183 protein-coding genes, 5 tRNA genes, 16 pseudogenes and 1 riboswitch (1 of these 205 only partly in view) are annotated in these 230686 nt (G+C 71.6%); of the genes and pseudogenes, 63 read left to right on the top strand and 141 right to left on the bottom strand.

All coding sequences use genetic code 11. The annotated features are described in order from the left end of the window. Positions 1–128: 128 nt before the first annotated feature. From D6270_RS25175 to D6270_RS25165, 3 genes are all read right to left on the bottom strand, one after another. Entirely contained in the window at positions 129–368 is a 240-nt protein-coding gene (locus tag D6270_RS25175) for an RNA-binding protein (RefSeq protein WP_003980229.1), read from the bottom strand. Positions 369–370: 2 nt separating this feature from the next. Beyond that, entirely contained in the window at positions 371–811 is a 441-nt protein-coding gene (gene rpsP / locus D6270_RS25170; RefSeq protein ID WP_109163379.1) for a 30S ribosomal protein S16, read from the bottom strand. Positions 812–968: 157 nt separating this feature from the next. Further along, positions 969–1562 carry a hypothetical protein gene (locus tag D6270_RS25165; protein ID WP_018509633.1) on the bottom strand — a complete coding sequence of 198 codons (594 nt, stop codon included), beginning with the start codon at positions 1560–1562 and terminating at the stop codon, positions 969–971. Between the two features lie 448 nt (positions 1563–2010). On the opposite strand from D6270_RS25165, the gene D6270_RS25160 reads away from it, so the two are divergent. Further along, positions 2011–2862 (top strand): SAM-dependent methyltransferase, encoded by an 852-nt coding sequence (locus tag D6270_RS25160; protein WP_109163380.1) that lies wholly within the window; start codon positions 2011–2013, stop codon positions 2860–2862. A gap of 79 nt (positions 2863–2941) precedes the next feature. Here the strand turns inward: D6270_RS25160 and ffh are convergent, their stop codons facing one another. The 5 genes and pseudogenes from ffh to D6270_RS25135 all read right to left on the bottom strand — a co-directional run bounded on the left by ffh (position 2942) and on the right by D6270_RS25135 (position 10767). Further along, entirely contained in the window at positions 2942–4495 is a 1554-nt protein-coding gene (gene ffh / locus D6270_RS25155) for a signal recognition particle protein (RefSeq protein ID WP_109163381.1), read from the bottom strand. A gap of 131 nt (positions 4496–4626) precedes the next feature. Next, positions 4627–7085 (bottom strand): annotated as a pseudogene (locus tag D6270_RS25150) ([protein-PII] uridylyltransferase). A 117-nt stretch (positions 7086–7202) separates the two neighbouring features. Further along, complete coding sequence (locus D6270_RS25145) at positions 7203–7541, bottom strand: P-II family nitrogen regulator (protein WP_006127894.1); 339 nt, start codon at positions 7539–7541, stop codon at positions 7203–7205. Continuing rightward, positions 7538–8890 carry an ammonium transporter gene (locus D6270_RS25140; RefSeq protein ID WP_109163383.1) on the bottom strand — a complete coding sequence of 451 codons (1353 nt, stop codon included), beginning with the start codon at positions 8888–8890 and terminating at the stop codon, positions 7538–7540. Before D6270_RS25140 ends, D6270_RS25145 begins: the two co-directional genes overlap by 4 nt. Positions 8891–9291: 401 nt before the next feature. Then, positions 9292–10767, bottom strand: a complete 1476-nt coding sequence (locus D6270_RS25135; protein ID WP_109163384.1) for a transcriptional repressor NsdA — start codon at positions 10765–10767, stop codon at positions 9292–9294. Between the two features lie 440 nt (positions 10768–11207). Between D6270_RS25135 and D6270_RS25130 the strand changes: the two genes are divergently transcribed. Further along, a complete protein-coding gene (locus D6270_RS25130) occupies positions 11208–11855 on the top strand; it encodes a bifunctional DNA primase/polymerase (RefSeq protein ID WP_109163385.1) in 648 nt (215 codons plus the stop codon). A 119-nt stretch (positions 11856–11974) separates the two neighbouring features. On the opposite strand, the gene ftsY is transcribed toward D6270_RS25130, so the two are convergent. Further along, a complete protein-coding gene (ftsY, locus tag D6270_RS25125) occupies positions 11975–13186 on the bottom strand; it encodes a signal recognition particle-docking protein FtsY (protein ID WP_109163386.1) in 1212 nt (403 codons plus the stop codon). A gap of 196 nt (positions 13187–13382) precedes the next feature. Here ftsY and D6270_RS25120 point away from each other — a divergent pair, with 196 nt between their 5' ends. Further along, positions 13383–14363, top strand: coding sequence for an LLM class flavin-dependent oxidoreductase (locus tag D6270_RS25120; protein WP_109163387.1), 981 nt, complete (start codon positions 13383–13385; stop codon positions 14361–14363). Between the two features lie 33 nt (positions 14364–14396). On the opposite strand, the gene D6270_RS25115 is transcribed toward D6270_RS25120, so the two are convergent. The 4 genes from D6270_RS25115 to D6270_RS25095 form a co-directional block, all read right to left on the bottom strand. Continuing rightward, a complete protein-coding gene (locus D6270_RS25115; RefSeq protein ID WP_109163388.1) occupies positions 14397–15815 on the bottom strand; it encodes a sugar porter family MFS transporter in 1419 nt (472 codons plus the stop codon). A 226-nt stretch (positions 15816–16041) separates the two neighbouring features. Then, positions 16042–19914 (bottom strand): AAA family ATPase, encoded by a 3873-nt coding sequence (locus D6270_RS25110; protein WP_109163389.1) that lies wholly within the window; start codon positions 19912–19914, stop codon positions 16042–16044. A gap of 359 nt (positions 19915–20273) precedes the next feature. After that, positions 20274–20486: a hypothetical protein gene (locus D6270_RS25105; protein ID WP_003965973.1), complete on the bottom strand. Its 213-nt coding sequence runs from the start codon at positions 20484–20486 to the stop codon at positions 20274–20276. Positions 20487–20925: 439 nt separating this feature from the next. Beyond that, positions 20926–21207: an acylphosphatase gene (locus D6270_RS25095; protein ID WP_109163390.1), complete on the bottom strand. Its 282-nt coding sequence runs from the start codon at positions 21205–21207 to the stop codon at positions 20926–20928. A 169-nt stretch (positions 21208–21376) separates the two neighbouring features. On the opposite strand from D6270_RS25095, the gene D6270_RS25090 reads away from it, so the two are divergent. Together D6270_RS25090 and D6270_RS25085 are read left to right on the top strand one after the other, a co-directional pair. Then, on the top strand, positions 21377–22333 hold the full coding sequence (locus tag D6270_RS25090; RefSeq protein WP_109163391.1) for a CAP domain-containing protein: 957 nt from the start codon (positions 21377–21379) through the stop codon (positions 22331–22333). Positions 22334–22410: 77 nt separating this feature from the next. Then, positions 22411–22797: a winged helix-turn-helix transcriptional regulator gene (locus D6270_RS25085; RefSeq protein WP_109163392.1), complete on the top strand. Its 387-nt coding sequence runs from the start codon at positions 22411–22413 to the stop codon at positions 22795–22797. On the opposite strand, the gene mutM is transcribed toward D6270_RS25085, so the two are convergent. The 9 genes from mutM to D6270_RS25040 all read right to left on the bottom strand — a co-directional run bounded on the left by mutM (position 22770) and on the right by D6270_RS25040 (position 32054). Further along, complete coding sequence (gene mutM / locus D6270_RS25080; protein WP_109163393.1) at positions 22770–23630, bottom strand: bifunctional DNA-formamidopyrimidine glycosylase/DNA-(apurinic or apyrimidinic site) lyase; 861 nt, start codon at positions 23628–23630, stop codon at positions 22770–22772. The genes D6270_RS25085 and mutM overlap by 28 nt on opposite strands. A 110-nt stretch (positions 23631–23740) precedes the next feature. Further along, on the bottom strand, positions 23741–24565 hold the full coding sequence (gene rnc, locus D6270_RS25075) for a ribonuclease III (protein ID WP_109163394.1): 825 nt from the start codon (positions 24563–24565) through the stop codon (positions 23741–23743). A gap of 19 nt (positions 24566–24584) precedes the next feature. Continuing rightward, on the bottom strand, positions 24585–24758 hold the full coding sequence (gene rpmF / locus D6270_RS25070; protein ID WP_003965982.1) for a 50S ribosomal protein L32: 174 nt from the start codon (positions 24756–24758) through the stop codon (positions 24585–24587). A gap of 2 nt (positions 24759–24760) precedes the next feature. Further along, the gene (locus D6270_RS25065; protein ID WP_084749872.1) at positions 24761–25369 is read right to left on the bottom strand and encodes a YceD family protein; all 609 of its coding nucleotides are present in this window, start codon (positions 25367–25369) and stop codon (positions 24761–24763) included. Positions 25370–25590: 221 nt separating this feature from the next. Continuing rightward, positions 25591–26718, bottom strand: coding sequence for an ATP synthase subunit B family protein (locus D6270_RS25060; protein WP_109163395.1), 1128 nt, complete (start codon positions 26716–26718; stop codon positions 25591–25593). A 99-nt stretch (positions 26719–26817) separates the two neighbouring features. Beyond that, positions 26818–27297 (bottom strand): pantetheine-phosphate adenylyltransferase, encoded by a 480-nt coding sequence (gene coaD, locus D6270_RS25055; protein WP_204117189.1) that lies wholly within the window; start codon positions 27295–27297, stop codon positions 26818–26820. 26 nt (positions 27298–27323) lie between these two features. Continuing rightward, positions 27324–27908 (bottom strand): 16S rRNA (guanine(966)-N(2))-methyltransferase RsmD, encoded by a 585-nt coding sequence (gene rsmD, locus D6270_RS25050; protein WP_109163397.1) that lies wholly within the window; start codon positions 27906–27908, stop codon positions 27324–27326. Positions 27909–28036: 128 nt separating this feature from the next. Continuing rightward, positions 28037–30262, bottom strand: coding sequence for an ATP-dependent DNA helicase RecG (gene recG, locus D6270_RS25045; protein ID WP_204117056.1), 2226 nt, complete (start codon positions 30260–30262; stop codon positions 28037–28039). 49 nt (positions 30263–30311) lie between these two features. Continuing rightward, entirely contained in the window at positions 30312–32054 is a 1743-nt protein-coding gene (locus tag D6270_RS25040; protein WP_109163399.1) for a DAK2 domain-containing protein, read from the bottom strand. A gap of 255 nt (positions 32055–32309) precedes the next feature. Between D6270_RS25040 and rpmB the strand changes: the two genes are divergently transcribed. Next, positions 32310–32495 (top strand): 50S ribosomal protein L28, encoded by a 186-nt coding sequence (gene rpmB / locus D6270_RS25035; RefSeq protein ID WP_003965989.1) that lies wholly within the window; start codon positions 32310–32312, stop codon positions 32493–32495. Between the two features lie 86 nt (positions 32496–32581). Here the strand turns inward: rpmB and thiD are convergent, their stop codons facing one another. Further along, a complete protein-coding gene (gene thiD, locus D6270_RS25030; RefSeq protein WP_109163400.1) occupies positions 32582–33391 on the bottom strand; it encodes a bifunctional hydroxymethylpyrimidine kinase/phosphomethylpyrimidine kinase in 810 nt (269 codons plus the stop codon). 64 nt (positions 33392–33455) lie between these two features. Further along, the gene (locus D6270_RS25025) at positions 33456–34427 is read right to left on the bottom strand and encodes a thiamine-phosphate kinase (RefSeq protein WP_093694863.1); all 972 of its coding nucleotides are present in this window, start codon (positions 34425–34427) and stop codon (positions 33456–33458) included. Between the two features lie 240 nt (positions 34428–34667). On the opposite strand from D6270_RS25025, the gene D6270_RS25020 reads away from it, so the two are divergent. Next, positions 34668–34901: an Lrp/AsnC family transcriptional regulator gene (locus tag D6270_RS25020; protein ID WP_015611652.1), complete on the top strand. Its 234-nt coding sequence runs from the start codon at positions 34668–34670 to the stop codon at positions 34899–34901. 186 nt (positions 34902–35087) lie between these two features. Here D6270_RS25020 and D6270_RS25015 read toward each other — a convergent pair whose 3' ends face one another. The 3 genes from D6270_RS25015 to D6270_RS25005 are packed head-to-tail and all read right to left on the bottom strand — an operon-like array spanning position 35088 to position 38054. Next, on the bottom strand, positions 35088–36260 hold the full coding sequence (locus tag D6270_RS25015) for a D-alanine--D-alanine ligase family protein (protein ID WP_109163401.1): 1173 nt from the start codon (positions 36258–36260) through the stop codon (positions 35088–35090). Between the two features lie 34 nt (positions 36261–36294). Next, complete coding sequence (locus D6270_RS25010; RefSeq protein ID WP_109163402.1) at positions 36295–37305, bottom strand: NAD(P)H-dependent glycerol-3-phosphate dehydrogenase; 1011 nt, start codon at positions 37303–37305, stop codon at positions 36295–36297. After that, entirely contained in the window at positions 37302–38054 is a 753-nt protein-coding gene (locus tag D6270_RS25005; RefSeq protein WP_109163403.1) for a lysophospholipid acyltransferase family protein, read from the bottom strand. Before D6270_RS25005 ends, D6270_RS25010 begins: the two co-directional genes overlap by 4 nt. A gap of 162 nt (positions 38055–38216) precedes the next feature. Between D6270_RS25005 and cofC the strand changes: the two genes are divergently transcribed. After that, a complete protein-coding gene (gene cofC, locus D6270_RS25000; protein WP_109163404.1) occupies positions 38217–38912 on the top strand; it encodes a 2-phospho-L-lactate guanylyltransferase in 696 nt (231 codons plus the stop codon). A gap of 10 nt (positions 38913–38922) precedes the next feature. Next, positions 38923–39126, top strand: coding sequence for a hypothetical protein (locus tag D6270_RS24995; protein WP_109163405.1), 204 nt, complete (start codon positions 38923–38925; stop codon positions 39124–39126). A gap of 135 nt (positions 39127–39261) precedes the next feature. Here D6270_RS24995 and D6270_RS24990 read toward each other — a convergent pair whose 3' ends face one another. The 4 genes from D6270_RS24990 to leuC form a co-directional block, all read right to left on the bottom strand. Next, complete coding sequence (locus D6270_RS24990) at positions 39262–39927, bottom strand: HU family DNA-binding protein (RefSeq protein WP_109163406.1); 666 nt, start codon at positions 39925–39927, stop codon at positions 39262–39264. A 142-nt stretch (positions 39928–40069) separates the two neighbouring features. Continuing rightward, positions 40070–40297 carry an SCO5555 family protein gene (locus D6270_RS24985; RefSeq protein WP_093694849.1) on the bottom strand — a complete coding sequence of 76 codons (228 nt, stop codon included), beginning with the start codon at positions 40295–40297 and terminating at the stop codon, positions 40070–40072. A 104-nt stretch (positions 40298–40401) separates the two neighbouring features. After that, positions 40402–40995 (bottom strand): 3-isopropylmalate dehydratase small subunit, encoded by a 594-nt coding sequence (gene leuD, locus D6270_RS24980; RefSeq protein ID WP_109163407.1) that lies wholly within the window; start codon positions 40993–40995, stop codon positions 40402–40404. A 2-nt stretch (positions 40996–40997) separates the two neighbouring features. Then, a complete protein-coding gene (leuC, locus tag D6270_RS24975) occupies positions 40998–42425 on the bottom strand; it encodes a 3-isopropylmalate dehydratase large subunit (RefSeq protein ID WP_093694845.1) in 1428 nt (475 codons plus the stop codon). A gap of 172 nt (positions 42426–42597) precedes the next feature. Here leuC and ndgR point away from each other — a divergent pair. After that, positions 42598–43313: pseudogene (gene ndgR, locus D6270_RS24970) on the top strand (IclR family transcriptional regulator NdgR). 196 nt (positions 43314–43509) lie between these two features. On the opposite strand, the gene D6270_RS24965 reads toward ndgR, so the two are convergent. The 9 genes from D6270_RS24965 to D6270_RS24925 form a co-directional block, all read right to left on the bottom strand. Beyond that, a tRNA-Glu gene (locus D6270_RS24965) sits at positions 43510–43582 on the bottom strand. A 20-nt stretch (positions 43583–43602) separates the two neighbouring features. After that, positions 43603–43674, bottom strand: a tRNA-Gln gene (locus D6270_RS24960). A 12-nt stretch (positions 43675–43686) separates the two neighbouring features. After that, positions 43687–43759, bottom strand: a tRNA-Glu gene (locus D6270_RS24955). A gap of 62 nt (positions 43760–43821) precedes the next feature. Continuing rightward, positions 43822–43894 (bottom strand) — tRNA-Glu (locus D6270_RS24950). Positions 43895–43933: 39 nt separating this feature from the next. Continuing rightward, a tRNA-Gln gene (locus tag D6270_RS24945) sits at positions 43934–44005 on the bottom strand. 88 nt (positions 44006–44093) lie between these two features. After that, positions 44094–44813 (bottom strand): HAD family hydrolase, encoded by a 720-nt coding sequence (locus D6270_RS24940; protein WP_109163408.1) that lies wholly within the window; start codon positions 44811–44813, stop codon positions 44094–44096. Positions 44814–44913: 100 nt separating this feature from the next. Then, positions 44914–46389, bottom strand: coding sequence for a glutamate--tRNA ligase (gene gltX / locus D6270_RS24935; RefSeq protein ID WP_109163409.1), 1476 nt, complete (start codon positions 46387–46389; stop codon positions 44914–44916). Further along, positions 46382–47167 carry a fumarylacetoacetate hydrolase family protein gene (locus D6270_RS24930; protein ID WP_109163410.1) on the bottom strand — a complete coding sequence of 262 codons (786 nt, stop codon included), beginning with the start codon at positions 47165–47167 and terminating at the stop codon, positions 46382–46384. Before D6270_RS24930 ends, gltX begins: the two co-directional genes overlap by 8 nt. Before the next feature lie 93 nt (positions 47168–47260). Then, complete coding sequence (locus D6270_RS24925; RefSeq protein WP_109163411.1) at positions 47261–47443, bottom strand: hypothetical protein; 183 nt, start codon at positions 47441–47443, stop codon at positions 47261–47263. Between the two features lie 578 nt (positions 47444–48021). On the opposite strand from D6270_RS24925, the gene D6270_RS24920 reads away from it, so the two are divergent. The 8 genes from D6270_RS24920 to D6270_RS24885 all read left to right on the top strand — a co-directional run bounded on the left by D6270_RS24920 (position 48022) and on the right by D6270_RS24885 (position 58674). Then, positions 48022–51759: a sensor histidine kinase gene (locus D6270_RS24920; RefSeq protein ID WP_109163412.1), complete on the top strand. Its 3738-nt coding sequence runs from the start codon at positions 48022–48024 to the stop codon at positions 51757–51759. Further along, positions 51760–52182, top strand: a complete 423-nt coding sequence (locus D6270_RS24915; protein WP_003966009.1) for a roadblock/LC7 domain-containing protein — start codon at positions 51760–51762, stop codon at positions 52180–52182. Between the two features lie 135 nt (positions 52183–52317). Continuing rightward, positions 52318–52725 (top strand): DUF742 domain-containing protein, encoded by a 408-nt coding sequence (locus D6270_RS24910; RefSeq protein ID WP_015611637.1) that lies wholly within the window; start codon positions 52318–52320, stop codon positions 52723–52725. After that, a complete protein-coding gene (locus D6270_RS24905) occupies positions 52706–53287 on the top strand; it encodes a GTP-binding protein (RefSeq protein WP_015611636.1) in 582 nt (193 codons plus the stop codon). Before D6270_RS24910 ends, D6270_RS24905 begins: the two co-directional genes overlap by 20 nt. A gap of 363 nt (positions 53288–53650) precedes the next feature. Next, entirely contained in the window at positions 53651–56947 is a 3297-nt protein-coding gene (locus D6270_RS24900) for a sensor histidine kinase (protein WP_109163413.1), read from the top strand. A 10-nt stretch (positions 56948–56957) separates the two neighbouring features. Next, complete coding sequence (locus tag D6270_RS24895; RefSeq protein ID WP_006127847.1) at positions 56958–57371, top strand: roadblock/LC7 domain-containing protein; 414 nt, start codon at positions 56958–56960, stop codon at positions 57369–57371. 90 nt (positions 57372–57461) lie between these two features. Beyond that, positions 57462–58112, top strand: coding sequence for a DUF742 domain-containing protein (locus D6270_RS24890; RefSeq protein ID WP_109163414.1), 651 nt, complete (start codon positions 57462–57464; stop codon positions 58110–58112). Continuing rightward, complete coding sequence (locus D6270_RS24885; RefSeq protein ID WP_014048542.1) at positions 58093–58674, top strand: GTP-binding protein; 582 nt, start codon at positions 58093–58095, stop codon at positions 58672–58674. Before D6270_RS24890 ends, D6270_RS24885 begins: the two co-directional genes overlap by 20 nt. Positions 58675–58784: 110 nt before the next feature. Here the strand turns inward: D6270_RS24885 and D6270_RS24880 are convergent, their stop codons facing one another. The 3 genes and pseudogenes from D6270_RS24880 to D6270_RS24870 all read right to left on the bottom strand — a co-directional run bounded on the left by D6270_RS24880 (position 58785) and on the right by D6270_RS24870 (position 64787). Then, positions 58785–58988: an acyl-CoA carboxylase subunit epsilon gene (locus tag D6270_RS24880; RefSeq protein WP_109163415.1), complete on the bottom strand. Its 204-nt coding sequence runs from the start codon at positions 58986–58988 to the stop codon at positions 58785–58787. 71 nt (positions 58989–59059) lie between these two features. Continuing rightward, positions 59060–60643, bottom strand: a complete 1584-nt coding sequence (locus tag D6270_RS24875) for an acyl-CoA carboxylase subunit beta (protein WP_093692619.1) — start codon at positions 60641–60643, stop codon at positions 59060–59062. 263 nt (positions 60644–60906) lie between these two features. Further along, positions 60907–64787: pseudogene (locus D6270_RS24870) on the bottom strand (endo-alpha-N-acetylgalactosaminidase family protein). 387 nt (positions 64788–65174) lie between these two features. On the opposite strand from D6270_RS24870, the pseudogene D6270_RS24865 reads away from it, so the two are divergent. Together D6270_RS24865 and D6270_RS24860 are read left to right on the top strand one after the other, a co-directional pair. Beyond that, positions 65175–66385 (top strand): annotated as a pseudogene (locus D6270_RS24865) (glycoside hydrolase family 64 protein). Positions 66386–66537: 152 nt separating this feature from the next. Continuing rightward, positions 66538–67239, top strand: a complete 702-nt coding sequence (locus D6270_RS24860) for a peptidoglycan-binding domain-containing protein (protein WP_109163418.1) — start codon at positions 66538–66540, stop codon at positions 67237–67239. Between the two features lie 70 nt (positions 67240–67309). Here D6270_RS24860 and D6270_RS24855 read toward each other — a convergent pair whose 3' ends face one another. Next, positions 67310–67834 carry a hypothetical protein gene (locus tag D6270_RS24855; protein ID WP_093692615.1) on the bottom strand — a complete coding sequence of 175 codons (525 nt, stop codon included), beginning with the start codon at positions 67832–67834 and terminating at the stop codon, positions 67310–67312. 300 nt (positions 67835–68134) lie between these two features. Between D6270_RS24855 and D6270_RS24850 the strand changes: the two genes are divergently transcribed. After that, positions 68135–68758, top strand: coding sequence for a YceI family protein (locus D6270_RS24850; RefSeq protein WP_109163419.1), 624 nt, complete (start codon positions 68135–68137; stop codon positions 68756–68758). 209 nt (positions 68759–68967) lie between these two features. On the opposite strand, the gene D6270_RS24845 is transcribed toward D6270_RS24850, so the two are convergent. The 4 genes from D6270_RS24845 to D6270_RS24830 are packed head-to-tail and all read right to left on the bottom strand — an operon-like array spanning position 68968 to position 73050. Next, positions 68968–69993 carry an iron-siderophore ABC transporter substrate-binding protein gene (locus D6270_RS24845; protein ID WP_109163420.1) on the bottom strand — a complete coding sequence of 342 codons (1026 nt, stop codon included), beginning with the start codon at positions 69991–69993 and terminating at the stop codon, positions 68968–68970. A 57-nt stretch (positions 69994–70050) separates the two neighbouring features. Continuing rightward, positions 70051–70905, bottom strand: coding sequence for an ABC transporter ATP-binding protein (locus D6270_RS24840; protein WP_109163421.1), 855 nt, complete (start codon positions 70903–70905; stop codon positions 70051–70053). A gap of 1 nt (position 70906) precedes the next feature. Further along, entirely contained in the window at positions 70907–71962 is a 1056-nt protein-coding gene (locus tag D6270_RS24835; RefSeq protein WP_109167278.1) for a FecCD family ABC transporter permease, read from the bottom strand. 20 nt (positions 71963–71982) lie between these two features. Then, positions 71983–73050 carry a FecCD family ABC transporter permease gene (locus D6270_RS24830; RefSeq protein ID WP_109163422.1) on the bottom strand — a complete coding sequence of 356 codons (1068 nt, stop codon included), beginning with the start codon at positions 73048–73050 and terminating at the stop codon, positions 71983–71985. Between the two features lie 213 nt (positions 73051–73263). On the opposite strand from D6270_RS24830, the gene D6270_RS24825 reads away from it, so the two are divergent. Then, complete coding sequence (locus D6270_RS24825) at positions 73264–73851, top strand: MSMEG_1061 family FMN-dependent PPOX-type flavoprotein (protein WP_109163423.1); 588 nt, start codon at positions 73264–73266, stop codon at positions 73849–73851. A 94-nt stretch (positions 73852–73945) separates the two neighbouring features. Here the strand turns inward: D6270_RS24825 and D6270_RS24820 are convergent, their stop codons facing one another. From D6270_RS24820 to D6270_RS24810, 3 genes are all read right to left on the bottom strand, one after another. Continuing rightward, positions 73946–75469: a catalase gene (locus tag D6270_RS24820; protein WP_109163424.1), complete on the bottom strand. Its 1524-nt coding sequence runs from the start codon at positions 75467–75469 to the stop codon at positions 73946–73948. Positions 75470–75646: 177 nt separating this feature from the next. Beyond that, complete coding sequence (locus D6270_RS24815) at positions 75647–75913, bottom strand: GlsB/YeaQ/YmgE family stress response membrane protein (RefSeq protein WP_109163425.1); 267 nt, start codon at positions 75911–75913, stop codon at positions 75647–75649. Between the two features lie 217 nt (positions 75914–76130). Further along, positions 76131–76538 (bottom strand): RidA family protein, encoded by a 408-nt coding sequence (locus tag D6270_RS24810; protein ID WP_109163426.1) that lies wholly within the window; start codon positions 76536–76538, stop codon positions 76131–76133. Between the two features lie 109 nt (positions 76539–76647). Here D6270_RS24810 and D6270_RS24805 point away from each other — a divergent pair, with 109 nt between their 5' ends. Together D6270_RS24805 and D6270_RS24800 are read left to right on the top strand one after the other, a co-directional pair. Further along, complete coding sequence (locus D6270_RS24805) at positions 76648–77073, top strand: winged helix-turn-helix transcriptional regulator (protein WP_109163427.1); 426 nt, start codon at positions 76648–76650, stop codon at positions 77071–77073. Then, positions 77073–77540 (top strand): hypothetical protein, encoded by a 468-nt coding sequence (locus D6270_RS24800; RefSeq protein ID WP_109163428.1) that lies wholly within the window; start codon positions 77073–77075, stop codon positions 77538–77540. Before D6270_RS24805 ends, D6270_RS24800 begins: the two co-directional genes overlap by 1 nt. A gap of 58 nt (positions 77541–77598) precedes the next feature. On the opposite strand, the gene D6270_RS24795 is transcribed toward D6270_RS24800, so the two are convergent. The 6 genes from D6270_RS24795 to D6270_RS24770 all read right to left on the bottom strand — a co-directional run bounded on the left by D6270_RS24795 (position 77599) and on the right by D6270_RS24770 (position 81894). Then, the gene (locus tag D6270_RS24795; protein ID WP_151414721.1) at positions 77599–78066 is read right to left on the bottom strand and encodes an RICIN domain-containing protein; all 468 of its coding nucleotides are present in this window, start codon (positions 78064–78066) and stop codon (positions 77599–77601) included. Positions 78067–78377: 311 nt separating this feature from the next. Continuing rightward, entirely contained in the window at positions 78378–79367 is a 990-nt protein-coding gene (locus tag D6270_RS24790; RefSeq protein ID WP_109163429.1) for an NAD(P)/FAD-dependent oxidoreductase, read from the bottom strand. A gap of 483 nt (positions 79368–79850) precedes the next feature. Then, on the bottom strand, positions 79851–80180 hold the full coding sequence (locus tag D6270_RS24785) for a hypothetical protein (protein ID WP_109163430.1): 330 nt from the start codon (positions 80178–80180) through the stop codon (positions 79851–79853). Positions 80181–80401: 221 nt separating this feature from the next. Beyond that, a complete protein-coding gene (locus D6270_RS24780) occupies positions 80402–80644 on the bottom strand; it encodes a hypothetical protein (protein WP_031124411.1) in 243 nt (80 codons plus the stop codon). Between the two features lie 175 nt (positions 80645–80819). Next, positions 80820–81488, bottom strand: coding sequence for an AraC family transcriptional regulator (locus tag D6270_RS24775; protein WP_109163431.1), 669 nt, complete (start codon positions 81486–81488; stop codon positions 80820–80822). Between the two features lie 172 nt (positions 81489–81660). Then, a complete protein-coding gene (locus D6270_RS24770; RefSeq protein WP_109163432.1) occupies positions 81661–81894 on the bottom strand; it encodes a hypothetical protein in 234 nt (77 codons plus the stop codon). 224 nt (positions 81895–82118) lie between these two features. On the opposite strand from D6270_RS24770, the gene D6270_RS24765 reads away from it, so the two are divergent. Then, positions 82119–83126, top strand: coding sequence for an ElyC/SanA/YdcF family protein (locus tag D6270_RS24765; protein ID WP_109163433.1), 1008 nt, complete (start codon positions 82119–82121; stop codon positions 83124–83126). Positions 83127–83148: 22 nt separating this feature from the next. On the opposite strand, the pseudogene D6270_RS24755 reads toward D6270_RS24765, so the two are convergent. From D6270_RS24755 to D6270_RS24670, 19 genes and pseudogenes are all read right to left on the bottom strand, one after another. Continuing rightward, positions 83149–84536: pseudogene (locus D6270_RS24755) on the bottom strand (hypothetical protein). 68 nt (positions 84537–84604) lie between these two features. Next, positions 84605–87703 (bottom strand): glycoside hydrolase family 3 N-terminal domain-containing protein, encoded by a 3099-nt coding sequence (locus D6270_RS24750; protein ID WP_109163435.1) that lies wholly within the window; start codon positions 87701–87703, stop codon positions 84605–84607. Positions 87704–87801: 98 nt separating this feature from the next. Then, positions 87802–89214 carry a GH1 family beta-glucosidase gene (locus tag D6270_RS24745; RefSeq protein WP_109163436.1) on the bottom strand — a complete coding sequence of 471 codons (1413 nt, stop codon included), beginning with the start codon at positions 89212–89214 and terminating at the stop codon, positions 87802–87804. A 39-nt stretch (positions 89215–89253) separates the two neighbouring features. Then, positions 89254–90249, bottom strand: a complete 996-nt coding sequence (locus D6270_RS24740) for an ABC transporter ATP-binding protein (RefSeq protein ID WP_109163437.1) — start codon at positions 90247–90249, stop codon at positions 89254–89256. After that, entirely contained in the window at positions 90246–91250 is a 1005-nt protein-coding gene (locus tag D6270_RS24735) for an ABC transporter permease (RefSeq protein ID WP_109163438.1), read from the bottom strand. The genes D6270_RS24740 and D6270_RS24735 overlap by 4 nt, the downstream gene beginning before the upstream one ends. A gap of 5 nt (positions 91251–91255) precedes the next feature. After that, entirely contained in the window at positions 91256–92236 is a 981-nt protein-coding gene (locus tag D6270_RS24730; protein WP_109163439.1) for an ABC transporter permease, read from the bottom strand. Continuing rightward, positions 92233–93297, bottom strand: coding sequence for an ABC transporter ATP-binding protein (locus tag D6270_RS24725; RefSeq protein WP_109163440.1), 1065 nt, complete (start codon positions 93295–93297; stop codon positions 92233–92235). Before D6270_RS24725 ends, D6270_RS24730 begins: the two co-directional genes overlap by 4 nt. Positions 93298–93316: 19 nt before the next feature. After that, a complete protein-coding gene (locus D6270_RS24720; RefSeq protein WP_109163441.1) occupies positions 93317–94996 on the bottom strand; it encodes an ABC transporter substrate-binding protein in 1680 nt (559 codons plus the stop codon). Positions 94997–95085: 89 nt separating this feature from the next. Then, entirely contained in the window at positions 95086–96060 is a 975-nt protein-coding gene (locus D6270_RS24715; protein ID WP_109163442.1) for a LacI family DNA-binding transcriptional regulator, read from the bottom strand. Between the two features lie 292 nt (positions 96061–96352). Next, the gene (gene cimA, locus D6270_RS24710) at positions 96353–97960 is read right to left on the bottom strand and encodes a citramalate synthase (RefSeq protein WP_109163443.1); all 1608 of its coding nucleotides are present in this window, start codon (positions 97958–97960) and stop codon (positions 96353–96355) included. Positions 97961–98267: 307 nt separating this feature from the next. Next, positions 98268–98915, bottom strand: a complete 648-nt coding sequence (locus tag D6270_RS24705; RefSeq protein WP_109163444.1) for a TetR/AcrR family transcriptional regulator — start codon at positions 98913–98915, stop codon at positions 98268–98270. A gap of 76 nt (positions 98916–98991) precedes the next feature. After that, complete coding sequence (locus tag D6270_RS24700; RefSeq protein ID WP_109163445.1) at positions 98992–100023, bottom strand: agmatine deiminase family protein; 1032 nt, start codon at positions 100021–100023, stop codon at positions 98992–98994. A gap of 160 nt (positions 100024–100183) precedes the next feature. Then, a complete protein-coding gene (locus tag D6270_RS24695) occupies positions 100184–101287 on the bottom strand; it encodes a branched-chain amino acid aminotransferase (RefSeq protein ID WP_109163446.1) in 1104 nt (367 codons plus the stop codon). A gap of 258 nt (positions 101288–101545) precedes the next feature. Next, positions 101546–102589: a 3-isopropylmalate dehydrogenase gene (locus tag D6270_RS24690; protein WP_109163447.1), complete on the bottom strand. Its 1044-nt coding sequence runs from the start codon at positions 102587–102589 to the stop codon at positions 101546–101548. A 146-nt stretch (positions 102590–102735) separates the two neighbouring features. Then, complete coding sequence (locus tag D6270_RS33695) at positions 102736–102864, bottom strand: hypothetical protein (protein ID WP_264081530.1); 129 nt, start codon at positions 102862–102864, stop codon at positions 102736–102738. Between the two features lie 291 nt (positions 102865–103155). After that, positions 103156–103707 carry a GNAT family N-acetyltransferase gene (locus D6270_RS24685; protein WP_109163448.1) on the bottom strand — a complete coding sequence of 184 codons (552 nt, stop codon included), beginning with the start codon at positions 103705–103707 and terminating at the stop codon, positions 103156–103158. A 137-nt stretch (positions 103708–103844) separates the two neighbouring features. Continuing rightward, positions 103845–104915: a S1 family peptidase gene (locus D6270_RS24680; RefSeq protein ID WP_109163449.1), complete on the bottom strand. Its 1071-nt coding sequence runs from the start codon at positions 104913–104915 to the stop codon at positions 103845–103847. A 223-nt stretch (positions 104916–105138) separates the two neighbouring features. Continuing rightward, entirely contained in the window at positions 105139–106770 is a 1632-nt protein-coding gene (gene pruA, locus D6270_RS24675; RefSeq protein WP_109163450.1) for an L-glutamate gamma-semialdehyde dehydrogenase, read from the bottom strand. 53 nt (positions 106771–106823) lie between these two features. After that, complete coding sequence (locus tag D6270_RS24670) at positions 106824–107750, bottom strand: proline dehydrogenase family protein (RefSeq protein WP_109163451.1); 927 nt, start codon at positions 107748–107750, stop codon at positions 106824–106826. A gap of 212 nt (positions 107751–107962) precedes the next feature. Between D6270_RS24670 and D6270_RS24665 the strand changes: the two genes are divergently transcribed. Beyond that, positions 107963–109114, top strand: coding sequence for a PucR family transcriptional regulator (locus D6270_RS24665; RefSeq protein WP_109163452.1), 1152 nt, complete (start codon positions 107963–107965; stop codon positions 109112–109114). 15 nt (positions 109115–109129) lie between these two features. On the opposite strand, the gene D6270_RS24660 is transcribed toward D6270_RS24665, so the two are convergent. The 10 genes and pseudogenes from D6270_RS24660 to D6270_RS24615 all read right to left on the bottom strand — a co-directional run bounded on the left by D6270_RS24660 (position 109130) and on the right by D6270_RS24615 (position 123791). Continuing rightward, positions 109130–109912, bottom strand: a complete 783-nt coding sequence (locus D6270_RS24660) for an isoprenyl transferase (protein ID WP_109163453.1) — start codon at positions 109910–109912, stop codon at positions 109130–109132. A gap of 77 nt (positions 109913–109989) precedes the next feature. Further along, complete coding sequence (locus D6270_RS24655; protein ID WP_109163454.1) at positions 109990–110529, bottom strand: hypothetical protein; 540 nt, start codon at positions 110527–110529, stop codon at positions 109990–109992. A gap of 25 nt (positions 110530–110554) precedes the next feature. Then, entirely contained in the window at positions 110555–111253 is a 699-nt protein-coding gene (locus D6270_RS24650) for a serine/threonine-protein kinase (protein WP_109163455.1), read from the bottom strand. Between the two features lie 59 nt (positions 111254–111312). Next, positions 111313–113839 (bottom strand): annotated as a pseudogene (locus D6270_RS33690) (Tox-REase-5 domain-containing protein). A 196-nt stretch (positions 113840–114035) separates the two neighbouring features. After that, positions 114036–115628, bottom strand: a complete 1593-nt coding sequence (gene serA, locus D6270_RS24640; protein ID WP_109163457.1) for a phosphoglycerate dehydrogenase — start codon at positions 115626–115628, stop codon at positions 114036–114038. A 311-nt stretch (positions 115629–115939) separates the two neighbouring features. Continuing rightward, positions 115940–116941, bottom strand: a complete 1002-nt coding sequence (ilvC, locus tag D6270_RS24635; protein WP_030573364.1) for a ketol-acid reductoisomerase — start codon at positions 116939–116941, stop codon at positions 115940–115942. A gap of 116 nt (positions 116942–117057) precedes the next feature. Then, positions 117058–117585 (bottom strand): acetolactate synthase small subunit, encoded by a 528-nt coding sequence (gene ilvN, locus D6270_RS24630; RefSeq protein WP_006127785.1) that lies wholly within the window; start codon positions 117583–117585, stop codon positions 117058–117060. A gap of 23 nt (positions 117586–117608) precedes the next feature. Then, positions 117609–119465: an acetolactate synthase large subunit gene (locus D6270_RS24625; RefSeq protein ID WP_109163458.1), complete on the bottom strand. Its 1857-nt coding sequence runs from the start codon at positions 119463–119465 to the stop codon at positions 117609–117611. A gap of 218 nt (positions 119466–119683) precedes the next feature. After that, positions 119684–122503 carry a putative bifunctional diguanylate cyclase/phosphodiesterase gene (locus tag D6270_RS24620; RefSeq protein ID WP_109163459.1) on the bottom strand — a complete coding sequence of 940 codons (2820 nt, stop codon included), beginning with the start codon at positions 122501–122503 and terminating at the stop codon, positions 119684–119686. A 325-nt stretch (positions 122504–122828) separates the two neighbouring features. Beyond that, positions 122829–123791 (bottom strand): 2-hydroxyacid dehydrogenase, encoded by a 963-nt coding sequence (locus tag D6270_RS24615; protein ID WP_109163460.1) that lies wholly within the window; start codon positions 123789–123791, stop codon positions 122829–122831. A 129-nt stretch (positions 123792–123920) separates the two neighbouring features. Here D6270_RS24615 and D6270_RS24610 point away from each other — a divergent pair. From D6270_RS24610 to D6270_RS24600, 3 genes and pseudogenes are all read left to right on the top strand, one after another. Further along, positions 123921–124912: pseudogene (locus D6270_RS24610) on the top strand (aldo/keto reductase). Between the two features lie 172 nt (positions 124913–125084). Then, entirely contained in the window at positions 125085–126242 is a 1158-nt protein-coding gene (locus D6270_RS24605; RefSeq protein ID WP_151414719.1) for a PQQ-dependent sugar dehydrogenase, read from the top strand. Between the two features lie 46 nt (positions 126243–126288). Beyond that, positions 126289–126612, top strand: a complete 324-nt coding sequence (locus tag D6270_RS24600; protein ID WP_109163463.1) for a DUF6191 domain-containing protein — start codon at positions 126289–126291, stop codon at positions 126610–126612. Positions 126613–126791: 179 nt separating this feature from the next. On the opposite strand, the gene D6270_RS24595 is transcribed toward D6270_RS24600, so the two are convergent. From D6270_RS24595 to D6270_RS24530, 14 genes are all read right to left on the bottom strand, one after another. After that, complete coding sequence (locus D6270_RS24595; RefSeq protein ID WP_109163464.1) at positions 126792–127442, bottom strand: hypothetical protein; 651 nt, start codon at positions 127440–127442, stop codon at positions 126792–126794. Between the two features lie 48 nt (positions 127443–127490). Further along, on the bottom strand, positions 127491–128060 hold the full coding sequence (locus D6270_RS24590) for a GNAT family N-acetyltransferase (RefSeq protein WP_109163465.1): 570 nt from the start codon (positions 128058–128060) through the stop codon (positions 127491–127493). Continuing rightward, positions 128038–130278: an MMPL family transporter gene (locus tag D6270_RS24585; RefSeq protein WP_109163466.1), complete on the bottom strand. Its 2241-nt coding sequence runs from the start codon at positions 130276–130278 to the stop codon at positions 128038–128040. Before D6270_RS24585 ends, D6270_RS24590 begins: the two co-directional genes overlap by 23 nt. Positions 130279–130468: 190 nt before the next feature. After that, positions 130469–132580, bottom strand: coding sequence for a phosphocholine-specific phospholipase C (locus tag D6270_RS24580; RefSeq protein WP_109163467.1), 2112 nt, complete (start codon positions 132578–132580; stop codon positions 130469–130471). A gap of 135 nt (positions 132581–132715) precedes the next feature. After that, positions 132716–133975, bottom strand: a complete 1260-nt coding sequence (locus tag D6270_RS24575) for an SLC13 family permease (protein ID WP_109163468.1) — start codon at positions 133973–133975, stop codon at positions 132716–132718. A gap of 100 nt (positions 133976–134075) precedes the next feature. Then, a complete protein-coding gene (gatB, locus tag D6270_RS24570) occupies positions 134076–135584 on the bottom strand; it encodes an Asp-tRNA(Asn)/Glu-tRNA(Gln) amidotransferase subunit GatB (protein WP_109163469.1) in 1509 nt (502 codons plus the stop codon). Positions 135585–135600: 16 nt separating this feature from the next. Further along, positions 135601–135834 carry a hypothetical protein gene (locus D6270_RS24565; RefSeq protein ID WP_176727541.1) on the bottom strand — a complete coding sequence of 78 codons (234 nt, stop codon included), beginning with the start codon at positions 135832–135834 and terminating at the stop codon, positions 135601–135603. Positions 135835–135839: 5 nt separating this feature from the next. After that, entirely contained in the window at positions 135840–137342 is a 1503-nt protein-coding gene (gatA, locus tag D6270_RS24560) for an Asp-tRNA(Asn)/Glu-tRNA(Gln) amidotransferase subunit GatA (RefSeq protein WP_109163470.1), read from the bottom strand. A 5-nt stretch (positions 137343–137347) separates the two neighbouring features. Then, a complete protein-coding gene (gene gatC, locus D6270_RS24555) occupies positions 137348–137644 on the bottom strand; it encodes an Asp-tRNA(Asn)/Glu-tRNA(Gln) amidotransferase subunit GatC (RefSeq protein ID WP_003966094.1) in 297 nt (98 codons plus the stop codon). 318 nt (positions 137645–137962) lie between these two features. Next, on the bottom strand, positions 137963–140113 hold the full coding sequence (locus tag D6270_RS24550; RefSeq protein WP_109163471.1) for a putative bifunctional diguanylate cyclase/phosphodiesterase: 2151 nt from the start codon (positions 140111–140113) through the stop codon (positions 137963–137965). A gap of 414 nt (positions 140114–140527) precedes the next feature. Continuing rightward, complete coding sequence (gene ligA / locus D6270_RS24545) at positions 140528–142768, bottom strand: NAD-dependent DNA ligase LigA (RefSeq protein ID WP_109163472.1); 2241 nt, start codon at positions 142766–142768, stop codon at positions 140528–140530. A gap of 32 nt (positions 142769–142800) precedes the next feature. Further along, positions 142801–143829, bottom strand: coding sequence for a methionine synthase (locus D6270_RS24540; RefSeq protein WP_109163473.1), 1029 nt, complete (start codon positions 143827–143829; stop codon positions 142801–142803). Between the two features lie 142 nt (positions 143830–143971). Next, positions 143972–144661, bottom strand: coding sequence for an SDR family oxidoreductase (locus D6270_RS24535; RefSeq protein ID WP_109163474.1), 690 nt, complete (start codon positions 144659–144661; stop codon positions 143972–143974). Positions 144662–144684: 23 nt separating this feature from the next. Beyond that, on the bottom strand, positions 144685–145224 hold the full coding sequence (locus D6270_RS24530; RefSeq protein WP_109163475.1) for an LOG family protein: 540 nt from the start codon (positions 145222–145224) through the stop codon (positions 144685–144687). A gap of 136 nt (positions 145225–145360) precedes the next feature. Here D6270_RS24530 and D6270_RS24525 point away from each other — a divergent pair, with 136 nt between their 5' ends. Together D6270_RS24525 and D6270_RS24520 are read left to right on the top strand one after the other, a co-directional pair. Continuing rightward, positions 145361–145696, top strand: coding sequence for a DUF427 domain-containing protein (locus D6270_RS24525; protein ID WP_109163476.1), 336 nt, complete (start codon positions 145361–145363; stop codon positions 145694–145696). A 75-nt stretch (positions 145697–145771) separates the two neighbouring features. Next, the gene (locus D6270_RS24520) at positions 145772–146572 is read left to right on the top strand and encodes an alpha/beta fold hydrolase (RefSeq protein ID WP_109163477.1); all 801 of its coding nucleotides are present in this window, start codon (positions 145772–145774) and stop codon (positions 146570–146572) included. Positions 146573–146581: 9 nt separating this feature from the next. On the opposite strand, the gene mnmA is transcribed toward D6270_RS24520, so the two are convergent. Next, entirely contained in the window at positions 146582–147715 is a 1134-nt protein-coding gene (gene mnmA, locus D6270_RS24515) for a tRNA 2-thiouridine(34) synthase MnmA (protein WP_109163478.1), read from the bottom strand. A 61-nt stretch (positions 147716–147776) separates the two neighbouring features. On the opposite strand from mnmA, the gene D6270_RS24510 reads away from it, so the two are divergent. Next, positions 147777–148517 carry an N-acetylmuramoyl-L-alanine amidase gene (locus D6270_RS24510; protein ID WP_109163479.1) on the top strand — a complete coding sequence of 247 codons (741 nt, stop codon included), beginning with the start codon at positions 147777–147779 and terminating at the stop codon, positions 148515–148517. Positions 148518–148524: 7 nt separating this feature from the next. Here D6270_RS24510 and D6270_RS24505 read toward each other — a convergent pair whose 3' ends face one another. The 3 genes from D6270_RS24505 to D6270_RS33350 all read right to left on the bottom strand — a co-directional run bounded on the left by D6270_RS24505 (position 148525) and on the right by D6270_RS33350 (position 150438). Further along, a complete protein-coding gene (locus D6270_RS24505) occupies positions 148525–149694 on the bottom strand; it encodes a cysteine desulfurase family protein (RefSeq protein ID WP_109163480.1) in 1170 nt (389 codons plus the stop codon). 141 nt (positions 149695–149835) lie between these two features. Then, complete coding sequence (locus D6270_RS24500; protein WP_109163481.1) at positions 149836–150210, bottom strand: hypothetical protein; 375 nt, start codon at positions 150208–150210, stop codon at positions 149836–149838. Positions 150211–150282: 72 nt separating this feature from the next. Further along, complete coding sequence (locus D6270_RS33350; RefSeq protein ID WP_202418307.1) at positions 150283–150438, bottom strand: hypothetical protein; 156 nt, start codon at positions 150436–150438, stop codon at positions 150283–150285. Positions 150439–150560: 122 nt separating this feature from the next. Between D6270_RS33350 and D6270_RS24495 the strand changes: the two genes are divergently transcribed. Beyond that, complete coding sequence (locus D6270_RS24495) at positions 150561–151226, top strand: TetR family transcriptional regulator (RefSeq protein WP_109163482.1); 666 nt, start codon at positions 150561–150563, stop codon at positions 151224–151226. A 31-nt stretch (positions 151227–151257) separates the two neighbouring features. Here the strand turns inward: D6270_RS24495 and D6270_RS24490 are convergent, their stop codons facing one another. The 10 genes and pseudogenes from D6270_RS24490 to D6270_RS24445 form a co-directional block, all read right to left on the bottom strand. Next, positions 151258–152130 carry a thioesterase family protein gene (locus tag D6270_RS24490; protein WP_202418019.1) on the bottom strand — a complete coding sequence of 291 codons (873 nt, stop codon included), beginning with the start codon at positions 152128–152130 and terminating at the stop codon, positions 151258–151260. Positions 152131–152201: 71 nt separating this feature from the next. Then, complete coding sequence (locus D6270_RS24485; RefSeq protein WP_109163484.1) at positions 152202–152861, bottom strand: trimeric intracellular cation channel family protein; 660 nt, start codon at positions 152859–152861, stop codon at positions 152202–152204. Between the two features lie 18 nt (positions 152862–152879). Further along, positions 152880–154040, bottom strand: a complete 1161-nt coding sequence (locus D6270_RS24480; RefSeq protein WP_109163485.1) for an ABC transporter ATP-binding protein — start codon at positions 154038–154040, stop codon at positions 152880–152882. Next, a complete protein-coding gene (locus tag D6270_RS24475; RefSeq protein ID WP_093692535.1) occupies positions 154037–155029 on the bottom strand; it encodes an ABC transporter ATP-binding protein in 993 nt (330 codons plus the stop codon). The genes D6270_RS24480 and D6270_RS24475 overlap by 4 nt, the downstream gene beginning before the upstream one ends. Positions 155030–155035: 6 nt before the next feature. Beyond that, positions 155036–155998, bottom strand: coding sequence for an ABC transporter permease (locus tag D6270_RS24470; RefSeq protein WP_093692534.1), 963 nt, complete (start codon positions 155996–155998; stop codon positions 155036–155038). A gap of 1 nt (position 155999) precedes the next feature. After that, positions 156000–157004, bottom strand: coding sequence for an ABC transporter permease (locus D6270_RS24465; RefSeq protein ID WP_109163486.1), 1005 nt, complete (start codon positions 157002–157004; stop codon positions 156000–156002). Positions 157005–157089: 85 nt separating this feature from the next. Further along, the gene (locus D6270_RS24460) at positions 157090–158760 is read right to left on the bottom strand and encodes an ABC transporter substrate-binding protein (protein WP_109163487.1); all 1671 of its coding nucleotides are present in this window, start codon (positions 158758–158760) and stop codon (positions 157090–157092) included. Between the two features lie 233 nt (positions 158761–158993). Then, a complete protein-coding gene (locus D6270_RS24455; protein ID WP_109163488.1) occupies positions 158994–159782 on the bottom strand; it encodes an enhanced serine sensitivity protein SseB C-terminal domain-containing protein in 789 nt (262 codons plus the stop codon). A 204-nt stretch (positions 159783–159986) separates the two neighbouring features. Continuing rightward, positions 159987–160756, bottom strand: a pseudogene (locus D6270_RS24450) (enhanced serine sensitivity protein SseB). A gap of 44 nt (positions 160757–160800) precedes the next feature. Then, the gene (locus D6270_RS24445; RefSeq protein ID WP_109163490.1) at positions 160801–161499 is read right to left on the bottom strand and encodes an AAA family ATPase; all 699 of its coding nucleotides are present in this window, start codon (positions 161497–161499) and stop codon (positions 160801–160803) included. Between the two features lie 199 nt (positions 161500–161698). Beyond that, positions 161699–161796: riboswitch (glycine riboswitch) on the top strand. A 176-nt stretch (positions 161797–161972) separates the two neighbouring features. Between D6270_RS24445 and gcvT the strand changes: the two genes are divergently transcribed. The 4 genes from gcvT to D6270_RS24425 all read left to right on the top strand — a co-directional run bounded on the left by gcvT (position 161973) and on the right by D6270_RS24425 (position 166422). Continuing rightward, entirely contained in the window at positions 161973–163088 is a 1116-nt protein-coding gene (gene gcvT, locus D6270_RS24440) for a glycine cleavage system aminomethyltransferase GcvT (protein WP_109163491.1), read from the top strand. A 122-nt stretch (positions 163089–163210) separates the two neighbouring features. Next, positions 163211–163588, top strand: coding sequence for a glycine cleavage system protein GcvH (gene gcvH / locus D6270_RS24435; RefSeq protein ID WP_018509777.1), 378 nt, complete (start codon positions 163211–163213; stop codon positions 163586–163588). Between the two features lie 19 nt (positions 163589–163607). After that, positions 163608–164867: a serine hydroxymethyltransferase gene (gene glyA / locus D6270_RS24430; RefSeq protein WP_109163492.1), complete on the top strand. Its 1260-nt coding sequence runs from the start codon at positions 163608–163610 to the stop codon at positions 164865–164867. Between the two features lie 169 nt (positions 164868–165036). Further along, on the top strand, positions 165037–166422 hold the full coding sequence (locus tag D6270_RS24425; RefSeq protein WP_109163493.1) for an L-serine ammonia-lyase: 1386 nt from the start codon (positions 165037–165039) through the stop codon (positions 166420–166422). Positions 166423–166477: 55 nt separating this feature from the next. Here D6270_RS24425 and D6270_RS24420 read toward each other — a convergent pair whose 3' ends face one another. From D6270_RS24420 to D6270_RS24410, 3 genes are all read right to left on the bottom strand, one after another. Continuing rightward, on the bottom strand, positions 166478–168154 hold the full coding sequence (locus tag D6270_RS24420) for a HoxN/HupN/NixA family nickel/cobalt transporter (protein ID WP_109163494.1): 1677 nt from the start codon (positions 168152–168154) through the stop codon (positions 166478–166480). After that, positions 168151–169503 (bottom strand): tetratricopeptide repeat protein, encoded by a 1353-nt coding sequence (locus D6270_RS24415; RefSeq protein WP_109163495.1) that lies wholly within the window; start codon positions 169501–169503, stop codon positions 168151–168153. Before D6270_RS24415 ends, D6270_RS24420 begins: the two co-directional genes overlap by 4 nt. Before the next feature lie 170 nt (positions 169504–169673). After that, complete coding sequence (locus D6270_RS24410; protein WP_109163496.1) at positions 169674–171275, bottom strand: DUF4331 domain-containing protein; 1602 nt, start codon at positions 171273–171275, stop codon at positions 169674–169676. Between the two features lie 580 nt (positions 171276–171855). On the opposite strand from D6270_RS24410, the gene D6270_RS24405 reads away from it, so the two are divergent. Continuing rightward, complete coding sequence (locus D6270_RS24405; protein WP_109163497.1) at positions 171856–172395, top strand: DUF4394 domain-containing protein; 540 nt, start codon at positions 171856–171858, stop codon at positions 172393–172395. Positions 172396–172406: 11 nt separating this feature from the next. On the opposite strand, the gene D6270_RS24400 is transcribed toward D6270_RS24405, so the two are convergent. From D6270_RS24400 to D6270_RS24360, 8 genes and pseudogenes are all read right to left on the bottom strand, one after another. Continuing rightward, on the bottom strand, positions 172407–173087 hold the full coding sequence (locus D6270_RS24400; RefSeq protein WP_109163498.1) for a class F sortase: 681 nt from the start codon (positions 173085–173087) through the stop codon (positions 172407–172409). 66 nt (positions 173088–173153) lie between these two features. Next, entirely contained in the window at positions 173154–173978 is an 825-nt protein-coding gene (locus D6270_RS24395; RefSeq protein ID WP_109163499.1) for a GVDTG sorting domain-containing protein, read from the bottom strand. A 173-nt stretch (positions 173979–174151) separates the two neighbouring features. Then, a complete protein-coding gene (locus D6270_RS34060) occupies positions 174152–174388 on the bottom strand; it encodes a TOBE domain-containing protein (protein WP_391039784.1) in 237 nt (78 codons plus the stop codon). A gap of 49 nt (positions 174389–174437) precedes the next feature. Further along, positions 174438–174860 (bottom strand): annotated as a pseudogene (locus D6270_RS24380) (CoA transferase subunit A); the annotation flags it as partial. Positions 174861–174978: 118 nt separating this feature from the next. Continuing rightward, the gene (locus tag D6270_RS24375; RefSeq protein WP_109163500.1) at positions 174979–177099 is read right to left on the bottom strand and encodes an ATP-binding protein; all 2121 of its coding nucleotides are present in this window, start codon (positions 177097–177099) and stop codon (positions 174979–174981) included. Next, positions 177096–177803, bottom strand: a complete 708-nt coding sequence (locus D6270_RS24370; RefSeq protein WP_109163501.1) for a Pvc16 family protein — start codon at positions 177801–177803, stop codon at positions 177096–177098. Before D6270_RS24370 ends, D6270_RS24375 begins: the two co-directional genes overlap by 4 nt. An 870-nt stretch (positions 177804–178673) precedes the next feature. After that, positions 178674–179045, bottom strand: a pseudogene (locus tag D6270_RS33340) (hypothetical protein); the annotation flags it as partial. Positions 179046–181179: 2134 nt separating this feature from the next. Next, complete coding sequence (locus D6270_RS24360) at positions 181180–181905, bottom strand: helix-turn-helix transcriptional regulator (protein WP_109163503.1); 726 nt, start codon at positions 181903–181905, stop codon at positions 181180–181182. A 242-nt stretch (positions 181906–182147) separates the two neighbouring features. Between D6270_RS24360 and D6270_RS24355 the strand changes: the two genes are divergently transcribed. The 5 genes and pseudogenes from D6270_RS24355 to D6270_RS33335 all read left to right on the top strand — a co-directional run bounded on the left by D6270_RS24355 (position 182148) and on the right by D6270_RS33335 (position 186933). Next, entirely contained in the window at positions 182148–183503 is a 1356-nt protein-coding gene (locus D6270_RS24355) for a COG1470 family protein (RefSeq protein ID WP_109163504.1), read from the top strand. Between the two features lie 719 nt (positions 183504–184222). After that, a pseudogene (locus tag D6270_RS24350) lies at positions 184223–185769 on the top strand (phage tail sheath family protein). A gap of 65 nt (positions 185770–185834) precedes the next feature. Continuing rightward, positions 185835–186275 carry a phage tail protein gene (locus D6270_RS24345; RefSeq protein WP_007457189.1) on the top strand — a complete coding sequence of 147 codons (441 nt, stop codon included), beginning with the start codon at positions 185835–185837 and terminating at the stop codon, positions 186273–186275. Next, positions 186272–186778 carry a hypothetical protein gene (locus tag D6270_RS24340; RefSeq protein WP_109163506.1) on the top strand — a complete coding sequence of 169 codons (507 nt, stop codon included), beginning with the start codon at positions 186272–186274 and terminating at the stop codon, positions 186776–186778. The genes D6270_RS24345 and D6270_RS24340 overlap by 4 nt, the downstream gene beginning before the upstream one ends. Continuing rightward, entirely contained in the window at positions 186775–186933 is a 159-nt protein-coding gene (locus tag D6270_RS33335) for a DUF6760 family protein (protein WP_018492281.1), read from the top strand. The genes D6270_RS24340 and D6270_RS33335 overlap by 4 nt, the downstream gene beginning before the upstream one ends. 198 nt (positions 186934–187131) lie before the next feature. Here D6270_RS33335 and D6270_RS32595 read toward each other — a convergent pair whose 3' ends face one another. Continuing rightward, the gene (locus D6270_RS32595; RefSeq protein ID WP_158650546.1) at positions 187132–187284 is read right to left on the bottom strand and encodes a hypothetical protein; all 153 of its coding nucleotides are present in this window, start codon (positions 187282–187284) and stop codon (positions 187132–187134) included. Positions 187285–188497: 1213 nt separating this feature from the next. On the opposite strand from D6270_RS32595, the gene D6270_RS33330 reads away from it, so the two are divergent. The 14 genes and pseudogenes from D6270_RS33330 to D6270_RS24260 all read left to right on the top strand — a co-directional run bounded on the left by D6270_RS33330 (position 188498) and on the right by D6270_RS24260 (position 201894). Continuing rightward, positions 188498–190051 (top strand): hypothetical protein, encoded by a 1554-nt coding sequence (locus D6270_RS33330; RefSeq protein WP_225976939.1) that lies wholly within the window; start codon positions 188498–188500, stop codon positions 190049–190051. A gap of 80 nt (positions 190052–190131) precedes the next feature. Next, on the top strand, positions 190132–190557 hold the full coding sequence (locus D6270_RS24315) for a phage tail protein (protein ID WP_018509801.1): 426 nt from the start codon (positions 190132–190134) through the stop codon (positions 190555–190557). 46 nt (positions 190558–190603) lie between these two features. After that, positions 190604–191326 carry a CIS tube protein gene (locus tag D6270_RS24310; RefSeq protein WP_109163507.1) on the top strand — a complete coding sequence of 241 codons (723 nt, stop codon included), beginning with the start codon at positions 190604–190606 and terminating at the stop codon, positions 191324–191326. Beyond that, positions 191323–193092: a VgrG-related protein gene (locus D6270_RS24305; RefSeq protein ID WP_109163508.1), complete on the top strand. Its 1770-nt coding sequence runs from the start codon at positions 191323–191325 to the stop codon at positions 193090–193092. Before D6270_RS24310 ends, D6270_RS24305 begins: the two co-directional genes overlap by 4 nt. A 61-nt stretch (positions 193093–193153) precedes the next feature. Continuing rightward, positions 193154–193471 carry a PAAR domain-containing protein gene (locus D6270_RS24300; RefSeq protein WP_109163509.1) on the top strand — a complete coding sequence of 106 codons (318 nt, stop codon included), beginning with the start codon at positions 193154–193156 and terminating at the stop codon, positions 193469–193471. An 83-nt stretch (positions 193472–193554) separates the two neighbouring features. After that, positions 193555–193992, top strand: coding sequence for a GPW/gp25 family protein (locus D6270_RS24295; RefSeq protein ID WP_109167280.1), 438 nt, complete (start codon positions 193555–193557; stop codon positions 193990–193992). Continuing rightward, a complete protein-coding gene (locus D6270_RS24290) occupies positions 193992–195953 on the top strand; it encodes a putative baseplate assembly protein (RefSeq protein WP_109163510.1) in 1962 nt (653 codons plus the stop codon). The genes D6270_RS24295 and D6270_RS24290 overlap by 1 nt, the downstream gene beginning before the upstream one ends. Beyond that, on the top strand, positions 195950–196537 hold the full coding sequence (locus tag D6270_RS24285; RefSeq protein ID WP_109163511.1) for a phage tail protein: 588 nt from the start codon (positions 195950–195952) through the stop codon (positions 196535–196537). The genes D6270_RS24290 and D6270_RS24285 overlap by 4 nt, the downstream gene beginning before the upstream one ends. Before the next feature lie 4 nt (positions 196538–196541). Next, a pseudogene (locus D6270_RS34055) lies at positions 196542–196604 on the top strand (zinc ribbon domain-containing protein); the annotation flags it as partial. Positions 196605–197129: 525 nt separating this feature from the next. Further along, the gene (locus D6270_RS33325; RefSeq protein ID WP_225976938.1) at positions 197130–197876 is read left to right on the top strand and encodes a zinc ribbon domain-containing protein; all 747 of its coding nucleotides are present in this window, start codon (positions 197130–197132) and stop codon (positions 197874–197876) included. 423 nt (positions 197877–198299) lie between these two features. Further along, a complete protein-coding gene (locus D6270_RS24275) occupies positions 198300–199307 on the top strand; it encodes a terpene synthase family protein (protein ID WP_413251943.1) in 1008 nt (335 codons plus the stop codon). Positions 199308–199399: 92 nt separating this feature from the next. Then, positions 199400–199649, top strand: a pseudogene (locus tag D6270_RS24270) (N-acetylmuramoyl-L-alanine amidase); the annotation flags it as partial. A 43-nt stretch (positions 199650–199692) separates the two neighbouring features. Continuing rightward, positions 199693–201165 carry a carboxylesterase/lipase family protein gene (locus D6270_RS24265; RefSeq protein WP_109163513.1) on the top strand — a complete coding sequence of 491 codons (1473 nt, stop codon included), beginning with the start codon at positions 199693–199695 and terminating at the stop codon, positions 201163–201165. Between the two features lie 195 nt (positions 201166–201360). Further along, positions 201361–201894: a nucleotidyltransferase domain-containing protein gene (locus tag D6270_RS24260; RefSeq protein WP_225976937.1), complete on the top strand. Its 534-nt coding sequence runs from the start codon at positions 201361–201363 to the stop codon at positions 201892–201894. A 21-nt stretch (positions 201895–201915) separates the two neighbouring features. On the opposite strand, the pseudogene D6270_RS33320 reads toward D6270_RS24260, so the two are convergent. The 8 genes and pseudogenes from D6270_RS33320 to D6270_RS24220 form a co-directional block, all read right to left on the bottom strand. Further along, a pseudogene (locus D6270_RS33320) lies at positions 201916–202203 on the bottom strand (transposase); the annotation flags it as partial. Further along, entirely contained in the window at positions 202113–203381 is a 1269-nt protein-coding gene (locus D6270_RS24250; RefSeq protein ID WP_391039775.1) for a CopD family protein, read from the bottom strand. The pseudogene D6270_RS33320 and the gene D6270_RS24250, both read right to left, overlap by 91 nt. 87 nt (positions 203382–203468) lie before the next feature. After that, entirely contained in the window at positions 203469–203684 is a 216-nt protein-coding gene (locus tag D6270_RS24245) for an EF-hand domain-containing protein (RefSeq protein WP_018509815.1), read from the bottom strand. A 120-nt stretch (positions 203685–203804) separates the two neighbouring features. Continuing rightward, positions 203805–204605 (bottom strand): polysaccharide deacetylase family protein, encoded by an 801-nt coding sequence (locus D6270_RS24240; protein WP_109163515.1) that lies wholly within the window; start codon positions 204603–204605, stop codon positions 203805–203807. A 375-nt stretch (positions 204606–204980) separates the two neighbouring features. Next, positions 204981–205496, bottom strand: a complete 516-nt coding sequence (locus D6270_RS24235; RefSeq protein WP_093692875.1) for an ATP-binding protein — start codon at positions 205494–205496, stop codon at positions 204981–204983. Positions 205497–205771: 275 nt separating this feature from the next. Next, positions 205772–206539 (bottom strand): enoyl-CoA hydratase/isomerase family protein, encoded by a 768-nt coding sequence (locus D6270_RS24230; RefSeq protein ID WP_109163516.1) that lies wholly within the window; start codon positions 206537–206539, stop codon positions 205772–205774. 98 nt (positions 206540–206637) lie between these two features. Further along, positions 206638–207882, bottom strand: coding sequence for a L,D-transpeptidase (locus D6270_RS24225; protein ID WP_109163517.1), 1245 nt, complete (start codon positions 207880–207882; stop codon positions 206638–206640). 345 nt (positions 207883–208227) lie between these two features. Further along, entirely contained in the window at positions 208228–209469 is a 1242-nt protein-coding gene (locus tag D6270_RS24220) for a L,D-transpeptidase (RefSeq protein ID WP_109163518.1), read from the bottom strand. Between the two features lie 155 nt (positions 209470–209624). Between D6270_RS24220 and glgX the strand changes: the two genes are divergently transcribed. Beyond that, positions 209625–211937 carry a glycogen debranching protein GlgX gene (gene glgX, locus D6270_RS24215; protein ID WP_109163519.1) on the top strand — a complete coding sequence of 771 codons (2313 nt, stop codon included), beginning with the start codon at positions 209625–209627 and terminating at the stop codon, positions 211935–211937. A gap of 14 nt (positions 211938–211951) precedes the next feature. Here glgX and D6270_RS24210 read toward each other — a convergent pair whose 3' ends face one another. The 4 genes from D6270_RS24210 to D6270_RS24195 form a co-directional block, all read right to left on the bottom strand. Next, positions 211952–212614, bottom strand: a complete 663-nt coding sequence (locus tag D6270_RS24210) for a response regulator (protein ID WP_109163520.1) — start codon at positions 212612–212614, stop codon at positions 211952–211954. Positions 212615–212693: 79 nt separating this feature from the next. Then, complete coding sequence (locus D6270_RS24205) at positions 212694–213986, bottom strand: sensor histidine kinase (RefSeq protein WP_109163521.1); 1293 nt, start codon at positions 213984–213986, stop codon at positions 212694–212696. Between the two features lie 94 nt (positions 213987–214080). Next, complete coding sequence (locus D6270_RS24200; RefSeq protein WP_109163522.1) at positions 214081–214893, bottom strand: ABC transporter permease; 813 nt, start codon at positions 214891–214893, stop codon at positions 214081–214083. 1 nt (position 214894) lies between these two features. After that, positions 214895–215812, bottom strand: a complete 918-nt coding sequence (locus D6270_RS24195) for an ABC transporter ATP-binding protein (RefSeq protein WP_109163523.1) — start codon at positions 215810–215812, stop codon at positions 214895–214897. 184 nt (positions 215813–215996) lie between these two features. On the opposite strand from D6270_RS24195, the gene D6270_RS24190 reads away from it, so the two are divergent. Then, positions 215997–218018 (top strand): ABC transporter ATP-binding protein, encoded by a 2022-nt coding sequence (locus D6270_RS24190; protein WP_225976936.1) that lies wholly within the window; start codon positions 215997–215999, stop codon positions 218016–218018. Beyond that, positions 218015–219979, top strand: a complete 1965-nt coding sequence (locus tag D6270_RS24185) for an ABC transporter ATP-binding protein (RefSeq protein WP_109163524.1) — start codon at positions 218015–218017, stop codon at positions 219977–219979. Before D6270_RS24190 ends, D6270_RS24185 begins: the two co-directional genes overlap by 4 nt. Before the next feature lie 58 nt (positions 219980–220037). Here D6270_RS24185 and D6270_RS24180 read toward each other — a convergent pair whose 3' ends face one another. Continuing rightward, the gene (locus tag D6270_RS24180) at positions 220038–221051 is read right to left on the bottom strand and encodes an LPXTG cell wall anchor domain-containing protein (RefSeq protein ID WP_109163525.1); all 1014 of its coding nucleotides are present in this window, start codon (positions 221049–221051) and stop codon (positions 220038–220040) included. 255 nt (positions 221052–221306) lie between these two features. Between D6270_RS24180 and D6270_RS24175 the strand changes: the two are divergent. Both D6270_RS24175 and D6270_RS24170 read left to right on the top strand, forming a co-directional pair. Then, positions 221307–221820, top strand: a pseudogene (locus D6270_RS24175) (TetR/AcrR family transcriptional regulator); the annotation flags it as partial. A gap of 390 nt (positions 221821–222210) precedes the next feature. Then, positions 222211–224253 carry a M4 family metallopeptidase gene (locus D6270_RS24170; protein ID WP_109163526.1) on the top strand — a complete coding sequence of 681 codons (2043 nt, stop codon included), beginning with the start codon at positions 222211–222213 and terminating at the stop codon, positions 224251–224253. A gap of 94 nt (positions 224254–224347) precedes the next feature. Here the strand turns inward: D6270_RS24170 and D6270_RS24165 are convergent, their stop codons facing one another. Next, a complete protein-coding gene (locus D6270_RS24165) occupies positions 224348–225568 on the bottom strand; it encodes an alginate lyase family protein (protein WP_109163527.1) in 1221 nt (406 codons plus the stop codon). Between the two features lie 225 nt (positions 225569–225793). After that, a pseudogene (gene glgP / locus D6270_RS24160) lies at positions 225794–228465 on the bottom strand (alpha-glucan family phosphorylase). Between the two features lie 694 nt (positions 228466–229159). Here glgP and D6270_RS24155 point away from each other — a divergent pair. Continuing rightward, positions 229160–230686, top strand: partial view of an alpha-1,4-glucan--maltose-1-phosphate maltosyltransferase gene (locus D6270_RS24155; protein WP_109163528.1) — the 5' portion only. It continues 492 nt past the right edge of the window; 1527 of the gene's 2019 nt are visible here — the first part of the coding sequence; its start codon is at positions 229160–229162; the stop codon falls past the right edge of the window.

The raw sequence follows: 230686 nt of genomic DNA, 5'->3' as shown, positions 1-230686 counted from the left end.
TCTCCGATTGATGGGGTGGGGACCCGAGTTGATGGGGTGGGGACCCGGCCTGTCACGGGAATGACCGACGACAAAGGCCGGGGACGGCTCGAAAGCCCTCCCCGGCCCTGGCCGGTGTTCAACTGCGGTCAGCGGACCTGGTCCACGTCGACGAGGTCGACCCGGATCCCACGGCCGCCGATGGCGCCCACGACGGTCCGCAGAGCGCGGGCGGTGCGGCCGTTACGGCCGATCACCTTGCCGAGGTCGTCGGGGTGGACCCGGACCTCCAGCACGCGCCCGCGGCGCAGGGTGCGCGAGGCCACCTGCACGTCGTCGGGGTTGTCGACGATGCCCTTCACGAGGTGCTCGAGAGCCTCCTCGAGCATGCTCAGGCCTCGGTCGACTCGGTGGACGCGGCAGCGTCAGCCGCCTCGTCCGCCTTCTTGTCGGCCTTCTTGGCCTTGGGGGTGATGGCCTCACCCTTGGCCTCGTCGCCGTCCGAGGACAGCGCCTCGAACAGGGCGCGCTTGTCAGCCTTGGGCTCCGGCTGCAGGAGCGGCGCGGGGGCCGGGAGGCCCTTGTGGGCCTGCCAGTCACCGGTGAGCTTCAGGATCGCGAGGACCGGCTCGGTCGGCTGGGCGCCGACGGACAGCCAGTACTGCGCGCGCTCCGCGTTGACCTCGATGCGCGAGGGGTTCTGCACCGGGTGGTACAGGCCGATCTCCTCGATGGCCCGGCCGTCACGGCGGGTGCGGGAGTCGGCGACGATGATGCGGTAGTGAGGCGAACGGATCTTGCCCAGACGCTTCAGCTTGATCTTGACTGCCACGGAAGTGGTGTCTCCTGGTCTCTGACGTGGTTGGGCACAACTAGATGCCACGTGGGGTTGCGGTACTCGGAGTGCCCGATGGACGCGTCAGCCGGAGGAGAGAGGGGTCCTGTGCGACTGTCGAGTACAGCTAGCCATTGTGCCACACCACTTCGGCTCACCCCACCGCGACCGCCGCTTCCGGAATCTGGAACGGCTTGCCGCAGCCACCGCAGACGATCGGGGCCTGGGCCAGGACCGACGGGACGACGCGGACGTTGCGTCCGCAGTCGCAGACGGCCTTGACCCGGACCCCGCCCCCGGAGGAGCCGTGCCGGGCGGCAGGGCCCCTGAAGGAGCGCTTGGTGTCGGCGGCGGTGGCGACCGTGTGCGCCTTGAGGGCGCGCTGGAGCCGTTCGGTGGTCGGGCGGTACCGGCGCTTGGCCTCGGGATTCAGCGTGACCAGCGAGAATCCGCTGCTGGGGTGGGGCTCCTCGGCATGGTCGAGGCCCAGCTCCTCGGCGATCGCGAGGAAGCGTCGGTTGTGGTAGCGGCCGGCGCGGGAGGTGTCACGGACTCCTCTCGCGGCGGCGATGCCGTGGACTGCCTCGTGGAGCAGTCGCTCGAAGGAGAGCTCGGCGCCACAGGCGGACGAGGACTCTCCGATCAGGGACTCGGGCGCGGCTAGATCGGGCAGCTCGGGGTGGTACCGCTGAATGTCGGCCCACGCCTGTGCCAGCTCTGCGGCAAGTACAGGTGGTGTCGTGCTCACGTCGTGACAACGAGTCCGAGTGCCGTGGTGTTCCTATTCCGGGGCATCCCAAATATTTTGCACGTACCAGTCAGTTGCCCGTGATGTGCCCTGGATGCGTCCGGAGGCGGGCGGGTGCGCCGAACTGCGGAGAAGGCGCACAGCTCGCACCAAGGTGGTGCACAGCGTGCGGTACGCCCGGCGCGCGGGATGTGCGGTGCCCCGGCGTCCGGTGCCACTTACAGGCCCGCCGGAGAGGTTACCCGGCGGACCGTTCGACGTGCCCGGTGCCCGGTGTCGGGTAAGACTGATTCGGGGAGGCGCACGACCGGGGCACGCAAACAGTGCCCTACGCCCCCTGGACGTAACGGCGGATGCGCAGTTCCCTGGCATACGGGGTGCGGACATACGCACACGGGGGCCATCCACTCGGGCAAGATCGACCTCTTGGCGGATTGGGGCGCTTTCCATGACACCAACGCTCGTCCGGAACCACCGGGACGCGGATTCCTCCGCGCCGGCGGACGCCGGAACCCGTGCCCGCGACTGGGCCGAGATCCAGGAACGCATGCTGGCACCGCTCTACGAGGCGGTGTACGACCGGCTCGAAGTCGGACCCGCCACCCGGATGCTGTCGCTCGGCTGTGGCTCCGGGCTCGCCCTGCTCGTCGCGGCGGCCCGGGGGGCGCAGGTCACGGGTGTGGACTCCGACCGGGACCGGCTGGCGCTGGCGCGCGCCCGGCTGCTGCCCGACGAGGGCGCGGAAGGTGCGCCCGCGCACCGGGCCCGGCTCCACGAGAGCGGGTCCCCCTCGGGCGGCGAGGGGGCACCGTACAACCTGATCACCGTGTTCGAGCCGATCGGCTGTGCGGCCGGTGACTCCGAGGGGCTGGTACCCGCGCTGGAGTCGGCGCTGCCGCTGGCGGCCCGGGGTGCGACGGTGGTGCTGACCGGCTGGGGGCCGCCCGAGCGGTGTGCCACGGCGCCGGTGCTGCGGGTCGCGGCCCGGCTGACGGAATCCGCGCGTCCGCCGCGTCCCGGCGGGTGGCGGCCGACCCTCCGGGACGACCTGGAGGACGTGGCCGCGCGAGCGGGGCTGAAGCCGGACGGTTCGGGGCGGGTCTCCTGCCCCTTCGGGTACGCGGATCCGGACAGCGCGGTGCGCGGGCTGCTGTCGACCGGACTCTTCGACGGCGCCGTACGGGCCACCGACCGCTCCCAGGTGGAGAAGGAGGTCGCGGAGGCCCTGCATCCCTACCGGCGTCCGGACGGCACGGTGTGGATGCCGAATGTCTTCCGCTATCTGGTGTGCACCACCTGACCTGAGAGAGGCCGCTACGAACGCGCGTAAGGGGCGCCCCCTCTCAAGGGCGCCCCTTACGCGTGGTTCAGCGAGCCGGTCAGCCCATGAACTTCTTGAACTCGTCCGGCAGCTCGAAGTTCTTGTCCTCCTGCGCGGGGAGCCCGAGCGCGCCACCCTGGGCAGCGGCCTGCTCGCGGCGCTCCGCGGCGGCGGCCTCCTCGGCCTTGCGCTTCATCGGGTTGCCGCTCTTGCGCTTCCCCTTGGCCTGCTTGACCTGCTTCTTCTGCCGGCCGGGGCCGCCGCCCATGCCGGGCATCCCCGGCATCCCCGGCATGCCGCCACCCTGGGCCATCTTCGACATCATCTTGCGGGCCTCGAAGAAGCGCTCCACCAGGCTCTTGACGGCGGAGACCTCGACGCCCGAACCCTTGGCGATACGGGCCCGGCGCGAGCCGTTGATGATCGTCGGCTCGGCGCGCTCCTTGGGCGTCATCGACTTGATGATCGCGGCGGTGCGGTCGATGTCGCGCTCGTCGATGTTGTTGATCTGGTCCTTGATCTGCCCCATGCCGGGCAGCATCCCGAGCAGTTTGGAGATGGAGCCCATCTTGCGGACCTGCTCCATCTGGGCCAGGAAGTCGTCGAGGGTGAAGTCCTTCCCACCCTTGCTCGACTGGAGCTTCGAGGCCATCTTGGCGGCCTCTTCCTGGCTGAACGTCTTCTCCGCCTGCTCGATCAGGGTGAGGAGGTCACCCATGTCGAGGATGCGGGAGGCCATCCGGTCCGGGTGGAACGCGTCGAAGTCCTCCAGCTTCTCGCCGTTCGACGCGAACATGACCTGCTTGCCCGTGACATGGGCGATCGACAGGGCCGCACCACCGCGGGCGTCACCGTCCAGCTTGGAGAGCACCACGCCGTCGAAGCCGACGCCGTCGCGGAAGGCCTCCGCGGTGTTGACCGCGTCCTGACCGATCATCGCGTCGACGACGAAGAGGATCTCGTCGGGGCTGACGGCGTCGCGGATGTCCGCGGCCTGCCGCATCAGCTCCTGGTCGATGCCGAGGCGGCCGGCGGTGTCGACGATGACGATGTCGTGCACCTTGGCCTTGGCGAACTCGATGGAGTCCTTGGCGACCTGGACCGGGTCGCCGACGCCGTTGCCCGGCTCGGGGGCGTAGACCGCGACACCGGCGCGCTCGGCGACGACGCTGAGCTGGTTGACGGCGTTGGGGCGCTGGAGGTCGCAGGCGACGAGCAGTGGGGAGTGGCCCTGGCCCTTCAGCCAGAGGCCGAGCTTTCCGGCCAGCGTCGTCTTACCGGCACCCTGGAGACCCGCGAGCATGATCACGGTGGGGGCGGTCTTGGCGAACCGCAGCCGCCGGGTCTCACCGCCGAGGATGGCGACGAGCTCCTCGTTGACGATCTTGACGACCTGCTGAGCGGGGTTCAGCGCCTGGGAGACCTCGGCGCCGCGCGCCCGCTCCTTCACGTTGGCGATGAAGGCCCGGACCACGGGCAGGGCGACGTCGGCTTCCAGCAGGGCGATACGGATCTCGCGTGCCGTGGCGTCGATGTCCGCCTCGGACAAGCGGCCCTTGCCCCTGAGGTTCTTGAAAGTCGCGCTAAGGCGGTCGGAGAGAGTATCGAACACGGCGCTCGTCGGTCCTCAGGGTCGGGGGCGGGGCAGGTCAATCGCCCTCCAGGGTATCCGTCCCCCGGAGAACACCAAGCCCTCGCCCGGATCCGGTGCCGGGCGAGGGCGGGACAAAAGCGTCGTACGTGTCAGCCGAGGGCCTTCTCGACCTCCCGGGCGACCTCGGCGGCCCGGATCTCGGGCAGCGGTTCGCCGTCGGTCCCGGTGACGTAGAAGGCGTCCACCGCGTTGGCGCCGAGGGTGGAGACATGGGCGCTGCGCACCCGTACGGCGCATCCCTCCAGGGCGTTGCCGATCCGGTGCAGCAGCCCGGGGGCGTCCTGGGCGCGGACCTCGATGACGGTGGCGCGGCGGGAGCCGGCCGCCGCCACGGTGACCCGGGGCGGCGGGGCCTTCACGCCTCTGCGGCGCGGGTAGGCCGCCTCCCGCTCCGCGAGCCGGGCCCGGATGTCCAGGGAACCGTCCAGCGCGCGTACGAGGTCGGCGCGGAGCCGGCCGGCCTGCGGGAGGGACCCGTACTCGGCCGCCACCCGCCAGCTGAGCAGCAGCAGATCCGCCGTCTCCCCCACCTCGTTGGGCAGCTCCACCGCACGCAGGTCGGCGGCGCGCACGGTGAGGCGGTGCAGGGCGAGGACTCCGGCGGCGGCCGGCAGCACGCCGGGCCGGTCGGGCAGGGCGATGAGCAGCTCGACGCCGACCGGCTCCACTTCGCCGTCCCCGGCGGGCTCCTCGGGCTGGGTGTGCAGGGCGAGGGCGGGTTCGCCGGTGCGCAGGGCCTCGATCGCGAGGCGTTCGTGCTCGGCGCTGGGCGCGGCCTCCTCCGGCTCCTCGGGGGCCTCCCCGGCGAGGACGGCGGCGACGCGCTTGACCAGGTCCGCGACGAGCGAGGCCCGCCAGGTGGACCAGGCGGCGGGCCCGGTGGCGAGCGCGTCGGCCTCGGTGAGGGCGTGCAGCAGCTCCAGGGTGGAGCCGCTGGAGACGGCCTCGGCGACCGATCGCACGGTGGCGGGGTCGTCCAGGTCGCGCCGGGTGGCGGTCTCGACGAGCAGGAGATGGTGGCGTACGAGGGTGGCGATGACGCCCACGTCGTGCCGGTCGAAGCCGATCCGGGCGGCCATGTCCCGGGCGATGACCTCGCCGGCCACCGAGTGGTCGCCGGGCCAGCCCTTGCCGATGTCGTGGAGGAGGGCGGCGACCAGGAGGAGATCGGGGCGGTGGACGCGGCGGGTGAGGGAGGAGGCGCGGACGGCGGTCTCCACCAGGTGGCGGTCGACGGTCCAGGTGTGGACGGGGTTGCGCTGGGGGCGGCAGTGGACGCGTTCCCAGTCGGGCAGCAGCCGGGTGATGATCCCTTCCGCTTCGAGCGCCTCCCAGACTCCGACGGTGGACTCCCCCGCGCCGAGCAGGGTGACCAGCTCCTCGCGGGCCTCGGGCGGCCAGGGGACCGGCAGCGGCCGGACGGTGGTGGCGAGATGGCGTACGAGGTGGCGGGAGAGCGGCAGTCCGGCCTCGGCGGCGGCCGCGGCGGCGCGCAGGGTGAGGACGGGGTCGCGGTCGGGGCGGGCGGCGCGGGCGAGGACCACTTCGCCATCGGCTTCCACCACGCCGTCGGCGAGCGGGGCGCGCTCGGGGGCGGCCTTGGAGCCGAGGCCACCGCTGAGCATGGCGCGGAGCTTCGGACGGACCGAGCGGGCGCGCAGGACCCGGTTGACCTCGCGCCAGGTGACGTCGGTGGCGTACGAGACCGTCCTGGCGGCCTCGTACACCTGGCGCAGCAGCGCGTCCGCGTCCATGAGGCCGAGCTCCTCGGCGACCTGGTCCTGTTCCTGGAGGGCGAGGCGGTCGGTGGCGCGGCCGGTGGTGAGGTGGAGGGCGTCGCGGGCGTCCAGGAGGGTGCGGCGGGCCTCGTTGAGCCCTTCGCGGGGGGCGTCGGCGACCCAGGAGGCGGCGACGGCACGCAGGGCGGTGGCGTCGCGGAGGCCGCCGCGGGCCTCCTTGAGATCGGGTTCCAGAAGGAACTGGAGCTCGCCCATCCGCTCCGCGCGCTCCTGGCAGAGCTCGTGGAGGGCGGGGAGGCGTTTGGGCGCCTGGTTGCGCCAGTCGGCGAGGATCGCGGTGCGCAGGGAGGCGACCAGGCCGAGGTCGCCGGTGACCGGGCGGGCGTCCAGCAGGCCGAGCTGGACCTTGAGGTCCTCGCTCGCTGTCCTCCGGGCCTCGCCGGGGGTGCGCACGGAGTGGTCGAGGGCCAGGCCCAGGTCCCAGACCGGGTACCAGATGCCGTCCGCGAGGGCGGAGATGGCCGCCGGGTCGGCGGTGCCGTCGTGCAGGAGGAGCAGGTCGAGGTCGCTGCGGGGGAGAGTTCGCCGCGGCCGTAGCCACCGACGGCGACGAGGGCGGAGCCCCGGACCCCGGCCCGTTCGGCCGCCGACGTGAACAGGCCGGTGAGCCAGTCGTCGGTGAGGCGGGCGAGGGACGCACGGCGCGGCGGCCCGGACCGCGCCTCCTGCTGGAGGAGGCGCAGCCGGGCCGCCGCGTAGCCGCTGGGTCCCGAGTCTTCGCTGTCGGTGATCGCTTCGGTGCTCGTCACCCAGGTGCCTTCCGTTCGGTGGGGCCTCGGTCAGGGGCGCCCGTCCGGTGTGCGGGCCGTCCGTCGGGGGTGTCCGGCCGGGCGCCGAAGAGGTCCGGCGCCCGGTGGAATCCTCCGTCAGAGGGCGTCCGGGCCGCGTTCACCGGTCCGGACCCGGACGGCGGTGTCGACCGGGACGCTCCAGACCTTTCCGTCACCGATCTTGCCGGTCCGGGCGGCCTTGACGACGACCTCGATGAGCTGTTCGGCGTCCTCGTCCTCGACGAGGACCTCGATGCGGATCTTGGGCACCAGGTCGACGGTGTACTCGGCGCCCCGGTAGACCTCGGTGTGGCCGCGCTGACGCCCGTAACCGCTGGCCTCGGTGACGGTCAGCCCCTGGACGCCGAAGGCCTGGAGGGCCTCCTTGATCTCGTCCAGCCGGTGGGGCTTCACGACCGCGGTGATGAGCTTCATGCGTCCACCTTCTTTGCCTTCGGTACTGCCGTCGGGTCCGTCGCGGGGGCGGTGGTGCGGGAGACCGAACCGCCGCCGGTGCCGCTGAAGTCGTATGCGGTCTCGGCGTGCTCGACCTGGTCGATGCCGGAGATCTCGTCGTCCTCGGAGACCCGCATCCCGATGGTCTTGTGGAGCACCAGGGCGATGAGGCCGGAGACGACCAGAGAGTACGCGAGGACCGCGACGACACCGACGGTCTGCTTGCCGAGCTGGTCGAGGCCGCCGCCGTAGAAGAGGCCCTTGGCGTCGGACTGGACACCGCCGGTGGCGAAGAAGCCGACCAGGAGGGAGCCGATGATGCCGCCGACGAGGTGGACACCGATGACGTCCAGTGAGTCGTCGTAGCCGAACTTGTACTTCAGGCCGACGGCCATGGCGCACAGGACACCGGCGATGGCACCGACCGCGATGGCGCCGAGCGGGGAGACGGAACCACCCGCGGGGGTGATGGCGACGAGACCGGAGACCGCGCCGGAGGCGGCGCCGAGGGTGGTGAAGGAGCCGTGGCGCAGCTTCTCGTAGGCGAGCCAGCCGAGGACGGCGGCAGCGGTGGCCACCTGGGTGTTGAGGAACATGACCGCGCCGACACCGTCGTCGTTGCCGAGCCAGGACCCGGCGTTGAAGCCGAACCAGCCGAACCACAGGAGGGCCGCGCCGAGCATGACGAGCGGCAGGCTGTGCGGCCGCATGGGGTCCTTCTTGAAGCCGATGCGCTTGCCGATGACGAGGATCACGCCGAGGGCCGCGGCGCCCGCGTTGATGTGGACCGCCGTACCGCCGGCGAAGTCGATGACGCCCATCTCGAAGAGCCAGCCGCCCGAACCCCAGACCCAGTGGGCGACGGGGAAGTAGACGATGGTGACCCACAGGACGATGAACAGCGCCCACGCGGTGAACTTCACGCGGTCGGCGAGGGCACCGCTGATCAGGGCCGGGGTGAGGATGGCGAACATCAGCTGGAAGGCGGCGAAGACGTAGACCGGGATGGTCGTGCCGTCCCAGAGTTCGGTGATGCCGATGCCGCTGAGGCCGACGTAGTCGCCGCTCCAGCCGATGACCGAGCCGATGTCGGAGCCGAAGGCGAGGCTGAATCCGTAGAGCACCCACAGGATCGTGACGATCCCGAGGCTGATGAAGCTCATCATCAGCATGTTGAGGGTGCTCTTGACGCGGACCATGCCTCCGTAGAAGAAGGCCAGTCCGGGGGTCATGAGCATCACCAGGGCCGAGCAGATGAGCATGAACCCGGTGTTGGCGGCAGACAGCTCAGGGGCGTCTGCGGCAAGCGTCGTGATGCCTGGGGGCATCGGCGTCTCCTCGTCGTCGGAGCGGCCGCGGCGTGCGGGGGAATGCTGCGGGACCACTGGGAAGGTGCGGGCCGGTCAGGGGGGTCCGGCGGATCATGGCCGGAGACCGCCTGTGCGCCACGAGATTGGCGGAGCGCCGTTTCCGGGGATGCCGCACGATGTTTCGCGAGCGTGACGAAGAGGTGGTGCGTGTTACGGGGGAATGAATCCCGGGTGGCGGGTCCGGTGCGCTGCCTACCATGCAGCCCACGCCGCATACGGTCGGGTTGAAACGCCGCCGGGTCCCTCCGAGGGCGGTACGACGAGAACCGGCCGCGGCTCCCCTCCGGGTGACCAGGCGATGGGGGAGCCGAGTCGGGCTGTACGGAGGGGTGCCGCGGCCGGGGCCGTTGGTGCCGGGGTCAGATCGCTTCGGCGGTCTCCGGCAGCTGTTCGCTGAGCAGATCGGTGAGCCGGGCGACGTCGGCGACATCGCCGAAGTCCCTGGCAGCGGTGTCGACGGTCTTGCGCAGCCGGGTGTTGACCCGCTCGGAGCGGACCTTCTTGGCGATCTTCAGGGCCCGTCCGGCGAGCACGGTGGACTGCTCGGGCTCGCGCTGGAGCAGATGGACGGTGGCCATGCCGATCAGGTTGAGCGCGTAGGAGCGCTGGTGCTCGTCGTCCTCACCGAACAGCTCCACGGCCTTGGCCATGACGGGCTCGGCGAGCGAGGCGTAGGTGGGGCTGCGGCCGGCGACGTAGGCCAGGTCACGGTAGGAGTGGGCGTTCTCCCCGTTGAGCTCGGCCTCGGAGAAGAAGCGGATCCAGTCGGGCTCGGGCTCGCCGTCCAGTCCGGCGTCCAGGAAGGTGTCCTCGGCCATCCGGACCGCGCGCTTGCACTTGCTGGGCTGGCCCATGTTGGCGTAGGCGCGGGCCTCCATCGCATACAGCATGGCCTGGGTACGGGGGGTGGCGCAGTCACGGCTGCCGTACTGCGCGAGGTGGATCAGCTCCAGGGCGTCGTCGGGGCGGCCCAGGTGGATCATCTGGCGGCTCATGCTGGAGAGCACATAGCTGCCGAGCGGCTTGTCCCCGGCTTCCTTGGCGGCGTGCAGGGCGAGCACGAAATACTTCTGGGCGGTGGGCTGGAGGCCCACGTCGTAGCTCATCCAGCCCGCCAGCTCGGCCAGTTCGGCGGCGCAGCGGAAGAGGCGCTTGGCGGTAGCCCCCGGCTGCGGCTCCTGCAACAGGTCGGTGACCTCGTGGAGTTGTCCGACGACGGCCTTGCGGCGCAGTCCGCCGCCGCACTGGGCGTCCCACTGCCGGAACATCGCGGTGGTCGACTCCAACAGGTCCAGCTCGGGGGCGGAGAGCCGGGAGGGCCGGCGGGTGGCCGCCTCCGACTCCGGTTCGCCCGGGCCCTTGACCGGGACGGGCACCAGCCAGCGCTGCATGGGCTCGATCAGGGCAGGCCCGGCGGCCAGCGCGAGGGAGCTGCCGAGGAAGCCCCGCCGGGCGAGCATCAGGTCGCTGCGGGAGAACTCGCTGAGCAGGGCCACGGTCTGCGGGCCCGCCCAGGGCAGGTCGACACCGGCCACCGAGGGTGACTGGTGCGCGGTGCGCAGCCCGAGGTCCTCGACGGCGACGACCGCCCCGAACCGCTCGGAGAACAGCTCGGAGAGGATGCGCGGGATCGGCTCGCGCGGCTGCTCGCCGTCGAGCCAGCGCCGCACCCGTGAGGTGTCGGTGCTGATGTGGTGGGCGCCCATCTGGCGTGCCCGCCGGTTCACCTGCCGCGCCAGCTCGCCCTTGGACCAGCCACTACGTACGAACCACGACCCCAACTGCCCGTTGGGACGCTTACCGGCATCCGTATCGCCTGCGCCGCTGCCGCTCACCGGAACGCCCCCATTCCCCGTCATCCCCGCTGAATCCTTCATCGTGCGAACCACTATCAGAATGCCGTGCACTGCTGCTGTCCGTACGGGAGTTGGCCGCCATCGAACAGGCAACCGGGTTGCCCGAGGCATACCCGTGGCTGCACATTCTCCCAGGGTTCGTGTACCGACGGTAATCCTACGATCACCCCTCCCGCGAGGGGGATTGCGGAAACGCCACCATTCGCCACCCCTTCGAATGAACCCGACTGCCGCCCGGCGCGCTTGACTTGAGCCACCACGACCGATGGCGGGCGCACGGAAGCACCGAGGGGCGCGTGCACCGCGCCGCACCACCTCGCGCACCACGGCGCACGCCACTCGATGGAGTCGCAGCGACGGAGGGTTACCCGAGCGCTCCGGGTCGTAACCACCGATGAGTCGGACCCGTTGGAGGGGGTATGGGCTTCACGATCGGCGGCATCCGCGAGAAACGTTCCGGCGTACGGCGGCGAGGCCGCGACGCCGAGGCCACCGCGGTGGCCGAGTACACCGGACTCTGGGGCTGGGCCGTGGCGCCCGGCACCCGCGCCCGCGACGGCGCCTGCTCGTGCGGGCAGCGGGCCTGCTCCGCCCCCGGCGCGCACCCGCTGGGCTTCGCCCGGGAGGTCCCGGCGGGCACCGGCCTGGACCGGGCGGCGGACGCCTGGGCCGAGACCCCGGGCGCCTCGATGCTGCTGCCGGTGGGGCGGAGCTTCGACGTCCTGGACGTGGCGGAGCAGGCCGGGCGGCGGGCGCTGGTGCGGCTGGAGCGGATGGGGCTGCCGCTGGGGCCGGTGGCGGTGACCCCGACCGGCCGGGCGCAGTTCTTCGTCGCCCCCGGAGCCGCCGCCGAGCTGCCCGGCCTGCTCTACCGCATGGGCTGGGACGACGCGGACCTGGACCTGCGGGCGCTCGGCCAGGGCGCGCACATCACCGCCCCGCCCTCCGACCTCGGAGGCCTGGGCCCGGTCCGCTGGCTGCGGCCCCCGGTGCTGGACACCGCTGCCGCTCCCCCGCAGGCGCGGCTGCTGCTGGGGACACTGGCGTACATCTGCCACCGCTCCTAGGGCAGAGGGAAACCGCGGACGGAAACGCCGGACGGGGTCCGGAGGCACACGGAAACGGCGGACGGGCGGCAGGCTCCTCGTGGGAGCCGCCGCCCGTCCGCCGTACGGGGTGAGGAGCCTCAGTCGCCGATCAGGGCGTCCACGAAGGCGCCCGGCTCGAACGGAGCCAGGTCGTCCGCTCCCTCGCCGAGCCCGATCAGCTTCACCGGTACGCCCAGCTCGCGCTGGACCGCGATGACGATGCCGCCCTTGGCGGTGCCGTCCAGCTTGGTGAGGACGATGCCGGTGATGTCCACGACCTCGGCGAAGACCCGGGCCTGCACCAGGCCGTTCTGCCCGGTGGTGGCGTCCAGGACGAGCAGGACCTCGTCCAGCGGCCCGTGCTTCTCCACGACCCGCTTGACCTTGCCCAGCTCGTCCATGAGGCCGGTCTTGGTGTGCAGCCGGCCGGCGGTGTCGATGAGGACCACGTCGGCCCCCTCGGCGATGCCCTCCTTGACCGCGTCGTAGGCGATCGACGCCGGGTCGCCGCCCTCGGGCCCCCGGACCGTACGGGCTCCGACGCGCTCGCCCCAGGTCTGGAGCTGGTCGGCGGCGGCGGCGCGGAAGGTGTCGGCCGCGCCGAGGACCACGCTGCGGCCGTCGGCGACGAGCACCCGGGCCAGCTTGCCGGTGGTGGTGGTCTTGCCGGTGCCGTTGACGCCGACGACCATCACGACGCCCGGGGTCTCGGCGCCGCCCTCGGTCTTGACCTCGCGGTCGAAGTCCGGGCCGAGCAGGGTGATCAGCTCTTCGCGCAGCAGGGCGCGGAGGTCTTCGGGCGTACGGGTGCCGAGCACCCGGACCCGCTCGCGGAGCCTCTCGACCAGTTCCTGGGTGGGGGCGACGCCCACGTCGGCGGTGAGGAGGGTGTCCTCGATCTCCTCCCAGGTGTCCTCGTCCAGGTTGTCGCGGGACAGCAGCGTGAGCAGCCCCTTGCCGAGCGAGTTCTGCGAGCGGGCGAGCCGGGCCCGCAGCCGGACGAGCCGGCCCTCGGTGGGCTCGGGGATCTCCAGCGCGGGCGGCGCCGGAGCCTCGACGACCGGGGCCTCCTCGACGGGCGCGGGGGCGTCCGGGAGGCCGACATCGTCGATGGTGCGCCGCGCTTCGTCGCGCGGCGTCTCGGCCTCCTCGCCGACCTTCGGCTCGGCGGGAGGGGTGATGGTCGGCGTGGACGGGGGCGGGGGCGGCAGTTTCCGCTTCTTGCGGCTGCCGACCACGAGCCCGCCGACCAGGCCGACGGCGGCCAGGGCGATGACTACAGCGAGGATGACGATTTCGACGAGTTCCATAACCCGTCCAGTATCGGCCACGGCCGCCGCACGGGCACGGCCCCGCACGCCGCCCGGTGAGCCACCGGAGCCGTATGCACCTTTTGGCGGTAATGCGCGACACCCGCCCCTACACTTCTGACGGCACGTCAGTTACGGTGCACCCCGCCCCGCCCGTCGATCGGGCGCTGCCCATCCGGCGAAAGGGACACCTGTCATGGCCTTCACCGTGGTCCGGTTCAATCTCGTCGATCCCGAAGCCACCCCCGTGGCCCTCTCGGCCCGCTACCGCGCCGCCCTGGAGATGGCGGCCTACGCGGACGGGCACGGCGTCGACACGGTGCAGACCGAGGAGCACCACGGGGTGGCGGACTCCTGGCTGCCCTCCCCGTTCACCTTCGCCGGCGCGGTCTTCGGCGCCACCCGGCGGATCGCGGTGACCGTGTCGGCGATCATCGGCCCGCTGCACGACCCGTTGCGGCTCGCGGAGGACATCGCGGTCCTCGACCTGCTGAGCGCGGGGCGGCTGGTGACGGTCGCGGGGATCGGCTACCGGGCCGAGGAGTACGAGCGCGCGGGCGTGGAGTGGGGGCGGCGCGGCAGGCTCCAGGACGAGCTGCTGGAGACGCTGCTGGATGCGTGGACCGGGGAGCCGTTCCCGTACCGGGGGCGTACGGTACGCGTCACCCCGCGCCCGTACACCCGGCCGCATCCGCTGCTCCTGGTCGGCGGCAGCTCACGGGCGGCGGCGCGGCGGGCGGCCCGGCTGGGGCTGCCGCTCTTCCCGAGCGCGCATCTGCCGGAGCTGGAGGCGTACTACCACCAGCGGCGGGAGGAGTACGGGACGGAGGGGTTCTGCATGATGCCCGCGGCCCGGACGCCGCTGCTCCATGTCTCGGAGGACCCGGAGCGGACGTGGGCGCTGTACGGGGAGCACCTGCTGCACGAGGCGCGGACGTATGCCTCCTGGCAGTCCAAGGACATCCGCTCGGCGGTGCGGTCGGCGGCCACGACGGTGGCGGAGCTGCGCGAGGAGGGGGTGTACCGGATCGTCACGCCGGAGGAGCTCACGGCGCTGGACGCGGACTCGCTGGTGCTGCATCCGCTCTGCGGCGGGATGCCGGTGGAGGAGGGGTGGCGGAGTCTGCGGCTGTTCTGCGAGGCACTGGAAACGCCGGCTGCCCCGGCTCGGCCATGAACCAGGGCAGCGCGTGAACATGGAGGGAGGTGGTCAGCCCATCTCCTCCAGCGTCTTGCCCTTGGTCTCCTTCACGAACTTGAGCACGAAGGGGATGGAGAGCACGGCGAAGCAGGCATAGATGATGTACGTCCCCGAGAGGTTCCAGTCGGCCAGGCTCGGGAAGCTGGCGGTGATCGCCCAGTTGGCCATCCACTGCGCGAAGACGGCGACACCGAGAGCGGCGGCCCGCAGCCGGTTCGGGAACATCTCCCCCAGGAAGACCCAGACGACGACACCCCACGACAGGGCGAAGAAGAGCACGAACGTGTGGGCGGCGACCAGGGCCACGACGCCCTGGGTGGTGGGCAGCTTGCCGTCGACCAGGTCGGCGGAGAAGGCCCAGGCCTCGAAGGCGAGCGCGATGGCCATACCGACGGAGCCGACCAGGGCGAGCGGCCTGCGGCCCACCCGGTCCACCAGCACCATCGCGATCACCGTGCCGATGATGTTGATGATCGAGGTGGTGAACGAGTAGAAGAACGAGTCGGTCGGGTCGATGCCGACGGACTGCCACAGCGTCGCCGAGTAGTAGAACGCCACGTTGATGCCTACGAGCTGCTGGAACATCGACAGGCCGATACCGACCCAGACGATCGGCAGGAAGAAGAACCGGTTGCCGAGCAGGTCCTTGAAGGAGGACTTGTGCTCACGGTGCATCGCGGTCTCGATCTCGGTCACCCGGGCGTCGAGGTCGATCTTGTCGCCCTCGACCTCTTCGAGGATCTTGCGGGCTTCCGCCTTCTTGCCGACCGAGATGAGGAAGCGCGGGGACTCGGGGATGGCGAAGGAGAGGAGCCCGTAGAGGACGGCCGGGACGACCATCACGCCGAGCATCCACTGCCAGGCCTCCAGGCCCAGGATCTTGCCGCGCTGGTCGCCGTCGGCGATCTGGAGCAGGGTGTAGTTGACCAGCTGGGAGATGGCGATGCCGATGACGATCGCGGCCTGCTGGAAGGAGCCGAGCCGGCCGCGGTAGGCGGGCGGGGAGACCTCGGCGATGTAGGCCGGGCCGATCACGGAGGCCATGCCGATGGCGAAGCCGCCGATGATGCGCCACATCGCCAGGTCCCAGAGCGCGAACGGCAGCGCGGAGCCGATGGCGCTGGCGGTGAAGAGCACCGAGGCGATCTGCATGCAGCGGATGCGGCCGATCCGGTCCGCGATCCGGCCGGCGGTGGCGGCGCCGATCGCACAGCCGATCAGCGCGATGGCGATGACCTGGGCGAGCGTCCCGGAGCCGATGTCGTACCGGTCGCGGATCGCCTCGACGGCCCCGTTGATGACAGAGCTGTCGTAGCCGAAGAGGAAGCCGCCCATCGCCGCGGCCGCCGTGATGAAGATGACATGGCCGAGGTGGTCCGGATGGGCCACTCGGGCTCCGGACTCCGGTCCGTTCGCTGCGCTGGTCACATGAACTCCTGATGCCTGGCCGCAAGTCAGACGTGGGGGGTGAGCCTTCCCAGTGGGGCACAACATCCGGCCCGCCACCACTTGAAGGCGAAATCAACTTTGCAGAGGTTATGTGTTCAAGAATCGAAGTCAAACAGTGGGTCCAGGCGCGTGTACCCAGGAGCGCACGAATGGTGCGTCGAACCTCTGATGATTCGGCAAAAAGTCGGCGGCTGGGCCGACCGGGTCAACGGAGCCGCTGACTGATCACCTTCGACACCCCGTCACCCTGCATGGAGACGCCGTACAGCGCGTCGGCGACCTCCATCGTCCGCTTCTGGTGGGTGATGACGATCAGCTGGGAGCTCTCCTGGAGCTCCTCCATGATCCGGATCAGCCGCTGGAGGTTGGTGTCGTCGAGTGCCGCCTCGACCTCGTCCATCACGTAGAAGGGGCTGGGGCGGGCCTTGAAGATGGAGACCAGCAATGCCACGGCCGTCAGGGACCGTTCACCGCCCGAGAGCAGGGAGAGCCGCTTCACCTTCTTGCCCGGCGGACGGGCCTCGACGTCCACCCCGGTGGCGAGCATGTTGTCCGGGTCGGTCAGGATCAGCCGCCCCTCACCGCCGGGGAAGAGCCGGGAGAAGACGCCCTCGAACTCGCGGGCGGTGTCCCGGTACGCCTCGGTGAACACCTGCTCCACCCGCTCGTCGACCTCCTTGATCACCTGGAGCAGATCGGCCCGGGTCTTCTTCAGGTCTTCAAGCTGCTCGGAGAGGAACTGGTGCCGTTCCTCCAGCGCCGAGAACTCCTCAAGGGCGAGCGGATTCACCTTCCCGAGCTGCTGGTACGCCCGTTCGGCCGACCGCAGCCGCTTCTCCTGCTCCGCCCTGGCGAACGGCTTCGGCCGGTTACGGGGATGCTCCGGGTCCTCCGGCAGCTCCTCGCCCTCGGCGGGCGGCGACGGCGGCACCGGCTGGTCCGGGCCGTACTCGGAGACGAGCCCCGCGGGCTCCACACCCAGCTCCTCCAAGGCCTTCGTCTCCAGCTGTTCGATACGCAGCCGCTTCTCGGCGCCCAGCACCTCGCCCCGGTGGACGGAGTCGGTGAGCTTGTCCAGCTCACCCTTGAGGTCGCGGCCCCGGCCCCGCTCGGCGGCCAGCTCGCGCTCCCGCTCGCCCTTGGCGGCCTCGGCCGATGTGCGCTCCTGATCGGCCCGTACGAGGGACACCTCGACGTGGGCCAGCAGCTGACGGGCGCCCGAGGCGACGGCGGAGGCCACGGCCGCCTCGTGGCGCAGCCGGGCCCGGCGCTGCTCGGCGCGGGCGCGGGCCTCGCGCTCGGTGCGGGCGGCCCGGTCGAGGCCGTCGGCGCGTCCGGCCAGCGACTTGACGCGTTCCTCGTGGGTGCGGGCCTGGAGCCGGGCCTCCATCTCGGTCTGGCGGGCGTTGGCCCCGTCGGCGGCGAGCCGGTCCCGCACGGAGGTGTCGGGCTCCTCCTCGACCGGCGCCTCCTGGGCCACCAGCAGCCGCTCGGCCAGCTCCTCCGCCTCCTCCACCGCCCGCTCCAGGGCCTCCTGGGCACGGGCGGCGGCGGCGGTCATCCGCTCGGCCTCGCCCGCCGCCGCCCGGGCCTGCCCGGAGAGCCGGCCGAGCTGCTGGGCGACGCCCGACTTCTCCCGCTCGGCCGCCCGCCGCCGCTCCCCCAGCTCCTCGACGAGCGCGGCCCCCTCCTTGCGCCGCTCCCCCGCCAGCCGCTGCGCCTCCGCCAGCTCCTCGCACCGCACGGCGAGGTCGGCCAGCTCGGCGGCGGCCTCGTCCACGGAGGCCTGCACCTCCAGAAGACTGGGCGCCCCGGCGGACCCGCCGTGCGCGAAGTGCGCGGAGAGCACGTCCCCTTCGCCGGTCACGGCGGTGAGCCCGGGGTGCGCGGCGACGAGGGACTCGGCGTCCTCCAGGGTGGGGACGACGACGGCGTCCCGTACGAGGCGGCGCACGGCGGTCATGAGGGCGGCGGGGCCGGTGACGAGGTCGGCCACGGCGGGGGTGGTGAGGGTGGTGGTGCTCTCGGTACGGCCCTGGGCGTCGGCCCCGGTCTCCGTACGGCTGTGGGCCCCGCCCTCCGCGCGGCCCGGCGCTCCGGTCTCCGTACGACCGTGCGCGTTCCGCTCCGTACCGCCTTCCGCGCTGCCGTCCGGTGCACCGGTCCACGCGGCGTCGCCGGGGCCGCCGTGCGCGGGCCCGGCGACGCCGGGTGCACCGCCCTGTGCGGGCAGCGGCCCGGGGGCCTCGTCCTGTACGTGCCCGCCGCCCTGCCCCGGTACGTGAGGGGCTTGCGGGTCCATGGCACCAGGCCGCCCCGGTCCATGACCGGCCCCCGCGACCTCCGCGTCCTCCGCCGCCCCTCCCCCCAGCAGCATCGCCGCGCGCCCCGCGTCCTGTGCGCGGAGCAGGCGGATCGCCTCGGCGGCCGTGGCCGGGTCCCGCACCGCCACCGCGTCCGCCGCCGCGCCGAGGGCGGCGGCGACCGGGACCTCGTAGCCGGCGCGGACGGTGAGCAGTTCGGCGGCCGGACCGAGGAGTCCGGCCAGCCGGTCCCGGGCGCCGAGCAGCGCGCCCGTACCGTCCTTGCGGCGCAGCCCCAGGGCCAGCGCCTCGTGCCGGGCCGCGACCGCCGCCCGCCTGCGCTCGGCGGCCGTCGCCTCCTCGCGGGCGGCGCTGTGGGCGGCCTGGGCCCCGGCGAGGGCCTGCTTGGCCTCCTCGTGGCGGGCGGTCAGCTCCTCGTCGTCCGCGTCCAGGCCCTCGACCTCGGCCTTGAGCTGCTCGTACTCCTCCTGGGCGGTGACGGCCCGCTCCTGCGCCTCGTCGCGGGATGCGGCCAGCCGGTCGATCTCGGCCTGTGCCGAACCGGCCCGGCTGCGGGCGGCGTTGACCTGGCCGTTCAGCCGGGCCAGGCCCTCGCGCCGGTCGGCGATGGCGCGGGCGGCGTCCTTGAGGCGGCGCTCCTCTGCGGCCAGCTCGCGCTCCAGGTCGGCACGGTGGGCGACGGTGTCCTCCAGCGCGTGTTCGGCCGCCTCCAGGGCCGCCGTCAGCTCCGCCTCCTGCTCGCGGATCCGGGCGGCCTCCCGCTCCAGCTCCTCCGGGTCGCGGCCCCGGCGCTCCTCGGTGGGGGCCTCGGTGGCGCTCCTGACCCGGGCGTCGGCCAGCGAGACCGTGCCCCGGACCCGTTCGGCCAGCTGCGACAGCTCGTACCAGGTCTGCTGGGCCCGCTGGAGCCGGGGCGCGAGACGGCGCACCTCGCCCTCCAGCTCCGCCTCCCGGGTGAGCGCCGCCTTCAGCTCGGCCTCCGCAGCGTCCTTCCGCTTCTTCAGCTCGGCCTCGTCGGCGATCTCGTCGCGCAGCGCGTCCCGCAGGGTCACCAGGTCGTGTGCGAGGAGCCGGAGCCGGGCGTCGCGGAGATCGGCCTGGATGACGGCGGCCCGGCGGGCGACGGCGGCCTGCCGGCCGAGCGGCTTGAGCTGGCGGCGCAGCTCGTCGGTGAGGTCCTGGACGCGGGCGAGGTTGGCGCCCATCGCGTCCAGCTTCCGGAGCGCCTTCTCCTTCCGCTTGCGGTGCTTGAGGACGCCCGCGGCCTCCTCGATGAAGGCCCGGCGGCCCATCGGGTCGGCGTGCAGGACGGAGTCCAACTGGCCCTGGCCGACGATGACGTGCATCTCGCGGCCGATGCCGGAGTCGGAGAGGAGTTCCTGGATGTCCAGCAGCCGGCAGGTATCGCCATTGATCTGGTATTCGCTGCCGCCATTGCGGAACATGATCCGAGTGATCGTCACTTCGGCGTACTCGATGGGCAATGCGCCATCGGAATTGTCGATGGTCAGCGACACTTCGGCGCGGCCGAGCGGGGGCCGCCCGGTCGTCCCGGCGAAGATCACGTCTTCCATCTTGCCGCCGCGCAGGGATTTGGCGCCCTGTTCTCCCATGACCCAGGAGAGGGCGTCCACCACATTGGACTTTCCCGATCCATTGGGGCCGACGACACAGGTGATCCCCGGTTCGAACCGCAGGGTGGTGGCGGACGCGAACGATTTGAAACCACGCAGGGTCAGGGCCTTGAGGTGCACGCCGCCGGACTCTACCTTTCCCTCTCGGTTTCGGTCGTGAAGGTGCAGGGCACATCAGACGGTAAGCGAGAGGGATCGGGTGGGGGCCGGGGGGTCCGGGCAAAGAAAAAGGGACGCCGAGGCGTCCCTGTAGATCTTGGTGCGTGATCTTGTCGCATGGATCTGGGCGGTCCCGCACGGCGCATCGCCACGGCAGCCGGGGCAGTGCGCTGCCGGTGATCCGGACACAGGGGCCCCTGTCGGTCAGGGACCCGGTCGTCCGGGGACGGCGATCCGTGACACAGGACGGATCAGATATGGGGAGATGTTCCTAGGCTGATGAGACTGCTCAGCCCGACCGGCCCCGCTGGGGCCTTCGGTCAGGTCAGCGCAGGCTCGCCCTGGGGTACGTCGATGTCGATGCTGTCGAGCAGCGACTCCTGGTGCTGAGCGGCGGCGTTGAGCGCGTCGTTCTCGTCCTGGATCCGGTTGAGCTCGGATTCCAGGTCCTGGACGCGCTGCTGGAGCCGTCGCATCTCGGCGAGAAGTCGCGGGTCGGAACCGCCGACGTAACCGAGAAGCGCCTTTGCCATGATGGATGGTCCTCCACAATGAGTGACCGACCGATGCGGTGTGGGTCGTCAGGGGGTCGCACCCGCGGTGCTCGGCAGGGCTCTGTCACCACTGCGGTTCTGCTGCATATCAGCTCTACCGAACAGCTAAGGTGCGCGGGGTTTTCAGCGTCTCACCAAAAACTTTGACGGTCAACACGATCACACCGCGTGGAGCCGGGTGTCCCGGGGGTACGCGGCCGGACGATCATGCGGCGCGACTCTCCTGCGGGACCCCGACAGGTGTGGGGATCTTCGTCAATGCCGCAGCCTTGCACGACATTCCGCATCTGGCAACCATCGGTCGCCGCGCGGTCCTTTCGCAGGTCATTTCGGGTGCCGGGGGTCCAGGAGGCCGGCCCGTGACCGTTCGCTCCGGCGCGTTCACCGAGCGGATCGGGGACGCCGGCGCGAGCTCGTATCAGCGGATGGCGAATCCGTCGTAACCGCCGCGCGGGGTGTCCCAGATCTCAGTGACTCCGTCCACGCGCCCGGGTGTGTCGTCGGACCGCAGCCAATCCAGCAGACGGTGGCAATTGTCACGTGATCCTTCGGCGACGACCTGTACCCGGCCGTCGTCGAGATTGAGTGCAAAGCCCACGAGTCCACCGATCTCCAAAGCATTTGCCCTGGTGAACCAGCGGAAGCCTACTTGCTGTACTCGGCCGCGTACCCAGGCGACCAGCCGTGCCTCTTCGTTCATGCCCGAACGCTAACCGGCCAATTGCGTCAAGAGCACGGCGGCCCCTTTGAGCCATGGCGTACAGTCCCGTCGCAATAGCCTCACTCGTTCGGGTGAGTACGGGGACCACGATCGACCGGTAATCGGGTGACGTCGCTGCGACGTCCGGAGCATCAGGAAGGCACAGCGCATGGGACGCCATCGACGATCCGCCGCAGGCCCCGCCGCTGAAGAACCCGCGGCCGGAGCGGCCTCGCGGCATCGGGGCGCGCGCCGGAAGAAGAAGTCCACGGTGCCGGTGCGCACCGGGCTCCTCGGTGCCTCGGCCGCGATGGCGGTCGGCGCGGTCGCCGTCGCCTCGGGCCTGCTCCCCGGCGGCGACACCTACACCACGGGTGGCGGGAACGCGGCCGACCAGGTCCGCACCGGCGGCGCCCCCGACCTGCTGACGCAACAGGGCGGCTCCAGCGCTCCGGCCGACCGGTCCTCCTCCCCCGCCGGCCGGGGCACCGAGCGCCCCGAGGCCCCGTCGAAGACCCCCTCCAAGACGCCGTCGAAGTCGCCCTCCAGCAGCGCGTCGAAGACCCCGTCGAAGTCGGCCGCGCCCTCCACGACCCCTTCGAAGAAGCCGGCCGCCGCCCCGTCCGAGCGGTCGAAGGCGCCCACCACGGCCTCGAAGCAGAGCACCTCCCCGGCGAGCAGGGCCCCGGCCCCGCCGAAGACCTCCGCCGCCCCGCCGCCCAGCAAGAGGCCCGCCCCCTCGCCCTCCGACACCTCGGCCCGCGCCGAGGTGCTGGCCCTGGTGAACCAGGAGCGCGCGAAGGTCGGCTGCTCCCCGCTGACCACCAGCACCGCGCTGACCTCGCTGGCCCAGAACTTCAGCGAGGACATGGCGGCCCGCGGCTTCTTCGACCACACCGACCCGGACGGCGACACCCCCTGGGACCGCGCCGCCCAGGCCGGCGTACAGGGACTCGCCGCGGAGAACATCGCCCGCGGCCAGGCCGACGCCCGGGCCGTGATGGACGGCTGGATGAACAGCGACGGCCACCGCGCGAACATTCTCAACTGCGACTACAAGACGATCGGCATCGGCATCCACGAGGGCTCCGGCGGCCCGTGGTGGGTCCAGAACTTCGGCTTCTGAGCCCGAAGGAGACGGCTTCGCTTACGCCCGTACAGCGCCCCCTCTGAGGGGGCGCTGTACGGGCGTAAGCTGGTGAAATGGCCAGCGACATGGACGATCTCGCCTTCGACGTCTTCTCCCGGCAGTGCCCCTCACGCTCCACGCTGGAGCACGCCACCGGCCGCTGGGGCAGTCTGACGCTGGGCGCGCTGTACGAGGAGAGCCTGCGGTTCAACGAGCTGCGCCGCCGGGTCGACGGGGTCAGCGAGAAGATGCTCTCCCAGACGCTGCACGCCCTGGAGCGTGACGGGCTCGTCCTGCGCGAGGCGCAGCCCGTCAACCCGCCCCGGGTGGATTACGAGCTCACCCCGCTCGGCCGGGAGGTCGCGGAGCGGCTTCTGGGGCTGATCCATCTCGTCCAAGGGCGGATGGACGACGTGCTCGCCGCCCGGACGCGTTACGACGAGGCGCGCGGCGGGCGCTGACAGCGCGGGCAGAAGTAGCTGGACCGGTTCATCCAGGCGCGGCGGCGCATCGGCGTCCCGCAGCGGCGGCACGGCTCGCCCTCCCGGCCGTACGCGTCGAGCGACCGGTCGAAGTAGCCGGACTCGCCGTTCACGTTGACGTACAGGCTGTCGAAGCTGGTGCCGCCCTGGGCGAGCGCCGCGTTCATCACGTCCCGGGCGTGGCCGAGGAGTTCGGCGGACTTGGGGCGGGTGAGGGTGGCGGTGGGCCGGTCGTAGTGGAGCTTGGACCGCCAGAGCGCCTCGTCCGCGTAGATGTTGCCGACGCCGCTGATCAGCGACTGGTCCAGGAGCGCGCGCTTGACCGTCGTACGGCGCAGGCGCAGGGCCGTGTGGAACGCGGCGTCGTCGAAGAGCGGGTCCAGCGGGTCCCGGGCGATGTGCGCGATGGTGTCGGGCAGTCCGTCGGGGGTGGTGTCGTGGAGCGAGAGCCCGCCGAAGGTGCGCTGGTCGACGAAGCGCAGCTCGGTGCCGAGAGCGTCGTCGAACCGCAGCCGGATCCGCAGGTGCTTCTCGTCGGGCGCGTCCACGGGCTGCACCAGCAGCTGTCCGCTCATGCCGAGGTGGCCGAGGAGCGAGGAGGCGGCCTCGTCGATCGGCACCCAGAGGTATTTGCCGCGCCGCATCGCCGTACCGAACCGGACCCCGCGCAGCCGGGCGGCGAAGTCCACGCCGCCCGCGAGGTGCCGGCGGACCGAGCGCGGGTGCAGCACCTCGACATCGGTGACGGTCCGGCCGCTGACCCAGCGCTCCAGGCCCCGGCGTACGACTTCGACCTCGGGCAGCTCGGGCACGGTGGACCACTCCAGACACGGTGAGCGTAGTGCGGGAGCACGGGACCGGCTCCCCCGGGACAGGGCGAACCCCCCGGTGCACAGGGCACCGAGGGGTTCGGGGTGCTGCTTCAGGCCGGAGCGGCGTCCGAGTCCGGCGACGGGTCGGCAGGGGTGTCGGCGGCCCCTCCGTCGGCCGCGGACTTCTCCGCGGCCTGCCGTGCCTCTGCGGCGGCGCTGATCTCACGCCAGGCGGACTCCGCCGCCTGCTGCTCCGCTTCCTTCTTGCTACGGCCGGTGCCGGTGCCGTACGAGACACCACCGACGCGAGCAGCAGCAGTGAAGGTCTTCTCGTGGTCCGGGCCGGTCTCCGTGACGAGGTACTCGGGGACTCCGAGGCTCTCGCTCGCGGTGAGCTCCTGGAGACTGGTCTTCCAGTCCAGGCCGGCACCGAGGTTCGAGGACCTGTCGATCAGCGGGTCGAAGAGCCGGTGGACCAGCTCCGAGGCCGCGCCGAGGCCCTGGTCGAGATAGACCGCGCCGATCACTGCTTCCAGTGTGTCGGCGAGGATGGAAGCCTTGTCCCGCCCACCCGTACCCTCTTCACCGCGGCCGAGCCGGATGAAGGAGCCGAGTTCGAGGCCGCGGCCCACTTCCGCAAGCGCACGCGAGTTGACCACCGCGGCCCGCAACTTGGCCAGCTGGCCTTCGGGCAGGTCGGGGTGGGTGCGGTACAGCGTGTCCGTGACCACCAGGCCGAGCACCGAATCCCCGAGGAATTCGAGCCGCTCGTTGGTGGGCAGACCGCCGTTCTCGTATGCGTACGAACGGTGGGTCAACGCACGCACCAGAAGGGCGGACTCGAGGTGATACCCGAGCCGCCCTTCCAGAAGCGTGTGGGACGAGGCTGTGTTGACGTTGTCTGCCTGCTTCTTGGCGCTGGACAACTCAGACATCGGGCCTCTCACCAGCCGCTCAGACCTCGAGGACCTGGCGCTTGTTGTAGGTGCCGCAGCTCGGGCACGCAATGTGCTGGAGCTTCGGCTCCTGGCAACGCTCGCACGAAACCAGGGTGGGGACCGCAGCCTTCCACTGCGACCGGCGGTGGCGCGTGTTGCTGCGCGACATCTTCCGCTTCGGAACAGCCACGGCTACTTCTCCTGCTTCTCGTCGACGCCAGGTTCGGCGCCGCCCATGTTGTCCTTCTCGCCGTCCTGAACGGTCTCGGCGAGTCCTTGCAGTGCCGCCCAACGGATGTCGACGGCGTCGTGGTGGTGGCCCGGGTTCTCGTCCAGCCTGATTCCGCATTCGGAACACAGACCGGCGCAGGTCTCCTTGCACACCGGCTGCATGGGCAGTGCGAGCACTACCGCGTCACGCAGCACTGACTCGAGGTCGAACAAGCCGTCCTCGAGGAAGAACCTGTCCTCGTCGTCCTCGGCGTCGTCGGCCGGGTCCGCAGGGCGGCCCCGGTCATCGGCGTCAGGGTACGAGAACATCTCCTGGAAATCCGCGTCGACCTCGACGGTCAGCGGCTCCAGACACCTTACGCACTCCCCCTCGGCGCTCGCACGGGCGGTCCCTGTGACAAGCACCCCTTCCATGACCGATTCGAGTCGGAGGTCCAGCTCCAGGGGCGCGCCTTCCGGCACACCGATGACGCCGTCGATGCCGAGAACCGGTGAACCGGGTGCGTCCACCGTGCGGGAGAGCCGCTTCAGGGCACCAGGACGCCGACCCAGCTCGCGCGTATCGAACACGAGAGGGTTGCGGTGGTCGAGGTTGCCGTTCAGGGCGTTTCCTGCTTTCGAATCATGGGGGTCGTACGTGCTGCTGAGGGGAGGGGCCGTCTACGGTCCGGAGTCAAATCGTCCCGATTCGTAGACGAAACGGGCAGCCGAAATCGCGGACCTATGTGCGACCGAGGATTCAGGATACTGGACGGACGGCTCAGCACCCAATCGGACCAGCCCGGCCTGGATCAGCGGCCCTCTTCGTAGCGGCGCAGCTGCTCCAGGTCGATCATGCTGGTGTCGAAGAGGCTGGTCTCGTCCAGCGCGCCCTGGTTCTGCTGGGCGGGCGCCTGGGGCTGCTGCTGCCAGCCGTACTCCGGCTGGGCCTGCGGCTGGGGCGGGTACTGGTTCGGGTCGTAGGCGGGCTGCTGGTAGGCCGCGTACGGGTCCGGCACCTGCTGGTAGCCGTACGGATCCTGCCCCTGCTGCTCCTGGTAGCCGTACGACGCCTGCGCGTACTCGGCCTGTCCGTACTCCGGCTGCTGCGCGTAGCCCGGCTCGGCCTGCGGCGGCTGGGCCGGGTACTCAGCCGGACGCTCCTGATAGAGCGGCTGCTGGGGCGCCTGCTGCGGGGCCGGGGTGGCGAGCTCGGCGAGGCCGGCCAGGTAGTCGGCGTCGCTGGTGTGGCCCCGGGCGCCCGCCGCGTCCTGGGCGGCCATGTGGGCCCCCAGGTCGTCGGAGGCGACCCGGCCGTGCAGCTTCTGCCGGCCGCGGCCGACCGCCTCCAGCGTCTTGGCGAGCACCGCCTCGAAGGCGCCGAACTTGGCGTCCACGTAGGCGTCGGCCCGCTGCTTCAGCGTCTCGGGGTCGGCGCTGCGCTCGGGGGCCTCGGCGAAGTCGGGGTCCTGGTAGCCCTGCTCGTCCAGGCCCTGGCCACGGCCGAGCAGCTTCTCGCGGCCTCGGTCGACGGAGCCGATGGTCTTGGTGAGGACGACCTCGAAGTTGGCGAGCTTGCTGTCGACGTAGTCGTCGGCCTCGGCCCGGACCTCCTCGGCCTCGCGGCGGGCCTCGGAGAGGATCCGGTCGGCCTCGCTCTGCGACTGGCGGGCGATCTCGGTCTCGGCGATCAGCGAGGAGCGCTGGGCGTGCGCGGACTGGATGATCCGCTCCGCCTCCTGCCGGGCCTGCTCGGCGAACTGCTCCTGGCCGCCGATCAGCTCCTGGGCGTGGGCGAGCGAGCCGGGCAGGGCCTCGCGGACCTCTTCGAGCATGGCGAGCAGCTCGGCGCGGTTGACCACGCACGAGGCCGACATGGGCATGGCGCGGGCGTTCCCGACCGCTTCGACGATCTCGTCGAGCTTCTTCTGCACGTCCACCGTGTGCTCGCCACTCTCTGCTGCTCTGTTGGAGACGGACGGGACGACTGTAAGGCCAGTCGGCGGCCGCCCGACACCTGGTGACGGACCGTCAGCCGCTCAGCGCTCGCCCAGCCGCTCCGTGAGCGCCTCGTGGACGGTGGGGGGCAGCAGGTGGGAGACGTCGCCGCCCCAGGTCGCGACCTCCTTGACCAGCGAGGACGACAGGAAGCTGTACGTCGGGTTGGTCGGCACGAAGAGGGTCTCGACGCCGGAGAGGCCGTTGTTCATCTGGGCCATCTGGAGCTCGTAGTCGAAGTCGCTGACGGCCCGCAGGCCCTTCACGATCGCCGGGATCTCCCGCTGCTTGCAGAAGTCGACCAGCAGGCCGTGGAAGGACTCCACCTCGACGTTGCCGAAGTCGGCGGTGACCTCGCGGATCAGGTCGATCCGCTCCTCCACGGTGAACAGCCCCTTCTTGGACTGGTTGATCATCACCGCGACGTGGACCACGTCGTACAGCTTGGAGGCTCGTCCGATGATGTCGAGATGTCCGTTGGTGATGGGGTCGAAAGACCCCGGACAGACGGCGCGGCGCACTGTGATTCCCTCGCTCTCCGGTCCGGTCATCGTGCGTCTTCGCACGTAGCGGCGGCGCGACCGTACCAAAGCGTTCCCTCGCCGTAGCGACGGGCCCGCAGTGGCTCGAATCCGGCGGGCCAGCCGAATTCTCCGCCCCGGGTGCTGCGTTCCACGGTGACGAGCGCATCGTCCGTGAGCCACCCCTGAGCACGGAGTGTGAGCAGGATCTCGCGAAGATCGTCGTCGGTGACGGCGTACGGCGGGTCCAGGAAGACGATGTCGTACGGGTCGGAGGGCGCCGGTCCCGTCACGATCTGCTCGGCTCTGCCGGTACGGACCTCGGCGCCGGGCAGCCCGAGGGTGCGGACGTTGTCCCGGACGGTGCGCACCGCCTTCTGGTCCGCCTCGACGAGAAGGGCGTGCACCGCGCCCCGGGAGAGCGCTTCGAGGCCGACGGCACCGGATCCGGCGTACAGGTCGGCGACGCGGACGCCTTCGAGGGTGCCGAGCAGCGCTTCCCAGGTGGAGAAGAGGCCCTCGCGCGCACGGTCGGAGGTGGGGCGGGTGCCGGTGCCGGGCGGTACGGCCAGGCGGCGTCCGCCGGCCGATCCGGCGATCACGCGGGTCATGGGTGTCTGGTCCTCGGGGTCGGGGGCGGGTGCGGGGGCTCACGGCGGGCGCGTGCCGTCCGTACGTCTACGGGCTGTGCGTCCACGATATGGCGTGCGGCCCGCACCGGCTGGGCAGCCCCGTGCGCTCACCCCTTGTCCAGATACTCCTCCCGGTCCTTGTCCAGCAGCGCGGCCAGCACCGTGCGCAGCTCCGGCAGGTGCTCCAGCTCCGGGTCGGCGGCGACGGTCGCGACGGCCTCCTCGCGGGCGGCGGCGATGACCTCCTCGTCGTCGATGACGGTGAGCATCCGCAGTGAGGAGCGCACCCCGGACTGGGCCTGGCCGAGCACATCGCCCTCGCGGCGTTGCTCCAGGTCGATCCGGGAGAGCTCGAAGCCGTCGAGGGTGGCGGCGACGGCGGAGAGGCGGGCGCGGGCGGGGCTCGCCTCGTGGGCCTCGCTGACCAGCAGGCAGAGCCCGGGGGCCGAGCCACGGCCGACGCGGCCGCGGAGCTGGTGGAGCTGGGAGACGCCGAACCGGTCGGCGTCCATGATCACCATGGCGGTGGCGTTGGGAACGTTGACCCCGACCTCGATGACGGTGGTGGCGACCAGGACGTCGGCGTCCCCGGCGGCGAACCGGCGCATCACGTCATCCTTCTCGTCGGGGTGCATCCTCCCGTGCAGCACCTCGACGCTCAGCCCGGCCAGCGCACCCTTGCGCAGCTCGTCCGCGATCTCCAGGACGGCGAGCGGCGGCCGCTTCTCCGGGTCCTCCTCGGCGGCCTTGGCGGATGCCTTCTTCGCGGCCTTCCCCTTCTTCCCCTCGGCCTCCTCCGCGTCGTCGCCGATGCGGGGGCAGACCACGTACGCCTGGTGGCCGTTCTCCACCTCCTCACGGACGCGCTCCCAGGCGCGGGCGAGGAAGTGCGGCTTGTCCTTGGCGGGGACGACATGGCTGGCGATCGGGGAACGGCCGGCCGGGAGCTGGTCCAGGACGGAGGTCTCCAGGTCGCCGAAGACGGTCATCGCGACCGTACGGGGGATGGGGGTGGCGGTCATGACGAGGAGGTGGGGCGGCTGCTTCCCCTTGGAGCGGAGGGCGTCGCGCTGTTCGACGCCGAAGCGGTGCTGCTCGTCGACGACCACGAGCCCGAGGTCGTGGAACTGGACCTTGTCCTCGATCAGGGCGTGGGTGCCGATGACGATCCCGGCCTCGCCGGTGACCAGGTCCAGCAGGGCCTGCCGGCGGGCCGCCGTCCCCATGGAGCCGGTGAGCAGGACGACCTTGGTGCCCTGGTCCGAGCCGCCCAGCATGCCGCCCTCGGCGAGCTCGCCCATCATCTCGGTGATGGAACGGTGGTGCTGCTGGGCGAGGACCTCGGTGGGGGCGAGCATCGCGGCCTGGCCCCCGGCGTCCACCACGGTGAGCATGGCGCGCAGGGCCACCATCGTCTTCCCCGAACCGACCTCGCCCTGAAGCAGCCGGTGCATCGGGTGCTCGGTGGCCAGGTCGTCGAAGATCTCCTTGCTGACCTTCTCCTGGCCCTCGGTGAGGGTGAACGGCAGCTTGGCGTCGAAGGCGTCCAGCAGGCCGTCGGCGACCGGGCGGCGGGCGACGGCGGGGAGCTGGGTGTCGGCGTAGCGGCGACGGGCCAGGGCCACCTGGAGGACGAAGGCCTCGTCCCACTTGAGCCGGGCCTTCGCGTCCTCGATGTCCGTCCTCGTCTGCGGCCGGTGCACCTTCAGCAGGGCCTCGGGCAGCGGGGTGAAGCCGCGCCCCTCGCGCAGGGCGGCGGGCAGCGGGTCCACCGCGTCCTGGGCGCTGGGCAGGACGGCGTCCACGGCCTTGGCGATCCGCCAGGAGTCCAGCTGCTTGCAGGCGGGGTAGATCGGCAGCAGCCGTCCGGCGAAGGCGTCGACGGCCTCGGTCGCCTCGTCGGCGTCGGAGGCGTCGAGGAGTTGGTACGTGGGGTGGGCGAGCTGCATCTTCCGGTTGAAGACGGAGACCTTGCCGGCGAACATCGCCTGGCGGCCCGGGAGCAGCTCCTTGTGCGGCTTGTGGACGCCGTGGCCGAAGAAGACGAGCTGGAGGCGGCCGCTGCCGTCGGTGAGGGTGACCTCCAGGCGCTTGCCCCGGCCGTTGTTGAACATCAGGATGCGGGCGTCGGCGACCTGGGCGACCACCGTGACGTGCTCGTCCAGCGGGAGGTCGGCCAGCGCGGTCAGCTTGCCGCGCTCCTCGTACCGCCGCGGGTAGTGGTGCAGCAGATCACCGACCGTGTGCAGGTCGAGGTGTTCGGCCATCACCTTCGCGGTGGCTCCGCCGAGCAGCTTCTTGAGAGGTTCATCGAACGAGGACACGCGATCCATTGCACACCACGGCACTGACAACTGTCCGCCGGGCACGGCCGTGCGGCGGCTACTCGACGCCGATCAGCAGCGGCGCCCGTTGGTGGCCGCCCCGGTAGACCACCGTGTCGACGGCGAGATAACCCTCGCGTACGTGCTCCTCCAGCGCGTCCGCCATCGCGTCCGGGACGTCCTCGCCGAGGACGAGGGTGACCAGTTCGCCGCCGGCCGCCAGCATCCGGTCCAGCACGGTGCGGGCGGTGGCCGGGACGTCGGCGCCGATCACGGCCACGTCGCCGTCGATCAGGCCGAGGATGTCCCCGGCCTGGCAGATACCCGCCATGGTCCACGACTGGCGCTCGGCGACGGCCAGTTCGGCGTAGCGGGTGGCGCCGGCGGCGGCCGTCATGGCGACGACGTCCTCGTCGAAGCCCCGGTCAGGTTCGTGGACGGCGAGGGCAGCGATGCCCTGGACGGCGGCGCGGGTGGGGACGAGGGCGACCCTGACCCCCTCGGTCCTGGCCTGCTCGGCGGCGGCGGCCGCGGTGTGGCGCAGGGCCGCGTCGTTGGGCAGCAGCACCACCTCGCGGGCGTGGGCGCGGCGGATGGCGTCGACGAGTTCGCCGCTGGCGGGGGGTTCGCCGGGGCGGGCGATCACGGTGGTGGCGCCGGCCTCGGTGCAGAGCCCGGCCAGACCGTCGCCGGGGACCACGACGACGACGGCGCGCTGGGCGGGTTCGGACTGGACGCGGACGTCGTGGCCGCTCTCGGTGGCGAAGTGGGTGATCCGGATCCGGTACGGCCGCCCGGCCTCGACGCCCGCCTCCACGGCGGCCCCGGCGTCGTCGACATGGACGTGGACGTGCCAGAGCCCGTCGCCGCCGACCACGACGAGGGAGTCACCGAGCGCGTCGAGCCGGGTCCGCAACCGGTCCACCTGCTCGTCGCGGGCCTCCAGGAGGTAGATCACCTCGAAGGCGGGCCCGCCTTCGTCCGCGTCCTCGGGGCAGTCGATCGGGCCGGCCGCAGCCGCCAAGCCGGGGGTCCCGTGCGCCGGCCCCTCCACCGCGGTACCGCCCGCCGGGACCGGAACGCCCCCCACCGGCAGCCCCACCACCGACCCGCCGTCCACGGGAGCCGCGGCCTTCCCGGAAGCGGTACGAGGCCCCCGTACCGGCGCCTGCCCGGTCACCGCCTCCACGAGCGCCCCCAGGACCGCCAGCAGCCCGCGTCCTCCGGCGTCCACCACACCGGCCCGGCCGAGCACGGCGAGCTGCTCCGGGGTCCTCGCCAGGGCGGCGCGCGCCCCCTCGTACGCGGCGCTCACCACCGCGCGCAACTCCCGCTCCTCGCCCTGCGCGGCCTCGGCGGCCGCCGTGGCGACGGTCAGCACCGTGCCCTCCACCGGGTGGGCGACGGCCTGCCGGGCGGCGGCGGCGGCCCGGGTCAGGGCCAGGCGCAGGTGGGCCGCGTCGCCACCGTCGGCCAGCACTCCCGCCATGCCGCGCAGCAGCTGGGCCAGGATCGTGCCGGAGTTCCCCCGGGCCCCGATCAGGGCGCCGTGCGCCATGGCGCGTACGGCATCGGCGGTGGCGGGTGCGGTGGTGCCGGTCTCATGGGCGGCGAAGACCGCTTCGACGGCCGCCGCGGCGGACTCGACGGTCAGATAGAGATTGGTGCCGGTGTCCCCGTCGGCGATGGGATAGACGTTGATCGCGTCGATCTCCGCGCGCTCCCGGCCCAGGGCCTCCAGGGCCAGTGAGCACCAGGTGCGCACCGCGACGGCGTCCAGATCGTCGGGGAGCTGCGGCACCGATGGTCCTCCTTGAAGCGGCCGTGGCAACGGGCTGCACCGCAGGTTAGCCCGCCCGCCGGGGCCCGGGCAGCGACAGGGGGCGGGAGGGCGGTGGGCCAACCCGTGGTAGTTTCGTATCTCCGAAGCAGGCGTTGTATGCTGCTTCGGTTGCCCGATGAGAGTCGGGCCATTCCTCCGGTACCGCCACTTCATCCAATGATTCCGGCGCGCCGGAATTCACTGTAAGTGCATCTGAAGTCTTTGGAGTGACCCGTGGCTGCCAACTGCGACGTTTGCGGCAAGGGGCCGAGCTTCGGCAACAGCATTTCGCACTCGCACCGCCGTACGTCCCGTCGCTGGAACCCCAACATCCAGCGCGTGCGTGCCGTGGTCGGTCGGACGCCGAAGCGGCTCAACGTCTGCACCTCGTGCATCAAGGCCGGCAAGGTCGCGCGCTGACGTCTCCGTCGTAGCGCAGCCTTCCGGTTGCCCAAAAAGCCGGTCCACCTCGGTGGACCGGCTTTTTGCTGTCCCGCGGAGGATGATCACTCAGCGGCCCGGGTCCGCCAGCCGTGGTCGACCGGGCCGATGCCGCCGCCGAGCGCGAATCCGGCCCGGATCGCGCCGGTGACGTACGCCTTCGCGCCCTCCACCGCCGTGGGCACGTCCTGGCCGAGCGCGAGCCCGGAGGCGATGGCGGAGGCGAGGGTGCAGCCGGTGCCGTGGGTGTGCCGGTTGTCGTAGCGGGGGGCGCGCAGCCAGTGTTCCGCGCTCCCGTCGGTGAGCAGGTCCACCGCGTCACCGGGCAGGTGCCCGCCCTTGATGAGCGCCCAGCTCGGTCCGAACGCCAGGATCTCCTCGGCGGCCCGGCGCATTCCGTTCTCGTCGGTGACCTGTACGCCCGTGAGCTGGGCCACTTCGTCGAGGTTCGGGGTGGCCACCGTGGCGACGGGCAGCAGCTTCGTCCGTACGGAGTCGAGTGCCTCGGCGGCGAGCAGCGCGTCCCCGTGCTTGGAGACCCCGACCGGGTCGACGACGACGGGGGCGCCGGTCCCGGCAAGGAGTCCGGCGACGGTCTCGACGAGCGCGGCCGAGGCGAGCATCCCGGTCTTCACCGCCTGGACGCCGATGTCGTCGACGACGCTGCGGTACTGGGCGCGTACGGCATCCACCGGAAGCTCCCAGGCGCCCTGGACGCCGAGGGAGTTCTGTGCGGTGACGGCGGTGAGCACGCTCATGCCGTGCACACCGAGGGCGAGCATGGTCTTCAGATCGGCCTGGATCCCCGCACCGCCGCCGGAGTCGGATCCGGCGACGGTGAGGACGCGGGGCGGTACAGCGGTAGGTATGGGCATACGCAGCAATCTAGTACGCGCACACGTGCGCTACCGGTTCACGCGTGAGCCCGGTGCCCGGCCTCTAGTAGGTGTCCTCGATCGCCCCGAAGTGGTCCCAGCCGCCCTTGCTGGTCCAGGGGGCGCCGTCCACGGTGACCTGGGGCAGGGCGGAGGGGTTGAGGACCTCGCCGATCACCTTCCAGCGGGCGGGAAGCTTCGCGTCCGGCGGGAAGGTCGCCACGATCGCGTGGTCCTCCCCCCCGGTCAGCACCCACTGGAGCGGGTCGACGCCGACGGCCTGGCCGATGTCGGACATCTGCGAGGGGATGTCGATGAGACCGGAGCGCAGGTCGATGCGGACCTTGCTGGCCTCGGCGATGTGCCCGAGGTCCGCGACGAGCCCGTCGCTGACGTCGGTCATGGCGGTGGCGCCGAGTCCGGCGGCCGCGGGGCCCGCGTGGTACGGCGGTTCGGGGCGGCGGTGGGCCTCGACGAAGGCGCGGGGCGAGCGGAAGCCGCGGGAGAGCACGGCGTATCCGGCGGCGGACCAGCCGAGCCAGCCGGTGACGGCGACCACGTCGCCGGGCCGGGCGCCGGCGCGGGTGACCGGCTCGTGGTTGCGCAGGTCGCCGAGGGCGGTGATGGCGACGGTGATGGTGTCGCCGCCGACCACGTCGCCGCCGACCACGGCCGCCCCCGCCACCTGGCACTCGTCACGCAGCCCGTCCATCAGCTCGGCGGCCCAGGTGACCGGGAGGTCGGCGGGGACGACGAGGCCGAGGAGCAGCGCGGTGGGCACGGCGCCCATGGCGGCGATGTCGGCGAGGTTCTGCGCCGCCGCCTTGCGACCGACGTCGTACGCCGTCGACCAGTCGCGGCGGAAGTGCCGCCCTTCCAGCAGGATGTCCGTACTGGCCACGACCCTGCGGTCGGGAGCGGCCACGACCGCGGCGTCGTCGCCGGGCCCCAGCCGTACCGCCGGAGTGGTGGTGAGCCGGGACGTGAGCTCTCTGATGAGCCCGAACTCCCCCAACTCGCCCACGGTTCCCTTCACCGAGTCTCACCTCTCATCTATCGCCCCGGACACCCGTCCGGGCCCCCGGTCGCGAGCCGTCACTGCTGTCGGTACCGTCAGGAGAGCTGCCGATACCGTCAAGGGATACGTCAACTTCCGCACTCCGTACGCCACGCTGTGGACGTCATACGGCCCGTAGGTCTCCCCGTCACCCTCGGCGACGCGATAACGTGGCGTCCCTTTCCCCCACATGATCCTCGTGGCCGCCCTGGAGGTTCCGTGGTACAGGCGTACATCCTTATTCAGACCGAGGTGGGCAAGGCGTCGATCGTCGCCGAGACCATCTCCAAGATTCCGGGAGTCATCCAGGCAGAGGACGTCACCGGTCCGTACGACGTGATCGTGCGGGCCCAGGCCGACACGGTCGATGCACTGGGCCGCATGGTGGTCGCCAAAGTGCAGCAGGTGGACGGCATCACACGAACGCTGACCTGTCCGGTCGTCCACCTCTGACCCCCGTCCGGTGCCGCGCCTGGAACGCGCGGCCTTCGCGACCACGGTTCTCCGCCCCGGCACCGTGATCCTCCGCGCGCTGACGGGGCGATCGTACTGCGCTGCGGCGCCCCCCGGTCCACGAAGACGGATGCCCCACGCCCGGAAGGCCGGGACGGCCCCTGCCGTCCCGGCCTTCCGGGTCTCTCAGCGCAGTCCGGTGGAGCGGGTCAACGCGGCCTGGATCAGCCGGTCGACCAGCTCCGGGTAGCTCACGCCGCTCTCCTGCCACATGCGCGGGTACATGGAGATCGGGGTGAAGCCGGGCAGGGTGTTGATCTCGTTGATGACGAAGGTGCCGTCCTCGGTGAGGAAGAAGTCGGCGCGCACCAGCCCCTCGCAGGAGGTGGCGTCGAAGGCGGCGACGGCGAGCCGCTGGACCTCGGCGGTCTGCTCCTCGGTGAGCGGGGCGGGCACCAGGCCGGCGGCCGAGTCGATGTACTTCGCCTCGAAGTCGTAGAACTCGTGCGCGGTGACCGGCGGGATCTCGGCGGGCACGCTGGCGCGCGGTCCGTCCTCGAACTCCAGCACCCCGCACTCGATCTCCCGGCCGCGCAGCAGCGACTCCACGAGGAACTTGGGGTCGTGGCGGCGGGCCTCCTCGATCGCCGCGTCGAGGCCGGAGAGCTCGTCGACCTTGGTGATGCCCATGGAGGAGCCGCCCCGGGCGGGCTTGATGAACAGCGGCCAGCCGTGCTCACCGGCGAAGTCCACGATCCGCTTGCGTACGCCGGAGGGGTCGCGGTCCCACTCGCGCGGCCGGACGACCTCGTACGGTCCGACCGGCAGGCCGAAGGAGAGGAAGACGCGCTTCATGTACTCCTTGTCCTGACCGACGGCCGAGGCGAGGACGCCCGCGCCGACGTAGGGCACACCGGAGAGTTCGAGCAGCCCCTGAAGGGTGCCGTCCTCCCCGTACGGGCCGTGCAGCACGGGGAAGACCACGTCGACCTCGCCGAGCGCCTTGGGCACCGAGCCGGGTTCGCTGTAGACGACCTCGCGGCTGCCCGGGTCCACGGAGAGCACGACGCTGCCCTCGGACTCGGCGAGCTGGGCCACGTCGGGGACCTTGCGGTCGGTGATGGCCATGCGTTCGGGCTCGTCGGCGGTGAGCGCCCAGCGGCCGTCCGTCGTGATGCCGATCGGCAGGACGTCGTACTTCGTCCGGTCGATGGCCTTCATGACGGCGCCGGCCGTGACGACCGAGATGCCGTGTTCGGAGCTGCGGCCGCCGAACACGACAGCCACACGCGGCTTGCGGCGCTGCTGCTCAGGGCTCTCGGGGCGCTCAGGGCTCTGGGGGAGGTTCTCGCTGCTCATATCGCGATGAGCGTACCTGCTGGTAAGGGAGGAGTCAGCGTCGCTCGGCCTTGGCGCTCCGCGACATCAGCTCCTTGACCGCGACGACCGGGGACTTGCCCTCGTGGACGATGGAGACGACGGTCTCCGTGATGGGCATGTCGACCCCGTACCGGCGGGCCAGGTCGAGGACCGATTCGCAGGACTTGACGCCCTCGGCGGTCTGCTTGGTGACGGCGATCGTCTCCTGGAGCGTCATACCGCGCCCGAGGTTGGTGCCGAAGGTGTGGTTGCGCGAGAGCGGCGAGGAGCAGGTGGCCACCAGGTCGCCCAGGCCCGCGAGTCCGGAGAAGGTCAGCGGGTCGGCGCCCATGGCCACGCCCAGCCGGGTGGTCTCGGCGAGGCCGCGGGTGATGAGGGAGCCCTTGGTGTTGTCGCCGAGCCCCATGCCGTCCGCGATGCCGACGGCGAGGCCGATGACGTTCTTCACGGCGCCGCCGAGCTCGCAGCCGACCACGTCGGTGTTGGTGTACGGGCGGAAGTACGGGGTGTGGCAGGCGGCCTGGAGCCGCTGGGCCACGGACGCGTCGGCGCAGGCGACGACGGCCGCGGCGGGGCGGCGCTCGGCGATCTCCTTGGCCAGGTTGGGGCCGGAGACGACGGCGATGCGGTCGGCGGAGACCTTGGTGACGTCCGCGATGACCTCGCTCATCAGCTTGGCGGTGCCCAGCTCCACGCCCTTCATCAGGGAGACCAGGACGGTGTCCTGTTCCAGGTGCGGGGCCCAGTCGGCGAGGTTGGCGCGCAGCGTCTGGGAGGGGACGACGAGGAAGGCGAACTCGGCCCCGCGCAGCGCCTCGGCGGGGTCGGTGGTGGCGCGGATCGACTCGGGGAGCGTGATCCCCGGCAGGTAGTCCGGGTTGGTGCGGGTGGTGTTGACGGCCTCGGCGACCTCGGCGCGGCGCCCCCAGAGGGTGACCTCGCACCCCGCGTCGGCGAGGATCACGGCGAACGCCGTACCCCATGAGCCGGTTCCGAAGACGGCCGCTTTTACGGGGTGCGTCACGTGGATCCCTTTCCCTGCGCCCTGCGCCGTTGTTCAGCACGGGCTTTGCGGTGATCGTAGAGCTCGGCGGGGGCCTTCTCCCCGCGGACGTCCTCCAGCTGGCGGGTGATCGCGGCCATGATGACCTCGGTCGCCTGGCGCAGCACCTCGGGCGTCGGCTCCACATCGTAGAAACGGCTGAGGTCGACGGGCGGGCCGGCCTGGACCGTCAGCGTCTTGCGGGGGAACAGCCGGAGCTTGTTCTCCTTGGCGTACGGCGGCATCGCGAGGTTGGCGCCCCACTGGGCGACCGGGATGACCGGGGCCCGGGTCATCAGCGCGACCCGGGCGGCGCCGGTCTTGCCGGCCATCGGCCACATGTCGGGGTCGCGGGTGAGGGTGCCCTCGGGGTAGAAGGCGACGCACTCGCCCCGTTCGATGGCGTCGACGGCGGCCCGGAAGGCGTCCAGGGCGTTGGTCGTCTCGCGGTAGACGGGGATCTGGCCGGTGCCGCGCAGCATCATGCCGACGAAGGGGGTGCGGAAGAGGCCCGCCTTCGCCAGGAGCCGGGGCACGCGTCCGGTGTTGTACTGGAAGTGGGCGTAGGAGAGCGGGTCCAGATAGGAGTTGTGATTGACGGCGGTGATGAATCCGCCGTCGGCCGGAATGTGTTCCGTCCCCCGCCAGTCGCGCTTGAACAGAACCACCAACGGCGGCTTGGCGATAACCGCCGCCAGGCGGTACCAGAAGCCGATTCTGCGGCGGGACACTCGGACACCTTCCTCTAAGGACCTCATCGGAACTTTCGACCTGTTGCCGGCTACTGACGGTCAAGTCTCGCCCCAGGCCCCTCCTCTGTCGAGAACACCGTACGCCTCACCTGCGGGCCCGGCCCTCCGGGTTGTCGTACCGGCAGGCGAGAATAAGTCCTCATGCGCACGGAGGGGGAGATCGCCACGAACACCGATCCGGCGGGGCTCTGGTCCCTGGTCGTTCCGCTGAAGCCGCTCGCGCGGGCCAAGAGCCGCCTGGGGCGGGCGGCGGGCGAGCTCGCCCGGCCCCGGCTGGCCCTGGCCTTCGCCCAGGACACGGTGGCGGCGGCGCTCGCCTGTCCCCGGGTGCGGGGTGTGGTGGTCGTCACGGACGACGCGGCGGCCGGGGCGGCCCTTTCGGCGCTCGGTGCACGGATCGTGGCGGATGTCCCGGCGGCCGGGCTCAACGCGGCGCTGGCGTACGGGGCGCGCTCGGTGCGGGCTCTCGCGCCCGCCCTCCCGGTGGCCGCTCTCAACGCGGATCTGCCGGCCCTGCGCGGCGGGGAATTGGCTCGGGTGCTCGATTTTGCCTCCGCTTTTCCCCGGACATTTCTCCGGGACGCGGCAGGAATCGGAACGACATTTCTGTCCTGCGCCGGGGGTACGGAATTGCGCCCGGCTTTCGGCGGCCCCTCCGCCGCCCGGCACCTGGCCTCGGGCGCGGTGGAAATAACGCTGCCCGGGGTCGACTCGGTGCGCCGGGACGTGGATACGGGCGAGGACCTGGGGGTGGCACTGGCCCTCGGAGTGGGGCCGCGCACGGAGCGGGTCACAGCCGCGTTCGCGCTCACCGCGGACCTCACCCGGGACCGATAGGCTGCCGCCCATGCAGGCGACCTCGTACACGTACGACCCCGAGACCCGGACCGGCAGTGTGCTGCTGGACGACGGCACCCCGGTGGAGTTCGACGCCCCGGCCTTCGACGCGGGCGGCCTGCTGCTGCTGCGTCCGGGGCAGCGGGTGCGGATCGAGGGCGAGGGCCGGGGCGCCGCCCTGCGCATCACGCTGGTGACGCTGCAGACGTTCTAGACCGTACGGGGGTTGTGGAGCGTACAGGGGTCACGGACCCCGCGGGGCCGACCGGCCCCGGACAGCCCGCGGGCCGGGCTCCCCCGGAGGGGAGCCCGGCCCGGCGCGTTTCGTGAAGCGAGCGGTTGCCCGGTCTCACTTCTTGCGTGCGGTGGCCTTCTTGGCCGTGGTGGTGCGCGCCGTGGTCTTCTTCGCGGGCGCCTTCTTCGCCGTGGCCTTCTTGGCGGGCGCGGTCTTCTTGGCGGTCGCGGTGGCCTTCTTGGCCGTGGCGGTCGCCTTCTTCGCGGCCGGCGTGGCCTTCTTCGCCGTGGCGGTCGCCTTCTTGGCGGTGGCCTTCTTGGCGGTGGCGGTGGTCTTCTTCGCCGGTGCCACGGCCTTCTTGGCGGTGGTCTTCTTCGCCGTGGCCTTCTTGGCGGCCGACTTCTTGGCGGTGGCGGCCTTGACCGTCGTACGGGCGGCGGAAGATCCGCCCGAGAGGCTGCCCTTGGGGGCCTTCTTCACGGCCACGTCGTTCTTGGGGAGCTTCTTCGAGCCGCTCACCAGGTCCTTGAACCCCTGACCCGCACGGAAGCGGGGCACCGAGGTCTTCTTGACCCGGACGCGCTCACCCGTCTGCGGGTTGCGGGCGTACCGGGCGGGGCGGTCGACCTTCTCGAACGAGCCGAAGCCGGTGACCGAGACACGGTCCCCGGCGACAACGGCACGGACGATCGCGTCGAGCACCGCGTCGACCGCGTCTGCGGCCTGCTGGCGGCCGCCGACCTTGTCGGCAATCGCTTCTACGAGCTGCGCCTTGTTCACGTCTTCCCCTTCGGAGACATTGCCGGAACGAAAGTGTTCAGGCTTTTTCGCACGTTAGGCAGATATATACCGCAAATCAAACACGAAACGGGCTAATCACCCTAGTGCCGCAACGAAGTCGACCGATGCGCAGTTCCACGTGTCAGTCACCTTCGGGGAATCGGCCCTCATCGAGGTCCTTCATCAACCGGTCCAGACGCCTTGCCGCGTCCGGGAGATCGTGCTTCGCCGCGGCCGTGACGACCAGCAGCTTCCGGGACAGCGCCATCCGTACGCTCTCCGGGACTTGCAGTGCACGCACCTTCGCGTGCGCTTCCTTCAACTGGTCGGCGACTTGGCCATAGAGCTTGAGTTGGCTGTCGCGTTCCATGCACCGATTGTGCCATCTGGGGCGAGTTGTCGCCCGAGGGGGGCTCAACAAGCGACTGCGCCCCCTGCCCGGAGGCAGGGGGCGCAGTCATGGAAAAGCGCTGCTCAGGCGTCAATTGTACGCGGCTTGTGGGACGGCCTGGCCGCCTCGTAAGCGGCGATGTCCGCTTCGTTCTGAAGGGTGAGGCTGATGTCGTCGAGGCCGTTGAGCAGGCGCCAGCGGGCGTTCTCGTCGAGCTCGAAGTCGGCGGTGATGCCCTCGGCGCGGACCTGGCGGGCCTCCAGGTCGACGGTGACCTCGGCGGTCGGGTCGGCCTCGGTCAGCTCCCAGAGGGCGTCGACGACCTTCTGCTCCAGGACGACGGTCAGCAGGCCGTTCTTCAGCGAGTTGCCCCGGAAGATGTCGGCGAAGCGGGAGGAGATGACCGTCTTGAAGCCGAAGTTCTGCAGGGCCCAGACCGCGTGTTCGCGGGAGGAGCCCGTACCGAAGTCGGGACCGGCCACCAGGACCGAGGCGCCCTGCCGCTCGGGGCGGTTGAGGACGAAGTCGGCGTCCTTGCGCCAGGCTTCGAAGAGCCCGTCCTCGAACCCGTCGCGGGTGACCTTCTTCAGCCAGTGGGCGGGGATGATCTGGTCGGTGTCGACGTTGCTGCGGCGCAGCGGGACGGCCCGGCCGGTGTGGGTGGTGAAGGCTTCCATGGCTATGCGACTCCGGCGGGGGTACGGGTGTCGGACAGGTCGGCGGGCGAGGCCAGATGGCCCAGTACGGCGGTGGCGGCGGCGACCTGGGGGGAGACCAGGTGGGTGCGGCCGCCCTTGCCCTGCCGGCCCTCGAAGTTGCGGTTCGAGGTGGAGGCGGAGCGCTCGCCGGGGGCCAGCTGATCGGGGTTCATACCGAGGCACATCGAGCAACCCGCGTGCCGCCATTCGGCGCCGGCCCCGGTGAAGACCTTGTCCAGGCCCTCGGAGACGGCCTGGAGGGCGACCCGGACGGAGCCCGGGACGACCAGCATCCGTACGCCGTCGGCGACTTTGCGGCCGTCCAGGATCGCCGCGGCGTTGCGCAGGTCCTCGATGCGGCCGTTGGTGCACGAGCCTACGAAGACGGTGTCCACGCTGATCTCGCGCAGCGGCTGCCCGGCGGTCAACCCCATGTACTCCAGGGCCTTTTCGGCGGCGTTGCGCTCCGAGGCGTCCTCGTACGAAGCGGGGTCGGGGACGTGCGCGGAGAGCGGCGCGCCCTGGCCGGGGTTGGTGCCCCAGGTGACGAACGGGGCCAGTTCGGTGGCGTCGATGACGACCTCGGCGTCGAACACCGCGTCGTCGTCGGAGCGCAGCGTCTTCCAGTACGCGACGGCGGCGTCCCACTCCTCGCCCTTGGGGGCGGCGTCGCGGCCCTCCAGATAGGCGAAGGTGGTCTCGTCCGGGGCGATCATGCCCGCGCGGGCACCGGCCTCGATCGACATGTTGCAGATGGTCATCCGGGCCTCCATCGAGAGCTTCTCGATGGCGGAGCCGCGGTATTCGAGGATGTAGCCCTGACCGCCACCGGTGCCGATCCGGGTGATGATGGCGAGGATCAGGTCCTTGGCGGTGACGTCCTCGGGCAGTTCGCCGTCGACCGTGATGGCCATGGTCTTCGGGCGGGCCAGCGGCAGCGTCTGGGTGGCCAGGACGTGCTCCACCTGGCTGGTGCCGATGCCGAACGCCAGTGCGCCGAACGCCCCGTGCGTGGAGGTGTGGGAGTCGCCGCAGACCACGGTGGTGCCGGGCTGGGTCAGGCCCAGCTGGGGGCCGACCACGTGCACGACGCCCTGCTCCACGTCACCGAGCGGGTGCAGCCGGACGCCGAAGTCCGCACAGTTCTTCCGCAGGGTCTCCAGCTGGGCGCGGGAGACCGGGTCGGCGATCGGCTTGTCGATGTCGAGGGTCGGGGTGTTGTGGTCCTCGGTGGCGATGGTGAGGTCGAGGCGTCGCACCGGACGTCCGGCCTGGCGCAGTCCGTCGAAGGCCTGCGGGCTGGTCACCTCGTGCAGCAGGTGCAGATCGATGAAGAGAAGGTCGGGCTCGCCCTCCGCGCGCCGGACGACATGGTCGTCCCAGACCTTTTCCGCGAGTGTCCTACCCATCGCTTTCCCTCCGGCCGGCGTCTTCGCCGGCCCAACTAGAGATTCGGTGCGCCGCCGTCCGGATCCTCTGCGGGGCGGTGGCTGCGGCCGTTGTAGGGCCGCCCGTACAGGTTCGCAACTTCCGCCGAAAATTGAACTTGCGTTTCACAGAGTGAGACGGGAGTATCGTCGTATGGACAACTCTAGCGGCGTCGGCGTTCTCGACAAGGCAGCTCTGGTATTGAGCGCCCTGGAGTCCGGTCCGGCCACCCTCGCCGGGCTGGTCGCGGCGACCGGGCTCGCACGGCCCACGGCCCACCGACTGGCCGTGGCACTGGAACACCACCGGATGGTGGCGAGGGACATGCAGGGCCGTTTCATCCTCGGCCCCCGGCTGTCGGAACTGGCCGCCGCGGCGGGCGAGGACCGCCTGCTGGCCACGGCCGGACCGGTACTCACCCACCTGCGGGACATCACCGGCGAGAGCGCGCAGCTCTACCGCCGGCAGGGCGACATGCGTATCTGCGTGGCGGCGGCGGAGCGGCTGTCCGGACTCCGGGACACGGTGCCGGTCGGCTCCACGCTCACCATGAAGGCCGGCTCATCGGCCCAGATCCTGATGGCCTGGGAGGAGCCGGAGCGCCTGCACCGCGGCCTCCAGGGGCCAGGTTCACGGCGACGGCGCTCTCCGGCGTGCGGCGGCGGGGGTGGGCCCAGTCGATCGGCGAGCGGGAGCCGGGCGTCGCCTCGGTCTCGGCCCCGGTCCGCGGCCCCTCGAACCGGGTGGTCGCCGCCGTCTCGGTCTCCGGCCCGATCGAGCGGCTGACCCGCCACCCGGGCCGGATGCACGCCCAGGCGGTCATCGACTCGGCCGCACGGCTGAGCGAGGCCCTGCGCCGTACGGGCTGACCTCCCGCCCGTACGGCTCCTCTCCCCTCCGCTCCTCTCCCCCTGCTCCGGAAGGCCGCCCCAGCGCCGTGGCGGCCCTTTTCTTCACCCTGGCCAACAGCCGTGCGACGTAGGCGACTTGACTCCGGGAGCCCTGGCCTGGGCAAGCGAAAAGGCCCTCCACCGAAGTGAAGGGCCTTCCCGTGCCGCTCTGTTGTACCCCCGACCGGATTCGAACCGGCGCTACTGCCGTGAGAGGGCAGCGTGCTAGGCCACTACACAACGGGGGCGTGGATACTGCTGACTTGCGCTGGGCTACCAGGACTCGAACCTAGAATGACGGTACCAGAAACCGTAGTGTTGCCAATTACACCATAGCCCATGGTGTGACAAGTACCCCCGACCGGATTCGAACCGGCGCTACTGCCGTGAGAGGGCAGCGTGCTAGGCCGCTACACAACGGGGGCCCTAGCGATCCTGCATCGAGAGCGATGGGTGCGACCCATGATGTTCTCGCGGGAAGGATCTGTACCCCCGACCGGATTCGAACCGGCGCTACTGCCGTGAGAGGGCAGCGTGCTAGGCCGCTACACAACGGGGGCTTGTCCTGCTGGATACTGCTGGTCTTGCTCGGTACTGCGCTGGGCTACCAGGACTCGAACCTAGAATGACGGTACCAGAAACCGTAGTGTTGCCAATTACACCATAGCCCACTGAAATGCAACCCCTGGAGGGGGCTTCATCTCTGTCCGCGCTTCCCGGCCGGATCTTCCATCCCGCTCGGGCGGCGCAGAAAGAACATTACCCGAAGGTGTCCGGCGCTCCAAAACGGGTTTGGCCCGCCAGCAGGGCGGGGAGCTGGTCCAGCCCGGTGATCGTCACGAGATCCGGCCGCCCGCCCCTCCCCCGCCGGTCCAGCCAGATGCCGGTCAGCCCGGCGGCGACGGCGCCCGAGGCGTCGATGTCCGGCTCGTCGCCCACGTACGCCACCTCGTGCGGGTCCAGCGCGAGCTCCTCGCAGGCCGCGTGGAAAGCGCCGGCCGCCGGCTTGGAGACGCCCAGCTCAACGGCGCAGACCATCGCCTCGAACCGGTCCCGGATGCCGAGCGCGGTGAGTTTGCGGTGCTGGTGGTCGATGCTGGAGTTGGAGAGGATCGCGTGCCGGTAGTCGGGTACCAGCCGGTCCAGGACCGGGAGCACGTCCGGGAAGAGCCTCCAGGCGGCCTCGTAGTGGGACAGGTGCCCGGCGAACCAGGCGTCGGCCTCGGCGTCCTCCATGGTCCGGGAGAGGAACTCCCGCACCCGGTCCCGGCGCTGCCCGAGGAAGTCCGTCTCCCCGGCGGCGACGCGCGCCCAGTGCCGGACGGTGATCGCCTTCCAGGCGTCGAGGGCCTCGTCGACCGAGGCGTACGCCATCGGCAGGCCCTCGCCCTCCAGGTGCAGGCGCATCCCGGTGCGGTCGGCGCCCGCGTAGTCGAAGATCGTGTCGTCGATGTCCCAGAGCACGGCTCGGATCGGCATGTACGCCACGGTAGCCGCCGACGGACGCTCGCGTCGGGGCAGAGGCCGGAGAAGGGCCGCAACCGGTCGGCTGCGGCCCTCCTCCGGGTGGCTCGCGCGCCTACGCGGTCAGCTTGGCCAGCGCCGCGTCGATGCGGGCCAGGCTCCTCTCACGGCCCAGGATCTCCAGGGACTCGAAGAGCGGCAGGCCGATGGTGCGGCCGGTCACGGCGACCCGGACCGGGGCCTGGGCCTTGCCGAGCTTGAGGCCGTGGGCCTCGCCCGCGGTGAGCACGGCGTTCTTCAGGGACTCCGCGTCGCTCCAGTCGGCCGCTTCCAGGTTGGCGCGGGCCGTGGTCAGGAGCGCGGCCGGGTCCCCCTTCATGGCCTTGGCCCAGGACGCCTCGTCCTCCACCGGCTCGTCGAGGAAGAGGAAGTCGACGTTGTCGGTGATGTCGGAGAGCACCGTCACGCGGGTCTGGGCGTAGGGGGCGATCGCCGTCCACTTCTCCGCGTCGAAGGCCTCCGGGGCCCAGGGCGCGAACGGGGCCTTCAGCCAGGGGCCGCAGGCCTCGGTGAAGTCCTTCACCTCCAGCATGCGGATGTGCTCGGCGTTGATGTGCTCGGCCTTCTTGAGGTCGAAGCGGGCCGGGTTGGCGTTGACGTCCTCGATGTCGAACGCGGCGACCAGCTCGTCCACCGAGAAGATGTCGCGGTCCTCGGCGATCGACCAGCCGAGCAGCGACAGGTAGTTCAGCAGCCCCTCGGGGAGGAAGCCGCGCTCCCGGTAGAGGTTGAGGGAGGCCTGCGGGTCGCGCTTGGAGAGCTTCTTGTTGCCCTCGCCCATGACGTACGGCAGGTGGCCGAAGGCGGGGGTGTCCTTGGCGATGCCCAGCTCGATGAGGGCCCGGTACAGGGCGATCTGGCGCGGGGTGGAGGAGAGCAGGTCCTCACCGCGCAGGACGTGGGTGATCTCCATCAGCGCGTCGTCGACCGGGTTGACCAGGGTGTAGAGCGGGGCCCCGTTGGCGCGGACGATGCCGTAGTCCGGGACGTTCTCCGGCTGGACGGTGATCTCGCCGCGGACCAGGTCGGTGAAGGTGATGGCCTCGTCGGGCATCCGGAAGCGGACGATCGAGGTGCGGCCCTCGGCCTCGTACGCCGCCTTCTGCTCGGCGGTGAGGTCGCGGCAGTGCCCGTCGTAGCCGGACGGCTTCCCGGCGGCGCGGGCGGCGTCGCGGCGGGCGTCCAGCTCATCGGCGGTGCAGTAGCAGGCGTACGCGTACCCGGCGGCGAGCAGCTTCTCGGCGACGTCCTTGTACAGGTCCATCCGCTGCGACTGGCGGTAGGGCGCGTGCGGGCCGCCGATCTCGGGGCCCTCGTCCCAGTCCAGGCCCAGCCAGCGCATCGAGTCGAGCAGCTGCTGGTAGGACTCCTCGGAGTCGCGCGCGGCGTCGGTGTCCTCGATCCGGAAGACCAGGGTGCCCTGGTGGTGCCGGGCGAAGGCCCAGTTGAAGAGGGCCGTGCGGACCAGGCCCACGTGGGGGTTGCCGGTCGGGGAGGGACAGAAACGGACGCGTACAGGTGCGTTAGCCACGCTTGATCACCTTGTTGGTGAGAGTGCCGATGCCTTCGATGGTGACGGCGACCTCGTCGCCGACGTGCAGGGGGCCGACCCCCGCGGGGGTGCCCGTGAGGATCACATCGCCCGGGAGCAGCGTCATGGCCTCCGTGATGTGGACGACCAGGTCCTCGATGGAGCGGACCATGTCGCTCGTGCGGCCGAGCTGCCGCTGCTCGCCGTTGACCGTCGCCTGGATGGTGAGGTCGTGGGGGTCCACGTCGGTCTCCACCCAGGGGCCCAGCGGGCAGGAGGTGTCGAAGCCCTTGGCGCGGGCCCACTGCTTCTCACGCTGCTGCACATCGCGGGCGGTGACGTCGTTGGCGCAGGTGTAGCCGAGAACGACGTCCTTGACGCGCTCGCGCGGGACCTCGCGGCACATGCGGCCGATGACGACGGCCAGCTCGGCCTCGTGGTGGAGCTCGTTCGAGAAGGAGGGGTACTCGATCGCGTCGCCGGAGCCGATCACCGAGGTGGTGGGCTTGAAGAAGGTGATGGGCGCGTCGGGGACCTCGTGGCCGAGCTCGGCGGCGTGCTCCGCGTAGTTGCGGCCGATGGCCACGACCTTGTTGGGGAGCACGGGGGGCAGCAGCCGGACCTTGTTCAGCGGGACCTTGGTGCCCGAGAGCTCGAAGTCGGCGTACGGGATGCCCTTGATGATGTCAAGGACGAGGTCACCGGATTCCACGGTGCCCTGTCCCTCGACGGCGCCGAAGGCGACATTGCCGTCGATGGAGAACCTGGCGATGCGCACGGGATGCTGTCGCCCCTCACTTGCTGGCTGGCTGAAGACTGACGCTCCAGGCTAACGCGGTGAGGGGGCGCAGCCTCGCCCATCGCGGGGCGGCTACTGGGCGGCCGAGGCCGGGGCTTCCATCAGGATGGTGCGGCGCGGGTTGGCCGTGACGTTGGGCAGGTCGGCGGCGTGCTCCGGCAGGAAGGGTGTCTGGAGCGCCTCGGCGTCCTTGAGGTGCGCCAGCGTGGTGCGCCGGGGGTTGGCAATGTTGCGGATCGTGGTCGTCGTCTTCATCTGCCGTCAGGACCCTGTCGGTTCGGGCGCCGCCTCGGCGGCGCCGGCTTGTCGGATTCGCCATCCCTGTAAAGCGTCAGGCTAAACATCCGATTCCCCGCCGGAGCCGGGATGAGGCGACGATCATCATGTGAGTTTGCTCACGAAGTAATCGACAATTGACCCATTACGGTCAGCCGATCATGGCCCGGGAAACGGACATTACCTCCCTGAATCCATCATTCCGCTCCCGATCATCGCGACTGGGACACCCCCTGCCCCTAAGTGACTCATCCCCGATCGTCCGTTTTACCCACGATCACTCTCCACTGCTTGTTACTCGTTCATCACAACGTGTCACGCAGGTCACAGCCCGGTACATGGCCCTTGTTGGAGATCCTGCACTGTGCTGGAATTCCACGCACCGCCGCGGGTTTCAGACCGGCGCACCGGGGCGCAACGCAGCGCCGAGCGGCGGCGGGAGGGGGAAGTACGCCGGTCACTCAACGACCACCATGGGGCGCGTCCAGCGCCCCACGACGCCGACACCGTTCTGTCCCTATCCGGACGGAACGCCTGGTCCAGAGGTTGCGACGCTAGTGCAGGGACGTTTCAAGAGGGATGGCAGCGCTCCGGCGGAACAGGAGCCGCGCGGCGGGACCGACCGCGGTTCCTCGCCCCAGCACGCCCAGAACCCCGGGCCGGCCGCTGCCGGCGACAACAGCGACCGCGCCCAGCGCCCGGGCTCCACGGCGAGCAGCGGGGCCGAGCCGGGCACGCCTCCCGCTTCCCGCGGCCCGGTCGACACGGGGTCGCGAATAGCGCTCCGTAACTGGCGCATCAGTACGCGACTGGTCTCGCTCCTCGCCCTCCCCGTGGTCGCAGCGACCAGCCTGGGCGGTCTGCGGATCAACGAGTCCATGACGGACATGCAGCAGCTGGAGCACATGCAGCTCCTGACCCAGATGACCAAGCAGGCGACCTCGCTCGCGCAGGCCCTCCAGGTGGAGCGCGACCGGTCCGCCGGTCCGCTCTCCAACGGCTCCAAGGCGACCGACTACAAGGTCACCCAGCCCCGCGAGAAGACCGACCAGGCCAAGGACGCGTTCCTGGACGCGACCAACGAGATCGGCGACTTCGAGAACGACGACGCGCTGGAGAGCATCCACGCGAGCGTCGCCCAGATCGCCTCCCAGCTCGGCGACATCCGGTCGATCCGCAAGTCGGCGTACGAGGACGGCGCACCGTCCCTCAACACCATCGACCAGTACAGCCAGCTGATCACCTCGCTGCTCAGCCTCTCCCAGGACATGGCCCAGGCGACCAGCAACCCGGACATGATCAAGCGGACCCGTGCGCTGGCGGCGTTCTCCTCCGCCAAGGAGTACGCCTCGATCCAGCGTGCCGTCATCTCGGCGGCGCTGCCCGGCGGCTCGGTCAAGGAACCGCACCTCAACGAGAACGACAAGCAGTTCGGCTCCAACGCCCTCGACAAGGAAACCCGCGCGATCAGCTCGTTCAAGTCGATCTACGGGTCGACCGGCGAGAGCGCGGTGGACCTGATGGCGCCGCTGGACAACGGGAACAACCCCGAGATCAACGCGGCGAACATGTACGCCAAGCACATCCTCGACACCCCGAACGGGATCGAGGGGGCGAAGGTGCGCTCGTACATGGACTGGTACGACCAGTCGTCCACCAAGATCGACGCGATGAAGACGATCGAGACCACCCTCCTCAGCGACATGGAGGCCAAGGCGCGCGAGCTGCGCGAGGCCTCCCAGCGCGAGGCGATCATCAACGGTGCGGTCATCCTCCTCGTCCTCGGTGTCTCGCTGGTGGGCGCCTTCGTGGTGGCCCGCTCCATGATCCGCTCGCTGCGCCGCCTCCAGGACACCGCCACCCGGGTCGCCCAGGACCGGCTGCCCGAGCTCGTCAAGCAGCTCTCCGAGACCGACCCGCAGGACGTCGACACCTCCGTCGAGTCGGTCGGTGTGCACTCCCGGGACGAGATCGGCCAGGTGGCCGCGGCCTTCGACGACGTGCACCGTGAGGCCGTCCGCCTCGCCGCCGAGCAGGCCCTGCTGCGAGGCAACGTCAACGCGATGTTCACCAACCTCTCGCGCCGTTCGCAGGGCCTCATCCAGCGTCAGCTCTCGCTCATCTCCGAGCTGGAGTCGCGCGAGGCCGACCCGGACCAGCTCTCCTCGCTCTTCAAGCTGGACCACCTCGCCACCCGTATGCGCCGTAACGGTGAGAACCTCCTCGTCCTCGCGGGTGAGGAGCCGGGCCGCCGGTGGACACGGCCCGTCCCGCTGGTCGACGTGCTCCGTGCCGCCGCATCCGAGGTGGAGCAGTACGAGCGCATCGAACTCTCCGCGGTCCCGGCGACCGAGGTCGCCGGCCGGGTCGTCAACGACCTCGTGCACCTCCTCGCCGAGCTGCTGGAGAACGCGACATCGTTCTCCTCGCCGCAGACGAAGGTCCGGGTCACCGGTCACGCGCTGCCCGACGGCCGTGTGCTGGTCGAGATCCACGACACGGGTATCGGCCTCTCCCCCGAGGACCTCGCGGCGATCAACGAGCGGCTCGCGCAGCCGCCCACCGTGGACGTCTCGGTCTCCCGCCGCATGGGTCTGTTCGTGGTCGGCCGGCTGTCGCTGCGTCACGGCATCCGCATCCAGCTGCGCCCCTCCGACTCCGGCGGCACCACCGCGCTGGTCATGCTGCCCGTCGATGTCGCCCACGGCGGCAAGCAGCCCCCGTCCAAGCAGGGTCAGGGCCAGCAGCCCGGCGGCGCCCCCGGCGGCCTGCTCGCGGGCGGCAACGGCGCGGGCAACGGCCAGCGTCCGGGGCTCGGCGGCGGTCCGGGCGGACCGGGTGCCAAGAGCCTCGGCTCGGCCCCCGGCGGCCAGCGCGGCCAGGTCGGTGCGGGCTCCGGTCCGCGCGCCGCCCTCCCCGCGCGGGACAACGGCCCCGGCCGCCAGCAGAACAACGGCCCGCAGGGCGGCCCGAACCAGCCCTTCGCGGGCCAGGAGCCGCAGCGCCAGGGCGGCGGCCTCTCCGGCGCCTTCGGCAACGGCGCCCGGCTCGGCGCGCGCGGTCAGGGTGACACCTCCGGCCGTACGGAGCAGGGCCAGACCAACCTGTTCGGTCACGGCGCTCCGGCCTCCCCCGGCCAGAGCGGCCGCTCGAACGCGTTCGCCCCGCAGAACCAGCACGGCCAGCAAGGCCAGCACGGCATGGGCCAGCCCGGTCAGCAGCAGGGCCAGTACCAGCAGGGTCCCGGTGAGCCGCAGCCCCAGCAGGCCCGGCACGAGCAGAACGGCCCCGGCCAGGGCGGCTTCCAGCAGCCCGGCGGCCCCGGCCGTCAGCTGCCGCCGACCGGTGGTCCCCGGGCCGAGCTGCCCGGCGGCAACCCGCAGCAGCGCCCGCAGGCCGCGGCCTGGGGTGTGGACGCCCCGCGCGGCCACGAGGAGCACGACGCGACCGGGCAGTTCGCCCGGCCGATGGGCAACGGCCAGGACCAGGCGTTCAACGCCCCGCTGAACCAGCGGCCGGCGGACAGCCACCAGGACCCGGGCGCCACCTCGCAGTTCGCCCGGCCGGACTTCAGCGCGCCGTTCCAGCAGAACCAGGGCCTCGGGTACGGCCAGCAGGCCCAGGACCCGGCCAGCACCGCCCAGTTCGCGCGGCCCGACTTCAACGCGCCGCCGCAGAACCAGGGCCAGCAGCTGCCCGCGCCGCGTCAGCGCGGCCCGGAGGGCAACGGCTTCGGCGCCCCGCGCCCGTCGGCGTCCCCGGCGGGCGAGGCCCCGTACCGCCCCGCCCTCCCCCAGCAGCCGGAGGCCCTGCCGCCGGCCGGTCCCGGCGACGGTCGTACGCCGCTGTACGACACCCTGGAGACCAACTGGTTCCACGGCCCCGGCCAGGGCGGCCAGCAGAGCGCCGAGCCGCAGGCACCGGCCGCTCCCGAGCCCGCCGGCGTACCGGTTCCGCCCATGCCCCGGCGTGGTGCGGCCGAGGCTCCGGTCACCAGCTCCTGGCGTGCCTCGCCCAACGACGAACTCGTACGCCAGGCCGAGCGGGTCAAGAAGCCGGCTGCCGGCGGGGTCACCACTTCCGGGCTGCCCCGCCGTGTTCCCCGCGCCAATTTGGTTCCGGGGACCGCTCAGCAGCAGAATCACCAGTCCGGACCTCAGGTCTCGCGTGCGCCCGATGACGTGCGCGGTCGTCTGACCAATCTCCGCCGGGGCATCCAGCAGGGACGGCAGGCCAACAACGGCCCGTCGACCGGCAGCATCCATCTCGGCCCCACTCACCAGCAGGAGCGTTAGTTGAGCCCCATGAGTCAGGCCGCGCAGAATCTGAACTGGCTGATCACCAACTTCGTGGACAACACCCCAGGGGTGTCCCACACGGTGGTGGTCTCCGCGGATGGCCTGCTGCTGGCGATGTCCGAAGGTTTCCCGCGCGACCGCGCCGATCAGCTGGCGGCCGTGGCCTCCGGTCTGACGTCGCTGACGGCGGGTGCCTCACGGATCTTCGAGGGCGGCGCCGTCAGCCAGACCGTTGTGGAGATGGAGCGAGGGTTCCTCTTCCTCATGTCCATCTCCGACGGGTCCTCACTCGCCGTTCTCGCCCACCCGGACGCCGACATCGGTCTGGTCGGGTACGAGATGGCCCTCCTGGTCGACCGTGCGGGCACCGTCCTCACGCCCGACCTCCGCGCCGAGCTCCAGGGCAGTCTGCTTCATTAGGCGGCCGTCCTGCGGATTCACGACACGATCCCCTCAGGTAATGCCCACAACCCTCACCCGCCAGGCCGCCTTAGTCCCCTCACCGGCCCCTTGCAGACGGCAAGCCGAGAACCTGCTGTCACGCCCGGAGGATTCATGACCCCGCCACCCGCCTCACCCGATCCGTACGGCGCACTGCACCATGCGTCGTACGACGAGGGAGGCGACCAGCCGCTGGTTCGTCCTTACGCCATGACCGGTGGCCGGACCCGGCCGCGTTACCAGCTCGCGATAGAGGCACTGGTCAGCACCACCGCGGACCCGGCGCATCTGGGGACGCTGCTCCCCGAGCACCAGCGGATCTGCCACCTCTGCCGCGAGGTCAAGTCCGTGGCCGAGGTCTCCGCGCTGCTGTCGATGCCGCTCGGTGTCGCCCGCATCCTTGTGGCGGACCTGGCGGAAGCCGGCATGGTGGCCATCCACCAGCCGGGCAATGGAGAGGCCGGCGGCGCGCCGGATGTGACACTGCTCGAAAGGGTGCTCAGTGGACTTCGCAAGCTCTAGCGGCGGTACGGCCCGCGCCACTACCTCCGCGAAGATCGTGGTGGCGGGCGGCTTCGGCGTGGGTAAGACCACGTTTGTCGGTGCCGTTTCGGAGATCAATCCGCTGCGCACCGAAGCCGTGATGACGTCCGCGTCCGCGGGCATCGACGATCTGACCCACACCGGGGACAAGACCACCACGACGGTGGCCATGGACTTCGGACGTATCACCCTGGACCAGGACCTGATCCTGTACCTCTTCGGTACGCCGGGCCAGGACCGCTTCTGGTTCATGTGGGACGACCTGGTCCGCGGCGCCATCGGCGCCGTCGTCCTCGTCGACACCCGCCGCCTCGCCGACTGCTTCCCCGCCGTCGACTACTTCGAGAACAGCGGCCTCCCCTTCGTCATCGCCCTCAACGGCTTCGACGGACACCAGCCCTACACCCCCGACGAGGTACGCGAAGCGCTCCAGATCGGACCGGACGCACCCATCATCACCACGGATGCCCGGCACCGGGCGGATGCCAAGAGCGGCCTGATCACCCTGGTCGAGCACGCTCTGATGGCACGCCTGAAGTAGTCACGACGAGTAGGCGTAAGTCGTTTTTGCCATACGGAAGTTGCTGTAGTCACGCGGGGGCGGCCTGTGTCGTTTGACACGATCCGCCCCCGCGTTCATAACATTTCGACAGAGAATTGGCCCCGCGCCACCACCCGACGCATCCACCCGATGCCACTGCGCTCACATGAGCCCCGCCTTTTGACGGGGCTCGCTCTTTATGCCCGTTTTATCTGAGGCGTGGACCACTCGGAATGATCCATTCCGAGTGTTTGGAGGGGGGCCTGTACCCGTGCTGCAATTCGTCGAACTCCCGAGTAGTCACGGCCCTGAACGAATAATCCGGCACAACGTAGGTGCCGACGCCGAGAGGTTGTTGGTCGAGTGAGGCGAAGTAACGAGGGCTCCGCGGTGCAGCCCGAGCGGGGCAATTTCACCCCGCCGTCGCACGCTGCGGCGCCCCCTGCACAGGCGCCCGAGCCGGAGCCGGCCGGAGGCAGCACCAGCCGGTTCGCCCCGCGCAACTGGCGGGTGGCCACCCGGCTGAACGCGATCCTCCTGATCCCGGTCGTCATCGGCCTGATCATGGGCGGCTTCCAGGTGAAAGGGTCGATCGACACCTGGAGCGAGGCCCAGGAGGCCGAGAAGATCGCGCGCGTCGTCCGCGCCGCCTCGGACTACGGGCAGGCCCTGCTCAACGAGCGGGACCTCACCGCGCAGCCGCTGCTCTCCGGCGACCGGACCGCCGACGTCGTCGAGCAGACCCGGGCCACCACGGACGAGGCGCGTACGGCCTTCGACGCCGCGGTGAAGGAGATGCCCGCCAAGCCCGGCCTGGAGCGCCGCCTCAAGCTCTTCAAGGTCGACGAGCCCAAGCTCCCCGAACTCCGCAAGGCCGCCTACTCGCAGGCGCTGGACCCGGTGAAGACCGAAGAGGGCTACACCCAGGTCCAGCACTCGCTGATGCAGTTCGCCAACGAGCTCGGCCTCGGTACCGGCAACATCACCAGTTACGGCCGGACCGTCTACGCGCTTGAGTTGTCCAAGGCTGCAGAATCGCTTCAGCGCTCGATCGGCATGCACCTGCTGGTGCGCCCGAGCCAGAAGCCGGCCGTCTACAACGACCAGGTCAAGGCCTTCGGTTCGTACAACTACCTGGAGCAGATCGCCCTCGCCGAGTTCAACGCCGGCGGCACCCAGGCCGACGTGGACCGCCTCAGGCAGGTCATGGCGGGCAAGGCCGCCGACGGGGCCAAGCAGCTCAAGGCCGTCCGTGAGCAGGCCGATGCCGCAGGTCAGCCCTTCGTCGCGCCGCCGAGCATCGACGGTTCGGTCTTGGACGGCATGGTGCAGGAGATCGGCCGGGGCCAGGAGCCCGAGGAGCTGGCGAAGAAGGGCATCACGCCCGAGACCTGGATGGCCGCGTCCACCGCCAAGTTCGAGGGCTACACGACCGTCGAGAAGGAACTCGTCGACAAGGCGGTGAAGGAGGCCGCGGAGATCTCCTCCGACGCCAAGTCCGACGCCATCGCCAACGGGCTCATCGTCGTCATCGCGCTGCTGGCCGCCTTCGTCCTGGCCGGGCTCATGGCCCGCCAGATGAGCCGCGCGATGCAGCGGCTGCGTACCGCCGCCTTCTCCATCGCCGAGCAGCGGCTGCCCTCCCTCGTCGACCAGCTCTCCCGCACCGACCCGGGCCGGGTCGACACCCGAGTGCAGCCCATCCCGATCACCACGCGGGACGAGATCGGCGAGGTCGCCCGCGCCTTCGACCAGGTGCACCGCGAGGCCGTCCGGCTCGCCGCCGAGCAGGCCATGCTGCGGGGCAACGTCAACGCGATCTTCACCAACCTCTCGCGCCGCAACCAGTCGCTCATCGAGGGCCAGCTGACCCTCATCACCGACCTGGAGAACAACGAGGCGGACCCGGACCAGCTGGAGAGCCTCTTCAAACTGGACCACCTGGCCACCCGTATGCGACGCAACGGCGAGAACCTGCTCGTCCTCTCCGGCGAGGAGCCCGGCCGCCGCTGGGACCAGCCGGTGCCGCTGGTCGACGTCCTGCGGGCCGCCTCCTCCGAGGTGGAGTCGTACGAGCGCATCGAGTTGTCCGGGGTGCCCGAGGCCGAGATCCACGGCCGGGCCGTCACCGACCTCGTGCACCTGCTGGCCGAGCTGCTGGAGAACGCCACCACGTTCTCCTCGCCGCAGACCAAGGTCCGCGTCACCGCGACCCGGCTGCCCGACGGCCGTGTGATGGTCGAGATCCACGACAAGGGGATCGGCCTCACCGCCGAGGACTTCGCCGACATCAACCACAAGCTGGCCAACCCGCCGACGGTGGACGCCGCCGTCTCGCAGCGCATGGGTCTGTTCGTGGTCGGCCGGCTCGCCGACCGGCACGGCATCCGGGTCCAGTTGCGCCCCTCGGGCGAGCAGGCCGGGACGACGTCGCTGGTCATGCTCCCGGACGTGATCACCCACGGTGGCAGTGGCGATTCCCTGCCCGGGCAGGGCGACTTCACGGTCTCCTCCATCATCCCGGAGCAGCAGAGCGCCTTCGACCCGGCGCCGCAGCACGGCCAGATGCGCACCGCGGCGGAGCTCGGCTTCGACGACTCGCGCTACGAGGTCCCGGCGGACCCGGCCCAGCTGGACCCGGTCAACCGTTCGCTGATGCGCGAGGAGCGCCGGGCGGCGCTGGAGGCCCAGACCGGCCCCGGCTCCCCGTTCGCGGACGGCTCCCAGGAGCAGCAGGGCTACGACCAGGACCAGCAGGGTTACGCCCAGGACCAGCGGTACGGCCAGGAGCCGTACGCCGGACTGGACCCGTACGACAACGGTGCGCAGGGGTACGCGCAGGAGTCCTACGGCCAGGACCGGTACGGCCAGGACCCCGCTCAGCAGCAGGCCCAGCAGCAGGCTCCGTACGACGGCTCCTACGAGCAGCAGGGGTACGGCGCCGACGACGGCTACCCGCAGCAGCAGGAGCAGAACGGGCCGCAGGCACAGCCTCAGGAGGGGTACGCGGAAGCGGCATATGCCGCTCCGGAGAACCCGCAGGACCCGTACGCCGCCGACCGGTACGCTGCCCCGACCGACCAGTCCCACCAGGACGACTGGCCTGTTCAGAGCGGTTTCCAGAACAGTTTTGAGCCGGTTCGGCAGGCTGAGGCGGAATCTGTTCCGAGCGTTCCCGCGCCGTCGCAGGAGCGCGTAGGCTTCGAGCGTCCGGGGTCCGCCCCGAACGTCGGCCACGAGCTGACCGAAGCCGGTCTGCCTCGCCGCGGCGGTGCGCAGCACTGGCAGCCGAGCGGCCGGGGCAACGAGCAGCCCGCTCCCCTTCCCCAGCGGCAGCCGCAGCAGCAGGAAGAGCGGCAGGCCCCGCAGACGGACGGGGACGGCACCGACGACTGGCGTTCGACGAACGACGAGCGCTGGGAGCGGGCCGAGAAGCTCCGGGAGCCGAAGGCGGGCGGAATCACCCCCTCCGGCCTCCCCCGGCGCGTGCCCAAGGCCAACCTGGTCGAGGGCACGGCGGAGCAGACCCAGCAGGGCGGCCCACAGGTCTCCCGCGCACCCGAGGACGTCCGCGGCAGGTTGAGCAACCTGCGGCGGGGCATCCAGCGGGGGCGCAACGCGGGGTCGGACACCAGTAACACCTACAACCAGGAGCGTTAGTGTGAGCGCGATGAGCCAGGCGGCGCAGAATCTGAACTGGTTGATCACCAACTTCGTGGACAACACCCCCGGGGTGTCGCACACGGTGGTGGTCTCCGCCGACGGACTCCTGCTGGCCATGTCCGAAGGGTTCCCGCGCGACCGCGCCGACCAGCTGGCGGCCGTCGCCTCCGGTCTGACGTCGCTGACCGCGGGCGCCTCCCGAATCTTCGAGGGTGGGGCCGTGAACCAGACCGTGGTGGAGATGGAGCGGGGATTCCTCTTCATCATGTCCATCTCGGACGGTTCGTCACTTGCCGTTCTCGCCCACCCGGATGCCGACATCGGTCTGGTCGGGTACGAGATGGCACTTCTGGTCGACCGCGCGGGCAGCGTCCTGACTCCGGATCTCCGCGCCGAACTTCAGGGAAGTCTTCTTAACTAGTAGACAGACAGTGCGTTTCTCGCCACCGCGCCATAAGGTGCGGTGGCGCGGCCCCACTGGGATCGGCGACCGGCAGTCGGAGGAGGAAACGTGGCAACACCCACAGGCGGACACCCATACGAGGGTGAACAGAGTGTTCCGGGTGAGCACGGCGACAACCGTTTCGGCTACCCCGCAGGATCCAACGGCCAGGCTCCGGGGAACGCATATCAGCCATACCAGCAGCCGCAGCAGCCGCAGGGTGCCCATGGCGCGCAGGGGTCCGACTGGCCCCAGCAGCAGCCGGGTTCACCGTGGCCGCAGCAGCAACAGCAACAGCAGTGGTACGACGCGCCTCAGCAGCAGCGTATCCAGCCGGTGGAGCAGCGGCGGGCCCCCGAGCCCGCCCTGCCCGCCGCGCACAACCCGCTGGTCCGTCCGTACGCCATGACCGGCGGCCGGACCCGGCCGCGTTACCAGCTCGCCATCGAGGCGCTGGTCAGCACCACGGCCGATCCGTCCCGGCTGCAAGGGCAGTTGCCCGAGCACCAGCGGATCTGCCGGCTCTGCATCGAGATCAAGTCGGTCGCCGAGATTTCGGCACTGCTCTCGATCCCCCTCGGCGTTGCCCGGATCCTCGTCGCCGACCTGGCCGAGGCGGGACTCGTCGCTATCCATCAGCCCGGCGGCGACGAGACCGCCGGCGGCCAGCCAGATGTGACACTGCTCGAAAGGGTGCTCAGTGGACTTCGCAAGCTCTAGCGGCGGAGCGGCCCGCTCCACTACCTCGGCGAAGATCGTGGTGGCAGGGGGCTTCGGCGTGGGTAAGACCACGTTTGTCGGTGCCGTTTCGGAGATCAATCCGCTGCGCACCGAAGCCGTGATGACGTCCGCGTCCGCGGGCATCGACGATCTGACCCACACCGGGGACAAGACCACCACGACGGTGGCCATGGACTTCGGTCGTATCACCCTGGACCAGGACCTGATCCTGTACCTCTTCGGTACGCCGGGCCAGGACCGCTTCTGGTTCATGTGGGACGACCTGGTCCGCGGCGCCATCGGCGCCGTCGTCCTCGTCGACACCCGCCGCCTCGCCGACTGCTTCCCGGCCGTCGACTACTTCGAGAACAGCGGCCTCCCCTTCGTCATCGCCCTCAACGGCTTCGACGGACACCAGCCCTACACCCCCGACGAGGTACGCGAGGCGCTCCAGATCGGACCGGACACCCCGATCCTGACGACGGACGCCCGCCACCGCGCCGACGCCAAGAGCGCGCTCATCACGCTGGTGGAACACGCCCTGATGGCCCGCCTGCGCTGAGGCCCGCGGTACGTACGGGAAGGGCCCCGCACTCCTGGTGGAGTGCGGGGCCCTTCCCGTAACACTGTGCGCCACGGGTCAGCGCTGTGCGACGCCGTACGCGGCCGGGGTCAGCCCTGCCAGCTGTGCGGGGCGCGGAAGCCCGGCGTGCGCTCCAGACGGCGCCAGCCGGCCGTGTCGCGGCCCCGGTGGACGGAGGCGGACGGCTGGGCGGCGGCGCGGGCCATCAGGACGGCGGTGATGGCCGCCAGCTCCTCGGGGGCGGCGTGCCCCTTCTCGACGCGCAGGACGGACTCGGCGGAAGTCAGGCTCATGGTGGGGTTTCTCCGTCTTCTCGGCAGGCTGTCGTGGACCGTGCGGCGGATCGCGCCGCTGCGCCGGGCGACTACTGCGGGGGGTTGCCGTGCTTGCGGGACGGCAGGTCGGCGTGCTTGTTGCGGAGCATGGCGAGCGAGGCGATGAGCACCTCGCGGGTCTCGGCGGGGTCGATGACGTCGTCGACGAGGCCGCGCTCGGCCGCGTAGTAGGGGTGCATCAGCTCGGCCTTGTACTCCTTGACCATGCGGGTGCGCATGGCCTCGGGGTCCTCGGCGTCCGCGATCTGGCGGCGGAAGATGACGTTGGCGGCACCTTCGGCGCCCATCACCGCGATCTCGTTGGTGGGCCAGGCGTAGGTGAGGTCGGCCCCGATGGACTGGCTGTCCATGACGATGTACGCGCCTCCGTAGGCCTTCCGCAGGATCAGCGAGATCCGGGGCACGGTGGCGTTGCAGTAGGCGTACAGCAGCTTGGCGCCGTGCCGGATGATCCCACCGTGCTCCTGGTCGACGCCGGGCAGGAAGCCGGGGACGTCCAGAAGGGTGATGATCGGGATGTTGAAGGCATCACACATCTGGACGAACCGGGCGGCCTTCTCGGACGCCTCGATGTCCAGCACCCCGGCCAGCGCCTGCGGCTGGTTGGCGACGATGCCGACGACCTGGCCGTCCAGGCGGGCCATCGCGCAGATGATGTTGCGGGCCCAGCGCTCGTGGATCTCCAGGTAGTCGCCGTCGTCGACGAGCTCCTCGATCACCTGGTGCATGTCGTAGGGGCGGTTCCCGTCGGCCGGGACCAGGTCCAGCAGCACGTCGCCGCGGCGGTCGGCCGGGTCGTCGCTCTCGACGGTCGGCGGGTTCTCGCGGTTGTTGGAGGGCAGCATCCCGATGAGGTAGCGGACCTCGGCGATGCAGGTCTCCTCGTCGTCGTACGCGAAGTGCGCGACGCCGGAGGTCTCGGCGTGCACATCCGCGCCGCCGAGGCCGTTCTGGGTGATCTCCTCGCCGGTGACCGCCTTGACGACGTCCGGTCCGGTGATGAACATCTGCGAGGTCTCGCGGACCATGAAGACGAAGTCGGTGAGCGCGGGGCTGTAGGCCGCGCCGCCCGCGCACGGGCCGAGCATCACGCTGATCTGCGGGATGACACCCGAGGCGCGCGTGTTGCGCTGGAAGATGCCGCCGTAGCCGGCGAGCGCGGAGACGCCCTCCTGGATACGGGCGCCGGCGCCGTCGTTCAGGGAGACCAGCGGGGCACCGGCCGAGATGGCCATGTCCATGATCTTGTGGATCTTGGTGGCGTGGGCCTCGCCCAGCGCCCCGCCGAAGATCCGGAAGTCGTGCGCGTAGACGAAGACCGTGCGGCCCTCGACCGTGCCCCAGCCGGTGATGACACCGTCGGTGTACGGCTTCTTGGCCTCCAGGCCGAACCCGGTCGCGCGGTGGCGGCGGAGCTGTTCGACCTCCTTGAACGAGCCCGGGTCCAGCAGCAGCTCGATGCGCTCGCGCGCGGTCAGCTTGCCCTTGGCGTGCTGCGCCTGGGTCGCGCGCTCGCTGGGGCCGCGCCGGGCCTGCTCGCGCAGGGCCAGCAGTTCGGCCACCCGGCCACGCGTATCGCTCGGCTCACCCTGGGTTTCGTCCACAACGGTCATGCATCGACCCTACGAACCCCGACCCAGAAATCGCGCCGTCGACTCCGTACAGTCTCCTGCCCGGTTTCGTGGTGGGTGTGAACAGAACCATCCCGCCGGGCACGCGATCCACCAGCGAAACGCCGCTCCACGCTGTGAGAACCCTACAAAGAGATGATGTGCCGTGGGACACATGGACCTGAGGGGGCCCGAAGGCCCCCTCAGTATGGCCCAGCACTGTTCAGCTCCGCTCCACCGTGCCTCGACCACCGTTCGACGGAGGTTCAACCTCCGCAGTGGAAGCGGGCGTTGCCCCAGTCGGCGTGGTCGTTGCCGTTGCCGTCCCCGCCGTCGTCGACGACGAGCTCGACGTACCGCGCGCCGGTGACGTCGGCGGTGAGCTTCCAGGCCGGGTCGGCGGCGCCCAGCACCGGCGACGTCACCTTCTCCGTCCCGTCGGCGGTGACGGAGAACCGCACGCTGCCGCGCGTGGCCTGGACGTCGTCGACGCCGACCTCGGCGGTGAAGGAGGTGCACTTCCCGCCCAGGTAGTAGCGGATCTTCGCCGGGGCGTGGGTACCGAGGCCCTTGGCGTAGACGACACCGCCGATGGTCAGCGGAGGGCCGTCGCCGGTCCCGGTCTCCCCGTTCGACCGGTCGCGCTCCACGGGGCCCCAGCCGTTCCGGGAGGCCGTCCAGTCGAGGTCACTGGCCCAGCTGTCCTCGGTGGGCGGGGGCGGCAGAGTGCGTACGGAGGTCTGCGCGCCGAGCGTACGCGGGGAGCCTCCCACGGCGTACGTGGCCTGGGCGCCGAGCTGGTACGTCTCGTACGGGGCGTCCACCGGCGGGGTGACCCGCCAGCTGCCGGTGACCTTCGCGCCCGGGGCGACGGAGTCGAAGGCGACCGGGCCGACCGCCTCGGCCTGCCACCCCTCGGGCACGGTCAGTGCCAGCTCGACCCCGGTGGCGGCGGTCGCCTCGTCGTTGCCGAAGACCGCCTTGACCGTGTTCGGGGCGCCCGGCTCCAGGGTCTCGGCGTCGGCGGCGAGACCGAGCGTGCCGCAGACCGCCTCCTGCCCGGCCGGGGCGGGGCCCAGGTCGGTGACGGTGAACGCGTCGAGGACGAAGTCCGCGCCCTCGGGCGCCCCGGCCCGCTTCCGCAGCCCGGTCCAGGTGTCGCCGCAGCCCGCGGTGAGGGTCTGGGTGAAGTGGCCGGTGGTGCGCCGCTGCCCGATCGGGGTGGTGCGGGTCTCGGTGGAGGTGGGCTTGCCGTCCGCGACCCGGTCGTAGCCGTCGACCCAGCTGTAGGCGCCGGCGTGGCTGGACTGGTAGTCGAACGCCACCTGGTAGCGGTGCCCGTCCCGCATCGGCACGGTCCAGGGTGCGGTGCGGTAGACGAGCCCGGTGTTCTCCTCGTGGGACTTGAGGGACTCCTTCCCCCGAGCACGTCGTCGATCAGCTTCCCGTTCCAGCCGGATTGGGTGTACGGGGCGTTCAGCTGGGAGACGCTGGTGCGGGGGTCGGTGGAGCCGCCCGCGTTCCCCTTCAGGAAGGGGCCCCAGCCCTGGTCGACCGCCTCGAAGTCCTCGTACACGAGGGTGCCGGGCCGGGTGGCGGGGGCGTTCTCGACGATCCGTACGTCATCGGCGCGGACCGTCGCCGTGGAGCCCGCCGCCGCCTCGATACGCAGGGTGGTGCGGCCGCCGGCCGGGGCGGTGAAGCTGACCTTGGCACGCTGGAAGCGGGTGCCGTGCCAGTCGGACGCGGCGACGAAGTCCTCGGCCGTGGAACGTTCGACGGCCACGGACCTCCCGCCCGCGCTCAGCACCGTACGGCGGGTCGTGCCGGGCTCCACCTCGATGAGGGCGGAGGCGGTGTAGCGCTTGCCGGGCCTGAGGCCGGTGACGGGCTGGGCGAGGGCGGCCGGGGCGGTGCCGGAGAGGGCGGCGCTGTTGCGGCCCTGGTCGTCGGTGTCCCGTACGACCGTGCCGGTCTTCGTCCAGCCGGTGAGGTCACGGTCGTTGAAGCCGGGGTCCTTGAGGGGCGTGCCCTGGCCCCATGCGGGGTCGGCTGCCCGGGGCGCCCGGCCCGGGTGGAGGACGTAGGGCTGTCCGGCGGTGGCGGTCAGCGTGATCTTCCCGTTCACCGGGCGGACCGTGGCGGTCTTCTCGCGCCCGTTGTCGGTGAGTCTGTAGACCGTGTACGGGCCCTTCCCCGGCACCTCCCAGGTGCTGGTGCCGCCGGACTCGCTGTAGTGGTAGAGCTTCCTGCCGCCGTCCCAGGGCAGCAGGTAGTCGGTGCCGCTGAGCACCTTGCGGCCCTGCTCGTAGAAGGTCCGCTTCCCGCCCTCGACCGTGCCGCGCACTCCCCCGGTGAAGGTGATGTCGTTGCCGTCCCAGCGGGTGATCTTCTGCTGCTGGAGGTACTTGGCGGGGAGGTTCTTCTGCCAGATGTTGGCGGTGAAGGCGTTCCAGTCACTCTCGCCGGTCCACCCCTCGAAGTCCTCCAGGACGCTCTGGCCCAGGACCGGGTGGCTGTTCCAGACGTCCTTCTCGCCGTTGCGGATGAAGCGGATGATCTGCGAGTTGAGGCCCTTGTTGGTGGCGCCGCCGTAGTTCAGGTCGTTGGCCCAGTGCGACCAGAGCGAGGCGCGTTCGAACTTGTCGGCCCACTCGGTGCCGACGGTCCAGCCCTGCTTCTGGACGGACCGGATGGTCTTGTCGGCGATCCAGCCGTGGGTGTAGTAGACGTCGATGTAGAGGAAGCTCAGGTTCCTGTCGGTCTCGTCGCGCAGCTGCTGGAAACGCTTGGCCAGGTCGCCGCTGTTGATGTCGCGGCGCTGGTCGATGTAGTAGCTCTGGTTGAGCCAGTTCCAGCCGGGCTTGGTCTTGTCGACGAGCTGCTCGCTGAAGGCGTTGGCCTCCGGATAGGACTCGGTGGCGTTGACGTGGACGCCGAAGGTGGCGCCCCACTTCTTGCCCTGCTTGAGCAGGGTGTTGAGGTCCTTGAGGCCGCCGGCCCGCTTGTTGTAGTTGCCGCCGTAGTCCGGATGGGCGGAGTCATGGCCCTCGGAGCCGTACCCCTTGAGAACCGCGAGCTGGCCGAGGCCGTCAGTGGCCTGCGAGATCCGCTTGACGTCGTCGAGGGTGCGCAGGAAGGGGTGGGTGGCCTGGCTGGCGAAGTTGAACGGGATGTGGGTGACGACCCGGTCGGCGGTCTCCTCGCTGCCGGGCGCGGTGATGCCGATGGAGCGGAAGGCGATGGCCCCGTCCTGCCAGTCGACGGTCTTGTCCCCGTTGGCGTCCGGGGTGACGACGACCTTGGCCCAGGGCAGGTTCTCCCCGCTCTCCGGCTTCGGTGCGCCCTCGCCCCGGTAGGTCCACTGGCCGGAGCTGACGCCGACCCGGACACCGCTCCCGTCGGCCTCCGTGCGGGCCTGGCGCCAGAGGCGGGCGTCATCGCCGCCGGTGGGGCCCGAGGGCTTGTCGTAGGAGGAGTTGGACTCCACGGTGGCGGCGAGGGAGGAGGTGTTGAGGATCGCGTAGGTGGCGCCGACGGGGGCGGGGTCCGGCTCGGTCTCCCAGGTGACCTCGGCGAACACGTCGGCGGTGCGGGTGGAGTCCGGGTCCAGGGTCGTGAACGCGGTGGCGGCGCCGGGTTCGGCGGAGCCGACGGAGATCAGGTCGTGGCCGGGGATGTCGATGGTCCCCACCCGGAAGGCGGCGGTGTCGCGGACGGCGGTCACCTTGAAGGTGGTGGTCCGGCCGGAGACGGTGAGTGAGGCGTCGACCTCCACGCCGGGCAGACCGGTGAAGGCGAGGGTGTAGCGGGCGGCGGAGCCGTTCACCTTCGGCGCGCCCTTGAGCTTCACCGGGTGGGCGGTGCCGTTGAGGGTGACGGCGGTGACCGGGCGCGTACTGCCGAGGAGGCTCTTGCCACTGGCCCGGTCGGTGTACGAGAGGACGCGCGGGAAGTCGTCGGCCACGGCGACCGTGAGCTGGGTGGAGCCGATGGTGACGGAGCCGCTGGGCTTCGCCGCTGCGGCCGGTGGCGCGGGGGACGGATCGGTGGCGGCTGCAGCGGGGAGGGCGGCGGTCCCCACGAGCGCCAGGACGGCGGCTGAGGCGACGGCGACCAGGCCGGCGGAGGGGAATCTTGGCGACATGGCCCCTGAGTAGTCGCCGTGTCGGGACACCGTCAACGCATGCCGGGCCCGGGGGCCTTCTCCGTCCAACAACCCCGGTCCGTTAGTCCAAGTGGGCCGTACGCGGGCCGTCGCGGCGACTCGTTCACCTCTTGGCCGCAACCACCTCCGTATGGTCACGGATCGCACCCGCTCGACTGCGGCAAGTACCGCTTCCGGGCGACGAGTTGTGAAGACCCGGAGTTTTTGAGAGCGCTCTCAGACATAAGTCTTGACGCCCGCCGCACCCCTCGTAAGAGTGGTGCGCACCCCCGCAGACACCCCCACTGTCCGGTCCCTCCCCCCACACCCCCACGACCCGTCTGCGGCCCCCACACACTCGGGAGTTCCCTCGTGATTTCACGCCGAATGTTCCTGACCGGCGCCGCCGCGTCGGCTGCCGCGCTGACGTACCCCGCCTGGGGCACCGCCCTCAGCCCGCGCGCCTCGGCCGCGCCCGCCACCTGCGAAATCGCCCTGGAGAACAAGTCGTTGCCGGGCACGGTGCACGCGTACGTCACCGGCCATGAGCTGGGCACCGACCGCTGGGTGCTGCTCCGGCCGAACGGCGAGGTCTACCGCCCCGACTCCCCCGGCGCCCCGCAGACCCCGCTCCCGGTCGACTGCGCGATCCCGCTCAACGGCGCGGGCGCGGCCCCGGTGGTGCTGACCCTGCCGCAGATGTACGGGGCGCGGGTCTACTTCGTCCGCGACGACAAGCTGGACTTCTTCCTCAACCCGGGCCCCTCGCTGGTGGAGCCCGCCTTCGCGACGCCGACGGACCCGAACTACGGGCGGACCTGGGCGTTCGCCGAATTCACCTTCAACACCGAGCAGCTGTACTCCAACATCAGCTACGTGGACCTGATCACCGCCCTCCCGATCGGCATCACGCTGGAGGGTGACGGCACCCATGTGGTGGCCCCCCACCCGAGGGCGCTGCGGAGCGGATCGCCGAGGACCTGATCGCCCAGGCGGCCGCCGATGGGCAGCCGTGGGACAAGCTGGTCACCCGGGGCGACGACGGCAAGGTGCTGCGGGTCGTCTCGCCGCAGAACATCATGGCGCCGTACTTCGACCGGCCCGACGAGATGCCGTTCCGGGGCCTGTTCGAGGCGCAGATCGACGAGGTCTGGGAGAAGTACCGCTCCGAGGACCTGCGGATCGACCTCCAGGGCGGCCGGGGCACGCTGGCCGGCCGGGTCAGCGGGGACACGCTGACGTTCGAGGGCGGCCACACCTTCACCAAGCCGGAGACGAAGGACATCTTCACCTGCAACCACGGGCCGTTCACCAACAACCCGGGTGACTCCGACGACAAGAAGGCGATCCTGGCGCGGCTGGCGGCCGGCTTCAACCGGTCGATCATGCTGAGCCACCCCAGCCAGCCGAACGGCACATCGGTGTCGGACTACTACAAGGGCGAAGTGACCAACCACTGGTCCCGCGTGGTCCACGCCAACAGCCCGATCGGCTACGCCTTCCCGTACGACGATGTGCGCCCGGACGGCGAGCCCGATGTCTCGGGCGCGGCGCACGACGGGAATCCGCGCCGCTTCACGGTGAGCGTGGGGGCCTGACGGCCGTCGCGGCCGTCAGGTGAGCGTCCTCCGCCGGCCGGTCCGGCGGAGGGCGCTCTCTGCCTGCACAGCCCTCGGGGCGCGACACACCATCAATTCATACTATTCACGGCATTCTTGACTTTCGCTGCGGCGTCCCGGAAACGTTCCGTATGCGAAAGAACCTCTGTAGGCGAAAGACCGTCCGCAGGCCAGTGACCGGGCTCCCCCGCCGTACGCTCGCGGCGCTCGCCGCCGTCGTCCTGCTGGCGGCGGCCCCCACCGCCGCCGCCCAGGCCTCCACGCCCCCGCCGCCCGCCTCCGCCCAGGGCCTGCGCACCTTCCAGCAGAGTTACGGGCTGGCGCCCACCGGCCAGGTGGACACCGCGACGGCCCACCTCCTCAAGACGGCCCCGGACAGCCACCTGCGCGCGGCCTTCGCCGACCCCTCGGACCTGGGCCCGGAACAGCTCGCGCACGCGCGTACGGTCATCGGCGTCGGGAAGGGGGCGGACATCCCGGAGCAGGGGCAGGTGATCGCCCTGATGACGGCCATGCAGGAGTCCAAGTTCGTCAACTACACGACTCCGGTGGACCACGACTCCCTCGGGATCTTCCAGCAGCGTCCGAGCATGGGCTGGGGCACCCCGAAGCAGATCACCCACGTCCCGACCGCGTCGAAGTCCTTCTACGGGCTGCCGTCGCCGACCACCAACCCGGGGCTGCTCCAGATCAAGGGCTGGCAGTCGATGGAGCCGGGCAAGGCGTGCCAGGCGGTGCAGCGGTCCGCGTACCCGGACCGGTACGCGCAGTGGGAGGGGTTCGCCCGGAAGCTGCTGGAGCGGGAGGGGCCGACGGTGGACCCGATCGGCTGAGCCTTGCGGGTGAGCGGGCCGTCCGCCCTTCGAGAGGGGGCGGGCGGCCCGTGCGTGTGCGTAAGGGGGGTCAGCAGCCCCCGCAGTTGTAGTAGGTCACGTCCCAGTGGTTGCCCTCGTCGGCGTAGATGTTGCCGGAGCCGGACTGGTACTGGCGGGCGCCGTCGCCGCGTACCCCGATGTAGGTGAAGACGCCGGTGACGTAGTTGTTCAGGCAGGTGCTCTTGGCGAAGTCCAGCTTGTAGCCGTTCCAGTGGGAGTACGTGCCGCCGGCGTGCCCGGTCTCCGTACCGCCGGTGATCCTCAGCGCGCAGCCCGTGGCGCTCTTGAGCGTCTGGGCGCCCTGGGCGGTCGGCAGGTTGAGCTGGTCGAAGGACGTGCAGGTGGAGACGTTGCGGTTGGAGCAGTTGCCCGAGGACGACCAGGTGATCCCGGAGGAGCTGAACCGGGAGGTCGCCTGTGCGTGGGTCAGCTTGGTGACGGCGTGCGCCTCGGTGGCGCCGCTGCCGAGGGCGCCGACGCCGGGGACGAAGAGGGCGCCGAGGACGAGGGCCAGGGCGGTGAGGGCGGAGCGGAGTCGTGGGCGGTTCACCATGGGTGATTTTCCTCCTGCTCATGACAAAACGGTGGGCGCACGGGCGCGGGTCCTCGCACGCCGGGCAGGGAGATAGTGCCCGAGTTCTACGCGCGTCCGCCAGAGGGCGGCACCGGACGGGACACCCCCCTGCACCCCCTCGACCCATCTCCGGCACGCCCCCTACACAGAGAAAGGTTGAACTTTGAACAAGATGACGTTAGGGTCGATCTCGTTGAAGGTTAAACAACGCCGACGACACCGCTGCATCTGTGCCACCCCCGCACAGCACCGCTCGCACACGTCCCCCGAGGAGGAGCCATGGCTCTGTTCAACCGCAAGTCGACCGCCGCCACCCCGACCGCCACCGCCGAAGCCCCCGCGGTGGACCCGGCGCTGGCCGCCCTGACCGGCACGTACACCATCGACCCGGCCCACAGCAGCATCGGCTTCACGGTGCGCCACGCGATGGTCACCAACGTGCGCGGCTCCTTCGGCGAGCACGAGGGCACCCTGACCCTGGACGGCACCGACCCGGCGAACTCCTCCGCCGCCATCGACGTGAAGATCGCGAGCGTCGACACCGGCATCGCCGACCGCGACGGCCACCTGGTCAGCGGCGACTTCTTCGACGCCGAGAAATTCCCCCTGATGACGTTCCGGTCGACGGGCGCCGAGCAGCTGGGCGGCGAGGCGTACCGGATCACCGGCGACCTGACCATCAAGGACGTCACGCGCCCGCTCTCCATCGACCTGGAGTTCAACGGCTCCGCCACCGACGTCTACGGCAACGAGCGCGTCGGCTTCGAGGGCAGCACGGACATCCTGCGCTCCGACTGGGGCCTGACCTGGAACGCGGCGCTGGAGACGGGCGGGGTCATGGTCAGCGACAAGGTCAAGCTGAACTTCGACATCTCCGCGATCAAGGCGGCGCCGCAGGCGTGACCCACGCCTGACGCGGCAGTACGGGCGGCCCCGCGGTGGTCCGAACGGCACCGACGACGCCCCGTACGCCGCGCGGGCTCCCGCCGGCTGACTCGGGGGCCTGCGCGAAGAAGCGGCGCGCCCCGCACCCGTGACATCCCGGGTGCGGGGCGCGCTGTCGTACGTGGGGGTACGGGCGTACGGGCCTGCCGTCCCCGTGCGTGCGGAGGTTACTTCTTGACCTTCTCCGCGAAGAGCGGGACGACCTTCTCCAGTGCGTACGAGACGGAGAGCACCGAGTCCGTGGCGAACGCCTGCGAGATGAGCTGGTCCTCGAAGATCAGCGCGTTGCCGGCCTTGACCGACGGGACCGCCTGGTACAGCGGGTCGTTGCTGATGTCCGTGGCGGGGATGCCGATCGGGGTCATCACCGTGAGGTCGGCGTCCAGGAGTTCCAGGTTCTCCTTGGAGACGGAGACCGAGAAGCCCTCACCGCCCTTGGCCTCGACGGCCGGGCTGTTCTTGAAGCCGAGGCGCTCCACGAAGTCGACCCGGCCGGTGCCGCCGACGTACGCGCCGTACCCCTCGGAGGTGCGCGAGCCGAGCACGATCGTGGCGTCCTTGAACTCGGGGTGCGCCTTCGCGGCCGCCTCGAACTTCTTCCCGGTCTCCGCGATCAGCTCCTTGCCCTTCTCGGGCACACCCATCGCGGCGGCGATCATCGTGGTCTGCTGCTCCCACGAGATCTTGTACTGGTCGCCGTCCTTGGGCACGCCGACGGTCGGGGCGATCTTCTTCAGCGTGTCGTACCGGGTCTGGTCACCGCTGGACTTGGTGTCCAGGATGAGGTCCGGCTGGAGGGAGGCGATCTTCTCGAACTCCGGCTCCATCGTGCCGATGAGCTCGGGGGCCTTGTCGTACATCCCCTTCGCCCAGGGGCCGACGCCCTCGCCGCCGAACGGCAGCCAGTCGCTCGCCCCGACCGGCTGGCCGCCGAGCGCGAGCACGGTCTCGGCGTCGCCCCAGCCGAGCGCGACGATGCGCTTGGGCTGCTTGTCGAGGGTGACCTCGCCGAACTTCGTCGCGACCTTGGCGGGGAAGGCGCCTTCGGAGGCGGCGGGGGACGCGGAGCCGGACGAGTCGGAGGAGGAGTCGTCCGACGTACCGCAGGCGGAGACGCCGACGAGCAGGGCGGCGACGGCACCGGCCATCAGGACGGGGGTGCGGCGCGGGCGCCGGGATGCGGAAGCGTTCATGCCCTTTAGGTTAGCCTCACCTAATGACAACGGTGCCATCGGGTGGACCGTACGGTCTCAGGCCGCCGGGTCCTTCACATGGTGGCGGCCCAGCGGCACCACCATCGGGGTGGCCGACGCCGGGTCCTCGATCACCGAGCAGCGCATCCCGAAGACCTCGCCGACCAGCGCCTCCGTCACGATGTCGGCCGGCCGCCCCTCCGCCAGGATCCGCCCGTCCTTCATGGCGATCATGTGGTCCGCGTACCGGCAGGCCAGGTTCAGGTCGTGCAGGACGGCCACCATCGTGACGCCGCGCTCGCGGTTGAGGTCGGTGAGCAGGTCCAGGACGTCGAGTTGGTGGCTGGCGTCCAGGAACGTCGTCGGCTCGTCCAGCAGCAGGATGTCCGTACGCTGCGCCAGCGCCATCGCGATCCACACCCGCTGGCGCTGACCGCCCGAGAGCTCGTCCACCGGCCGGTCCGCCAGCTCCAGTACGTCGGTGGAGAGCAGCGCCTGCGCGACCGCCTCGTCGTCCTCCGCGCCCCAGCGGCGGAACCAGCCCTGGTGCGGGTAGCGGCCGCGGCCGACCAGGTCGGAGACGGTGATGCCCTCGGGCGCCGTGGGGCTCTGCGGCAGGATGCCGAGGACCGCGGCGACCTCCTTGGTCGGCATCTCCTGGATGGACCGGCCGTTCAGGAGCACCGCCCCGGCGGAGGGCGCGAGCAGCCGGGCCATCGCCCGCAGCAGGGTCGACTTGCCGCAGGCGTTGGGGCCGACGATGACGGTGATCCGCCCGGGCGGGACGGTGACGCTCAGTCCGGGGACGATCTCCCGGTCGCCGTAGCCGAGCCGGACGTCCCGGGCCTGAAGAGTGTGCTCAGCCACGACCTGGCCACGCCTTTCGTTGTCGTCATCTCGAAGGACCGGCATCTCAGCCCCCACTCCCCACACGGTTGGCGCGGGCCAGGAGCAGCAGCAGGTACGGGGCGCCGATGATGCTGGTGACCACACCCACCGGCAGCTGGACGGAGGGCAGCAGGTGCTGGGCCGCGAAGTCGGCGACGAGGACCAGCAGGGCGCCGGTCAGGGCCGCGTGGGGCAGAGCGGCACCCCGGCCGGGGACCAGGCGGCGGGCGATCGGCGCGGCGACGAAGGCCACGAACCCGACGGGCCCGGCCGCCGCCGTGGCGACCCCCGCCAGGGCCGTGGCACACCCGAGCAGGGCGAGCCGGCCGGTCTCCACCTTCGTACCGAGTCCGGCGGCCGTGTCGTCCCCCAGCTGGAGGGGCCGCAGGGCGTGCGCGGCGACGGCGGTGAGCGGGACGAGGAGGGCGAGCGCGCCGAGGATCGGCCAGAACTGGCCCCAGGAGCGCCCGTTGAGGCTGCCGGCCAGCCAGCGGAAGGCCTCCTGCGCGTCGGTGACGTCGGAGCGGGCCATCACGTACCAGACGACGCTGGAGAGCCCCATGCCGACGCCGATCCCGACGAGGACGAGCCGCTGTCCGGCGACGCCCTGCCGCCAGGCGAGTCCGTAGATCGCGACCCCGGCGGCGAGCGCCCCGGCCAGGGCGCTCGCGGAGAGGGCGAGCCCGCTGACCTGGAAGAGGAGGGCCGCGGTGACGGCGACGGCGCTGGCCCCGGCGCTGATGCCGATGAGGTCCGGGCTGGCGAGCGGATTGCGCAGCACGGTCTGGAAGACGCCGCCGGAGAGCCCGAACGCGGCGCCGACGAGGACCGCGAGGAGGGCCCGGGGCAGCCGTAGCTCCAGGACGACGAACCGCGAGCCGCCGTCGCCGCCCCCGAGCAGCGTCTCGACGACCTTGCCGATGGGCATGACCATGTCGCCGAAGCTGAGCGAGACGCCGAAGACGGCGACCAGGGCGACGAGCAGGGCCGCCGCGACGGTCACGGACCTGCGCCGCCCCCGTCCGCGTACGGCGGAGACCTGCCGTACGGCATCGGCGAGCCGGCCCTTCTCCGTGTCCACGGCTGAGACGGGTCCCGGGCTCACAGTTCCACCAGCTTCCTGCGCCGGACCAGCCAGATGAAGGGGACGCAGCCGATCGCGGCGGTGATCACACCGACCTGCACCTCGCCGGGCGGGGCGATCACCCGTCCGACGATGTCGGCGAAGAGCAGCATGATCGGGGCGAGAACCATGCTGTACGGGAGCACCCAGCGGTAGTCGGGTCCGGTGATGAGGCGGGCGGCGTGCGGTACGGCGAGGCCGACGAAGCCGATCGGCCCGGCGACGACGGTGGCGGCGCCGCAGAGCACGACCACGGCGAGGGCGGAGACCATGCGGGCGGCCCCGACCCGCTGGCCGAGGCCGCGCGCGAGGTCGTCGCCGAGGGAGAGGGCGTTGAGCTGCGGCCCGAGCGAGAGGGCGAGGACGGCCCCGACGAGGATGAACGGGGAGACCTGCCAGAGCACCTCGGAGGAGCGGGCGGTCAGCGCCCCGAGCTGCCAGAACCGGAACTGGTCGTAGCTCCCGCGGTCCTGGAGCAGGATCGCGCTGGTGACCGAGGTGAGTACGGCGCTGGTGGCGGCGCCCGCGAGGGCCAGCTTGACCGGGGTCGCGCCTTCCCGGCCGAGCGAGCCGACCCCGTAGACGAGGAGGGCGGCGAGCAGGGCGCCGAGGAAGCCGAACCAGATGAACTGGGTGGCGACGGTGAAGCCGAGCAGCGTGATGGAGCAGACGACGGCGACGGAGGCGCCCGCGTTGATGCCCAGGAGCTGGGGGTCGGCGAGGGGGTTACGGGCGACGCCCTGCATGACGGTCCCCGCGAGGCCGAGCGCCGCCCCGGCGAGCAGCCCGGCGACGGTACGCGGGATGCGGACCTCCTGGATGACCAGCTGGCCCTTGACGGTGAGGTCGGGGTCGAGGACGCCGGGCAGCACATCGCGGAACGGCACGTCCCCGGAGCCGATGGCGAGGCTCGCCACGACGGCGAGCACGAGCACACCGAGGGCGGCCAGGAGCCCGAGGGCGAGGACGGGCCGGCTGCGCCTGGCCCGCGCTTCCCTGCCGCCGCCCGTCGTTCTCTCCTCGCGCGGGAGGACGGAGCCGCTCACGGCCCGGCCCCCGGGACGGCGGCGACCGGAATACGGTTGTGCACGGTGTCTCACCCTTGCTCATCGGCGCGTTCGGGCAGGGGGCGCCCCGGCGCGCGGCCGTCCGCACCCGGGCACCCCGGAGGAGGCAGTACAGGGCGCCCAAAGTAAGGTCACCCTAACAGCGCCGGTCCGCCCCCACACCGCCGCACCCCACAAGCCCGGAGCGCTTCCTTGCCGTACGCCGCCGACGCCGCCGCCGATCCCGCCGCCGCCCCCTTCTCCGGCCCACTGGCCGGAGCCGTGCCCCTGGGCTCGGCGGAGGAGCTGCGCGAGATCCTGGGCACCCCGCACCCCATCGTGATCGACAAGGTCCACGACCGGCTCACCGAGGACGACCTGGAGCTGCTGGCCCGCTCCCCGTTCTGCGCGGTCTCCACGTCCGACGCGTCCGGCAACTGCGACGTCACCCCGCGCGGCGACGGCCCCGGTTTCACCCACGTCCTGGACCCCGCCACGCTGGCCCTCCCCGACCGCCTGGGCAACCGCAGGGCGGACAGCTTCCACAACATCCTGTCCAACCCGCACGTGGGCCTGCTCTACCTGATCCCCGGCGCGATGGACGTCCTCCGCGTCAACGGCCGCGCCCGCATCCTCACGGACGCCCCGTTCTTCGACGCGATGACCGTGAAGGGCCGGCGCCCGAAGCTCGCCCTGGTCGTGGAGATAGACGAGATCTTCCGCCACTGCTCGAACGCGCTGCGCCGGTCGGGGGTGTGGGTGCCTCAGACGTGGGAGACGGTGGAGGGGGCGGCGGAGTGACCTGCTGACCCACGGCACACGTCAGGCCCCCGCCCCCGCCGACAGCGGGGAAGGGGGCCTGTGCCGTGGTCCCGGGGAGGGGTGAGCCCTCGCCTCAGGCCTTGTGCTGCATCGACGAGCGGGCCGGGTTGCCCTGGTCCGCCGCCTTCGGGTCCTTCTCGCCGGACTTCGCGCGCACGCCCTGCTCGATGCGCTCGCCGATGGTGCTGTCGATGTTCGACCAGTACGCGAACGCCCGCTGGAGCACCGGCTCGGTCACGCCGTTCAGCAGGTGGCCGACCACGTTGTCCACCAGCCGGTCCCGGGCCGCGTCGTCCAGGACCTCGCGGACCATGGTGCCCGCCTGGCCCCAGTCGTCGTCCTCGGCGTGGTCGACGTAGGCCGCCCGGGTGATGTCGCCGTCGGCGTACCAGCTCGGCGGGGTGCCGTGGCGCTCCGTGTCGGCCGCCGGGCCGCCCTTGGAGTTCGGGGCGTAGACCGGGTCGCTGGTCTTCCGGTACGCCATCGCCCCGTCCTTGGAGTACGTGTGCACCGGGGCGACGGGAGCGTTGACGGGCAGCTGCTGGTAGTTGCCGCCGATGCGGTAGCGGTGCGCGTCCGCGTAGCTGAACAGGCGTCCCAGAAGCATGCGGTCCGGGCTCGGGCCGATGCCTGGGACGAAGTTGTTCGGCTGGAACGCCGCCTGCTCGATCTCGGCGTGGTTGTCCGTGGGGTTGCGGTCCAGCGTCATCCGGCCGACCTCGATCAGCGGGTAGTCGGCGTGCGGCCACACCTTGGTCAGGTCGAACGGGTTGAACCGGTAGTCCTTCGCCTCCTCGTACGGCATGATCTGGACCTTCAGCGTCCAGCTCGGGTACTCGCCGTCGCGGATGTGCTCGAACAGATCACGCGTGTGGTAATCCGTGTCCGCGGAGGCCATCTGGTCGGCCTCGTCCTGCGTGAACGTCTCGATGCCCTGGTCGGTCTTGAAGTGGTACTTCACCCAGAACCGCTGGCCCGCCTCGTTGATCCACATGTACGTGTGGGAGGTGTAGCCGTTCATGTGGCGCCAGGTGCGCGGGATGCCCCGGTCGCCCATCAGCCAGGTGACCTGGTGGGCCGACTCCGGGGAGAGCGTCCAGAAGTCCCACTGCATGTCGTGGTCGCGGAGGTTGTTGTCCGCCCGGCGTTTCTGGGACCGGATGAAGTGCTGGAACTTCATCGGGTCCTTCACGAAGAACACGGGGGTGTTGTTGCCCACCATGTCGTAGTTGCCCTCGCTGGTGTAGAACTTCACCGCGAAGCCGCGCGGGTCCCGCCAGGTGTCCGGGCTGCCGCGCTCGCCCGCGACGGTGGAGAACCGGGCCACCAGGTCGGTCGTGGTGCCGGGCTGGAAGAGCGCGGCCTTCGTGTACGCGGAGACGTCCGCGGTCACCTCGAACTTCCCGAACGCGCCGCTGCCCTTGGCGTGCGGCTGCCGCTCGGGGATGCGTTCGCGGTTGAACTGGGCCATCTGCTCGATCAGGTACGAGTCCTGGAGCAGGATCGGCCCGCCCGGGCCGACGGTGAGCGAATGCTCGTCGCTCTCCACCGGGGCGCCCGAGTCGGAGGTGGTCGGCTTGCGCGAGGTGTCGGTCATGTCGTCGTTTCCTCTTGTCTGTCTTCCGCGGACGTGTCGGCGATGGCTCCTGCTATAGCTGCCCTACTGACCCCCTGCCAATGTAGGCAAACACGGACGAATCGACCCGTCGAGGACGTCGGGGAAGACGATGTCGAGGAAGTCGAGGACCGATCCGTTCCGAGGCGCCGGGCCCGGTCAGCGGGAGCGCTGGCCCGTGACCACGCGGTAGAGCAGCAGAACGATCACCGAACCGACGATGGCGGCGATCCACGTCGACAGGCTGAAGAATCCGTCGATCGAGTCCACACCGAAGATCACCTTGCCCAGCCAGCCGCCGAGCAGACCGCCCACGATGCCGATCACGATCGTCACGAGGCAGCCCCCCGGGTCCTTGCCCGGCGTCAGCGCCTTGGCGATGAGTCCCGCGAACAGGCCGATGAGGATCCAGGCGATGATGCCCACGAAATTCTCCCTTTACGTTGCCGACGTACCGGCACCCCTGTGGCGCCCGGTCCCCTCCGCGTATCCCCGTAACGGAAGCTCACACATGGCTCCGGCGTGCTCCTCGGCCCCGGGGGTCCGTCATCCGCCGGGCGGCGTTACGCCGTACGGGGAGGGGCGGCGCCCGGGCCTCGGGCCGGGGTCCCGCACCGGCCCCGGCCCCGGCCTCGGCCCCGGCTCAGTCCAGGACCGCCGTCGCCTCGATCTCGACCAGATGCTCCGGTACGTCGAGGGCCGCGACTCCCACGAGCGTGCCCGGCGGGACCGGGGTGGTGCCCAGCTTCTCCGCCGCCCGGGCCGCGCCCTCCAGGAACCGCGGCATCTTGTCGGGCGTCCAGTCGACGACGTACACCGTCAGCTTCACCACGTCCGCGAAGGAGCCGCCGGCCCCGGCCAGGGCGGTCCCGATGTTCAGGTAGCACCGCTCCACCTGGGCGGCGAGGTCGCCCTCACCGACCTTGGTGCCGTCCGCGTCCCAGGCGACCTGCCCGGCGACGAAGACGAGCTTCGAGCCCGTCGCGACCGCGACCTGCCGGTACACGCCGACCTTCGGCAGCCCCTCGGGGTCCAGCAGTGTGATGGCCATGTTCCGCGCCTCCTCGTGAAGACCTGTCGGTCTCTTGTGGTTACTCAGGAACCGTAGGAGAGTCAGCCCTGACGTGGAAGAACGCACTTTTCGGTGACGGAGGAACCTCATGGTGACCCAGCAGTTCAGCGGCTCGCCCGACGAGGCGGACCTGCGCCGCGCGGACTCCCTGGCGCGGGAGATCTTCTCGGACGTCGCCAACAAGTGGGCGCTCCTGATCATCGAGGCCCTCGGTGACAGCACCCTGCGCTTCAGCGAGGTCCTGAAGGAGGTCGAGGGCATCAGCCACAAGATGCTCACCCAGAACCTGCGCATGCTGGAGCGCAACGGCCTGGTCGACAGGACCGTGCACCCCACCGTGCCGCCGAAGGTCGAGTACACCCTCACCGAGCCGGGCCAGGGCCTGCGGGGGACGGTCCACCTCATGTGCGACTGGACCCAGCGGCACCTCGGCCATATCGAGGAGGCCCGCGGCCGGTTCACGGGCCCGTCCGACGGAACGCCCGGCCCCCTTCGTGCGTCTGTACGGACGTGATGGATTTCCTGGACCCGTCCGATCCGGGCGGCGCCGCAGACGACGAAGTGACCGTACGCCCGGGCCCGTTGTGGCGCCACGCCCTCTGGGTGGTGGGCGTCGCCGCCTTCGGGGTGGGCCTGGGCTGGGCCGGCTCGCTGTTCCGCCTGGGCCCCGACGACTACGGGCTGCTCACCGCCGCCCCGGGGTCGCCGTGGACGTACGTCGGCGCCTGGGCCGTCACCGGCCTGGCGGCGGCCGCGATCCTGCGAGCAGCGGCGGCCCGGGTGCCGGTCCCCTCGCCGGGCACGATCGCCGTCATCCTCCTCTTCATCGGCACGCGCCTCTCCCTGGGCTGGCGTCCGGAGACACCGGAGCTGGCCGCGATGGCGGCGGCCGCGGTGGTCCTGGCGGGCGTCTGGGCGGGCATCGCCCTGCGCGCGGCAGGCGCGGCTCAGAAGTCCCAGCGGCAGGGCGCACCGCAGTAGGGGCGGAGAAGCTCCGACGGGCCCTGACGACGGCTCAGGGCATCAGGGCATCAGGGCATCAGACGAGGGTCATGCTGATCTGCTCGCCCTGCCCGGTCCAGTGCTGGCGGATCCCGGACGGGTTGCACGGCTCCACGTTCACGATCCTGGTCCTCGGGTGGTCACTGGACAGGCACATGCCCGGGTGCGCGGACTGGTAGATCGCCTCACCGCTGACGGTCCAGCGCTGCCGGGTCCCGGAGTCGCACGGCTCGACATTGACGATCCGGGTCCTCGGGTAGTCGCTGGTCAGGCACATACCCGGGTGCGCGGACTGGTGGATCGCCTCACCGCTGACGGTCCAGCGCTGGCTGGAACCGGAGTTGCACGAAGCGACGTTGACGATGCGGGTCGTCGGATAGTTGCTGTTCAGGCACATGGTCCCGGCGGCCGGTGCCGCGGCGGCCGCCGCGACAGGTGACGGCAGGGCGAAGGACGTCAGGGCGAGCAGAGCGGGCACGAGGAGCGTGCGGAAGACGCTGGACATGAGGGGCACCCTTCACAGTCGGCCGTTGAGGCGTTGAGGCGTTGAAAGATTCCCCTCAACTTGCCTACCTTGTAGGCCACTTGCCGGAAATAGATCGTGATCCGGCGCAAAGCCGCCGCCCCCAGCCCAGCACTCCACCCCCACCACCCAGGACCATCGCAGGCGGCGGGCACCTGCGGAGCCCCCGGCCATGACGGCCCGCGCTCAGGGCGAGCCGGCCGCGTTCTCGGGGTGGGCGGGCGGCCTCCTCACGGCCGTGCTCTCGTGGCCGCGTCCGCGACCGGATCGCGGGAGGAGGCGCGCTCTCGCCCTCAGCCGCGCCGCCGCGCCTCCACCGCCGTACGGGTGTCCTCGGCGATCAGGTCGCCGTTGATCGCGCTCCCCGCCATCAGCCCGGCGGCGGCGGCACCGATGACCTGCTCGGTGAGGCGGGTGACGTTGCCCGCCGCCCAGACACCGGGGACCTCCGTCGCGCCGACCGGGTCGGTGGGGACGTACGTGCCGATCACCTCACCGCCCATCTCCTGCGCGACCGGGACCAGCCCCAGCGATTCGAGTACGGCCGAGCGGGCGGTGAACCGGGCCTGGATCACGAGGGCCTCGCGCGGAATCACCCGGCCGCCCGCCAGGCGTACGCCGGTGAAGCGGTCGTCCGTGACCTCCAGGCCCGTCACCTCGCCGTCCACCACCGCCACCCCGCGCGCGGCGAGCTGCTCATACTCCTCGTCCGTCGGCTCCGGACCCGTGTGGCGGAAGAGGGTGACGTCATCGCTCCACTGCCGCCACATCAGCGCCTGATGTACGGCGAAGGGGCCGGTGGACAGCACCCCGATCGGGCGGTCCGCCACCTCGCGCCCGTGGCAGTACGGGCAGTGCAGCACCTCACGCCCCCACCGCTCCGCCAGCCCCGGCACCGGCGGCAACTCGTCCACCAGCCCCGTCGTCACCAGCAGCCTGCGCGCCTCCACCGCGGTGCCGTCCTCCAGCACGACGCGGAAGCCGCCGTCCTCCGGCAGCCGCTCGGCCGTGGCCACCCGACCTTCGACGATCTCCCCGCCGTATCCGGCCACCTCGTCCCGGCCGATCGCCAGCAGCTCCCCGGGCGGGGTCGACTCACGGCCCAGGTAGTTGTGGACATGGGACGCGGGAGCGTTACGGGGCTCCCCCGCGTCGATCACCAGCACCGACCGCCGGGCCCGCGCCAGGGTAAGCGCCCCGCTGAGGCCGGCCGCCCCGCCTCCCACGATCACCACGTCGTACCGCTGCCGCCTCATGTCGCTCACGTCCGTCCTGCTCGTCATGCGGACCACCTCCAGTTGATGGAGATGGTGCGCCCGGGGCGGACGGAACGACAAATACGCTTGCCGAAACGGCAAGGTCACTCACGATCGGACCCGCACCACACCACCATCACGAACGGCCCCCGCGGATGTGGGCGAACGCGCCGGCCGGGACCGACGCGCGATGCGGCGCGGGCCGGTCCGCGTCCAGCGCATGTCCCTCCGCGCCCGCCGCGCCCGCCGCGTGGCGCCCTGCTCGATGAGTAACCCGTCGATGTTCCCCGTACGGCTTCGCCGCCCCAGGACGAAGGCGCACCAACAGGAGAGTTCACGTCATTTCCGTGGCCGACATAGCAGGGCAAAGCGGCCCTCCGAGAGCACCGATGGGCCGTCCTGGCCTCTGCCTGCGCCGTTCGGCTCAGCCGGACCGGGCGCTGGAGCCCCCCGGCATCACGGCCGGAAGCGGGGCGGCCTTCATGGGCGCGGGGCGGTCCTGACCGCGTTTCAGAACTCGCTGACCTGCCTGCTCGGCCGCCCGGGGAAGTCGCGGGCGGCCATCCATACGGTGAGGTCGCGGGCGATGTCGTCGGCACTGGCCGCTGTGGCGATCCCGTGCTCGTTGCGGGTGGTGTCTCGTCGGACGATCTCGTAGCCGCCTCCGTCCAGGACGGCCACGGAAGCGAACCACGCGGGGTCGTCCTCGTCGGGCTGGACCATCACGAAGGTGTTGTCGGAGTCGTTGAGGTCGCTGATCATCATGAACAGCGCGTCCTCGGAGGGGTCGTCGATGCGGTCGCCGTTCTCGCTGTCGGCGCCGTAGTACTGAGCCCCCATCGTCACCTCTCCGTCGCGCGGTCGACCCTGGTCGCGGTCAGCATGACACAGAGAACCGACAGCCCGGGCCGGCGATCCCGCACTCGACCGCGTACCGGGCCACGTGGTCCTCGCGGTCGAAAGCAGGAGGCCGCCCACCGCCCGCCGGCGAGATCCCCTCGTCTCACACCGAGATCATCTCGGCGCGAGACGAGGGAACGAGCCCACTTCTACAACACGGCCTAGTAGCGCACCCACAGCTCGTACACGCCGGGCTTGCCCGCGTACGGGTTGCAGATGAAGACGCGGCTCCAGAGAGCATTGTCAGCGCCGGCGTTCCCGACCGCCTGACACTCCGCCAGGCTGCTGTGGTGGCTGCGGAGCCAGAAGCCGGGGCCGGTCGCCGAGGCGGTGGAGGCCGTGCCGAGGACCATCGCAGCCGCCGCCACCGCGGTGACCGCGAGCGCGGTGATTCGTGTACGCATATCGGTAACTCCGTTTTCAGTCGATGCACATGACGGTGCATCAGCGAATGGGAAGAGCCGAACCGGCCAGCGCGCGCCGCCGAGAGAAAGCTAGCGAGCGGCAAGCCTCCGCACAATAGGTCTGGACCAGTAAGGGAGCGCATATGCCCCTGGCCGTAAACCAGCGTTTTTCCGCCTACGCGCTCGGCCCACGGTGCGCGCGCTCCACCGGGATCCAGAGCTCGGCCTCCGCCCGCTTCCCCTCCTCGTACAACCGCACCCGCAGGATCTCCGGGTCCGGCCGGGAGGCGTACGGGTTCGACGGGAACCACTGAGTGAAGACGTCCCGCCAGAGGTGCCGGAGGGCCTGCGGGAACTCGCCCTCACTCTCGAAGACCGCCCAGGAACCGGCAGGCACGGCAAGGGAGTCCCAGTCCGCCGGAGGCTCCTGCCGCCCCGTCACCACCCCGTGGTGGTAGTCGAGCTCGGTGCCCTCCGCCCGGCTCGGGTCGAGCTGGTCGCTCACCCCGGGCAGCCCGGCGGGCTCCTGGTCGGAGAGGGCCTCGATGCGGTCCAGCTCCTCCCGGCCGATGCCTCGGATGAACTCCGCAATGGCTTGATTCGGCCCCTCATGGATCAGCGGAACGCGTGCCCGCCTCCCCACCACCCGGAACGCTTCCGCGCCCGCGAGGGTCATACGGCGACGGCGGATGTACTCCGCGAGCGGAACGCCCGCCGGCGCCGAGAACATCCGGCGGAAGTGGTATTCCGAGGTCATCGCGGTGCGCGCGAGGTCTGCGGCCTCGATGCGCCCTCCGAGATGCGACTCGAGGTACTCCATGGCCTCGTTCAGTCGGTCCAGCAACCTTGTCCCGCCTTCCCTTCCCGTTCACCGTAGGAAGGGAGCAGCCTGCCGGACCCGACCGATCCATGCCCGGATCGGTCGGGGGAGAGCCGGGCACGCGGAAGGCGGCCCACCGGTTCTTCCCGGTGGGCCGCCTGTGGCTGTGACGGTGTCGGTGTCTCTGTCCGTCGGCTCAGCTGAAGCGGGCGTCGGAGAGGGTCGTGGTCACCGTGCCTGCCGTGGAGGAGGCCGTGTCCGCCGCGCCGTCGACCACCTTGCCGAGATCGCCGACGTTGTCCAGCGCGCCCAGGCTGATGGGCGGCTCGGCCGCGTGGGCGGTGTCCCCGCCTCCGGGGTGCGGGGCGATGGCGGCGATGACCGCTCCGGTGGCGAGAGTGACGGCGGCGAGAACGCTTCGCTTCTTCATGACCGGTTCAACGGCTCAGCCCCTGGAAAGGGCACGCCCTGAATTTTCGCGGCCCGGCCGCAGGCGTCACCGGTCCGCGACGCCTCGGTCCGCCCGGCGCACCTCCCCCGTGCACCTTGTATGTCCACCCCACGCGCCGCAGCCTGACACAGCGCCCCTCTCCGGCCGACGCCGGGCCCCACCTCGCCGTTCCCCGCCCGGACCCCGCCCCCTACCCTGTGCCCATGCTCGTCTACGCCCCCGCGGCGCTCCTTCTCCTCGTCTTCTGTGTGAGCGTTCTGCACGACCGCAGGAAGTTCAGCAACGCCGTCGTTCTGGGGCTCGCCGTGCTCTGCGCCCTGGCCGCCTGGCTGTACCGGCTCATCCGGTCCGAGTCCACCTCGGGCGCGGTCGCGGCCTGGGCGTTGTTGACGCTCGGGGCGGTGGCCGTCCTTCTGCTGACGTACTTCCTCTTCGTCAACGGCGTACGGATGCTGCGGAAAGAGGGGCGGAGCCCGTCCAATCTGCTCTCGCTGGGCGCCGCCCTCGCCATCGTCGGGGTGGTCGCGCTGCTGGCCGCCGCGGTGAGCGTACGGAGTCCGGCGCTCATCGCGGTGGCGGCCGCCACCGGTGGGCTGGCGCTCTACTTCTCGTTCCTGTTCCTGTGCTTCGTCTGTTACGCGTTCCTCTACGGGCGCCTGCGGGTGCGGCGTAAGGCCGACTTCGTCGTGGTGCTGGGGTCCGGGCTCATCGGCGGCTCCACCGTGCCGCCGCTCCTCGCGAGCCGCCTCAGGCGGGGGCGGGCCGTGCACGCGCGGCTCGCCAGGCGCGGGGGCTCGCCCATCCTCATCACCTCGGGCGGGCAGGGGCCGGACGAGAAGCTGCCGGAGTCGCACGCCATGGCCGACCACCTGGTGGCCGAGGGATTTCCGGCCCATCTGATCCGGCGGGAGGACCGGTCGACGAACACCGAGGAGAACCTGCGGTTCAGCAAGGCCATCATGGAGGAGGCGAAGCCCGACTACCGGTGCGTCGTGGTCACGAACAACTACCACGCGTTCCGCGCCGCCCTCACCGCCCGCCGGATGGAGATCCGCGGACAGGTCGTGGGCTCCCCCACCGCCGCGTACTTCTGGCCCAACGCGACCCTCCGCGAGTTCGCCGCCGTCCTCGTCGACTACAGGCGGATCAATGTGGTGCTGTGCTCGTTGATCGTCCTCGCGGGCGTGCTCGTGTGGTGGACGGTGCGGTAGCGGCTTCCCGGCCGGCGGCCCGCTAGAAGCCGCCGCCGAAGTCACCGCCGCCGAACCCTCCGCCGTCTCCGAAGCCGCCCCCGTCCCCGAAGCCGCCTCCCCCGCCGAAGCCGGACGAGTCGAAGTCGGAGCCGGAGAAGTCGCCGCCGCCCCACTCCCCACCGCCGAAGTCACCGCCGCCGTACTCGGAGGCGTACGCCGGAGTGGCGAGCATGGAGCCGAGCATCGTGCCGACCAGAAGGCCGGGGAGCAGGCCGCCGCCGAAGTAGCCGCCGGCCCAGGGGCCGTAGGCCGGGCCCGCCTCCCAGTACGGGCGGCGGTTGCCGTCGCCGACGTCGACCGTACGGCTCATCGGGTCCTCGCCCCGCGTCAGCCGGATCTCGTCGGCGCCGCAGACCGGGACCTCGCGGGACGCGCCGCCCGAGGGGGTCCAGAGCACATCGGCGACCGAGGGGCCGTGCCGTGGGTCGAAGAAGCACGGCGGGCGGCGGGCCGGTATCTCCGCGCCCGTGCGGCGGGCCTCCAGGACCGCGAGGGAGTAGCGGCCGTCCTCCAGGGACTGGGTGACCCCCGCACGTCCGAGGGGTGCGCGGCCTTCTCCATCCTCGTCTTGGCGCTCTCGTAGGAGTCCAGGGCCCGTTCGTAGTCGCCGCGCATGGTGTCGTCGGCGCCCGGTTCGGCGGGGTGGAAGTCCAGGCGTTCCAGCGTCTCGCCGTACGCCGTGATGTCCTCGTCCACCACGACCCGCAGCTTGTCGAGGGCCGCCCGCTCCTCCTCCGCCTTCCGCCGCTTGTTCCGGCGCGAGATCGCGTACGCGCCCGCGCCGCCCGCCGCCACCAGGGCGCCGAGCGTGATCAGACCGGCGACCGGGGCGCCGGGGTCGTCGGCCGCGCCGCCACCGCCGGACCAGGAGGCGGGGGCGGTGCCCCGGGCCTGTTCGACGGCCCGGTCGACGAAGGCGTCGAGCTGGGCCGAAGCATCGGTGGCGGTGGCGGAGGTCTTGACGGACGCGGTCAGGTTCTCGACCGCCCTCGTCGGCATGACCTGCGGGTCCGCGCCCGCGTTGAAGCCGTCGCCGAGGCGTACCGCGTAGAGGCCGGTGATGCCGGTGTCGTTGCGCAGGGTCCGGAGGAGGCTTTCCGCGGGGAAGGCATCGGTGTCGGGCAGCACGGCGACGAAGACCGGCTTGTCCGCGTTCCGGATGGTGGCTTCCAGGGCCTTCTCGTCAGCGACGGAGAGCTGATCGCGGGCGGCCGGGTCCACATAGACCGGGTCCTCGCGCAGGGCCTGGGCGGCATCGGTGATCGTCGCCGCGGGGGCGGCCGACGCAGGGGAGGTCAGGGCGAGTGCGGCCGCCGCCATGATGAGCAGCAGGCCCGCCAGCAGCGAGGGGAAGAACCGTTTCCTCATACTTAACGCTACTCCAGGCGGGCGACAAACGCCGTCGCCCGCCCGGAGCACCGGATGGCACCGGACCGCTAGGCGGCCCTGTACGCCGTGCGCAGCTTGGCCACCGCGCCCGTCAGGTCGCCCTTGAGCAGCAGGTGGTCCGCCTCCGCGAACGGCTTCGAGACCGCCTGCGTGAACCTCCCGTTGATCTTCTGCTGGACCAGCAGCCGCGCCTGGTCCACGATCGCCTTGCCCGCCGGGGTCTTCCCCAGCTTCGCCTTCTGGGCGACCTGGGCGGCGACGGCGAGAGCCGCGAGGGTCAGCTCGCCACCGGCCGGGGGCCTGTTCAGGGTGGTCAGGCCCCAGCCGTACGGGAACTGCGGGTCGTAGGCCGTGTCTCCCACGTTGATGGGGAGCTGCGCCTCGGACTTCGGCCAGGTCACCGGCAGCTGGCCGGTGAAGGCGCGCTTGCCGTAGAGGACGTCCGCGACGCCGTCGCCCTCGGAGCCCGGCAGCCAGGAGGCCACCAGCGCGTTGATCCTGCCGAGCTGGTCGCCGATGAGCTGCGGGCGGCCCGAGACGATGAGGACCGCGCACTTCATGGCGGCGCAGACCTTGTCGACGGCGGCCTTGTCGGCGGCCGTCAGCTCCAGGTCGTGGCCGTTGCCGACGTCACCGATGCCTTCGGCGTACGGCGTCTCGCCGACGACCACCACGCCGACGTCGTGACCGTCCGTGGCTGCCGAGGCGTCCTTCGAGTAGGTGACGGAGTCGGGGTTCTTCGCCGCCTTCCTCATCCCCTCCAGGATCGTCGTGCCGGGAGTGGTCTTCCCGGAGGAGCCCTGCCAGCTGATCGTCCAGCCGCCGGCCTGGTTGCCGATGTCGTCGGCGTTGGACCCGGCGACGTAGACCTTCTGGTTCGGCTTGAGCGGCAGGACGGCCCCGTCGTTCTTCAGCAGCACCTGCGACTTGGCGGCCGCCTCGCGGGCCACCGCGCGGTGCTCGGGCGAGCCGACCTTGCCGAGGTGTGTGGTGTCCGCGTACGGCTTCTCGAAGAGGCCGAGGCGGAACTTCTGGGTGAGGATGCGGGAGACCGCGTCGTCGATCCGGGCCTGGCTGATCCGGCCCGCCGCGACCTCTTCCTTGAGTGTCTTGGTGAATTCCTGGTACGCGGTCGGAACCATGATCATGTCGAGTCCGGCGTTGATCGACGTACGGACGTCGCTCGGGTAGTCGCCGGGGATCTGGTCGATGGCCTGCCAGTCGCTGATGACGAAGCCCTCGAAGCCCATGCGGTCCTTGAGGACGCCGTTGATCATCTCGGCGTTGGCGTGCATCTTCACCGGGCCCTTGCCGTCGCCCAGGATGTCGAGGGAGGAGTACGACGGCATGACCGTGCCCACGCCCCGCTTGACCGACTCCGCGAACGGCGACAGGTGCACCGCCTCCAGCTCCTGGCGGGTGACCTTGGTGATGCCCTGGTCGATCGTGTACGAGCCGGTGGTGGCGGAGCCGTACTCGGTGCCGCCGTCGCCGACGAAGTGCTTCGCGCTGCCGAGGACCTTGTCGTTGCGGTGCAGGTCCTTGCCGGAGGGGTCGCCCTGCATGCCCTGGATGACCGTCTCCATGGCCTCGACCAGCGCCGGGTCCTCACCGAAGGCCTCGTAGGAGCGGCCCCAGCGCTCGTCGCGGGTGACGCAGACGCAGGGGGCGAAGTCCCACGGGATGCCGGTGGCGCGGACTTCCCTGGCGGTGATGGCGCCCGTCCTCTCGGCGCTCCTCGGGTCGCGGCCCGCGCCGATGCCGATGTTGTGCGGCATGATCGTCGCGCCGATGACGTTGTTGTGGCCGTGCACCGCGTCCACGCCGTAGATCAGCGGGATCTGGAAGCGGGTGGCCTGGGCGCGCAGCTGGTAGGCGTCGACCATCTTGGCCCAGGCGGCGGCCGTGTTGGGGGTGGGGACCGAGCCGCCGCCGGAGAGCAGCGAGCCGAGGTCGTAGGCGGCGATGTCACCGGGCAGGCGCAGGGCGTTGCGCTCGGCCTGGGTCATCTGGCCGGCCTTCTCGGCGGGTGACATGCGGGCCAGCAGGTCGGCGACGCGCTGCTTCACCGGCAGCTTGGCGTTCTGGTACGGGAGTCCGTGGGCGTCGATGACGACCTGCGGGTTCTCCTTGGGGGCCTTGGCGCCGGTGACGGTCACCTCGAGAGGGATCGTCTTCGCCTCGGAGGGCGTGGACGACTTCGCCGTGCGGATGGTGACCTTGTGCGCGGTGCCGGACGCGGTGCCCGCGGGGAAGGTGTGGCTGCCGGTGACCGGGGTGTAGTCCTTGCCCGCGACCGCCGTGCCGCCCTGGGTGGCGTACGTGACGGTGATGGGCTCCTCGGTGGGGGCCGAGCCGGTCGTGGCGACGGAGAGGGTGAGGTCGGCGCTGGTGCCGTTCCTCACCGGGCGCACGGCCGTGTCGGTGACCACGCTCGCGGTGAGCGCCGGGTCCGCCTTGCCGTAGAGCTCCACGGCGTCCAGGGCGAAGGTGCCGGGGGCGCCGGGCGGGAAGGTGAAGGCGTAGCCCCACATCTCGTTCAGGCCGAGGATCTGGTCGATGCCGCCGACGGGCTGGTAGTCGGCGCGGTAGACGAAGTCCGCGAAGGGGATCTCGACCTGCTGCCAGCCTTCCCAGTCGTCGGTGAAGGAGGTGGTCCACAGCTCGGACGCGCCGCCGTTGGCGCCGCCGTCCTTGATCTCGAAGTGGATGCGCTTGCCCGAACCGGGCGGCAGGGGCGCCTTGTTCTGGCCGTACCACCAGAAGCGGATGCCCTGGTGGGCGGTCCAGTTCTGGGGCGGGGTGTCGACGGCGAACTCGTGGCTGAACCCGCCGTAGGCGGTGATGTCGTAGGAGCCTTCGAGGACCCGCTCGCCCTCGGGGGCGTCCGAGCGGTCGGCGAGCCTGAGCTGCGGGTGGTCGGTGGCGTTGCCGCCCCAGGTGAAGATGGCGTCGGCGGGCGGGTTGTTGCCGAGCGGCACCTCGCCCTCGAAGCGGTCGATGAGGACGGGGGCCGGGTCGTCGGCGGCGGCCTGGCTGGGCGCGGCCCCGGCGAGCAGGGTGGCCAGGATCGCGGCGGCGGCCAGGAAGGCGGTCGCCGGTCTGCTTCTGCCCTTACGGGGGCGGCGGTACGGGGTGTCAGACATTCTGAGAGCGCTCTCATTCAGGGCCGGTCAGGCCGAACCGTTTCACGGATCAGTGGTGTTGACGCATCACACGGTGGAGTCCGGGGTGCGCCTGGACGTTACCGCTGCTCGTCCCGGGTGAGCCGGATCGTGTCGCGGTACCACTTGGCGCTGTCCTTGAGGGTGCGGGCCTGGGTGGTGTAGTCGACGCGGACGATGCCGAACCGCTTGCCGTAGCCGTAGGCCCACTCGAAGTTGTCCATCAGCGACCACGCGAAGTAGCCCCGCACGTCAGCCCCTTGGGCGCGGGCGGCGACGACGGCGTCGATGTGGTCGGCGAGGTAGGCGGTCCGGTCGGCGTCGGGGACCGAGCCGTCGGCGGTGACGGTGTCATCGAAGGCGGCGCCGTTCTCGGTGATGACGGTCGGGAGCCCGTAGTCGTTCTCCAACCGCACCAGCAGATCGGTGAGTTCGGTCGGGGTGATCTCCCAGTCCATGGCCGTACGCGGCAGCTCCCGCTCCACCACCCGGACCACGGGCAGCCCTTCGGCGTCGGTCACCGATCCGTCCTCGGTGGCGCCGGAGAACTGCATGCCCCGGTAGAAGTTGACGCCGAGGATGTCCAGCGGCGTGGAGATGGCCGCCAAGTCACCCTCCCGTATCGGAAGTTCGACGTTGCGGGCGGCCAGGTCAGCGACGATGTCCCGCGGGTAGCGGCCATGGACGAGCGGGTCCAGGTAGAGGCGGGTGCCCATGCCGTCGGCGCGGCGGCAGGCCTCCCGGTCGGCCTCGCTCGGCGTCTCGGGGGTGGCGGTGCCCAGGTTGAGGGTGATGCCGAGCTCCAGCGGGTTGCTCCCCGCCGCGTCCCGCATCGCCCGCGCGGCCAGGCCGTGGCCCAGGAGCAGGTGGTGGACGGCGTGCAGGGAGGCGCCGAAGTCCCTGCGGCCGGGGGCGTGGACGCCCTCCGCGTAACCGAGCACCGCCGAGCACCAGGGCTCGTTCAGCGTGGTCCAGTGCTCCACCCGGTCGCCGAGCGCCTCGTAGGCGAGCGAGGCGTACTCCGCGAACCGCAGGGCCGTGTCCCGCGCGGGCCAGCCGCCCGCGTCCTCCAGCTCCTGCGGCAGGTCCCAGTGGTAGAGGGTGATCCACGGGGTGACGCCCCGCCCCTGGAGCTCGTCCACCAGCCGCTTGTAGAAGTCCAGCCCCTTGGCGTTGGCCGGCCCCCGGCCGCCCGGCTGGATGCGGGGCCAGGCCAGCGAGAAGCGGTACGTGTCGACGCCCAGGCCCGCGATCAGCTCCACGTCCTCGGGCATCCGGTGGTAGTGGTCGCAGGCCACGTCCCCGTTCTCACCGCCCTCGACGGCGCCGGGCACCCGGCAGAAGGTGTCCCAGATGGACGGGGTGCGGCCGTCCTCGGCGGCGGCTCCCTCGATCTGGTACGCGGAGGTGGCGACGCCCCAGCGGAAGCCGGCCGGGAGCCCGCGTACCGCGGTGGGTCGGAGGATTCGCTGCGGGGTGGTGGCGAGGTTCATCCGGTCTCCGTTACGTAGGGGCCTGGTGGGGCCGCCGGGTCAGGCGTGCAGATGGCAGGCGACCGTGCGGCGGTCTTCTGCGGGTGACAGGGCCGGGGCGGCCAGCGGCGGGACCTGTACGCCGCACGGCTCGAACGCCTTGCCGCAGCGAGGGTGGAAGGCGCACCCGGCGGGCATCGCGGACAGGTGCGGGGGCGAGCCGGGGATGCCGGTCAGCTCGCGGCGCGGGCCGTGGAGCGCGGGGAAGGAGTGGAGCAGGCCGTCGCTGTAGGGGTGGCGGGGGTCGCGGTAGATCTCGGCCGCGCCCGCCTCCTCCACGATGCGGCCCCCGTACATGATCGCGATCCGGTCCGAGAATTCGATCAGGAGCGAGATGTCGTGGGTGATGAACACGACGGAGAAGTTGAGCTGTTCCCTCAACTGGACCAGCCGCCGCAGGATCTGGCGCTGCATCACCACGTCCAGCGCGGTCGTCGGCTCGTCCATGATGACGATCTCGGGCTCCAGGGCGAGCGCCATCGCGATCATCACACGCTGCCGCATGCCGCCGGAGAGCTGGTGCGGGTAGGCGGCGAGCCGGTCGGTGGAGATCCCGACCAGACTGAGCAACTCCATGGCCCGGTCCGTGCGCTGGGCCTTCCTCAGATCGGGGCGGTGGGCCTTCAGTACGTCGGTGAGCTGGCTGTGGACCGTGTGCACCGGGTTGAGGGAGTTCATCGCCCCCTGGAACACGATGGACAGCTCCTGCCAGCGGAAGGCGCGGAGCTGTTCCGGGGAGAGCGAGAGGATGTCGAGGCGGTCGCCGCCCGGCCGGTGGTAGTGGACGTCTCCCCCGGTGATCACCCCGGGCGGCTGGAGCAGCCGGGTCACGGCATACGCGAGGGTCGACTTGCCCGACCCCGACTCCCCTGCCAGGCCGAGGACTTCGCCCCGGTGGAGGGTGAGGTCGATGTCCCGCAGGGCGTGCACGGCCCGCTCGTCGGTGCCGTAGTCGACGTTGAGTCCGCTGATGGTGAGGACCGGCTCGGCGCTCATGGGCGCGGCTCCTTGCTGCTGTGCTGGCGGTGGTCGGCGCTCAGCGGCTTGCGGGCGACGGGGGTGAAGCCGACGCGCATCTTCACCTTCCGGGAGGAGCCGGTGGCGGTGCGCAGGCGCGGGTTGACGAACTCGTCGATGCCGAAGTTGATGAGGGCGAGCGCGGTGCCCAGCAGGGCGATGCAGAGTCCGGCCGGGACGAACCACCACCAGGCACCCTGGGCGAGGGCCTGGTTGGACTGGGCCCAGAAGAGGACCGTGCCCCAGTTCCAGTGCGAGATGTCCGCGACGCCGATGAAGGCGAGGGTGATCTCGGTGAGGACGGCGAAGATGACCGTGCCGACGAAGCCGGAGGCGATCACGGCGGTGAGGTTCGGCATGATCTCGAAGAGGATGATCCGCCAGGTGGACTCGCCGGTGGCGCGGGCCGCCTCCACGTAGTCGCGGCGGCGCAGCGACAGCGTCTGGGCGCGCAGGATGCGCGAGCCCCAGGCCCAGGAGGTCAGGGCAATGGCGAAGGCGATGAGCAGGTCGCCGGTGTCCGGGACGAAGCTCGCGACGATGATGATCAGCGGGAGGCCGGGCAGCACCAGGAAGATGTTGGCGAGCGCGGAGAGGACCTCGTCGACGGCCCCGCCGAGGAATCCGGCGCTGACCCCGATGAGGACGGACAGCACGGTGGCGATGACCGCCGCGACGAACCCGACGATCAGGACGCCCCGGGTGCCCACGAGGATCTGGGAGAGGACGTCCTGACCGGTGTGGGTGGTCCCGAACCAGTGTGCCCCGGAGGGCGGTTGGAGGAGCTGGTCGCTCATCGCGTCGGGGTCGTACGGGGCGATCCACGGGCCGATGACGGCCAGCAGGACGAAGAACCCGAGCATGAGCAGCCCGGTACGGGTCTTGCCCCCACGCAGGAACCGGAGCCGGGCCCGGCGGGTGGGCGCCTCGGGTGCGGGCGCGCCGTCCAGGACGGCGACATCGGTGGCGGTGATGGACACGAGGTCTACGCCTCCTTCCGGGTGCGGGGGTCGAGGGCGGCGTAGACGAGGTCGGCCAGGAGGTTGGCGGCCAGGACGGAGAGCGTGATGATCAGGAAGACGCCCTGCATCAGCGGGTAGTCCTTGGCGCCGACCGCCTGGAGCAGCTGGAAGCCGATGCCCGGATAGGTGAAGACCATCTCCACCAGCAGCGTGCCGCCGACGATGAAGCCGAGGGAGAGGGCGAAGCCGGAGATGTTGGGGAGGACCGCGTTGCGGGCCGCGTAGCCGAACATCACACGCCGCTCGGAGAGCCCCTTGGCCTGCGCCACCATCACGTAGTCCTCGGAGGAGACGGTGACCATCATGTTCCGCATGCCGAGGATCCAGCCGGCCACCGCGCTCAGCACGATCGTCACGCCGGGCAGGAAGGCGTGGTAGAGCGCGCTGGAGATGAACGGCCAGTCGAAGGCCGGGACGAGGGCGCTGTCGTAACCGCCGGAGTTCGGGAAGAGGGACCACTTCTCGGCGAACAGGGCGATGGCGATGAGGCCGAGCCAGAAGTAGGGGATGGAGGAGATGAAGGTGGTGACGGGCAGCAGTCCGTCCAGCCAGGAGCCGCGCTTCCAGCCGCTGTAGACGCCGATGCCGGTGCCCAGGACGAAGCTGAGGAGCGTGGTGACGCCGACCAGGGCGAGCGTCCAGGGCAGGGACTGGACGATCACCTCGCTGACCGGGGTCGGGAAGAAGGTGAAGGAGAGGCCGAGGTCTCCGTCGAGGAGGTGGGCCCAGTAGTCGGTGTACTGCTGCCAGAGCGACTGCTGCTCGTCGAGGCCGAAGAGCGCCTTGAGGGAGTCGATGGCCTTGGTGTCCAGCTGGCCCTGGTAGCGGCTGAGCAGGGCCTGGACCGGGTCGCCGGGCATCAGGCGCGGGATGAGGAAGTTGATGGTGATGGCGGCCCAGGCGGTGACGGCGTAGAAGGCGAGCCGTTGGAGGAGGTACTTCACCGGGAGGCCTCCTTCTCGGCGGCGGTGGTGGTGCCGTCGTACAGCCAGCAGGCCGCCCACTGCCCGTCCACCAGGTCGAAGCGCGGCGGGAGTTCGGTGCGGCAGCGCTCCATGGCCTTGGGGCAGCGGGGGTGGAAGCGGCAGCCGGCCGGCGGGGCGATGAGGGAGGGTGGCTCGCCGGTGCCGGTCTCCTCCTGCTCCTCCTCGGCGACGACCCGGTCCGGGTCGGGCGCGGAGGCGATGAGGAGCTGCGTGTAGGGGTGGGCGGGGCGCTGGGTGACCCTCTCGCTGTCGCCGCCCTCGACGATCCGGCCCGCGTACATGACGAGGGTGGTGTCCGCGAAGTAGCGGGCAGAGGCGATGTCATGGGTGATGTAGAGGATCGCCAGGTGCAGCCGCTCCTTGAGGTCGCGGAGCAGGTTGAGGACGCCGAGCCGGATCGACACGTCCAGCATGGAGACCGGCTCGTCGGCGAGGAGGACCTGCGGGTCGGCGCCGAGCGCGCGGGCGATGGCGACGCGCTGGCGCTGCCCGCCGGACAGCTCGTGCGGGAACTTGTCCAGGTACTGGTGGGGCGGGGTGAGCTGGACCCGGTTCAGCAGATCGGTGAGGGCCTGCTCCAGCTCCTTGTCCCCGCTGCCCGCCCGGCCGTGGATCTTCAGGGCGCGGGTCAGGTGGTAGCGCACGGTGTGCACCGGGTTCAGCGAGGCGAACGGGTCCTGGAAGATCAGCTGGACCCGGCGTACGTAACGGCGGAAGGACCGGCCGCGACCGGCGACGACGGGCTTGCCGCCCAGCCGTATCTCGCCCGAGGTGAGCGGGTAGAGCTGGGCGAGCAGGCGGGCGACGGTGGACTTGCCCGAGCCGGACTCCCCCACCAGGGCCGTGACGGTGCCGCGCCGGAGCCGGAGCGAGACGTCGTCGACGGCGTGGACGCTGCGGCGCTCGCGGGCGAACAGGTCGCGCGCGGTGCGGCGCAGGGGAAAGTGCTTGGTCACCCCGCGCGCTTCCAGCACCACATCGGTGCCGGTGCGCGCGGTCTCGGACTGATCGGTGGTCATGGCCGGTTCTTCCCCGTGCTTACTTGGCGGGCGTGAGGTTCAGCACGATCTCCAGCGCGCTGGGCTGGGTGTGCTGCGGCGGGGCGTAGGGGTTGGCCTCGGTGGGCCAGCCGATCCAGTTCTTGGTGGAGTACTCGGCGCCGATCGGGGCGGCGGCCGTCGGGATCATGGGCGCCTGCTCCACGAAGATCTTCTGCAGGAGGTGCATCGCCTTGGTGCGGGTCTGCTCGTCCTTGGCGTTGGCGTACTCCTTGAGGGCGGCGGTCGCCTCGTCGTTCTTGAAGCGGCCGAAGTTGCCCGCCTGGGAGCTCTTGCCGATGGGCTGGAGGATCGCCCCGTCCATGACGTTCTGGTACATGTCGTAGGGCGTGGCACCGCTGTTGGTCCAGTGCAGGGTGGCGTCGAAGTTGCCGTTGGCCACGTCCACGCCCCAGGCCTCGGCGGTCTGGGTCTTGACCTTGGCCTCGATGCCGAGTTCCTTGATGTTGTCCTTGATGATCGCGAGACCGGTGATGTAGTCGTTCCAGCCGGCCGGGTCGGTGAAGGTGAGCGTCACCGGCTTGCCGGACGGGTCCTTGAGCACCCCGCCGCTCAGCTTGAAGCCGGCTTCGTCGAGCAGCTTCTTCGCTCCGGCGACATCGGGCTTGGTGTTGGCGCTCTGGTACTCGGGGGCGAGGAAGGGATCACCGGCCGGGAGCGGGATGCCGGTCGGGTTGGTGATCTCCGGGTAGAGCGTGGCCTGGGCCTGGATGTGGATGGCCTTGCGGTCGACGACCATCGCCATCGCCTTGCGGAGCGCCGGGTTGTCGAAGGGCTTGCGGGCGGTGTTGAACCAGAGGCCGTGGATGCCGAGGCCGGAGGGGAACCACAGCTTGTGGTTCTTGGGGTCCTTGTCGATGAAGAGCTGCTTGTGGTTGGGCATGAAGACGAAGGACCACTCGACCTTGCCGGTGGCCAGCGCGGTGGTGGCGGCGCTGTTGTCGTTGTACGCGGTGTAGCGCAGCTCCTTGACCTTGGTCTTGCCGTTCCAGTAGGCCGGCGTGGCGATCAGGGTGGTGGTCTGCGGGGTGAACGTCTTCAGCTTGTACGGGCCGGAGCCGACGGGCGTCCGGTTGGGCCAGGTCTCCGGGTTGTCGACCTTCTCCCAGATGTGCTTGGGCACGATGAACGTCTGGATGATCTTGTTCTGGTTGACGAACTGGGACTCCTTGAAGGTCAGGACGACCTTCCCGTCCTCGACCGCGATCCCGTCGAAGGGGATCCCGTTGCCGTTGAGCGCCGGGTGCTTCTTCAAGAGGTTGAACGTGTACTCCACGTCGGCGGCCGTGAGGTCCTTGCCGTCGGCCCACTTCGCCCGCTCGTCCAGCGTGAAGGTGACCTTGGTGAAGTTGTCCTGCCAGTCCCAGTCGGTGGCCAGCCACGGGTCCGCCTTGTCTGCGGGCTTGATCATGTTCGTCATGGCCAGCGGCTCGTAGATCATGAACCGGTAGCCGAGAGTGGCGCCCGCCGAGGTGCTGAGGAAGGGGTTGCTGTTGTTGGTCTGCGGCCCGTCCGGCTTGCCGAGGGTCAGTACGCCGGTGGCGGAGGCCCCGCCGCCTTTGTTGGCACCGGAGTTGGCGTTCGAGCATCCGGCGGCGAGGGCGATCACGACGGTGGCTGCGGCGACCGCTCTGAGCGTGGTGCGACGGCGTGACGACATGGCGACTCCAGGGAAGGGCTGCCGGGTCGGGGCGATCCGGCGGAGGGTGGAAGGGGTGGGGCGGGGCGCGGCCGGGGCGGCCGGGTCCGTCACGGCGCCGAGTGGCGCACGACCAGTTCGGTGGGCAGCACGGCCGGGCCGTCCGGTACGGACGTGCCGCCGAGGTGGGAGAGCAGCATCCGGGCCGCCGCCTCACCCATGCGGCGGGTGGGCTGGCGCACGGTGGTGAGGGGCGGTTCGGTGTGTTCGGCCATCGCGATGTCGTCGAAGCCGACGACCGCGACATCGTCCGGGATCCGGCGTCCGGCGACCCGCAGGGCCCGCAGCACGCCGGCCGCGCTGATGTCGTTGTGCGCGAAGACGGAGTCGAACGCGACGCCCCGGGCGAGGAGTTCCTCCATGGCGAGGCGGCCGCCGAGTTCGGTGAAGTCCCCCTCGACGACGCGGGCTTCGGGCAGGACCGAGCGGAATCCGCCGAGCCGGTCCCGTACGCAGCCGAAGTGCTGGGGTCCGGTGAGGACGACGGGCCTGGAGCGTCCGGCGGCGAGCAGGTGGCGGGCCGCCGACGCTCCTCCCTCGTGGTTGGTGGTCACGACGGAGGGGAATTCGGGGTGGTGGCCGCGGTCGTCGATGAGCACGATCGGCAGGCCGTCGCGGTGCAGTTCGGTGAGGTGGCCGAGGGTGTTCTCCGGCTCCACGACGACGAGCCCGTCGAAGGCGCGCGCGGTCACCTGGGTGGTGAAGCGCTGGACGGACTCGGCGCCCCGGTTGCAGGTGAAGAGCAGCAGCCCGTAGTCGGCGGCCTCGACGGTGTCGACGACCCCCTGGAGCAGTTCGCCCATCCACGGCCAGGTCAGCGAGGGGACCAGCATGCCGACGGTACGGCTGGAGCCGCGGGCCAGGCCCACGGCTCCGGAGCTGGGCACATAGCCGAGGTGTGCGATCACTTCACGAACACGGGCGGCGGTCGCCCCGTCCACCTCGCCCTTGGTGTTGATGACCCGCGACACGGTCGTCTTGCTGACGCCGGCCTCACGGGCGACATCGGCGATGGTGACACGCATCTGGGCCTCCGTTGGACCAGGCAAGGGGCAGGCTGGAACAGGGCTGAGCAGGGCAGGGGCAGGGCTGCGGAGCACATACCGGGAGAGGCGTCCGGTACCGGTTCCGGAACCGGTACCGGCGTTGCGGCAGGAGTTAACCCCGCCGACACAGGGCCGTCAATACTTCACACCGAGATTGGTCCGGACCCATCTGCTGACCAGGCAGGGCGCGTTGTACGTTCACCTCTTGAACGCGTGAGAGCCGCCGTCCCGGGGGTCGGGGCGGCGGCTCTCACGGGTGGAACGGGTCGCGCTACTCGGTGGGCTCCACGCCCGCGCGCAGCAGGCCGTAGGTGTACGCGTCCTCCAGCGCCTGCCAGGACGCGGCGATGACGTTCTCGGCGACCCCCACGGTGGCCCAGTCGGCGTCGCCGTCGCCCGTGGTGATCAGGACCCGGGTGGTGGACTCGGTGCCCGTACGCCCTTCCAGGATACGGACCTTGTAGTCGACCAGCTCCAACTTGGCCAGCTGGGGGTAGATCCGCTCCAGGGCCACGCGCAGGGCCCGGTCCAGGGCGTTGACCGGGCCGTTGCCCTCGGCGGTGGCGACGATGCGCTCGCCCTTGGCCCAGAGCTTCACGGTGGCCTCGTTGGCGTGGGTGCCGTCGGGGCGGTCCTCGACGATCGCCCGCCAGGACTCCGTACGGAAGTAGCGGCGGGCCCGGCCCTCCACCTCGCCGCGCAGCAGGAGTTCGAAGGAGGCGTCGGCGGCCTCGTAGGTGTAGCCCTGGAGTTCGCGCTCCTTGACCCGCTCCACGACCCGGCCGACCAGGGCTCGGTCGTCGCCGAGGTCGACGCCCAGCTCCTTGCCCTTCAGCTCGATGGAGGCGCGGCCCGCCATGTCGGAGACCAGCATCCGCATGGTGTTGCCGACCAGCTCCGGGTCGATGTGCTGGTACAGATCGGGGTCGACCTTGATCGCGGAGGCGTGCAGCCCGGCCTTGTGGGCGAAGGCCGAGACACCGACGTAGGGCTGGTGGGTGGAAGGGGTGAGGTTGACGACCTCCGCGATCGCGTGCGAGATCCGGGTCATCTCGGCGAGCGCGCCCTCGGGCAGCACCTTCATGCCGTACTTCAGCTCCAGGGCCGCGACGACCGGGAAGAGGTTGGCGTTGCCGACCCGCTCGCCGTATCCGTTGGCCGTGCACTGGACGTGGGTGGCGCCGGCGTCCACGGCGGCCAGGGTGTTGGCGACCGCACAGCCCGTGTCGTCCTGGGCGTGGATGCCGAGCCGGGCGCCGGTGTCGGCGATGACGGTGGAGACGACCGCCTGGACCTGGGCGGGGAGCATGCCGCCGTTGGTGTCGCAGAGGATGACGACCTCCGCGCCCGCCTCGTACGCGGTACGGACCACGGACTTGGCGTACGCGGCGTTGGCGCGGTAGCCGTCGAAGAAGTGCTCGCAGTCCACGAAGACGCGGCGGCCCTGTTCGCGCAGGTGGGAGACGGTGTCGCGGACCATCTCCAGGTTCTCGTCCAGGGTGGTGCGCAGGGCCAGCTCCACATGGCGGTCGTGGGACTTGGCGACCAGCGTGATCACCGGGGCGCCGGAGTTCAGGAGCGCCTGCACCTGGGGGTCCGTCGACGCGCTGCCACCGGCCCGCCGGGTCGCGCCGAACGCCACCAGCTGGGCGTTCTCGAATGCGATCTCCTGCTGGGCCCGGGCGAAGAACTCCGTGTCGCGCGGATTGGCACCCGGCCAGCCGCCCTCGATGTACCCGACGCCGAAGGTGTCCAGGTGCCGGGCGATGGTCAGCTTGTCGGCGACCGTCAGGTTGATGCCCTCACGCTGAGCACCGTCGCGCAGTGTGGTGTCGAAGACATGGAAACCGTCGTCGGTGGCGTTGCCCTTGGTGGTCATGCTGATCTGACTCCTGTCGGATGAGTGGATCCGGACGGTCCGGGGCTGCCCGGGGAATCCGGAACAACCCCCAGCTCCACTTGCCCCCATCATCCCGCGCGCTCCGCCCGGCCCGGGTGCGGGCCGGAAAACGAAAAAACCCCTCGCGGGTGCGAGAGGTCTGCGCGCGGGTCTGGGGCACGGTGGCCGTGCCGCACATGGTGGTACGGGACGGTCACTGCGGACCGGCGCGCCTGCTGCCAATAATCATGACGGACGAGGACACGGCAGAAGTCTCGCACAGTGACGCGTCCGTGACGCCGGTGTCTCAGGATGCGGTCGTGACGCTGGTCGCATCGCTCTTCCGGGAGCCCGGCGTCAGCGTCTCGTCCAGGAACTCCGCCGCCTGGGCCAGCACCTGTTCCCGGCCCGTCCCCGGGATCCCCACCGTCACATGCACGCTGAACCCGTCCAGCAGCGCCCGCAGCCGGGTCGCGAACCGGTCCGCGTCCACCGCCCGGAACTCCCCCCGCGAGACCCCCTCGGCGAGCAGTGCCACCAGGTCCCGGTGCCAGGCGCCCTCGATGGCCGCCTGCCGGGCCCTGGCCTCGTCGTCCGCGTTCTGCGAGCGGCCCCAGACCTCCAGCCAGAGCGTCCAGTGCGGGTCGCGGTGGCCGGCCGGGAGGTAGAGGCCGATGTACGCGTCCAGCCGCTCGCGGGCGGTGCACGGTTCGGCGAGGAGGGCGCGCCGCTCGGCCCCGAGGCGGTTCTCGCTCCACTCCAGGGTCCGGAGCAGCAGCTCGTCCTTGGTGCGGAAGTAGTAGAGCAGGTGCCCACTGCTCATCCCCACCTCGCGCCCGAGCCCCGCCATGGTCAGCCCGTCCAGACCGCGTGCGGCGATGGTGGCCATGGCGGCGGCCAGGACGTCCTCGCGGGGCGGGGCGGCGTGGTGGGTGCGGCGGGGGGCGGGGGTCATGGGCTGGCTCGAACCTCCGGGGCGAGTCGGACCTTCGGCTGCCGGCCGGGTCCAGGTCTGCGGCTGCCGACCGGGCTCAGATCTGCGGCTGCTGCTGGGTGATGCAGTGGATGCCTCCACCGCCGGCAAAGATCGTACGGGCATCGACGAGGGTCACCGTACGGTCCGGGAACAGGCCCCGGAAGATCGCGGCGGCCTCCTCGTCCCGCGGGTCGTCGAAGGCGCAGAGGACCACGCCGCCGTTGCAGAGGTAGTGGTTGATGTAGGAGTGGTCGACCCACTCGCCGTCCTCGTCGCGCAGGGCGGTGGGCGCGGGCACCTCGATGACCTCCAGCGGGCGTCCCCTGGCATCCGTGGCAGCCCGCAGCACGGCCAGCAGTTCCCGGGAGACCTCGTGGTCGGGGTGGGCCGGGTCCGGCTGGACATGGGCGACGACGGTGCCCGGACGGACGAAGGCGGCGACGATGTCGACATGGCCGAGCGTGCCGTACGTCCCGTAGTCGCCGGTCAGCCCGCGCGGGAGCCAGATGGCCTTCTCGGTGCCCAGGCGCGCGTGGATCTCCGCCTCGACCCGCTCCTTGCTCCAGCCGGGGTTGCGCTCCTTGCCGAGCTGGACGGTCTCGGTGAGCAGGACGGTCCCCTCGCCGTCGACGTGGATCGCGCCGCCCTCGTTGACGAGCGGGGAGCTGTGGACGGGGGTGCCGGTCAGCTCGGCGACGGCCCGGGCGATGTGCTGGTCGCTCTCCCAGCGGGCCCAGCCCTGGGCGCCCCAGCCGTTGAACGTCCAGTCGACGGCGGCGAGGGTGCGGCCGTCGGTGACGAAGGTGGGGCCGATGTCCCGCATCCAGGCGTCGTCCAGCGGCCGGACGACCAGCTCCACACCGGGGCCGAGCAGGGCGGCGGCCCCCTCCTCCTGCCCGGGCCCGACGACCATCGTGACCGGCTCGAAGCGGCGTACGGCCCGGGCGACGGCGGCCCAGGCGCGGCGGGCCTCGTCCAGCTCGGCGTCGGAGGCGAAGGTGGGGTTGGGCCCGGGCCAGGCCATCCAGGTGCGCTCGTGCGGGGCCCACTCGGGGGGCATGCGGAAGGGGGCGGGTGTGGCGGACATGGGGGCTCCTGGGCTGGCGGTTTTAGAGTTCCACTCTAATTGTGCGACAAGGCCGTATGGAAGGTCTTTGGACCTCTCTTGGAGTGGCGCTCTATTCACCGGCACGGAAAAGGCCGCACCGGCCGGAAGCCTGGTGCGGCCTGGTCCCGGAGGGGATGCCCTAGCCGAGCGGGTGCATCCAGCCGTGGGTGTCCTCGGCGATGCCGCGCTGGATGTCCAGCAGGCGGTCACGCAGCTTCATGGTGACCTCGCCGGGGGTGCCGTCGCCCTGGGTCCACTCGCCGTTCGCGGTCTTCACCGTGCCGACGGGGGTGATGACCGCGGCGGTGCCGCAGGCGAAGACCTCCGTGAGGGTGCCCTTCGCGGTGTCGTCGCGCCACTGGTCGATGGAGACGCGGCCCTCCTCGGAGCCGTGACCGAGGTCGCGGGCGACCTTGAGGAGGGAGTCGCGGGTGACGCCGGCGAGGAGGGAGCCGGTGAGGGAGGGCGTGATGATCTTCTTGGAGCCGTCCTCCTGCTCGTACACGAAGTAGAGGTTCATCCCGCCGAGCTCCTCGACCCACTTGTGCTCGACCGCGTCGAGGTAGGCGACCTGGGCGCAGCCGTGCTCGGCCGCCTCGGCCTGGGCGAGCAGGGAGGCCGCGTAGTTGCCGCCGGTCTTGGCGTCGCCGACTCCGCCGGGGACGGCGCGGACGCGGTTCTCGGAGAGCCAGATGGAGACGGGCTGCACACCGCCGGGGAAGTAGGCGCCGGCGGGCGAGGCGATGACCAGGAAGAGGTACTCGTTGGCCGGCTTCACGCCGAGGCCGACCTCGGTGGCGATCATGAACGGGCGCAGGTACAGCGACTCCTCGCCACCGTGCGCCGGGACCCATGCCTTGTCCTGCTGCACCAGCGCGTCGCAGGCCGCGATGAACGTCTCGACCGGCAGCTCCGGCATGGCCAGGCGCGCGGCCGAGCGCTGGAAGCGGCGGGCGTTGGCGTCGGGGCGGAACGAGGCGACCGAGCCGTCGGGCTGGCGGTAGGCCTTCAGCCCCTCGAAGATCTCCTGCGCGTAGTGCAGGGTCATGTTGGCCGGGTCCAGCGACAGGGGGCCGTAGGGGACCAGCTCGGCGTCGTGCCAGCCGCGGCCCTCGGTCCAGCGGATCGTCACCATGTGGTCGGTGAAGTGCCGGCCGAATCCGGGGCTGGCCAGGATCGCCTCGCGCTCCGCGTCGGACAGCGGGTTCGAGGAGGGCTTGAGCTCGATCGTGGGCGTCGTCATGAGTGCGTGTCCTTCACCGGTCTTGTGTGTGATGGACCGCCGCCCACGCCCGTCCTCCTCCCGGCACTTTCCGGCCAGGTCCTAGGACGTCCGAGCTTCACCACGAGCCACGGCCCCGCGTTCGATTATCCCTTGCGGGGGGCCAGGCACGAAATGGTGGGTTTGCGGTCCAGGGGTCGATGGTGGCACCCGGGGGCCGCACAGGAGAAGCCGCCGGGCGCTGATGCGACCCGGCGGCTTCGAAGTGGAGTCGTCGGGTCAGCTCGCTACGCGTACCGCGAGCGCGTCGCCGATCTCGTCGGTCGTACGCGTGGTGGCCCCGTCGCGCTCCGCCAGGTCGGCGGAGACGGCGTCCTCGATGCGCGCGGCCTCGGCCTCGTAACCGAGGTGGCGCAGCAGGAGGGCGACGGAGAGGACCGTGGCGGTCGGGTCGGCCTTGCCCTGCCCGGCGATGTCGGGGGCGGAGCCGTGGACCGGCTCGAACATCGACGGGAACGCGCCCGTCGGGTTGATGTTGCCGGAGGCGGCCAGGCCGATTCCGCCGGTGACGGCGGCGGCGAGGTCGGTGAGGATGTCGCCGAACAGGTTGTCGGTGACGATGACGTCGAAGCGCTCCGGCTGGGTGACGAAGAAGATCGTCGCGGCGTCGACGTGCAGATAGTCGGTGGAGACCTGAGGATACTCGGCGGCGACCTTGTCGAAGGTGTTCTTCCACAGGTGGCCGGCGTAGACGAGGACGTTGTTCTTGTGGACCAGCGTCAGCTTCTTGCGCGGCCGCGCGGCCGCCCGCTCGAAGGCGTCCCGGACCACACGCTCCACGCCGTACGCCGTGTTGACGCTGACCTCGGTGGCGACCTCGGCGGGCGTGCCGGTGCGCAGCGATCCGCCGTTGCCCGTGTAGGGGCCCTCGGTGCCCTCGCGGACCACGACGAAGTCGATGTCGGGGCGGCCGGCGAGCGGGGTCGCGGTGTTCGGGAAGAGCTTGGACGGGCGCAGGTTGATGAAGTGGTCGAAGGCGAAACGCAGCTTCAGCAGCAGCCCGCGCTCCAGGACGCCGGACGGCACGGACGGGTCGCCGATCGCGCCGAGGAGGATGGCGTCATGGTTCTTGAGCGCCTCCAGCTCCGCGTCCGGGAGGGTGTCGCCGGTGCGGTGCCAGCGCTGGGCGCCAAGGTCGTACTCCTTGGTCTCCAGCTTCACATCCTGCGGGAGGACAGCGTTGAGGACCTTGAGGCCCTGGGCCACGACTTCCTGGCCGATTCCGTCACCGGGGATCACTGCGAGATCGATGCTGCGAGACATGCGGGAAGCCTAACGGTGCGTCCCACCCCATGACATCCGACGTCCACCATGCGGACGAGCGCAAGCGTGTCCGGGACGCGTGGGGTGTACGGGGTGGGGGCGAGCGGCGAGGGGTGCGCGGGCGGACCGGCGGCCTTCGCGGCGGCTCAGTGGCCGGTCGCGCCGCCGTTGTCCCGGCGGTCGAGGGCGCGCTGGAGGGCGGCGGCGGCGTTCTTGCGCTCGGCCTCGGCCTGACGGGAGGTGTGGCGGACGCGGCGGGTGGTGGTGTTGGCCATGGTGGATCGACTCCTTGAGATCGCATGGATGCCGGGGGCAGGCCGCACAGCGTGGTGCGGCGCCGAGGCCGGGCCGGGATCGGATTTCGAGGTGCCGGAAGGAGCGGGGAGCGTACGCCGCAGGGGGTGACCTGCTTCGGGGCGCGCGCCCGCAACCGCCACAGTCGCTCGGTCGAGCGATTCGTTCGGCTTCTACAAAGCTAGGACAGTCCGGCCGCTCTGTCTCTACAGTTAGTCGGACTTCCTACTATCTGAGACGGCCGCTCCCCCGCACCCGGTCCGCTCAGCCCCTCAGAGCAGGTCGCCGTCGCGCCAGTCGAAGACGAGGCGGTGCGTGGCCGGGGACAGCGCATGACCGGCGGCCGGGCGGACGTAGGTGGAGCCTTCCTCGTCCGGCAGCGCCACGGCCCCGTGCGGGCCGAGGGCGGCGAGGCCGCCCGGCCACACCTGCCAGCCGCGCGCCGCGTAGAGCGCCGCGCCCACGTCGGAGGCGGAGAGCGCGCCGAACTCGTAGGCCCCGTCGACGACCCGCTCCAGCGCGCCCATCACCCGGTGGCCGAGCCCCTGGCGGCGGCGGCCGGGGCGGACGGCGACGGCCTCGACGTACCCCACGCGCAGCGAGCGGCCGTCGTGGAGCACCCGGCGCTGGACGATGGAGCCGTGGGCGACGAGGAGTCCGCCGGTGTCGCGCACCAGGGCGTGGACGCCACCGAGGGAGTGCTCCCAGTCGTCGTCGCCGAAGTCGCCCTCGAAGGCGGAGTCCAGCAGGGTGCGGATCTCGTCCCGTACGGCCGCGGTCAGCTCGAAGGTGTGGGCGGCGCGCACCGCGGGGAGCTCGGTCATGGTCCCAGCTTCCCAGGCACCCGCTCCGACCAGGCACGCAGGGGCGATGCGGGGTGCCTCCGAAGCCCGCCCGGACCGGGGTGCACGGTGGTCCGGGCGGGCGTGGGGGCCGTACGCGGTACGACGGTGGCTGCGGCTCAGTACACCGAGACGCCGTACGCCTGGAGCGCCTCCAGCACCGGCTGGTGGATGGCCGAGCCGCTCGTGCCGGAGCAGCCGGAGCTGCCGGAGTGGATGCCGAGGGCGACCGTGCCGGCGAAGTGGGCGCCGCCGCTGTCGCCTCCGGCGGAGCAGGCGGTGGTGCGGACCATGCCGTAGACGGGCCCGTCGCCGTAGTTGACGGTGACGTTGACGGCGGTGACCGTGCCGGAGGTCACCTTGGTGGTGGAGCCGCTCTTGCGGATCGCCTGGCCGACGACGGCGTTGGCGGCGGAGGCGATGTCCTGGGTGGACCCGTTGTAGAGGTCGACGGCACCGGCGGGCGAGGAGCCGTCGGTGTAGCGGACGATGCCGTAGTCGTTGGTCGGGAAGCTGGTGCCCTCGCGGACGCCGATGACCGGACCACCCGAGCCGGCCGACCAGTTGGCGGAGATGTTGGTGCAGTGTCCGGCGGTGACGAAGTAACGGGCCCCGCCCTTGGTGACGTTGAAGGCGGCCGAGCAGCGGCTGCCGCCGCCGTAGATGGCTCCGCCGCCCAGCACCTCGCGGTGGAAGACGCCGGGTACGCGGTTGATGCTCACCGCTCCGCCGAGCCGCTTCGCGACGGCTTCGAGGCGGGCCATGTCCCGGGCCGAGACGGAGGAGTCGGCCTCGACGGCGACCTGGTTGGTGCGCGGGTCGACGCCCCAGGAGGTGCCGGTGATCTTCGCCTCGGCCTCCAGGGTCTCCATGGCGGCGTCGAGCTGGGCGGCGCTGCGGGCCACCCGGCGCACGGTGGCCCCGGTGGCGCGGGCCTGCTCCTCGGCCCGGTCGGTGGTGACGGTGACGACCAGGTCTCCGGTCTTGCGGTCCAGGTAGGTTCCGGCGGTGTCGCCGCCGAGCGTGCGTTCGACGGTGGCGTCGAGTGCGTACGCGGACGCGGAGGGGGTCGCCGAGGGGGCGGCGGCGGAGTGGACCTCGGCGGCGGTGGCGGGGGTCGCGCCGAGGCCGAGGGCGCCGACGAGGAGCAGCAGGGAAAGGCTCAGGGGCGCGCGGGAGTCGCGTCTCATGGGGGAACTCCTTCTCGGGTGACGTGTGGGGACGTACCGAGAAGAAATTTGACATGTTCATTACCTTCACCACAAGACCGCGTGGCCCCGGGAGCGTGCGGGACCCCCGGCATGGAAACCGCCCCCCGGCCGGTTGGGGGACCGGTCGGGGGGCGGTGCTCGGGGGACCTCCGCGGAGGCCCTGGAGCCCGGGGCGTCGTGCTGCGGCGTCCCGGGGAGGGGGTCAGCCCTGGTGGGGGTAGGTGTACTCGGTCGGCGCGACCAGGGTCTCCTTGATGGCCCGGGTGAGGGTCCAGCGCTGGAGGTTCTGCGGGGCGCCCGCCTTGTCGTTGGTGCCGGAGGCGCGGCCGCCGCCGAAGGGCTGCTGGCCGACGACGGCGCCGGTCGACTTGTCGTTGATGTAGAAGTTGCCCGCGGCGTAGCGGAGCTTGTCCATCGTGTACGCGGCGGCGGCGCGGTCACCCGCGATGACCGAGCCGGTCAGCGCGTAGTCGGAGACCGACTCCATCTGCTCCAGCATGGCGTCGTAGTGCGCGTCCTCGTAGACGTGGATCGCGAGGATCGGGCCGAAGTACTCGGTCGTGAAGACCTCGTTCTCGGGGTCCGAGCAGACGATGACGGTCGGACGGACGAAGTAGCCCACCGAGTCGTCGTACGTCCCGCCCGCGACGATCTCGCACGCCGGGTCGGACTTCGCGCGGTCGATCGCGGCCTTGTTCTTGGCGAACGAGCGCTCGTCGATGACGGCCCCGATGAAGTTCGTCAGGTCGGTGACGTCACCCATCGTGATGGAGTCGACCTCGGCGGCGAACTCCTCCTTGAAGCCGGAGTTCCAGATGGAGGCGGGGACGTACGCACGCGAGGACGCCGAGCACTTCTGGCCCTGGTACTCGAAGGAGCCGCGGGTCAGCGCGGTCCTCAGCACGGCGCGGTCGGCGCTGGGGTGCGCGACGACGAAGTCCTTGCCGCCGGTCTCGCCGACGAGCCGCGGGTAGGTGCGGTAGTTGGCGATGTTGTTGCCGACCGTCTTCCACAGGTGCTGGAAGGTGGGGGTGGAGCCGGTGAAGTGGATGCCGGCCAGGTCGCGGTGGTTCAGCGCCACCTCGGAGACGGCCTTGCCGTCGCCGGTGACCAGGTTGATGACGCCCTTGGGCAGCCCGGCCTCCTCCAGGAGCCGCATCAGCAGCACGGCGGCGTGGGTCTGGGTCGGGGACGGCTTCCACACCACGACGTTGCCCATGAGGGCGGGGGCGGTGGGGAGGTTGCCCGCGATGGCCGTGAAGTTGAACGGCGTGATCGCGTAGACGAAGCCCTCCAGCGGGCGGTGGTCCATGCGGTTCCACACGCCCGGGGAGTTGGCCGGGGGCTGCTCGGCGAGGATCTGGCGCGCGTAGTGCACGTTGAAGCGCCAGAAGTCGATGAGCTCGCAGGGGGTGTCGATCTCGGCCTGCTGGGCGGTCTTGGACTGGCCGAGCATGGTGGAGGCGGCCAGCGTCTCGCGCCAGGGGCCCGACAGCAGCTCGGCGGCGCGCAGGATGATCGCGGCGCGGTCGTCGAAGGACAGGGCGCGCCAGGCCGGGGCGGCGGCGAGGGCCGCGTCGATGGCGTCCTGGGCGTCCTGCTCGGTGGCCCCGGCGAAGGTGCCGATGACGGCCTGGTGGTTGTGCGGCTGTACGACGTTCACCCGCTCGCCGCCGCCCATCCGCTTCTCGCCGCCGATGGTCATCGGCAGGTCGATCGGGTTGTCGGCGAGCTCCTTGAGCTTCACCTCCAGACGGGCGCGCTCCGGGGAGCCCGGGGCGTAGGAGTGGACCGGCTCGTTGACCGGCGCGGGGACCTGGGTGACGGCGTCCATGAGTGCCTTGTCTCCTTGGTGTCGGCGGGGGTGTGGGTCAGCCCGGAGGCCGCTCAGCCCTTGGTGAGGATCGAGCGGCCGAAGAACAGCAGGTTGGCCGGCTTCTCCGCGAGGCGGCGCATGAAGTATCCGTACCAGTCGGTGCCGTACGCCGTGTAGACGCGCATCCGGTGGCCCTCGTCCGCGAGCCGGACGTGCTCGTCGCTGCGGATGCCGTACAGCATCTGGAACTCGTACTCATCCAGTTTGCGCCCGGCCTGGCGGCCCAGCTCCTGGGCGATGGCGATGAGACGGGGGTCGTGGGACCCGATCATCGGGTAGCCCTCGCCCTCCATCAGGATGCGGATGATGCGGACGTACGCCTTGTCGATCTCGGCCTTGTCCTGGTGAGCGACGGAGGCGGGCTCCTTGTAGGCGCCCTTCACGATGCGGACGCGGCTGCCGGCGGCGGCCAGGCGGCGGGCGTCGTCCTCGGTGCGGAAGAGGTAGGACTGGATGACACAGCCGGTCTGCGGGAAGTCCTTCCGCAGCTCCTCGTGGATCGCGAACATCGAGTCGAGGGTGGTGTGGTCCTCGGCGTCCAGGGTGACCGTGGTGCCGATGGCGGCCGCCGCCTCGACGACGGGGCGCACATTGGCGAGGGCCAGCTCGTGGCCGCCCTCCAGCGCTTGGCCGAACATCGACAGCTTGACGGACATCTCGGCGCGCGGGCCGAGGTCCAGGACCTTCAGGCGCTCCACGAGCTCCAGGTAGGCGTCACGGGCGGCCTCGGCCTGCGCCGGGGTGGTGATGTCCTCGCCCACGACGTCGAGGGTGACCTCCAGCCCCTTGTCCGCTGCGTCCTCGACGATCGGCACGACCTGGTCGACGCTCTCCCCGGCGATGAAGCGGTCGACGACCTGCTTGGTGCCGGGCGCGGCCGAGATGAACCGGCGCATCTTGTCGCTGCGGGACGCGGCGAGAATCACGGGACCCAGCACGGGGCACCTCCACGAATGTACGGACGAGGGGCCGTGACGGCGGATACATGAACGTATGCGAACGGGCATGAACAGACCGGTACGGCACGGATAACCACCGTGAAATCTAGGTACCCCGCCGATCCTGTGCCATCGACACCTGTCACGCATCCGTGGCCGCCATCTCAGACATCTGTATGAAGGAAGACGGGGAGGGGTGCGAGAATGGCGGTGTGACAGGCGATTACCAGGAACTGGTCGACGAGATCTCCGCCCTTCTCGGCGCCCCCGCCACTCTGGAGAACCGCGATTTCGGCCTGGTCGCCTTCGGGGCCCACGACAGCGACGACGACACCACGATGGACCCGGTCCGCACCCGCTCGATCCTGACCCGCCGCTCCACCCCCGCCGTCCGCGCCTGGTTCGAGGGGTTCGGCATCACCCGGGCGACCGGCCCGGTCCGCATCCCCGCCGCCCCGGAGGCCGGGGTCTTCCGGGACCGCGTCTGTCTTCCGGTACGCCACCGGGGTGTCGTCCTCGGTTACGTCTGGCTCCTCGACACCGACCCCGGGCCGACCGACGATCAGCTGGCCGCCGCGATGGAGGTCGCCGCCCGGATCGGGGCGCTGCTCTTCGACGAGGCCCGGGCGGGCGCGGACCTCTCCCGGGAGTTCGGCGCGGTCCTCACGGCCGGGCCCGGGCGGCAGCACGACACGGCGGTGGCGGCGCTGCGGGAGGCGCTGGGGCAGGACGCGGAGGGGCTGCACACGGTGGTGTGCGTGACGCCGTGGGGCGCCGACGACACCCCGTCGGTACGAGGCGTGGCCTCGGCCTCCGCCCTGGCGGCGGTCTCCCCGCCCGGGGGCGCCGGGTCCGTGTCACTGGCCGCGCTCATCCGGCTGCGCTCGCCGGACCGCCTGGACCCGGCGGTGAGCGCCGCCGAACGCCTGCGTACGGGGGCGGGCCCGGGAGCCACCGGGGGGATCGCGGCGCCCCGGCGGGGCCTGGACGCGCTGCCGGCCTCCTGGCGCGAGGCGGTGGCGTCGGCCCGCGCGGCCCGGGCCGAGACCCGGTTCGGCCCGGTCGCCCGCTGGTCGGCGATCGGCCCGTACCGCCTGCTCACCGCCCTCCCCGGCACCGGCACCGACCCCGCCGACCCGGCGGTCGCCTCGCTGCTGACCCCGCTGCACAAGGAGCTGGCGCACACGGCGGAGGCGTTCCTGGACTGCGCGGGCCAGGCGAGCCGGACGGCGGCCGAGCTGGGCATCCACCGCCAGACGCTCTACTACCGCCTCTCCCGCATCGAACAGATCACCGGCCTCGACCTGGCCGACGGCGAGGACCGGCTGCTGCTGCACATGGCGGTGAAACGGGCGCGGCTGTGAGGCTCCGCGCGGCCGTCACTTGCCGAAGCGGCGTTCCCGGTTCGCGTACGAGCGCAGGGCGCGCAAGAAGTCCACGTGGCGGAAGGCCGGCCAGTAACAGTCCACCCAGTGCATCTCGGCATAGGCGGACTGCCAGAGCAGAAAGCCGGACAGCCGCTGCTCGCCGGAGGTGCGGATGATGAAGTCGGTGTGGTCGGCGATCGGTGAGTAGAGGTGGCGGGAGATGTCCTCGATGCCGAACCGGGCGACCAGCTCGGCCGGGTCGCCGCCGGCCGCCATGTGCTCCTCGAAGGCCCGCTTCACGGCGTCGACGATCTCGCGCCGCCCGCCGTAGCCGACGGCCACATCCACCTTGAGGCCGCCGCGCCCGGTCGTCGCGGCGGTGGCCTCCTTGAGCACCTGGGCGCTGGTGCCGGGCAGCATGTCGAGGGAGCCGATCACCTGGACCTCCCAGTCACGGCCCTCGGCGGTGATGTCCCGGACGGTCTCCTCGATGACCTCGATCAGCGGGCCCAGCTCCTCGGCCGGGCGGCCCAGGTTGTCGTCGGAGAGCATGAAGAGCGTGACGTGTTCGATCCCGGCGGCGGTGCACCAGCCGAGGAACGTGGTCACCTTGGCGCCGCCCGCCCGGTAGCCCTCGCGGACGTCCGTGTGCCCGGCCTTGCGGGCCCAGCGCCGGTTGCCGTCGACCATGATCCCGACGTGCTGGGGGCGCGGCAGCCCGACCAGAGTGGTGGCCAGCCGGCGCTCGTACACCGCTTCGATGGGCCGCCGGAGGAACAGGGGGAGCAGCTTCATGGACCCTCTCCAGCACGGAACAGCTGATGTCGCAGGACCTTATCAGCGGGCCCGACAGCGCCCGGCGGGATGGGGGTTCACCCCACCTCGTCCGGCTCCGTGACCGGTTCCCCGCTGACCAGGGCGGCCAGCACGAGCGGCGCGTCACCGTCGCTCTGGCCGACGGTCACGCCGAACCATCGGTCACCGGAACCGCCCGGTCCCGCCGCACCGACCGGCCCCCAGACGGTCAGGTCCCCGTACAGGTCCACGGCGAACAGCGCCTGGAACAGGGGCTCCACGGGGGCACCCGCCTGCCATGCGCGCAACGGCCCGTGCAGGCGGACCTTGGTGTGCGGGCCCCAGCGGTGGTCCAACTCCCGCGTAAGGGCGGCCAGATACGCGTCGGCGGCCTCTTCGGCGTCGTTCCACTCGGGGGCGTACACGCCGGTCAGCGGGTCACCCTCCCAGAGCGGCACGACGCGGAAGCCCGCACCCTCGGTCGCGCTCCACTCGCCCGTCACCGGGTCACCCTGGCCGGCGGTGGGGCCGGTGGCCGGTACGGGGGCGGCGAGGAGCTGCCCGGCCTCGGCCACCGCCCGGGGCAGCGCGAAGGGCTCCCCCGCCCGGGAGGTCACCGCGCCGCCCGCGCGGTCGCGCGGCTCACAGCACCGCCCGGTCCATCGGACGGGGCAGCGGCGCCAGGGCCCCCGCCTCGCGCAGGCGCTCGCACGCGCGCACCACCGCCGCGGTGTCGCCGGGGGCCGCGATGCCCAACAGCTCTCCGCCGCCCGGGAGTTGACGGCGGACCGCGTCCAGTCCTTCCGGTACGAGGGCGGCGCGGGCCGGGGAGAGATAGCCGGCCCGGCCCACCGCCGGGTCCTCGACCGAGAACCCGGCCTCGTCCTCCAGCGCGTCCAGCACGTCGTCGTCGCTCACATCGCCGAAGTCCGGCTCCCACACCCGGGCGAGGAGCGCGAGGAGGTCCTCCTCGGGGACGGAGGCGTCGTCCGGTGCGTGCAGCACCACCGCGATCGACTGGAGCAGGAACTCCGGTTCGCCGCCCGCCACTCCGCTGATCTCTGCCTCCCAGCCGGGTGTGCCCGTGCCGACCAGCCGCAGCCCGGTGCCCGTCAGGTCCGACCAGTCGGCCGCGCTCCGGGCGGCCCGCACCGCGCCGAGCAGGGCGTCCCCGTCGGCCGTGATGGCGGTCGCGGGTCCGTCGGCATGGACCTGGCTCCAGGCGTCCGCCGCCTCCGGGACGAGCCCGGTGAGCCCTTCCAGGGTCCGCAGCCACCGATCGGCCAGCGCCTCGGCCGACTCCGGCCTCGGGCCCCAGAAGCCCCGCACCACACGTCGCATGCTGATCTCTCTCTCCTCCGTCGCCGGACCGGACCGCCCACGCGTGCAGGCTAACGCGGCTACTCGTCGAAGGCCCCGGGCTTCCTCGTACTGTCACCCGCCTTCACCGGCGTCGACACCACCTTGATCGGCAGCCTCTCGTCCCGGAACGCCCTGCGCGCCGCCTTGGCGACCTCCGGGTCCGAGAAGTGCCACTCCACGGGCTTGCCGCCGGCCGCCTCCACCTGGGCGCGGGCCTCCGCCACGAACTTGGCCTTGCCGGACGGGGTGAGCGTGCCTGGGGCGGACTGGGAGAGGTAGCTGCCGTAACCGTTCTTGGCCTCCAGATACGTCTGCCGGGAGGAGTCCCAGCCGTCGTACTCCACGGCCGGCCTGCCCTCACGGGGGTGCGGTACGACGTACTCCTGGCCCCGGTTCGTCCCCGTGATCTGCTCCTGGTAGCGCAGCCAGGACTCGTTCTTCCAGTTGGGCGCGGGGTTGCGGTCCCGGCTCGCCCAGTAGCCGTCGCCCGCGTCCGCGTCCCCGAGCGTGCGGCTCTTGAGGTCGTCCGCCCAGGACGGCGGGTTGTAGTTGCGCGGGTCGGAGGTGTCGTTGCGCTGGGCTCGGGGTGCTGCTTCTTCTCCAGCTCCGCCTTCCGCGCCCGCTCCGGCTCCTCGAGGCGCTTCTGCTCCAGGTGCGCGGCCCGCTCCGCCGCCCGCGCCTGTGCCGCCGCCTTCTTGGCCGCCTCGTCGCAGCCGCCGTCGGCCAGGACCACCCGGCCCGGCGAGCCGCCCGCCAGCACCCCCGTACCGGAGCCGGGGACTCCACCGGTCGCCCCGCCCCCGTACCGCACCAGGGGCGGTGGCCCGGAGGCGATGACGCAACCGGTCCGGCGCGCCGCGTCCTCGGCGCTGTCGGCCGCCTCGTCCGCTTCCTTCGCCGCTCTGCGTACGCCGTCGAGGTCGCCCGCCTCCGCCGCCTTGCGGGCCCGCCGGGCGGCCGCGCCCGCGTCGCCCGCCACGTCCGCGAGCTCGGAGGCCACCTTGCCGACCTTGCCGAGCTTCCCGGCCTTGCCGACCACCTTGGCCACGTTGTAGCCGGGGATGAAGAGCGAACCGACGTTCCAGATCACATCGGTGACGGCCCGGGTCTTCTCCCCGTTGTTCCAGCGCTCGCGGACCTCGTCGCCCACGAAGACGTCGTCCCCGACCGTGACCACGGTGTTGACGGAGGCCTTGCCCCAGTCCCAGAGGGCGCCCAGGTAGTCGCCGTCGCTCCACTTGTCGCCGGCGCCCTGGGAGTCCTTCGTCCACTGGTCGCCGAGCTGCCGTCCGTACTCCGCGAGACCGGCCCAGGTCTCGGGCTTGAACAGGTCGATGATCCCGGAGATGTCGCCCCAGATGCCGTCCACCACCAGGCCCTTGAAGACCTGCGTCGTACGGTCCCAGGCGCAGCCGAAGAAGCCCCAGCCGCTGCAGTCCTCCTGCTCGTCGGCCTTCTCGCCGCCGCTCTCGCCGTCCCCTTCGGCCGCGGCGGGGATGTCGTAGGCGGCCTCGGGCTCCTCGTAGTCCTCGGGGAAGGTGTCCACGCCGGTACCGGGGCGTCCGTCGTCGTCGGGGCCACCGGTGCCGCCGGATGAGGTGGTGCCGGATGATCCCGTGGAGCCGGAGGAGCCTTCGGTGCCGGAGGAGCCTGATGATCCCGTGGAGCCGGAGGCCTCGCCGCCGGTCGTTTCCCCGCCGGTGGCGCCGGTGCCGCCTGCCGCGTCGCCGCCGGAGGAGCCCGAACCTCCCGTCGCGTCGCCGCCGGTGGCACCCGTACCGCCCGTGACCGTGGAACCCGCGTCCGTACCACCGGAGGCATCACCCGACGCACCGCCGTCCGCCCCCTGTCGGCGCCCTGGGAGGAACCCCCGTCCGCCCCCGTCCCGCCCGACGTGTCCCCCGCCTCCACCGAGCCGCTGCCGCCCGAGACCGGGCACGAGCTGCCCGTCAGGGAGCAGATCGCCGACTGGAGCCCCTCCGTGATCCGGCCGCCGAGGCCCCCCACCGTCAGCGCCGCGATCAGCGCGACGACGATCAGGACCAGGCCCAGGTACTCCAGCGCGGACTGGCCCCGGTCCCGGCGCCAGGTGATCAGGTACGGGAGTGAGAACTTCGGCGGCTCCCCGCGCTCCCGGGGCGGCAGCAGGAACCACGCCCGGCTCTGCGCCCGGCTCAGCAGCACCAGGATCAGGACGGGAAGCACCAGTTGCGTGAGCCCGTCCGGTGAACCGTCCGCCAGGTTGCCGAGGCCCCCGACGATCAGCCAGACCTGAGCGGCGACGATCCCCCACCGGACGAGCTTGCCGCCCGTCCGCAGATGCCAGGCCAGCAGGGCGCAGAGCACTCCAGGGGCGGAGGCGTACAGCAGGATGCCGAGCACCTGCGCGCCCATGGCGTCGGCGGCGATCGCGGAGCCGGAGAGGCCGACGGCGCCGAGGGCCGTCGCGCCGACCAGGACGAGGAGCAGCACCCGCACCGTGGCGAGCGGGCCCGGGAGGTCACGCCGGGGGGCGGCGGCCGGAGCCGGGCCTCCCGCTACGGGTATGCCACCGACAGCAGACATACGCGATCCGACCCCCGGTGCCCATGAGTGACATGACAACCGGTCACCCTAGGGTCGGGGCGCCTCACCCGTCGTGGGCCCCAGGACCCAACCCGGGGCCCATAGCGGTGGGTCAGCCCCCCCGAAACAGACGGCTACCGGGCGCCCCCGGTGAAGGGGCGCCCGGCAGCCGGGGTCGTGCGGGGTGCTGGGTGCGTCAGTCGGTGAGGTTGACCGAGCGGGCCGAGGAGGCGCCGATCTCGTCGCCGATCTCGGTCAGCACCGGCTGCGGGACGGTCTCGTCGACGGTGAGGACGACCAGGGCCTCGCCGCCCTCCGCCGCCCGGGAGACCTGCATGCCCGCGATGTTCAGCCCGGCCTCGCCGAGGATCTTGCCGACCGCGCCGACCACACCGGGACGGTCCTGGTAGCGCAGGACGACCATGTGGTCGGCGAGCGCCAGGTCCACGTCGTGCTCGCCGATGGCCACGATCTTCTGGAGGTGCTTCGGGCCCGCCAGCGTGCCGGAGACCGCGACCTCTTCCCCGCTGGCGAGGGTGCCGCGCACGGTGACCACGTTGCGGTGGTCCGGCGACTCGGAGCTGGTGGTGAGGCGGACCTCGACCCCGCGCTCCTGGGCGAAGAGGGGGGCGTTGACGTAGGAGACGGTCTCGTCGACGACGTCCTCGAAGACGCCCTTGAGCGCCGAGAGCTCCAGCACCTTGACGTCGTGCTGGGTGATCTCGCCGTACACCTCGACGTCGAGGCGGGCCGCGACCTCGCCCGCGAGCGCGGTGAAGATCCGGCCGAGCTTCTCGGCGAGCGGCAGGCCGGGGCGTACGTCCTCGGCGATGACGCCGCCCTGGACGTTGACCGCGTCCGGGACCAGCTCACCGGCGAGCGCGAGGCGCACCGACTTGGCGACGGCGATGCCCGCCTTCTCCTGGGCCTCGTCGGTGGAGGCGCCGAGGTGCGGGGTGCAGACGACCTGGTCGAACTGGAAGAGCGGGGAGTCCGTGCAGGGCTCCTTCGCGTACACATCCAGGCCGGCGCCGGCGACGCGGCCCTCCTTGAGTGCGGAGTACAGCGCCTCCTCGTCGACGATGCCGCCGCGCGCGGCGTTGACGATGCGGACGGAGGGCTTCACCTTGTGCAGCGCCTCGTCCCCGATGAGACCGAGGGTCTCGGGGGTCTTGGGCAGGTGCACGGTGATGAAGTCGGCGACCTCCAGGAGCTCGTCCAGGCTGAGGAGCTTGACGCCCATCTGCGCGGCGCGGGCCGGCTGGACGTAGGGGTCGTAGGCGACGATCTTCATGCCGAAGGCCGACATGCGCTGGGCGACCAGGACACCGATGCGGCCGAGGCCGACGACGCCGAGGACCTTCTCGCTGAGCTCGACCCCGGTGTACTTGGAGCGCTTCCACTCGCCGTTCTTCAGGGCGGTGTTGGCCTGCGGGATGTTGCGCGCCGTGGCGACCAGCAGACCGCAGGCCAGCTCGGCGGCGGTGACGATGTTGGAGGTCGGGGCGTTGACGACCATCACACCGGCCTTGGTGGCCGAGGAGACGTCGACGTTGTCCAGACCGACGCCCGCGCGGGCCACCACGCGGAGCTTCTTCGCGGCGGCGATGGCCTCGGCGTCGACCTTCGTGGCGGAACGCACCAGGATGGCGTCGACGTCGGCGATCGCGGGGAGGAGTTCGGCGCGGTCCGCGCCGTTGCAGTGCCGGATCTCGAAATCCGGACCCAGAGCGTCGACCGTGGCGGGCGACAGCTCTTCAGCGATGAGTACGACAGGTTTCGAGCTCACGTGAGTCCTCACAAGTCCAGTGCGGACGGCCGTCCCGACGGCCGCAGGCGGTGGAGGGGCTAGCCGCGTGGTAGACGCACGACACTGTGGGCCCTGACGCGTGTATGTGTTGAGAAGTGTAGTGGTGCGGAGGGCGCTGCACTGCGCCCTGGTGGAAGGATCACCCGCACGAGGGTGGACGTGGTGTACACCCGTACGGAGCCACCGCTTCCGCGACCGGCTCGCACCCGGTTTCCGCAGTGACACGGGGGTGCGAGGCGGGTATGCGGAGCGGGGCGGGCCCGTCGGACCCGCCCCGCTCCCGAAGAGGCCTAGGCCTCTTCGTCGTTCACCCAGCTCATGAGCTTGCGCAGCTCACGGCCCGTGGTCTCCAGCAGGTGGTCGCTGTCGGCCTTCTTGTACTCGTTGTACTTGGGCAGACCGTTGTGGTACTCGGCCATCCAGGCGTTGGCGAAGGTGCCGTCCTGGATCTCGGTGAGGACCTTCTTCATCTCGGCCTTGGTGGCGTCGGTGATGATCCGCGGGCCGGTGACGTAGTCGCCCCACTCGGCGGTCTCCGAGATGGACCAGCGCATCTTCTCCAGGCCGCCCTCGTACATGAGGTCGACGATGAGCTTCAGCTCGTGCAGGCACTCGAAGTACGCGATCTCCGGCTGGTAGCCGGCCTCGGTCAGCGTCTCGAAACCGGCCTTGACCAGGGCTGCGGTGCCACCGCAGAGGACGGCCTGCTCACCGAAGAGGTCGGTCTCGGTCTCCTCGGTGAAGGTGGTCTTGATGACGCCGGCCCGGGTGCCGCCGATGCCCTTGGCGTACGACAGGGCCAGCTCCAGGCCCTTGCCCGAGGCGTCCTGCTCCACGGCCACGATGCAGGGGACGCCGCGGCCCTCCTCGTACTGGCGGCGGACCAGGTGGCCGGGGCCCTTCGGGGCGACCATGCAGACGTCCACGTTGGCCGGGGGCTTGATGAAGCCGAACCGGATGTTCAGGCCGTGGCCGAAGAACAGCGCGTCGCCGTCCTTGAGGTTGTCCTTGACGGACTCCTCGTAGACCTGGGCCTGGATCGGGTCCGGGACGAGGATCATGATGACGTCGGCCTCGGCGGCGGCCTCGGACGGGGTCACCACGCGCAGGCCCTGCTCCTCGGCCTTGGCCTTGGACTTCGAGCCCTCGTGCAGACCGACGCGGACGTCGACGCCGGAGTCACGGAGCGACAGCGCGTGGGCGTGGCCCTGGCTGCCGTAACCGAGAACCGCGACCTTGCGGCCCTGGATGATGGACAGGTCGGCATCGTCGTCGTAGAACAGCTCGGCCACTGGGTCTTCTCCTTGGTGTGCAGGTGTTGCGTCCCACCGTACGGCGGGGTGCGTCGTATGCGTTGTCGGGTCTCGCCATGCGAGCGGAGCGTGCGGCTCCGCCCGGCTCCGTCCGCTCAGGCCGAGCGGTCGAGGGCGCGCAGGGAGCGGTCGGTGATGGAGCGCGCGCCGCGCCCTATGGCGATGGTGCCGGACTGGACGAGCTCCTTGATGCCGTACTGCTCCAGCATCTTGAGCATCGCCTCCAGCTTGTCGGCCCCTCCGGTCGCCTCGATCGTGACGGCCTCCGGGGAGACGTCGACGGTCTTGGCGCGGAACAGCTGGACGATCTCGACGATCTGGGAGCGGGTCTCGCTGTCGGCGCGGACCTTCACCAGGACGAGCTCCCGCTGGATCGCGGCGGACGGCTCGAGTTCGACGATCTTCAGGACGTTGACCAGCTTGTTGAGCTGCTTGGTCACCTGCTCCAGGGGCAGGCCCTCGACATTCACGACGATGGTGATGCGGGAGATGTCGGGGTGCTCGGTGGTACCGACCGCGAGCGAGTCGATGTTGAAGCCGCGTCGGGAGAACAGGGCGGTGATCCGGGCGAGGACACCGGGCTTGTTCTCGACCAGGACGGAGAGCGTGTGCTTTTCGGACATGGGAGTCGTTCTCTCTCTGTCTCTCAGTCGTCTTCGTTGTCGCCGAAGTCGGGGCGGACGCCGCGCGCGGCCTGGACCTCGTCGTTGGAGGTGCCGGCGGCGACCATCGGCCAGACCATGGCGTCCTCGTGGACGATGAAGTCGATCACGACGGGACGGTCGTTGATGGAGTTGGCCTCTTCGATGACCTTGTCCAGGTCGGCCGGGTCCTCGCAGCGGATGGCGTAGCAGCCCATGGCCTCGGACAGCTTGACGAAGTCCGGGACGCGGGTGCCCTTGGCGGGCCGGCCGTCCGTGTCCGCGCCGGAGTGCAGCACGGTGTTGGAGTAGCGCTGGTTGTAGAAGAGGGTCTGCCACTGGCGGACCATTCCGAGGGCGCCGTTGTTGATGACGGCGACCTTGATCGGGATGTTGTTGAGCGCGCAGGTGGTCAGTTCCTGGTTGGTCATCTGGAAGCAGCCGTCGCCGTCGATCGCCCAGACGGTGCGGTCGGGCGCACCGGCCTTGGCGCCCATGGCGGCCGGGACCGCGTATCCCATCGTCCCGGCGCCGCCGCTGTTGAGCCAGGTGGCGGGCTGCTCGTAGTCGATGAAGTGGGCGGCCCACATCTGGTGCTGGCCGACGCCCGCCGTGAAGATCGTGCCCTCGGGGGCGAGCTTGCCGATGCGCTGGATGACCTGCTGCGGGGAGAGGCTGCCGTCCTCGGGCAGGTCGTAGCCCAGGGGGTAGGTGTCGCGCCAGCGGTTGAGGTCCTTCCACCAGGAGCTGTAGTCGCCGGTGTTGCCCTCGGTGTGCTCGGCCTGGACTGCCTGGACCAGGTCGGCCAGGACCTCGCGGGCGTCGCCCACGATCGGGACGTCGGCCGTGCGGTTCTTGCCGATCTCGGCCGGGTCGATGTCGGCGTGGACGATCTTGGCGTACGGGGCGAAGCTGTCCAGCTTGCCGGTGACGCGGTCGTCGAAGCGGGCGCCGAGGGCGACGATCAGGTCGGCCTTCTGCAGCGCGGTGACGGCGGTGACCGAACCGTGCATGCCCGGCATCCCCACGTGCAGCGGATGGCTGTCGGGGAAGGCGCCGAGCGCCATCAGGGTGGTGGTGACGGGCGCTCCGGTCAGCTCCGCGAGGACCTTCAGCTCGGCGGTGGCGCCGGCCTTGAGGACGCCGCCGCCGACGTAGAGCACGGGGCGCCTGGACTGGGTGATCAGCTTGGCCGCTTCGCGGATCTGCTTGGCGTGCGGCTTGGTGACGGGCCGGTAGCCGGGCAGGTCCTGGGTGGGCGGCCAGCTGAAGGTGGTCCGGGCCTGGAGGGCGTCCTTGGCGATGTCGACGAGGACGGGGCCCGGGCGGCCGGTGGAGGCGATGTGGAAGGCCTCGGCGATGGTGTGCGCGATGTCCTCGGCCTTGGTGACCAGGAAGTTGTGCTTGGTGATCGGCATCGTGATGCCGCAGATGTCGGCTTCCTGGAAGGCGTCGGTGCCGATCGCCTTGGAGGCGACCTGGCCGGTGATCGCGACGAGCGGCACGGAGTCCATGTGCGCGTCGGCGATCGGGGTGACCAGGTTGGTGGCGCCGGGACCCGAGGTGACCATGCAGACGCCGACCTTGCCGGTGGCCTGCGCGTAGCCGGTGGCCGCGTGGCCCGCGCCCTGCTCGTGGCGGACGAGGACGTGGCGGACCTTGGTGGAGTCCATCAGCGGGTCGTAGGCGGGGAGGATGCAGCCGCCGGGGAGGCCGAATACCGTGTCGGCGCCGACTTCCTCGAGAGAGCGGATGAGGGACTGCGCGCCCGTGACGTGCTCAACGGTGACGGACGGCTGTCCGCCGGTACGGGCGCGCGGCTGCGGGTGGTGGGCCCCGGTGGCCTGCTCGGTCATCGGCATTCTCTTCTCGAAGCTGAGGGTTTTCGCGGGTGTTTTGCAGCGTTTTGAGAGGCGTCAGTGCAACAAAAAACCCCTCGTGCCGTGAGGCAAGCGAGGGGAGCGCGCCGGGTGCGGTCCGCAGAGTGTCGTGGAGTGACTCTGCTTCAGCCGACGCGCTTTCCAAGTACGAGAATTCGGGTGCGCATGGCATTGACCCTCTCTCCGGCACGCATGACGTGTCAAGTGGGTGGGACGGGCGTCTCAGCATGTGATCCGGTGAGCAGCGGGATCGCGCCTCCCGCCATCACCGTGCGGGGGCCGGGGACGCCGGGCACGGGGAACTGGCCGCGCACCAGGGCGCGTCGCAGCCGGTACTCGTCCAGCGGGCCGGAGAAGGCCATCCCCTGGCCGTGGGTGCAGCCCATGGCGCGGAGCGCGAGGACCTGCTCGGGGACGTCGACCCCGTCGGCGACGGACTGGAGGCCGAGGTCACAGGCGATCCGGAGCAGCCCGCTGGTGATCTTGTGCAGCCTGGCCGATTCCACCACCCCCTCGACCAGGTTCCGGTCGAGTTTCAGTACGTCGATGGGGAGGCGGCGCAGCGCGTTGATCGCGGCGAAACCGCTGCCGAAGCCGTCGAGGGCGATCCGGACGCCGAGGCGGCGCAGGGCCACGAGGCGCTGCTCCAGATCGTCGAAGGAGATCCGGGGGTCGCTGTCGGCCACCTCGATCATCAGGGCCCCCGAGGGCAGCCCGTGACGGGTCAGCAGCGCCTCGATGGAGCCGAAGGGCAGGGCCTTGTCCATCAGCCGGGTGGCGGACAGGCGTACGGAGACGGCGACGGGGTGTCCGGCCCTGGCCCGGTCGGCGGCCTGCTTCACGGCCTCCTCCAGGAGCCAGCGGCCCAGCTCGGCGGTGCGGTCGTCGTCACCGGTGACCCGGAGGAACTCGGCGGGGGTGAAGAGGATGCCCTGGGCGGAGCGCCAGCGGGCCTGGGCGGCGACGGCGGCGACGGAGCCGCTGGCGAGGTGCACGACCGGCTGGTGCAGCAGCGCGAACTCGCCCTCGCGCAGGGCGGTGCGCAGCCGGGTGGCAAGCTCGGAGCGGCGTACGACATCGGCCTGCATCTGGGGGGCGTACAACTCGACCCGGTCCTTGCCGCCGGCCTTGGCGCGGTACATCGCGAGGTCCGCGTTGCGCATGAGGTCGGTGGGGGTGATCCCGGGCTCGGCGAAGGCGACGCCGATGGAGGCGGCCACCCGGACCTCGCTGGGGCCGATCCGGTAGGGCTGGGAGAGGGTGAGGCGGAGCCGGTCGGCGATCTCGTGGACCTGGTACTCCCGGGCGCCCTGGTCGCGGGTGCCGTCGCCCATGATGAGCGCGGCGAACTCGTCGCCGCCGAGGCGGGCGGCGGTGTCCCCGGCCCGGACGGACTCCTGGAGGCGGCGGGCGGCCTGGATGAGCAGTTCGTCGCCCGCCTGGTGGCCGATGGTGTCGTTGACCGCCTTGAAGCCGTCGAGGTCGATGAAGAGCACGGCGGTGCCGGAGTCGCCGGCGCGGCGGCCGGTGAGCGCCTGGCGGACCCGGGAGGTGAACAGGGCCCGGTTGGGCAGGTCGGTGAGCGGGTCGTGCTCGGCGTTGTGCTGCAACTGGGCCTGGAGCCTGACGCGTTCGGTGACGTCCCGGCTGTTGAGGAGGAGCCCGCCCTGGTGCCGGTTGACGGTGGACTCGGCGTGCAGCCAGTCGCCGGTGCCGGAGCGGAAGCGGCACTCGATGCGGGTGGTGGGCTCCTCGTGGGGCGGGGCGGCGAGGAAGCGCCGCACCTCGTGGACGACCCGGCCGAGGTCGTCGGGGTGGATGATCGAGGAGAGCTCGGCGCCGACGAGGTCCTCCGCGTCGCGCCCGTAGACCCCGGCGGCGGCGGGGCTGACGTAGCGCAGGGTGCCGCTGGGGGCGGCGATCATGATGACGTCGCTGGAGCCCTGCACCAGGGAGCGGAAGTGGTTCTCCTTCTGGGCCAGCTCCTGGGTGAGGGCGATGTTGTCCAGCAGCATGATCCCCTGCCGGACGACCAGCGCGAGGACGACCGTGCAGCCGGTGAAGATGACCACCCGGTCCACCCGGCGGCCCTCGACCACGTTGTACAGGATGCCGAGCGTGCAGACGGCGGCGGCGAGATACGGGGTGAGCGCGGCCAGCGATCCGGCGATCGGGCGGCTCATGGTGCGCGGCGGGCCCGGGCGGTCGGTGCCGGCCGTCCGGCTCCGCACCCCCCAGGGGGCGTAGGCGAGGAGCAGCGAGCCGGCGAACCAGCCGGCGTCCAGCAACTGGCCCGAGTGGTAGGTGGAGCGCAGCAGCGGTGAGGTGAAGACCGCGTCGCACAGGACGGTCAGCGCCAGGGCGGCGATCGCGGTGTTGACCGCGGAGCGGTTGGCCCCGGAGCGGCGGAAGTGCAGCGCGAGCACCATGGAGACGAGCACGATGTCCAGCAGCGGGTAGGCCAGCGAGAGTGCCGCCGGGCCGACGCTGGCGTCCTGGACGCCCGCCATGTGCGCGGCGTGGGCCAGGGCGAGGCTCCAGGCGAGGGTCAGCAGGGAGCCGCCGATCAGCCAGGCGTCCAGGGCCAGGCAGACCCAGCCGGCCCGGGTGACCGGGCGCTTGGCGAGCACGAGGAGCCCGACGATGGCGGGCGGCGCGAAGCAGAGGAAGAAGGCGTCGGCCGCCGACGGGGTGGGCACGGGGACGCCGAGCACCACCTCGTACCACCCCCAGACGGCGTTGCCGCAGGCGGCCATCAGCGAGGAGACCGAGAACAGCAGCCAGGCGGGCCGCAGCCGCCCGGCGCTCACCCGGGCGTAGAGGAAGCAGGAGACTGCGGCGACCAGCGCCGCCGCGGCGAGGCCGAAGTCACCCATGACGCGGGCCAGTTGCGGTGAGCCCCAGCCGACGGCCGCCCCGATGCCGTATCCGGCGCAGACGGTGCCGAGCAGGATCCGGGCCCGCAGCCCCGAGAAGCCCGTGGCGGAGTGCGGCGAGAGCCAGGCCCCCAGGGCGCTCACCGGAGGGCTCCCCTGCCCGGTCCCGGCCGCCGCCCCGGGGGGAATTCCGGCCACCCGCGACCGCCGCTCGCGGGCGGCGCCGATGGCAGCCGCGCTCCGCTCCGCGGCCTCGGATCGTCTCTCCATGGCCAGCACATCGCCCGTCGCCCCCTCGCGTTCCGATGCTCCCCCCGCGCCGCCCCTGCCACGGCGCAGCCCTCCGGTGCGGACGATACACCAGGTTCGTCACTCAGGGCCATAGCTTCTCTACGCTCCGTGACGAAACGCGAGGTGGGCGGCACTGTGCGCATGCGGATCACGCCTCGGCGTGACCGCTCGGAGCCCCTCAGCCGGTGGTGCTGACGACGTTCACGAGCGGCTCCCCGGCGGCGAACCGGGTGAGCTGTGCGGCCAGCAGCCGCTTGGCGCGCGGTTCGAACGCCGAGGTGCTGCCGCCCACATGAGGCGTGATCAAGACATTCGGAGCATGCCAGAGAGGATGGCCGGACGGCAGCGGTTCCGGGTCGGTCACGTCGAGTGCGGCCCGCAGCCGTCCGGATCCCAGTTCGGCCAACAGGGCCTCGGTGTCCACGACTCCGCCCCGGGCGACGTTGACGAGGAGCGCCCCGTCCGGCATCGCCGCGAGGAAGTCGGCGTCCACCAGCCCTTGCGTGGAGGGGTTCAGCGGGGTGGAGAGGACGACGACGTCGGCGGCGGGCAGCAGGGCCGGGAGGTCGTCGAGTGTGTGTACGGGGCCGCGCTCGGTGGTCCGGGCGGAGCGCGCGACGCGTGCGACCCGCGCGCACTCGAAGGGCGCGAGCCGGTCCTCGATGGCCGCGCCGATGGAGCCGTACCCCACGATGAGAACGGACTTGTCGGCGAGCGCCGGGTAGAACCCGGACCGCCACTCCTCGTTGTCCTGACCGTGGACGAAGCCGGGGATGTCGCGCAGGGAGGCCAGGATCAGGGCGAGCGTCAGCTCCGCCGTGGACGCCTCGTGGACCCCCTTGGCGTTGCAGAGGCGTACGCCGGCGTGCAACAGGCCTAGTCCGGGCTCCACATGGTCGATGCCCGCCGAGAGTGTCTGTACGACCTGGACGGCGCTCATGGCGCCCATCGGCCGGACGGCGATCTCGGAACCCTTCATATAGGGGACGACGTAGTACACACAGTGCGCGGGGTCCCCGGGATACTCCTCACCCCCGTCCCAGAAGAGGTAGTCGAGGCCTTCGGGGAGCCCCTCGATCTCCTCGGCCGGAAAAGGCAGCCATACATCGGCACGCGTCGCGCCGGCAGTCGTCGCAGTCATGGTCTGGAGGCTATGCGACGGGTGTGCGAGCGCTCCAGCACGGCTGATCGAAGTGGCGGCCGGGCCAGAGGTTAGTTTGGGGGTGCGGTACGGCCCCGTGACCGCGGGAACGAAGAAAGGCCAGGGGAGTTGGAGCGCAGGACTATCGGGGCGTCGGGGCTCGCCGTGGGCGCGGTCGGTCTGGGCTGTATGCCGATGAGCTGGGGATACAGCGCGTCGCAGCAGCGCGGTGACCGGTCGGTGCGCACCGTGCACGCGGCACTCGACGCCGGTGTCCGGCTGCTCGACACCGCCGACATGTACGGGCCGTTCACCAATGAGCTCCTGGTGGGCCGGGCGCTGAAGGGGCGCCGCTCCGAGGCGTTCCTCTCCACCAAGTGCGGGCTCCTGGTGGGTGATCAGCACATCGTGGCCAACGGGCGCCCCGGTTACGTACGCCGGGCCTGCGACGCCTCGCTGCGGCGCCTCCAGACCGAGGTGATCGACCTCTACCAGCTGCACCGGGCCGACCCCGAGGTGCCGGTGGAGGAGACCTGGGGGCGATGGCGGAGCTGGTGACGGCGGGCAAGGTGCGGTCGCTGGGGCTGTGCGCGGTGGGAGCGCGCGCTCCGCGCCGGTCGGGCGCCGGGACGCATGCGGGAACGATCCGGCAGCTGGAGCGGATCCAGCAGGTCTTCCCGGTCAGCGCGGTCGAGGCGGAGCTGTCGGTGTGGTCGCCGGAGGCGCTGGCGGAGCTGCTGCCCTGGTGTGCGGCGCGCGGGGTCGGGGTACTCGCCGCGATGCCGCTGGGCAGCGGCTATCTGACCGGGACGCTGAAGCCGGGGCAGGGGTTCGAGCCCGAGGACCTGCGGGCCCGGCACCCCCGGTTCACGGCCGAGATGATGGCCGCGAACCAGCCGGTGGTGGCCGGGCTGCGGCGGATCGCGGAGCGGCGCGGCGCGAGCGTGGCCCAGGTGGCGCTGGCGTGGGTGCTGCGGCAGGGGCCGCATGTGGTGGCGGTGCCGGGGACGAAGCGTGAGAAGTGGGCGGTGGAGAACGCGCGGGCGGCGGAGGTGGAGCTGGACGCGGCGGATCTGGCGGAGATCGCCGCGCTGCCCGGGGCGCGCGGGTCCTGGGACTGAGGCCGCGCGCCCGGCGCGAGGTGGCGGGAGAATGGGCCGCACCGGGAACTTTGAGCGGGTCCACGAGGTAGGAACAGGTAGGGCGAAGAGCCAGTCGGGCAGCCGTCGAAAGGATCGGTCCAGTGCGCGGTGCTGTGTTCGGATCAGTTCAGTCCCCCGCGGTGCGCAGGGGGTGGTGGCCGCGCTGGCGACGGCCTCGCTGGTCCTCTCCGCCGCGTGCTCCACGGGCGGGGAGGAGGGTGCGTCCGGTACGGGCGCCGCCTCGCCGACCGCCTCGCAGAGCTCCGGCACCCCGTCACCGGGCGCGTCGGCCGACCTGCCGCCCGCCAAGGGCTCGGCGAAGGTCGTCTCGACGCTGACCGAGGGGCTGAAGTCACCGTGGGGGCTGACCGCCCTGCCGGGCGGTGACCTGCTGGTCGCCTCGCGTGACGAGGGGACGGTCCACCGCATCGACGGCGAGAGCGGGAAGCAGACCCTGCTCGGCTCGGTGCCCGGGGTCTCCCCGGCGGGCGAGGGCGGTCTGCTGGGGCTCGCGGTCCCCTCGACGTTCGCGGCGGACGGCTGGGTGTACGCCTACCTCACCACCACGTCGGACAACCGGATCGTCCGCATGAGCTACGACGAGAAGCGCCCGGCCGGACAGCAGCTCGGCGCCCCGGACACCATCCTGCGCGGCATCCCCAAGGGCAACATCCACAACGGCGGCCGGATCGCGTTCGGCCCGGACAAGATGCTGTACGCGGGCACCGGCGAGACCGGGGACACCGGGCTCGCCCAGGACAAGGAGTCGTTGGCGGGCAAGATCCTTCGGATGACCCCCGACGGGGAGCCGGTCCACGGCAACCCGGAGGCGGACTCGGTGGTGTATTCGTACGGGCACCGCAATGTGCAGGGGCTCGCCTGGGACGCGCGGAAGCGGCTCTGGGCGGCCGAGTTCGGCCAGAACACCTGGGACGAGCTCAACCTGATCGAGCCCGGCGGCAACTACGGGTGGCCCGAGGCGGAGGGCGAGGAGGGCAAGGACGGGTTCATCGACCCGGTGGCCCAGTGGAAGACCTCCGAGGCCTCGCCGAGCGGTATCGCGTACGCCGCGGGCTCCGTCTGGATGGCCGGGTTGCGCGGTGAGCGGCTCTGGCGCATCCCGCTCTCCGGCGACTCGGGGAAGGAACCATTGGCCGACCCCCAGTCGTTCCTGGATGAGAAGCACGGCCGGCTGCGCACCGTGGTGAGCGCGGGCGGCGACCGGCTCTGGCTGGTCACCAGCAACACGGACGGCCGGGGCGGGCCGAAGCCCGGGGACGACCGGATCCTGCTGGTCGAAGTGGAGTAGACGCCCAGTCGCACCACCCGCGCACCATGCCGGAGGGAGCACGACCGTGTTCAATTTCTTCGAGGAGCTCTTCGCCCCGGGGCGCAAGCACGGCGCCGACGAGCAGAAGCGGCTGGAGCTGAGCCGGGTGGATGTCGCCGCCGGCGATCCGGGCCGTGGCCCGATAGACCTCACCTCCGGCAAGGTGACCGTCCGCGCCCCGGAGGGGGAGCCGGCCGCCGGCGGGGACCGCGAGCGCCACATGCGGGAGGCACCCTTGGAGCAGGACGCCGTGCTCGCCCCGCGCACCCGTCTCGTCACGGAGCCGGTGGGCGGCCGGGAGGCCCGGGGCGACGGGGACGACGGTCGCGACGGGCCGCCCGGGCGCTGATGAGCAGGGGTTACGTCGTCGGGTAGAGGCGGAGCCGGTGGGCGAGGGACACCGCCTCGCCCCGCCTGGAGACGCCGAGTTCGGCCCGGGGCTGCGGCCGCATCGGGCGAGTGCCGCATCTTGCCCGGGCGGGGCCTTGGACGCGCGGGCCGGATGCCTTGGCGCCGCGTAGCCGGGGCTCAGCCCGCCGGTGTGCCCGCGACCGGCAGGGAGAGGAACAGGTCGAAGTACATGCCCACGGAGATCAGTACGCCGAGGGTGCCGAGGGCGACCCCGGCCAGCGCGACCGCCCGGATCCAGGCGGGCTGCGGCCGGGTGGCGGGGGTGCCGAAGGCGGGGCGGACCAGGACGAAGACGCCGACGAGCAGGGCCAGCACCGCGAAGAGGCCGTTGACCAGGGCGGTGGTGTGCCAGGCGTCCCCGTAGATCGCGGAGATCTGCTGGGCCGCGCTGGAGCCGCCGGCGGTCTGGATCTGGCCCATCAGGGTCTCGCGCTCGGCGGCGACCCGGCCGGACCAGGCGCCGGTCAGGGCGACGATGCCGAGGGCGGCGGAGACGACGGCCGTGGCGCCCGCGCCGACGCCGTGACGGGCCTCGGTGAAGGCGTCGGGCTCCAGGTCGTCGTCCTCGTCCTCGTCGACGGCTTCGGCGCCCGGCACACCGCCCACGGCCGCGTCCTGCGTGATCGCGGTGTCGGCGGTGGCCTCCGGCGGCACGGCGGCAGCGGTGGTCTCCTCCGTGACGGCGGCGGCGTCGGTGTCCGTCCCGGGGTCGTCGGCCGTCGTGGCCGTCTTCGTGATGTCGGTCGTCCTGGAGGGGGTGGTGTTCATGTGCCGCACGCTAGGGGTCCCGGATGAGAACCCCCTTAACGCGGCGGCTCAGCGTCCCGTGCGGGCCCGCCATTCCGGGGCCAGCACGGACCAGATCTCCGAGTCGTGGCGTACGCCCCGGTAGAGGTAGTTCTGCCGCAGCACCCCGTCGCGGGTCATGCCGAGCCGCTTGGCCACCGCGATGGAGCGGGTGTTGGCGGCGGAGGCGTCCCACTCGACGCGGTGCATGCCGCGCTCGTACACCGCCCAGTCGATCAGGTGCTCGGCGGCACGGGTGATCAGGCCCCGGCCCTGGGCCGCGGGCTCCAGCCAGACGCCGATCTCGCAGTTGCCCTGGGCCGCGTCGAAGATCCGGAACAGGACCCCGCCGACGAGCGTGCCCTCCAGCCAGATGCCGAAGAGCCGTCCGGTGTCCGCCGCCTGCTTGTCCGCGTACCGCTGGAGCAGGGCGCGCGCCGAGTCCAGGTCGGTGGCGGCGGAGGCGAACGGGATCCACGGGTCGACCAGCTCCCGGGCCCGGTCCATATGGGCGAGGAACTCCTCGGCCCGCCAGACCTCCAGCGGGCGCAGCTCCGCCCGGCCACCGCCCAGGTCGTCACCCAGGGATAGGGCGAACATCGTGCTCCTCCTCTGCCGCCGCGGCGTCCTCCTCCGTGACGCGCGCACCCGGGATCTTCGCACGGTCCACCGCGCAGTCGGGCGGCTCGATGCTGATCCGGGGCAGCCGGCGCTCCAGCCAGCCCGGCAGCCACCAGTTGGCGCCGCCGAGCATGTGCATCAGGGCGGGGACCAGCAGGGTGCGCAGGACGAAGGCGTCCAGGGCGACGGCGGTGGCGAGCGCGATGCCGAACATGGCGATCACCCGGTCGCCGCTGAGCACGAAGGCGAGGAAGACGGAGATCATGATCACGGCGGCGGAGTTGATCACCCGGCTGGTCTCGGCGAGGCCGACCCGGACCGAGCGCCGGTTGTCGCCGGTCTCCAGCCACTCCTCGTACATCCGGCCGACCAGGAAGACCTGGTAGTCCATGGAGAGGCCGAAGAGGACCGAGACCATGATCACGGGGAGGAAGGGTTCGATGGGCCCGGCGCTGCCGAGCCCGAGCAGCTCGCTCCCCCAGCCCCACTGGAAGACGGCGACGACGACGCCGAAGGAGGAGGCGACGGCGGCCACGTTCATCACGGCGGCCTTGACCGGGATGCCGATGGAGCGGAAGGCCAGCAGGAGGAGCAGGCAGCCGAGGCCGATGACGACCCCGACGAAGAGGGGCAGCTTGCCGACGATGATCTCGGCGAAGTCGTCGTAGCTCGCCGTCACCCCGCCGACGTACGTCTCCAGCGAGCTGGTGTCCTTCACCGGCGGGAGCACGTCCTGCCGGATGCGGTCGACCAGCTCGCTGGTCTGCCGCGACTGGGGCGAGGAGTCGGGGACGACGGTGAGGAAGGCGGTGTCGCCGCCGCTGTTGTACGTGAGCGGGCTGACCGAGGCGACGCCTTCGGTGGTACGGAGCTTCTCGGGCAGTGAGTCCAGTGCGAGCCGGTCGTCGGCGCCGTCCAGCTGGGCGGCGATGGTGAGGGGGCCGTTGACGCCGGGGCCGAAGCCGTCGGAGAGCAGGTCGTAGGCCTGCCGGGTGGTCGCGGTGGCCGGGTTGTTGCCCTGGTCGGAGGTGCCGAGGTGGAGACCGAGGGCGGGCAGGGCGAGGACGGTCATGACGACGGCCGCGATCCCGCCGAGCAGCTTGGGGTGGCGCTCCACGAAGGCGGACCAGCGGGCGGCGAAGCCGGTGGGCAGCTCGGGGCGCGGCCCGTGTTCGGCGAGCCGGCGGCGTTCGCGGCGGCTGAGGGCCCGCATCCCTATCCGGGAGAGCAGGGCGGGCAGCAGGGTGACGGAGGCGGCCACGGTGAGGACGACGGTGAGCGAGGCGGCGATGGCGACGCCGTTGAGGAAGCTGAGCCGCAGGATCAGCATGCCGAGCAGCGCGATGCAGACGGTGGCCCCGGCGAAGACCACCGCGCGTCCGGTGGTGGTGACGGCGTTCTGGGCGGCTTCGTCGACGGACATCCCGCGCCGGAGCCCTCGGCGGTGCCGGGTGACGATGAAGAGGGCGTAGTCGATGCCGACGCCGAGCCCGATGAGCATGCCGAGCATCGGGGCGAAGTCCGCCACGGTCATCACATGGCCGAGCAGCACGATGCCCGCGTAGGCGGTGCCCACGGAGACCAGGGCGGTGGCGATGGGCAGCAGGCTGGCGGCGAGCGAGCCGAAGGCGAGGAAGAGGACCACGGCCGCGACGACCACACCGATCGCCTCGGCGACATGGACGGAGGGCGCCTCGGTGAGGGCGACGGCGGTGCCGCCCAGTTCGACCTGGAGCCCGTCCCCCTCGGCGCCCTTCGCGGTGTCCACGAGGGCTTGGGCCTGGGAGACGGGGATCTCGTCGGCGGGGCGGTCGAAGGTGACCGTGGCGTAGGCGGTGCGGCCGTCCTCGCTGATCCGGCCGGTGCCCTCGGCGCCGTACGGGCCGGTGACCGCGCCGACGCCGGGCAGGGCGTCGATGGCGTGGAGGGTGCGGGTCACCGCCTGTTCGACGTCGGCGTCCCGGACCGTGGAGCCGGTGGTGTGCCAGACCACGGTGTCGGTGTCGCCGCCGAGGTCGGTGAAGCCGCGCGAGAGCAGCTCGGTGGCCCGGCCGGACTCCGTACCGGGCACCTCGTAGTCGTTGGAGTACGCGGAACCCGCGAACCCCGCCGCGGCGGCCGTGCCGCCGAGGGCGGCGAGCCAGATGAGGACGGCGAGCAGACGGTGCTTGATGCACCAGCGGGCGATGGCGGCCAACGGACGGGCTCCCTGCGGGTTCGTGGACCTTTACCAGCAGATGGATGGATCTGCCCGTAAACGTCACATGACCTGAGACCGCCACTCTCTCAGCAGAAACTGATCCTTTGCCCGTTTCGTGGCCATGGTCACAGGGGTTGATCTCCTCCCTGCACAGGACGGACCACCCCGGTGACCTGCCGTGAACGCCTCAGCCGGAGACGCTCGCCCGGCCGTTCTCGATGTGCCCCATGAGCCGCCGCCGGAAGCCGTCCTCCCCCTCCGCCGTGACGGCGAGGTCGTACCAGCCGTGGGCGTCCGCCGCCGAGTGCACGACCGTACGGCTGCGGCCCGGCTTGACCGTGACGCGGCGGGTCCAGTCCCGCAGGTCGTCCTCGTCGACGTAGCCGAGCGGCCGGACCAGGAAGGTCAGCGGGCGGCGGCCGGTGTTGCGCAGGGTGAGGTGGAGATCGCGGTCGCGGGTGTCGATCCGGGTGGCGACCTCGGCACCGCCCCGGGCCGGCCCGGCGAACTCGCGCCGGAAGCCGTTCGGCCCGGTGACCGTGAAGCGGTACGTCTCCCCCGCCGGCGGCACGGTCCAGTGCCCCGAACCGCGTACGTCCTGGTGTTGCGGAGCCGCGAACTCACCGGCGTACGGATAGAGCGTGAAGTGCGCCGAGGACCGGCCGCTGTTCGCCAGCTCCACCCGCAGCGCGCCACCGGCTGCCCGCCTGACCTGGGCGTCCGGCTGGTACGGGAGCGGGCGTGCCGGGCGTGCGCCGGGCTCCTGCTCGGGGAGGTGCTGGACCGAAGGGGGCCTCGGCTGCCAGCGGCCGGTGAGCGGCGGGATCGCCCCGGGCACCTGGACGGCGGGCTGCCTGCGGGCCCGGGTGAAGTCGAAGGCGGAGGTGAGGTCGCCGGTGACGCGGCGCCGCCAGTCGCTGATGTTGGGCTCCTTCACGCCGGTCCACCGCTCCAGGAAGCGGATGACGGAGGTGTGGTCGAAGACCTCGGAGCAGACGTACCCGCCGACGGTCCACGGCGAGACGACGAGCAGCGGCACCCGGATGCCGAGGCCGGTCGGGCGGCCCTCCCACTGCTCGCCGGTCACCTCGGGGGGTGCGACGGGCGGCGGGACGTGGTCGAAGAAGCCGTCGTTCTCGTCGTAGTTGATCAGTACGGCGGTGTGGCGCCAGACGTCCGGATGCTTGCCGAGCGCGTCGAGGATCTTGTAGACGATGGTGGCGCTGTGCACCGGCGAGGAGACGCTCGGGTGCTCGGAGTCGATCGCCGAGGGCACCAGGTAGGAGACCTCCGGCAGTGTCCCGGCCGCCACGTCCTTGGCGAACTCGTCGGCCAGCGTCCCCGTCGGGACCCGGCGCAGCCCACGCTCGAAGAGGCTCCGCTCCTGCTTCGTGAGGGTCGCGACGCCTTCCTCCAGCAGCCCGAGGAGCCGGGTGCGCTCGGCCTCGGAGGCGCCGCGGACCTTGGCGTAGAAGGCTTCCATGTACGTGGGGCCGCCGGTCCTGGCCAACGCCTTGCGGGCGATGGCCTTGAAGGTGGCGTAGAACTCGATCTGGTTGTCGGTGAAGTTCTCCCACTCCGTGTACGTCCGCCAGCTGCGGCCCGCCTTCTCCAGCCGCTCGGCGTAGGTGGACCAGTCGTAGCCGGGGTGGCTGCCCTCGCTGTACGCGTCGTTGCCGACGGCCCGCTTCCCGTTCGGCTCGAAGCCGGTCCTGCCGCTCCACAGGTGGTTGCGGTTGGGGCTGGTGGAGGTGTGGATGGAGGAGTGGTAGGCGTCGCAGACGGTGAAGGTGTCGGCCAGCTCGTAGTGGAGCGGGATGTCACGGCGGTCGTAGTACGCCATCGTCGCGGCGGTCTTGGCGCTGATCCAGCCGTTCATCCAGCCGCCGCCCCAGGCCTTGGCGCCGCCGTTCCAGGAGTGGTCGAGGGCGCCGATGTACTGGAGGTCCTTCTTCTGCTCCTCGGCCGCGCCGCGCACGGGGAACGGCAGCACGGTGGTGCCGGAGGGGCCGGGCTGCTCGAAGACGGTCCCGCCGGTGGGCAGGTCGATGGCGTTGCGGTCGCCGAAGCCGCGTACGCCGCGCAGGGAGCCGAAGTAGTGGTCGAAGGAGCGGTTCTCCTGCATGAGGATCACCACGTGCTTGATGGCTCCGAGCCCTCCGCCCCCGGACCCCGCGTGGGCGGGCTGCGCGGCGATGGCTGCCTGGAGCGACGGCGGCAGGAACGATCCGGCCGCAGCGGCGCCGAGCGCGCCCCCGCCGAGGGCGAAGAGCCGCCGCCGTGACATGTCCGTGGTCAAAAGAGCCTCCCGTATTCGATGGTTACAGCCGGGAAGCTAGTCAGGTCAGGTGGCGGCGGGAAGGACTGCGTACGGCCCGGTGGTGAACGTCCAAGAGGCCGTACGAGAAGTCCAACCGGCTTTCCGGGTGGTCGCCTACACCCCGATGAGGTGCAGCGACCCCCAGAGCGCGAGGGTCGAGGCGAGCAGCGTCACCGGTACGGTCGCCAGTCCCAGCCGGGTGAAGTGGCCGAGCTCCGGGGCGTCGCCGTGGGCGTGCAGGATGCGACGCCAGAGGAGGGTGGCGAGGGAACCGACGTACGTGAGGTTGGGGCCGATGTTCACACCGATCAGGGCGGCGAGCAGCAGTCCGGGGCCGGCCGACGCGACGATCGGGAGCAGGGCCAGGATCGCGGGCAGGTTGTTGATCAGGTTGGCCAGCAGCGCCGCGACCACGGCCACGCCGAGCAGGGCGGGAAGCGTGTCGCCCTCGGGCAGGAGGGCGGCGATCCCGTCGCCGAGGCCGTTGTCGACGACCGCCTTGACGACGACGCCCAGCGCGAGGACGAAGAGGCAGAACAGCGGGTTGGCCGAGCGGACGAGCCCGACGGGCGTGGTCTCCCGCTTGAGGAGGGCCCGTACGGCGAGCACGGCCGCTCCCGCGAGCGCCGCCCACAGCGGCTCGAACCCGGCGAACGAGGTGACGACGAACCCGGCCAGCGTCAGCGCCAGCACGACGAGCGTGAAGACGGGCACCGGGGTGCGCTCGGCGTCGGGATCCGGCGCGTGCGCCCCGGCGGCCAGGTCGGCCTTGAACGCGCGGCGGAACACCGCGTACTCCACGGCGATCGCGGCGAGCCACGGCAGCGCCATCAGCGCGGCGAACCGGGTGAAGGAGAGACCGCTCGCGGTGAACGCCAGGAGGTTGGTGAGGTTGGAGACGGGGAGCAGGAGCGAGGCGGAGTTGGCGAGGTGCGCGCAGGCGTAGACGTACGGGCGCGGCCGCGCACCGACCCGGGCGGCGGTGGCGAGGACGACCGGGGTGAGCAGGACCACGGTGGCGTCCAGGCTGAGGACGGCGGTGATGAGCGAGGCGACGACGAAGACCCCGCCGAGCAGCGGCCGGGTCTGCCCCCGGCAGGCGCGCGCCACCAGATCCCCGGCAGCCCGGAACAGCCCCTCGTCCGCGCAGAGCTGGGCCAGCACGAGGATCGCGGCGAGGAACCCGACGACGGGGAGCAGCTCGCCGACCTGTTCCCGGGCCTCGGGCCAGGACACCGCGCCGAGCGCCACCACCAGGACGGCGGCGGGCACGGCCGCGGTCGCCTCCGGCAGGCCCCGGGGGCGCAGCACGGCGAAGGCGAGGACGCCCAGGAGGAGGGCGAAGGAGACGAGCTCGGCGGTGACGGTGTTCAGGGCGGTCTCTCAGGGCGAGGATTCACGGATGAAGGGGCGGTGCGCCCGCGCGTAGGTGAGTACGTACGGGTGCACCGCCCCTTCGGGGACGGTCAGGGCGTCAGCCCTCGCCTCCCAGCTTCTGAAGGATCAGCTCGCGCACGCGCGCAGCGTCCGCCTGGCCCCGGGTGGCCTTCATGACCGCGCCGACGAGCGCGCCGGCCGCCGCGACCTTGCCACCACGGATCTTGTCCGCGATGGCCGCGTTGCCCGCGATGGCCTCGTCCACGGCCGTGGAGAGCGCGCCCTCGTCCGAGACGACCTTCAGGCCGCGCTTCTCGACGACCGCGTCCGGGTCGCCCTCGCCCGCGAGGACGCCCTCGATGACCTGGCGGGCCAGCTTGTCGTTGAGGTCGCCCGCCGCGACGAGCGCGGCCACCCGGGCGACCTGCGCCGGGGTGATCGGCAGCTCGTCCAGACCGCGGCCGGTCTCGTTGGCGTTGCGGGCCAGCTCGCCCATCCACCACTTGCGGGCCTGGTCCGCCGGAGCGCCCGCCTCGATCGTGGCGACGATCAGCTCGACCGCGCCCGCGTTGAGGATGGACTGCATGTCGTGCTCGTTGACCCCCCACTCCTCCTTGAGCCGGGCGCGCCTCAGCCGGGGCAGCTCGGGGAGGCCCTTGCGGAGCTCCTCGACCCAGTCGCGGGCGGGTGCCACGGGCACCAGGTCCGGCTCGGGGAAGTAGCGGTAGTCCTCGGCGTTGTCCTTGATGCGGCCGGCCGTGGTGGAGCCGTCCTCCTCGTGGAAGTGCCGGGTCTCCTGCACGATCGTGCCGCCCGAGGAGAGCACGGCGGCGTGCCGCTGGATCTCGAAGCGCGCGGCCCTCTCGACGGAACGCAGCGAGTTCACGTTCTTCGTCTCGGAGCGCGTACCGAACGTCTCGGTGCCGTTGGGGCGCAGCGACAGGTTGACGTCGCAGCGCATCTGGCCCATCTCCATGCGCGCCTCGGAGACGCCGAGGGCCTTGATCAGCTCGCGGAGCTCGGCGACGTACGCCTTGGCGACCTCGGGGGCGCGGGCGCCCGCGCCCTCGATCGGCTTGGTGACGATCTCGATGAGCGGGATACCGGCCCGGTTGTAGTCCAGCAGCGAGTGGGACGCGCCGTGGATACGGCCCGTGGCACCGCCGACATGCGTCGACTTGCCGGTGTCCTCCTCCATGTGGGCGCGTTCGATCTGCACCCGGAAGATCTCGCCGTCCTCCAGCTGGACGTCCAGATAGCCGTCGAAGGCGATCGGCTCGTCGTACTGGGAGGTCTGGAAGTTCTTCGGCATGTCCGGATAGAAGTAGTTCTTCCGGGCGAAGCGGCACCACTCGGCGATCTCGCAGTTGAGCGCGAGGCCGATCTTGATGGCCGACTCCACGCCGATCTCGTTGACGACCGGCAGCGCGCCGGGCAGTCCGAGACAGACCGGGCAGGTCTGGGAGTTGGCGTCCTGCTTCAGCTCCGTGGAGCAGCCGCAGAACATCTTGGTCTTGGTGCCGAGTTCGACATGGACTTCGAGGCCCATGACGGGGTCGTAGGACGCGAGCGCGTCCTCGTACGACACCAGGTCGGTGACAGTCACGGTGAAACTTTCCCTCTCAGCCCAGCAGGACGTCGTCGTCGCCGAGACGCTTCAGTTCGCGATAGAGGATCGCGAGTCCGGTGACGATGGCGGCCGCGGAGACCGCCGCGTCGATGAGGCGCAGCACGTCGTTGTCCTGGCGGGCGAGCTTCGCCTGCTTGGCGATGCTGATCGCGCCGAACGCGGTACTGCCGAGCGAGACGTACAGCCCGGTCTTGGACTTCTTGAAGTTACTGGCCTTCTTTGCCATGGCACTCACAGCGACGGAGCCTCCTCAAGCAGCGGGTGCCCCCACTTTTCCACGAAGGCGGCCTCTACGGCCGCTCCGACCTTGTAGAGCCGGTCGTCCTTCATGGCGGGGGCGATGATCTGCAGTCCGACCGGCAGCCCGTCCTCCGGCGCCAGGCCGCAGGGGAGCGACATGGCCGAGTTGCCTGCCAGGTTGGTGGGAATGGTGCACAGGTCCGCGAGGTACATCGCCATCGGGTCGTCGGCGCGCTCTCCGATCGGGAAGGCCGTGGTCGGGGTCGTCGGGGAGACGATCACGTCGACCTGCTCGAAGGCCTTCTCGAAGTCCTGGGTGATGAGGGTGCGGACCTTCTGGGCCGAGCCGTAGTACGCGTCGTAGTAGCCGGAGCTGAGCGCGTACGTCCCCAGGATGATGCGGCGCTTGACCTCGTCGCCGAAGCCGGCCTCGCGGGTGAGGGCGGTGACCTCCTCGGCCGACTTCGTGCCGTCGTCGCCGACCCGCAGGCCGTAGCGCATGGCGTCGAAGCGGGCGAGGTTCGAGGAGCACTCGGAGGGCGCGATCAGGTAGTACGCGGAGAGCGCCAGGTCGAAGGACGGGCAGTCCAACTCGACGATGTCCGCGCCGAGCGACTTCAGCAGGCCGACCGACTCGTCGAAGCGCTGGAGGACGCCCGCCTGGTAGCCCTCGCCGCGGAACTGCTTGACGACGCCGACGCGCATGCCCTGGACGGAGCCGTTGCGGGCGGCCTCGACGACCGGCGGGACCGGGGCGTCGATGGAGGTCGAGTCCAGCGGGTCGTGCCCGGCGATCGCCTCGTGGAGCAGCGCCGCGTCCAGGACCGTACGGGCGCAGGGCCCGCCCTGGTCGAGGGAGGACGAGAAGGCGACCATGCCGTAGCGGGAGACACCGCCGTAGGTGGGCTTGACGCCGACCGTGCCGGTGACGGCCGCGGGCTGGCGGATGGAGCCGCCGGTGTCCGTGCCGATGGCGAGCGGGGCCTCGTAGGAGGCGAGGGCGGCGGAGGAGCCGCCGCCGGAGCCGCCGGGGATGCGGGTGAGGTCCCACGGGTTGCCGGTGGGGCCGTAGGCGCTGTTCTCGGTGGAGGACCCCATGGCGAACTCGTCCATGTTGGTCTTGCCGAGGATGACGACGTCGGCGGCGCGCAGCCTCTGCGTGAGCGTGGCGTCGTACGGCGGGACCCAGCCCTCAAGGATCTTGGAACCGACGGTGGTCGGCATGTCCTTGGTGGTGAAGATGTCCTTCAGCGCGAGCGGGACGCCGGCCAGCGGGCCGAGCTTCTCGCCCGCCTCGCGCTTGGCGTCCACGGCACGGGCCTGGGCGAGCGCGCCCTCGCGGTCGATGTGCAGGAAGGCGTGGACCTTCTCGTCGACGGCGTCGATCCGGGCCAGGTGGGCCTCGGTGACCTCGACGGCCGTGAGCTCGCCGGAGGCGATCTTCGCGGCGATCTCGGCCGCGGTGAGCTTGATGATGGTGCTGATGTCCGTCATGGCGGTTAGTCCTCCCCCAGGATCTGCGGCACCTTGAAACGCTGCTGCTCCTGGGCCGGGGCGCCGGAGAGCGCCTGCGCGGGGGTGAGCGACGGACGGACCTCGTCCGCGCGCATGACGTTGGTCAGCGGCAGCGGGTGGGAGGTCGGCGGTACGTCTTGGTCGGCGACCTCGGAGACGCGGGCGACCGCGCCGATGATGTCGTCGAGTTGACCGGCGAAGTGGTCGAGCTCTTCGCCCTTCAGCTCCAGACGCGCCAGCCGGGCGAGGTGGGCGACCTCCTCGCGCGTGATGCCAGGCATGCAGCGATCCTCAGGGGTTGGTGTGTGGTTTTGGCTGGGGGTCGGTGGCCATTTCCACCGTCCGTCCGGAGGACGGGCCGCGCGGCGTCTGGTGCGTGCGATCGCAAGGCGCCGGAGCGCCCTCGTGGCGGAGCCACGTGGGCGTTTCGGCAACGCGGCGAGCGTGCGTGCCAGGCGTCGGACGGCAGGTGGAAATGTGCCACCGGCCCCCAATCCTATGGGGTCCGGTCGGGGCGGGTACCCCACCCCGACCGGCCCACCCCTTTCGGACGGTTTCGGTACGGGCCCGGGGACGCGGGGCGGGGGTACGCGGGTGGCTCAGGCCGTCGCCGGGCCCGAGACCGTACGCCCCTGGGGCTGGCGCTGCTCGGCGTCCGACTTGCCGTTCGCCGCCGCGGCCGCCTGGGCCGCCAGCTCGGCGGGGCGGCGCCAGCCGTGCTCGCCACGCGCCCGGAGCCAGGCCGTCGTCTCCTGGGGCGGCATCGCGGCCGCCACCAGCCAGCCCTGCACCGCGTCGCACCGCAGATCGCGCAGCCGCTCCCAGGTCTCGTCGTCCTCGACCCCCTCGGCGACGACCACGAGACCCAGCGAGTGGGCCAGGTCGATCGTGCAGCGGACGATCTCCGCGTCCTCGTGGTCGACGGCGAGCCGGGCCACGAAGGAGCGGTCGATCTTCAGCTCGCTCACCGGCAGCCTGCGCAGATGTACGAGGGAGGAGTACCCCGTACCGAAGTCGTCCAGGGACATCTTCACGCCGTGCGCGGTCAGCCCGGCCAGGGTGTCGGCGGCCCGCTGCGGGTCCTCCAGCAGGACGTGCTCGGTGATCTCCAGCTGGAGCGCCGCGGCCGGGACGCCGTGCCGGGCGAGCCGGGCGGCGACCCCGCCCGCGAAGCCGGGGGTGTGCACATCGCGCGGCGAGACGTTGACCGCGACCGGCACGAACAGGCCCTGCGCCCGCCACCGGGCGACCTGCGCGAGCGCCGTCTCCAGGACGTACTCCGTGAGGTGCGGCATCAGCCCCGAGGACTCCGCGATGGCGATGAACTCGTCCGGAGGGACCCTCCCCCGCTCCGGGTGCACCCAGCGCACCAGCGCCTCCAGACCGGCGACCTGCCCGTCGAAGCGGACCTTGGGCTGGTAGTGCAACTCGACGTCGCCCGCGTCCAGCGCCCGGCGCAGATCGCCCAGCAGCCCGAGCCGGTCGGGGGTGTTGCTGTCCCGCTTCGACTCGTAGACCTCCACGCCCGTACGGTCGCGCTTGGCCTGGTACATCGCGACGTCCGCGCGGCGCAGCAGCCCTTCGGCGTCCAGCGCGTGGTCCGGGTAGACGGCGACCCCGGCGCTGGCCTCCAGCACGAGGACCAGACCGTCCAGGTCGAGGGGCGAGGAGAGCTCGGCGACCAGGTGGCGGGCGACCCGTTGGGCGCTGGTGGTCGAGTCGGCCTGCGGCAGCAGTACGGCGAACTCGTCGCCGCCGAGCCGGGCCGCCTCCGCGCCGGGCGGCAGGGCCAGGCGCAGGCGTTCCGCTATCTGGAGGAGCAGCCGGTCCCCGGCGAGGTGGCCGAGGGTGTCGTTGACGGCGCGGAAGCGGTCCAGGTCGATCAGGACGAGGCCCGACCTGGTGCCCACGCTCTCGGCGTCCTCCAGCGCCGACCAGGTCCGCTCCAGCAGCCACTGGCGGTTGGGCAGCCCGGTCAGCGGGTCCCGCAGCTGCTCCTCGGCGCGGGCGCGGGCGATCCAGAGCGTGGAGTCCAGGGCGATCAGCGGGACCGCGAAGAGCGGCAGCACGACGGGCATGGACATCGCGACGACGCAGATCAGCGGGGCGAGGCCGAGCAGGGCGACGGCGACGAGTCCCTGACGCAGCAGGGCGGTGCGGGCGATGGTCGGCAGCCCGCCGTTCTGCGGGGCCCCCGCGTACCACAGGAGGACCCGGGTGACGAGGAGGTACGTGGACGCCGTCAGGAGCAGTTCCGGTACGGCGGCGATGGACCAGTCGAGGGGCAGCCAGGGCCGCTCCACGGTCGGGACCACACCGAACGCGGCCAGCACGAGCGCCGCCGCCGCGATGCCGAGGATGTCCACCGCGCCGTGCAGGAGCCCCTGCCACCAGCGGTGTCTGCGAGCGCTCCCGACGAGCACCACGACGACCAGGCTGACCAGTCCGGCGGGCAGCCAGCCGTAGAGCAGCAGCACGGCGAGGGTCAGGGCGGCCCCGGAGCCGGTGCCGCCCCACCAGCGGTCGCGGCCGAGCGCGACCAGGTGGCCGACGATGATCCCGGTGAGCACGGCGAGCGACCAGCCCACGGCACCGTCCGGGAAGAGGGCCTGGCCGTCCTGGACCGTCCGGTAGAAGCCCGCCGCCAGCAGTAACGCCGCGATCGCTATGACGGCGGCGCCCACGGGGGAGGTGAGGCCGACGAAACCTTGCAGCCGCGACACCGGGGCGGCGCTCTCGGTCGGTTTCATTCCGTCCCTCTCACAGCCGGCGGTGCCGAAGTCCCTCGGTGGCCCCCGCTCCCTTGCTCGCACGGCCCCGGACGGGCGGCCGGTGCACGGCAGGCGCTACCCCTCAACAGTAGGCCGCGAAGAGCTTCCAGGGGCAGCGCTCTACAGCTCTTGCCGAAGGCGAACCGACGGCCCGTCACCATCTGCTATGCGCCGAACGGGTGATGCCGGTGGGCCGTTCGGGGTCCGGCCGACCCTTCTTCGCCCCTCTGTCCCCTTTCTTCCCCACCGGGGGCGCGCCACGCCGGGGCCGCGTATCGAAGTCGTCTCGATCAGGCGAACACGGGGTGTCCGGGTGTGGCGCGCGGGGCGCGGGTGGTGTCCGTCCGATCCGTGAGCCGCATGCGGCGCGGCCTGCGGAACGGGACGGGCGGCCTACTCCGCGGCGGCGTCCGGCCCGGATTCCGCCGGCTCCGGAGCGGCCTCCGGCACCGGCAGGGCGGCCTCCCGGGCGGCGTCGGGGCCCTGTTCGAGGAGGGTGGCGAACCCGGCCTCGTCCAGCACGGGGACCTTCAGCTGCATCGCCTTGTCGTACTTGGAGCCGGGGTTGTCGCCGACGACCACGAACGCGGTCTTCTTCGACACCGATCCGGTGACCTTGGCCCCGAGGCCCTGGAGCGCCTCCTTCGCGCCGTCCCGCGTGTAGGCGGTGAGCGTGCCGGTGACCACGACGGTGAGCCCTTCGAGGGGGCGGGGGCCCTGCTCCTCGTCCGAGCCCTCGTCGGCCATCCGGACCCCTGCCTCACGCCACTTGCGCAGGATCTCGCGGTGCCAGTCCTCGGCGAACCACTGCTTGACGGAGGCGGCGATGATGGGGCCGACGCCGTCCGCGTCGGCCAGCTCCTGCTCGGTGGCCTCGTCGATCCGGTCGATGGAGCGGAACTGGCGGGCCAGCTCCTGGGCGGCGACCGGCCCGACGTGCCGGATGGAGAGCCCCGTCAGGATCCGGGCCAGCGGGGCCTCCTTGGCGGCGGCGATGCCCTCCAGCATGGCCACGGCGTTCTTCCTGGGCTCGCCCTCCTTGTTGGCGAAGACCGTCGCGATCTTCTCCTCACCGGTCTTCGGGTCACGCTTGGGCAGTCCGCTGTCCTGGTCGAGGACGTACGCCCGGATCGGCAGCAGCTGGTCGATGGTGAGGTCGAACAGGCCGCTCTCGTCGCGCAGGACCGGCTCGGCGGGCTCCAGGGGCCGGGTCAGGGCAGCGGCGGCCACATAGCCGAAGTGGTCGATGTCCAGGCTCTTGCGCCCGGCGAGATAGAAGACCCGCTCGCGCAACTGGGCGGGACAGGTGCGGGCGTTGGGGCAGCGGAGGTCGATGTCGGCCTCCTTCATCGCGCGCAGCTCCGAACCGCACTCGGGGCAGTGCGTCGGCATCTCGAACGCCTTCTCGGTGCCGTCGCGCAGGTCGACGACCGGGCCGAGGATCTCCGGGATGACGTCGCCCGCCTTGCGGATGACCACGGTGTCGCCGATGAGGACACCCTTGGCCTTGACCACCTCCTGGTTGTGGAGGGTGGCGAACTCGACCTCGGAACCGGCCACTTCGACCGGCTCCACCTGGGCGTACGGCGTGACGCGGCCGGTGCGGCCGACGCCGACGCGGATGTTGACCAGCTTGGTGTTGACCTCTTCGGGGGCGTACTTCCAGGCGATGGCCCAGCGGGGGGCGCGCGAGGTGGAGCCCAGGCGCCCCTGGAGCGGGATCTCGTCGAGTTTGACGACGACCCCGTCGATCTCGTGCTCCACGGAGTGCCGGTGCTCGCCGAAGTACGCGATGAACTCCCGTACGCCTGCGAGGGACCCGACGACCTTGTTGTGCTTCGCCGTGGGCAGGCCCCAGGAGTGGAGGAGGTCGTAGGCCTGGGAGAGGCGGTCGAGGGCGAGGCCCTCGTGGGCGCCGATGCCGTGCACCACCATGTGCAGCGGGCGGGTGGCGGTGACCTTCGGGTCCTTCTGGCGCAGCGAACCGGCCGCCGCGTTGCGCGGGTTGGCGAACGGCTTGTCCTCGGCGGCGACCAGCCGGGCGTTCAGCTCCTCGAAGGCCTCCATCGGGAAGAAGACCTCGCCCCGGATCTCGACCAGGGCGGGGATGTCCTCGCCCTTCAGCCGGTGCGGGATCTCGGCGATGGTGCGGACGTTGGGCGTGATGTCCTCGCCGGTGCGGCCGTCCCCCCGGGTCGCCGCCCGGGTCAGCCGGCCGTGCTCGTAGGTGAGGTTGACGGCGAGCCCGTCCACCTTGAGCTCGCACAGGAAGTGGTGGTCGGGCTTGCCGACGTCCCTGGCGACGCGCTCGGCCCAGGCGGCCAGCTCCTCGTCGTCGAAGGCGTTGTCCAGGGAGAGCATCCGCTCGCGGTGCTCGACGGAGGTGAACTCCGTGACGTAGGGCCCCGCGACCTTCTGGGTCGGCGAATCGGGGGTCCGGAGCGAGGGGTGCTCGTCCTCCAGGGCTTCCAGGGAGCGCAGCAGCCGGTCGAACTCGGCGTCGCTGACGACCGGCTGGTCCTTCACGTAATACCGGAAGCGGTGCTCCTCGATCCGCTCGGCCAGCAGCGCGTGCTCCTCCCGCGCGTCCGCCGGGACCGAACTCTCCTGCTCCACCCGCTCTTCGCCCGCCATCGTCCCGTCCTCCTGTGTACCCGTCGTCCCCGTCACTCAGGGTTGTCCGCGAGCGACCTCGCCGCCCGGGCGCTGTGGGCGAGCGCGGTGCGGGCGTACGCGGGCGAAGCACCCGCGAGACCGCACGACGGGGTGATCGCGACGGACTCGGTGAGAGTCCCCGGATTCAGCCCCAGCCTGCTCCACAGCGTCCTGACCCCCATGACGCTACCGCCCGGGTCCGACAATGAGGCCGTTGCCGCGTCGGTGGAGGGCACGACGCCCAGGAAGAGCTGGGTGCCGCCTTCGACGGCTTCCCCGATCGTCTCCTCCTCACGCTCCGTGAGCAGCGAGAAGTCGAACGAGATTCCGTCCGCCCCGGCCCGCCGCAGCAGCGCGAAAGGCACTTCGGGGGCGCAGGAGTGGACGATCGTCGTGCCGTCCTCGCCCGCGGCGGCGAGGACGTCGCGCAGGGCCGACTCGACGACCTGGCGGTCGATGGCGCGGTAGGTGCGGTAGCCGCTGGCGGAGCGGACCCGGCCCAGCAGGACGGCGGTCAGGGAGGGCTCGTCCAGTTGGAGGACCACCTCGGCCCCGGGCATCCGGCGGCGCACCTCGGCGAGGTGGGCGCGGAGCCCCTCGGCCAGCGACCCGGCCAGGTCGCGGCAGGCGCCGGGGTCGCCCAGCATGGCCTCGCCGCCCCGCAGTTCCAGGCCGGCGGCGAGCGTCCAGGGGCCGACGGCCTGGACCTTGAGCAGGCCCTCGTACCCCTGGGTGAACTCCTCCAGGGCGTCCAGGTCCTCCCCCAGCCAGGAGCGGGCGCGGCGGGTGTCGCGGCCGGGCCGGTCGCTGATCCGCCAGCCGCTCGGCTCCACGTGCCCGTACATCTCGACGAGCATGCCGATGGTCCGGCCGATCATGTCCGCGCCCGGCCCGCGCGCCGGCAGCTCCGCCAGGTACGGCATGCCCTGGCCGTCGGCGAAGGAGCCGGTGACGGTCTTCGCCGCCTCCCTCGCGTCTCCCCCGGGCATCGACCCGATCCCGGTCGCCGGGCACCCGCTCAACTTGCTCTTCTCGCTCACCCCGGAAGCCTACGGTCCCGGGTGGGGCACCCACGCGACCGGGCTTCAGCGCCCCGGGCGCACGGTGAGCTTCAGCCCGGGAGGGGGTGTGCGTCAGCGGCCCGGGCGCACGGTGAGCTTCAGCCCGGGAGGGGGGTGTGCGTCAGCGGCCCGGGCGCACGGTGAGGTCGTTCACCTCGGCGTCGCGCGGCAGGTCGATCGCCATCAGGATCGTGGTGGCCACCGACTCGGGGTCGATCCAGCGCTCCGCTTCGTACTCCTTGCCCTCCTGCTGGTGCACCTTGGCCTGCATGGGGCTGGCGGTGCGCCCGGGGTAGACGCTGGTGACCCGCACCCCGTTGCCGTGCTCCTCGTGGCGCAGCGAGTCGGCGAGCGCCTTGAGGCCGTGCTTGCTCGCGGCGTACGCGCTCCACCCGGCGTGGGCGGCGAGCCCGGCGCCGGAGTTCACGAAGAGGACGTGGCCCTGGGCGGCGCGGAGCTGCGGGATGAGGAGGCGGGTGATCTCGGCGGGGGCGATGAGGTTGGCGTTGAGCTGGAAGTGCCAGGCCTTGGGGGTGAGTTCGCCGACCGTGCCGAGTTCGACGACGCCCGCGACGTGGAGCAGCGTGTCGATCCGCTCGGGCACGGTCTGCTGCCCGAACGCCCACGAGAGCCGGTCGGGGTTGGAGAGGTCGCCGACGAGGGTCCGCGCGCCCGGGTAGCGGTCGGCGAACTCCTTGGCACGGCCGGCGTCACGGGCGAGCAGCACGAGGTCGTCGCCGCGCTCCAGGAGGCGGCGGGCGACAGCGGCCCCGATGCCGGAGCCGGCGCCGGTGATGAGGTGGGTAGGCATGGGGCGATCCTAGATCCGGCCCCCTACTGGAGACCGGCGGACTCCTCCAGATATGCCAGCGCGCCCACGCCGTCCTCGGCGAAGAAGACCAGCTCGGTCAGGGGCAGCGGGAGGAACCCCTCGTCCTCCATCCGCTGGAACTGCTCGCGCAGCCCGTCGTAGAAGCCCGCCGTGTTGAGCAGGACGACCGGCTTGGTGTGCCTGCCGTGCTTCTTCAGCTCCAGGATCTCGGTGGCCTCATCCAGCGTCCCGGTCCCGCCCACCATGATCACGATCGCGTCCGACTTCTCCAGCAGGAGGGCCTTGCGCTCGGCGAGGTCGCGGGCGATCACCATCTCGTCCGCGTTCGTCCGGGCACTCGCGGCCAGGAACTCCACCGAGACCCCGACCAGCCGGCCGCCCGCCGCCTGCACCCCGTCCGCGACGACCTTCATCAGCCCCCTGTCCGACCCGCCCCAGACCAGGGTGTGCCCGCCTCGGCCGAGCAGCTCGGCGAATTCGCGGGCGGGCACGGTGTAGCGGTCGTCGAGGTCGGCGGCGGAGAGGAAGACGCAGATGTTCATGGAGCCACCGTACGACCCGGCTCGGACACTCCCCCATGGGGCTCGGACACCCCCGGTGGGAGTCGAACAGTCCCCCGTTCCGGTCACGGTCCGGCGGGTGGGGAAGATTCCCGCCCCGTACGCCGCTGAAAGAGGCATGACTTCCACCCGAGGACACCACATCACCGTCGAGCCGGGCACCGTGCACGTCAGGGCGGTGCACGAGGGCCAGGTGCTGGCCGAGAGCCGCCGCCCCCTCATCCTGCGCGAGACGGGCTGTCCGGACCGCTACTACCTGCCGCCGGAGGACGTGCGCACCGAGCTGCTCACCCCGTCGGACACCACCACCCACTGCCCGTTCAAGGGGGACGCCTCCTACTGGTCGCTGCCCGGCGCCGCCGACCTCGTCTGGGCCTACCCGGAGCCGAAGCCCGAAGTCGCCGCGATCCAGGACCACTTCTGCTTCTACGAGACGGAGCCGGTGGCCGACTGACCGGCGGCCCGCTCCTCGCGAGGTTTTTTTCCGCCGGAGCGATGAGTTCTCGGAGCTGCCCCGGTCTCCCCTCCCATGGACAGGATTCTCTCCGCGGACTCCACGCCGATCGCCTGCCGCCGCCGGGGTGAGGGGCCACCGCTGGTGCTCGTCGGCGGGGCACTGGGCACCGCGGCGACCGACGCGCCCCTGGCCGCCCTGCTGGCGCCGCGCTTCACCGTGGTCACCTACGACCGCCGGGGGCGCGGCGCCAGCGGGGACGCCGGGGGCGGTGAGGTGCGCCGGGAGATCGAGGACCTGAGCGCTGTCGTACGGGCGGTGGGACCCGGCGCCTCGGTCTTCGGGATGTCCTCCGGCGGGGCGCTGGCCCTGGAGGCGGCCGCCGCCGGGCTCCCCGTCGAGCTGCTCGCCGTCTACGAACCGCCCTACACCCCCGGCGCCTCCGGCCTCCGCTTCAAGGCCCGCTGCACGGAGCGGCTGCACCGGCTGCTGGCGGCCGGGGACCGGGCCGGGGCGGTGGAGCTGTTCCTCACGGCGACGGGCGTCGACCCGGCGACCGTGGCCCGGATGCGGCGCGCGCCCCTGTGGCCGGGCCTGGAGGCACTGGCGCACACCCTGGTGTACGACGACGCGGTGCTGGGCGACGGGGCGGTCCCGGCGGAGCGGTTCGCCGCCGTTACCGCCCGCACGCTGGTGGTCTGCGGCGGCTTCAGCTCGGCCCGGGCCCGGGCGTCCACCCGGACCCTCGCCGAGGCCCTGCCGCGTGCCCGGCACCGCACGCTGACGGGCCAGATGCGCGAGGTGGCGCCCCAGGTGCTGGCCCCGGTGCTGGCGGACTTCTTCGCCCGGGACGCGTACGTACGCCAGGCGTCGTGAGCCGGGGCGTCAGGCCCCCGAGGTGACCCGCTCGCGCCGCACCGTCGTCGCGATGGTGGCCGAGCCGACCACGCGTGTGCCGTCGTACAGGACGACCGCCTGGCCGGGGGCCACGCCCCGGACCGGCTCGGTGAAGGTGACGTTCAGCTCGCCGTCCACCAGCTCGGCCGTCACCTCGGTCTCGCCGCCGTGGGCGCGGAGCTGCGCGGTGTACGTCCCCGGGCCGGACGGGGGCGTTCCGCACCAGCGGGGCTTGATCGCGGTCAGGGACGTGACGTCGAGGGCCTCGACCGGGCCGACGGTGACCGTGTTGTTCACCGGGGAGATGTCCAGCACGTAGCGCGGCTTGCCGTCGGGGGCGGGGTGGCCGATCTTCAGGCCTTTGCGCTGGCCGATGGTGAAGCCGAACGCGCCGTCGTGGGTGCCCAGCTTCGTACCGGACTCGTCGAGGATGTCGCCCTCGGCCGGGCCACCGAGCCGGTTCGCCAGGAAGCCCTGGGTGTCGCCGTCGGCGATGAAGCAGATGTCGTGGCTGTCGGGCTTCTTGGCGACGGCCAGGCCCCGGCGCTCGGCCTCGGCGCGGATCTCGTCCTTCGTGGTGAGGGTGTCGCCGAGCGGGAACATGGCGTGGGCGAGCTGCTTCTCGTCCAGGACGCCGAGCACATAGCTCTGGTCCTTGGCCATGTCGGAGGCGCGGTGCAGCTCGCGGCTGCCGTCCTCGGCGAGCACCACCGTGGCGTAGTGGCCGGTGCAGACGGCGTCGAAGCCGAGGGCGAGTGCCTTGTCCAGCAGCGCGGCGAACTTGATCTTCTCGTTGCAGCGCAGGCAGGGGTTGGGCGTGCGCCCGGCCTCGTACTCCGCGACGAAGTCGTCCACGACGTCCTCGCGGAAACGTTCCGCGAGGTCCCAGACGTAGAACGGGATACCGATGACGTCGGCCGCGCGGCGGGCATCCCGGGAGTCCTCGATGGTGCAGCAGCCGCGCGCCCCGGTCCGGAAGGACTGGGGGTTGGCGGACAGGGCGAGGTGGACACCGGTCACGTCGTGGCCCGCCTCGGCGGCACGGGCCGCGGCGACGGCGGAGTCCACGCCGCCCGACATCGCGGCGAGGACACGCAGGGGGGGCTGGGAGGTCTGAGTCATAGCCCCTCCAGGGTACGGGTCGCCGGGAACCGAACGCTCGCGGATATGCGTTGACGGTCACATGGGGAACAACGGGAGTACCCGGGCGTCGAAGAAGCCCTCGGGCGGGTCGTCGCGGAAGCAGGCCACGGGCGGCGTCAGCCGGCGTGCGCTGCTGGTCGGCGGTGGTGCGGTGGTGGCGGCCGGCACCGCCGCCGTGCTCGCGCGCGACGAGGTGCGGCGGGCGTGGTGGCGGGTGCCCGGCGTGGAGAAGCCCCGCAAGGCCGGTGAGCTGGACTACGCGGCCGCCACCTGGGTCGCGGCCTCCGAGGCGAACTGGCGGCGGGCGGACCGCCCGGACGACTTCCGGATCGACCGCGTGATCATCCATGTCACCCAGGGCAGCTTCGACAGCGCGGTACGGGTCTTCCAGGATCCCGCCCACCGGGCCGCGACGCACTACATCGTGGGCCAGGACGGGCGGGTGGTGCAGATGATCCGCGAGCTGGACGTGGCGTACCAGGCGGGCAACCGCTCGTACAACGAACGCGCCGTCGGCATCGAGCACGAGGGGTTCGTGGACCGGCCCAAGGACCTCACCCGAGCGATGTACGAGTCGTCGGCGCGGCTCACGGCGTCGATCTGCGGGCGGTACGACATACCCATCGACCGGGAGCACATCATCGGGCATGTGGAGGTGCCCGGCACCGACCACACCGACCCGGGGCCGCACTGGGACTGGGACCGCTATCTGAAGCTGGTACGGCGGGCGGCGACGGCACCGCCCACGCCCTCCGCCTCCGTGCCGGCGAAGGCGGAGTAGCCGGCCCTCAGCTCAGCCCGGCCGTCCGTGCCCGCTCCACCGCCGGGCCGATCGCCTGGGCCAGCGCCTTCACGTCGTCCTCGGTGGAGGTGTGGCCGAGCGAGAAGCGCAGCGTGCCCCGGGCCAGGTCCGGATCGGTGCCGGTGGCCAGGAGTACGTGGCTGGGCTGGGCGATCCCGGCGGTGCAGGCGGAGCCGGTGGAGCACTCGATGCCCTGGGCGTCCAGCAGGAGGAGGAGGGAGTCGCCCTCGCAGCCGGGGAAGCTGAAGTGGGCGTTGGCCGGGAGCCGTCCGGCCGGGTCCGGGTCGCCGCCGAGGACGGCGTCCGGGACGGCGTGGCGTACGGCGGCGACGAGGTCGTCGCGCAGCCCGCCGACGCGCCGGGCGAAGTGCTCGCGCCGCTCGGCGGCCAGCCGTCCCGCGACCGCGAAGGAGGCGACGGCGGGCACGTCCAGGGTGCCGGAGCGCACGTGCCGCTCCTGGCCGCCGCCGTGCAGCACGGGTACGGGGGTGTGGTCGCGGCCCAGCAGCAGCGCGCCGATGCCGAACGGGCCGCCGATCTTGTGGCCGCTGACCGTCATCGCGGCCAGCCCGGAGTCGGCGAAGCCGACCTCCAGCTGACCGAAGGCCTGCACCGCGTCGGCGTGCATCGGGATCCCGAACTCGGCGGCGGACGAAGCCAGTTCCCGTACCGGCATGATCGTGCCGATCTCGTTGTTGGCCCACATCACGGTGATCATCGCGACATCGTCGGGGTTGCGGAGGATCGCCTCGCGAAGGTCCTCGGGGTGGACCCGGCCGTAGCGGTCAACCGGGAGGTGGTCGACGGTCGCGCCCTCGTGCTCGGCGAGCCAGTCGACGGCGTCCAGGACGGCGTGGTGTTCCACGGGGCCGGTGAGAACGCGGGTGCGGCGGGGGTCGGCGTCGCGGCGGGACCAGTAGAGGCCCTTGACGGCGAGGTTGTCGGCCTCCGTGCCACCGGAGGTGAACACCACCTCGCTGGGGCGGGCGCCGAGGGCGTCGGCGAGGGTTTCTCTGGACTCCTCGACGGTGCGGCGGGCCCTGCGCCCGGCCGCGTGCAGGGAGGACGCGTTGCCGGTGACGGAGAGCTGGGCGGTCATCGCCTCGATCGCTTCGGGAAGCATCGGCGTGGTCGCGGCGTGGTCGAGGTAGGCCATGGTGGGGCCGATTCTACGAGGCCGGGGCGGGGCGCATGGCGGGCGCGTCACGGTGCGGTGGCCGCGCACGTCCGCGCGGGCGTGCGCGGACCCGCCCGGAGCCCGATCCGGAACGGGGTGAGCGGCTCGGAGGCGCCCGTGTCAGACGCCGAAGTTCCAGGCGACCGTGCCGTTGACGGTGACCAGGACCGCCAGCACGACGAGGTCGGCGATACCGAGTGCGAGGCCGAGGCAGGCGCGGCCGGGGCGGCGGGTACGGCGGGCCAGGGAGAGCAGCGCCATCACGATCGCGGTGGGGCCGAGGAGCAGGTTGAACGCCAGCAGGCCGACGAGGCCGAGGACGAAGGAGGCGACGGCGAGGCCGTCCGCCTCCCGGCCGGCGGCCCGGCGGGGAGCCGCTCCGGGAGCCTGGGCGGTGGCCGGCCCAGTGGCCGGCTCAGGGGCCGCCTCGGGGGCCACGCCCCGGTCGGTGGCGTCGTCCGTACGGCGGGTTCGGTCGATGAGGGTGAGGGTCATGGTGCGAGCTCCTTCGGATCGGTCCGGGTGCGGCAGGCTCGGCGGGTGCGGGGGTGGAGGGGTGGGTGCGGGTCAGCGGGTGCGGCGCGCGCGGCGCTCACGTGCGGCGAAGACCAGCAGCCAGCAGCCGATCACGGTCGCGGCGGCGAGGGAGACCGGGAGCGGGAGCTGGGCGACCGCCCCGAGGGCGATTCCCAGCAGCAGCAGTGCGGCGACGAGGACGAGCACGGCGGAACCTCTCTGTGCGACGACAAGGACGAAAGCCGTTCAGAGTACGAGTGTTCACTGACTTGCCAGCCTAAACCCCCGGCCCCTTCCTTGACTCGGAGAACGGTTGTTTACTGAATGGCATGAGTCACACCGTCGGAGTCCGCCAGACCCAGAAGCTGAAGACCCGCCAGGCCCTGCTGGACGCCGCGCTCCTGCTGCTGGAGCACCAGAGCCTGAGCAGCCTGGGGCTGCGTGAGGTGACCCGGGCCGTCGGGGTCACCCCCACCGCCTTCTACCGGCACTTCGAGGACACCGCCGCGCTCGGGGTGGCCCTGGTGGAGGAGACGCTGGGCAGCCTGCACGGGCTGATCGCCGCGGTGCTCACGGAGACGGGCGACAGCGAGGAGCGGGTGGACCGCAGCGTGGAGGTGATAGCGCGGCACGTCGGCGCGCAGCCCGCCCACTTCCGGTTCATCGCCCGGGAGCAGCACGGCGGGGTGGGCGCGGTGCGCGAGGCCATCGCGGCGCAGCTGTCCCGGTTCGCGGAGGAGGTGGCGTACGCGCTCGGCCAGGAGCCGGGGTCGGCCGGATGGAGCGAGGAGGACCTGCTGATGCTGGGCGGGTTCTACGTGGACCACATGGTGATGACCGCCTCGGCGCTGCTGGACGCGGGCCCGGAGAACGAGCGGGCGGTGGTCCGGCAGGCCCGGCGGCGGCTGCGGCTGGTCTCCGTCGGCCGCGCCCACTGGCTGGACGAGGCGCCCGCCCGGGGCAGGGAGCCCCACGGGGCGCCCGCCCGGGACTGAGCCCGGGCGGGCGCGGGAGACGGCGTGCGCGCTACTCGGCGCGCGGGGCCTTCGCCAGCTGGCGGGACTGGGCGACGAGGCGGTCGGCGCTGTCCCAGACCTCGGCGTCCTCCTCCAGGAAGCCGCCCGCGAGGTTGCGGGTGGTGATCGAGACGCGCAGCGGGCCCGGCGCGGGGCGGCAGCGGATGTGGGTGGTGAGCTCCACGGTGGGCGTCCAGCCGGTGAGACCCAGCTCGAACGAGGTCGGCGGCAGGGCGTCCACGGTGAGCAGCAGGGAGAGCGCGTCGGGGTCGCGGCCGTCCGCGAGGCCGAACCAGCCGCGCATCTCGCCCTTGCCGGACGGGGCACCGACGGCCCAGCCGACGGTCGCGGGGTCCAGCTTGATGTCGAGGCGGTCGGTGATGGCGGAGCTGCCGGGGATCCTGGGCGCGCCGTCGCTCGGGCCGAGGCAGTGCTCACGGCCGGGCATGGCGGGCGGCCGGGCGGTGGTGCGTACGTCGTCGGGCAGGGCGTCCAGGTCGCCGTAGGTGGCGAGGACCCGGATGCGCTCGATCTCGCTGCCGTCCTCGGCGTACTGGAAGAGGGAGGCCTGGCCGGTGGAGAGGGTGCGGCCTGCGCGGACGGTCTGGGTCCGGATCACCGCGGGACCGGGGACGGAGGCGGTGAGGTAGTGCGCGGAGACCGAGAACGGGTCGGAGTGCGGCAGGGCGTCGCCCAGCGCGCGGCCGAGGAGGGCCAGCAGGTAGCCGCCGTTGACGGCGTGGATGATGGTCCAGCCCGCGGAGAGCTCGGCGTCGTAGACGCCTTCCTCGCGCGGGGTGACCGCGGTGTCGCGGTCGAACTCGCTGTCGCCGATGGTTGCGCGGACGGTCTGCGCCGCCGCCTCAGTCGCTGCCTGTGCCATGGCATGCACGGTACATGGACCGCATTACTGAGCGGTAACTTTTCGGGGCGTCGATCACACCGCGAGACGGTCTAGGCCTCCTCCGCCCGCGCCGATGAACGGTTGTACGCGCGCGGCGCCCGCCAGTGGAAGCGGAGCGCCAGCAGCCGCAGGGTGAACGCGGCGATGACCGCCATCCCGCTGGTGAAGGCGTTGAGGGTGTCGAAGCGGATGCACAGGACGACCATGGTCGCGCCGACGATCGCGGGCACCGCGTACAGGTCGCGGTCCCAGCGCAGCAGCGAGGGCACCTCGTTGGCCAGCACGTCCCGCAGCACACCGCCGCCGACCGCGGTGGCCAGCCCGAGCGCCGCGGAGGCCGTGAGCCCGAGGCCGTACTCGTACGCCTTCACCGTGCCCGTCACGCAGAACAGACCGAGCCCCGCCGCGTCGAAGACGTTGACGCCGACCTGGATGCGCTCCACGTGCGGATGGAGGAAGAAGACCAGTACGGCGGCGAAGAGCGGGGTGGTGAAGTAGCCGAGGTCGGTGAAGGCGGCGGGCGGGATCGCGCCGATCATCACGTCACGGAACAGCCCTCCGCCCAGCGCTGTCACCTCGGCGAGGACCGCGATGCCGAAGACATCGAAGTTCTTGCGTACGGCGAGCAGGGCACCCGAGATCGCGAAGACGAAGATCCCGACGAGGTCGAGTGCGTGCTGGACGGAGGGCGTGAACAGTTCGGTGAGCACCGGGCAATTGTGCCGGTCCTACTCGGCGGCTCCGTCCTTCGCGGGCACGGCGACGGGTGCGTCGGCCTGGCCGGGCACCTTCGTGGGCCCCTCCGGCGCATCCCCCTCCGAGACCTCCACCGCCTCGGCCGCGACCGTCTCGGTGGCGACCACCGCCTCGATCCCCGTCGCCAGGGTCTGCTTCACCGTCCCGGCCTCGATCTCGGCCGTGAAGTGGCAGGCCACCTTGTGCCCGTCGCCGGTGTCCAGCAGCGGCGGGCGCTCGGTGGCGCACTTGGTCTCCTGCACCCAGGGGCAGCGGGTGTGGAAGCGGCAGCCGGCCGGCGGGTTGGCCGGGGAGGGCAGGTCGCCGTGGAGCAGGATGCGCTCGCGGCGGTCCTCGACCTCGGGGTCCGGCACCGGGACGGCCGACATCAGCGCCTTGGTGTACGGGTGCCGGGGCCCCGCGTACAGCGCGTCGCTCGGCGCCTCCTCGACCAGGCCGCCCAGATACATCACCCCGATGACGTCCGAGATGTGCCGGACGACCGCGAGGTCGTGGGCGATGACCAGGTAGGTCAGGCCGAGGGACTCCTGGAGCTCCTCCAGCAGGTTGATGACCTGTGCCTGGACCGAGACGTCCAGCGCGGAGACCGGCTCGTCGCAGATGATCACGTCCGGCTCCAGGACCAGCGCGCGGGCGATGCCGATGCGCTGGCGCTGGCCGCCGGAGAACTCGTGGGGGTAGCGGGACATCGCGTTGGCCGGCAGGCCGACCTTGGCGAGGATCTCCTTGATCTTCTCCCGGCGCTCGGCCTGGTCCTTGCCGATGTTGTGGGCGCCCATGCCCTCGGCGAGGATCGACTCGATGTTCTGCCGGGGGTTGAGGCTGCCCAGCGGGTCCTGGAAGACCATCTGGAGACGGCGGCGGAAGGTCCGCATCTCCTCCGAGGGCAGCTGGGCCAGGTCGGTGCCGTCGAAGACGACCGCCCCGTCGGTGATGTCGTTCAGCCGCAGGACCGCGCGGCCGAGCGTCGTCTTGCCGCAGCCCGACTCGCCGACCAGGCCGTACGTCTGGCCTGCCTCCACGCTGAGCGAGACGCCGTCGACGGCGTAGACATGGCCCACCGTACGGTCGAAGAAGAGGCCCTTCTTGACCGGGAAGTGGACTTTGACGCCGTCCAGTTCGAGCAGGCTCATGCCGGGACCTCCGCCTTGGGCAGGACCGGGTTGACGCAGCGCACCTGGTGTCCGGCGGCGCGTGGTTCGGTCAGTTCGGGGGTGCCGGTGAGGCACTCCATCGTGTAGTGGTCGCAGCGGGGTGCGAAGGCGCAGCCGTCGGCCCAGGCGATCTTGTCGTTGATGGAGCCGCGGATCGGGTTGAGCGGCTCGCCGCGCGGGGCGTCCAGGCGCGGGATGGAGCCGAGCAGCCCGTGCGCGTACGGGTGGGTGGGGTGGGCGAACAGCTCGCGGCGGCCCGCCGATTCCACCGCCCGGCCGGCGTAGAGGACGTTGACCTCGTCGCAGAGGCCGGCCACCACACCGAGGTCGTGGGTGATCATCAGCAGGGCGGTGCCCTCCTGGTCGACCAGCTCCTTGAGCAGCTCCAGGATCTGTGCCTGGATGGTGACGTCCAGCGCCGTGGTCGGCTCGTCGGCGATCAGCAGGCGGGGCGCGCAGGCCACCGCCATGGCGATCAGCGCACGCTGGCGCATACCGCCGGAGAGCTGGTGCGGGTACTCCTTGAGCCGCCGGTCCGGGTCCGGGATGCCGACCCGGTCCAGGAGCGACGCCGCTTCCTTGCGGGCCTTCTCGCCCTTGAGGCCCCGGTGGCGCTGGAGGATCTCGGTGACCTGGATGCCGATGGGGACGACCGGGTTCAGCGAGGAGAGCGGGTCCTGGAAGATCATCGCCAGTTGGCTGCCGCGCATGTCGCGGAGCTTGCGCTCGCTGATGCCCAGCAGGTTCTGGCCGTCGAACTCGGCCCGTCCGCCGATCCGTACGCCCTTGCGGGGCAGCAGCCCCATCAGGGCGAGCGAGGTGACGGACTTGCCGCACCCCGACTCGCCCACCAGGCCGACGACCTGGCCCTGGTCGACGTCGAAGGAGACGCCGTCCACGGCCGTGGCGTCCTTGCGGCCGCGCGCGGTGAAGGTGACGCTGAGTTCTTCAACTGAGAGCAGTGGCATAGGACTTCAGCCTCGCAGCTTCGGGTCGAGGGCTTCACGCATGGACTCGCCGAGCAGGGTGAAGCCGAGCGCCGTGATGATGATCCCGATGGCCGGATAGGCGGCCATCATCGGCTCGTTGTCGAAGAAGCGCTGTGCCTGCGAGAGCATCACGCCCCACTCGGGAACGGCCGGGTCGGGGTTGCCGAGCCCCAGGTAGGACAGGGCCGCCGCCTCGATGATCGCGGTGGCGAGGCTCAGCGTCGCCTGGACGATCACCGGGCTCAGCGAGTTCGGCAGGATCTGGGTCAGCACGATCCGCTTGCGCCGGATGCCGACCGCCTTCGCGGCGAGCACGTAGTCCGCGCCGCCCTGGACCAGCATCGACCCCCGCAGCAGACGGGCGAAGATAGGGATCTGGACGACACCGACGGCGATCATCACGGTGGTCAGCGACTGTCCGAGCACCGCGGCGATGGAGACCGCCAGCAGCAGGGACGGCAGCGACAGCATGATGTCGGTGAACCGCATGACCACGGTGTCGATGCGCTGCCCGATCTTCCCGCCGAGGGTGGCGGCGGCGCCGGAGAGGATGCCGACCGCGGCCCCGATGATCAGGCCGATGAGCATGGAGACCACACCGACCAGGAGGGTCTGCCGGGCCCCGACGAGCCAGCGGGAGAACATGTCGCGGCCCAGGTGGTCCAGGCCGAACCAGTTCTCGCCGCGCATGCCGACGAACTTGCCCTGGTTGGGGAAGACCTCGCTGCGCCAGTTCTGCGCGGTGGGGCCGTGCGGCGCGAGCATCGGGCCGACGATGGCGACGAGGATGAACGCGGCGATGATCGCCGCTCCGATGATCGCCATCTTGCTGGAGCGCATCCGCCGGAACGCCTCGCGCCACAGGCTGGTGCCCGCGACGGACTCGGAGCTCTGGGTCAGTTCGGCGAGACGGTCGATCTTGTCTGCCTTGTTGGTCATGATCGTCACGTCAGTGCACCCGCACTCTCGGGTCGATGATGCTGTACGCGAGGTCGACCAGGAGGTTGATGAGCACGTACACCATCGCGATGAAGAGAATGAACCCGACGAGGACCGGGTAGTCGCGGCCGTCGATCGCGGTGCGGATGAACGAGCCGATGCCGCCGAAGTCGAAGACGGACTCGGTGAGCACCGCACCGGAGAGCAGGCTGCCGGTCAGCAGGCCGACCGCGGTGATCACCGGCAGCAGCGCGTTGCGCAGCACATGGCGGCCGCGGACGACGCGCTTGTCCAGCCCCTTGGACTCGGCGGTACGGATGTAGTCCTCGCCGAGCACCTCCAGGACGCTGGCGCGGGTCATCCGGACGATGACGGCGAGCGGGATCGAGGCCAGCGCGACGGCGGGCAGGATCAGGTGCATGATCGCGTCCCAGCTCGCGTCGAGCTCACCGGTCAACAACCCGTCCAGGACCGAGAATCCGGTGATGTCGGTGGCGTTGAGCCCGGTGGTGAGCCTGCCCTGGCTCGGGAACCAGCCCAGCTGCACGGAGAAGATCCCGCGCAACAGCATGGCCAGGAAGAAGACCGGGATGCAGATGCCGAGCAGCGATCCGGAGACGGAGGCGACGTCCAGCCAGCCGCCGCGGTGCTTGGCCGCGAGGTAGCCCATCGGGATGCCCACGACCACGGCGATCAGGATGGCGGCGACGCTGAGCTCCACGGTGGCCGGGAAGCGCAGGGCGAATTCGTCCCACACCGGCTGCCCGGTCTGGGTGGAGGTTCCGAGATCGAGCTCGAAGATGCGCTTCAGGAAGCGCCAGTACTGGACGTGCACCGGCTCGTCGAGCCCGAGTGCGCGGTTGATCCTCGCCACTTCGGCTTCGGTGGCCCGCTCGCCCAGGATCGCTGAGGCGGGTCCGCCGGGCAGTCGGTTCAGCCAGAGGAACAGCAGGACCGACAGGCCGAGCAGGGTGGGAATGAGCTGGAGAAGTCTTCTGACGACGAGTCGCAGCACCCCGCATGCCCCTTTCTCACGTGCGTCGATGCGGGTCCGCCCGGCCACCTGGTTGCTGTGGCCGGGCGGACCCGCTGGTGTGCGATTACTTGAAGGAGACCTCGGCGAAGTTCTCCTGCGTCAGCGGGGAGACCTTCGGCGGGTTGACGTTCTTGGCGAACGCGATCGCCGGGGGCGAGGACGAGATCGGCACGCCCGGGACGTACTCCATGATCGCCTCGTTGGCCTTCTTGTACGCCTCGACGCGGGCGGCCGGGTCGGTGACCTTGGAGGCCGCGTTCACGGCGTCGAAGACCTTCTTGTCCTTGAAGCCCCACTGCTTGTCGGGGCCGGAGAACCAGGTGCCGATGAAGTTGTAGCCGTCGTTGAAGTCACCGGTCCAGCCCAGCAGGTGCAGGGCGCAGGAGCCGGCCTCGGTGGCGTCCAGGTAGTCCGGGGCCCACTTCATGGCCTTCGGCTTGACCGTGATGCCGGCCTTCTCCAGGTCGGCCTTCATCAGCTCGAACATGTCCTGCGGGGCAGGCATGTACGGGCGGGTGACCTCGGTCGGGTAGCAGAAGTCGATGGAGAGCTTCTCCTCGCCGGCCTGCTTGAGAAGGTCCTTCGCCTTGGCGGTATCGAACGGGTACGTCTTCACCTTGTCCGAGAAGCCGGCGACCGTGTCGGGCATGAACTGGGTCGCGGCCTTGCCGCCCTCGGGCAGCTGGGTGTTGACCAGGTTCTCGCGGTCGATGGCGTGCGTGATCGCCTGACGGACCTCGGGCTTCTTCAGCGCCGGGTTGGCCGACTGGCTCATACCGACGTAGAAGATGTTGAAGACGTCACGGGTCGGGACCTCGAAGCCCTGCTTCTCCAGCGTCGTCACATCGGCGGGGGCGACCAGGTCGTAGCCGTCGATGTCACCCGCCTGGAGCGCCTGGCGGCGGGTCTCCTCGGTGGAGATGGTGCGGAAGACCAGGTTCTTCACCTTGGCCTTGTCGCCCCAGTAGTCGTCGAAGCGCTCCAGGGAGACTTCCTTGTTCCCCTTGTTCCACTTCACGATCTTGTACGGGCCGGTGCCGGCGACCGTGCCGGCCTCCTGGCTGTACTTGGGGTACGTGATCGCGTCACCCTTGGCGGTCGCGTTCTGCTTCGCGTACTCCTTGAGCGCCTTCGGCGAGTGGATCGCGAGCGCCTGGAGGGAGAATCCGCCCGGCAGGTTCGCCGAGGGCTCGTTCACCTCGATGACGGCCGTGTTCTCGTCCTTGGCGGTGCAGGACTTGTAGTTCGCCTTGGGCGTCTCGGCGTCCTCGTTCTTCGCGAACCCGCCCATGATGGTCTGCCAGTAGTAGGAGACCGCGCTGGACTGGTACGTGCCCTTCCAGTTGAACCAGTAGTCGTAGTTCGCGCAGACCGCGGCGGCGTTGAACGCCTCGCCGTCGTGGAACTTCACGCCCTGGCGCAGGTTGAACGTCCAGACCTTGCCGGCCGCGTCGCTGTCCCACTTCTCGGCGAGGCCGCCGACCAGCTTGCTGCCGCCGGGCTCGTGCTCCAGCAGGGCCTCGAAGGCCTGACGGGTGACGCGGAACGTCTCGCCGTCGCTCGCGAGGGCCGGGTCGAGGGAGCCGGGGTCACCGGATCCGGCGAAGACGAAGGTGTCCTTGTCGCCCCCCTTGGAGCCGCCCTCGTCCCGCTCGCTGGAACAGCCCGTGGCGATCAGACCGACAGCGACCGCTGTCGTGATCGCCCGGACAGCCCGGGACTTGAATATGCGCATGGGTCCACCCCTGGTTCGCCATGTGGTGAGGTTTGATGGCCGCACACTACAGACGGGGTGCACCGCAAGAGAACAGTCCGGATAGCGGTGAGACCTAGTCGAGACCCGGACAGTTAACAAACCGTCCAGTTCCGGGACATCCCTCCGGGCCCGGTTAACAAGCCGGACATCTGGGAGCGTTCGGCGGGACCAGCCCCGTCACACGGACCGGCGGCGCCGGAGAGACCCGCAGCTCAGCGGTGCTGCTGGGGCGGATAACCGTAACCGGGGGCAGCCGGCGGGGGTCCCGCCGGGGCGTGCGCCTCGCGGTCGTAGAACGGGCGGGCGTTGGCGCGCAGCCACATCGCGACCGGGTCGTACTCGTCGGACATGGCGACGGTGGAGACGGGCAGCCCGTCGGGGACCGCGCCGACCGACTGCCGCATCATCGCGCGCACCGCGTCGACGGAGGCCCGCCCGGTGTCGTACAGGTCGAGGCCGATCGCGAGGTACGGGACGCCGACGGCGGGGTGCACCCAGGCGCGGCGCAGCGAGCGGACGGCCGGGGTGCGGTGGGCGTTCTGGCTGAGCTGGGCGTAGAACTGCGGAAGCTCCACGGCGGGCTCGGTCAGCCGGAGCGGGCCCGCGGGCAGCCGGTCCAGGCCGGTGGAGATCCGGCGCAGGTCCAGCCAGGGGATGCCGACGCCGCCGCCGGGGGCGTGCGGGTTGAGCCAGATGCCCCAGCGGTCGGGGAAGAGGGCGCGGGCGATATCCCGGCCGGAGACCAGCTCGTGGGCCCGGCTCCAGCCGCTGGCGGAGAGCTCCTGGGCGGAGGTGACGCACGGGGCGTACCCGAGGCCTTCGACCTCCATGGAGCCGTACTGCGCGTCCGGTGAGCCGGCCGTGCCGTGCCAGAGCAGCATCCAGACCCGGCCGTCGGCGAGGGCCGCGAGCAGCGCCTCGTAGGCGTCGTAACGCCCGGGGCTGACCTGGCGCAGCATGTGCTCGACCTGACCGGCCGCCGCAGTGCCTGACGCACTCACCCTGGGTCCCGCCCCTCGTCGTTCCGTCGACGCCCCCGGGCACACGGGAGCGGCCTCGCCATCAAACCAGCTTATGCGCCACTTCTGACACCGACTTGACGCCACGGTCGGCCGGTGCCCCGTTCCCTGGCGGGGCCGTGGCCCTCGCGCCGTACGTCCGGTGGCCTTCGCGCGGTACGTGCCGGTGGCTTTCGCACCGTACGTTCAGTGGCCCTCACGACGGTAGAACGGCCGTACCCTCTCCCGCATCCAGTCGCCGACCAGGTCCTGGGCCACGTCCAGCAGGACCAGGTTCACCGGCCAGGGCACCTCGACCCGGCCGAGCGCCCGGCCCAGGGCGTCCATGGGCGCGCTCTGGCCCGCGCCGTCCCAGGTGGCGAACTCGACGCCGACGAAGAGGACGGGGTCGCCGCCCTCGATGCTGGCGAGGGCGCGGCGGGCGGTGGAGACCACGCCGGTGGCCTCGAACTCGGCGGAGACGGCGGTGAGGAAGTCGACGGGGTCGTGCTGCCAGTCCGGCTCGTACAGCTTCACCCGGCCGCCGCTGGCGGGCCCGTCCAGGGCGGTGCGCCCGGCCCGGCAGAGCTCGGCGACGGCGGGCGGGGGCAGCGGTATGCCGACCGCGCCCCCGGATTCACCGCGATGCCGACCTGCGGGGGCAGCCCCCGGGCGAAGTCGCGGGCGGGCGCCACGGCGAAGGACATATGGCTGCCGACGCAGCTGAGGAACTGGCCCTCGGAGCTGAAGACGGGGACGTACGCGGCGCCGTCGATGTCCATCATCGGCAGGTCGAGGTCGGCGCTGGCGGGCGAGCCGCCGTTGGGCAGCGGCACCCAGACCGAGCTGCGGCCGAGCACCTCGACCAGGCGGCCGCCCGCGTCGGTGGCGCCGAGGGAGGCGGTCAGCACCTCTTCGAGCTCGTTGGCGGGCCACCCGTGCTGGGGGTGCGCCTGGACCGGTGCCGGAATGTCCACTGCCTCTGTGCCTCTCTCCGCCGTCTCGTCGCTCGGCCAGAACCCTAACCGGCGCAGGCGACCGGGGCCTCCCCGCCGGTGAAGGAGATCCGGTCGAGCGCGCTCGCGGCCTCCCGGTCCAGCAGCACCGCCGAGGCGCAGCCGGGGGGCAGCGCACCGCGTTCGGTGTCGCGGATCAGCCGGGCCACCGCGTGCCGGTGGCGGGCGAAGGCGTATCCGGAGACGCCCCGGCCGCGCTCGTGCTGCCCCTGGCGGGCGGTCGCGGGGTCCACGTCGAGGAGGAGCAGGTTCAGTGTGCGGCCCCGGCGGGCGGCGTGCAGGGCGAGCCAGCGGCGTACCCAGGTCTGCGTACCGCAGTCATGGACGACCACGGAGTCGCCGGAGCGCAGGACGGCCCAGAGCCCGAGGTAGTGGGCGGCGCGGACCAGGGGGCGGTAGAGGGCGTAGGGGAATAAGCGGGGCAGGGCGGCGGCCCAGAGGTCGCGGGTGTTCTGGGAGTCGATGGCGCGGCCGCTCACGGCCCGCCGGATCAGGGTGGACTTGCCCCCGCCGGGGAGCCCGGAGACGACCACGATGTCGCCGGGGGTGAAGTCGAGGCTGTACGGAGCGTGGCCGATGCGCCCGCGCAGGTCGCGTACCACCGGCGCGGGCTCGGCGATCAACTCCTGTACGGGTGCGCCGGGCTGTGCGGGCATCGCACCGCGCTCGGCCTCCCAGGCCGGTACCGGCCGCTGCAACGCCATCGCCCATCCCCCTGCTTTCGGGCCGCTCACCGTCCAGGGCCTGTGGTGCTGAGCAGGCCGAAGACCCTGACTCCTGAAGTGTAAAGAAATGGCAAGGCTTCACAACCGCCTCCGCTGTTCGCACAAGCGTTGCCGACCGGCCGCCCCACTCCGCCGCAAGGCGTGCGATGATGACCCGGCCAACTGCATACCGGCCGTTCGAATCCGCGCGGGAGAGTTCCGGCCACAGTGTGAGCCGGGCGCCGAAGGAGCAAGATCCTCCCTTGAATCTCTCAGGCCCCGTACCGCGTGGATGAGGCAGATCTGAAAAGCGAGCCGCCCGGCGGCTCCACCCAAGGTGCAAGCCGAGCCCTGTGACCAGGGGCGCCCCGTCAGCGGGGCATCTCCGACAGGGGCTATCGGCGAACCTCTCAGGTTCCGATGACAGATGGGGAGGATTCGTCCTGACGTCGTCATGCCCTGGAGCCATGCCCATGAGCACTGCCCCCCGCCTCACCGCCCTCGACGCGCTGCACCGCTCGCTCGGCGCCACCATGACCGACTTCGCGGGCTGGGACATGCCCCTGCGGTACGCCAGCGAGCGCGACGAGCACAACGCCGTACGCACCAGGGCCGGTCTCTTCGACCTGTCGCACATGGGCGAGATCACCGTCACCGGCCCCGAGGCCGCGGCCTTCCTGAGCTACGCGCTGGTGGGGAACATCGCCACCGTCGGCAACGGGCGGGCCCGCTACACGATGATCGTCCAGGAGGACGGCGGGATCGTCGACGACCTGATCGTCTACCGCCTGGGCGAGACCGAGTACATGGTCGTCGCCAACGCGGGCAACGCCCAGATCGTGCTGGACGCGCTGACCGCCCGGGTGGCGGGCTTCGACGCCGAGGTGCGCGACGACCGGGACGCGTACGCGCTGCTCGCGGTCCAGGGCCCCGAGTCCCCCGCCATCATGAAGGCCGTCACCGACGCCGATCTGGACGGGCTGAAGTACTACGCGGGCCTGCCGGGCACGGTCGCCGGGGTCCCCGCGCTCATCGCCCGTACCGGCTACACCGGCGAGGACGGCTTTGAACTCTTCGTCGCCCCCGAGCACGCCGAGCAGCTCTGGCGGGCGCTGAGCGAGGCCGGCGAGGCGCACGGGCTGATCCCCTGCGGCCTCTCCTGCCGGGACACGCTGCGCCTGGAGGCGGGCATGCCGCTGTACGGGCACGAGCTGACGACGGCGCTGACCCCGTTCGACGCGGGTCTGGGCCGGGTCGTGAAGTTCGAGAAGGAGGGCGACTTCGTGGGCCGCGAGGCGCTGACGGCCGCCGCCCAGCGCGCCGAGAGCGCCCCGCCGCGCAAGCTGGTCGGCCTGATCGCCGAGGGCCGCCGGGTCCCGCGCGCCGGTTTCGCGGTCGTCGCGGACGGCAAGGTGATCGGCGAGGTCACCTCCGGCGCCCCCTCCCCCACCCTGGGCAAGCCGATCGCCATGGCGTACGTGGACGCGGCCTTCGCCGCCCCGGGCACCGAGGGCGTGGGCGTGGACATCCGGGGCACGCACGAGCCGTACGAGGTCGTCGCGCTGCCGTTCTACAAGCGCCAGAAGTGATATCCCGGAGGAAACCGGGCCTTCACATCGGCGTGCGGACGTCACGGAAGTGACGTACCTCCGTCTCACACCGTAAGACCACCGTTCATCAGCACTCCCCCGCGTACAGGAGAATTCAGGTCATGAGCAACCCCCAGCAGCTGCGGTACAGCAAGGAGCACGAGTGGCTGTCGGCCGTCGAGGACGGCGTGGCCACGATCGGCATCACGGAGTACGCGGCCAACGCGCTCGGTGACGTCGTCTACGCCCAGCTTCCGGAGGTCGGTGACACGGTGACCGCGGGCGAGACCTGCGGTGAGCTGGAGTCGACCAAGTCGGTCAGCGATCTGTACTCGCCGGTGACCGGTGAGGTGACGGCGGCCAACCAGGACGTCGTGGACGACCCCTCGCTGGTGAACTCCGCTCCCTTCGAGGGCGGCTGGCTGTTCAAGGTGCGCGTCACGGAGGAGCCGGCCGACCTGCTCTCCGCCGACGAGTACACCGCGTTCTCCGGCAACTGAGACCTTAAGGGACCCCCTGATGTCGCTTCTGAACTCCTCCCTCCACGAGCTGGACCCGGACGTCGCCGCCGCTGTCGACGCCGAGCTCCACCGCCAGCAGTCCACCCTCGAAATGATCGCCTCGGAGAACTTCGCTCCGGTCGCGGTCATGGAGGCGCAGGGCTCCGTCCTCACCAACAAGTACGCCGAGGGCTACCCCGGCCGCCGCTACTACGGCGGCTGTGAGCACGTCGACGTGGTCGAGCAGATCGCGATCGACCGGATCAAGGCCCTGTTCGGCGCCGAGGCCGCCAACGTCCAGCCGCACTCCGGTGCGCAGGCGAACGCCGCCGCGATGTTCGCGCTGCTGAAGCCGGGCGACACGATCATGGGCCTGAACCTGGCCCACGGCGGTCACCTGACCCACGGCATGAAGATCAACTTCTCCGGCAAGCTCTACAACGTGGTCCCCTACCACGTCGACGAGAGCGGCCTGGTGGACATGGAGGAGGTCGAGCGCCTCGCCAAGGAGTCCCAGCCGAAGCTGATCGTCGCCGGCTGGTCCGCCTACCCGCGCCAGCTGGACTTCGCCGCCTTCCGCCGCATCGCGGACGAGGTCGGCGCGTACCTGATGGTCGACATGGCGCACTTCGCGGGCCTGGTCGCGGCCGGTCTGCACCCCAACCCGGTGGAGCACGCCCATGTCGTCACCACCACCACGCACAAGACCCTCGGCGGTCCGCGCGGTGGTGTGATCCTCTCCACGCAGGAGCTCGCCAAGAAGATCAACTCGGCGGTCTTCCCGGGTCAGCAGGGCGGCCCGCTGGAGCACGTGATCGCGGCCAAGGCGGTCTCGTTCAAGATCGCGGCGGGCGAGGAGTTCAAGGAGCGCCAGCAGCGCACCCTGGACGGCGCCCGCATCCTCGCCGAGCGCCTGGTCCAGCCGGACGTCACCGAGGTGGGCGTCTCCGTCCTCTCCGGCGGCACCGACGTGCACCTGGTCCTGGTCGACCTGCGCAACTCCGAGCTGGACGGCCAGCAGGCCGAGGACCGGCTCCACGAGCTGGGCATCACGGTCAACCGGAACGCCATCCCGAACGACCCGCGCCCCCCGATGGTCACCTCGGGCCTGCGGATCGGCACCCCGGCGCTCGCCACCCGCGGCTTCGGCGCCGAGGACTTCACCGAGGTCGCGGAGATCATCGCCGCCGCCCTCAAGCCGTCGTACGACGCGGACGACCTCAAGGCCCGCGTCGTGGCGTTGGCCGAGAAGTTCCCGCTGTACCCCGGCCTGAAGTAGCACCTGGCCTGCGGTTCCGCGCATCGCGACGGGGCACCGCGCACACTGGACGAGTGAGCGCGGTGCCCCGTTCCTTGCCCTTTGGTTTGCATTTCTCCCGCTTTCCCCGCTTGTCCTCGCACCGCCCAGGCAGACAACGGCGTCTTCCAACCCCCCAAGGAGTCCTCCCGTGGCCATCTCGGTCTTCGACCTCTTCTCGGTCGGCATCGGCCCGTCCAGCTCCCACACGGTGGGCCCGATGCGGGCCGCCCGGATGTTCGCGCGCCGCCTGAAGAACGAGGGCCTGCTCGCGCACACCACCTCGATACGGGCCGAGCTGTACGGCTCCCTCGGCGCGACCGGGCACGGCCACGGCACCCCGAAGGCGGTCCTGCTCGGCCTGGAGGGCGAGTCCCCGCAGACGGTCGACGTGGAGAGCGCCGACGCCCGGGTCGACGAGATCCGTTCCTCGGGCCGGATCAACCTGCTCGGCATGCACGAGATCGCGTTCGCCTTCGACGACGACCTGGTCCTGCACCGCCGCAAGGCCCTCCCGTACCACGCCAACGGCATGACGATCTTCGCGTACGACACCGAGGGCGCCCCGGTCCTGGAGAAGACGTACTACTCGGTCGGCGGCGGCTTCGTCGTGGACGAGGACGCGGTGGCGGGCGAGAACCCGATCGTCCCCGACGACACAGCCCTGCGGCACCCCTTCCGCACCGGCGACGAGCTGCTGCGCCTGGCCCGGGAGACCGGACTCTCCATCTCCCGGATGATGCTGGAGAACGAGCTGGCCTGGCGCACCGAGGCGGAGATCCGCGCCGGGCTGCTGGACATCTGGCGGGTCATGCAGGCCTGCGTCTCACGCGGTATGTCCCACGAGGGCATCCTCCCCGGCGGCCTCAAGGTCCGCCGCCGCGCCGCCAACTCGGCCCGCCAGCTCCGCGCCGAGGGCGACCCGCAGGCCCACGCGATGGAGTGGATCACCCTCTACGCGATGGCGGTCAACGAGGAGAACGCGGCGGGCGGCCGCGTGGTCACGGCCCCCACCAACGGCGCGGCGGGCATCATCCCGGCCGTCCTGCACTACTACATGAACTTCGCCTCGGCCGGCTGCACCGAGACGGAGAAGGAGGACAGCGTCGTCCGCTTCCTCCTCGCCGCCGGCGCGATCGGCCTCCTCTTCAAGGAGAACGCCTCCATCTCCGGCGCCGAGGTCGGCTGCCAGGGCGAGGTCGGCTCGGCCTGCTCCATGGCGGCCGGCGCCCTCGCCGAGGTCCTGGGCGGCTCCCCCGAGCAGGTGGAGAACGCCGCCGAGATCGGCATGGAACACAACCTGGGCCTGACCTGCGACCCGGTCGGCGGCCTGGTCCAGATCCCGTGCATCGAGCGCAACGGCATGGCGGCGGTGAAGGCGGTCACGGCGGCGAAGATGGCGCTGCGGGGGGACGGCAGCCACAAGGTCTCGCTGGACAAGGTCATCAAGACGATGAAGGAGACGGGGGCCGACATGAGCGTCAAGTACAAGGAGACGGCGCGGGGCGGGCTCGCGGTGAACATCATCGAGTGCTGACGCCCTGGCCGCGACCCGCCCGGTCGCCGTCCACCGGAGTGAGCGGACCCCGGAGCTAGCCGTTCCCCGTCGCCGCGCGCAGGGTCAGGCCGAGGCCGACGGCGACGACGAGGAGCGAGGTGATCACGGGGCCGGTCCGGGCCAGCTTCCGGAGCAGGGGGTGGTGGCGGAGGGTCCTGGTCCGGTCGTGGCTCTCGATCCGTTCGCGCAGGCGGACGAGGAGGAGCCCGGCGAGGGTGAGCGTGGCGGCCATGCCGAGTCCGTAGCCGACGACGAGGAGCACGCCGAAGGCCGTACGGCCCAGGGCTACGGCACCGAGGAGCACCACGAGGGCGGAGGGGCTGGGGACGAGGCCGCCCGCGATGCCCATGCCGATGAGGCCGGTCCTGCTCGTGCGCCGGGGCTTGTCGGGGGCCGGTGACGTGCCTGACGGGTGGTCGTGGTGGTGGTGGCCTTGGTCCTGCTCTTGTTCTTGGTTCGGCGGGGCGAGGGTGGCGACCGTGGAGTCGGCCCGGAGTTCCCCGGCCGGCGGCCCGGCGGGCGCCGGGACCGGTGCGACCGGCCCGTGGTGGTGCGGACGGGGGTGATCGTGGTCGTGGTGGTGGCCTCCGTCAGCGTGGCTGTGCCCGTGGTCGTGGCCTCCGTGGCCGTGGCCGTGGTGATGGTGGTTGTGTTGTGGTCTGCCCCGCACCGCGCCCAGGAAGAGCCAGAGGCCGATGCCCGTGACCAGGAGGCCGCTGGCGGCGCCGAGCCACAACAGGGCCATTTCGCCTGCCAGATGGGTGGAGACCGGGAGGGCCAGGCCGAGGACGAGGACGCCCGCGGTGTGGGTGAGGGTGACGGTGGCGCCGACCGTGAGGGCGTCCCGGCGGGTGCCTCGGCGGCCGGCCAGGTAGGCGGCCATGATGGTCTTGCCGTGGCCGGGCATCGCCGCGTGGGAGGCTCCGAGGACCAGGGCCAGGAGCAGGGCCAGCAGGCCCACGGGCAGGGTGATCTCGCGGGCTCCGACGAGGGCGTCGAACGCTCCGGTGACCTTGGCGAGTACCTGGCTGACCACGCCCGCGCCGGGAAGGTCCGCCGCCACGGACGGGAGGGGGCCCGTACCCTGCCCGGGCTCGCTGCGCAGTTCTGCCGTGCGCTGGTCGAGGGGGGAGGCCAGGGGGTCCTGGGGGTAGCGGCGCAGCTCCTGGGTGGTGGAGGTCTCCGGTACGTCGGTGCGGGTGATCCGGACGCCCTGGCCGGTGGCGGTCATCTCGTGCCAGCCGATGCGCGTGGTGTCGTAGGTCGTCTCGGCTCGGATGCCGGCGGCCTCGGTGAGGTCTGCCGGGGTGGTCAGCGCGCAGGTGAGGCGGCTGGTTCTGAGGCCCGCCTCCCCGTCCTCGTACACCAGCGTGGCCGAGGTCCGCTGCCAGTCCGCCCGCGTGCCGCCCACGCTCAGGTGGAGCCGGCCGCTCAGGTCGGAACAGGTCTTCTCGGCGTGGGCGCGCGATTCGCTGTCGCTGATCAGGCCGTCGTGGTCGGTGTCGATGGCGGGGCGTTCCTGGAGGGTCGAGATCTCCGCGCGGTCGACCACGACCTGGGCGTCGATCCGGTCGGGCCGGAGAATGAGGCCCGTGTGGTGGTTGACGCTGAAGTTGCCGAGCGGGTGGGCCGTGGCGGCGGGGGCCGATGCCACGCTCGCGACGGCGGCGAGGGTCAGGGTGGCGAGGGCTCGGCGCAGGGTGCAGGTCATGGTGTGGTGTCGATTCGCTGGAGCAGGTCACGGGCGGCGTCGGCGTGCAGGGGGTGGAAGCCCGGCTCGCGCAGCGCTTCGGTCAGGTCGCGGCGGGCCGCTTCGGGGTTGCCGAGGGCGTGGTGGATGGCGGCGCGGTGGTAGCGGAAGAGCGCGCTGCGGGTGCCCAGGGCCAGGGCTTCGTCGGCCTGGGCGAGGGCTTCGGTGTCCCGGCCCGCTCGGTGCAGGGCCCAGGCGTACGCGTCGTGTACGGCGATGAACGGCCGGGCGCGCAGCGTCTGTTCGGCCATGGCCACGGCTCTTCGCGGGTTGCCGTGGTCGGCTTCGAAGAGGATCGCGTCCGTGTCGGCCGGGTCGCCTGCGGCTTCCCGGATGCGGTCCTGGGCGCGTAGGACCGCGTAACTCTCCTCGGCCTGCGCGCCGTTTCCCAGGGACTGCTCCAACTCGGCCAGGCCCAGCAGGTGGTGCGGCAGGGGGGCGATCGCGACGGCCGCCCGGTAGTCGGCCACGGCCTGGGTGGTGTCGCCCAGGGCCAGGTGCGCGCGGGCCCGGGTCTCCAGGAGTGCCGCGTCGTCGGGGGCCGCGGTGAGCCCGGTGCGTGTCTCGGCGAGCGCTGCCCGGGGGTCGGCGTCCTGGAGGTCCAGGGACGCCAGGACGTTGTGGGCGAACGCCGTGTCGGCCGGGGTGGCCGCTGCCGCCAGTGAGCGCCGCATCAGGGCGCGGGCCCGAGCGGTCTCCCCCTTGAGCTCGAAGGCGTACGAGGCGCGGGCGAGGGAGGCGGCGTCCGGGCGCAGGTCCACCATCCTCTGCACGGCCTCGTCGGCTTCGTCGTAACGACCCAACTGGGTGCAGGCGTCGGCGAGTACACCGTGGGCGGAGGAGCTGTAGGGGTCGCCGGCGGTGGCCCTGCGGGCCCAGTGGAGCGCGGTGGGGAAGTCGTGGCGGGCCGCGGCGAGGGCTCCCATCGCGGTCTCCGCGTCCGTGTTGTCCTCACTCTGTACGGAGAGGGAGGTCCGCAGCGCCTTTTCGGCCCGGTCGTAGGTGGCCGGGTCGGCGGTGGTGCGGGCCTGCTGGACGTAGGCCATTCCGAGGGCTGCCCAGCCGCCCGGGTCCTTCGGCAGCCGGGTCACCCGGGCCTGGAGCGCTTCGATCGACCCACGGGGCGCACCCGCTGCTCGGCCGTGGTCCGCCGGGCGGGGAGCGGTGGTCCCGTCGGGGGTCAGCAGGACGGCGCCGGCAGCGAACATCGCCGCGCCCAGCGCCAGGGTGAACGCGATGCTCCGCAGTCGCCCGCGGCCCTTCGGCGGGGTGTGCGTAGGTGCCGTGGGTGTGGTGTGGTCCGGGTGCACGAAAGGTCATCCCCATGGTTCGGCGGTGTCCGGGCCGGGGTGGTGCTCCCCGGCCCGGACACCTTCGTGGCCTCGATCCGCCTTCTGCTGCGGCCGGTTCAGCTGTTCTTGCTCCGGCCGGTGCAGCCGTTCTTGCTCCGGCCGGTGCAGCTGTTCTCGCTGCGGCCGGTTCAGCTGTCCTTGCCGCGGCGGCGGAGGCGGAAGCCCCCGACGCCGAGGAGCAGCGCGCCCGCCCCGGCGAGCGCCGCCGCGTGCGTCGGCTTCAGGGCGGGGCTCGCCGCGGTGTTCTCCGTCGAGGCCTGCTCGGCGTTGCGCCCGGCCGCGCCGGGGCCGCGGTTCACGTTCTTGGTGTGCGGCAGCGCGACGTACGGGAACGACGTGCCGAACGGGACCTCGTTGGCGTTCACCTTGTCGCCGTCCGCGAGCGCGGGGACGAGCACACCGGTCTGGGCGGCGCCCTCGACGGCCTGGAGCGAGATGTCGATGACGTCGTCGGCGAGGCGGCGCCCGTTCGGGAAGCCGGCCAGGTCGCCCGCGAGGACGCCGAGGCGCTGGGGCTTCGCGGTGGGCGGCACCGCCATGTTCAGGCGCAGCTCCTCCGCCGGGACGATCCGCTTGAGCGGCGCGTCCTTGTTGAGGCGGTGGGCGTTCAGGTCGGCCTTGATCGGGCCGCAGGCCTTGCAGATGCCCGTGAGGTAGATCTCGGCGAGGTCGTTGCGGGGGGTCTTGGGGGCCGGGACGCCGTAGACCTGCTGGATGAGCTTGGGCAGGATCGGGTCGTACACCTTGTCGACGACCGGCTGTACGGTGCGGTCCTGGCTGGGGTTGAGGGTGTTGAAGGCGTCCTTGAACTTCAGCGGGACGACGACCTCGTTGACCAGCGGGTTCCCGAGGCGGGAGACCTGCTTCCACTGCGCCGCGGTGCCCTGGTCGCGGGAGTCCTTGACCGTGGCGCCGCCACGCTCGGTGGTCGACCAGACGCCGATGACCGGGTTGCGGGAGGGGTTGCCCCTCAGGGCGAGCTGCTTCTTGGGGATCTGGATGGCGATGGTGTTGACGTTGTACCCGGCCAGGGTGTCCTGTCCCCGCTCACTCAGGTCGCCGCCGTAGAGGAGGTCGAAGACCCGGAGGTCGGCGAAGAACGGGTCCTCGGCCTGGCCCGCGTACGTCGTGCCGCCGCCCGGCAGACCGAAGGTGGCCTGCTTGCGGAGGGCCGCGTAGTCGGGCATCGACGCCTTGCCGGTGCGGGAGGGGGCGGCCGGGACACCGGACAGCAGGGTCCGGCTCCTGCCCTCGGCGGTGACGACGAGGTCGTAGACCTGGCGGAAGTTGAGGTCCGGGTCGTTCAACGAGGTGACCTGGCCGGTGTTGTAGAGGAACTGGTTCGCGTCGTCGCGGTAGCTGCTGCGGAAGCGCCAGCTGTACGTGACGTCGGCGACGCCGTCACCCGTGTTGTCGATCTTGATGTTGTAGCGCAGGTCGTCGCCGAACGCGTAGAAGTTCGGGCCGCCGTTGGGCTCCTCGAAGGGGATCCAGTTCGCCACCATCGTGACGGTGTCGGCCTTGTCGGGGCTGGTGAACGCGTACACGTCGGTGTTGTCCGCCCGCGGGTCCCCGGCGATCAGGGGAGCCTCACGGTGGCTGGAGGCGGCGCTGAGGCCCGGGGCGAGGGTCATCGCTCCGAGTCCCGCGGCCAGGGTGGTCGTACCGAGCACGAGCAGGGAACGGTCCAGGACGCGCCGTGAACGGGGCCTGGCCTGAGAATCCTTCACGCTGTTCCTTCTGTCTGCTGGCTGCCCTGCCCCGGCACGCGTGAGGGCATGCCGAAGGGCGGGGCGGGCTGGATGGGGACGACGTCCGGCACGGCGGCGGAAGACCGCCCGACGGGCGGTCTCGCAGGAGACGGGGCGACGGGGCGGCATGAAACGCGGGCCCGTCCTGACCCCTTGACTACGCAGCCGTACACAAGCACGTCTTGACTACGCAGCCGTACCCAAGCACGTCAGAACCCCGCCCGTACACATCCCCGGCAGGTTCCTCAGGCCCGGCCTCGCGTTCCACGGAGGACGAACGGGCCGGTGGGAAGGCAGATGGGCGCGGTGAACGCCGGGCGGAAACTCACGACGACACGGACGCCGACCACTGGGCCGAATGAGGCACAAACCCCTCTATTGCACACCATTCGCAAGAGTAGAGCAGGGAACGCACGACGGGGAACCCGCTCGCTTTGGGTCGATGACTCCGTTCGGGTGCCCTTTCGGGATACGGCCCATCCGCGCGGGCCCGGGCTCCGAAGCAGCCGTGAGACCGCTCGGCTTCCGGGCGGGACCCGCCCCCTCCTCCTGGAGCGTCATGCGTACACGCAGGACCGTCGTCGCCGTCTCCGTCTCCGTGCTCGCGGCCCTTTCCGCCCCGGCCCTGGCCTCGGCGGACGGCCACGGCGGGCCCCGCACCGGCCACCGGGGGCACCAGGCGCTCACCGCCGTCGGGCTGACCGCCGATCAGCGGCTGGTCGCGTTCCCCGTGGACCGGCCCGCCGGGGCCATCGGGAAGGTGTCCGGGCTGCGCGGGGACACCAGGGTCGTGGGGATCGACTTCCGCGTGCAGGACGGGAAGCTCTACGGCGTCGGCGACCAGGGCGGCGTCTACACGCTCGGTACGGCCGACGCCCGGGCCGTGAAGGTCTCCCAGCTCACCGTCGCCCTCTCCGGCGGGCACTTCGGCGTCGACTTCAACCCGGCGGCCGACCGGCTGCGCGTCATCAGCGACACCGGCGGTGCCGCCCGGCTGTACGCGGTCGACGTGCTGACCGGGGCCGCCCGTGATCTCGGCGCCTTCCCCCGGCGTCAGCAGGTGACCGGCCTCGCGCTCCCCCTCGACCAGCAGCGCTGAGGCCCGCCGGGTCAACGGCCCCCGTGTCCCGTCAGGCTCGCGTAGACCACCACGTTGTCGGCGTAACGGCTGTCCTCGCGGGAGTAGTCGCCGCCGCAGGTGATCAGGCGGAGTCCGGCGTGGTCGAGGTTGCGGTAGACCTCGACCGTGGGGAAGTCGTCCTTGGGGTAGGTGGCGGTCCGGTCGACGGTGAACACCGCCGTCGTGCCGTCCGCGCGGCTGACGTCGATGCGGTCGCCGGGTTCCAGTTCGGTGAGCTTGAAGAACACCGCCGGTACGCCGTCCCAGGTGACATGGCCGGCGATCACGGAGGGGCCGATCGCGCCGGGGGTGGTGCCGGGGCGGTACCAGCCCGCCTTCGCCGGGTCCTTCGGCGTCTCCATCGCGCGGTTCTTCCCGAGCCCGAGCTGTTCGAGGTCCGAAGTGACCTTGAGGGACGGGATCGTGATGCTGACGGGGCGGGAGGACGGGAGCGGGGGTGTCCGCGGCTCGGTGGAGGGTGTTGAGGAGTGTGGGGCGGCGGTGGGCGGGGGGCCCTTGGCCACTGCGGGAGGCGGGGCGGGCTGTTGCCGGGTGGTTCCCAGCACCAGCAGCAGCCCGCCCGTCAGGAGCAGTGCGACGATGGCGGCGAGCGGGGCCCGGCGCCGCCAGGACGGCCTGCGGGGCGGGTCCTCGTCGGGTGCCCTGTCCATCGCTTCACCTTTCCCTGTTCCTGTGCTCGGCCGTGACGGGTCGTCGGTCAGATGCGGGACCGGTGGTCAGCCGTTGTCACGGGCGTCCGTGGTCCGCGTCCGGCGGCGTACGGCGAACAGTCCGCCGGCCGCGAGGACGGCCGCGCCTCCGGCGGCGAGCATGCCCGGGGACTCCACGCCCCCGGTGGTCCCGCCGCCGGTCTCGACACCGCCGACCGGGACGGAGCCGACCGCGGCGCCCTTGACCATGCCGCAGTTGGCGGGTGCGGTGGCCTCCTGGGGCAGCTTCGGGTCGAGTTCGCTCTTGCCCGCGCCGAAGTCGTACGTGCCGTCGCCGTTCCGGTCGATGCCGTGCTGCACGATGTGCAGGTCCTTGATGTGGTCGGCCACGTCCTTGGAGACGGTGATCGTGCGGGAGTAGGTCAGCTTGCCGTCCTTGTCGGCGACGGGCATCCGGTCCACCGCGAGGCCGCTGTCCTTGGACGTGTCGCCCTTGGTGGTCAGGGAGATGTTGATGTCCCCGTACATGGGCAGGCCCTCGGCGGTGGTGACGATGCCGTCGCCGTCCTTGTCCGCGCTCTTGTCCGGGCAGCGGAAGTCGTGGCCGTCGGTGGAGCCGTGGATGTGCTGGGCGTGCGGCTGGCCGGGGACCAGCCCCTGCGCGTCGATCTTCACGGTCAGCTGGTCGCCCTCCAGGCTGACCAGGGCGGCGCCGCTGGCACCGGAGTCGTTCAGCTGCTCCAGATCGATCTGGTACGTGTCGCCGTCGGCCGCCTTGGTGGTGCCGGCGGGGTGCCCCTCGTGAGCCAGGGCCGGCACGGCCACCCCGAGGGTGAGCGCGGCGGGCAGGACGAGCAGTGCGGCGAGGCGGGTGGTACGGCGGGCTATCACGAAGACGCATCCCCTTCCGGAAGTCCCAACGCGGAGCCGGGACTTCATTCGGTTGCTGATGTCGTTCATTCGGAGCCGGCCGCGGAATTGATTGGTCGGTCCACGACAAAGTTCGTCAGCCGTGCGTTCCCGCGAGGCCCGCCGTCCCAGCCTTCGTGCGGTGCGAGACGGAGTCAGCCGGCCGTCAGCGAGACCTCCGTGGACTTGACCAGGGCGGTGACGGGCGTGCCCGCCGCGAGGCCGAGATCGTCCACCGCGTCCTTGGTGATCGCGGCGGTCAGCTGCCCGCCCTCGCCCTCGGGCAGGAAGCCGGGGATCAGGGCCGGCAGGCCGATGCCGAGGTTGACGTAACCGCCGTCGGTCAGTTCACGTGCGGCCCGGGCCGCCAGCTGCTCACGGGTCAGTGCCATCTCAGGCCTCCCCGCGTACGGTCCGGCGCTCCACGCGCTTCTCCGCGCGCGGGTCGCCGGGGGCGTACCGCCAGGGCAGTCCGCCCTCCTCGATCCAGGTGCCCGCACCGGCCGGGGTGGAGAACGCCGGGATGCCGGAGCCGCCGGCCCGCAGCCGTTCCGCCAGGGTGCCCTGGGGGACCAGCTCCACCTCCAGCTCACCCTGGAGGTACTGCCGGGCGAACTCCTTGTTCTCCCCCACGTACGAGCTGGTCATCCGGGCGATCAGCCCGGCCCGCAGCAGGAGGCCCAGGCCCCGGTCGTCCACCCCGCAGTTGTCGGACACCACCCGCAGCCCGCCCGCGCCCCGCTCCAGCAGGGCATGGATCAGCACGCCGGGGATGCCGCAGAGGCCGAATCCGCCGACCGCCAGTGACGCCCCGGCCGCCACGTCCGCGACCGCCGGGTCGGCGACCACCTTGTCCACACTCATCACTCAGCCCTCTCGCCGCATCGACTGCGCACGAGACCAGGAACGGGGGACGGTGTACGGCGATGGCGTCCGCCCGCACAGCGCCGCCGGCCCGGGTGGTGGCGGGTCACGCGATCCCCTACCGCCCCTGCCGCTCCTTCGCCAGCCACGGCCCGAACTCGCTCTCCAGCACCAGCCGCCCCAGCTTGCGGTACTCCTGGAGCACCGCCGTGACCAACTGGTCCATGGTCAGCGGCGCCCCCGACTCCGCCGCGAGGTAGGCGGCGGTCACCGCGCAGGCCCGGATCGACCCGCCCGCCAGCTCGAAGCGGGCCGCGCAGAACTCCAGGTCCAGCGCCGGATCGCGCGGGATCGAGGCGCCCAGGCAGCGGTCCCAGAGGGCGAGGCGCTGCTCGGCGTCCGGCATCGGGAACTCCGCGATCACGTCCAGGCGGCGGGTGAACGCCTCGTCCAGGTTGGCCCGGAGGTTGGTCGTGAGCACGGCGATCCCGTCGAAGGACTCCATGCGCTGGAGGAGGTAGGCCGACTCCACGTTGGCGTGCTTGTCGTGGGCGTCCTTGACCTGCGAGCGCTTGCCGAAGATCGCGTCCGCCTCGTCGAAGAGCAGGATGCCGTTGACGTCGGAGGCCTCGACGAAGATCCGCTCCAGGTTCTTCTCGGTCTCGCCGATGTACTTGTCGACCACGGTGGAGAGGTCCACCACGTAGAGCTCCATGCCCAGTTCGCGGGCGACCACCTCGGCCGACATGGTCTTCCCGGTGCCGGACTCCCCCGCGAACATGGCGATGACCCCGCGCCCCCGGCCGCCGCCCGGCCGCATCCCCCACTCCCCCAGCACCTGTTCGCGGTGGCGGGCACGGAGGGCGAGTTCGGTGAGCTGGGTGCGGGTGGCCGGGGGCAGCACCAGGTCGTCCCAGCCGACGGCGGGCTCGATGCGGCGGGCGAGCCGCTCCAGACCGGCGCCGTTCTGGGCGCGGACCGCCGTGCGCAGGTCGTCCGGGTGGACCGGGCGCTGCGCGAGGAGGGCGAGGCGGGAGGCGACGGTGGCGGCCTTGCGCAGCTGGTCGGAGTCGAGGCGGTAGGAGGCGGTGGCCTCGATCAGGCGGTCGTCGGCCGGCGCCTGCGCGTCCGGCAGCCCCACCGCACCGGCCGCCTCGGCGAGCGCCCGCCGCCACCGGCGCGCCGCGCCCGTCGGGCCCGGAGGCAGGACGGCGACCGGCACCGGGCTGTCCCGGGTCCAGAGCGGGTCCCAGTTCCCCTTCCCGTACGCGATCAGGGGCGTGCCGCTCACCGCCGCACAGAGGGAGGCCAACAGGCGGGCCCCCTCCGGGCGTTCGGGGGCGAGCGCTTCGAGCGGGCCGAGCACGAGACCGCCGTGGGCGAGGCGGGCCTCGGCCGCCAGGGTCCGTGCCAGCTCGGGCGCCCGGTCACCGGCCGCCGCCAGCGCGGCGGTGTCCACCACGAGGGGGCGGCGGCCCGCGGCGGTGAGCGCCTCGACGGCCAGCCCGGCGGGGTCGCCGCCCCGGTCCAGCAGATGCACCAGGCCGCCGCCGGTGGCGAGGGCGGCGGCGATCCGGTGGGCCTCCGGGTGGTCCTCGGGCTCCGTGCCGGGGGCGGGCACATGCACGAGGCCGCGCAGCCGCCCGTCCGGCACATCGTCGCCGAGGAGGTGGGCGGTGACCCGGTCCGGGACGCTCAAGCTCCGGGAGAGCAGCGGGCGTTCAGGGTCGCCGATCTCCAGGAGGCCGCCCGCGACGAGGGGTGCGGACGGCTGGAAGCGGAAACGGCCGGAGCCTGCGGCGGGGAGTCCGCAGAGTTCCAGCGCCAGGCCGATGGCGGGGCGGCGGCGGGTCAGGTCGTCGTTGAGGTAGCCGTAGAGGCGCTCGAACCGGGCGTCGATGTCCGGTGCCATCGCGACCAGCAGGAGCTCCACGTCGAGGGGGACCAGGCCGAAACTCCCGGCCAGCCGGTCCAGTCTGCTGCCCGGTGGCGCGTACCCCGCTCCGGACAAAGGGCCGTCCGCGGGTACGGGGGCGAACGCGTCCCGCGACTCCAGGACGCGTTCCACCGCCTCGGGGGTGAGGTACTGCCCCCGGAACGGGTCGTCCGGCTCCGGGTCGGTGGCGCGGCGGGCCGCCACCGCGTGCCGGACCCGTTCCTCCACGCGGGCGAGCCGCGCCCACAGCACCTCGACGTCCACCGTCGCGGGGAGGCCGGGTGCGCTCTCCGTCACCGTCATCGTGCCGCGCTCCCCCGTCGGCGCCGGCCGGGCGGCAGCCGCCGTTCCCGTTCGGCGGCGAAGCCCTCCGCGTCCAGGTCGGCCGCCCCTTCGTACCGCAGACGGCGGCCCGGGTCGTCGGCGGCCGTGCCGTCCACGGCGGGGGCGGCCTTCATCACGAGGCCCTCGGTGACGGGCGGTCCGGCCGGGGCCCGTTCACCGGCGAGCGGGGCGAGGACGCGCAGGTCGATGGCGGCCTTCAGCTCGCCGCCGAGCGCGGACCACACGTCGGAGGCGGACGGCCCCTCGGTGCGCGCGCCCGCCGCCTCCAGCTCCACGGTGAGCCCGAGTTCGGCGAGGCTGCCGGTGAGCATCGGTGCGGGCAGCGTGTCGTGGCGCATCAGACAGCGCAACACCTCGGAGAGCAGCCGGTGTTCGTCCTGCGGGCGGTTGGTCCAGGCGGTGACGAGGTAGGTCAGCTCGAACCAGCGCGGCGGGGTCCGCCAGCCGGTGACCATGCCGTTCTCGTCGTGCTCCTCGGCCGTGCCGGTCCGCCGCCTGCCCGCGTCCTCGCGGATGCCGTGCAGGAAGACGCTGATGGTGGGGGCGTTGCGGCGGGCCGACCAGTCCTTGGTCGGGGCGTCGAAGACCAGGTCGACCCCGCTCTCCTGGAGCCCGGCGTCGACCAGCAACAGCCGCAGCCCCTCGTCGACTTCGTGGATCATCGGCGGATCACCTCGTCCGGCGGGGTGATGGTGCCGAGCACCACGAGGAAGTCCGTCGTCACCGGGGAGAAGCCGGGGCCCCTGGCCGTGATGGTGCGCGGCCCGGTCCGGTCCTTCGCCAGGATGAGGAGCTGGGCGATGAACGTGCCGTCCGGGTTCGGCAGGGTCGGCGCGGCGGCCGCCGTGATCCCCGGGTCCCAGCTGAGCTTCACGGGCGCGCCGGGCGGGAAGTCCTTGCCGCGCACCGAGGTGACGAAGCCGGGCTTGCCGACGGCGGGCACCGCGACGATCTTGGGCTGGAGGATACGCAGCGGGATGCGGGAGCGGTTGTCGGCCCGGTTCGCGTCCGTGCCGGTCGTGGTGAGCGTCGCGGTGATGGTCGTGCGCAGCGCGCGGTCCGGGGAGAGCACGACGCGTACGACGGTGGAGGCGCCGGGTCCCAGGTCGGGCAGCGTGCACAGGCCGGCCGTGCAGCCTGCCGGGAGCGGTCCGGAGGGGATGGTCCCGGGCAGCCCGAGCCGGAGCCGGAGGCCGGTGGCGGTGGCGTCGCGGCCGTTGCGCACGGTGTACGTGACGACGACCTTGCCGCCGACGTAGCCGGGGCTGGGCTGGGCCCGTACGACGGCGCCGGGGCCTGCCAGGGGTGCGGGCGGCAGGGGGCCGGGGGGCGCGGGGCGGGGGGCGCGGGGCGCGGCGGGGCGGGCGCGGTGGTCGAGGGTGTCGGGGTGGGGTGGGAGGTGTCGGGGTGGGGGTCGGCGGTGTGGGTGTCGGGGTCGGCGGGGGCACGTCCTGGACGGGTACGAGGGTGCCGGTGGCGTTGTCCGTCGGGTTCGGGTCCAGCACGGCGCCGGTGACGGACCAGCCGACCGGCTGGTCGCCCCGGGTGACGCCGGTCAGCCGGGCGGTGACCTCCACGCTCGCGCCGGGCGGGACCAGACCGAGGTCGCACTGCGGCGACGCGGCCCCGCACGAACCGGCGTCGGTGGTCAGCTCCTCCAGCCGTACGCCGGGCGGGGCGTCGGCCGTGAAGGTGGTGCCGGGCGAGGGCGCGGGGCCGCGGTTGACCACGGTGACCTTCACCTCGACCGAGGAGCCGACCTCGACGGCGGGCCCGGTGGGCGGGGCCGTCACGGCGAGGTCGACGGACTGCTGGTAGCTGGGCTCCTTCTGTCGCCCGGCGTGCTCGTTGTCCAGGGGCGTCAGCTCACCGGAGGCGAGGTCGAGGACCGAGAGCTGCTCCATCGAGTTGACGGCCTGCTCCCGGCGGGAGGAGAGCACGATCCGGCTGCCGTCCGGCGACCAGGCCACATCGCGGGGCTGGAAGGGGCCGGTGCCGGTGGTGTCGGGGATCGGCAGTGCGCAGCCGAGCGGGTTGTTCCGCTCGGATGAGGGCAGCACGACCCGGCAGCCGCCGCCGCTCAGGGGCGTGACGATGACGCCCGCCCGCTCGTTGATGCGGCCGCCGCCGTCCTTGCGGTTGAAGGCCACCGTCGTACCGTTCGGGGAGAACGCCGGGCTGTCGTCGATGACTTCGCAGGCGCCGGGGCAGATGGTGGCGCTCAGGTCCCGCTGCTGGCCGAGGCTGCCGACCGGCACGGTCCAGATGTGCTTGTTGCCGCCGTTGCCGTTGATCACCTGCGTACGGGTGAAGGCGAGGTTGTTGCCGTCGGAGGACCAGGTCGGCTGGGCGTCGCCGCCCTGCTGCTGGCCCTCGGGCGGGCGGATCTCGTCGAGGATGGCTCCGGTGGCCACGTCGGCGATGAGGATGCGGCCAGGTCCGGCCGCTTCGCCGACGCCGCCGGGCGAGGTGCGGGTGAACGCGAGCCTGGTGCCGTCGGGCGAGAAGGTGGGGTCGGTGTCCCAGTCGCGCTCACCGCGTCCGGCGAGCGGCAGGACGGTGCCGTTGCTGCCGTCGGCGTCGACCAACCAGATGCGCTGGATCCGCGCGTCGTCCGAGCCCTCGAAGCGGGTCACGACGATGCGCCGCCCGTCGGGGGTGTAGTTCTGCCGCTCGGTCCACGGGTCGTACCCGGTCGCCGGGTTGAAGAGCGGGTCGATCGCCGGGTCGGTGTTGGTGCGGGCGGCCGGGTCCTCGTCGAGGATGGTGAAACCGAGGTCGCGGGGGTCGGAGCCGTCCTGGCGTACGTCCTGGAGCGTCACGACGTTCGCGGCCGACGAGCTGATCCGGGAGACGATGACGTCCCCGGAGTCGCTGTCACCGCCGGTCCAGGTGGGCGAGGCGACGTCGCGGTTCTCGGTGAGCAATTGCTGCGGGGTCTGCTCGCTGAAGGCGGGCCCCCGGTAGACGTGGTCGAAGTCGTCGCAGCCGCAGACGTGGAAGGGGCTGAGGAAGAGGACGTCGTCGCCGTCGGGCAGCCAGGAGACGGAGTGGCTGCCCCACTCGGCGTGGGCTCCGGCCAGCAGCGGCCGGTCGGTGCCGATGCCCTCGGTGACCCGCAGCCGGTAGCCCGTCTCGGGGTCGGGGTCGGTGATGTGGGTGTAGGCGACCCGGCTGCGGTGGGTGTCGTCGTCCACCGGGTTCCAGGACGGGTCCTTGGCGTCGCCGGGCGGGCCGTCGCTGATCCGGGTCCGCTCGCCGCCCGCGAGGGCCTGCTCGAATATCTGCCAGCCCAGCGAGGTGTCGCCGTCGCAGGCGTACGCGATGCGGGTGCCGTCCGGGGAGAAGGTCGGGGACTCCTCGTTGTCGGGGGTGTCCGAGAGCCGTCGCAGACCGGAGCCGTCGACGCCGACCGCCCACAGGTCGCGCTGGACGGTGCCGCCGGGCCCGGGCTCGGCGGAGTCGAAGACGACGGTCCGCCCGTCCGGGGAGAGTTCGGGGTTGGCCGCGTCCCGGTCGGTGGTGAGCCGGCGTACGGTCCCGTCGGTCTCGCGCACGTACACCTGGGGGCGCACGCTGTCGCGGAGGCTGGTGAAGACGAGGACACCGTCGCGGGCGGAGGGGTCCTCGTCGTAGTGGGCGGGGCCGTCCCCGAAGAGGGGTGCGGTGTTCTGCGGGTCCGTGACGCGGCCGAGGCTGCGGTGCTCCGTACCGGCGAAGGCGATCCTTCCGGCCTCCGCGGGGTCCGCCTTCGCCGCGGCGGCGACCGCGTCGCCCACCCCGTGCGGGGTGGCCGCCGACCCGACCACCAGCAGCGGCGCCAGAAGCACCACGGCGCCCATCAGTCGGCCCCACCGGGAATGCTTCGCCGGGCCAGCAGTGCCGGTCACGGCCCACCTCACAGTCTGTTGATGACGCTCCACCGAAGAGCATCGCGCTCGCGGGGCGGGAAGAACAGGCCCCGAGTACCCGGAGCAGGGGAAGCAGCGGCTGCCCTTTGCGGCTGCCCCTCCCCGCCGCGGGACCGGGGAGGGCCGGTCAGATCAGTCCGTGCCGCATCGCGTAGCCCACCGCGTGCGCGCGGTTGCGCAGTTCCAGCCGGGTCGCGACCTCGTGCAGCACGTTCTTGACGGTGCGTTCGGAGTACGAGGTCTTCTGCGCGATCTCCGATGTGTCGAAGCCCTCGGACACCAGCCGGATCATCTCCGCCTCCCGTGCCGTGAGGGTGGAGAGGGTGAGCCCGCGGGGGTCCAGGACCGTCCGCTGGAGGCTGCTGACATGGTCCAGGAGCTTGCCGAGGAGGTCGCCCGGGAGGACGCCCTCGCCGTTGGCCATCGCCTTGACCAGGTGGATCAGCCGGTCCTGGTCGGCCTCGCCGCGCCGCAGGACGGCGGCGACCCCGCACTCGATCATGGTCTGGAGCGCACCCGACTCGAAGAAGCCGACGACCAGTCCGGTGCGGGTGGAGGTGTTGCGCCGGAGGCGGTGCAGCAGCTGGACGGTGGGCTCGTCCACCATGTCCACCACCACCAGGGAGACCTGGGCCCGGTCGGCCTCGGCGTCCGGTATCAGCTCTATCTCGGGCCGCATCCGCAGCTGGTGGATCATGCCGGTCTGGAGGATCAGGTCCTCCGCGTACACCGCCACGGTGACCCTTCCGCCGGTCCCGGCCCCGGGGGTGGCCGGGGCGGTCCGCCCGGCCGTGTCGGGCCTGCGGTACTGGCCGCGCTCCGTCGTCCTGTTCTTCATGTCCACCGCTGTCATCGCTTCTGCCGTTGTCATCGCTCCGCGCCGTCTTCCTCAGCCGCTTCCGCCCGATGTGCCTGTCTCCGCTCCCACAGCACCGGTCTTCGGCAGGGGGCGCGGGCCCGGGGCGGGGGCGGGGGGCCACCGGGGCGGTGTGCCCGCGGGGCATCGGCCCTGCCCGCTCGTTGCCCTCGCGACCCTGCTGCGCGGCGGCGGGTGCGGCCTACCGTCGCAGGGTGACCACATCTGCCGAACTCGAAATGCCCACGGTGACGGTGTCGCCCGGCGGTACCGCGACGACGACCCTGACCGTGCGCAACGACGGTGACATCGTCGAGGCCTACACCCTCGAAGTCGTCGGCGACTGCGCCGCGTGGAGCACCGTCGAGCCGGCCCGCGTGTCGCTCTACCCGGGCACCTCCGAGACGGTGACCCTCACCTTCGCCCCGCCCCGCTCCCACGAGGTCAGGGCGGGCGAGACCCCGCTGGCCGTCCGCGTACTGCCCGCGGAGCACCCGGAGTCGGTGGTGGTGCCGGAGGGCACGGTCATCGTGGAGCCCTTCCACGAGCTGCGCACCGAGCTGGAGCCGCGCCGCCGCCGGGGCTGGCTGGGTGCCCGCTTCCGTACCGCCGTGCAGAACACCGGGAACACCCCGGTCGACGTCGCCTTCACCGGCAAGCAGGCCGGGGAGGAGCTGCGGCTGGGGTTCACCCCGGCCCAACGGCGGCTGGAGCCTGGCGAGTCGGCGGAGGTGCGGCTCAAGGTCCGTGCGGCCAAGCTGATCTGGTTCGGCGAGCCGGTCACCTGGCCGTTCGAGGTGGAGGCCGCCGAGGCCGAGGCACCCGTCGAGGCGGTCAAGGTGGAGGCCTGGGGCCGGGAGCCCGTCCGGCCGGAGCCAGCGCAGCCGGAGACCGTACGTCCGGAGCCGATCCCCGGGGAGTTCCTCCAGCTGCCCGTGCTGCCCAAGTGGCTGCTGATCGTGCTGGCCGCGCTGCTGGCACTGCTGCTGGCCTGGTTCGCGCTGGTCCGGCCGGCGGTGAAGAGCACCGCGAAGCAGGCGGTGACCGAGGCCGCGCAGGAGGAGGCGGCCCGCGAGCGGCAGCAGGGCGCGCCCACGCCGGGCGGTCCGGACAGCCCGGGCGGAAACCAGGGTCAGGGCACCGGCCCGGACGCGCCGGGCACACCCGGTGGCACCGGCGGTTCCGGTACGGGTCAGGGGACGGGCTCCGGTACGGGCGGTACGGGCGCCGGGGGCGGCGGCCAGAGCTCCGCGACCATCGACGTGGAGTCCGGGGCCGGGGCCGAGGAGCAGGGGACGTACCAGGTTCCGGCGGGCAAGGTCTTCGGCATCACGGACCTCGTGGTGGCGAACTTCCAGGGCGACGAGGGGGTGCTGACGATCTCCTTCGGAGAGCGGAAGATCACCACCATCGCGCTCGAAACCTTCCGCAACCAGGACTATCACTGGGTCACCCCCATTCAGATTCCGGAGAACGCCACGGTCACCGCCGCCGTCACCTGCTCCAAGCCCGGCACTCCGGCGACCGGCACACAGGCTTCGGGCTGCCATCAGGTGATTAACGTCAGTGGCGTACTCAGCGATCTCGCACGGTAGAACACCGCCGAAACGGCAACGCCGAGCGCTCCGCCGCACCTATAGGTCACGACAACAGCAGATACCCGGCCCCGGGGGAAACCCGGCGTTCCGAGCGATGGCGGATTCATCCTCCTGAATCCGCCAGAGGTCTATGCCAATTCGGTCATGCGCGACGCCGCCGACCTGAGAAGAATATCCGGCTGCGGCGGGTCGGAGCACGAACAGGCCTGATCAGAGCCGTTACTGACGGTTCGGAGAAAGGCGCCGGGCGCCCGATCGGAACGGTCGGGCGCCCGTTTACGTGGGCAGAAATGGGCCGGATGACCCCACCTTCTGGGCGCATTCTGGCCGAATCCCATCAGTCCGCCGCGATTCCGGGAGGACCAGGTACGGGTTTTCGCCATCCGGCGTTCATCGAGGAAAAGAGATACCGAACACATCGCCACCGGGAAGCGGAATCTGAGATTCCGATGAATCCCCGGAACGCCGGCCGGAGCGGAAACAGTTCCGTGACCCGCTGTTCCCCGTCGCCCCATCTCGGGACGCCGGAATATGCCCCGCCCGCGCGAATGCCCAAGCGGCACGGGGGAGGTCCGCCAAGGGCAGCATTCGGCCCCGTAAGGGTGCCCGGGAAGGCAGTGTCGCTGCCCCGCGCCCAGGACTTTGAGACCTACTCCCGGCCACCACCGCCGGGCAAGACTGGCCGGTGAACGAGTGACCACCCCGAAGGAGCGAGCATGCCGTCGTACCTCACCCCCGGTGTATACGTGGAGGAGGTGCAGTCCGGAGCACGGCCCATCGAGGGAGTCGGCACCGCGGTCGCAGCCTTCGTCGGCTTCGCCGGGACGGGCCCCTTCCACCAGCCCACGCTGGTGACCAACTGGGACCAGTACGTCCAGGCGTTCGGCACCTTCACCGCCGACACCTACCTCGCCCACGCCGTCTACGGCTTCTTCGCCAACGGCGGCGGCGCGGCCTACATCGTGCGCATCGGCGGCCCCGCCCAGGGCGCGTCGGACTCCACGGCCCCCGGCGCCGTCTCCCAGGAGCCCGCCCCCGTCGCCCTCGGCGGCTTCCTGGTCGCCGCCAAGTCCGGCACCGGCGCGGACCTCTCCGTGGAGATCGCCGACCCCGAGGGCGAGAACCCCCCGGAGGACCGCTTCAAGCTGCTGGTCCGCCAGGCCGGCAAGGTCGTGGAGACGTACGACGTCTCCACCCGCAAGAACGTCAAGGGCTATCTGGTCACCCAGGCCCGCGACTCCAAGCTGATCCAGGTCACCGAGCAGCCCGGCACGGCCCAGAGCCGGCCCGAGAAGCAGACCGTCGCCCTCGCTCCCGCCCCGGCCTCCGGCACCCCCGGCTCCGGCGTGGCCCGCCTCGACGCCTCCGAGTACGTCGGCGACGCCGCCGCCCGCACCGGCTTCGGCGGCCTGGAGTCGATCGACGAGATCACCATGGTCGCCGTCCCGGACCTGATGAGCGCCTTCCAGCGCGGCGAGATCGACGCCGAGGGCGTCAAGACCGTGCAGCTCGCGGTCATCTCGCACTGCGAGCAGATGGGCGACCGGGTCGCCGTCCTGGACACCCCGCCCGGCATGAACGCCCAGCAGGTCCGCACCTGGCGCAACGACGACGCCGGCTACGACTCCCGCTACGCCACCCTGTACTACCCCTGGGTCAAGGTCTTCGACCCGGCGAGCGGCCGCAACTCCCTGGTCCCGCCGAGCGGTCACGTGGCCGGTGTGTGGGCGCGCAGCGACGGTGAGCGCGGAGTCCACAAGGCCCCGGCCAACGAGGTCATCCGCGGTGCGGTGGACCTGGAGATCCGGCTCAGCAAGGGCGAGCAGGACCTGCTGAACCCGATCGGCGTCAACTGCGTGCGGGCCTTCCCGGGCCGGGGCATCCGCATCTGGGGGCCCGGACCCTCTCCTCCGACCCGGCCTGGCGCTACCTGAACGTGCGCCGGCTCTTCAACTACCTGGAGGAGTCCATCCTCCTGGGCACCCAGTGGGTGGTGTTCGAGCCGAACGACGACCGCCTCTGGTCCAGCATCCGGCGCAACGTCACCGCCTTCCTCACCGAGGAGTGGCGACGCGGTGCGCTGTTCGGCCGCACGGCCGAGGAGGCGTTCTACGTCCGCTGCGACCGGAGCAACAACCCGCAGGAGTCCATCGACCTCGGCCAGGTCGTCTGCGAGATCGGCGTCGCCCCGGTGAAGCCCGCGGAGTTCGTGGTCTTCCGCCTGGCGCAGTTCTCCGACAGCACCAGCCTCATCGACGAGTGACCAGCCCGGTCCTCCTCACCCCCTTCATCTCTCATCTTCACTAGCGGAACAGGTGGCACACAGTCATGGCAGAGGGCGACGCTCTTTCCACCCACGTATTCGGCGTGCAGCTCGGCGGCTATCTCGTGGAGTCCATCCAGGAGATCAGCGGCATGACCGTCGAGGAAGAAGTCGTCGAGGTCCGTCAGGTGACCGCCGAGGGCAAGCAGATCATCCGCAAGCAGCCGGGCGCGCGCCAGGCGGGCGAGGTGACGATCACCCGTGGACTCGACAAGAGCAGCGAGTTCACCACCTGGATCAAGGAGACGCTCAACAACGGGGCCGTCGACACCGCGCGCCAGAACCTCACGATCGAGATCAAGGACTCGACCGGTGAGACCGTCCGGCGCATCCAGCTGATGCAGGGCTGGGCATCCAAGTGGGAGGGCCCCTCGCTCAAGGCCGGCGAGTCCAGCGCGGCGACCGAGACGGTGACCATCACCTTCGAGGAGATCGTGGTCGAATGAGGCGCCGGACCGTCTCGCCGGGCAGCGGCCTCGAAGAGACCCTCGACAACCTGGCCGCCACGACCGCCGCACGCCAGGAGGCGCCGGCGCCCGCACCGGCGCCCGCCCGCGCACCGCAGCGCGAACGGGACTCGCTCCAGACGGAGTTCGCGTTCGAGCTGCCGCGCGGGTACGTCGACGACGAGGGCCAGTTGCACCGGCACGGCACCATGCGGCTCGCGACGGCCCGGGACGAGCTGCGCCCGCAGATCGACCTGCGGGTGAAGGAGAACCCGGCGTATCTGTCCGTGGTGCTGCTGAGCCAGGTCATCACCCAGCTCGGCACGGTCACCGATGTGCACGCGGGGATCGTGGAGCGGATGTACGCCACCGATGTGGCGTTCCTCCAGGACTTCTACCGCCGGATCAACAGCGAGGGCCACACGCACGCCGCGGTGACCTGCCCGCACTGCCACGACTCGTTCGAGGTGGACCTCTCGGGTGGGCGCCTGGGGGAATCGTGACGTACGCGCTTCCCCGGTTGCGGGAGGAGATCGCGTACGTCGCCTACCACTTCCATTGGCAGCGTGAGGACATTCTCGACCTCACCCACGCGGAACGTCAGCAGTGGGTGCGGGAGATAGCGCGGATCAACACCCGCGTCAACGAAGGCGGGTGATCGTGTGGGGCTCGGGGACTGGCTGCGCCGAACGGACCGGCCACGGCCGGGTCCGGAAGCCGGGGCCGGTGTGAGCTCCGGTGCCGGTGCCGATGGTGGTACGGGCGTGGGGACGGGTGCCGGGGCGGGGCCGGGGGCTTCCGGCTCCGGTTCTGCTTCCGGTTCCGGCTCCGGCTCCGGCTGGGACGGGGGCTGGCGTCAGGTCGCGCCGCCCACGGTGACCGTCGCCCGGTCCTCGATCGGGGTGAGCGACGGGCTGCGGTTCCGCTCCCAGCTCGCCTCCTGGCAGAACCCGACCCTCGGCGGCGAACTCGGCCACGCCGTACTGCCGTCCGCCCCGGTGGGCCTCATCCACGGCGTCGCCCGTCCGGGCGCCGCACGTTCCGCTTCCCCCGGGGGGCCACTGCTGCTGCGGGCGGCGCGGCCGGAGGGCGTCGAGAGCGAGGCGGCGACCGGGGCGGCTGGGGTGCCCGGTTCGGCCGGGCCTGCTGCGGCGGGGCGCGCGAGTGACCGGAAGCCGGTACGGAAAGCGGGGTCCGCGCGTTCTGTCACGGGCGCTACGGCCACGCCTGCCGTGCAGCGTGCCGCGACGGCGGAGGGGGCCGCGGCTGCTCCTTCGGCGTCGGCCGCGTCTTCGGTTCTGCCTCCGGCGTCGGCTCCTTCGTCGACCTCTTCGTCGGTTCCTTCGCCCGCTTCGGCTTCGGCTTCGGTGCAGCGTGCGCGGCCCGCCGCTGTACGTCCCCGGCGGACCGCGCCGCCCCTGACCGTCGCCCGGCGTCCGGCGATGCGGCTGCGGCAGATCACCGGGCTGCCGCAGGCCGCCCCTGCCCTTGCCGCGCCCGCCACCCCTTCCGCACCGACCGAAGCGGCCGCACCGACGGCTCCCGACACCGCGCAGCGGAGCGCCGCCGCTCGGCAACCGACCGCCCCCGTACGGCAGGAGAGCCCCGGCCGGGCGTCGGCTCCCGCCCCCGAGACCGTACGTCCCGCCCTCGGCAAGCCCCTGCGGGAACTGCCCTCCGGGGCCATCCCTTCCGGCCCGGCAGGGCAAGGGCAGGCCGCGCCGACTGCCCCGGCAGGGCAGGAAGCGGCGGCCATGCCGGTGCTTCAGCGCCGGACGACGGAGACCGCACCCCCAGCCTCACCAGCGGCGACGCCGTCACCGAGGCAGGCACCGCCCACGGCTCAGGTACCAACACCCGCACCCGCTCCCGTCCGGAAGGCCCCGGCCACGGGCCCGGCGCAGCCATCGCCCGGCGCGCCCCGCCCGGCACCGCGCCCCGGCGCCCCTGGGTCCACCCCGCCCGCCGACGCGTCCGGCGGCCCCCGTACGCGAGGCGGGATCGGTACGCCCCTCACCTCGCTCCCGCCGACCGCCCGGGTCCAGCGCGACGCACCGCTCCTCGGTGACCGTCGCCGTACGCAGCCGGGTCCCTCGGGTACGCCGGCCCCGCGGAGCGCACCCGCGGGGGCCGCCACACCACCGCCCGCCCCGAGCGCCCCGCCCTCGATGCCGGTCCGCTCGGCACCGGAGCCCGGCCAGCCCTCTCCCGTACAGCGCGCGGTGGACGCAGACACGCCCGCACCCGGCAACGCCGCTTCCCCCGCCCCTCCCCCGGCCCCGGTCCGCATCCGGAACACCGGCCCGAGGCGGCCGGGCGGACGGGCTCCCGTCACACCGCCCGCGGCCAAGCCCTCCGTCGGCACCGAGGCGCTCCCGCCCACCGTCCAGCGGTCGCGCACCCTGCTCCCGGGCAGGGCTCTGAAGGTCAGCACCGGTTCGGCCGAAAGGTTCTCGGCAGCCCCGCCGACGACAGCAGCGGCGGGCGGCAGCACGGCCCGCCCGGTCGTGGCAGCCACCTGGCGCCGCGACGTACAGCAGTCGGCCCCCGGGAGCGCGCGGACCACCCGGAGCAGCCGCCCCCAGGCCGACAACGCACCGACCGGGGACGCCCGGACCGGGGAGCGCCGGGCGTCACCGGGTGCGACGCCCCGGCGCACCGCACCCCGCACCCGGCCCACCGAGCCCGCCCCGTCCGGTTCGCCACAGCAGCCCCGTACCCCCGGCCCGACTCCGGCGTCGGCCGCCCCGGCGCCCGGCGCCACCGTCCAGCGCGCCGCGCACACCACACCCGCACCCCGGCACACCACCAGCAACGCCCGCGGCCCGCAAGGCACCGCCGCCCCCCAGACCGAGCGCGCCACCAGCAGCGCCACCGCCCCGGCCAGGAGCCGGTCGTCCGCCATCGGGGGCGCGCTCCAGCGGCTCGTACAGCGCCGTCCGGTACGGGATGCGGCGGCGGCCACCACCCCGCCGTCGCCCAGCCCCGACGTCCGCACGCCCTGGCAGACAGTCCAGCGGGCCTCATCGGCACCGGCCCCCAGCACCGCACCCGCCGACCGCCCCAACAGGCGCACCACGCCCAGCGGGCACACCACCCACACCGCACACACGCCTGAGCGGCCCATCGCCCGCCCCGCATCCCCCACAGACACCTCACCGCCCACCATGCCGCCCCTGGCCTCCTCCGCAGCGCCCACCGCACCCCCGCAGGCCACCCCGTCCCACCGCCCCGTCCCGGTCGTCCGCCCGCATCCGCCCGTGGCCACCCCGCCCGGAGCCACCGTCGTGCCCGTCCAGCGGATGCCCCTGCCCGTCGTGCCCGACCCCGCAGGCCCCTCGCCCGCAGGCCCGACGCCCGGCGGCGACGCACCCCCGCCCGGCCCGCCGGCCCTCTCCGTACGGGTTCCACCGCGCCCGCACCCGTCACCCTCCGGGCCGAGCGGCACCACCGCCACCCCAGGGCAGCCCCCGGCACAGGCCCAGGTGCTGCAACGCGCCGCCGTCCAGGCCGGCATCACCGGCGTCCCCGTGAAGGCGGTCCCGCCGAAGGGCACGGGGAGCGGCGCGCCCAGGCCCGTTCAGCGTGCGGCCAAAGACACGTCCGGCCTCGCGCCCGCGGCCGAGACGTCGACGGCGAACGCGGCGAGCCGCATCTCCGGCGCCGATATCGAGGAACTGGCCCGCCGCCTCATCGACCCGGTGAGCCGGCTCATCCGCGCCGACGTGCGCCGAGGGCGCGAGCGCGCCGGACGGCTCCACGACGGCCGCCGCTGACAGCCGCGCCCCACCCCGTACGCCCCGGAAAGACGGCACAACCCGCAGGACCCGCACCGGCAGGGAAGAAGAGAAACGGCATGACGGACAACATCTTCGCGACGAGCGTGTTCTTCAAGCTCGTGATCGGCGGCAGCGACCTGGGGGCGTTCCACACCTGCTCGGGTCTGGGCGCCGAGGTCGAGATGGAGACGTACGCCGAAGGCGGCAACAACGGCTTCACCTGGCAGCTGCCGGGGCGCATCACCTGGACCAACATCACGCTGACCCGCCCGGTCACCGCCGACACGATGAAGATCGCGCGCTGGCTGAACGAGACCATCCAGCGGGTGGAGCCCAAGGACGGTGAGATCGTCGCGCTGCGGCCGGACCTGAGCCGGATCATCAGCTGGCAGGTGCAGGGCATCGTGCCCGTCCGCTGGCAGGGTCCGTCGTTCGACCCGGCCAACTCCCAGGCGGCGATAGAGACGTTGGAGATCGCGCACGAGGGCCTGGAGCCCTCCTGATGGACCACCGCCTGACCGTCCCCGCAGACCCGGAAGGAGGAACTCCATGTCACCCGCTCTCCGTGCGAGCCGTGCGCGCGCCCAACTGACCATCATGGAGCCGCCGTCGACCGTCGGCGCCAAGCCCGGCGGCAAACTCGCCCAGCTTACCCTCCAGTTCAACCCCTCGAAGCTGTCGCTGAGCAAGAGCACCGAGTGGCGGCGCACTCCGTCCCGGATGGCCGGGCAGTCCGCGCTGCCCGAGTTCGTCGGGAGCGGGCCCCGCTCGCTCTCCCTGGAGGTCTTCCTCGACGCGACCGCCACTCACGACAACTCCGTGGAGAAGGCGGTGGAGCAGCTGATGATCGCCTGTGTGCCCACGCCGACCAGCCTCGCGCGCAAGACGCCCGCCAGCCCCTGGGTGCGGTTCGACTGGGGCACGTCGAGGACGACCTCGTTCGACGGCGTGCTCTCCAACCTCTCCGTCTCGTACACCCTGTTCGACGTGGACGGGAAGCCGCTGCGCGCCACCTGCTCCCTCTCCATCGAGGAGGCGAGCGTCGATCCGGCCGGCCAGAACCCCACCTCGGGTTCGAAGGAGGCCCGGCGGACGCACCGGGTCGTGGCCGGGGACAGCCTGCCGCTGCTCGCCTGGCGTGAGTACGGCGATGCCACCGCCTGGCGGACGATCGCGCACGCCAACGACATCGACGACCCGATGCGGTTGGTCCCCGGCAGTGAACTCCTGGTGCCGGGAATGGAAGACCACCTCGCGGAGGGCGGCCGATGAGCCAGGCCTCCCCGGGGCGGTCCTTCGCCGCCGATCCGATCGTGGAGATACCCGCCGAGCTGCCGCTGGGCTGGGCCGCGCAGTTGGTGAGCTGTGTGGTCGACGAGAACGTCGGGCTGCCGGACACGGCCGTGCTGATGTACCGGGACCCGGACCACGATCTGCTGAGCGACAGCGGGATCACCCTCGGCACCCCGCTGAAGATCTCCGTCGTCACCGTGCAGGACCGGGTCCGGGAGCGGCTGTTCACCGGTGAGGTCACCGCGATCGAGCTGGACCACGACACCACCGGCACGTTCACCGTCATCCGCGCCCTCTCCAAGGCGCACCGGCTCCAGCGCGGCCGGAAGGTGGTGGCGTACCGGAACATGAAGACGGCGGACATCGTGCGCAAGGTCGCGGCGGGCGCCGGGCTGACCTGCGGCAAGGTCGAGGCGGCGCCGATCACGTACAAGCAGCTCACCCAACCCAACGTCTCCGATTGGGAGTTCCTCCAGCATCTGGCGGCCGAGAGCGGTGCGCAGGTGCGGGTGGACGACCAGGGCGTGCTCCAGTTCACCCGGCCGAAGCCCGCCTCCTCGGCCCCCTCGCCCGACACCCGGGCCGCGAAGAATCCGATGGTCCTGGAGTACGGGGACAACCTGCTCTCGCTGCGGGCCGTCGTGACCGGCGCGGACGGGGCCGGCGATGTGGAGGTGCGCGGCTGGAACGTCGACACCAAGACGCGGCTCGTGGCACGGGAGCAGTCCGTGCGCAGCGAGACCGTGACGCCCGGGATGAGCCCGTCGGTGGCGTCCGGGGCGTTCGGCGCGAGCGCCCGGGTGACCGTCGCCGACACCCCGTACCGCACCCAGGCGGAGACCACGGCCGTCGCCGGTGCGGTGGCGGCCCAGGTCAGCTCCGGCTTCGGCGAGATCGAGGCCGTGGCGTTCGGCAACCCGCAGCTGCGCGCGGGGGCACCCGTGGCCCTCGGCAACGTCGGCCCGACCTTCTCCGGCCGCTACACCGCCACCGCCGCCCACCACGTCCTGGAACCGGACGGCGGCTACCGCACCACCGTGATCGTCAGCGCCTCGCCCGACCGCTCCCTGGCCGGGCTGACCGGCGGCGGGGCCCCCTCGCGCGGTCCGCGCATGCCGGGGCTGGCCATCGGCGTGGTCACCGACATCCGCGAGGGCAGGGGCCAACGGGGCTGGGTGCGGCTGAAGTTCCCCTGGCTGGACGACACCTATGTGACCGACTGGGTCCGTACGGTGCAGTGGGGCGGCAACGGCGGCGGCGGCGTCTTCAGCCCCGAGGTCAACGACGAGGTGCTGGTCGGCTTCGAGCAGGGGCTGCTGGACAGCCCGTATGTGCTGGGCGGCCTGTACAACGGGATCGACCGGCCGTCCGAGCACGACGTGCCGCTCGTCGACAAGACCAGCGGCAAGGTCAACCGCCGTTCCCTGGTGTCCCGTTCGGGCAACCGGCTGGAGCTGCTGGACACTCCGCGCGGCCCGTCGGGGGTCCGGCTGGCCAGCGGGAACAAGCGGATGGAGGTCACGCTGGACGAACGGAGGAACGAGATCGCGCTGACCGTCTTCGCCCCCGGCTCCAAGCGGCCGCAGAGCTCCGTGACGCTCTCCTCCTCGGGCATCACCCTCGACGCCGGTACGGGGAACGTCGAGGTCAAGGGAGGCTCGGTGACCATCAACGGCAAGACGGGGGTCACCGTGAACGGTGGACTGCTCGCCGTACTGAAGGCCAAGCTGATCCGCATCAACTGATCCCGTACGCATACCCCCTGACGGACACTCAATCATTCTCACAGCAAGGAGAACCCCGGCCATGCCCCCCGCAGCCCGCTCGGGCGACAGCACCGCCCACGGCGGCGTGATCGGCACCCCGCCCCCGGGCGCGGTGACCGTCGCCACCGTGCTGATCGGCGGCCGGCCCGCGGCCGTCACCGGGAGCCTGCACGTGTGCGTGGTCCCCCCGCACGCGGCGCTCGGTCCGGGCAACGTGATCATGCCCAACCCGGCCGTGGCCATCGGCGGCCCCGTACTGATCGGCGGACTGCCCGCCGCCCGGATGGGAGACAAGACCACCTGCGGCGCGCCGATCATCAGCGGCGCGCTGAACGTCCTGATCGGGGGCCCGATGTGAGCGGCGACGGATACACCGGGAGCGTCGGTGGACACACCGGGACCGGAAACGGCGGTGGAAACACCGGGAGCGGCGGCGGTTACATCGCGCGCGGCGGCGGGTTCATCGGGCGCGGCTGGGGCTTCCCGCTGCGGACCGGCGCCACGGGCGGGATCGCCCTGGTGGAGCGGGACAAGGAGATCGAGGAGGCCATCGGGCTGATCCTCGGCACGGCACCGGGTGAGCGGCCGATGCGGCCGGAGTTCGGCTGCGGCATCCATGACTACGTCTTCGCGCCCGGCGACGGCGCGACCGCCGGGCGGATCGCCCAGGAGGTCCGTACATCCCTGGAGCGGTGGGAGCCCCGCATCGAGGTGACGGACGTGGTGATCGCGTTCGACGCCATCGAGGAGGGCACGCTCTACATCGACGTGCGCTACACCGTGCGGGCCACCAACGACCTGCGCAACCTGGTCTTCCCGTTCTACACGATTCCGTCCGAAGAGGGTTCTTCGGAAGCGTCGGAAGCAGAGGCCCGCTGATGGTCCTCCCCTCCCCCAACCTGGACGACCGCCGCTTCCAGCAGCTCGTCGACGAGGCGAAGCGGTACGTCCAGCAGCGCTCCCCCGAGTGGACCGACCACAATGTGTCGGACCCCGGGGTCACCCTGATCGAGACGTTCGCGTACCTGGTCGACCAGCTGCTGTACCGGCTGAACCGGGTGCCCGACAAGAACTACGCGGCCTTCCTCGACCTGCTCGGCGTGACCCTGTTCCCGCCGACCGTGGCCCGCGCCGAGGTCGACTTCTGGCTCTCCGCACCGCAGCCGGAGACCGTCCACCTGTCCGCCGGTACGGAGGTGGCGACGGCACGCGGCGAGACGGAGGAGCCGGTGGTGTTCACCACCTCCGAGGACCTGCCGATCGTGCCGAGCGAGCTGGTCCGGCTGGTCACCGCGCCGAAGACCGGCGACCAGACCGACCGCACCGGGCCGCTCGGAGCGGGCAAGGACATCCCGTGCTTCTCGCCGCGCCCGGAGCCGGGTGACGCGATGCTGTTCGGGCTGCCCACCGCCGTACCGCGCTGCGTCGTCGCCGTACGCCTGGACAGCCGGGTGGAGGGGGTGGGCGTCGACCCGCGTCAGCCGCCGCTGGTCTGGGAGGCGTGGGACGGGGCGCGCTGGGTGGAGTGCGCGACCGGTGACGACACCACCGGCGGGCTCAACCGGCCCGGCGAGGTCATCGTGTTCGTCCCGGCCGGGCACACCGCGTCCGTCGTCGCCGGTACGCGGGCGGGGTGGCTGCGCTGCCGGGTGACGCCGCCCGAGCCGGGCCAGCCGTTCTACTCCGAGTCGCCGACGATCCGGGAGGCCGAGGTCTTCACGGTGGGCGGTACGGCCGCCGTCGAACACGCGGAGACCGTCGTCGACGTGCCCCTCGGGGTCTCCGAGGGCGTGGCCGGGCAGCGGTTCTCGGTGAACCGGGTGCCGCTGCTGATGGACGGGGAGCCGCCGGTGGTCCAGGTGTCGACCGCCGAGGGCTGGCAGGTCTGGACGCCCGTGGAGCACTTCGGCACCTCCTCGCCCGGCGACCGGCACGTCCGGATCGACGCCGTCTCCGGGGAGTTCGCGTTCCCGCCGGAGGTGCGGGAGCCGGACGGCACGATGCGCGCGTACGGCGCCGTCCCGGAGAAGGGCGCCCAGCTCCGCGTCCCCCGCTACCGCACGGGCGGCGGGTCGGCCGGGAACGTGGCCCGGAACGCGATCTCCGTGCTGCGCAGCTCGGTCCCGTACGTCGCGGGGGTCGACAACCGTGAGGCGGCGACCGGGGGCGTGGACGGCGAGACCGTCGAGAACGCCAAGGTGCGCGCGCCCAACATCCTGCGGGTGCAGGAACGGGCCGTCACCGCACGGGACTACGAGGTCATCGCCCGCGAGGCGGCCCCCTCCCTGCGCCGGGTCCGGTGTCTGCCGGCCGTGGCGGGTGAGGCCGGTGCCGTACGCGTCCTGGTGGTGCCGGACGCGGTCCCCGACGAGGGCGGCCACCTGCGGTTCGAGCAGCTGATCCCCTCCGACCCGGTGCTCGCGGCCGTGTCGGAACGCCTGGACGAGCGCCGTCTGGTGGGCACCCGGCTGGTCGTGGAGCCGCCCGCCTACCAGGGCGTCACCGTGGTCGCCCGGCTGGTCGCGGCCCCGGCCGACGTGGACCGGGTGCGCGCGGAGGCGCTGGAGGCACTGTTCCGCCATATCGACCCGCTGCGCGGCGGTGCGGACGGTGCGGGGTGGCCGTTCGGGCGGCCGGTGCAGTACGGGGAGGTGTTCGCCGTGCTCCAAGGGGTGCGGGGCGCCGGGCTGGTCGAGGACGTCCGGCTCTTCCCGGCCGACCCGATCTCCGGGCGGCGCGGGGGCGCGGTGGACCGGATCGACGTGGCTCCGGGCGCGCTGGTCTTCTCCCACCAGCACCAGGTGATCGTCACGGCGAGCGGGCCGGGTGAGGGCGTATGAGCCGGGCCGCCGTACCCGGGCTGCCGAGCCGCTACCCGATCGGCGAACTGCTGCCCGCCCTGTACGCCGACGACGACCTGGCCCAGCGCTTCACGGCGGGCCTCGACACGGTCCTGGCGCCGGTCCTGTCCACCCTGGACAACCTGCCCGCCTACTTCGACCCGGCGCTCGCCCCGGCCGACTTCCTGCCGTGGCTGGCGACCTGGGTGGGCGCGTCCATCGACCCGACCTGGCCGCCGGAGCTGCAACGGGCCGTGGTGGCGCGGGCGGTGGAGCTGCACCGGTGGCGCGGTACCCGGCGCGGTCTGGTGGAGCACCTCCGGCTCTGCTTCGGCGTCCACGCCGATGTGCGGGACGGTGGGGGCGTGGCCTGGTCGTCCGAGTCCGGTACGGCTCTGCCTCCGGCCCCGACCGGTGAACTGTTCGTACGCGTCTGGCCGGTGGCCCCCGGGGTCACGGTGGACGCGGACCGGGTCCTGGACGTCGTCACGGCCTCGTGCCCCGTCCACCTCACCTGCCGGGTGGAGATCCTGCCGGGCCCACCGGAGCAGGCGCCCGGGACGACCGACGAGACGGAAGGCTGACGCGATGCGCTCGTGTCCGGCGTGCGGTACGGCGAACCGCGAGGACGATGATTTCTGCGGCAACTGCGGGTCGTATCTGGGGTGGTCGACGGAGCCTCGACGCGCTTCGGCGACACGGGATCCGGAGCCCATTCCGGAGCCGGAAACAGAGCCGGCGCCCGAGCGTAGGCGGGAGCCGGAGCGTGCGCCCGCGCCCGAACCGGATCCGGAGCCGGAGCGCGCACCGGAGCCCGTACGCGAGCGGCGTGCCGCGCCGGACCCCGTACCCGCTCCGGTCACGGAACCGACAGCACCGGCAGCACCCACAACTTCAGCACCTTCAGCAGAGCCGGAGGCACCGGCACCTCCGATCACCGCACCCCCCGCTCCCCCCGTCGTGCCCCCGCGCCCGACGGCGGACCCCACGCCTCCCGCGACACCGACGCCGACACCGCCACCCCCGCCCCGTCCGGGCGCCGCGCCGACGGCTGCCCACCCCACCCCCGTACCACCGCAACAGCCCGCCCCGGTACGCCCTGCGGCGCCCGCCGCTCCGTCCCGGGCGGAGCCCCCGGCCGAGGCGCCCATCGGGGCCGTTCAGCCGGCGAAGCCCGTGGCGCGGCGGCCTGTCGTGCGGCCGGTGGAGGAGGACGAGGCGCCGGACGGGCCGCCGTGTCCGGCCTGCGGGACCCCGAACCTCCCCGGGCGCCGGTTCTGCCGCCGCTGTGCGACACCCCTGCTGGCCAGGGAGGAGCCCGCACCCCTGCCGTGGTGGCGCACGGTGTGGCCGTTCCGCCGCCGGGTGCGGGTCCGGTCGGGCCGGGCGCTGCGGCGGATCCTGCTGATCCTGGCGGTCGTCGGGCTGCTCTTCCTGGGCTTCCTGTTCCTGCCGGCCGGGCGCGTGCTCTTCGAGGACGTCCGGGACAAGCTCGGCGGCACGGCGGAGATCAGCCCTTCCGGGGTGAGTGCGAGCGGTGCCGCCCCCGGTCATCCGGCAGGCGCGGCCATCGACGGAGTGACCAACAAATACTGGGGCGCGCCCGCCCTGGGCGCATCGCTGACGTGCACCTTCGGTACGCCGTTCCGGCTGGTCGGGGTGGTCCTGCACACCGGGGCGTCCAAGGAGCCCGAGGAGTTCCGGCGGGAGCCTCGGCCGACCCGGGCGGAGCTGATCGTCACCACGGCGGACGGCACCGTCCACGAGAAGGAGCTGACGCTCAACGACAAGCCGGGCGAGCAGACGGTACGGACCGGCATCAGCGATGTCGTCTCCGTCCAGCTCGTCCTGCGGGAGGCCGCCGGCCAGGTCCGGGGACGCCCGATCGCGCTGGGGGAGATCGAGTTCTTCAAGCGCACCTGAACGCCGTGGACTGCCACCGGACACCTGTCTTCGGACATCTGTCATCCGTCCGGGCGGTCCCGTTCAGAACCCGCAATCCGTCCAGTCCCGGAAGGGCACTCGATCCCCATAAGCGATCCCAAGGTTTGCAGGGGTCACACAGTTTCGGTCACGGCCGACTTCCCACAACGCTCAACTAGCGGTTGACTGGTCCTCACGCATGGTGACGCGTTCACCCTCGTCGGCCCGCCAACCCTGCTGCCACGACCTGGCCCCCGGTGGAGGAGAGAGGACACCGTTGACCGCCTCACCTCGCACGTTCGCCCCGGGGCCCGGACGGGTGAATGCCCGGCGGCCGGTTCCGGAGAGGCCGGCGCCCATGCGCGATCACCGGGAATGCGCGATGCGCATCGCCCGTCCGTACTCATTCGACGAGGGGCAGCAATGAGCCAGATAACGTTACCGGCGTTTCACATGCCGTTCGCCAGCGCAGGGTGCAATCCGGGTCTGGAGAAAACCAGGGAAGCCGCGTGGGAATGGGCGGAGACGGAGGGGCTGATTCTCTCCGTTCCGGCCCGCAGGAAGATGATCCGCACACGGCCCGAACTCTGGATCTCCCTCATCTTCCCGAAAGCGTCGCAAGACCATCTTGACCTCTTCTGCCAATGGCTGTTCTGGGCCTTCCTGGTGGACGACGAGTTCGACGACGGTCCGGCCGGGCGCGACCCCATGATGTGCGAGACCGCGATCACCCGCCTGGTCGACGTGTTCGACGGGGCGGCGCCGCACGGGCCGATGGAGCAGGCGCTCGCCGGGCTGCGCGACCGGACCTACCACGACCGGTCCCCGCAGTGGAACCGCCAGTTCCGGCGGGACACGGCGGCCTGGCTCTGGACCTACTACGCCGAGGCGGTGGAGCGGGCGGCCGGGCAGGTGCCGAGCCGGGCGGACTTCGCCAAGCACCGCCGGGACTCGGTGGCCATGCAGCCGTTCCTGGACCTGCATGAGATCACCGCCGGAATCGATCTGCCGGATTCCGCCCGCAGCCTGCCCGCGTACATCGCGCTGCGGAACGCGGTGACCGATCATTCCGGTCTCTGCAACGACATCTGCTCGTTCGAGAAAGAGGCCGCGCTCGGCTATGAGCACAATGCGGTACGGCTCATTCAGCGCGACCGCGGCTCCACACTCCAGGAAGCCGTCGACGAGGCCGGAATTCAACTGGCACGTATTGCCGAGCGCGTGGTGCGGGCCGAAAAGGAACTGATCGAGGAAATCGAGGCAGCGGGCATCAACGCCTCGACCAGGGCCGCTCTCGAACGCTGCATACAGGACTACCGGGGGCTCGTGCGGGGCGACTTCGACTATCACGCACGCGCCGAGCGCTACACGCGGCCGGATCTGGTGGAGCTGGACGAGCGGAATTCGATGTCGCGGTATTTCGCCGCCTGAGAGCACCCTGCGCCACCCACAGCACCCCTTGGCGCCGCACAACACCGCGCGGCACCCCACGGCACCCGCGAAGTGGCCAGCGCCTGGAGGGCGGCCTGACCTGGACGTTCACGGCCGGTCAGCCGCCTGGGTGGTGTCGCGGGCGGCCACCATGGGGCAGGCATACGTCCATGTCGACAGCAAGAAGGCCGCCACGGTGGACTGAAGTCGTCCACCACCAAGTACCGGGACGCGATCCGGCCACAGTCCCGGCCGACCAGTGCCAAGCACACGGTCAAGATCGTGGTGGTCGGTACGAAGGGCCGCCCGGCCGTGACGACGGACGGGCTGGTCCACCTGAAGCAGGCGCTCCACCACCGCACCGCGAGAGGGGTTGGCACACACCATGTCCGACATCGTGGAGGCCATGGCCAGGACCGTGCAGGGCACGGTGCGCGGTGCGGTGGAGCGGGGTGTCGCGGTCTTCCGCGGCATTCCGTACGCGGCTGCGCCGGTGGGCGCCCGGAGGTTCCGCGCGCCGGAGCCGCCGGAGCCGTGGGAGGGCGTGCGCGACGCTCTCACGTTCGGGCCCACCGCCCCCAAGCGCCCCTACGCCCCGCCGCTGGACCGGCTGCTGCCGGACCCGGCGGTGGCGGGCGAGGAGTGGCTCAACCTCAATGTGTGGACGCCCTCGCTTCCACCGGGGACCGAGGGGCTTCCCGTACTCGTCTGGATCCACGGCGGCTCGCTGGTGCACGGCTCATCGGCGGTGCCGGTGTACGACGGGGCCGCGTTCGCCCGGGACGGGGTGGTGCTCGTCTCCGTCAACTACCGCCTGGGTGTCGAGGGCTTCGGGCTCTTCCCGGACGCGCCCGCCAACCGGGGGCTGCTGGACCAGCTGGCCGCCCTGGAGTGGGTGCGGGACAACATCGCGGGGTTCGGCGGCGACCCGGACCGGGTGACGGTGGCCGGGGAGTCGGCGGGGGCGGTGAGCATCGCCGCCCTGCTGGCCACGGACCGGGCGGCGGGGCTGTTCCGGCGGGCGGTGCTCCAGAGCGGGGCGCCCGCCGCGCTCACCCCGGAGGCCGCGCGCGGGACGACCGAGCTGATCGCCGAGCGGCTCGGCGTCCCCGCCACGGCCGCCGCGCTGGCCGCCGTGGATCCGGAGGCCCTGCTGACCGCGCAGACCGAGGTGACGAGCGGCGGCAACCCGCTGACCGGCCGCAACTCCTTCCAGCTCGTGGTCGACGGCGAGCTGCTGATCCAGGACCCGGCCGACGCGCTGCGGGCGGGCGGGGCGGCCGGGATCGATCTGCTGATGGGCACGAACACCGAGGAGTACCGGCTCTGGTTCGTCCCCGGCGGCCTGACCGAACGGCTCAGCCGGCTGAAGCTGCGCCTGGCGCTGCTGAAGTTCAAGGTCCCGAACGCGACCGCCCGCACCTACCGGGCCAACCGCCCCGACGCCACCCCCGGCGAAATCCTCGGCGCCCTCGCGACGGACCTGCTGCTGCGGGTCCCGCTCAACCAGCTGGCCGACGCGCGGGCCGGGGCCCCGGGGTCGACGTACGTCTACGAGTTCGGCTGGCCCTCCCCCGTACAGCGGCTCGGTGCCTGTCACGCGCTGGAGCTGGGCTTCGTCTTCGACACGCTCGCCCACCCCGACACGGTGGCCCTGACCGGCCCGGACGCCCCGCAGGAGCTGGCGGACGCGATGCACCGGGCGTGGGTCGACTTCGCGACGACAGGTGCTCCGGGGTGGCCGTCCTGGGACGCGGACCGGCCGGTGCGGTTCTTCGGGCCCGGCGCCCCGGCCCTCGTGCTCGCCCCGCGCGACGACGAGCTGCGGGGCTGGGAGCCGTACCGGAGACAGGGCTAGGCCGTTTCTTTCGGATCATCTGATCGCTGGTGCGCAGTGGGCGCGGATCGAGCCATTGCTACCGGACTGGACGCCGAGGCATGGCGGGATTAGCGGAGGCCGCGCGCTACGCCGAAGTCCGTCGCGGGGGACCCGGTCCGGTGAAGTCGTGATAATCGCTGGATGCAACGTCGGTCCGACCTTAACCTTCGCACGGTGAGTCACTATGCGATGTCAGCCGAGGATGCACGCGCGCTTCTGGAGCGGCTCCACGCCCACGGCGTAGATGCATGTGTGGGCGGTGGGTGGAGCGTTGATGCACTGCTCGGCAAGCAGACGAGAGATCATTCCGACCTCGATCTATGGGTGCCGGCCGCACATCTTGACCCACTGTTCGTTGCGTTGGGTGAAGCCGGCGTCGACCGAATCTTCCCGTGGCCAGGTGACAGGCCGTGGAACTTCGTCCTGCACGACGGCGCACGGTTGCGGGTTGACCTGCACCTCTACGAGTCGCTTGCGGATGGATCGCTGCACTACGGATCCGTGGTGGATGGCGATTCCTTTCCGGCCGAAGCACTCGCCGGACACGGTTTCATCGCCGGGGCCACGGTGCGTTGCGAGTCGGCCTGGTGGGCGGTGCGCTGCCATACGGGATACCCGGCTCGTGATGTCGATCGCCACGATGTCCCTTTGCTGTGCCGGAAGTTCGGGATCCCGCTGCCAGAAGGTTTCGCGCCTTGCGTCCCCTGAGCCGTTTCCTTGTCCGCGGGTTGCGGGTTGCGGGATGACCGCCCGGATCCCGCGCCGCCGCAGGTGACGACGGATCGCCCGCGACGAGTAGGCCTTGTCAGCCAGGACCGCATCCGGGGTGATTCTGGGTCGGCCGATCGGCCGGGGCACACGTAACCGGCTCATGACCTGCTCGAATGCCGGTGCGTCTCCGGCCTGGCCCGGTGTGAGGACGCCCGCTAGGGCCGCATCGAGATCCCGTGCGGGTCGGGGACCGCGGTGAGGATCGCCGAGACGACCACGACCGCGCCCAGCACGGCCTGTTCGCGGCGGGCGAGACGGTGGGCGACGGCCGGGTCGGTGTCCCGGAGCATCCGCCGCCGGGCCGCCACCGCCAGCGCGCTGACCACCGCCATCAGCGCCACCTTGACCAGCAGGGTGCGCCCGTAGGCGGAGGTGAACACCACGTCCAGCGGCAGCCGTCGCAGGGTCGAGACGGTGCCGGTGGCGGCGAGGGCCACGTACAGCCAGATCGCCAGGCGCGCGTACCGGCCGAGCAGCGCACGGGCGGCGACGGGCGACCCGCGCCAGAGCCACATGGTCCGCAGGACGTACAGCAGCCCCCCGGTCCACAGAGAAGCGGCGGTCAGGTGGACGACGGTGAGCGCGGCGCCGATCTCCGGGCTGTACGCCTCCGGGTGGGCGCGGATGGCCTCCGCGCCGATGACGACGGCGAGCGGGGCGAGCGCGAGGGCGGGCCGCCTGCTCGCGGCGCACCCGGCGGCGATGAAGAGCCCGTTGGCGATGATGAGGAGGAGCCCGCCGTCCCGGGTGGCGTACGTCGCGGTGATCCCGAGCCCGCTGACGGCGGCGAGCTGGATGATCTGCCCGGCAGCGGCGGCGGCTCCGGCGAGCGCGGCGTACCCGGACCAGCTCCGTACGGCGGTACGGGGGCGGCCTCGGACGGGGAGGCTGAGCTGCGCGGCGAGCAGCTCGCCGAGGTGGACGGCGAGCGCGGTGAAGAGGGCGGTACGGAGCAGGGTGGTGAGCCCCGCGCCCGGTATCCGCAGCTCCCCGGTGCCGCGTGCGGCGAGCCCGGGGCCGAACACGGCTATGAGGATCGCGAGGAGCCCGGCGGCGGCCAGGGCGGCCGTGGCGGGGAACCGGGAGGGGGCGGAGAGCCGGGACGGCTTCCGGCCGGACCCGTCGCCGGAGGCCGGGACCACGTCGGGCGCCAGCGCGACGGGCCGTACGACGACGGACCGGGCGATGGTCGCCGCGTCGGCCGGCGCACCGGCCGACGGCGGAACGGGACCCGAACCGGCGGCCGGCAGAGGGGCACCGGACTCGGCGGCCGGCAGACCGGGACCGGAATCGGTGGCCGGGAGACCGGCTCCGGTGGCCGGCGTACCAGGTCCGGACAACGACGTCCCCGAGCCGGACGGCGAGCTGCCGGAGCCGGACGGCGGCGTCGGTGCGGCCGGATCGGCCGGAGGTCCGGAGAGCATCACGGCTCGATCCTCTCCGGTGGCCCCATACCCGGCAAACCGGACAGGTCCCCGACCGGCCCAAGCCGGCCGGGGTCCCGTCGTGGCTCAGGCCTTGTTCTGCGCGGCCCAGAACTCGTCGAAGGTGAGCAGGCCGTCACCGTTGCCGTCGTGGGCGTTGATGATCGCCTGGGCCACCGTCTCGGTGACGAACGGGTCGCCCAGCTGCGCCATCGCGCTCTTGTACTCGTTGGCCGTGATGAGACCGTCGCCGTTCGCGTCGAACTTCTCGAATACCGTCCGCGCCGACTCGATGTCCGCCACTGTTCCCGCCCCTTCGTGGTGCCGAATGTCGGGATCAGATTATCGGGCCGTACGGGTGACGGATGCGGCGGTCAGGTCAGGGGCCGGGAACGGGCGGTCTCCGGTGCAGCGGCCCTGACGTCAGCTCAGCAGCTCCGTGGCCGTCACCGCGTGCAGGCCGCGCCGGTCGATCTCGGTGAGGAGCAGGGGCAGCGCGGCGACGGTGACCGGCCGGGCGAGGCTCAGCCCCACCACGGAACCGGGCCGCAGTTCGCCCGTCACCTTGCGCAGGACGGCCGGCACCCCGGTCGCGGTGTGGTCCAGGGACTCGACATCGTACGAGAGGACGTGCGGGTAACCGGCCCGCCGGGCGAGGTGCTGGACGAGCGGGGTGGCGCCGGGGCCGGGCGAAGGGCGGAACCAGGTGCCGATGGAGCCGGTGAGCCGGCGCAACCGCCGGGCGCAGGCGGTGATCTCCTCGTACACCGTGCGCTCGTCGAGGGTGGTGAGGTCGCGGTGGTTCTGGGTGTGGTTGCCGATCTCGTGGCCGCCGTCGAGGACCCGGCGGGCCATGGCCGGATGCGCGTCCAGCCAGCTGCCGACGGCGAGGACGGTGACCCGGGCCCCGGCCCGTTCGATCCGGGTGAGCGCGGCGGCCGCGAGGTCCGGGTCGCCCCGGCCCTCGAAGGTGAGGGCGACGCGGGGCCGGTCGCGGGGGCCGTGGGTGATCCGGACGGGCTGCCCGGGAAGGCGGCGCGGGGCTCGCACGGCGGCGGGCGTGGGGGTGGACGGGTACGACGGGGAGGGCGCGGGCGCCCCGCCGACCACGGACGCCGCACCCTCCGACCCCCTCGCGCACCCCGCCGTCAGGGCGGCGGCGAGGATCGCGGCCCCGGCGCCCAGCGCATCGCGACGGCGCACCGGCGCCCTGCGTCCCTCCATGCCCGACCACCTCGCGTTCCGCGGATTCCCCGGGACACAGTAGAGGTGGAACGGGCGAAATCTCACGATTGACCGATTGACGGAATGATCTATGAATCATTCAGGTCGCGCCATAAGGATGCATGGAAAGCCAGGCGAGTGACCGAGCCCACCTGCGATTCAGTCAAGAAATGCCCGCCATGCCCGAGAATCACCCGTAATGCGTCTTTGGCACCGAGGTCGCCCGTCTGCCATAGTCGGAGCCACGACCCCCATCGACCCGGGCGAGGTCGCCATCAGCGGCCGTGGACACACCCCACATTCCACGGCCAGCCACAGAAGCCCCCGCAGCGCCGCACCACGGCCGACCGGGGGCTTCTGCGCGTCCGGCACGTGTCAGCGGTCGGAGATCCTCATCTCGAACCAGGTGGTCTTGCCGCGCGGCAGCAGATCGACGCCCCACCGGTCGGAGAGCTTGTCGACGAGGAAGAGGCCCCGGCCGCTGATGTCCATCTCACGCACCGGCATCAGACACGGCAGCCCGCGCGAGGGGTCCCGCACCTCGATCCGGATCCAGCCCCGGCGGCGCACCATCCGTAACCCGAAGACGCGGGCGCCGGTGTGGCGCACCGCGTTGCCGACGAGCTCGGAGACGAGGAGCACCGCGTACTCGGCGGTCTGCGGCGAGAGCGCCCACTGCCGGAGCACCACACAGGAGGTGAGCCGGCGGGCGGTCGCCGCGGACTCCGGCCGCGACGGCAGCAGGACTTCCTTCTCGGTCGGATTTCCGAACAACTCCAGCGCCTTGAACGCCTGTTCGTCATCCATGCCCGACGTCCAGCGTGCCGCGGTCGCGCTGCTGCGCGGTCGCGGCTGATCCACACCCTCCAGGCCCGCCATGCCCACCATCATGGACGCAGAATTCGCCCGCCGGGGCCGTTCCGACGGAATCCGCCCCCCGGAACACTCCATTCCGCACAGGGCGCTTGGCATATGCCAGAGGCAGAACGAGGCCTTTCGGGGCCTCGCTGAGCTGCGGCGATGCACCGCCCGGGCGGGATTACCCCGAGGGAGACGGCACCGGGCCTTAAGGTTGCCTTAAGGCCCGGATAATCCGCTCGGAGGGATGAACCCGCGTCAGAAGTGCATCCGGGAGAGACTTTCGGAGAAAAGGCGCCCGGAGAAAATCAGAGGAACTTCGCCTTCCCCGGGCCCTCCTCCACGAAGCTGCGCATCCCGCGCTCGCGGTCCTCGGTGGCGAACAGCCCGGCGAACCAGTTCCGCTCCACGGTGAGCCCGGTGTCGATGTCCGTCTCCAGACCCGCGTCCACCGACTCCTTGGCCGCGCGCAGCGCCAGCGCGGGCCCCTTCGCCAGCTGGGCGGCCCAGGCCTGCGCCTGCTCGTAGACCTCGGCGGCCGGAACCACCCGGTCCACCAGACCGAGCGTCAGGGCCTCCTCGGCCTTGACCATACGGCCCGTGAAGATGAGGTCCTTGGCCCGGGACGGCCCGATCAGCCGGGCCAGGCGCTGGGTGCCGCCGGCGCCCGGGATCAGCCCGAGCAGGATCTCCGGCTGGCCGAGTCTGGCGTTGTCCGCGGCGATGCGGAAGTCGGCGCAGAGGGCCAGCTCGCAGCCGCCGCCGAGCGCGTATCCGGTGACGGCGGCGACGACGGGCTTGGGGATGCGGGCCACGGCGGTGAAGGAGTCCTGGAGCGCCTTGGAGCGCACGACCATCGCCGTGTGGTCCATCGCCTGCATCTCCTTGATGTCCGCACCGGCCGCGAACACCTTCTCGCCGCCGTAGAGGATCACCGCGCGCACGTCCTCGCGCCGGGTGGCCTCCTCGGCGAGCTCCCGGAGCCGGTCCTGGACCGCCACGTCCAGGGCGTTCATCGGCGGCCGGTCCAGCCGGATGGTGCCGACGTTGTCGCGTACTTCGAGGGTCACAGTCATGCAGGCAGGTTAACCACTGCTAACGCGGGCGGGCCCGGTGCTGTCGGTCACAGCACCGGGCCCGCCGGGATCGTACGGAGGGGAGCAGCGGCCGGGGCCTACTTCTTCCACTCCTCCCAGTCCATGTTCCAGCCGTTGAGGCCGTTGTCCGGCTGGATCTGCTTGTCCTTGGAGTTCTTCACGACGACCACGTCACCGATGAGCGACTTGTTGTAGAACCAGGCCGCCGGGGTCTGGCTGTCGTAGCCGCCGCGCACATCGCGCAGACCGACACAGCCGTGGCTGGTGTTGGTGTTGCCGAAGATCGAGGAGGCGCCCCAGTAGTTGCCGTGCAGGAAGGTGCCCGAGGTGGAGAGCCGCAGGGCGTGCGGCACGTCCTTGATGTCGTACTCGCCGCCGAAGCCGACGGTGTCGCCGTTCATCCGGGTCACCTTGAGCTTCTCGCTGATGACCATCTGACCGTTGTACGTGGTCGTCGCCGGAGCGCCCGCCGAGATCGGGATGTCCTTGATCTGCTTGCCGTCCCGGACGACCTTCATCCGCTTGGCGCTCGCGTCGACGGTCGAGACCTGGCTGCGGCCGATGGTGAACTTCACCGTCCTGGCCTGCTGGCCGTAGACCCCGGGCCGCCCCTCCACGCCGTCCAGGTGGAGCTCCACGGTCACCTTCGTACCGGGCTTCCAGTAGTGCTCCGGGCGGAAGTCGAGGCGGTCGTTGCCGAACCAGTGGCCCTCGATCTCGACCGGCGGCTCGGAGGTGACCTTGATGGCCTTCTCCACCGCGGCCGGCTCGGTGATGCCCCGGGTGAAGTTGATCGAGACCGGCATGCCGACCCCGACGGTGGAGCCGTCCTCCGGCGTGTAGTGGCCGATGAAGGTGTTCTCCGGCACCAGCGTGGTAAAGGTGGTGTCCTTGGCCGACTCCCGGCCCTTCGGGTCCTTGGCGACCGCGTGGACCGCGTACTTGGTGGCGGCGGCGAGGTGCCGCTCCGGCACCCAGCTCGCGCCGTCGGCCGCGATCTCGCCCGCGACCTCGTTGCCCTTGGGGTCGGCGACCTTGACCGTGGTCAGCTTGCCCTGCGCGGCGGTGATCTTCAGCGCGCCACTGGTGGCCACCGACTTCGCGCCGTCCTCCGGCGCGATGGTCACGACCGCCTGCGAGGCCGTGGTGTCCTCCGCCTTCGGGCCTTTCGCGGCGCCGCCCTTGCTTCCCGCTTCCGCGTCCCCGCCGCACGCCGTCACCAGCAACAGCATGGCGCCCAGCACCAGGGCCAGGGGCCCCGATCCGCCGCGCCGCTTCCTGCCCGCCCCGGCCGATGCCCCCGATATCGGCTGCACGTTCACTGTGGTTGTCTCCCCTCGCCGGGCCCGGCACTCAAGCCATGGCCCGCATCCCCCGCGCGCAGCACATACGCGCTCCAGCGCAAGACAACCACACCGAGGGTGCGTTGGATCCCCTCCGGAATGTCACCGTTCCGTCCCAAGTGGCGGGCAGAGCCGTGCAGGTGGGACGGGGTGCGGGGCGCCCCCGACGCAGGGGGCGCACCGCACCCCGGGAGTCAGCGCGGGACGGGTGCGTAGCGGCCGGGTCTCAGCGCCGGGCGGAGACGCCGCACCCGGAGGCTCATCGCCGGGCGGGGGCGCCATACCCGAGGTCTCAGCGCCGGGCGGGGCGCCGCAGCCGGGGTCTCAGCGCAGGGCCGAGCCAGCCGTCCACTTCTTCCAGCCCATGTTCCAGCCGCTGAGCCCGTTGTCCGGAGCGACCTTCTTGTCCTGGGAGTTGACGACCTCCACCACGTCCCCGATCAGGGTCCGGTCGAAGAACCAGCCGCCCGGCGTCGTCGCGCTGCCGCCCTTCGCGTCGCGCAGCCCGATGCAGCCGTGGCTGACGTTCTCCTCGCCGAAGACCTCCTCATCGGCCCAGTAGTTGCCGTGCAGGAAGGTGCCGGAGGTGGTGAGCCGGATGGCGTGCGGGACGTCCTTGATGTCGTACTCGCCCTTGCCCTTCTCGTCCGTGAAGCCGACGGTGGCGCCGTCCATCCGGGTCACCTCGTGCAGCTCGGAGACGACCATCTTCCCGTTGTAGGTGGTCGACTTCGGGGCCCCCGCGGTGATCGGGACCGTGCTGACCAGCTCCCCGTCCCGGCGCACCTCCATGGTCTTGGCCTCCGCGTCGACGAGGGAGACCTGGGAGCGGCCGACGGTGAAGGTGACCGTCTTGTCCTGGCTGCCGTAGACCTTCGGCGCGCCCTCCACATCCCGCAGCCCGATGTCCACCGTGACCTCGGTGCCCGGCTTCCAGTACGTCCGGGGGCGGAAGTCGAGGCGGTCCTTGCCGAACCAGTGGCCCACGACCTCCACCTCCGGTTTCGCGGTCACCCGGATGGCCTTCTGGACGGCCGCCCGGTCGGCGATGGGCCGGTTGAAGGAGAAGGAGACGATCATGCCCGTGCCCACGGTCGACCGGTTCTCCGGCTTGAAGTAGCCGATGAAGCGGTGTTCGGGGACGAGCGTGGTGAACGTGGCGTGGCGGGCCGAGCGCTGTCCTGACGCGTCCACCGCCACGGCGTCGACGCTGTACTTCGCGGCCAGGGCGAGCCGGGCCGCGCCGGGCTCCGGGTTCCAGGAGAGCCCGTCCTCGGCGATGCGGCCGGCCACCGTCTGCTGCTGGGCGTCCTCGATCCGCATCACCTTGACGCTCTCCAGCCGGCCGTCGGGGATCGTGACCCGGATCGGGGCCTCCGCGTCGACCTCCTTCGCCCCGTCCTCGGGAAAGATGCTGATCACATCCTTGGAGGAGCCGGATTTGCCGTTGAGCAGGGCCTCCCTCGTATCGGTGCAGCCGGTCAGCAGGACCAGCACGGTGAGCAGTCCTGCCCATGTCAGCACGGCGGCCGAGCCCGCCCGTGCGCTCTTCGCTACGTGGTTCACGCTCCCCCAACGACCAGGGCCGGTCGGGGGAAACGTGAGTGCGGGCCCCGCGGTGGGCAGAACAGAGGGAAGGACTACCAAGGAGAGGGCCGCGGCCGGGACGTCGCGCGCCCCTTTTCCGGTGCCCGTCCTCATGAGCCGCGGGAGGCGACACGGTGTCGAGCGCAGCCGAGCAGGAGGCAGTACAGGAACCGACGGGAACGGCGGTGCGGCCCGGGGAACCACCCGGCACCCGTACGGACATGACGGAGGCCGTACGCAGACAGGACCCGAACGGCCTACGCCTGGAGGTGACGGAGGCCGTACGGGCCGAGCCCCGTGCCCCCGTCGTGTGGCCCGGGGCGCCGATGCCGCTCGGGGCCCGCTTCCGGGTCGGTCCGGACGGGGTGGCGGGCACCAACTTCGCGCTCTGGGCCGGCGGGGCCGAGGCGGTGGAGCTGTGCCTCTTCGACGAGGACGGCGCCGAGACCCGCTGCCCGCTGACCGAGCTCACCCACGAGATCTGGCACGGCTTCCTGCCGGGCGTCCAGCCCGGTCAGCGGTACGGCTACCGGGTGCACGGCCGCTGGGACCCGTGGACGGGCGCCCGCTGGAACGCGGCGAAGCTGCTGCTTGACCCGTACGCCCGTGCGGTCGACGGCACCTTCGGCCTGCCGCCCGAGGTGTACGGCCATATGCGGGACTGGCCCGACCAGCATGTCGCCGACACCGTGCGCGACGAGCGGGACTCGGCTCCGTACGTCCCCAAGGGCGTCGTCGTCCACGATGACGACGACTGGGTCGAGGACCGCCGCCCCAAGACCCCGTGGGCCGACTCGGTCATCTACGAACTCCACGTACGCGGCTTCACCAAGCTCCATCCGGACATCCCGCCCGAGCTGCGCGGCACCTACGCCGGTCTCGCGCACCCGGCCGCGATCGGCCATCTGACCCGGCTCGGGGTGACGGCCGTCGAACTCCTCCCGGTCCACCAGTTCGCCCACGAGGACCATCTGCTGCGGCGCGGGCTGCACAACTACTGGGGCTACAACTCCATCGGCTACTTCGCCCCGCACGCCGACTACTCCGCCTCCGGCACCGCCGGCCAGCAGGTCGGCGAGTTCAAGCGGATGGTGCACGCCCTGCACAGCGCCGGGATCGAGGTCATCCTCGACGTCGTCTACAACCACACCGCCGAGGCCGGCGAGCTGGGCCCGACGCTCTCCCTGCGCGGCATCGACAACCGCGGCTACTACCGCCTCCAGAACGACCCCCGCCGCTACGCCGACTACACCGGCTGCGGCAACACCCTGCACGTCGTCCAGCCCCAGGTGCTGCGGCTCATCACCGACTCGCTGCGCTACTGGGTCACCGAGATGGGCGTCGACGGCTTCCGCTTCGACCTGGCCGCGGCGCTCGCCCGCTCCATGCACGACGTCGACATGCTCTCCCCGTTCCTCGCGGTGATCGCCCAGGACCCGGTGCTGCGCCGGGTGAAGCTGATCGCCGAGCCGTGGGACGTCGGCAACGGCGGCTACCAGGTGGGCGCCTTCCCGCCGCTGTGGACCGAGTGGAACGACCGCTACCGGGACGCCGTGCGGGACTACTGGCGCGGCGCGCTCCCCGACGTACGGGATCTCGGCTACCGGCTCACCGGCTCCAGCGACCTGTACGCCTGGGGCGGCCGGCGCCCGTACGCCTCGGTCAACTTCGTCACCGCGCACGACGGCTTCACCCTGCGCGACCTGGTCTCCTACGAGCACAAGCGCAACGAGGCCAACGGCGAGGGCAACCGGGACGGGACGAGCGACAACCGGGCGTGGAACTGCGGGACGGAGGGCGAGAGCGAGGCCCCGGAGGTCAACGCGCTACGCCGTCGGCAGCTCCGCAACCTGCTCACCACGCTGCTGCTCTCGACCGGGGTGCCGATGCTGGTGGCGGGCGACGAGATGGGCCGCACGCAGGGCGGCAACAACAACGCCTACTGCCAGGACAACGAGGTCAGCTGGCTGGACTGGTCGCTCCTGGAGCAGCCCGGGTGGCGGGAGCTGACCGAGCTGACGGCCCGGGTGCTGAAGCTGCGCCAGACCCATCCGGTGCTGCGCCGCCGCGCGTTCTTCTCCGGCCGGGCGCAGGCGCCGGACGGGCTGCGGGACCTGGCCTGGTTCACCCGGGACGGGCGGGAGATGACGGAAGGCGACTGGTACGCGCCCGCCGCCACGCTCGGCCTCTACCTCTCGGGCCGGGACATCCCTGGGCGGGACGCGCGGGGCGAGCCGGTCACCGACGACAGCTTCCTCGCGGTCCTGCACGCGGGCGCGGAGCCAGTCGCCTTCGAGCTGCCCGGAGCGCCGTGGGCGGCGGCGTACGAACTGGTCCTGGACACCTCCCGGGAGGACCAGGCGGAGCCGCCCGGCACGGTCCTCGAAGGCGGTACGGAGCTGACGGTCCCGGCCCGCTCGGTGCTGCTGCTGCGGGTGACGGCTTAGGACCGCGGGGGAGGTCAGCCGAGGATGCCCCGGTCGTAGCCGACGGCCACGGCCGCGGCCCGGTCCTTGGTGCCGAGCTTGGCGAAGATATGGGTGAGGTGGGTCTTCACGGTCGCCTCGCTGATGAAGAGTTCGGCGGCGATCTCCCGGTTCGTCGTGCCCTTCGCCACCAGCACCAGCACCTCGCGCTCCCGGGCGGAGAGGGCCGTGTCGGCGGGGGCGGTGGGCGTCCGGACGCGGGTCATCAGGCGGGAGGCGACGGCGGGTGAGAGGACGCTGCGGCCGTCGGCGGCGGCCCGGACGGCGGCGAACAGCTCCTCGCGCGGCGCGTCCTTGAGCAGATAGCCGGTGGCGCCCGCCTCGATCGCGGGGAGGGTGTCGGAGTCGGTGTCGTACGTCGTCAGCACCAGGACCCGGCAGCGGGCGCCGCGCCGGGCCAGCTCGGCGATGGCGGCCACTCCCCCGCCGCCGGGCATCCGCAGGTCCATCAGGACGACGTCCGGGTCGAGGCGTTCGACGACGGCGAGGGCGTCGACGCCGTTCGCCGCCTCGCCGAGGACGTCGAAGCCGGGTTCGGCGGTGAACATGCCGCGCAGCCCGTCGCGGACGACGGGATGGTCGTCGACGAGGACGAGGGTGATGGACCGGGTGGGGGTGCGTTCGGGGTTCTCGGTCATGGCAGGGCCACCGTACGGCGGGGCGGGCGCGCCTGGCCAGGGCCCCGGGGGCGGGTCGGGCGGAGGCTCCCGCCGCCGGTCAGCCGTGTCTGACCAGGGGGACCCGGGCCGAGACCGCCGTACCGCCGCCCGGCTCGGACTCCACCTCCACCGTGCCCGCGATGCGCTCCGCGCGGGCCCGCATACCGCCGAGGCCGAATCCGCCGGTGCGTCCGGCCGGGGCGAGGGCCGAGGGGTCGAAGCCGCAGCCGTCGTCCCGTACGTCCAGGGCCAGTTCGTCGTCCATGAAGGAGAGCGTCACGCCGACCCGGGAGGCCGCGGCGTGGCGGCCGGTGTTGGCCAGGGCCTCGCCCGCGATGCGCAGGAGGGTGGCGGCGACCTCGTCGTGGACCGGTTCGGCGGTGCCGGTGACGGTGAAGTCGGCCCGTACGCGGTGCTGTTCGGCCCAGGTGGTGACCGTCTTCTCCAGCGCGCCGGTCAGCTCGTCGTGCTCCAGGGCGGCGGGGGCCAGGTTGTGGACGGAGCGGCGGGCCTCACCGAGGCTGTGGCGGGCCAGGGCGGCGGCCTTCTCCAGATGGCCGCGGGCGGTGTCCGGGTCGGTGTCACGGGTGGAGGTGACGACCTGGAGCTGGGCGATGATGCCGGTCAGCCCCTGGGCGAGGGTGTCGTGGATCTCGGCGGCCAGCCGGCGCCGCTCGTCGTCCACCCCGGCCTCGCGGGCCTGGACGAGGAGCTGGGCGTGCAGGGCGGCGTTCTCCGCCATCGCCTCCTCCAGCCGGATGTTGGTGCGCTCCAGCTCGGCGATGGTCTCGACCTGGATGCGGCCCTTCTCCTCCTCCCGCACCCCCACGTGCCAGAAGAAGAGGGTGAGGCAGGCGTTGAGGAGGTAGAGCGCGGCGAAGGCGGCCCAGTTCATCGCGGAGGCGGGCGGCAGTCCGCCGCTCTGCGAACCGGCGAGGATCACCGCGGTGGCGAGCAGTCCGGCCCGGACGGCGCGCTTGGGCAGGAGCGGCTCGACGTCGAAGTAGCCGAGGCACGCGTAGATCGCGAAGAACGGGTTGAGCCAGGAAAGAACGAAGGCGAGGACGAACCGCACGGTGTAGTAGACCGCCCCGGCCGGGGCGCCCGGCGGGGTGTGTACGCGCTTGCGGCCCCACCAGATCTGGAGCCCGTAGGCGAGCGCGACCAGGGCCCCGGCCGCGTACATCTCACCGGGGGTCATCAGCTCCCCGGCGACGACCGCCCCGAGGACGGAGGCCAGGGTCAGCACGGCGTAGGGCCCGTACCGGTAGAACTGCTCCCAGCGCTGCTCGATGGTGCGGGGGCCCGTCGGGCCGGTGGAGTGGGCGGGGCGGCCGGACGGCTGGCTCATGCCCGCAGTCTCCCCCGGCCCGCCGGTCCCCGTCACGTGCGGCCCGGCCCGCCGGTCCCCGTCACGTGCGGCCCGGCCAGCCGTTCCCGCTCCGTCACTGCCACCGGAAGACGCGGCCCGCCGTGTAGCCCGCCACCAGGGTCCACAGGGCGACGATCCCGAGGTGGGTCCAGCTCGGCCACTGGCCGAGGGCCGCGTCGTCCAGCGCCTGGGAGGCGGCACCGAAGGGGCTGGCCTCCACGACCCGGCGCAGGGTGCCGGGCATGGCCTGGACGGGGACCCAGACCCCGGCCGTGAACATCATGACGATGTAGGAGGCGGAGCCGACGGCGGTGGCCGCCTTCGCCGTCCGGAAGAGGCCGGTGATCGTCGCGCCCAGGGCGAGGGCGGCGGCGAGGACGAGCAGCAGCGCCAGGAGGTAGCCGAGCGGGTTGCCGGGCAGCGGCACGCCGTAGGCGGCCCCGCCCACCACGACGACCAGGACCGCCGAGACGAGCGCGGCCGCGCCGTGCAGCGCGATCTGTGCGGTGAGGAGGGCCGAGGGGCGCACCGGGGTGGCGGACATCCGGCGCAGGATGCCGCGCTCGCGGTAGGCGGCGAGGACCGGGGGCATCGCCTGGAGCCCCGACATGATCATGGCGAGCAGGATCGAGACGGGGACGTAGAGGTCGATGACGCGCCGGTCGCCGAGTCCTTCCTCGGGCACCTTGAAGGCCGGGACGAAGCCGAGGATCACCAGGAGGACGGTGGGGAAGGCGACGATCCAGAAGATGCTGCTGGGTTCGCGCAGGAAGAGCCGGGTCTCGGCGGCGAGGACGGCGGCCGTGGGGCCTCGGCGGCGCCCGTCGGCCGGGGCGGTGCGGGCCTCGGGGGCCGCGGCCCGTGCGGTGGTGGTGTCGGGGCTCATGTCAGGCGTCCTGTCCGGTGAGGTCGAGGAAGGCTTCGTCGAGGCTGGTCTCGGTGATCCGCAGCCGCCGCGCGGTGACGCCGAGTTCGGCGAGCAGGGCGATGAGCGGGGTCACCGTGTCGTCGGTGGCGTGCAGGACGAGGACGCCGGCGGCGTCGGGCGGCGTCACCGAGGCGACGCCGGGCAGCGCGCCCAGCCGGTCCAGCTCGGGCCCGGTCGGCGGGCGGGAGGGGACGAAGGAGATGACCGTGGAGCCGGTGGCCTGCCGGATCAGCCCGGCCGGGGTGTCCAGGGCGACGACCCTGCCCCGGTCGATGACGGCGACCCGGTCGCAGAGGCGCTGGGCCTCCTCCATGAAGTGGGTGACCAGCAGGACGGTCACGCCGCCGTCGCGGATCTCCTCGATGAGCTTCCAGGTGTCGCGGCGGGCGCGCGGGTCCAGGCCGGTGGTCAGCTCGTCCAGGACGACGACCTTCGGGTCGCCGATCAGGGCGAGCGCGATGAACAGCCGCTGCTTCTGGCCGCCGGAGAGCTTGGCGAAGCGGGTGGTGAGGCGGTCCGTCAGGGAGAGCCGTTCGACCAGGGGCCGCCAGTCGGCCGGGGCCGGATAGAAGGAGCTGTAGAGCTCCAGCGCCTCCCGTACGGTCAGTTTGGCCTGGAGCTCGCTCTCCTGGAGCTGGGCGCCGAGCAGGTGCGTCACCCGGTCGTGGTCGGCGACGGGGTCGAGTCCGGCGACCCTGATCGTGCCCCCGTCGGGGATGCGCAGGCCCTCCACGCACTCGACGGTGGTGGTCTTGCCCGCCCCGTTGGGGCCGAGGATGCCGAAGATCTCCCCCTCCTCGACGGCGAAGGAGACGCCGTCGACCACGTGGCGGCCCGCGTAGGTCTTGCGCACCCCGTTGACTTCGATGATTGCCATGCCCCCAGGGTTCCGGCGGGCGGGAGCGGACGGTATCCGTCATCACGCTCGGCGTCGCATCAACCGATCGGTTGACCCCGGGGTACGACCTGTGGACACGGCGGGCTCTCCGGCTCGGGACGGCGCGGCCTCCGGCCGAAATTGGGAGGACCGATGTCAGTGGTGAAACGTACAGTCGGTTCTGATGCCCGAAAAGCCTGCAGAGCGCACGGACCGGTCCGCCGTGCGCTCCCTCCTGCGTCTGTGGCCCTATGTCCGCCCGGTACGGGTCCGCCTGTTCACCGCCGCCCTCGTGGCGATCGTGGCGTCCTGTCTGTCGCTGGTGATCCCGCTGATCCTGAAGTGGATGGTGGACGGGCCGGTGGCCGACCGGGACCCGGGCGGCGTCTGGCTGGGCGCGCTGTACCTGCTGCTGCTCGGCATCGCGGAGGCCGTGCTGTTCGGGTTCCGGCGGTGGCTGGTGGCGCGTCCGCTGGCCGGGGTCGAGGCGTCGATGCGGGCCGACCTCTACCGCCATCTGCAACGGCTGCCGGTGGCCTTCCACGACCGGTGGCCCTCGGGCCAGTTGCTGTCGCGCGGCACGACGGACCTGATGCTGCTGCGGATGTTCCTGGCGTTCCCGCTGACGTTCCTGGTCGTCAACGCGGCGACGATCCTGGTCGGTTTCGTCATCCTGTTCGCGCAGGACTGGTCGCTCGGGCTGGTGCTGCTGGCGCCGGCGGTGCCGCTGATCATCCTGTGCTCGGTCTTCGAGACGAAGTATTCGCTGGTGGCGCGGAAGGCGCAGGACCAGGTCGGCGATCTGACCACGGTCGTCGAGGAGAGCGTGCTCGGCATCCGGATCGTCAAGGGCTTCGGCCGCCACCGCAGCCAGGCGAAGGCCTTCAAGGCACTCTCGCAGCGGCTGCGCGCCACGGAGCTGGGCAAGGCCCGGCTGCTCGCCGGGATCTGGGCGCTCATCACGGCCATCCCGGAGCTGGCGATCGGGGCTGCGCTGGTGCTCGGCACGATCCAGGTGGCGGACGGCTCGCTCTCGGCGGGCACCCTGGTCGCCTTCCTCTCGACGGCGCTCGCGCTGCGGTGGCCGGTGGAGTCGATCGGGTTCCTGCTGGCGATGAGCCAGGAGTCGGCGACCGCGACCGACCGGTACTTCGAGGTGATGGACGCGGCGGAGGAGGAAGGTGCGGCGGCCGCCCGCGCGGGTGCGCCGGACGCGCCCGCCGGGATGGTGTTCGAGGGCGTGGAGTTCCGCTACCCGGACGCGGAGCCGGGCTCGCCGCCGGTCCTGGCCCGGATCGACCTCCAGGTGCGGCCCGGCGAGACGCTGGCCCTGGTGGGCGGTACGGGCTCTGGCAAGACCACGCTCACCGCACTGGTCCCCCGGCTGCACGAGGTGACCGGCGGCCGGATCACGCTGGACGGTGAGGACATCGCCACGATGGAGCGCTCGCGGCTGCGGGAGCTGGTGTCGGTGGCGTTCGAGGAGCCGACGCTGTTCTCCGCGACGGTCGGCGAGAACGTGCGGATGGGCGCCGAGGACGCGGACGAGGACCAGGTGCGGCGAGCGCTCGCGGTGGCCCAGGCCGGCTTCGTGCACGAGCTGCCGGCGGGCCTGGACACGGAGGTCGGCGAGCAGGGCCTGAGCCTCTCCGGCGGCCAGCGCCAACGCCTCGCCCTGGCCCGTGCGGTGGTGGGCGAACCGCGCTTCCTGGTGCTGGACGACCCGCTCTCGGCACTCGACGTGCACACGGAGACGCTGGTGGAGGCGGCGCTGCGCCAGGTGCTGGAGGAGACCACGGCGGTGGTGGTGGCGCACCGCCCCTCGACCGTGATGCTGGCGGACCGGGTGGCGCTGCTGTCGGAGGGCCGGATCGCGGCGGTGGGCACGCACCAGGAGCTGCTGCGGTCGAACGCGGAGTACGCATGGCTGATGTCGGGGGCGGAGCCGGGCGGAGGTGGCGGGGGCGCTGATACGGGAGGTGACGCCGGGGCGGAGCCGGGCGCGGGCAACCCGGGGGCGGAGCCGGGCTCGGCCACGGGCGGCCCTGAGGCGGACCCCGGTGTCGGCAGCCCCGGGGCGGAGCCGGGCACGGGCGGATCCGAGGTCACGTCACCCGGCGTGCGGCCCGTCACCGCGGGCCCCGGCCCCGTGACCACCGGGTCCCCCACTCACCAGATCCCCGCCGAGGAGGGCAGTCGCCGATGACCACGACCACGAACGACGCCACGCGCACCGCCCCCGGTGACGACGACGGCCCGGAGCCCGGCCGGACGGCCCAGGCACCCGCACCGAAGGGAGCCTCGTCCAAGGGACCCGAGCCGGAGGGACGTGAGCCGGAGGGGGCCGGACCGAAGGGACCCGCGGCCGAGGGACCCGGCGACCCCTTCGACCAGGACGACCTGCCCGCACCGCGCGGCGCGACCCGGGCGCTCCTGTTCTCCCTCCTCTCCCCCATGCGCGGCCGGGTGGTGGTGGCCGCGCTGCTGCTGATCCTCCAGCAGGCGGCGATCCAGGCGGGCCCGCTGCTGGTGGCGTACGCGATCGACAGCGGGGTCCCGGCCTTCCGGGACCACGACTACGGGCCGCTGATCGCGGTCGCGGTGGGCTACCTGCTCTGCTCGGTGGGCGCGGGGGTGCTCCAGTACGCGTTCGTCCGGGGCTCGGCCCGCATCAACCAGGACGCGCTGCTGGACCTGCGCGGCCGGATCTTCCGCCACGCCCAGGCGCTGAGCGTGGACTTCCACGAGCGCTACACCTCGGGACGGCTGATCTCCCGCTCCACCACGGACGTCGAATCCCTCCAGGAGCTGCTGAGCGAGGGGCTCCAGGAGCTGATCACCGTCGTCCTCTCCTTCGTGTCGATCGGGCTGGTCCTGCTCTGGCTGGACCTCGGCATCGGAGGGATCGCGGTGCTCTCCTTCGTACCGCTGTATCTGCTGGTACGGCTCTACCGGCGGCGCGCGGCCGTGGTGTACGGGGCGCGGTCGACGGCGATCGCCTCGGTGATCGTCAAGTTCGCGGAGACCATGAACGGCATCCGGCCGGTCCAGGCGTTCCGCCGGGAGCGGTCCAACGACGCCGCGTTCGCCTCGCTCAACCAGGTGCACGAGCGGCGCAACGGGGACGCGCTGCTGGAGATGGCGCGTTACGTCATCGGCTCCCGGCTGGTCGCCAACACGGCGGTCGCCGCGATGGTCCTGTGGGGCGCCTACCGGGTGGCCGACGGGACGCTGGCGCTCGGGGTACTGGCGGCGGCGGTGCTGTATCTGCGGCGGCTCTACGACCCGATCGACCGGCTGGGGATGTTCCTCAACTCCTACCAGTCGGCGGCGGCCTCGCTGGAGAAGATCGCGGGCCTGCTGGCCCAGACCCCGACGGTCCCGGTGGCGGCGGACCCGAAGGAGCTGCCCGCCCGCTCCGGCGACTTCCCGGGCCGGGAGGTCGTCTTCGACGGGGTGCGGTTCGCCTACCGTACGGGCGGCGAGGTGCTGCCCACCTTCGACCTGCGCATCCCCGCGGGCGCCACGGTGGCGGTCGTCGGCTCCACGGGCGCGGGCAAGTCGACGCTGGCCAAGCTGCTGGCCCGGTTCTACGACCCGACCGACGGCCGGGTCCTGCTGGACGGGGTGGACCTGCGCGACCTGGCCACGGCCGAGCTGCGCAAGGGCGTGGTGATGGTGACGCAGGAGGCGTTCCTGTTCTCCGGGACGGTGGCGGAGAACATCGCGATCGGCCGCCCGGACGCCACCCGTGACGAGATCGAACGGGCGGCGAAGGCGATCGGCGCGCACGACTTCATCGCCGCGCTGCCCGAGGGGTACGACACGGATGTACGGAAGCGGGGCGGCCGGATCTCGGCGGGCCAGCGTCAGTTGGTCGCCTTCGCCCGTGCCCTGCTGGCGGACCCGGCGGTGCTGATCCTCGACGAGGCGACCAGCTCCCTGGACGTCCCCGGCGAGCGGGCGGTACAGCGCGCCATGGACACGGTGCTGCACGGCCGTACGGCGGTGGTGATCGCCCACCGCCTGTCCACCGTGGAGATCGCGGACCGGGTGCTGGTGATGGAGGGCGGCCGCATCGTGGAGGACGGTGCGCCGGCCGAACTCATCGGCGGTACGGGGCGGTTCGCCGGGCTGCACCGGACGTGGAAGGACAGCCTGGTCTGAGCGAACGGTGAGGGGGGTGCCGCCGCCCGGCCGGGCGGCGGCACCCCCCTCACGTACGTCAGGCGGTGGCGCCGCCCTTGCGGCGGCGGCCCAGCGCGAAGACGACACCGGCGCCGGCGAGGACCGCCACGCCGCCGATGGTCGCGATGACCGGCAGGTTGGAGTCCGAACCGGTCTGGGCGAGGGTGCCCTCGGGCTTGACCTGGCTGTTGCCGACGGGCTTGGCCGGCAGGGGCTTCTTGCCGCCCTCCTGGGGCTCGGCCTCGTTGGGCTTGCCCGGGGCGGTGCCGGCGGCGAGGACGTCGAACTCGTAGAACTGCTCGCTGTCGGCGAAGACGCAGTTGCCCTTGTCGTCGGCGTAGAGGCCGATGGTGAGGGCGAAGCCGAAGCCCGCGGGCGCCTTCTTGTCCACGCTCAGCCGCAGGTCGATCGAGAAGGACTCCTTGGCCTTGATGTCGGTGTAGCCGAGGTAGCCGGAGGTCTCGTCGTCCTCGTCCAGCGATATGGCGGTCCAGACGCCCGTCTCCGGGTCCTTGAACTGGAGCGTGAGGTGGCCGGTGGTCTCCTCCCACGTCTCGGTGTCGACCTGCGCGGCGAAGACACCGAGGTCGACGCGCTGGTAGGAGTTGTCGCCCTTGTTGACCACGTTGAGCTTGAAGCCGTGGAAGCCGCTGCCCGCGACGACCTTGGAGGGGAGGCCGGAGAGCGTGGTGCGGAGGTTCTTGTCGAACGTCGGCTCCTCCGTGCCGTCGCAGATGTCGGCCGGCGAGGTGACGGTCGGCTTCGGCGCGGGGGTGGTGGCGCTCTCCGACGGGGTCAGGGCGGGCTCCTCGGCGGCGGGGCTCGTCTCGCTCTCCACCGGCGCGGGAGAGGTCTCCGACTCCTCGGGGGCGGGGCTCGTCTCGGACTCCTCGGGCGCCGGGCTCGTCTCGGACTCCTCCGGTGCCGGGGAGCTCTCGGTGGTCTCCGGGGCCGGCGAGGAGGTCGCGAAAGCGGCGGAGGACGTCAGGAGGGTGACCGGAGTGAGTACGGCGGTCGCTGCTGCGACGGCCAGTGCGCGGCGGATCTTCATGCGATGAGGTCCTCTGGAGAGTCTGGGTGCCGCCGGGGCGACACGAAGGCTGGGAGGGCCGTCCGAGTTCGAGGTGGAGGGAGACACGGGTGAGGCCAATGGGTCTGACTGCCATGCGGGGTACGGGGTTGTACCCGCGAGGCGAACGAACCGTGTGAGCAAGCACACAGCTCGTTCACAAGAAGCACACAAAGCGCGCATCCGGGCGGACCTCATCCCGGCAGCGGCCGCACCGCCGCCTCGCGCAGCCGGGCCCGCGGCCTCACCCACCGGGCCGTGGACCGGGCGGCCGAAGCGCCGGACGGGACCACCAAGAACTATCTCCCGACCCGGGACGCGGTGCTGCGGGCGGTCGCCGAGCGCCGCCTGGAGCAGTACCTCGCACTCACCGCCCAGCCCGCCGCCGGACCGGGCCCCGCCGACCGCGAGGGGCTGACCGCACCGTTCCGCACTCTCCTGGAGAACGTCGCCGGACCCGGCCGCCCCCGCCCCCTCGCCCATCTGGAGCTCCGGGCGGAGGCAGCCCGGCGTCCCTGGCTCGCCGCCCTCCTCGGCCCGACGGCGAGCGGCGACTCCGCGGGGTTCGAGACGACCCAGCGGTCCGCCGGACCGACCGTCACCCCGCGGCGGGCGGCCACCGTCACGCGCGCGCCGCACGCGGCGATCCCGCATCCGCTGGGGGCGGCCCGGGCACACCGGCGGCGGCGGGGCTGGACGACCTGGACCGGTTCGTACGGGGCTGCTGGACGCGGTGCACCCTGCGGACGCCGCCCCGGCCCGAGCGCGCCGAGCGGCACAGCGCGCGGACCACCCCCTTCCGCTGGCGGGATCTGGCCAGAACCCGCCCCCGTCTCACCAGGTGGGCGGTAACCGCTTCCGGGCGTGCCGCTCGCATGTGCCCCGGACGTACCGAACCTGTGCCCACCCTGTGAATGCGGGCCTTCACACATCCCGGCAACATTCCGGCAATGATCGGCGAAACGTCCGCTTAACGAACATGGCCTTTCCGGCAACGAACGAATTCCGGCCAAGTTCTTGACGCGCTCCTGACAGGCGTAGCCGTCTGCTGACACTCTTCACCCCGTTCTGCGCACCGCCTGCACCGAGCCGGACGGCCCATCCAGCGCCGCCGGTAACCCCCCTCGCAGAAGGAGTCAGCGTGAGATCCACGCCCAGCCGTCGCGCCACCGCGACCGGCGCTCTGATAGCCGCAGCAGCCATGATCGCCGTCGGACTGCAGTCCGGCCCCGCCACCGCCACCCCGGCCTCGGCCGCCCCCGCCGGCGGGATCACCGCCGGCACGAAGGCCGACCCGGGTTCGCTCCCCGCCAAGATCTCCCCCGCCCAGCGCGCCGCACTGCTCAGCGAGGCCGACGCCACCAAGGCGGCCACCGCCAAGCAGCTCGGGCTCGGCGCCACGGAGAAGCTCGTCGTCCGCGATGTCGTCCAGGACCGGGACGGCACCACGCACACCCGTTACGAGCGCACCCTCGACGGGCTCCCCGTCCTCGGCGGCGACCTGGTGGTCCAGGAGACCACGGCCGGCAAGACCCTCAGCGTCGTCAAGGCGTCGAAGGCGACCACCGCGCAGCTGAAGGCCGTCGGCCTCACCGCCGACGTGGCCCCGGCCGCCGCCGAGAAGCAGGCGCTCGGTGCGGCGAAGACGGAGGGCTCGAAGGCGACGAAGGCGGAGAAGGCACCGCGCAAGGTCGTCTGGCTGGGCGGCGGCTCCCCGCAGCTCGCGTACGAGACGGTCGTCGGCGGACTCCAGCACGACGGCACCCCGAACGAGCTCCACGTCATCACCGACGCGACCTCCGGCGAGAAGCTGTACGAGTACCAGGCGGTCCACAACGGGACCGGCAACACCCAGTACAGCGGCCAGGTGACACTGGGCACCGCGCCCTCGTACACGCTGACCGACACCACGCGCGGCAACCACAAGACGTACAACCTCAACCGGGGCACCTCCGGCACCGGCACGCTGTTCTCCAAGTCGACCGACGTCTGGGGCAACGGCACCCCCCAGAACGCCGAGACGGCCGGCGCCGACGCCCACTACGGCGCCGCGCTCACCTGGGACTACTACAAGAACGTGCACGGCCGCAACGGCCTGCGCGGTGACGGCGTCGGGGCGTACTCCCGCGTCCACTACGGCAACAACTACGTCAACGCCTTCTGGCAGGACAGCTGCTTCTGCATGACGTACGGCGACGGCGACGGCAACGTCAAGCCGCTGACCTCCATCGACGTGGCCGCCCACGAGATGACCCACGGCCTGACCTCGGTCACGGCCAAGCTGGTCTACAGCGGTGAGTCCGGCGGCCTCAACGAGGCGACGTCCGACATCTTCGCCGCGGCCGTGGAGTTCCACGCCAACAACGCGCAGGACCAGGGCGACTACCTGGTCGGCGAGAAGATCGACATCCGCGGCAACGGCACCCCGCTGCGCTACATGGACAAGCCGAGCAAGGACGGCAGCTCCAAGGACGCCTGGTACTCCGGCATCGGCAACATCGACGTCCACTACTCCTCGGGCCCGGCCAACCACTGGTACTACCTGCTCTCCGAGGGCAGCGGCGCCAAGACGATCAACGGTGTCAGCTACGACTCCCCCACCTCCGACGGGCTGCCGGTCACCGGCATCGGCCGGGACAAGGCGTCGCTGATCTGGTTCAAGGCGCTCACCACCAAGTTCACCTCGACGACCAACTACGCCGCTGCCCGCACCGGCACGCTCGCGGTCGCCAGTGAGCTGTACGGCGCCACCAGCGCCGAGTACGCGGCCGTGGCCAACGCCTGGGCCGCCATCAACGTCGGCGCCCGCCCCGGCGGCGGCGACCCCGACCCGGGTGGCAAGGTCTTCCAGAACACCACCGTGGTGAACATCCCGGACGCGGGCGCGGCCGTCACCAGCGCGGTCAACGTCACCGGCGTCACGGGCAACGCCCCGAGCGCGCTCAAGGTGGACGTGAACATCACCCACACCTACCGCGGTGACCTGGTCGTCGACCTGGTGGCCCCGGACGGCGGCACCTTCCGCCTGAAGAACTCCTCCGCCTCGGACTCCGCGGCCAACGTGGTGGCGACCTACACGGTCAACGCCTCGTCCAAGGTGGCCAACGGCGAGTGGAAGCTGAAGGTCCAGGACGTGTACCGCTCGGACACGGGCCGGATCAACAGCGTCAAGCTCACCTTCTGATCCCACCGCACCGTCGCACCACCACATGACCGAACGGCCCGGCAGGGGTTCTGCTCCCCCGCCGGGCCGTTCGCCATGCTCAGCCCAGGCCCGTTCAGGCGGGGTTGCCGGCGTGGGTCAGCGTCTCCCAGGCCACGAACAGGTTGTTGGACCCGGCCGGCCGCTGCCGCTCGGTCAGCGTCTGGGTGTTGGTCATCGCGTAACCGAGGCGGTTGGACAGGGCGTTGAACCCGACCTCCGTGATCGGACCGAGGCTGTCCTTGAGCGATCCGCCGCAGAGCGAGGACGGCACGGGCGTGCCCAGCTGGTGCTTGGCGTGCAGCCCCATCGCGTGCCGCAACCGGTCGGCGACCTCGGGGTAGAGGTCCTGGCCCTGGATCCGGCTGGTCTCCGCGATGTGCGCGATGGCCGAGATGCCGTAACCGGTGTGGGTCAGATCGCGGCAGGTCTCCTGGGAGAGCCCGTCCACGAAGGTGGACTGGCCCTGCCAGTAGTTGATGACTTTGGCCCGGGTGTCGAGTCCGCTGCCCGGCGCCACCTTGGGCAGCGCACCGTCGGCGGTCACGTAGATGTACGCCGGTACCCGCCCGCGGAACTTGGAGACGGCCTTGTCGTAGGCGGCGCGGTCCTCCAGGAAGACCGAGATCCCGATCGCCGCCTCGGTCATCGACAGCTCCCAGTTGCCGTTGGAGTGGGAGCCGTTGGTGACCTCGGGCAGGTACACGTTGCGCAACATGGTTCCGAAACGGCCGGAGTTGGGCCAGCTGCTGTAGGTGTGCTTGATGATCTCGGCGGCCCTCGGCCAGGAGGAGCCGGCCCAGCCGGTCTGGAGCGGGGCGTTGCTGTTGGTGTGGTCCCGGATCACGGCCGACCAGGCGTCCATGATCTCGATCGCCTTCTGCGCGTACCGGCTGTCCTGGGTGATGTACCAGGCCAGCGAGAGCGTGTACGCGGCGATCGCGTCCTCACGCTCGTCGGTGCAGCCGTTGTTGGGGTTGGAGTACGAGCCGCACTCGACGATCGCGCGAGGCTTGGCGGTCCGCGCGAGGGAGGCGTACTTGCTCCCCATCATCTGGTCGTACGCGCCCTTCCAGGGCTGGGCGCCCGCCTGGACCCTGCCCCGGACGAAGTCCAGCTGGGGGCGGCTGACGAGGACGCCGGGGTGGGTGAAGGTGGCCGGCGCGGCCGCCGGGGCGGGTGCGGGCGCGGCGGCCGGGGCCTTCTCCGCCAGGGCGGGGGCGGCGAGGGCGGTGGTGAGCAGCGCGGCCAGGCCGACGGCGGTGGCGAGTACGCGGGGGATGGTGCCGGTACGCATGTGGGGTGCCTTCCGGAGCGGTGATGGTCCAACGGCGGTGCCCGGTAAGGGAGTTCACGTACGTGAACATGGGGCCGCATGGTGAACCCGGTGATGCGTGAGGAACGTAAAGCCATCCCATGAACACGTCAAGGCTCTGTGTTCACCACACGAACACAGACCCCTCCGACAGCCGAAGGGCCCGGCACCGCGCATCGCGGTACCGGGCCCTCAGAACGACGCCGCTCAGCGCATCAGCACGCCGGCGCCCTCCCCCGTCGCCTCGTTCGGCACCGCCACCAGGCCCAACTCTGCTCCGGAAGCGAGCAGTTCGTGCGAGGGCAGAACGCGCACGGTGTAGCCGTACGGTCCCGTCCGGTCCAGGGCGAGCGGGCCCTCGTAGAGCCAGCGGTCCTCCAGGTCATGGCCGCCCGCCGGCTTCAGCGGGAAGACCTGGGCGTCCGCGATGGCATCGGCCGAGTCCACCCGGCCCGCGACGACCTGCACCTCCACATCGTCCGGGTCGAGGCCGCCGAGGGCGATCCGTACCCGGAGCGACAGCGTCGCCCCCAGCTCCGCCGAACCGCCCGCCACCGTGTCGGTGACCGACTCCACATGGTCCACGGAGACTTTCGGCCAGGCCGCCCGGACCTTCGCCTTCCACTGGGCGAGGTCCCGCGCCACCGCCGGGCCGAGCGCCCGCCGGGCCCGCGCGGCGGGTGCGTAGAGCCGCTCCACGTACTCGCGCACCATCCGCCCGCGAGCACCTTCGGACCCAGGTTGACCAGGGTGGAGCGGACCATCTCGATCCACCGGTCCGGCAGGTCCGTGGCGCCCCGGTCGTAGAAGCGCGGGGCGACCCGGTCCTCGATCAGGGCGTACAGGGCGTTGGACTCCAGCTCGTCGCGCCGGTCCTCGTCGACCGCCGAGCCGTCGGCGGTGGGGATCTCCCAGCCGAAGTCCGGCTCGAACCACTCGTCCCACCAGCCGTCGCGCACGGAGAGGTTGAGGCAGCCGTTGAGCGCCGCCTTCATCCCGCTCGTGCCGCACGCCTCCAGCGGGCGCAGCGGGTTGTTGAGCCAGACGTCGCACCCCGGGTAGAGCTTCTGCGCCATGCCCATGCCGTAGTCCGGCAGGAAGACGATGCGGTGGCGCACGCGCGGGTCGTCCGCGAACCGCACCAGCTCCTGGACCAGCCGCTTGCCGCCGTCGTCGGCGGGGTGGGCCTTGCCCGCGACCACGATCTGGATCGGGTGCGTGGGGTGCAGGAGGAGCGCCCGCAGCCGGTCGCGGTCACGCAGCATCAGCGTCAGACGCTTGTACGAGGGGACGCGGCGGGCGAAGCCGATGGTGAGGACGTCCGGGTCGAGGACATCGTCGATCCAGCCCAGCTCGGCGGTGCCCGCGCCGCGCCGACGCCAGGAGGCGTAGAGGCGGCGGCGGACCTCGGTCACCAGCTGGCCGCGCAGCTCGCGGCGCAGCGCCCAGATCTCCTGGTCGCCGATCCCGCCGACCGCGTCCCAGCGGCGCGGGGTGCCGGTCCGCTCCTCGGAGGGCTCGCCGTCCACCGGTCCGCCCGCCAGCACCTGGTGGGCGCGGCCGGTGCCGACCTGTCCGGCGCCGAGCGCGAAGACCTCGGGGGCGACCCAGGTCGGGGCGTGCACCCCGTTGGTGACGGAGGTGATCGGCACGTCGGCCGGGTCGAAGCCCGGCCAGAGCCCGGAGAACATCTCCCGGCTGACGGCCCCGTGCAGGGTGGAGACGCCGTTGGCGCGCTGGGCGAGCCGGAGCCCCATCACCGCCATGTTGAACAGCTCGGGCTCGCCGCCGGGGTAGGTCTCCCGGCCCAGCGGCAGGATCTTCTCCGCCGGTACGCCGCTCAGCTCGCCGTCGTCGCCGAAGTGGCGGGCGATCAGCTGCCGGTCGAAACGGTCTATCCCGGCGGGCACCGGGGTGTGGGTGGTGAAGACGGTCCCGGCCCGGACCACTTCGAGGGCCGCGTCGAAGTCGATTCCCTCTGCGGTCAGTTCGCGGATGCGCTCCAGGCCGAGGAAACCGGCGTGGCCCTCGTTGGTGTGGAACACCTCCGGCTCCGGGGTCCGGGTGAGCCGGCACCAGGTGCGCACGGCGCGCACCCCGCCGATGCCGAGCAGCATCTCCTGGAGGAGGCGGTGGTCGCTGCCGCCGCCGTAGAGCCGGTCGGTGACGTCGCGCTCGCCGGGTGCGTTCTCCTCGACGTCGGAGTCGAGGAGGAGGAGCGGGACGCGGCCGACCCGGGCCAGCCAGATGCAGGCGTACAGCGAGCGCCCGCCGGGCAGGGCGAGCACCACCCGGGCAGGGGTGCCGTCGGCCTCGCGGACCAGGTCGAGGGGGAGTTCGTTGGGGTCGAGGACCGGATAGTGCTCCTGCTGCCAGCCCTCGCGGGAGAGGCTCTGGCGGAAGTAGCCGTGCCGGTAGAGCAGGCCGACGCCGATGAGCGGGACGCCCAGGTCGCTGGCGGCCTTGAGGTGGTCGCCGGCGAGGATGCCGAGGCCGCCGCTGTACTGCGGCAGTGCGGCGGTGACGCCGAACTCGGGTGAGAAGTAGGCCACGGCGGCGGGGAGTTCCGCACCGGCGGCCTGCTGTTCCTGATACCAGCGGGGGCCGTCCAGATACTCCTTCAGATCGGCGGAGGCCTCGGCCAGGCGGCCCAGGTACTCCTGGTCCCGGCCCAGTTCGGCCAGGCGCCCGGCGGTGAGAGAGCCGAGCAGGCGTACGGGGTCGGCGTCCGCGGGCCGCCACCCCTCGGGGTCGGCGGACCGGAAGAGCTCGCGGGTCTCGGTGTGCCACGACCAGCGCAGGTTGCGCGCGAGGTCGTGGAGGGGTCGGAGGGGTTCGGGGAGGACAGGACGCACGGTGAATCGACGAATGGCCTTCACGTACTCCACCTTTACAGGGGACTTGCGCATCCGAGCGGACGCACCACGGTGTGCGTCCCTTCCGTCACCCCTGACGGTAGCGGCCGTCCGTGGTCCGCCACCACGGCGCGTGGACGGCTCACGGAGTCCGGCCCCGGGCGCCGCACGCCTCCCCACAGGAGCACCAGGCGTGCCACCGGCCCTCACCCACCCCAGCCTTCAGCTGCGGGTTTGGCCGATTTCCTGCCCGTACGCAGCCTTGTGGACCTTCCTGTCACAAGGAAGGCTGCCGTGTGGCGCCGCTCAGCGGGTATCCGGAACCTGTGAGGGCGCTTCGGACCTCCGTACGCCGCGGGGGCGCACGCCGGGCGCCGTCGGACCCTGACCCGGACCTGACCGACCGGCTACCACCGAGTAGTTAACACAGCGCCGGATTTCCCGTGAGCGAACGCGGGGAAGGCTTTCCCGGTACGCAGCGCGACCCGGCCCGCGCACCTTCTCGGTGCATCCGAAACATGCACGAAACCCCCGCGACCCACCCATTCGAGTGCCATTCGAGTGAACGCGGACAGGAGCGGCCATGCCCACAGCCCGTCAGCAGACAGCTGAGCAGCTACAAAGGACAGATCCCCATCATCGCGGCACGCGCGGTCGGTCCTCCGCGTCGGCGCCGTCGCCCGTGCACGCCGAGCTCCTCCAGCCCCCAGGTGATTCCATGATCGGTCGTATTCCCGTCCTGGACGTCCGTCCCCTCGTCGACTGCGGCAGACGTCCGGCGAAGGCCGTCGTCGGTGAGACCTTCCAGGTCACCGCCACCGTCTTCCGTGAAGGCCACGACGCGGTGGCGGCCAATGTCGTCCTGCGCGATCCGAGCGGACGGGTGGGACCGTGGACCCCGATGCGCGAGCTGGCCCCGGGCACGGACCGGTGGGGTGCCGAGATCACCCCGGACTCCGAGGGCCGCTGGACGTACACGGTGGAGGCGTGGGGCGATCCGCTCGCCACCTGGCGCCACCACGCCGCGATCAAGATCCCTGCGGGCATCGACACCGATCTGGTCCTCGCGGAGGGCGCGGCCCTGCTGGAGCGGGCCGCCGCCGGCGTTCCGAAGAAGAACGGGCGCGAGGCCGTGCTCGCCGCGGTGGACGCGCTGCGGGACACCGCGCACTCCCCGGCCGCCCGGCTGGCCGCGGCCCTGACCCCGGCCGCCGATGCGGTCCTCGCCCGGTACCCGCTGCGTGAACTGGTCACCCGCTCCAAGCCGCTGGCGGTGCGCGTGGAGCGCGAGCGGGCGCTGTACGGGTCGTGGTACGAGCTGTTCCCGCGCTCGGAGGGGGCGAAGCGGGTGCCGGTGGACCCGGCGGACACCTCGCCGGACGCCCCGACCCGCCTGGTGAGCGGCACGTTCCGGACGGCGGCCGAGCGGCTGCCCGCGGTCGCCGCCATGGGGTTCGATGTCGTGTACCTGCCCCCGATCCACCCGATCGGGACGACCCACCGCAAGGGCCCGGACAACACGCTGACGCCCGGTGAGCACGATCCGGGCGTGCCGTGGGCGATCGGCTCTCCGGACGGCGGGCACGACGCGGTCCACCCGGAGCTGGGCACGCTGGAGGACTTCGACCACTTCGTGGAGGTGGCCCGCAACCTCCGGATGGAGATCGCGCTGGACTTCGCGCTCCAGTGCTCCCCGGACCACCCGTGGGTCAAGGAGCACCCGGACTGGTTCCACCACCGCCCCGACGGGTCGATCGCGTACGCCGAGAACCCGCCGAAGAAGTACCAGGACATCTACCCGATCGCCTTCGACAAGGACATGCGCGGTCTGGTGGCGGAGACCGTACGTATCCTGCGCTTCTGGATGGACCACGGCGTGCGTGTCTTCCGCGTCGACAACCCGCACACCAAGCCGGTGGTGTTCTGGGAGAAGGTGATCGCCGAGATCAACGGCACCGACCCCGATGTCGTCTTCATGGCGGAGGCGTTCACCCGCCCGGCGATGATGCACACCCTGGGCGCGGTCGGGTTCCAGCAGTCGTACACGTACTTCACCTGGCGGAACACCAAGCAGGAGCTGACCGAGTACGTCACGGAGCTGTCCGGCGAGGCCGCCTCGTACATGCGGCCCAACTTCTTCGTGAACACCCCGGACATCCTGCCGGGCTACCTCCAGCACGGCGGCCGCCCGGCCTTCGAGGCCCGGGCCGTGCTCGCCGCCACCCTCTCCCCGTCCTGGGGCGTC

This window comes from Streptomyces griseus subsp. griseus (assembly GCF_003610995.1).
GTDB lineage: Bacteria > Actinomycetota > Actinomycetes > Streptomycetales > Streptomycetaceae > Streptomyces.
Note: the sequence above shows the minus strand (reverse complement) of the source record. Positions and strands in the feature narration are given on the sequence as shown.

Coding starts and splice junctions, on each gene's coding strand:
- D6270_RS25175 (WP_003980229.1), bottom strand. CDS start 368: ATGCTCGAGGAGGCTCTCGAGCACCTCGTGAAGGGCATCGTCGACAAC.
- D6270_RS25160 (WP_109163380.1), top strand. CDS start 2,011: ATGACACCAACGCTCGTCCGGAACCACCGGGACGCGGATTCCTCCGCG.
- D6270_RS25145 (WP_006127894.1), bottom strand. CDS start 7,541: ATGAAGCTCATCACCGCGGTCGTGAAGCCCCACCGGCTGGACGAGATC.
- D6270_RS25140 (WP_109163383.1), bottom strand. CDS start 8,890: ATGCCCCCAGGCATCACGACGCTTGCCGCAGACGCCCCTGAGCTGTCT.
- D6270_RS25130 (WP_109163385.1), top strand. CDS start 11,208: ATGGGCTTCACGATCGGCGGCATCCGCGAGAAACGTTCCGGCGTACGG.
- ftsY (WP_109163386.1), bottom strand. CDS start 13,186: ATGGAACTCGTCGAAATCGTCATCCTCGCTGTAGTCATCGCCCTGGCC.
- D6270_RS25120 (WP_109163387.1), top strand. CDS start 13,383: ATGGCCTTCACCGTGGTCCGGTTCAATCTCGTCGATCCCGAAGCCACC.
- D6270_RS25105 (WP_003965973.1), bottom strand. CDS start 20,486: ATGGCAAAGGCGCTTCTCGGTTACGTCGGCGGTTCCGACCCGCGACTT.
- D6270_RS25095 (WP_109163390.1), bottom strand. CDS start 21,207: ATGAACGAAGAGGCACGGCTGGTCGCCTGGGTACGCGGCCGAGTACAG.
- D6270_RS25090 (WP_109163391.1), top strand. CDS start 21,377: ATGGGACGCCATCGACGATCCGCCGCAGGCCCCGCCGCTGAAGAACCC.
- D6270_RS25085 (WP_109163392.1), top strand. CDS start 22,411: ATGGCCAGCGACATGGACGATCTCGCCTTCGACGTCTTCTCCCGGCAG.
- rnc (WP_109163394.1), bottom strand. CDS start 24,565: ATGTCTGAGTTGTCCAGCGCCAAGAAGCAGGCAGACAACGTCAACACA.
- rsmD (WP_109163397.1), bottom strand. CDS start 27,908: ATGACCCGCGTGATCGCCGGATCGGCCGGCGGACGCCGCCTGGCCGTA.
- recG (WP_204117056.1), bottom strand. CDS start 30,262: ATGGATCGCGTGTCCTCGTTCGATGAACCTCTCAAGAAGCTGCTCGGC.
- thiD (WP_109163400.1), bottom strand. CDS start 33,391: ATGCCCATACCTACCGCTGTACCGCCCCGCGTCCTCACCGTCGCCGGA.
- D6270_RS25015 (WP_109163401.1), bottom strand. CDS start 36,260: ATGAGCAGCGAGAACCTCCCCCAGAGCCCTGAGCGCCCCGAGAGCCCT.
- cofC (WP_109163404.1), top strand. CDS start 38,217: ATGCGCACGGAGGGGGAGATCGCCACGAACACCGATCCGGCGGGGCTC.
- D6270_RS24995 (WP_109163405.1), top strand. CDS start 38,923: ATGCAGGCGACCTCGTACACGTACGACCCCGAGACCCGGACCGGCAGT.
- D6270_RS24985 (WP_093694849.1), bottom strand. CDS start 40,297: ATGGAACGCGACAGCCAACTCAAGCTCTATGGCCAAGTCGCCGACCAG.
- leuD (WP_109163407.1), bottom strand. CDS start 40,995: ATGGAAGCCTTCACCACCCACACCGGCCGGGCCGTCCCGCTGCGCCGC.
- leuC (WP_093694845.1), bottom strand. CDS start 42,425: ATGGGTAGGACACTCGCGGAAAAGGTCTGGGACGACCATGTCGTCCGG.
- D6270_RS24940 (WP_109163408.1), bottom strand. CDS start 44,813: ATGCCGATCCGAGCCGTGCTCTGGGACATCGACGACACGATCTTCGAC.
- D6270_RS24925 (WP_109163411.1), bottom strand. CDS start 47,443: ATGAAGACGACGACCACGATCCGCAACATTGCCAACCCCCGGCGCACC.
- D6270_RS24910 (WP_015611637.1), top strand. CDS start 52,318: ATGACCCCGCCACCCGCCTCACCCGATCCGTACGGCGCACTGCACCAT.
- D6270_RS24895 (WP_006127847.1), top strand. CDS start 56,958: ATGAGCCAGGCGGCGCAGAATCTGAACTGGTTGATCACCAACTTCGTG.
- D6270_RS24880 (WP_109163415.1), bottom strand. CDS start 58,988: ATGAGCCTGACTTCCGCCGAGTCCGTCCTGCGCGTCGAGAAGGGGCAC.
- D6270_RS24875 (WP_093692619.1), bottom strand. CDS start 60,643: ATGACCGTTGTGGACGAAACCCAGGGTGAGCCGAGCGATACGCGTGGC.
- D6270_RS24860 (WP_109163418.1), top strand. CDS start 66,538: ATGCGAAAGAACCTCTGTAGGCGAAAGACCGTCCGCAGGCCAGTGACC.
- D6270_RS24855 (WP_093692615.1), bottom strand. CDS start 67,834: ATGGTGAACCGCCCACGACTCCGCTCCGCCCTCACCGCCCTGGCCCTC.
- D6270_RS24850 (WP_109163419.1), top strand. CDS start 68,135: ATGGCTCTGTTCAACCGCAAGTCGACCGCCGCCACCCCGACCGCCACC.
- D6270_RS24845 (WP_109163420.1), bottom strand. CDS start 69,993: ATGAACGCTTCCGCATCCCGGCGCCCGCGCCGCACCCCCGTCCTGATG.
- D6270_RS24840 (WP_109163421.1), bottom strand. CDS start 70,905: ATGCCGGTCCTTCGAGATGACGACAACGAAAGGCGTGGCCAGGTCGTG.
- D6270_RS24820 (WP_109163424.1), bottom strand. CDS start 75,469: ATGACCGACACCTCGCGCAAGCCGACCACCTCCGACTCGGGCGCCCCG.
- D6270_RS24810 (WP_109163426.1), bottom strand. CDS start 76,538: ATGGCCATCACACTGCTGGACCCCGAGGGGCTGCCGAAGGTCGGCGTG.
- D6270_RS24805 (WP_109163427.1), top strand. CDS start 76,648: ATGGTGACCCAGCAGTTCAGCGGCTCGCCCGACGAGGCGGACCTGCGC.
- D6270_RS24800 (WP_109163428.1), top strand. CDS start 77,073: ATGGATTTCCTGGACCCGTCCGATCCGGGCGGCGCCGCAGACGACGAA.
- D6270_RS24795 (WP_151414721.1), bottom strand. CDS start 78,066: ATGTCCAGCGTCTTCCGCACGCTCCTCGTGCCCGCTCTGCTCGCCCTG.
- D6270_RS24790 (WP_109163429.1), bottom strand. CDS start 79,367: ATGACGAGCAGGACGGACGTGAGCGACATGAGGCGGCAGCGGTACGAC.
- D6270_RS24785 (WP_109163430.1), bottom strand. CDS start 80,180: ATGGGGGCTCAGTACTACGGCGCCGACAGCGAGAACGGCGACCGCATC.
- D6270_RS24780 (WP_031124411.1), bottom strand. CDS start 80,644: ATGCGTACACGAATCACCGCGCTCGCGGTCACCGCGGTGGCGGCGGCT.
- D6270_RS24770 (WP_109163432.1), bottom strand. CDS start 81,894: ATGAAGAAGCGAAGCGTTCTCGCCGCCGTCACTCTCGCCACCGGAGCG.
- D6270_RS24765 (WP_109163433.1), top strand. CDS start 82,119: ATGCTCGTCTACGCCCCCGCGGCGCTCCTTCTCCTCGTCTTCTGTGTG.
- D6270_RS24750 (WP_109163435.1), bottom strand. CDS start 87,703: ATGTCTGACACCCCGTACCGCCGCCCCCGTAAGGGCAGAAGCAGACCG.
- D6270_RS24745 (WP_109163436.1), bottom strand. CDS start 89,214: ATGAACCTCGCCACCACCCCGCAGCGAATCCTCCGACCCACCGCGGTA.
- D6270_RS24740 (WP_109163437.1), bottom strand. CDS start 90,249: ATGAGCGCCGAGCCGGTCCTCACCATCAGCGGACTCAACGTCGACTAC.
- D6270_RS24725 (WP_109163440.1), bottom strand. CDS start 93,297: ATGACCACCGATCAGTCCGAGACCGCGCGCACCGGCACCGATGTGGTG.
- D6270_RS24720 (WP_109163441.1), bottom strand. CDS start 94,996: ATGTCGTCACGCCGTCGCACCACGCTCAGAGCGGTCGCCGCAGCCACC.
- D6270_RS24715 (WP_109163442.1), bottom strand. CDS start 96,060: ATGCGTGTCACCATCGCCGATGTCGCCCGTGAGGCCGGCGTCAGCAAG.
- cimA (WP_109163443.1), bottom strand. CDS start 97,960: ATGACCACCAAGGGCAACGCCACCGACGACGGTTTCCATGTCTTCGAC.
- D6270_RS24705 (WP_109163444.1), bottom strand. CDS start 98,915: ATGACCCCCGCCCCCCGCCGCACCCACCACGCCGCCCCGCCCCGCGAG.
- D6270_RS24700 (WP_109163445.1), bottom strand. CDS start 100,023: ATGTCCGCCACACCCGCCCCCTTCCGCATGCCCCCCGAGTGGGCCCCG.
- D6270_RS24695 (WP_109163446.1), bottom strand. CDS start 101,287: ATGACGACGCCCACGATCGAGCTCAAGCCCTCCTCGAACCCGCTGTCC.
- D6270_RS24690 (WP_109163447.1), bottom strand. CDS start 102,589: ATGTCTCGCAGCATCGATCTCGCAGTGATCCCCGGTGACGGAATCGGC.
- D6270_RS33695 (WP_264081530.1), bottom strand. CDS start 102,864: ATGGCCAACACCACCACCCGCCGCGTCCGCCACACCTCCCGTCAGGCC.
- D6270_RS24685 (WP_109163448.1), bottom strand. CDS start 103,707: ATGACCGAGCTCCCCGCGGTGCGCGCCGCCCACACCTTCGAGCTGACC.
- D6270_RS24680 (WP_109163449.1), bottom strand. CDS start 104,915: ATGAGACGCGACTCCCGCGCGCCCCTGAGCCTTTCCCTGCTGCTCCTC.
- pruA (WP_109163450.1), bottom strand. CDS start 106,770: ATGGACGCCGTCACCCAGGTCCCCGCGCCGGTCAACGAGCCGGTCCAC.
- D6270_RS24660 (WP_109163453.1), bottom strand. CDS start 109,912: ATGAAGCTGCTCCCCCTGTTCCTCCGGCGGCCCATCGAAGCGGTGTAC.
- D6270_RS24650 (WP_109163455.1), bottom strand. CDS start 111,253: ATGCGACGTGTGGTGCGGGGCTTCTGGGGCCCGAGGCCGGAGTCGGCC.
- ilvN (WP_006127785.1), bottom strand. CDS start 117,585: ATGTCCGAAAAGCACACGCTCTCCGTCCTGGTCGAGAACAAGCCCGGT.
- D6270_RS24625 (WP_109163458.1), bottom strand. CDS start 119,465: ATGCCGATGACCGAGCAGGCCACCGGGGCCCACCACCCGCAGCCGCGC.
- D6270_RS24615 (WP_109163460.1), bottom strand. CDS start 123,791: ATGACTGCGACGACTGCCGGCGCGACGCGTGCCGATGTATGGCTGCCT.
- D6270_RS24595 (WP_109163464.1), bottom strand. CDS start 127,442: ATGAACACCACCCCCTCCAGGACGACCGACATCACGAAGACGGCCACG.
- D6270_RS24590 (WP_109163465.1), bottom strand. CDS start 128,060: ATGTTCGCCCTATCCCTGGGTGACGACCTGGGCGGTGGCCGGGCGGAG.
- D6270_RS24565 (WP_176727541.1), bottom strand. CDS start 135,834: ATGGCAAAGAAGGCCAGTAACTTCAAGAAGTCCAAGACCGGGCTGTAC.
- gatA (WP_109163470.1), bottom strand. CDS start 137,342: ATGACGGACATCAGCACCATCATCAAGCTCACCGCGGCCGAGATCGCC.
- gatC (WP_003966094.1), bottom strand. CDS start 137,644: ATGCCTGGCATCACGCGCGAGGAGGTCGCCCACCTCGCCCGGCTGGCG.
- D6270_RS24550 (WP_109163471.1), bottom strand. CDS start 140,113: ATGAAACCGACCGAGAGCGCCGCCCCGGTGTCGCGGCTGCAAGGTTTC.
- ligA (WP_109163472.1), bottom strand. CDS start 142,768: ATGGCGGGCGAAGAGCGGGTGGAGCAGGAGAGTTCGGTCCCGGCGGAC.
- D6270_RS24535 (WP_109163474.1), bottom strand. CDS start 144,661: ATGCCTACCCACCTCATCACCGGCGCCGGCTCCGGCATCGGGGCCGCT.
- D6270_RS24530 (WP_109163475.1), bottom strand. CDS start 145,224: ATGAACATCTGCGTCTTCCTCTCCGCCGCCGACCTCGACGACCGCTAC.
- D6270_RS24525 (WP_109163476.1), top strand. CDS start 145,361: ATGACTTCCACCCGAGGACACCACATCACCGTCGAGCCGGGCACCGTG.
- D6270_RS24520 (WP_109163477.1), top strand. CDS start 145,772: ATGGACAGGATTCTCTCCGCGGACTCCACGCCGATCGCCTGCCGCCGC.
- mnmA (WP_109163478.1), bottom strand. CDS start 147,715: ATGACTCAGACCTCCCAGCCCCCCCTGCGTGTCCTCGCCGCGATGTCG.
- D6270_RS24510 (WP_109163479.1), top strand. CDS start 147,777: ATGGGGAACAACGGGAGTACCCGGGCGTCGAAGAAGCCCTCGGGCGGG.
- D6270_RS24505 (WP_109163480.1), bottom strand. CDS start 149,694: ATGGCCTACCTCGACCACGCCGCGACCACGCCGATGCTTCCCGAAGCG.
- D6270_RS24500 (WP_109163481.1), bottom strand. CDS start 150,210: ATGACCCTCACCCTCATCGACCGAACCCGCCGTACGGACGACGCCACC.
- D6270_RS24495 (WP_109163482.1), top strand. CDS start 150,561: ATGAGTCACACCGTCGGAGTCCGCCAGACCCAGAAGCTGAAGACCCGC.
- D6270_RS24490 (WP_202418019.1), bottom strand. CDS start 152,130: ATGGCACAGGCAGCGACTGAGGCGGCGGCGCAGACCGTCCGCGCAACC.
- D6270_RS24480 (WP_109163485.1), bottom strand. CDS start 154,040: ATGAGCCTGCTCGAACTGGACGGCGTCAAAGTCCACTTCCCGGTCAAG.
- D6270_RS24475 (WP_093692535.1), bottom strand. CDS start 155,029: ATGCCACTGCTCTCAGTTGAAGAACTCAGCGTCACCTTCACCGCGCGC.
- D6270_RS24460 (WP_109163487.1), bottom strand. CDS start 158,760: ATGCGCATATTCAAGTCCCGGGCTGTCCGGGCGATCACGACAGCGGTC.
- D6270_RS24445 (WP_109163490.1), bottom strand. CDS start 161,499: ATGGCGTTGCAGCGGCCGGTACCGGCCTGGGAGGCCGAGCGCGGTGCG.
- gcvT (WP_109163491.1), top strand. CDS start 161,973: ATGAGCACTGCCCCCCGCCTCACCGCCCTCGACGCGCTGCACCGCTCG.
- gcvH (WP_018509777.1), top strand. CDS start 163,211: ATGAGCAACCCCCAGCAGCTGCGGTACAGCAAGGAGCACGAGTGGCTG.
- glyA (WP_109163492.1), top strand. CDS start 163,608: ATGTCGCTTCTGAACTCCTCCCTCCACGAGCTGGACCCGGACGTCGCC.
- D6270_RS24420 (WP_109163494.1), bottom strand. CDS start 168,154: ATGACCTGCACCCTGCGCCGAGCCCTCGCCACCCTGACCCTCGCCGCC.
- D6270_RS24405 (WP_109163497.1), top strand. CDS start 171,856: ATGCGTACACGCAGGACCGTCGTCGCCGTCTCCGTCTCCGTGCTCGCG.
- D6270_RS24400 (WP_109163498.1), bottom strand. CDS start 173,087: ATGGACAGGGCACCCGACGAGGACCCGCCCCGCAGGCCGTCCTGGCGG.
- D6270_RS34060 (WP_391039784.1), bottom strand. CDS start 174,388: ATGGCACTGACCCGTGAGCAGCTGGCGGCCCGGGCCGCACGTGAACTG.
- D6270_RS24375 (WP_109163500.1), bottom strand. CDS start 177,099: ATGACGGTGACGGAGAGCGCACCCGGCCTCCCCGCGACGGTGGACGTC.
- D6270_RS24370 (WP_109163501.1), bottom strand. CDS start 177,803: ATGATCCACGAAGTCGACGAGGGGCTGCGGCTGTTGCTGGTCGACGCC.
- D6270_RS24360 (WP_109163503.1), bottom strand. CDS start 181,905: ATGACAGCGGTGGACATGAAGAACAGGACGACGGAGCGCGGCCAGTAC.
- D6270_RS24355 (WP_109163504.1), top strand. CDS start 182,148: ATGCCCACGGTGACGGTGTCGCCCGGCGGTACCGCGACGACGACCCTG.
- D6270_RS24345 (WP_007457189.1), top strand. CDS start 185,835: ATGGCAGAGGGCGACGCTCTTTCCACCCACGTATTCGGCGTGCAGCTC.
- D6270_RS24340 (WP_109163506.1), top strand. CDS start 186,272: ATGAGGCGCCGGACCGTCTCGCCGGGCAGCGGCCTCGAAGAGACCCTC.
- D6270_RS32595 (WP_158650546.1), bottom strand. CDS start 187,284: ATGAGGCCCACCGGGGCGGACGGCAGTACGGCGTGGCCGAGTTCGCCG.
- D6270_RS24315 (WP_018509801.1), top strand. CDS start 190,132: ATGACGGACAACATCTTCGCGACGAGCGTGTTCTTCAAGCTCGTGATC.
- D6270_RS24310 (WP_109163507.1), top strand. CDS start 190,604: ATGTCACCCGCTCTCCGTGCGAGCCGTGCGCGCGCCCAACTGACCATC.
- D6270_RS24305 (WP_109163508.1), top strand. CDS start 191,323: ATGAGCCAGGCCTCCCCGGGGCGGTCCTTCGCCGCCGATCCGATCGTG.
- D6270_RS24300 (WP_109163509.1), top strand. CDS start 193,154: ATGCCCCCCGCAGCCCGCTCGGGCGACAGCACCGCCCACGGCGGCGTG.
- D6270_RS24290 (WP_109163510.1), top strand. CDS start 193,992: ATGGTCCTCCCCTCCCCCAACCTGGACGACCGCCGCTTCCAGCAGCTC.
- D6270_RS24285 (WP_109163511.1), top strand. CDS start 195,950: ATGAGCCGGGCCGCCGTACCCGGGCTGCCGAGCCGCTACCCGATCGGC.
- D6270_RS24275 (WP_413251943.1), top strand. CDS start 198,300: ATGAGCCAGATAACGTTACCGGCGTTTCACATGCCGTTCGCCAGCGCA.
- D6270_RS24265 (WP_109163513.1), top strand. CDS start 199,693: ATGTCCGACATCGTGGAGGCCATGGCCAGGACCGTGCAGGGCACGGTG.
- D6270_RS24250 (WP_391039775.1), bottom strand. CDS start 203,381: ATGCTCTCCGGACCTCCGGCCGATCCGGCCGCACCGACGCCGCCGTCC.
- D6270_RS24240 (WP_109163515.1), bottom strand. CDS start 204,605: ATGGAGGGACGCAGGGCGCCGGTGCGCCGTCGCGATGCGCTGGGCGCC.
- D6270_RS24235 (WP_093692875.1), bottom strand. CDS start 205,496: ATGATGGTGGGCATGGCGGGCCTGGAGGGTGTGGATCAGCCGCGACCG.
- D6270_RS24230 (WP_109163516.1), bottom strand. CDS start 206,539: ATGACTGTGACCCTCGAAGTACGCGACAACGTCGGCACCATCCGGCTG.
- D6270_RS24210 (WP_109163520.1), bottom strand. CDS start 212,614: ATGACCGAGAACCCCGAACGCACCCCCACCCGGTCCATCACCCTCGTC.
- D6270_RS24205 (WP_109163521.1), bottom strand. CDS start 213,986: ATGAGCCAGCCGTCCGGCCGCCCCGCCCACTCCACCGGCCCGACGGGC.
- D6270_RS24200 (WP_109163522.1), bottom strand. CDS start 214,893: ATGAGCCCCGACACCACCACCGCACGGGCCGCGGCCCCCGAGGCCCGC.
- D6270_RS24195 (WP_109163523.1), bottom strand. CDS start 215,812: ATGGCAATCATCGAAGTCAACGGGGTGCGCAAGACCTACGCGGGCCGC.
- D6270_RS24190 (WP_225976936.1), top strand. CDS start 215,997: ATGCCCGAAAAGCCTGCAGAGCGCACGGACCGGTCCGCCGTGCGCTCC.
- D6270_RS24185 (WP_109163524.1), top strand. CDS start 218,015: ATGACCACGACCACGAACGACGCCACGCGCACCGCCCCCGGTGACGAC.
- D6270_RS24180 (WP_109163525.1), bottom strand. CDS start 221,051: ATGAAGATCCGCCGCGCACTGGCCGTCGCAGCAGCGACCGCCGTACTC.
- D6270_RS24165 (WP_109163527.1), bottom strand. CDS start 225,568: ATGCGTACCGGCACCATCCCCCGCGTACTCGCCACCGCCGTCGGCCTG.